The following is a 225,048-nucleotide window of genomic DNA, read 5'->3' on the forward strand; positions in this document are numbered from 1 at the left end:
AGCTTCTCTCTCCACAACACACATCACAAACATCACCCGCCGCACCCCACAACCCACCCAACGCGGCAACGGGCGCTCACGGCGCAAACCTCCCACACTGCCATCATTGTAGAACGCCGCGCACCGCAGCCGACAGGCCGCAGACGCGGCCGCTCCCGTGCGAGCGATACGCCACAGCGCCCGCCGCCAATCCTCACCCCTCAGTCCAGAACCGCTCGATACCGCGCCGCAATCGACAACCAGTCGCGCTCCCCAGCATAGGCCCGCGCCGCCTGCCGCATCCCGGCATAGCGCTCGTAGGAGCCAAGCGCCGTCCGAACCCGGTCGGTCAGCTCCTCCGTCGTCGTCCCCGTCAGGCACAGCGACGAAAAGAACGCCTCCTCCCCGCCCTGCGGCGGCGTCGTCACAACCAAAGCTCCATTCGCCATCGCCGCCAACGCCGTCCCACGACGCGACGATATCCCGTCGTCATACGGTAATAACGCGACCTTGGAGGGCGAGTACGTATCGCGCGGCGCGAAGGCGTGGGAGATGCTTCTATGAAGCGTAATCCATGTTCCGCAAATCCTCGACCAGGCCGGGGCCCGTCGGGTGCCAATCGAGGCGTTCGCGCGTCAAGGCGCTCGACGCCGGCATATCCATGCCGGCAAAGCCGGCGAGCCAGCCGAAATGGTGCGCCGCCTCTTCGGGTGCCAGCGATCGGGTCGGAACGCCGAGCCCGGCGGCGATCGTCTCCGCGATGGCGCGAAGGGGTATGCGCTCCTCGGCAACGGCATGCCAGCGCGCGCCGGTTTCGTGCCGTTCCAGCGCCAGACGGTAGAGACGCGCGACATCGGCGATGGGCGCCGCCGGCCAACGATTGTCGCCCTGCCCGAGATAGGCCGAGACACCCGTCCGCTTGGCCAGCTCGATCAACGGCGTCACAAGACCTTGCTTACGCGTGTCGTGGATCTGCGACAGGCGGACGATGGCGACACCGACGCCTTTCGCCGCGACCTCGGCCCCGGCGAGTTCCGAGGCGATGCGCGGGTTCGGGTGATCGAGGTCGAACACGTCCTCTCTCGCCGGCTCGCCATGGCCGACGCTGCCCATGCCGATACCGGACGTGATCAGGAAAGGTCGGCGAGAGCCGGCGAGAACCTCGCCGATCGCGCGAATGACGCTGCGGTCCTTCTCGCAGTTTTGAGGGAAACGCGAGAAATCGTGGTCGAATGCCGTATGGATGACCGCATCGACGCCCACGGCGCCGCGCGCCAGACCGGCCGCGTCGTCGAGATCGCCGCGAAACGCCTCCGCGCCCGCCTCTGCCAATCGCCGCGCGCCTGAGTCAGACCGGGTGAGTCCGAGCACCGAATGACCGGCCCCGATGAGTTCGGGCACGATCCGCGAGCCGATGAAGCCGGTGGCGCCGGTAAGGAAGACACGCATGGGACATCTCCGAATGGGTTCGCAACCCATGTCGCGCGGTCACGCAGCCTGTTAAAGTCGTGATCTTATCGGGGTATAATAGCCAACAGGATCGGGTCATGCCGCAGAATGTCGCCAATCGGCTCGGAACCTATCTGCGCGATCGCCGCAACCGGCTCGATCCGGCGGCTCTCGGCTTCGCCGGCGGTCGCCGGCGCACGCAAGGACTGCGCCGCGAGGAAGTCGCGCAGCGCGCCAATATCAGCCCCACCTGGTACACATGGCTGGAGCAGGGGCGTGGCGGCGCGCCCTCCGCCGACGTTCTCGATCGCATCGCCAAGGGGCTCATGCTGACGGAGCCGGAACGCGAGCACCTCTTCATGCTCGGCCTCGGACGGCCGCCGGAAGCGCGGTACAAGGCCGTCGACAGCATCTCGCCGCGCCTGCAGCGCATGTTGGACGCGCTCGAGATCAGCCCGGCGATCGTCAAGACGGCGACCTGGGATGTCGTCGCCTGGAACCGGGCTGCGGCCGCGCTCCTGACCGATTATTCCAAGCTGCCGCGCGAAGGGCGTAATATCCTGCGGCTCGTCTTCGCCGATCCCGGCGTCCGGGCGCGGCAGGACGATTGGGACAGCGTGGCTCGCTTCGTGGTCGGCGCCTTCCGCGCCGATGCCGCACGAGCGGGAGCGAGCCGCGAGATCACCGATCTCGTCGTGGAACTGTCGAGCCTCAGCTGCGAGTTCGAGGCGCTTTGGCACGACAACGAGGTCATCGCGCATGGCGAGGGGCTGAAGCGCCTGCACCATCCCGAACTGGGCCTGATGGAGCTCGAATTCTCGGCCTTCGCGGTCGATGGTCGACCGGAACTCGGGATGGTCGTCTACAATCCGGCGACGGAGGATCTGGCGAAGCGGATCCGAGCCTTCCTGGATCGGCCGATGCCTATGGCCTGAAACCTAAGGCTCGGTCTTTCCGTGTTGGTGCAGAAGCGGCCGAGGGCGCTTCGGACGAAGGCCCCCTTTTTCCTACCTCTTGGTATCTATGACGACATCGCGAGAGGGCACGTCCGAACTAGCACCGAGTACGGTCGGACAGAACCGCTGATGATGTCGATTGGCCGGGAGAAAATGGTGCTGCGAGAGAGGATTGAACTCTCGACCTCTCCATTACCAAAATTACCGGAGCGGGTATACCGAAGGTTATGGCGGGTTATGCCGGAGCTCGCAAGCCCATAGAAATCAACGGATAAGAGGGGTATAGTGGGTTATGCGAGTTTTGGGGCTGATACGGAAATCGTGCTGCCCATGTGCTGCCCACGGAGTAGAGGTTGTCGCTCAAGGTTCGTCTGTCGGATGCCGCCGTCGCCCGCATACAGTTGGATGACGGCAAGAATGATATGGTCGTCTGGGACACGGACGTGACGGGCTTCGGCTTGCGCATTCGCCCTGGCGGAAAGACCTGGATCCTAGCCTATCGACCGGCGGGGACGGGTCGCAGCGGCATCTATAAGAGGATGAAGCTCGGGTCTGTCACCACAATCAGATCGACATCCGAAGCGCGCAACCTCGCGAGGATCGCGCTTGGCCAGATCGCCCGCGGCGAGGATCCGTTGGCCACACGTAAGAAGGAGCGGGAGGCGGAGAAGGCCAAGCTCGCCGATCTGATCGACCGCTACGAAAAGGATCTGATCAGGCGAAACTACGTCGGCGCCGAGCTGCATACGCGGAACCTGCGGACGAAGATGAAGCACATGCTCGCACGGGATATCCGAACCATCACAGGCGCCGAATACGCCAAGGTCATCGAGCGACTGGAGACGGCCGGCAAGGCGGGCGCCGCGAAGGACTTCCGGGCGCGATGCCGGGCATTCCTGACGTGGTGCGTCTCGAAGGCCCAGGTGCTGTCGACCAATCCTCTCGCAGGCCACCGCAAGGAACGGGCGACCCGCGCTGATCGCGTCGCCAAGGCTGAGCACGGCCGCGCGCTGTCGGATACCGAGATCGTCAAGCTGTGGCGGGCTTCCGACCCTGCGACGGTCTATGGCCGGCTCGTCCGGTTCTGGCTGCTGACGGGATGCCGTCGCGGCGAAGGCGCCGGGCTCGAATGGGCGATGATCGACCGGAAGGCCAAGCTGATCCGCCTGCCGGCCGTCTTCACGAAGCAGGGGAGGGGGCACGACGTCCCGATTACGCCGGCGCTCGCTGCGCTCTTGGATGCATGCCCCGTGGATGCACGCTCGGATCTCGTCTTCGCCTCGCCGCGCACCGGCGGGCTGATCAGCGGTTGGACGCAAATCACCGAGCGCGCGAACAAGGCGGCTGGCGTCGTCTTCCACTTCCACGATCTGCGGCGGACGTTTCGCACCGGCTTGTCTCGGCTTGGCATCGACACGGAGACCGCCGAGCTCGCGATCGGCCACGCCCGCGCCGAACTCCTTCAGATCTATGACCGGGACCGTGGCGAAGACCGGGTGCGCGCCGCCTTCGAGGCGTGGGCGAAGCATATCGAGAAGCTCGTCGCTGCGGCGGAGAATGTGGAAGAGAAGCCTTTGATCGGGGCATTCAGCTGATGCGCAGCACCGACAGCTCGTCAAAGAAGCCAATTCGGAAAAGTCGAATCCGCCTCACGAAGAACGGAAAACGGCTCGGCCGACCGCGGAACAATCATACGGAGCAACAGCACTACCATCCCCTCGGCAGGGAAGAGAAATCGTCACTAACCACACTGGATATCGTTCAGGCGGTTCTTAGCACCACTCGACCAAATTATGCGGCCTCCTTGGTTGTGAGGACAGAAGCGGCGCCACATGATGCCAAGGCTGTCGAGCGGGTTGCCAAACGTTTGGCAAGGAAGCGTGCAAGGATGGCCCAGACGCGAGGCGTCGATACCCTTTAAAAGACTATCGCTATTTTATTCAGACTTATCAGCGGTTTAGAGTGGAGCGTTTTGTCCGCCGTATTTGGGCGACAAAACATACGCCAACATACACCTTCGAGGCCACACCGAACCCGAAGGACACCATGATGGCCTCTGCGAAAGCTTCCCTGCCCGACATCAGCAAATTGCCCGCCGACGCGCTCCTGACGCGGGCTCAAATGGCGCTGCTCACCGGTTTCAGCGTCATATCATTCAAAAAATGGGCCCGCGAGGACAGGGGCCCGCGCATCGTCTACGTCGAAGGCCGACCGCGTACGACGGTTCGGGACTTCAAGGCATGGATCGGCGGCTCGTCGTCGCAAAGCGCGGCGTGAGATTTCGTCATGCCGGCGTCGACGCTTTTCGATCGAGCAATCGTTTCCGATCTACCTGACCGCATCGCGAGTTGGTTCGTCGGCGACGTCGTGTTCACTAGCCTGAATGGCCTCGGACTTTTGCGAACGCGGGATCCCTTCGTCGAAGCATGGATGTTCCGCCAGCAGGAAGAGAACGTCCTCCGCGTTTTCGAATCGATGGCCGCCCGCCGCCGGCCGAAGCCTGGCCGACCGGGCAATGGCTTTTTCAAACACCTCTTCCTGGCTGCCGCCTTCGCGGACGAGATGGCGAAATGTAGACGGCGTGAGGCGTCATACTTGGCCGCCTCCAGGAGGTTGGGGGTTTCGAAGGAGGTCGTGAAGAACGGCGTCCATGCCTTCGAGAGATCGGGAGCTTGGCCATTCTTCTACGTCGATGACGACAAGGCCACACAACGGCTGTCGGCGCTTCTCCAAATCGCACGGCATGAACTCGGCCGAATCGAGCGAGAAGCCGATCACGAGCGAAGGGCATCCGAAGAACTGCGGCGGTCGCGCCGATTCGCGCCAGCCATAGGGGGGTATTTCGACGCCGCCTCCGCCGGCAGTCTCGGCGCTTCGCGAGGAGCGCGATGACGATGCCGGGAGAAGGTTTGCCGTGGCGCGAGCGCGTCTTCGTAACGATTGCCGAGGCCGCGTCCATTCTGGCGCGCTCGGACGACTGGATTCGCGACCGAATCGGCGAAGGTCGTTTGGACGGCCGGCGGTTGACGCGCGGCGGCCCGGTGGTCGTCACGGTTTCGAGCGTCGTTGAGATCGCTGACCAAGCCGAGCGTGTCGTACGCGCGCCGACGATATCGCGGCCGCAGCTCCGGCTCGTCTCCTCTCGCTCCTAAAACGAAAACGGCGCGCCGGGGTCGAGACCGGCACGCCGCATAGGACTTTCAACGCTATGGATACGGTATCAGAACACCACGTCTTTGATCAACCCGAATTCGGTGACTTGGTTGCTCCTCGCACGGCGAAGCAACCGGATCGACAAGATGAACGGCACGCGCGCATCAGCGTCGAAGCCGCCGCGACGGGCGTCGAGTTCCTTCGAGCCTTGGACCCGGACGGTTGGCATAATCTCGTCGCCATCAATCCGATGACTGGGCACATCCAAGCTCGGACGTTCGCACCTGGGGATTGGTCTCGGATCGACGAGTGGATCCGGGCGTTCGCAGGAGAGCTGAACATCTACTATTCGGCGAACGAGCCGATCGCAGGGGCGCCTGACCGCAAGCTCGGCAAGAGCGATATCGGCGCCCTCCGCGCGATCTTCGCGGACGTCGACCCTGCCGACGGCGTGCCGGTCGATCAGGCTCGCCGTGTGATCTCGAACCTGGCCGAAATGCTACAGGGGTTGGACTGGCGGCCGACCTTCTCCGTCGACACCGGCGGCGGCGCGCAATTCATCTGGCGCCTGAAGGAGAAGCTCGAAACGCGAGGTCATGCCGCTTGGGCCGAAGCGCAGGGCCGAGCCTTCGCAAAGGAGCTTCGCGGCGACGACGTCTTCAACATAGACCGGATCCTCAGGCTGCCGGGGCCCGTGAACATCCCCCCGCCCAAGAAGGTCGCCAAGGGAAGGACGGTCCGGCAGGCCGTGGTGACGCACCGGTCCGGCCGCTGCTACGAGCCGAGCGAGCTGAGCGTAGCCGTCGCACCTATCGGATCGACGACGCCGGTCGCTCTCGATCCCGTTCCCCAGGACCAACTCGTCGGCGACATCGAGCTGATCGAGCGTGCGATGCGGGCCCTCCCGAATTCACGCGAACTTTTCCCCCATCGCGCCGATATGATCCGGATCGCCTATGCGCTACGGGCCGCCACGGCCAAGGATCCCGGAGCCGGTCTCGAAATCCTCCACGAGTGGGCCGAGCGCTGGGAGGGCGGCGACTATGACCCGGATGTGATCGAGAAGGAGTGGGCGAGCTTGCGGCCGCCCTTCAGGATCGGGGCACCTCTGCTCTTCGAGCTCGCGGATGCTCATGGCGACGCCGACGGCAAGGCGGTGCGGCATGAAGCCGTGGTCGCGCGATGGTTCGACGAAGACTTGGCGGCGGCTGCGAAATTAGCGAAGCCTGTCGCGGATGGGCAGCCCCACAATATCTATGTCGCGCCGGACGACATTATCGAGCGCATCAACCGGACGGAGGCGATCGCGGTCGTGCACGGGAAGACCGTCGTGATCGTAGAGAGGAATGAGGCGCCCGGCCGGCAGACCGTCGTGTTCTCGAACGTCCGTGATCGCCTGACGTGGTACGCGAACCAGAGGATCTTGCGGAATAACCAGCACCGGGCGATCTACGAGCTATGGCTCGAAGATCCGAGGCGACGTCAGTATTCCGACGTCGTGTTCGAGCCAGCCGGCGCACCCAGCGGCGCGTACAACTTGTGGCGCGGCTTCGTCGAAAGCACCGATCCCGGTGCGAGATGCGATCGGTTCTTGGAACACCTTCGGGCTCAGATCTGTCGAAACGAGCCAGCGCTGTTCGAATGGCTTATCGGATGGCTGGCGCAGATGGTTCAGCAGCCTGCCGTGAAACCCGGCGTCGCCGTAGTGCTCCGCGGCGGGCGGGGCGTAGGAAAGTCGATTGTCGGACAATATGTCGGTGCCATGTGCCCGATGCACCACGTGACGGTTGCTCAGCCGAAGCACCTCCTCGGCTCATTCAACGACCACCTCAAGCACGCCCTTCTGATCCAGGTCGAGGAGGCCTTTTGGGCCGGCGATAAGAAGTTGGAGGGGCCATTGAAGAACATGGTGACGTCCGACGTCAGGATGCTGGAGGGGAAGCACCTGAACGCGCATCCGATACGGGATTGCGCGCGGCTTCTGATCACCTCGAACGAGCGCCACGTCGTGCCGGCCGGTGTGGATGAGCGCCGATGGGCGGTGTTCGATGTTGGCGAGGCCCATAAGCAGGACCACGGATATTTCGCGGCGATCATGAAGGAGTTGAAGGAGGGTGGCGCGGGTGCGCTCCGCCAGTACTTGGAGGGCGTCGATCTCTCGAACGTCAATGTCCGACAGGCGCCCGACACTGGGGCCCTGCTTGAAGAGAAGATCGCCTCTCTCAGTCCGATGGCGCGATGGCTTCTGGACTGCCTGACGGAGGGGCATGTCGAATCATCGGGGGAATGGCCCACGAGGATCGAGGTGAAGCGCGTCTATCAGGTCTACAGTCAGACGATCGAGAAGGACCGATATGCTCAACGGCTCAGCGCGGAAGCCTTCGGACATCAGCTTCGCGCGATCATTCCAGAGGTCGAACGCAAACGCGGAAGCCTTCCGAACGGCTCGCGACCGTGGTTCTACGAGCTGCCTCATCTGGATCTAAGCCGCCAGTCCTTCTGCCGGTGGATCAAAGGCGACATACAGTGGGACACGTGAACTTCCCGAACTAGGACAACTAGGACAGGCACGGTCGCGCGGAACCCTTATTGTGCAGGGGCTGTCCTAGTTGTCCTAGTTGTCCTAGTAATAAATATATACGTGAGAAGATGTCTCCTAGAAACGTGTCACATAAGCATACGCCGACTACAGGCGCACGCGTCTATAATAATTTCGTCGAAAGTCTAGGACAACTAGGACAGCTAGGACTCGTCGAGCAAAATCAACGGGTTACCCCGACATCCAACTAGGACAGCACTAGGACAGCACTAGGACGGCCTTGGCTTCAGGCTTATCAGGTATTATGATACCTCATCAGCTCATATCGCTTCGACTTGCGGGGAAACATGAAGAGGAAGGTGTCGCGTCGGCTTGATGCTTGGAGGCAGTCCGCCGAATGGAGAGCGATCTCGCGTGCGCATTGCCAAGATCTCAATCGACAGCGTGCCCTCCTCCCAAAGTGCGGAGCTGCCCGCAAGCGAGACGGCGAGCCGTGCATGCAGACTGCTATGCCCAACGGCCGTTGCTATCTCCATGGAGGTCGGACGCCGAAGGCCGATGATTGGCATCGGCCGGTTTGGCCGAAGGGCCACCCGCGCGCGGTCGAGAAGATGAATGCCAAGCTCCGCGATATCGAACGAGCGCGGAAGAAGCGGGAAGCGCGCCTCGCCGACCTGTCGCCAGAAGAGCGCCAGGCTCATCGAGAATGGCAGATGGCTCACAAGCCGGGCAAAGCCGTCGACCGCAAACGGGCTCGGGGCATGCGTAAAGCGAATGCGGCGGCCAGGGCTACCCTCGGTGTCGACCAGTCGTATCCGCCGTCACCCGAGCTTGTCCGGGTCACGCGCGCCATTGAGGCCCTGGAGAAACTGCGAGCGGCCCGATCGGCCGCAATCGAAGAGTTTGCCCTCGGAGCGTTTGATTGAAATGGCGAAGCGAGCGAAACCGGCCGAAGTGAAGTCGGAGATTCTCGATCTCATCGAGACGGAGGGCATCAAGGCTGCTACCCGAGCGGCAATCGCCATCTGCAACGACGATAAGGCTGCCGCGCCCGCCCGCGCCACGATGGCGGGCTTCCTGTTCCGAGCTGCGAGCCTGGGAGGTTTCGGCAAGAATGCCGATCGTGAGAGCGACATCCCGCTGCACGAAATGTCTCCTGAGCAACTCGACATGCGAGTGCAGAAAGCCTTTGAACGGATCGACAAATACGTCCGCGGTGAACCGCTCGATCTCGACGATGGTGGAAGCCCGTTCGATTAAGCTGCAGTCGCATCGCTTCCTGAGGGCGCTGCGCTTGTCTTGCCCGTGAGGATGCGATGGACGCTGCCCTTGCCGATCCCGACTTCGGCCGCGATCTGGCTCATGGACATCCCCTTGGCTGCCAGCGCCTTCACCTGATCCGCCTTCGCCATCGCGGTCGGCTTGCGGCCCTTATAGGCTCCTTCCGCCTTCGCCTTGGCGATCCCCTCACGCTGGCGCTCCAGCATCATCTCGCGCTCGAACTGGGCGAAGCCGGCGAAGATGGTGAGGATCAGACGCCCCGTCGCGCTGCGGGTGTCTACGGTGTCGCCGCCAAGGCTGAGGATCCGGAGGCCCACGTTCTTCTCGTCCAGTTCCTTAACGATGTCCCAGAGGCCGGACGCGGAGCGGGCGAGACGGTCCACCTTCGTGCAGACGAGCGTGTCGCCTTTCCGAGCGAACTTGATGGCGGCCCGCAGTTCGGCGCGCTCGGACATCGAGGAAACTCGCTCGGCGTAGACCTCTTCGCATCCGGCGGCACGAAGGTCACGTTCTTGGGCTTCGAGACCGGCTTCCTGTTCGAGGGTGGAGGTGCGGGCGTATCCGATCAGCATAGCCATGGCCTGAGGGTCCAGATCGTTCCAATGGGGTCTAGGCTATGATGGCAGTGCCGTTCCAAATGTCAATACACACCCCTGTGGGACGGATTTGAGCTCCAACTGGAACGGTCCACACGAGCTTGCCCTGTGGAACGGCGCCAACAGCATGGCAGGTCTTTCCTCGCCTGCCTCGTGCTCCATAGTCAGCCATGGAAGCAGTAAGCCGGAGAGCGGAAGATGGACGATCGCGACCTCGTGCTGACTGGCGGGTGCCTTTGCGGCGCCGTTCGCTACCGGGCGCACGGGGCTCCGCTGTTCGCCGGCCATTGCTACTGCGCGGATTGTCGGAAAGCGTCCGGATCCGCATTCGTGCCGTTCATGGGGTTTCTTGCCACGGCCGTGGAGTTTTTCGGCGAGACCCAGCAATTTCGCTCGCCGTCGTTCCGTGGCGGGGATGCAGTTCGGAATACGTGCCCGACTTGCGGGAGCCTCGTCTACGGCGGCGAGGTGGGCAAAGACGATAGCCACACGATCTACGCCGGGACGCTGGACGATCCCACGCTCTTCCAACCGAGTGTCGCGATCTTCGCGAAGGACTGCCCCTCCTGGTCTCCGATCCCGGCGACCCTGACTGCATTCCCAACGATGCCAGATCAAGAGACTCCGAGTGAGGGCTGACCCCTGCCGGACCCCGGCACCCGCCCCCTGGGGCAGTCCCATCACGGTTTTCAATCGGCCGCCCGGCGCCCGTAGAAACTTGCGGCCAGCCCGAACTTTTTCGGTATCCGGTTGATCGGAGTCGCGTCTTTTCTCGCTCGATTCAGCCCGTATTCCGACGCGGCCCACTGCGCCATCCTTCACGCAAGGACGCGCGAAAGGTCGAGACATGGCGCAAATCGCAGCGCATGGCGGCGGGTTGCCACACCAAGTTCATGAAGCGGCATTCGCCGTTCATTGGATCGTCGGCAACGCCGAGGCAATTCGGTACCAGCCGCAGCCGGAACATGCGGCCGCCTTCGTCTACGAGGCGATCCTTCGCTTTGCCCATCGAAAAGCGCCGCCGATCGACTTCCCGCAGTTCCAGCGCATCGTGAACGCGCTCTTCTACGCCGAGCCCGCGATCATCGGTCGACTCGCTTTGGATTCGAAAGCCGTCGAGCACGGCACGATGGCGGCCGACGAACTCATTCGTCATCGCTTCTTGGTCCGCGACTGGTTCGATCTCCGCCTACGCCAGAAGCGGGCTATCCTTGAGCCGCTTGAGGCACTTCTTGCCGACACCAAGAGCGCCGCGAAGCGCCAAGGGCTGAAGGGAGTCTGAGGCGTGATCTGGACTTGCGAATCCTCCAAGACGGACATCCTTCCCGAGCCTATAGAGGGTTCGACGGCTCCGGCTATCGTGCGTGAGCCCATCAAGCCGAATGTGGCCGAGCAAGCGGCGATCGCCTTCGAGACGGCGGCACGCGAGCGCGACCCGCTTCTTCACATTGTATGCGGCCTCCGAGCGATCGCCGAAGCCGCCCTTGTCGGCACGCTCGCCTTCTCGCCAGTCTTCGAACTTCGGCGCCTGGAGGCTGCGATCGTCTCCGCCTCCGACGGCACGATGGGCGCAGCCCGCTACGTCCCCGCCCATGCGGTCGCACTCGGCTTCACGGCCGCGCTTTGCATAATCGACGATTCGGTCCGGCGGCCGGAATTCCGCGCGCCTGCCGAGCTCGCCGCGGCTCGTATCGATCACGTCCTCCTTCTCGCTGACGAGCTCGATGCGCAGTTCCGGCGACAGTGCATCGAGCGCGGCGGCGATCTGCTCCGTCGGCACGTCACCATTCAGCGCGCCATGGCGGCGGATGTCGCCTCGCTGACGCGGCAATGACAAGGGTTCATCATGGCATTTTATAGCAACGCAGCGCTCGGCCGGGGCTTCGAGAACATCGCGGCCATGTTCGCGCCGCCGTCCGGGCAGGACGCCGCCGCGTGGGCGGCGGCGAACGCGAAGAACGCGGAGGCCAAGCGCGCGGCCGCGCTCTACGATTACGCCCAGAGCGCGGACTACGATCAGGTGAAGGCCGACCGGATGGGCGTCCTGGCGGGGCTCTACTCGCCGAACCAAAGCTATTATGCGGTCGACCAGAACAACGCGACGACGCAGCGAGGACAGAACCTTGACAGCGCCGATCGGCGGTATGGTGTCGATGTCGGCGCGCGCACGTCACTCGCCAACAACCAAGCGGACAACGAACGCGCGTTGCAGGATCGCGCCATTCAGGAACGGGGCGCTTTGGCCCGCCTCTACGCCTCACCGATCAAGCTCGGGCAGGGCGAGACGGCGATCCTTCCCAACCAGACGGCAGCGGCGACGGGCCTCAACGGTCGTCTCGAAGGCCACGACAAGCCCTTGTCCGAGACGGAATGGCGGGCCGCGCAGAACGAGCGGCTCCGCCAGTCCGGCCAGCTGACCGACCGCGACCTTCTCGACGTGATCATGGGCGAGAAGACGCCCGTCGAGGCCATCGGACCGGATGGCCGCACGCCCACGTTCATGAGCCCCGGCGCCGCGGTCCGCACCGGCGCGCAACCGGCGCCGTCGAAGCCGCTGGTGAACGTGCAGAACGGCGGAGAAGGCGCGTTCGAGAAGACGCTCGGCGAGAAGCAGGCCGGCCTCTTCATCGACCTCGCCGCGGACGGCGTCGCCGCGCGCAACGACAGAGCTCTCCTCGACCGCTTCGACGACCAGGCGAAGGACCTGCCGGGCGGGATGCTCGGCGGCCTCCAGTCGCTCGCCTCGCAGTACGGTATCAAACTTGGCGACAACGCCAGCAACGTCGAGGCGGCGAACGCGATCATCGCGCGTCTCGTGCCGGCCGCGCGTCAGGGCATGCCTGGCGCGGCCTCCGACCGCGACGTCGCGCTCTTCAAGTCGAGCCTGCCGAGCCTCTCGCAGACGCCGCAGGGCCGGCAGATCATCAGCGACACGCTGCGGGGCCTCGCAGCCACCCGGGTCGATCAGGCGCGTATCGCGACGGCCGTCGTCAACGGCGACATGTCCCGCGCGGACGGCATGCGGGCGATCCAGGCGCTGCCGGATCCGTTCGCCGCGGTACGCAACGTCAGTGGTGCCGACACCAGCCCACGAGGCGGTTCGGCGCCGGCCGCTGCCACTGCAACCCCGGCAACCTCGACTGCCCAAGCTGCCCCGGTCCGCGTCTCCACGCCGGAGGAGGCGCGGCGTCTGCCGCCGGGCACGCGCATCATTCTGCCGGACGGTTCGGAGGGGAGGGTTCCGTGATGGCCGACGCCTGGGCCGACTTCCGTCTTCCGCTCGCACCCGCCGCCGCGCCGCCGTCCGACCCGTGGGCGGAGTTCCGCGCACCGGCGGCGTCCCCCGCCGCCGCGGCCGAGCAGGCATCGCCGTCCATGCCGCCCACGACCGGTCGGCCGGCGGAGCCGCAGCAACCCCTCGGCGACGCCTGGGGCGCAAAGGGGGAGTTCCTGAACGGCGCGACCTTCGGGCTCGTCGACGAGCTCGGCGCCGCGCTCTTCACGCCGATCGAGATGGGGATACAGGCATATCAAGGCGAGCCGCTCTCGATCTCGGCCGGCTACGACACGGCGCTCGGCCGGCAGCGTGAGGCGCAGGACGCGTATCGCAAGGACCACCCCGTCGAGGCGACGGCGGCCGGCCTCGCCGGCGGCCTGTTCACCGGCGCTGGCGCGGCCCCGAAGATCCTGTCGTCCGGCGCCAGTCTCGGGACCAACATCGTTCGCGGCACCATCGCCGGAGGCGCCGGCGGTGCGGCGGCAGGCTTCGGCGAAGGCCGTGGCATGCAGGACCGCGTCGAGGACGCTATTCTCGGCGGCGGCATCGGTGCCGGCCTCGGGGCGGTGGCGCCGCTCGCCGGCGCTGCCGTCGGTGCGGGCATCCGCCGGATCGGCGCCGGCCGCGCGGCGCGCGAGACTCTGGAGCCCGTCGGCATCGGCCGGCGCACCGCCGACCAGATCGGCCGCGAGCTCGATCGCGACGCACTTTCCCCCGAGGCCGCGCGGACCCGCCTCGACGCCATGGGGCCGGATGCCATGCTTCTCGACGCCGGCGACAACCTCGCCGGCGGCGCCGAGGCCGTCGCCAACGCGCCGGGCGCCGGCAACCGCACGATCCGCGAGCGCCTGGCGGCCCGCAACGCCGGCGCCTCGCAGCGCATCACCGAGGCCGCAGACGCCGCGATCGGCCCGGCCCGCGACATGACCGAGACGGCCGACGACCTCATCGCGCGCCGCGGGCGGGAAAGCGGCCCGCTCTACGCGCAGGCGTTGGAAAAGCCGATCGGCTGGAACGACCGGATGCAGGCGTTCATGGATGATCCCATCACCAAGGGCGGCCTTCGCAAGGGGCTCGAAATCCAGCGTCTCGAAGCGCTGGCGCGGAACGAACGCTTCGACCCGGTCGACTACAACATCACCGACTTCAACGTGGCCGGCGATCCGATCATCACCGGAACGCCGAACATGCGGACCTTGAACGTCATCAAGAAGGGCCTCGACAATATCGTAGAAGGCTATCGCGATCCGACGACCGGCCGGCTGCAACTCGACGAGTACGGCCGCGCCGTGAACGAGGTGCAGCGCGCTTTCATCAAAGAGATCGACGGCCTCAACCCGGCTTATGCCGCCGCCCGTGCCGCCTGGGCCGGTCCGACGCGGGTGCGCGACGCCCTGGCGCTCGGCCAGGACGTCTTCGATCGCTCCGTCCGTCCGGACCAGCTTCGCCAGCGCTTGGCCGCGATGGGCGACGACGAGCGGCAGGCCTTCCAGATGGGCGCGCGAGATCAGCTCTCCGAGATCATGGGCACGGCCCGGCGCGACGCGGGCGCGGCGCGGGCGGCCTTCGAGACGGGCTGGAACCGCGAGAAGCTCGGCCTTCTTCTCGGTGACGACGAGGCGGCCGGCCGCTTCCTGGATACGCTCGGCACCGAGACGCGGTTTGCCAACCGGTCGAACGCCATCACCGGCAACAGCGCCACGGCCCGCCGCCAGGAGCGCGTGGGCGAATACAACGGCCAGCGCGGCGCGGCGCGCGGCGCGCTGGATCCGGCCTCCGGCCTCTGGGGCGACACGAAGCGCACGATCGCCCGCGGCGTCGACGCCATTCTGGACGGCCGGGCGGCGCGCTCGGCGGAACAGATGCGGGGCGAGTTCGGCGATGCCGTCTCGCGCCAGAGCGCTCAGCGCGACGAGCTGATCGATGCGATCATGGGCTACGGTCGCGGTCGCGAGGCAGCCGCGCAACGGGCCATACCAAAGGAAGAGCTGATGCGGGCGATCATGAGCGGCGGGGCCTTGGCCGTCTCCGGCAGCACCCGGCGCGGGCCTAATGGTTAGATTTAACTCGGTCTATATCTGTTCTGCATCGTCCGCCCGCGCTGGTACGGTCCGCCTGCGTCGATGATGTCGGTAGCTACTGCCGAAGCATCCGGTGCCAGCCGTCAGCGCCTCTCTAGTCAATTTTCCAGGAAGGCCGGTGCTGCCAATCGTTCGGAAGTCCCATTGATGCGGGATCAGCCAACGGGCAGGAATTGAGAAGCTCGATGAGATGCCAGCGCCATCCTGTTCCCGGAGCTATGATCTCGATCAGATGGCCTACAGCGACGAGAGTGTTGTAAAGTCGGCGCTTCTCTGCAGGGTTCATCGCTAGCTTTAGTGAAACGGGAGAGTTGGGGATCGTCATCGTGACGATGAATTGCTTGTTCCATAAGCGGCCATGATGAGCGCAGATGTTTCTGACATAGGTCAGGTGATGGACAATCGAGACTAAGACGCGCTCATCCAAACCGAAGTCTTTTGAGATTGCCTGCCGATCTGAGCGAAACTTCAGGTTCCCAAACCACTTTGAAAGCTGGCCGAGCGAGAGGATTTCGGCGGTCATCCAAACTGGTGGTTGAGGGGGATCATCGTACTTATGTCGATAGTGCACGATGAATGTGTCTCGTGAGCGTTCTACCTCTTCGAGGAGTCCGTTCATCGCCTTGGCGTAATGATCCGCGCGGTCATAAAGCGCTGGGTCCAAGTAGCCGTGCGGACCATATTTCATTGCGAGATGATACGCCCAAGCACCTCGGAAAGAGACTTCAATTCGTTCGATTGCATCCATGACATGCAATCGTAGTTGCCGATCGAAAACATACAACGAAAGAGCGTCATCGAACGACGTTCCAGGACGGAACTTATGGTCGCCGGGAGCTTCTGCTGTGTCCTCGAATGGAAGCCAGTATGCTCGCAACCGATAATAGCTTACATGGCGGAGGTAATGCTCCGCCTTCGCCTTATCCGGCACTTCCATACCGCGGCGTCGGAGCAGTGCAATTTGTTCCGCAATCGAAACGGACGGCTTAGCGAACCTCACTCAATCACCACGTTCGGATTCGCCAAACCCAAAAACGAGAAACCCGCCAGGGTGCGCAGTTCGAAGCCGAAACTTCGTCCGAGGCGTGGCGGGTCTTATTGATGAGAGATATGGCCGAAACCCCTTACGAAGACAATAACCCAGACTGGGCAAATTGATGCCCAGCGCGCGTCATACTGCAGCAACTGGATGCGACCGAGATCGGTGAGGCGCGGGAAGCGTAGCCGCTGTCTACGCGCCGTCCTGCAGCATAGCGGTCGCCTTCGCATATTTTGCCAGCCGCGCCTCTTCCTTCTCACCGATCGTCCGTAGCCTCGTGCGATCGGAGTTGTCGGCAAGATCGGCCAGCTTCACGGTACGAGCGAGTGGGTTCGCGCCGGCGCGCCGAATGGCATCAAAGTAGTCCTCGCCTTCACGATGGGTCAGTGCGTCGACGGCCTGCACCACAGCGTCCGGGAAGCCTTCCTCACGAAGCCGATCCAGCGTCCAGCCGGGTCCGTCTTCAACGACATCATGAAGCAGAGCGACGACCTTCTCGGCCGTCCCGTGAACAGACTCAGAAACTCGACGGGGATGCGAGATGTAGGGCGCCCCCGCCTTATCGACCTGACCAGCATGAGCCTTATCGGCAATGCGATCGGCGCGTTCCAGCATTCCCTCGTTCGACATAGCTTGCTCCTCCGAATTTGCTCTTCGTGGAAATGGCGTCAACATCGAACGACTCGATCGCTACTCCTACTGCTTCTGGCCAGCAAAGTTTGCCGCCATCCTCACTTTAGTCGGCGGTCGCTTACGTGATTGAGATACCGTCAAACATTGGCCGCTCGCCAGCACGTGAAGCGGTTGTAGGGTGTGGTTGGCGAACTGTAGCAGGCCTTCGTTAGGAATTCGATGTGCCGCTACGATCGTCTTCGATGATCGACTGTTCCTCCTGGTCGCCTTCGTCTGCGTCCTCCGCCGGACCGCTGTTTTGATCTTCGCCGAAGAAACCATCTTCGTCTGCGTGGCGGATTTCTTCGATATCGGGCGTAATCGGGCTGATGCCGGGCGTGTTACTCATTCTGGTCCCCCATCATCTGATGCTGCGAACTTTCCCAACGCATTGCTTTCATGCGTGGCCATTTCCAACATCGTGCCTAGGCTGGCTGTCTCTCGGGTCGGCATTGGGTCGAAAACGATATCTTCGAGAAGACGTGTCATCCGAACGACGTCTCCGTCCTGCTCGATGAACGTGTCGAAGTGCGTGAAGTTGCTCGTCGTCAAATCCAGCACCGGCTCGCGGTTGGCTTCCATAGCCGTATGGAAATCCTTCACGGACCCCGTGGCCACAAGGAAATCCGAAAGGCGCCGGAAAAGCTTCGGGAGGATGACGGCATCGTCCGTGATCGAGGATAGCGAATTCACTCGCACGCCCGTCTGCGTCACATCTTGCGCGAAAACCCCTTTGCGTTGCCTCCTCGCTGTCGCCGCAGCGTCTGCCAGAACTGTCCTAAGGTCCGCGAAAAGGCCCCAATAGAAGGTCGGGTAGACGAGCCCTTCAGCGAGGGCCGCCTGGTTGTAGCTACGCGCAAGGCCCTCTTGGTCGAGGAAAACGTCGTCCCCATCCTCTTCGTTCGCATCGCCCGCGAAAGCGAAGGCAATGACACGACCATACTTGTCCACGGACCGTGTCAGGATGTGTCCTTTCGCCCCATCCGTCGCCGAGGCGATCGAACGCCGCTCAGCCGTCCAGACGACCTCGTGGATCCCGACGAAGTTGAGGAGGAAGTCGGTAGCCCCGCGAGCGAGCGGCATTGGCTGGCTCAGCGCTCCGCCACCGGACGGAGGCGAGTAATGGCTCTCAAGCGCGTCGATGCCCTCCAGACGGAGCGGAACATGGCCGCGCAGATTGAAGCGCGCACTGCCGAGGAGGTCGCCAAGCGCCTCCCTGTCGTCCGGTTCGAAACGGATTGTGTCCCCATCGGGAGCGTAGTTGACGACCCTATAGCGGCCCTTCACGAGGCGGTACGGCATGGCATGTCCTCCGCAGCTTCGCGCAAAGCCTATGCGTCGTCGATGACGATCCCGCGACAGGATCGAGCACGACATTCATCAGCCGCTACATACGCTTGTCCATCAACGGAGACGCCACGACGTATCAGCCCAGTTCCGCGCGGGCGTGCTGCGCAGCTTCATATTGCTCAGGATGCATCAAACCTCGATCCGCATCGAGCTGACTAACCGCAAAACGTAGTCTGCGGACCGTAACTCGCACTATTGTTATCCAACCCAAAACCGTTCGCGATGTGGATTGAGCGGAGATAACCGCCTAGAACGACTGTTTATGTCAGTTCGATGAAGGTGCTCCATGGCCAAACTCGAAGAGATCGCCCGCACGATTTCCCTCCACGCGCAGCCAGGCATGAAGCCGAAGGCGCTCATGGCAATGGTGAAGGAGCACCACCCGGAAGCGTCGAAGAAGGACGTAAGCCGTGGAGCGTTCTATGCCGTGATCCTGGCAGCCGAGCGCGATCCGAACAAGGTGTCGGTGCTCCACGACATGGCGATGGCTGCGCGTTCTGAAGGAGCTGGTCTTTCCGAGGCAGGAGGTGGCTTGCTCGGCTTCGAAAGCCAGAAAGCGAAGCGGTCGAAGAAGACCAAACACTGAACGAAAAAGGCGGCGCCGGCCGAAGCCGACGCCGCCTCTGATCGCCGGTTGACTGGAGGTCAGAAGTCGCGGCGGAACTCGATGAAGCCGCGCGTCTGGTCGAAATCGTCGACATTGGCCGGCACATCAGCCCGGCATCATTGATGGCACGCCGATCGCGGGCCGGAACTTGACATCCTTAGCCTCGCGCCAGGACGCTGCGGCGTCACCGTCCTCCAGAACACATTCCCTGACCGCGCCTTCATCGAACTCTATCGGCCGGCGGCGTCGCATTTGTTCGCCATGATCCGAGCTGACCAAAGCTCACCGCCAAGCGCCAGCCTTTGGCGAGCCAACCGGCAGCTCTCATCGAATTGCGCCAGCTCGAATGCCGCACGCCGCTCGACCTCGCGGCGCAACTGCCAGACATAAACAGGATAGGCGATCAGGAGCGACGCCGTGATGGCCCCAGCCGCAAGCGCGAAGCTTCGCGCGGTCATAGCCGGCAGATGTCGAGCAACAGTCCCCGAAGGACGAGACGTCCACGCCGGGGAGGATCGGCCGATGATCACTCGCCGTCCTTCCGTTCGCCTTTGGCGACAATCCGCAGCGCTCCATCAGGAAGCGGGCGTTGAAGCTCGGAAGCCTCCTTCCACTCTGCTCGCAGCCAGACATCCATCTCCTCCGGCGTCGTCAGGATCACCGGCATGGCCTTCGGATGGACAGCCTTAACCTCCTTGTTCGGATCGCATGTCAGGAAGCCGTAGGCATCTACCGTCACCTCGCCCTCCTTGATCTCCATGATCAATCGTAGCGGAACCGCACGAAAGGCGCTCAGCTCGTTTTCCACGAATTGTATGAATGGCGCTCCAGCTTCTCCCTGGAGCGCCATTCGTCTTTGTCAGAATTCAGCCCAGTCGTCCGGGGCAGTCTGCGAACGCGGCGCAGCGCCACCTGTACCGACTGTCCGAAGCTGCGGAACGGCGCGGGGTTTTGCAGAAGCGTTGCGAGTTGCGTTGCGCGCTGCCGGCTGGTTCCTCAAGCCATCCGCCGTTCGGAAGCCGTCAACCAGACCGGCAAGCTGATCGGTTTCGCGCAGAAGGCTCTGCGCAGCTGCCGTCGTCTCCTCGACCATCGCTGCGTTCTGCTGCGTGACCTTATCCATCTGGTCGGCTGCCGTAGCGACTTCCTTCAAGCTTACGGACTGCTCACGTGCGCCCCGCGCCATCTCGGTGATGATCGTGGCGACGCCGCCGACTTGAACCATGATCTGTTCAAGAGAGCGCCCGGTAGCCGAGACGAGTTCGACGCCCTCTCCAACCTGGCCGGTGGATGTCGAGATCAGGTCCTTGATCTCCTTGGCCGCCTCGGCCGATCGCTGGGCGAGGCCGCGCACTTCCTGCGCCACCACCGCAAAGCCGCGCCCTGCCTCGCCGGCCCGCGCCGCCTCGACGCCGGCATTCAGAGCAAGGAGGTTCGTTTGGAAGGCAATCTCGTCGATAACGCCGATGATGTTTCCGATCTTTGCCGAGGACTGCTCGATCTCCGCCATGGCCTTGACCGCGTTTGCAACGATCGTCCCGCCTTTGTCCGCCTCGGACTGCGCCGAAACAGCGGCAGAGCGAGCATCGTCCGCACGTTGGGCCGTGCCGTTGACGCCGCGCATGACCTCAGAGAGCGCCGCCACGGTCTCTTCCAGCGAAGCCGCCTGCTGTTCGGTGCGTTGTGATAGGTCTCCGGCGGCGACTGTGATCTGATTAAGACCGACCCGCATCGTGCCGACCGCGCCAACAACCGAGCCGATCGTCGTTTCCAGCTGCGTCACCGAGGCGTTGAACTTTTGGCGGATTGGCTCGAATTCCGGGGCCACCGCCTGATTCATCCGAACCGTCAGATCGCCGGCCGACAGCTTGTCGAAGCCCTCCTCAACGAGGTGAACGAAGATCTTCAGATCTTCAGCCTTTGCGCTGTCGATTGCGGCTTGGCGCTCGACATTTGCAACCTGTGCCGCCTGCGCCGCAACGGCTTCAGCCTCAAGCCGCTTGTTCTGATTGGCCGCGTCCTTGAACACCTGGACCGCCTTCGCCATCACACCGACTTCGTCGCCGCGATCTGTCCCCTCAACAGGAACGTCCAGCTGTCCCCCTGCGAGTTCCTTCATGCGTTGCGCCAGGAGTTGCAGAGGACCAACGATGCCTTTGGACGAAACAGCCATGGCGGCGGCAACACCGAGGATGAGACCGATGAGGGAGCCCGCCAGCATTGTGTAGATAGTTGACCAAGTGCTCTCCGTCAGTCCATCCGACTCGGCGCTCGTTTCAGCGATAAGCTTCTCGCGAAGTTCGCCGTACTCGGTATCGAACTGCTTCGTTGCCGCATCCATCTTCGCCAGTAGCGGAATGGCAGACTTGTCATCATTCAGCAGGCCAGCATCGACACCTTGCTTGCCGAAAGAAGCAATCTCATCCAGCGCAGATTGCAGCTTGTCGAGTTCGGCAGCCTTTTCAGGAAACCCTTTTCGAACGGCGCCGAGGTGATCCTTAGCCTTTTGGATTTCGTCACCGCGATCGGTTGCCGACGCCTTCGCCTCGTCGGTCGCGCCTTCATAGACGAGAGTCTTGTATGACGCATAAGCGGCATCGCTGATGCTCTTCCCCGCTCGGACAAGTCTCATGACTGCAGCCGCGCGCTGATCGACCAACGCCGAGTAGTTATCGTCGATACTTTTCATCTGCGTCGCCGCGTAGCCCGACAAGCAAAGGCCAATTAAGCTGACGCCGACTGCAATCGCTGCGATCTTCGTGGAAATCTTGAGGTGCTGGAGCATGGGAATTCGTGGAATTGCAACGACAGAACTGCCGTAGCATTCGACCCGACCGCCTCAACGACACCTTAAGATCAATGAGGGCGATAGTTCCTTATCATTTTAGCTAGCCATTTTGACTACTGAGCGTTGTAAACGTCGGGCAAACTCATCGGCTGAGCACATAAGGCCGATGGGATTTTGTCGCTGCTCTGCCACTGGCGTTTCGCTCCTGCTTGGCTCCACAAGGCAGTTCGTCTGCCCCTTCATGATCGATTGAAGATTGCACATGACGCGAGATCATCACGGCCGCCGACAGCCGTCCAGCGGCACTTACCAAGCCGACGTCATGCAGAAGAACGGCGTGGTCCATGTCATCGATACGGTGCTGATGCCGAAGTGAGCTTTTGAGACCGACCTGCCTGGCGCGCGATCTGCGCCAGGCTACATTAGCCGGTTGCTATGATCAGGCTGCGCGGAAAAGACGGGGTGGAAGGCGATGAGTGAAAGAGGCGTCACGGGATACTTGTTTGCGTTCTCTCATGACGATCTCGATCCCTCGGATGGCTTGCGCAAAACCCGTGTTCTCGCCGTTGCGCGATCCGCCGAGGAAGCAATGATCGCCGCGAGAGATCTCATCGGTCGATCAGACCTCGAACTGATCGAAGTCGGATCGGATATTCTGGCGCAAGCCCGTGAGATGGGACTTCAGGAAGGGCAAGCGAAACGCTTGTGAGTGGGGCGACACAGCTAGAACTCGCTCAGCGCGAATTTAGGTCTCGCCCCTGGCACGAGCATCGCCGCAAGCAGGTTCAGGATTCGCCGCCGGCGGATCACGACTGTGCCTCGAACCGCGGATCGACGCCGGGATAGTGAAGCCCGCGTCAGTTGTAGAGGCGCTGAGGGCTTCAAATCCGGTCGATCATGTAACGAAGCCGGTTGTTGGGCTTGGATCGCTGAGTTCGGCGACTGCGACGACGAGAAGGGGATTTTAACTCTTCCGTCTCCGATCCAAAACGCCAAGCCATTGACTCGACAGCAACGGATCGAGAACAAGATAGGAACAAAGTCCGTACTGATTCCTTGCGTTGCCCATGGAGAAACGTTCTGCCGCTCTGGTCGAGACCCTTCGCTCGCAAATCGAGCGGCTTGAGGGGCGAACCGCTCGTGCGCGCGACGTCCTGCCGTTCGGCCTTCCCGAGATCGACGCCAGGCTTCCTGGCGGCGGCTTGGCGCTGGGCTCGCTCCACGAGGTGGCAGGCGGTGGAAACGGGGCTGTCGACGGCGCGGCCGCAGCGCTCTTTACGGCCGGGATCGCCGCCCGGACGAAGGGCAAGGTGTTGTGGTGCGTCACGCGCCAGGATCTCTTCGCTCCCGCGATCGCCCAGGCGGGTCTGGCCCCCGGGCGGGTCATCTACGTCGAAGCTGGCGACGAGAAGAGCCTGCTCGCCTGCTTCGAGGATGGCCTTCGCCACGGCGGGCTCGGCGCGGTCGTCGCCGAGGTCGCCAAGCTGTCGATGACGGCCTCGCGCCGGCTCCAGCTTGCGGCTGAGGGCTCCGGCTCGATCGCTCTCGCGGTTCGCCGCTGGCGGCGCCAGACCGAAGCCGCCGACTTCGGGCAGCCGACCGCATCCGTCACCCGCTGGCGCGTGTCCGTCCTGCCGTCGCGACCGTTGCCGGTGCCGGGCGTCGGACGGGCACGTTGGCTTCTCGAACTCATCCGGTGCCGCGCCGGTGAATGCGCCGACTTCGAAGTGGAGGCCTGCGATGGCAAGGGTCGTCTCGCTCTTTCTGCCGCGCTGGCCGACCGATCGGTTGCGCCGCAAGTCGCCCGGCAGCGCACCGCCGGCTGACGTGCCGCTTGTGCTCGTCGGGCGAGAGGGCAATCGCCGCGTCGTCACGGCGTTGGATCGTCTGGCGGACGCGGCTGGCCTGTCGGTCGGCATGGCGGCGGCCAAGGCGCAGGCCCTCGTTCCCGGTCTTGCCGTGCTCGACGCCGATCCCGCCGGCGACGCGGCGGCCCTCGATCGGCTCGCCGTCTGGGGCCTGCGCTTCTCGCCGATTGTCGCCGGCGATCCGCCCGACGGCATCGTGATCGAGACGAGCGGGGCTGAACACCTCCACGGAGGCGAGGAGGCACTGCTGCGCAGCCTCGTCGACCGCTTTGCCGCATCCGGATTGGAGGCCCATGCTGCGATCGCTGACACCTGGGGCGCCGCCCATGCCGCCGCGCGCTTTTCCGGCGCGGCGATGGCGCTTGTCGAGGCAAACGCGACGCGGGAAGCGCTGGCAGGCCTGCCGCTCGCTGCGCTGCGCCTTGCCCCTCGGCTGCTTCTCGATCTGCATGTCCTCGGCTTTGCGACGATCGGCGAGATCGCGGCGCAGCCGCGCGCGCCGCTGACGCTGCGCTTCGGCCCGCAACTCGGCCGGCGGCTCGACCAGGCGGCCGGCATTCTGCCGGAGCCGATCGATCCCATCCGCTCGCCCGACCTCATCGAGGTGCGCCGCGTCTTTGGCGAGCCGATCGGTGCGCCGGAGACCATCGCGCGCTATACGGCAAAGCTCGTCACGGCGCTCGTGACGGAGTTGGAGGCCAGATCGCTCGGCGCGCGCCGGCTCGATCTTCTGTTCGGCCGGGTCGACAACCTCTGGCAGGCGATCCGCATCGGCACGGCGCGACCCGAGCGCGACGCCAAGCGCCTGACCCGCCTTTTGTCGGAACGTATCGAGACCGTCGCACCGGGCTTTGGCATCGAGGTCATGACGCTGGCGGCAACGCAGACCGAGCCGCTCGCTGATCGCCAGACGATCTCCTCGCTCGTCGAGGAGCCGGAAGCGGATGTGTCGGGTTTGGTCGACATCCTGGCGAACCGCATCGGCGAACGCCGTCTCTACCGCTTCGCACCCCGATCGAGCGACGTGCCGGAGCGCTCCGTTGCCCGCGTCGAGGCGATGAGCTCCGATGATGGCGTCTCCTGGGACGATCATTGGCCGCGGCCGTCCCGCCTCCTGCCGAGACCCGAGCCGGTCGAGACGATGGCGCTGCTCCCCGACCACCCGCCGAACTGGTTCACCTGGCGTGGCCAGCGGCGCCGCGTGCGCCGTGCCGACGGTCCGGAGCGCGTCTTCGGCGAATGGTGGAAGCGCGACGCCGAGCTTGTCACGGTTCGAGACTACTTCCAGGTCGAGGACGACGCCGGTGAGCGCTACTGGCTTTATCGCGCCGGCGATGGCGAGCATGCCGAGACCGGGTCGCATCGCTGGTTCCTGCACGGTATCTTCGGCTGATGCGGCGCCGAGCGATGCGCCGACGGGTCAGGCTCTCCGGACATGGCTGATGTAAGCCATCGCTATGCCGAGCTTCAGGTCACCTCGCACTTCTCGTTTCTGCGCGGGGCCTCGTCCTGTGAAGAACTCTTCGCCACCGCCAGCCTGATGGGCATCGAGGCGCTCGGCGTCGTCGACCGCAACTCGCTGGCCGGCATCGTGCGAGCGCACGAGGCCGCCAAGACCACCGGCATTCGGCTGATCGTCGGCTGCCGGCTCGACCTGACGGACAGTATGCCGATCCTGGTCTACCCGATGAACCGCCCGGCCTATTCGCGGCTTTGCCGCCTTTTGACCCTTGGCAAGTCACGAGGCGGGAAGGGGAGGTGCGTTCTCGGCTGGGACGATCTCGTCTCCCACAGCGAAGGCTTGATCGGCGTGATGGTGCCGGATTACGCCGACGACGAACTCCACCACCAACTCCGGCGCTTGCGGACCGTTTTCGGCGATCGGGCCTATCTCGCGCTGGCCCTGCGACGTCGGCCGAACGATCAGCTCCGCCTGCACGAGCTCTCGACCATGGCGGCCGCCGCCCGCGTGCCGACGGTGGTGACGAACGACGTCCTCTTTCACGAGTCGGATCGCCGGATCCTGCAAGATGTCGTCACCTGCATCCGGCACGGCGTCACCATCGACGATGCCGGCTTTCGCCGCGAGCGCCATGCGGACCGGTTCCTGAAGCCTCCGCCGGAAATGCATCGTCTGTTCAAGCGCTACCCGGAAGCGTTGGCCCGGACGCTCGAGATCGCCGATCGCTGCCGCTTCTCCATGGACGAGCTTGCCTACCAGTATCCGGAAGAGAAGCAGTTCCCCGACCTGACGCCGCAGGAGGCGCTGGCGAAACTCACCTGGGAGGGGGCGGCCGAGCGCTATCCGGAGGGATTGCCCCCGTCCGTCCGGCGCAACCTCGAGCATGAGCTTCGTCTCATCGAGAAGCTCGACTACGCCCCGTACTTCCTGACCGTGAACGCCATCGTTCGCTTCGCCCGGTCGAAGGGCATTCTCTGCCAAGGCCGCGGATCGGCGGCGAACTCCGCCGTCTGCTTCGTGCTGGGTGTCACCTCGATCGACCCCGATCGCAACGACCTCCTGTTCGAGCGTTTCGTCAGTGAAGAGCGCCGCGAGCCACCCGACATCGACGTCGACTTCGAGCACGAGCGGCGTGAAGAGGTGATCCAGTGGGTCTACGAGACCTACGGGCGGACGAAGGCGGCGCTCTGCTCGACCGTGATCCGGTACCGCGCCAAAGGCGCGCTCCGCGACGTCGGCAAGGCGCTTGGGCTCCCGGAGGATCTGACGAAGACGCTCTCAAGCCAGGTTTGGGGTTGGTCGGAGGACATCGACGAGAAGCACGCCCGCAGCGTCAACCTCAACATGGAGGACCGGCGGCTGCGCCTTGCACTGGAACTCGCCTCGCAGCTCGTCGGCGCGCCACGCCACCTGTCGCAGCATCCCGGCGGCTTCGTCCTGACGCGCGACCGGCTCGACGAGCTGGTGCCGATCGAGCCGGCGGCCATGGTCGACCGGCAGGTGATCGAATGGGACAAGGACGACATCGACGCCCTGAAGTTCATGAAGGTCGACGTTTTGGCGCTCGGCATGCTGTCGGCCATGCGGCGGGGCTTTGATCTCCTTCGTGAGCATAAGGGCATCGACCTCGACCTCGCCACCATCCCGGCGGAGGACCCGCGCACCTATGCGATGATCCGGCGGGCCGACACGCTCGGGACCTTCCAGATCGAGTCCAGAGCGCAGATGGCGATGCTGCCGCGGATGAAGCCGCGCACCTTCTACGACCTCGTGATCGAGGTGGCGATCGTGCGCCCCGGTCCGATCCAGGGTGACATGGTGCATCCCTATCTCCGGCGCCGCGAAGGCCGGGAAGAGGTCGCGTTTCCAAAGCCGGAACTGGAGCGCGTTCTCGGCAAGACGCTCGGTGTGCCGCTGTTCCAGGAACAGGCGATGCGGGTCGCGATCGAATGCGCCGGCTTCACGCCGGGCGAGGCCGACCAACTCCGACGGGCGATGGCGACGTTCAAGTTCACCGGCGGCGTCAGCCACTTCCGGGACAAGCTGGTCGAGGGCATGGTGGCGAACGGCTACGAGCGCGAGTTCGCCGAACGCACCTTCCGCCAGCTCGAGGGCTTCGGCTCCTACGGCTTTCCGGAGAGCCATGCGGCCTCGTTCGCCCTGATCGCCTATGCGTCGTCCTGGCTGAAGTGCTGGCATCCGGATGTGTTCTGCGCGGCGCTCCTCAACGCGCAGCCGATGGGCTTCTACGCTCCGGCGCAGATCGTGCGCGACGCGCAGGAGCACGGCGTCGAGGTCCGGCCCGTCTGCATCAACGCCAGCCGCTGGGACTGCACGCTGGAGCCGCAAGCATCGGAAGCCTGTTCCGATGGCGATGATGGCGGCGACGGCCGCTTTGCCGTTCGGCTTGGGCTTCGCATGGTGCGTGGGCTCGGCAACGCGGAGGCCGCCCGGCTCGTCGCGGCGCGGGAGGAAACGCCCTTCGCCTCGGTCGACGATCTCTGGCGCCGCGCTCGCATCTCGCCGGCGGCCTTGGTCGATCTCGCCGAGGCGGATGCCTTCCGACCCGGCATCGGCCTGTCACGCCGGGACGCGCTCTGGGCGATCAAGCCGCTTCGGGACGAACCGCTGCCCTTGTTCGCCGCCGCGGCCGACCGGGAGGCGAGGACCGTCGCCGAGCAGGCCGAACCCGTTGTGACGCTGCGTGCGATGCCGGAGGGTGGCGAGGTGGTGGAGGACTACGGCCATGTCGGACTGACCCTTCGCCAGCATCCCGTATCGTTCTTGCGGGCCGAGCTCGTCCAACGCCGTCATATCACCTGCGACGAGGCCATGGCTTCACGCGACAAGCGCTGGGTCGAAGTCGCCGGCATCGTTCTCGTCCGGCAGCGCCCCGGCTCGGCGAAGGGTGTCATGTTCATCACGATCGAGGACGAGACGGGCGTTGCGAACCTCGTCGTCTGGACGAAGGTGTTCGAGGCCAACCGCCGGACGGTGCTTGGCGCCGGCATGATGGGCGTCAAAGGGCGGATCCAGCGGGAAGGGGAGGTTGTGCATCTCATCGCCCATGCCCTGACGGACCTGTCGAAGGAGTTCGCAAGCGTGGCGCGACGCGGAAAGGCAGAAGGCGTTGTCGATGCAACGATCTCGACCGGAATGGCGCTGCCAAGGATGCCGCCCGCCAAGACGATGTCGGACCCGTACGGCCACGTCGTGGACGAAATCCGAGTGAAAACGCGAGACTTTCGATAAGCCGAACGCCACTTCGGAGGGCCGCGCTGGGAGTTGTCAGCGCCAAAACGTCCTGCCTCGCTATCTCCAACGTCGATGTCTCCTAGTTCGACGACAACTGACGAAGGAGATTCCCCATGACCGTCGATCCGCGCCAAGCCGGCCCACGCCCTCCTTTCCCCGGCGACCAGCAGCAGCAAAAGCCCGGCCTAACGTCGAAAATGACGCCGGCCCCCGACCATGGCGAGGAGAGTTATATCGGCAAAGGGCTTCTGACGGATCGCGTTGCTCTGATCACTGGCGGCGACAGCGGCATCGGCCGTGCCGTCGCGATCGCTTATGCTCGTGAGGGCGCCGACGTCGCGATCTCCTACCTGCCTGTTGAGCAGTCCGACGCAGAAGAGACGGCTCGCTGGGTCGAGAAGGCAGGACGGCGCTGCATTCTATTGCCCGGCGACCTCGCGGACGAAGCGCACTGCCGGGACCTCGTCTCTCAAACGGTGGGACAGCTCGGCCGGATCGACGTTCTCGTCAACAACGCGGCCGCGCAGGTAGTCAACGAGGAACTCGACGACGTCACGCCGACGGATCTCGAGAATTCCTTCAGGGTCAACGTCTTCGCGATGTTCTATCTCGCACAGGCGGCGGTTTCCCACATGGAGCCGGGCGCAACGATCATCAACACGACCAGCGTCCAGGCGAAGGTCGCGGGCGAGAAGATGTTGATCTATTCGGCGACGAAAGGGGCGATCGCGAGCCTGACCATCTCGCTCTCCAACCTGCTCGCCCCGAAGGGCATTCGTGTGAACTGCGTGGCGCCGGGTCCGATCTGGACACCCATTCAGCCCATCGTCAAAAAGCCGGAGGAACTGTCCTCGATCGGCGAGAAGACACCGCTCGGCCGCGCCGGCCAGCCGGCAGAACTCGCGCCGGCCTACGTGCTGTTAGCGTCACGGGAGGGCAGTTACATGTCCGGTGCGCTGATCCCGGTAACGGGCGGCATGCCGATGCTGTAGACTGGCTGAGCTGCCGTAGGAAAATGTACATGGCGGGGCCGGTAGCGCCGTCTCCCGCCAGGGCGCCGTCTCCCGCCAGGGCGCCGAGCGCTACGCCGGCCTCGACGCCCTTCATCGCTTCGACCAGGCCCGAACCGCAGCGGCGACCGCTGCCGCCTCGATCGAACAGACGATCCGCGGGATTGCCCTTGCGCCTGCCTCGAACGCACCGCGCGTCGACCGTCGATAATTGACAGGAGCTATCCGCATGCCCATCCCGAAGGGCAGAAAGCTTGCTCGCAGCGCGAAGATCGACATCGAAGAGAGCGCGAGGAAGCTGACGAAGGAACTCCGCGAACAGTTCGCCCCCTCGCCCTAAAGCGCATCGGCAACGCGGCCGGCCGTTCAGGTATGCAAACCGCCCCCGCCCGCATTACTCCGGTGATGTTGCCAGGCTGCGGCCTGACGAGGTGCCGGCAATCCTTAAGACGTATGAGGAGTTCCTCACCGAGCAAGATCCTCGTCACCGCACGAACGGTGGCCGTTGTAGAGAGAAGCCTGCAAGTGCATCGCCTGCAATCTGGAACGTGCTGATTTTGATGAGGCGTCAGCTCTCAAGCACCTTCAGAGTTCGGCGGGCGAGATGATCATTTTCAACCACGTCAAGAACATTGCCGCCACCATCAAGCGGATGATCGGCTAAGGATGCACGTCGCTAGATGATTCGCGTGCCCGTTTGAATTCCTGCATCCATTGCAGCGGATGGGTGCAGCTGTCTGCGGAAATTTCACCTGATGTGGCCGACAAGTCAAAGATTCCCCAGCAGACGTCTGCACTGTTGCCAGTATTCCAATCGCCCAGCTGCTTTTCCTCAAGGTACTGCGCGACATCCGCAGCCGTAGCAAGCGCCGGATAATAATAGCCAAGATCGCCATCACCCCTCAGGCGATCGTAAACGTCCATGCAAAAGAGCAGATATCGCTTTCCATCGTCTGCTGCTCTTCGGCAGCGAGAAAACACCTCATCAGGGATGGCTGGCATGCTGTACCACTCGATCTCGTGAACCGAATGGTATGCTGACGGAAAGGAAAGATAGCGACAAGATTGGTCCATAGCTAGGAATCAAAGTCCTGTCGGCTTCGGCAATTATGAAGGCTCCGGCGTTGGCTGCTATTTGCGACGATGATTTGCACAAGCGGGATCAACTCCGACGCTTGACGGAGCTGTGCATGGAGATTTGACTACTCGCAAAGCTTCGAATCGGGCGCGTCACGAACGTTGGTATTCAGGGAAGGCGATTGATGTGGGTCGCGGTTATTATCATTGTCGTCCTGATATGCATATGCGTAGCAATATCCGAGGCTGGTGACGATCAGAAGAAGAGCAACGAAGCGGCTCTGGAGCAGCAGCGACAGCAAAATCTTGCGGAGCAATCCCGCATCGAGCGTGATCGAAACGAACGCCTCATCGCTCGACGCCCTGAGGCGCTCGCGCAGATGCTAAAGGAAGAGTTTCCATCGTGCCGAGATGCTTTCACTTATGGAAGGTGCCAGCAGATGATTGCTTGGTTTTCAGAACGGGGCAAAACGGCCATTGACGCCGCTCATGAACGAGAACCGGATCGAGCTGAGCGACTGCTTGGTATGCTCTACGCTCGGGAAGTCGCGTCGATTTTCTCGCCTGAGTTCCAGCAGATGATCGAAGCTCAGCCGGAGCAAGCTTGGCGCACCATTCGCATGTGTATGGACGCCTCCCTTGTGCGCGCTCAAGCCTGAGTTGGCTACTCGTCTTCTGCGGGTCAAGCAAGTCGCCAGCACAGCGCTTCGTAGCCGGCGGCCTCTTTGTAACGCACGCCCTCACACTGCGATCAGGATCCTCAATTGGGAGCTTCCACTCTGCGCACGCTGCTGCGGCGTTGTAGGAGGGTCTATTACTGCAGCAACTCTTACGCCCGTGTTGGCGGGTACATGGCAGCCGCCGCTTTCGCTCGTTGCCGTCGCTTGCTTCGCGTGCGCAAGCGACGGCATCATTTCTTATCGGAGACCAGAGGCAACGAACAACTTTGTTCGTTTCGTAACTGGGTATGCCCTGGGGAGTAGTTTGACCCTGTGGATCGGATAAGTCGTGGACAATGCTAAGATTGTCCCAATGCACGAGATTGCGATGCATTCACGCTTTTGATGAGTTCAGCTGCGAAGTAGCACCACGCGACCTCGACTCCATATATGGCGATGCTCCACCCAATGTATCGCTGCGCTTGCTCAATGGTTGTCACTTGGTCGGGCAGACTGGCGTTAGCGACCAAAGGGACAAAGACGCTCGCAAGCGTGAAGGCCCACCATTTTTGTACAGCTGATACAGGTCCAGCGCCAAACCCAAGGGCAATGTTTCTCATCGCTTGGTAGGGCTTCCAGAACCAAGCGACAGGTATGAAGTACCAATAAACTGCGCCAGCGGCTGAAACGGACTGCGGCCCTCGCAGCGCAATCAAATTGGACGTAGACCTATATTTCCAGAGCAGGAATACAACGATGGTGATCAGGAAGGGGATGGCAACCAGGGCTGCAACGTCTTGAGTATCGAGAAATGCTGCTTGCTGATATTTACCTGAAACTCCGCCAGAGGCTTTGATAATTGTTAATGCCTCGAATGCGCTGATGCCGCCGTTAAGTGCGACAAGCCAGGTCAACGCCTTGCCCAGAAACTTGTTGTCTCGGACGGACGCAAATGCATACGGCGAAACGCCAGGCAGTTGAGCAGGGACTTCTCTGGTCCCCAACGCCGAAGTGCTTCCAGGCTTGTCGAACAGGCTTGCTAGAGCTTCCTCGTCCGAGCGTGTTTTGGGCGCTGCAGGGCTGCCGGACGATAATGGCGGCGGCTGGATAGTCCTTTCACCCAATAGGCTGCGAAGATCGGTACGAAAGAGTGGCTTCCACTCGCCGATGAGCTCGGACCAGACGCTCGTATGCTCGTTCAGAACATCCGCGCGAATTAGCGCCCTTATCTCATCAGGCGTGAATGGGCCCTTGCTGCTCCCCATGTGATCGTAATACCAAGCTGTAGTAGCGTCACTCATGCGCAAAACTCCCGTACAACCGCTGATATCTGCTCTTGCTTGCTTTCGCATGCAGCTTCGAGCTTATTGGTATGTACAGGATCTTCTGATGTCTACTGGCTTTCCCTTGAGAAAGGCGATTGACGCACCTAAAGGATGGGTGCGATGGTGATGCAGCTCAAGGTGGCGTAAAGCATCGCTTGTACGCCCATCTTCGCCGTTCAGATTGGCCCCGCGTGATACTGGAACCTGCCGTTCGTGAACTAAGCTCCGAATAGCGGTCAGAACGACTGGCATTGAGACGAAGCCATTGTACTCGGCTCGCCGCTTGAATGACGGCTTATGGCCCGATACGAAACTCGGCTTGAACAGCCGGGAGGGGTGGTTTGCGGACTGTCTGCTTTGTACGACGGCGCGACGAAAACGGACGCATGTTTCAGGACGTTGACTTCAAGCGGTCCACGAAGGCGCGCAGAGCCGGCGACATATGACGTTGCTGGGGATAGCAAAGGAAGAAACCGGGAAACGGCGCGGACCAAGCCTCGAGCAGCGGCACGAGCCGGCCGTCGCGAACATATGGTGCGACTGCCTCTTCGATCGCAAAGGCGATGCCGGCGCCCGTCGCCGCCGCCGCGATGCCGAACCCGCGGCTGTCGGCAATCAGCGGCCCATCGACGGCGACCGTGAACCAGCGCCCCTTCTCATGGAACTCCCAAGCGTAGGGTGCCCCACGGCCCGGCCACCGCCAGCGGATGCAGCGATGGTGCAGAAGATCGTCCGGCGTCGATGGCGTCCCGTGCTCAGCGAGATAGGCGGGCGAGGCGACCGCGACCTGGCGAAGGTCCGGGCCGAGGCGGATCGCGACCATGTCGCGCTCGATCGTCTCTCCCAGCCGGATCGCGACGTCAAAGCCGCCAGCGACGATGTCCGAGACTTTGTCGTCGAGCGTCACGTCGAGAACGATCTCCGGGTAGTCCCGCGTGAACTGCGCCAGCATCGGGGCCAGGAACAACTCGGCGGCGACGCGAAAGGCGTGGACGCGAACCGTTCCGGCTGGCCGACCATTCGTGGAGCGCACGTCTTGGACGGCGGCGCCAAGGTCGCCCATCGCCGGCCGGATCCGGTCGAGCAGCATCCGGCCCGTTTCCGTCAGCGAGACGCTGCGCGTGGTGCGGTTGAGGAGACGCGCCCCGACGCGGTCCTCCAGTCCCCTGACCATCTGGCTGAGCGCCGACGGCGATACGCCGAGCGTCTGCGCCGCACGGCTGAAGCTCGATTCCTCGGCGACCGCGGCGAAGGCACGCAACGCCCCATAGTCGCTGCTCGACAACATGTCCGCATCCTTGATTGTTGAGATCAGCTAACAACCGAACGTAGAAGACCGCCGATTATCCTGTAGCGGCGATCCCGTACATGTCCTCCCAAGGAGAGTGGACATGACACCGAACAAGTTGAACCTTGATGGCCAAGTGGCCGTCGTCACGGGTGCGGCCCGCGGGATCGGACGCGCCACCGTCGATCTGATGCGCGCTCGCGGCGCGCGGATCGTCGCCAGCGACATCTCAGAAACCGTGCGCGAACTGGAAGGCGCGGACGTCGCGACCCTCGTCGGCGACGTCGCCGACGAGCATGTGGCGAAGCGCACGATGGCCCTCGCCATGGAGTGCTTCGGACGGGTGGACATCCTCGTCAACAATGCCGGGCGCACGCTCAACAAGTCGCTGCTCGACACGAGTTTGGCCGAATGGGAGGCCGTGATGGCGACCAACGCACGTGGCGCCTTCGTGCAGTCGCGCGAGGCGGTTCGGGCCATGGTGGCGAGCGGCCGAGGCGGGGCGATCGTCTCGGTCGTGTCGGTAGTCGCCGCGGTCGCCATGAAGGACCTGTCCGCCTACGCCGCCTCGAAGGGCGCGATCACCCAGCTCGTGAAGGTGATCGCCGCGGAGTACGGCAGCATGGGGATCCGTGCCAACGCCGTCGCGCCCGGTGTGGTCGAAACCGACATCCTGCAAGGCATCGGAGTCGCCGATAGCCGCGTGACGCTCGCGTCCTTTGGCGGCGTGCACCCGATCGGCCGCGTCGCGCAGGCCGACGAGATCGCCGAAGTGATCGCGTTCCTCGCCTCGCCGGCCGCGAGCTTTATGACTGGCGCGCTGGTCATGGCCGACGGCGGCTATTCCGCCATCTGAGACCCGGAGACCTGCATCATGCCGAAATCCATCCTGATCGTCGGGGCCGAACGCGGTCTCGGCCTTGGCCTTGCCGCCGAGTTCTTCCAGCGCGGCTGGCACGTCACCGGCACGGCGCGGCCCGGCGCCGATACTCGTGATCTCGTGGCCGTCGGATCAGACAATCCCACCCGCCTTTCGACCGCCACGATCGATGTGACCGATCGCGACGGCATCGGTCCGTTCCTCCTCGAACTCCGCGAGCGTCGGTTCGATGTCATCTACTTCAATGCCGGGATCTACGGCCCGCTGCATCAGAGCGTGACCGATGCGACGGATGCCGAGTTCGCCGAGATCATGCTGACCAACACGTTCGGCCCGATGCGGCTGGCCCATCGCCTGCTCTGCCGGCTGGCACCGGACGGAACCTACGGCTTCATGTCCTCGCACCGGGGCAGCACGGCGATCAACCTGGAGGGCGGCCTCGAACTCTACCGGGCCAGCAAGGCGGCGCTCAACATGCTGGCCCGTGGACTCTGGGCAACGAACCGGGCGCGGGGAACGAATGGTCTCACCGTGTTGTCCATTCACCCGGGCTGGGTGCGAACGGCGATGGGCACGCTGGACGGGACGGTCGAGCCGGAGATGGAGTTGCAGCCGAGCGTGCACGGTGTAGCCGACGTGGTGGAACGGCACATGGGCTCCGGCGAGAACCTCTACCGCGACTGGCAGGACGCGCCACTCGACTGGTAGGCGCGATGCTCGCGAGAACGTCCGCGTGTGGATTGGTAGATGCACATGGCTTCTCGTCTCTATGGGGTCGGAAGCCGATGGTTCGCTTCCAAGCGTCCGCTTCTTCGGCGTTCGACGGCTCGACCGGGTTGGTTGGTGACTGTCCGCCTCGTGCAAGCCAATCGAAGAAGCCGACATTCGCACAGTGCGTTCAGATCAACCTTCGCTGAGCCGGGTAGGCTTCCTACCGCGGGTTTACTCAAACGAAAGGTACACGAGCGAGCGCCGCGATGAGGGCGGTCTCCAAATCGATGGTTCGATAAGGCTTCGTCACGACGGGGATCCTCTCGTAGGCGGTTTCGCCTTCCGTATGACCGTACCCGGTCGCGAATACGAACGGGACGCCGCGCTGGAGCAGGATGTCGGCAACAGGATAAGACCGACCTCCGTGAAGGTTGATGTCGAGCACCGCGACGTCGATGGCGGAGTCCCGCGCCAGCTCCAATGCCGGACCAAGTTGCATGGCGGTGCCTGCGACGTGCAGCCCAAGGTCCGTCAGGGTGTCTTCCAGGTTCATCGCAACAAGCATCTCGTCCTCGACGATGAGAACCCGCTTACCTTGAAGCGGCATCAACGACTCTCGACGGTACCGAGCGGGGCCGCGATCTCGCAGACGACACCCGTTGGAGGATACAGAAGCTCCACCGCGCCGCCCAGCTCGGCCGCAAGGCCCCGCGACACGAGGCGTGAGCCGAAGCCGGGGCGCTCGGGTGGCCGCACCTCTGGTCCTCCGCTCTCGACCCAACGGATCGTCAGCGTTGGTTGCGGGTGGCCCGTCACGGACCAAGCAATCGTCACGTGGCCCTCGGGAGCGGACAAGGCGCCGTATTTGACCGCATTCGTGCAGAGCTCGTGGAAGGCAAGCGTCAAACTGACGGAAGCCTTGGGACCCACCCGGACCTTTGGTCCCTGAACGTCGAAGCGGTTGCCCTCCCGGAAGGGCCGCAGAGCGCCCTCGACGACCAGCGAAAGAGGCGCCGTTTCCCAGCTTTCCTGTGTCAGGAGGTTGTGGGCGTCGGAAAGCGCCAGGAGCCGCCCCTGGAAGGCTTGCCGCGCCTGGTTCGGAACGCGCTCGTCCTTGAAGGACTGCATGGCGATCGACTGCACCACGGCGAGCGTGTTCTTCACCCGGTGGTTCAGCTCGTTGACGAGGAGCTCGCGATGTCGTTCCGCCACTTTGCGTTCCGTGATGTCCGTAAAGGACGCGGCGAGCCCGCCGTCGTGAGTCCCCGCGAGCCGGGTTTCGAGGAAGCGGTCGGACTGGACCGGTGAACCCTCCTCGAAAGTCATTGCGGTCCGCGTTTCCATCACCTGTTTCAGATGCTGCCCATATGGGGTCGCACAGACTTCGGGGAATGCGTCCCATAGTTCCTGTCCGAGCACGTTGTCGCGCTCGCGGCCGAAGGCGTCTTCCGCGGCCCGATTGAAGAGAGTGATGCGCCAATTTGCGTCGACCGCGACAAAGCCGTCCGACACCGCGTCGAGGACCACACGCATCCGCCGCTCGCTTTCGGCGAGCCTTTCGGTCTGCTGTCGAGCCTCCGTGACGTCCTGCACGAGCCCGTAGAAACCGACCACCTCTCCCTCGGGCGTCCGCTTGGGGATGAAGTCCGCCCGGACGTGCCGCAAGCCGACGTCGGGATAGACCACGCTCTCCTCGAAACTGAGGTGTTGGCCCGACAGCGCAGCCCCGATCCTGGGCCTGACCTGCTCGAAGGCCACAGGGCCGACGACCTCGGCGACCGTCTTGCCGACGACGTCCTCGTGCTTGCGCGAGAACCAGGTCTCGTAGGCACGGTTGACGAACCGGTAGCGCAGGTCCCGATCGATATGGGAGATCAGGACGGGAAGGGCGTCCATCAGCGTCCAGAGCTGGCTCTCCGAATGCGCGAGCGCGACTTGAGCCTTCGACGCGGCGAGCTGGGCCTCCAGCACGCGCTCGCGGTTGGCAGCATCGCCCCGCAGGCTTGCCAGACGAAGAACGCCGTCGATGCGAGCCCGCAGTTCCTGGGCGCCGAAGGGCTTCACGACGTGGTCGTCGGCACCCGCGGCCAAGCTCTCGACACGTGCCTCTTCGCCCGCCCGAGCGGACAGGAAAATGACAGGCACCGTCGCCATGGCTGGGTCCGAGCGCATGGCATGCAAGAGGGCGAAGCCATCGAGCCCCGGCATCATGATGTCGGACACGACCAGATCCGGTCGCGACGTTTCCACCGCCGCAAGCGCCTGCGTTCCATCGGCGACAGCGATGACGTCGTAGCTGTCGCCGAGGAGTCGCTGGACGTAGGCGCGCATGTCGGCATTGTCGTCGGCAAGGATGATACGCGGGCGTGACCGCGGCGACGGAGTGTGCCGGCCCGCATGGGTGTTCTCATCGCCCGGCAACCAGCGAAGCGCCTCCTCAACGAAGGCGTCGGCTTGCGGACGCAGGCCAGGATCGCGCGGCGCATCAACCAGACTGGCGCGGGTCGCCGAACCATACGGAAGGACGACTGTAAAGGTCGTCCCACGCCCGGGCCCCTCGCTCTCGACCGCGATGTCTCCCCCGTGGAGCGCCACGAGCTGCCTGACGAGGGCTAGGCCGATGCCTGTGCCCTCGTGGCTTCTGGCGTGCTGTCCGGGGATACGATGGAAGCGCTCGAAGACGCGGGGCAACTCGTCGCTCGGGATGCCGACGCCCGTGTCCGACACGACGAAAGCCACGGCGTCGCTGCCAGCTTCACGCAGCCGGACGTCGATCGTGCCCTCATGGGTGAACTTGAAGGCGTTGGAGAGAAGGTTGAGGACGATCTTCTCGAACATGTCGCGGTCGACACGCACGAGACGCGGCAGGGACGGAGCGTCGACGACGAGGCGAAGGCCCGCTTTCTCCATCGCCGAGCGAAAATTGGAGGCGAGGTCGGCCGTCAGTACCGAAAGATCGCAGAACTCGAAGCTGGCTTCCGCCCTGTCCGCCTCGACGCGCGAGAAGTCGAGGAGCGTGTTGACGAGGCGCAGGAGTCGGAGCGCGTTGCGATGTGCGATCTGGAGCTCGCCGCGATGGTCCGCGAGTGTGCCGGCCTCGTCCACTATTGCCTCCTCAAGAGGCCCAAGCAGCAGCGTCAGCGGGGTGCGAAACTCGTGCGAGACGTTCGAGAAGAAGGCCGTCTTCGCTCGGTCGAGTTCCGCCAGCTCCTCGGCGCGCCGTCGGTCGTCCTCGCGGGCACGGGCATTGCGCAGGGCTACGGAGACCTGCGTGGCGAGAAGCTCGAAGAACGAGCGGTAGCCTTCATCAAGGGCCCGGTTAGGCGAGACCCCGGCGATCAAGACACCGAGCACGGCTCCCTGGGCACCCATGATCGGCAAGCGAATGGCCGACGTAACAGGGTCGCCGTAGGCACCGCCGCTGACGGTCACAATACGGTCGAGACCGTCAACAAGCGCAGCGTCACCACCATGGGCATCGTCTACCGACGACAGGCCTCGCTCCCCAGTCATCCAGTCTGCGGCGGACGCCGCGTCGTCTTCGGTCAGTCCTTGGCTCGCCACGAGGCCGAACGCGTCGCCGTCACGCAGATAGACGCAGGCGAAGGGCACGTCGAGACGATCCTCGGATAGGGCGGCGACAAGGTCACGCGCGGCCGCCGCCGTCTCCTGCGCGTCGCCGGCCCGTGCCGCGAGTTCGCGCAGCAGGCGCAGCCGTCGTTCGCCAACGATTTGCTCGGTGACTTCCGAGCAGACGGCCAGCATGCCGACGATCTCGCCGCGGTCGTTTTCGGCCGGCGCGTGGCTGACCGAGAAGTAGGCTTCCTCGCGATAGCCCGACCGATGCATCTCGAGAGGAAGCGCCGGCGTCCAGTTGGCAACACCCGTTGCCATCACGCGCTCGATCATTGGCCCGAGCGTGTCCCAAGCCTCGGCGAGGGTGACGCGGATGTCTCCGCCGAGCCCAGAAGGATGGCGGTCGCCAATCAGCTTGGAATAGGCGTCGTTGTAGATCTGCGTGAACTGTGGCCCCCATGTCAGCACCATGGGATACTGCGAAGACAGGAGGGTGCGCACCGTCGAACGCAGGCTTTGGGACCAGCCCTGAACGGGGCCGAGGGGCGTTGCCGCCCAGTCCAGCGTGCGCCCGCGAGCCCGGACATCGCCGGGGCCGGAAAATAGTGCTTCCGACGACCAGGACCGCGGTTCGGCCATATCGGACAAGGGTTCGACCTTCGACGGTGTGGATCTCAACCGTGTGGAGTTATCAGAACGGGAAAGCTCACGACCATAGTTGGCTTCCGTCCGAAGCCGAGATCAGCGCACGCATTTTTTTGCTGACTGAATATGTTGCATCTCAAGGGGGGCTGAGACGCCCTTTTCACAGCGTCTGGGCCCTCGCGACAGTTGTGGGTGGAAAGGCGACTGTCCGCTTTCGCGGAGTGCATTCAAGAAGCGGACGATCCAGTCGAGCCCTCAGTACTATCGATTGGCCACAGCTCACCAAGACGAGCATCTCCTCGTCGCGCCGCACCACGTCGTCCGCGCTCTTATCGAACACACGACAACGCCTCTCTCGTCTTCTCAGAAGCTCAGGATTTTGCTTCCCACATGGCCGACGCTACCGCGATTGGCTGCCATTCGAAACTGGCCTGGCGTTGCTCCCATGATGGCCTTGAACACCCGCGTCATGTGGGCTTGGTCGGCAAAGCCAACATCGAGAGCAATCTCAGCAAGTGACTCGTCAAGGCGCAGTCGCGCGTGCGCCTGCCGGACACGCGCCTGAAGCTGGTACTGATGCGGTGTGATCCCGGTCGCCTTTTGAAAAGACCGCAAAAGGCGAAACGGCGTCAACCCGACCTCGCACGCGAGTTCATCCAACGTCACCTTATCCGATAGGTTCTCGTCCAGAAACGAACGCGCCAATGCGACGGCGCGAGGCTCCTCGCGGCCGCTCCGGGCGTTGATCGGATCTCGGACATGCCGTTCCAGCAGACTAGACAGGAGGGCAACGAACAGAGACTGGCGTTGAAGCGCCGATCCGCCGCGTTCTGACTGGCGATGCAGGTCAAGGAGCAGTTGGGTGAGCTCCGCGTCGCGGAATGTCGGTCCCTTGAAGCTGGCGGTGTCGCGTCTACCAATGGTCCTTTGCTCGTCGGCTGCTGCACGTATCGCTTCCGGATGGACGTGGATTGTGCGGCATATCCATCCGTCGCCACCAGCCGGCGAACCTCGATGGAGTTCCTCGGAATTGATGAGCACGAAGCTTCCTGCAGTCGCGAGGCCGCTTCCGGTACGGGTGCGAAGTTCGATCGCTCCGCCCATAACCAATCCAAGGCTTAAGTCTTCGTGCGCATGCCAGGGATAGGCATGGCGGACATAGGTCCCTTTCAGCATCTCAGCGCCGCCGAATTCGGGGGCGTGCCATACCTTGATCGTGTTTCTTGTCATAACGGTCCTACTATATGCCGCCGCCTCGTCGCCTTCTTGTAGAATCCTGCACCTGTCAGGCAGGACGGGGTCCAAGCATCCTGCATGATTGTTCAAGAGCCACAGGGCAGCCGTCGTCTAGGAAGCTGGTCTTCCACGAAAGGCGAAGGCCATGTTCCAGACCCACCGAGAGTTCGATGCCCACGAATTAGTGGCAACCTGTTTCGACGCACGATCCGGCCTGAATGCCATCATCGCCGTCCATGACACGAGTGCTGGACCAGCAATGGGCGGGTGCCGGATCGCTCCCTATCAGGACATGGACGCGGCGCTGACGGACGTCCTCCGGCTCTCTAGGGGCATGACATACAAGAACATCATGGCGGGACTGCCTTACGGCGGCGGCAAGGCCGTGATCGTCGCCGATCCGAAGGCGCAGAAAACGCCGGCGCTGATCACCGCTTTCGCACGACGTGTGGGTCAGCTCGGCGGGACGTTTGTCACCGGCGAGGATGTCGGCACCACGGTCGAAGACATCCAATTGATGCGGCAGGTGACGCCGCACGTTCGGGGCATCCCGGAAAACGGCCCAGGCGACCCGTCGCCGATGACGGCGCTTGGTGTGTTCTGCGGGATCGAGGCAGCCGTACGACATCGTCTCGGCCGAGGCGATCTCGCGGGATCGAGCGTCATCGTCCAGGGGCTGGGCGCCGTCGGCTTTCGGCTTGCGGAATTGCTTCACCGCGCTGGGGTTCGGCTCATCATTTCCGATCTGGACCCGCAACGGCTCACCGCGGCTCGAACAGCGTTCGGCGCGACGATTATCGAACCGGATCGCTGCCATGCCGCCGAGGCTGACGTCTACGCACCCTGCGCCATGGGCGGCGGGATGAACGCACGCACCATTCCAGAGCTTCGCGTCGCGATCGTCGCGGGCGCAGCCAACAACCAGTTGTCGACGCCGACCGATGGAGAGCGCATCGCCAGCCGTGGGATTCTCTATGCGCCCGACTACGTCATCAACGCCGGAGGTGTCATTAGCACCGCTCTCGAGGGTCCGGGCTTCGACAGGGCAATACTCCTGGCACGGGTGAAAAGGATCGCAACTACACTCGAAGAGATCTTCGGCCGTGCCGCTGGCCAGAAGCTTGCCACGAGCCAAGTCGCGGAAGAAATGGCAAGGGAACGGCTAGTGATCGCACGGACGAGGGCGACGCAGACCGTGGCCGGCGGACCAGCATGAACGCGCTGCTGTTTCTCCTCACCAGCCTACTCTGGGGTTGCGGCGCCCTGGCAACAAAATTGCAGGCCGGAGTGACGCCTGCCGCCTGGTCGGTATCCATCCGCATGACACTTGCGGGCTTGATTCTGCTTGCCTGCGGCAAGATCAAGGGTGTGAGGCTGAAGCTTAGGGCTCCCGAACTTCTATTCGTGGCAGCCCAGGGTATCCTCTTCTTCGCCGTTGCGTTCATTGCTTTCTACGAGGCGACGAGGTGCATGCCGAGCGGCCTTGCCGCCCTCGTGCTCTCGACCTCGTCGCTGTTCGCGGCCGCCTTCGGTCGAGCGATGCTCGGCGATCCTTTTTCGAGGCGATTCGCGCAAGGAACAGCCTTCGGCCTCGTGGGGGTCGCCGTGATATTCCTGCCCAGTATGGGAACGGCGCAACACGGCAGCCTTCTGGAGGGATTTGCCTGGGCTCTTCTGTCGTCTCTCGCGACCGCAGCCGGGACAGTTGCGAATTCCCGCAACCAGCGGGCGGGCGTCGAAACCTTCGCCGCACTGGGGTGGGCGGCAGTGATTGGAGGCGCAACGAGTGCAATCTGCGCTATGCTGACGGGTGAACCCTTAGTCCTCGACCTTAGCCTCCGATACCTTGCAAGCCTTACATACCTAACCGTCGGAGCCTCATGCGCAACGTTCCTTATCTACTTCGAACTGGTCGGGCGGCATGGAGCGGCAAGAGCTGCCTACGTCTTCACTACGATCCCGCTGGTCGCCTTGATACTCTCATCACTCTTCGAGGGCCTTCATCTCGACGCCCGCATCGCAATCGGCGCGGCGGCCATCCTCATCGGCAACGTCATTGTTTTGAAAAGAAAGACGACACCCGCTGTCATTGGCGACCTTTCGAGGAATAGTTCGGTCTGAATAGGCTGCTCGGTCTTTGAACCGAGCCGTTGTTCAACGCGTGCGGTGCCCCTGCAGCTGCGGAAATGAAACTTCCTGGCCGCGAGCTGGAACCGTTATCAGAAACCTACGGGTTTGTTATGTCCGGTTTGTGGGTCTAAAGCATCGCACATTATCGTCTGAGATGGGTCGAAAGCGGAATGGTAGCTTTCGGCCCGTTCCCGACATCCCAATTCGTTCGGTCTCAATGCTGACCTATGCCGACGTCCGTGCACGGAGCGACAATGTTCGCCAACCGTGTTGGCACCTTTTCCCGACTTCGCAGACGCTAAGCGCCTTCGTTTCCGCGCGCATGAAATGCCGAGTCAAACCGATGATCAAGAAATCGTATGACGCCCATGCGGGGACATGTTCTACTCCCGACGTTCAAGCGAGGGGGTGGGTATGCTTGCTCGTATTTTTGTCGGCGCAATTACGTGGCTTGTCGTGGCGACGAGTTTCGCATTCGCCGCGGACCGAGAACTCATTGCCGGTGTTTGGAAGGGGACCTACCACTGCGGCAATGCCACCGCTGAGCTTTCCCTGATCGTCGACGATCGGGGCGATCGGTTCATCTTCTCCTATCCAAATGGCGCCTCCGGCGAGTACAGCCTGAAGGTCAATTTCAATCAAAAGCGACGGCAGATATCTGCGCAGCCGCTGGACTGGATAGATCGACCATCTGGTTTCAACATGGTTGGTTTCGACGGGATTGTCTCGGAGAAGGTCAATTCGATTCAGGGTAACGTGCGCACTTGCGGCAAGCTCGAACTGAAGCGGATCGTCGACGAAAAGGCAGCGAACGCAATCATAAGCAAGCATATTGGGTCATCGTCGGCTGCTTCTGCGCGCGGAGGGCAAAAAGCGCCCCCTGCCAGTTTTTACAATTCGGTCTGGGAAGGTGCCTGGAAGGGTAGGGCGGCAAAATGCGCCGACGCGCCACTTGATGTATATTTCGTCGTTGCGCCCTCAAAATCGCCTTTGGGTACAGCGCGTGTATTGATCAAACAAGATAAAACGTCAGAATGGTTCGAGTATGAAGCTCAAACCGAATCGATGAATACGGAGACCCTACTCAGGGTCAAGATCGAACGACCGAAGGGTGGGCCATTCAGCCGAGGGTCTTTCGACTTCGATATTTTCGTGGATCGCTCTGACAATTCCAAGAAGCTTGGCAGTTCGTACCGGTTGCAGTGTAGGCCATTCGATCTGACGAAAGTTCCTGAAACGGAGGTTCCGTCGGCTTCAATGGCTGACTCGGCCCCGGTCGCATCGTTTGTTGGCTCGTGGGATGGGGCGATCTACAGTCGACGGTCCCGCGACAGGGAGATTGCGCTCACGATCAAGGAGAGCAACCCGAAATCGAGCGACCGGGCCTACGACGTGGAAGCGCTTATCGGTGAGGAAACTCAGCGCCTCGTGCTCAAGCCCAGCGGTGGCAATCTTCAACTGGAGGCTTTGCGAGAGGGCAACGTGCCGAGCAGCGGACCAATTCGCCGAGGGCTGCTCTTCACTGATATCCGGTATGGCGGCACGAAGGATCTCCTGGTCGTTCGTATCGATGGGCAAGACGAGTTCGCTTACCTCTGGCGTCGCAAAGAGGCAGAGCGACCGCTGCAGACGACGTGTAAGTCGGTCATGAGCGCTTGGCTCAGTGCCCAACGCGATGCCATGACGATCGCTCGCGGCCTCAAAGTCGCACTGTATCCGAGCCTTGCAGGGTACGATGTGAATCGAGCTGTCATGGCGGAAGCCATCTACGGTATCCCAGTTGGAGCTACGCAGGACCTCGCCGAGTTCCGGAGCACCCTTTACGCCTGCGCGATGACAATGCCCTCGGTTGCGGTCAGTGACGACAAATCTCCGCTCGCAATCTTTTCCGATGGTGCGGACATTGCGAGGGCACGTGCTGTTCTACGGACCGGATTTCATCCGGAAGTGGCTCGATTGAAGGAGCCCGCAACGGCGCTGGACACATCACGATTCGAGGCTGAGCGGCAGCGGGCTGAAGCGGATGTCGCTCAGCTATCTTTTGATAGAAGCGATCTGGCCACAACAAATTCCATGCTCGCGGCTGCAGCGCGCTCGGCTTCGGTAATTCAGAACGCCAGGCCGTCGGTGGCAGCGAGTGCTCTAACGGCTCTTACGGATGGCCTGGATGCGTTGGAGCGAGGTGATGCTGAGGCGCGTCTCAATCTGCTGCGGCAGTTCGCGCAGCAGCGCATGTCGGGTATCGAACCGCCAGTCGGTGCTTTATCGCCAGCGGCGCGGTCGTTCCTCGATACGGTGACATCAGGCCGGGCAAACGCCTTCACACCAGCCGAATCTGGGTTCCTCTACGGCATGATCTCAAGATCGATAGAGGCATGTCACGAACCCTCTTCAGCAACGCGACTCTTGTTGATCGATGTGATCAAGCGAGGGATGCAGTTGCTGATTGGGACGGACTTCAGTGGGGATTTGTCCTCAACGCTCGGAAGCCAATTGGCGAGCCATGCCAGCATAATCGAGGGAGCGAACTCGTCAGAAGCAATTGGCTGCGGCAGCCCCTATCTCGCCGCCGTCTATGACATCCTAGCCTATTCCCCGACGCATGCCGCTTTGCCGAATGGAGAACGGGCGCCGCTCTTCATTCGGTCCTGTGCGCTCGATCGAGAAGCGTCGCAATGCTCCTGTATGAAGACGGTGATCCAAACGCTGCGGCCAGAGGTGGAGCGAATGGCATTCGACCGCTCGATGATATCGACGGTCATCAATATGAATCCGACTGTTGGCCTGGAACTCGGTACCCGTTGCGGCGTCTCGAACTATTAGTGGATCAGGCGGATTGGACATGGTGGACTTCAATCCGACGGCTACTGATAGCGCACTGCGCTATGGCAGGGAGTATTTGCCCTAATTCATCCAGGTGATAAGCTCATCGAATGAACGACGATGATGTCTCACGCAGAAGGAACCTCTCGCAAAAACTGTCAGAGAAGATGGATTCAGGCGATTGGGCAACGTCATACGAGATGGCGGAGCGACAGGAAAAGGAACGTGCCGCTCGCATCCGTAAGGCGATTGAGGAATTCCAGAACCGAGGGAAGGGCAGTTAGTACCGCTTGCAAGCCTTCGCTTCAGTAGCAGAGCACTTTAGACGGGATCTGCGACCCTTTTCGGTGAACGGCGCTTCGGTGCTGACGCTGATGCTTCGGCGGCATAGCGCTTTGCCCGCAAATTCCCCAGACCGATCGTCTTGGCGAGTTCTGAACGCTTGGCGGCATAGGCCGGAGCGACCATCGGGTAGTCGGCGGGCAGTCCCCATTTCGCCCGATACTCGTCGGGGGACATATCGTAATGCGTCATCAGATGGCGGCGCAGCGATTTGAACGGTCTGCCATCCTCCAGACAAATGATGAAGTCGTCAGTCAGAGACTTCTTGATCGGCACCGCCGGGACGAGCTTCACCACTTCCGGCGCTGCCTGAGTGGTCTGCGCACCTGCCAGTCCGTTCATGACGGATCCGATCAAGTCCGAGAGTTGCGAGCGCCCCAGCTGATTGTTCCGTAAGTATGCGGTGACGATCCGTGCTGTGAGTTCCGTCAGCGTATCTGTCGGCAAGTTTTCCAAACCTATTCCCGCCCCGTTCGATTTCGCTTGATGCTGTAGAAAGACGATATGGGACGGTTCGGGTGAAGTCGATCCATGTCGAGCAGCTTGTGGAGCCCCAGACACACAGGGAGAGGCAATCAGCTCTCAGCCGGGGTATCACCCGTCTGCGCTGCTGGACTTCCGGAGGCGAACACCGGCTCCGCCGCCGTTCTCGGCAATGAAATCTACGCCGGCCGCCTCGAGTGCTGTCTTTAAAGCTCTGGTAGTTTCCGAACTCCCTGACGAGTGTCCGTTCTCGAACCGCGTCACCGTCATGGCGGATAAACCGGCAAGCGAGGCCAATTCGCGAACGCCGATCTGAAGAGCAGCGCGGGCCATCCGACATTGAGCAGCGGTGATCATCGTTACGCCTGTTGACAGGGTATACATCCTGCAGCATGTTTACCCTGTAAACACTAACAGAACCTTCGGTATCCTCACAATGACGAACGGCCGCAACAAGCCGAATGGCGAAGCTATGCCCAGAACCAACGTCATCGATCTCGACGCCAGGCGTCCGGCATCCGCGCCTGATGCTCGGCCCAGAAGCGGGAGAGCGCCCAGCTTCGAGCTCGAGGTGTTGACCGGGCAGACGTCTCTCTACTGGCGAGCGATGCATAACCTGCGTCTCGCTGCACGAACCGGCGATTCGGAGCTGCGAGACGAATGGATCGAGGAACTCGAGTCGATCGTGCGTAACGGCGTAGGCTGGAGTCTCATCGCGCAAATCGAGAAAGCGCTCGCCGCTCAAATGAGGTGAAGCCAAGGGAGCACGCGGATCGGCCCATCGGTTCGGGCAAAAAGTCGTATGCCTCTCAGCATACGCAGCGTTTCGCGACGACGGAAGGGTGCTGCCCGCGTGCTGCCCACGATTGCCGGCCTCGATCGAGCTAACCTGCTCGATCGGCTAACTTATTCAAATCGTTGAAAAAAATGGTGCTGCGAGAGAGGATTGAACTCTCGACCTCTCCATTACCAATGGAGTGCTCTACCACTGAGCTACCGCAGCGTCCGCGTGAGCCTTCTGCCACAGGCGCAGGGGGGACGCAAGACGAAGAGTGATCCTCGCACCAGCTTCGCGCCAGCCTGATGTCGAGGAGGCGGAGATCTCGAAAAGCGCGTCATCTCGAGGAGCCGGACGCGCGCTCCCGAAGCCTCGGCGTGAGGCGATCGTCGCGACGCCAGGCGACGGGAACCCGTCCTTCGGCATCGGACGGACGGCTGACATCTTCGCGCCGGGGCGCTCGGCGGGCCGATCGGGCGATCGGAGAGGTCGCCAAACGAAAGAAGCCCGGCATTGCTGCCGGGCTTCCGATGGTCATCCGATCGAAGGATCGATCAGAAGGTGCGCTTGAACTCGATGAAGCCGCGCGTCTGGTCGAGCTTCTCGCCGACCGGGATGTCGAGATTGACGTAGGAGACCGCGCCGAGCACCGAGAAGTTCTTGGTGATCTGGTAGCCGAGGTCGCCTTCGACGCCCCAGTAGTTGACCGAGCCGGCATTGCCGGTGGCCGCTTCGGTGACATAGAGGCTCGAAGAGGTCGGCGCGCCGGTATAGTAGGCGTAGTTCAGATCGAAGGTCCTGCCATAGACACCCGACGCGGCGGCGAAGATCTTGCCGAAGGTCTGCTGGTAGCCGGCGCCCACCTGCCACTCGCTCGGCAGCGCGAAGGCCGAACCCGAAGACACCACCGCGCCCGTTATCGGATTGACGACGCGGCCGAAATCGTTCGTGCCACCGTTCGAGTAGGTGAAGACGTTGCCGACCACCGCATACTGCGTCGGATCGAAAGCATAGTGGCCTTCGATCTTGAGCTTGGAGTCGGCGAGGATCAGGTTGTCGAGCTGCACGCCAGCCTTGAGCGCGAAGGCGCCGTCCTTGGCGTTACCGTTATACTCGTCGGTGTAGAGCTTGTAGTTGCCGTAGGTGTTGCTCGCGCCGGCACCGAAGTAGTTGACCGAGTAGTCGCCATAGGCGTCTTCATCATAGACTCCCATGACATAGGCGCCGCCGAAGCCGCCCTTATAGGCAAGCTTGGCGATGACGTCCGGGATGAAGTCGCCCGAACCGTCGTCTTCGACGGAGACCGTGCCGGAGAAGCCGGAGAAGGCCGCCGTGTAGGAGATGCGGTTGGCGCTGAAATCGCCGGCCGCCCAGTCGCTGTCGGTGAGGAGACCGTCGGAGATGCCGCCGTCATCGGCCGTCCAGGCCGAGTCGAGATAGCCGATCGTCAGACCGCCGAGCTGGAGATAGGCGAACTTGGCGGCATAGGTCGCGCCGTCGGTGCTGGACGAGGTGCCGTTCAGGGAGGAGTTGTTGGTCGCGGCGGGCGCATTGGTCGCCTCGACGCGGAACTTGGCGCGCAGGGTGCCGAGTTCGGTCTCCTCGCGGGCGTCGAAGTCGAGACGGGCACGGACGCGCGAACCGACATTGTAGTCGTTGCCGACATTGCCCGCGGCCGTCGGGCCATTGCTGTCGATGTCGGAATTGTACTGGCGGTTGTTGCCCTGCAGGCGCATGCGGACATAGCCGCCGATCTTCAGGCAGGTCTCGGTGCCGGGAATGTAGAAGAAGCCCGTGCCGTAGACGTCGCAGACGCGGACGTATTCGACCGGCTCCGGCTCGACCTGCGTCACGGGGGCGTCGGCGGCGCGGGCGCCGGAAATCGCGACCAGGGCCGCGGCGGAGCCAAGGAGAAGGCTCTTGATGTTCATTTCCTGACCTCCAGTCAGAACGGGTTGTTCGGACGGGACTTGCTCGGAAGAACCATCCTTCCCAACCAGATCCCTTGCTTCGAAAGCTTCTGCGGGGAGGCGAAGGCTTTCGTGCGCAAGGCATCATCGACGCTCGGAATGGGCGCAATAGCTCAGTGATCGTGGTGAGGCTTCTGAGCACATGGCTGTGCCCGGAATGCCACGATCCTCGCATCCTGGTTGCGATTTTCGCAGTCAGCTAAGGGCGATTCGGATGGAATATGAAGGGAGTGTGAAGACTGGATGTCGTTTGCTTGAAGCCCTCCAGCTTCGCGCAATGCGCCGCTCCGGCACGGCGAATCGGAAGAAGGGCGAGCTTTGGGCGATTCGCGCGGCCATATCGGAATGAGCGGCGGCGATCGGCGCTCTCTGTCGACCGTCCGGATTCGCGCCGATCGCCCTCGGCGGAGTCGAACGGCTGACGGCCATGATCGGCGTCCCGGCATGAAGCGCGGCGCCACGCGCCAAAATCGCCGCCTTTGCGACTCATGCTTCATGGATGCGTTTGGTTCTTGCTGCTCTTCTCTTTGTCCTTTCACCCGTGGCCGCGATGGCCTCCTCCCCCGCGGCCGAAGCGGCGTTCACCCGGACGGTCGCCGAGACCTGCGCGGCCGCCAGCGGATTGAAGGGCGCGCATGTCTCCAAGCCGGTACTGTTCGACGACAGCCTGAACAAGGTGGTGACGTTGGTGACGGGCGTCTTTCCCCAGCGTGCCCTGAAGGGCGCCGAGGGCCGGATGCTCTGCGTCTACGACAAGCGGACGCGCAAGGTGTGGATCGACGAGGCGAAGGGCTGGAGCGCGCCGGATCTGCGCTGAGGCGCGGCGGTTCCGTTCAGCCGGCCAGCTGCGCCTCGATCGCCGCCTTGTCGAGGACCGACCGGACCTCCACGATCCGGCCGGCCTCGAAACGGTAGAAGACGTGCTCCGCGAAGGCGATGCGCCGCCCGTCGATCGGCAGATCCAGAAAACGTCCCGCCGGCGCGCAGTCGAACCAGAGGCGCGCGGCCACGTGCGGCGGCTCGCAGACGAGGCGTTCGGCGACGAAGCGAAGGTCCGGGATCGCGGTGAAATCCTCCTCCAGCATCGCCCGGTAGCCGCCAAGGCCGAGGGGGCGGCCGTTATGGCGGACATGCTCGCCCACGAATTCGCCGAGCCGGTCCCAGTCCTGGCGGTTCAGGCAGTCGAGATAGGCGCGGTAGCGGCGAGCGAGGTCGGGCTCGGTCATCTCCAGCCCCGCCTCGATCGGCCGAGGGTTCGCATCCCGCTGTCCGCGCGCCGTCCCGCCGCGAAGGCCAGCCCCAGGCCGCCGAGCACGAGGGCGAGCCGCGCCAGATGGCGCTGGCGGCTCGTGAAGAACTCGCCGGCAAAGCCCGTGACGCGGTCGCCGCCATCGCCGTCGATCCGGGCCGGCCCGGCGATGGGCTCGAACAGGTTGCCGGCGCGGTTCGGCATGGGGGCGCCGAGCTGCGCCTTGCGCATCGCGGCGGCGCGGCGGTCGGCGAGGCCGGGAGCGAGAGCCTGCGCCACGGCCATGACGACGGAGGTGCGGCCGACCCAGATCTCGCGCTGCGGATCGTCGATCGCCGAGACGATGGCGCGCGCGCAAAGGCGCGGATCGAAGAGCGGATCGGGAATCACCTGATCGCGGCCGGTATGGGTGCGGGACCAGGTGGATTGCGGCGTGTTCACCGCCGGCAGATAGACGACCGACAGCGAGACCGGCACGTCATCGGCGATGAGCTCCGAGCGGAGCGCGTCGGTGAAGCCGGAGACCGCGAATTTCGCGCCGCAATAGGCCGCCTGCAAGGGCGCGGCGCGGATGGCGAGCCCCGAGGAGACCTGGACGATGGCGCCGCGCCGGCGCGGCTTCATGTGGCGCAGCGCGGCGAGCGTGCCATAGACCTGCGACAGATAGGTCGTCGCCGTCACGCGCTCGTATTCGGCCGGGCTGATCCGGTCGGCCGGGGCGATCACGGTGGACATCGCATTGTTGATCCAGGCCTCGATCGGACCGAGTTCGCGTTCGATCCGGTCGGCGGCCTCGTCCACCGCCCGCGCATCGGCGACGTCGACGCCGAGCGCGAGGACGCGGCCGCCTTGGCCTTCCAGAAGGCGCCTCGCGCCGTCGAGGCGGGAGGCGTCGCGCGCCAGGATGGCGACGTTCCAGCCTTTGCGGACCAGATGTTCGGCCGTCGCCAGACCGATGCCGGCGCTGCCGCCCGTGACCACCGCCGTCCTTGCCATCATCCGCTCCGCTCCGTTCTCTTCCGCACGAAAGCCGGCGGCGGCCGAGGCGTTCCGTCGAGGGGCGGCCTTGCGCGATTGGTCGCGCCGACCGGGCGCCGCATCGCGCTAGATCCGTCCTCTGCCAAGCCGGGAGCGCATCGTGCCGAGCCGCCCACCCCATCCGCCGCGTGGTCTTCCCGTTCCGAGCGGCCGCCTCTCCCGTCTCGTCCGCTTCGGCGGCATGGCCGGCGGCGTCGCGGGCGGGGCGCTGCTCGACGGCGCGCGGCGTCTGGCGCGGGGCGAGCGGCCTCGCCTCGGGGATCTGCTGCTGACGCCCGGCAATGTCCGGAAGGTCACCGATCGTCTCGCCGAGATGCGGGGCGCCGCCATGAAGCTCGGCCAGCTCCTGTCCATGGATGCCGGCGACGTGCTGCCGCCGGAACTCGCGGAGATCATGGGGCGGCTGCGCGCCGATGCCGAGCCCATGCCGAAGGCGCAGGTGCAGGCGGTGCTCGACCGCGAATGGGGCAGGGGCTGGGAAGCGCGCTTCGACTATTTCTCCTTCCGGCCCCTGGCCGCCGCCTCGATCGGCCAGGTGCATCGCGCGATGACCGCCGACGGGCGCGATCTGGCGGTGAAGTTGCAATATCCCGGCATCCGGCAGAGCATCGACAGCGATGTCGACAATGTCGCGACGCTTCTGCGCCTCCTCCAGCTGGTGCCGGCGGGGCTCGACACCGGCCCCTTGCTGGCGCAGGCGAAGCGGCAGCTGCACGAGGAGGCGGATTACGTGCGGGAAGCGACTTTCCTTCGCCGCTTCGGCGAACTCCTCGCCGAGGACCCCGCCTTTCTGGTTCCGACGGTTCACGCCGATCTCACGACGTCGGACGTCCTGGCCATGGCCTATGTGCCGAGCCGGCCCATCGAGGACCTGGCGCAGGCCGGACAGGCCGAGCGCGACCGCGTAGCGACGCGGCTCATCGATCTCGCCTTCCGCGAGCTGTTCCGCTTCCGGCTGATGCAGACCGATCCGAATCTCGCCAATTACCGCTTTGACCCCGAGAGCGGGCGGATCGTGCTGCTCGATTTCGGGGCGACGCGCGCCTTTCCCGAGGAATTCGCCGCCCGTTATCGCCGCCTCGCGGAAGCCGCGGTGGCGGGCGACGCCGCAAGGGCCGAAGCGGAGATGACCGCCATCGGCTATTTCGCGGGTGACACCTCGCCCGAGATCCGCGCGACCATCATCGACATCTATATGAAGGGAACCGAGGCGCTGCGCGGCGGCGGCCGTTACGACTTCGCCGATACGCGCCTGCTCGACGACTTGCGCGAGCGCGCCGAGTCTCTGGCCGCGAACCGCGCGGTGCTGCCGCTGCCGCCGGTCGACGCCCTGTTCCTGCAACGCAAGTTCGGCGGTCTCTATCTTCTCGCCCGGCGCCTGCGCGCCCGGGTCGATGTCGGCGCACTTCTGGCGCATCTCGGCTGAGCCATCGCCATGGCTTGGCTTGCCGCGCGCCGGCCTGTAGAGCACGGACCTTCGGTCGTCACCGGCCATGAGCGGCGGCGCGCGGGCAGGCTCCGTCCCTCCCGGACGAGCCGGGCGAAGCCGGCGCCGGACATGACGGCGGGGCCGCCGCCCGTCCTTGGAAAGGCAGCGAATGAGCGACATCAACAATGTGCTGAAGGCGCTCGCCGGGGCGGCGCAGGATCTCCATGCGAAGACGCAGGCCTTGGACATCCTCGTCCGCGCCCTCTATGTCGAGCGTGCCGTGGCCAAGGGCCTGTTTCCGGCCGAAGCCGAGGAGGAAGTGCTGGCGCTGGTCGAGGGCATCGCCGCGTCAGAGGCCGACGACCCGGACGTCGCGGGGCAGTTCCTGTCCGGCGTGCAGCGGGCCTTGGCGGATTTCGGTCAAGCCCTGCGCGAACAGCTCGAAGAGGCCCGGTACACGCCGGAATGACGGAGCCTAAGCGAGGCCGCTCGCCAGCGGCCCTTCCGAACGATGGCCGGCCGGGAGAGGCGAGGGCATGAGCGCCTTCGATCCGGTGGACGCCGTGCGTCGCTATCATCGGGCGATCGCCGATCTCGATTTTTCGGCGATCGACGGCTTCTTCGCCGAGGAGGCCGTCTACCGGTCCCCCGGCACCGGCGACATCGCCGGGCGCCCCGCCATCCTCGCCGCCTTCCGATCCTATTTCGAGCGCTGGCACGGGCAGGTGGCGGAGGATCTGCTGATCGAGCCGGTCGGGGCGGGCGGGGCGCGTTCGCTTTGGCGCCTCGACGCCGTCGAAGCCGCGACCGGGCGGATGCGCGAGCGTCGCGGCGAGGAGATCGTCCGGTTCGGCGCGGACGGGCTCATCGTCAGCGTCGATGTGCGGGACACGGACTGAAATCCAGGCTCGGGCTTCCGCCCGGGCGTCGGTCCGAAGGACCGCTCCAGCGGAGACGACGACCTTGAGGATCGTCGTCGTGAGCGCGCCCTGGTGCGAGTAACGGTCGGTTAACCGCGTTCGGACGAGAATGCGTCTGCCGTGTCCTGTCTCGCCCGAACCCTTTGCCGGCTTACCGCGATCGTCGCCCTTCTGGCGGCGCTCTTGTCGCTCGGCCCCTTCGCCATGCCGCGTTTCGCGCCGGAGACGGTCGCCATCGCCGCCATGGAACAGCCGGAGCCGGCCGGGCAGGACCTGACGGACAGCGCGGACCGCGCCGGGGAGACCGCCGATCACGACGCGGACCCGCATCCGCATCCGGATGCCGTGCCGGTCGAGACCCTCGCCCTGGCGCCGCGCCCCCTGCGCGGCTCGGTCTTCGCCGCCGCCGATCGAAAATTCGCCTCCGCCGTCTTCGGCTTCGACCGGCCGCCCAACCCGCTTCCTCGCGCGCTCCGGGGCAGGGATATGGGCTGAGGCCGCAAGCTTCGGTCTTCGTCGTCTCGCTCCGGGATTCCCGCCGGCCGTGAAGGGCCGGAGAATGTCCCGTCGCGGATGGAAGACCCCATGCCTCTCGGCCTCCTTCGTCGCCTGTCGCAAAACCCGCCCGACCCGGGCCCGACTCCAAGTCGAACGCCCCATCGGATGCGCCAGCGGATCGCCATTCTCGGCCTTCTCGCCTGCTATCTCGCGATCGGCGGCCGGCTCGTCCAGTTCGGCGCTCAGCCGCCTGAACAGGCCGTCGCCTGGCCCTCGCCGCCCTCGAAGGCGCGGCCGGACATCCTCGACCGCAACGGCGTGGTCCTGGCGATGGACCTGCCCAGCGCCTCGATCTATGCCGAGCCGCGCAAGATCGTCGATCTCGACGAGGCGGTGGAAGGGCTGACCGGCGTCTTTCCCGATCTCGACCCGAAGGCGCTGCGCCGCCGGCTGGACAGCAAGGCCGCCTTCGCCTGGGTGCGGCGGACGACGACGCTGGCCGAGCGCGACGCCGTCTGGGCGCTCGGCATTCCGGGCGTCGGCATCCGCGACGAGCTGCGGCGGTTCTATCCGAACGGCCGGGCGGCCGCCCATGTGCTCGGCGCCGTGAATGTCGACAATATCGGCATTGCCGGCATGGAGAAATGGATCGACGGGCAGGGCCTCCAGGCGCTGCGCCTCACCGGGCTGGAGACGACGCGCGACGGGCTGGAGCCGGTGCGGCTGAGCCTCGACCTGCGCGCGCAGCACGCGCTGGCCGACGAGCTCGGCGCGGCGGTGGAGAAGTTCCAGGCCAAGGCCGGCGCCGGCCTCGTCATGGACATCGCGACCGGCGAGGTCGTCGCTCTCGTCTCGCTGCCGGATTTCGACCCGAACGTGCCGGCCGACGCGCTGAAGCCCGACCATATCAACCGCGTCGCGGTCGGCACCTATGAGATGGGTTCGACCTTCAAGGCGATGACCACGGCCATGGCGCTCGATTCCGGCCGCTTCCAGATCGGCTCGGTCATCGATGCCAGCGCCCCCTTGCGCTTCGGCCGCTTCGCGATCCGCGACTACCGAGGCCAGAACCGGCCGCTCAACGTGCCGGAATCCTTCATCCATTCCTCCAATATCGCCATGGGCAAGATGGCGATGGCGATCGGCTCGGATCACCAGCGCGCCTTTCTGCGCAGCCTCGGCCAGCTCGACCGCCTCGCCACCGAACTGCCGGAAAGCGCCCAGCCGCTCTATCCTTCGCGCTGGGCGGAGCTGAACACCGCCACGATCTCCTTCGGCCACGGCATCGCCGTGACGCCGCTCCAGGCCTCGATGGGCATCGCCGCCGTGGTCAATGACGGGCGCGTGCTGCGCCCGACCTTCGTCAAGGACGCGCCGCTCGCCGAGCGCATCCTGGCCGAGGGCGCCGTCACGCCGCGCACCAGCGAGGCGTTGCGCTATCTGATGCGGCTCAACGCGAAGGTCGGTTCCGCCGCCAAGGCCGATATCGACGGCTACCATATCGGCGGCAAGACGGGCACGTCCGAGAAGGTGGTGAACGGGCGCTACGACAGCGGCACGGTGCTGACCGCCTTCATGGGCATCGCGCCGGCCCACGCGCCGCGCTACCTCTTCCTGACCGTTCTCGACGAGCCGAAGCCGCTGAAGGAGACCTTCGGCTTCCGCACCTCCGGCTGGAACGCGGTGCCGACCACGGGGCGGGTCATGTCGCGCATCCTGCCGATGCTGGAGGGGACCGCGAAATGGACGGCGCCGGCCGATCCCTTCCCGGCCATGGCCGCGGCGCGGGCCTGGGGCTCCAATCTCTTCCGTCCGCGCCTCGCCATGACCGGCGAGCGTCCCTGACGGGCCGCGTCCTCGCGCCGCTCGACAAGCGGATGGCGGCGGCCGATACCTCTTCGCAACGCGGCCGGCGCGCCGAAGACCGAAGAGGGGGAGTTGCGACATGAGCCGATCGGAGGCCGGGCTCGCAATTCTCGCCGGTGCCGCGACGGGACCGGTGGTCGCCCTGTCGGAGCCCTTGAGCTTCTGGGGCGGCGTCGATCCGGCGACGGGCCGGATCATCGATGCCCGCCATCCCCAGCATGGCCGGGATCTCGCGGGCGCCGTGGTGGCGATGCCGACGAGCCGGGGCTCGTGCTCGGGTTCCGGCGTCCTTCTCGAACTGGCGCTGGCTGGACGGGCGCCGGCGGCTCTCGTCTTCGCCGAGCTCGAGGACGTGGCGACGCTCGGCGCCCTCGTGGCGGCGGAGATGTTCGGCCGGCGCGTGCCCGTCCTGCGCCTGCCGCCTTCCGCCCATGCCGCGCTCGCCCGCGCCCGGACCGCCGAGATCGCGGCGGACGCGATCCACGCGGAGGGGCTGGCGATCCCGCTTCGCGCCGCCGCCGCCGGCGATCTCGACCTGTCGGCCCGGGACCGGGCCATGCTGGCGGGCGAGGACGGGGAGGCCGTGGCGCAGGCCATGCGCATCCTCCTCGCGATGGGCCGGCAGCAGGGCGCCGCCCGCCTGACCGACGTGACGCGCGCCCATATCGACGGCTGCATCTATGCCGGACCCGCCAATCTCGTCTTCGCCGAAGCCATGGCGGCGCTGGGGGCGCGGGTTCGCGTGCCGACCACGACGAACGCGATCTCCGTCGACCGGGAGAACTGGCGAAGGCAGGGCGTGCCGCCGGATTTCGGGGACCCGGCGGCGCGGCTCGCGGACGCCTATACGCGGATGGGCTGCCGCCCGACCTTCACCTGCGCGCCCTATCTTCTCGACGGGGCACCCGGCTTCGGCGAAGCCGTCGGCTGGTCGGAATCCAATGCCGTCATCTTCGCCAACAGCGTTCTCGGCGCGCGCACGGCCAAGCATCCCGACTTCCTGGACCTCTGCATCGCGCTGACCGGCCGGGCGCCGCTGGCGGGGCCGTTTCTCGATGCCGGGCGCCGCGCCCGCCTCGTGATCGACATCGACCTGCCGGAGGACGCCGGGGCCGAGGCCTGGCCGCTCCTCGGCTATCTCGCCGGACATCTGGCGCAGGAGCGCGTGCCGCTGCTGCGGGGCCTTGCGGCGGGCGCGCCGACGCGCGACGATCTCAAGGCGCTCTGCGCCGCCTTCGGCACGACCTCGGCCGCGCCGATGCTGCACGTGGAGGGCGTGACGCCGGAAGCGGCCGGCGCCGCCACGCCGGACGCGGCCAAGGCCGCCATCACCCGTGCCGACCTCGCGGCGGGCTGGCATCGCCTGCATCAGGGTCCGGAAGAGATCGATCTCGTGGCGATCGGCAGCCCGCACGCCTCGCTGGAGGAGTGCCGCGCGCTGGCGGAGGCGCTGGACGGCCAGGGCCGGGACACGCGCGTCGCCTGCCTCGTCACCGCCGGGCGGCAGGTCCTCGCCGCCGCCGAGGCGGAGGGCACGCGCGCTCGCCTCGCGGCCTCGAAGGTCGAGATGATCGGCGATCTCTGCTGGTGCTCGATCGCGCGGCCGGTCTTTCCGGTCGGCGCCAGGACCGTGCTGACGACCTCGGGCAAATACGCCCATTACGGCCCCGGCCTTTCCGGCTGCGCCGTCCGTCTCGGCACGCTGGCCGACTGCGCCGAAGCCCTTCGATCCGGGCGCGTCCCCGCCCGCCTGCCGCCCTGGCTCGGCTGAAAGACGGACGATCAGATCGGCAAGCTCGTCGTCGTCTTCACGCGATCCAGCACCACGATGGTGCGATAGGAGCGGACCATCTCGTTATCGGCGAAGAGGCGCGCCGTCCGCGTCTCGTAGTCTTCCATGGACGGAACGAGCAGGACGAGAACGAAGCCCGCCGTTCCCGTCACGCAGTAGCATTGCTGCACCTCCGGTGCCTCGCGGAAGAACGCCTTCACCGCCGACACGGTGGCCGAGCGGTCGTTCGTCAGCGTCACCTCCACGAGGACGGTGATCGGCAGGCCGACCGCGACGGGGTCGACCACCGCGACCGTTCGCCGGATGATCCCTTCCTTTTCCATCCGGGCGATCCGGCGTTGCACGGCGGGCGCCGAGAGATGGACCGCCTCGGCGATCTCCCGCTGCGGGCGAGTCGCGTCTTCCTGGAGAAGCCGGAGGATGGCGCGGTCCTGGTCATCGAGCCTGTGAGCGGGCATTGCGCGGATCTCCCGTTCGGTGAGCGGAAATTGCGTACGCCCACCTTCGAATGAGCCCTTCGCCCATGTTTGTCGAGCTAGACTTGCGCCTTGGGATTCGGAGCGGCGACATGGACCCTCGCAAACCGATCGACGCGACGGCCGCCGGTTCGATGATCTTCCTGTGCGGCCTGTGGGGGACGCAGCAGGTCGCGATCAAGCTGGCGGCGCCCGACATGGCGCCCATGCTCCAAGTCGGTCTTCGTTCCTGCATGGCGGCGATGATCGTCCTCCTTGTCGTCGTCCTTCGGCGGGAGCAAGGGGCGCTGCGGGGCGAGGCGTGGCGACCGGGACTGCTGGCGGGTGCGCTGTTCGGCCTGGAATTCGTTCTCTTCGCGCAGGGGCTACGCTTCACCAGCGCCTCCCATATGTCGATCTTCCTTTATACGGCTCCGGTCTTCGCCGCGCTTTGCCTGCATTTCCGGCTGGCGGAGGAGCGTCTGGCGCCAATCCAATGGCTCGGCATCGCCATCGCCTTCGGCGGCATCGTCCTATCCTTTTCCGGGCGGGGCGGCACGCCGGGCGGCGATACCGCCTGGATCGGCGACCTGCTCGGGATCATAGCAGGGGGCCTTTGGGGCCTAACGACTCTGGTGGTTCGCACTTCGCGCCTGGCGCAGGCGCCGGCGGCGGTTACGCTCTGGTACCAGCTCGCGGGGGCCGCCATCCTCGCCACCGGTTCGGCCGTCGTGATCGGCGAGACCCATGCTGCCACGAGCCTGACGCTCTTTGCCAGCCTCGCCTATCAGACGGTCGTCCTTTCGGCGGCGAGCTATCTGGCCTGGTTCTCGCTGATGCGGCGCTACCTCGCCTCCCGCCTCGGCGTCCTTTCCCTGATGACGCCTGTTTTCGGCATCGGCTTCGGCGTCGCGATCCTCGGCGACAGGCTGACCTCCGAATTCCTCGGCGGTGCCGCCATGATCCTGTCCGGCATCCTTCTTGTCAGCGGCCGGGATCTCGTGACACGCCGAAAGGGCCGGGGCTCCAGCCTTGGTAACCCCTCCGAGGCCGAAGCCGTGCGCTGACCTCCGTTCTCTCCCGGTGGCTGTTCACTGGAACCTGCGCCGGCCAGCCCATCGCGGGCGACCTGCATGGCTAGCGCAACGGAGCTTCTGCCATCCTTCCTTGCAACCCATGGTCTTGACGTAGCGACAGGTCGTGCAACCTTGCTGCTTCGGCAAGGTTCGGAGTCGCGAGAGAACGGATGGCTTCCACCGACGACGTGATCGATCGGATCTACCAGGCCGCGTCCCGGCCGGAGGAATGGACCGCGACCCTCGGCGCCTTCGCCGAGCATCTCGATGCCGAGACCGGGCTTCTCTATGCCCGCGATCCGCGTCAGACGAAGGGCGTGATGGAAGGGGCGGCGACGTCCCTGACCTATGGCTACGATCCGGCCTGGATTGCCCGCTATGTCGACCACTACTACGCGCTGGACCCGTTCGTCGACGCGATCGCGGAAAAGGGAGCCGGCCATATCGTCACCGACCGCGACGTCGCGGAACCGGCGTCCGTCGTCTCCTTCGACCGCAGCGAGTTCTATCGCGACTGGGCGGGCCCGCAGGGTCTGCGGCATGTCGTGGCGCAGGCGCTGCACAGTTCGGACCGGCAGCTAGTGCTCTTCGGCGCCTGGCGCGGCCCGCGCCGGGGCGCCTACGAGGCGGCCGATCTCCAGCTCTTCGCGCGGCTGGCGCGGCATGCGCTGCGGGCGATCGATATCGGCGGGCGTCTGGCGGCGGCGGAAGCGGAAATGGACGCGATGGCGGATCGCCGCGCCTCGGCCGTCTTCGTGCTGCGCGCCGATGGCCGAGTGAAGCGGCTGAACGCGGCGGCGGACCGGCTGGTGACGCAAGGCGGCGAACTGACGCTCCGCAACGGCCGGCTCTGGGTGGCCGTGCCGCAGGATCGCGCGGCCCTCGATCGCCTCGTCGCGGCGGCGCTGGACCCGCGCTTCGCGTCCTGGGCCGAAAACGCCGTGCTGCCGCTGCGGCGGGCGGGCGATCGCTTGCCGCTGATCGCGCGCGTCATCGCGGTCGCCCGGCATTTCGCGCCTTTCGGAGCCGAACACGCGGCCTCGGTGATCCTGACGGTCGAGGACCCGGAAGACGAGGCGCGGCGGTTCGAAGCCCTGCTCGTCCGGCGCTTCGGCCTGTCCTCGGCGCAGGCCCGCGTCGCCCTGCAGTTTCGCGACGGGCGCACCATCGCCGAGGCCTCCACGGCGCTCAAGCTCGCGCCCGAGACCGTGCGCAGCCATCTCAAGGTGATCTTCCAGCGCACCGGAACGCGGCGCCAAGCGGAACTCGCCGTGCTGCTGCGCCAGACGACGGAGGGGTGAGGCTCGCCGGCGTCACGTCTCGCCGCCGTCAGGGCGGGGAGCCGGAGAGGTCGGCCGCAGCCTTTCGCCGGCGCCGCCCGTCTCGGTGCCCGCGCCCGTGCCGCCCTCGCCGAAACCGCTCATGTCGATCAGGTCGTTGTCCATGCCGTCGAACTCGGTCGCGACGCATGCGGCGTCGCGGGCGGGCTGGTCGCCCTCCGGCCGTGCCGCCGGAGGAGGAGGCATCTCCCCGCTCCGCTCCCCGAAGCCGGGCGCGTCGAGACCCATCAGCCTCGCGCCGGTTCCGGCAGCCTCGTCCTCGTCGCGAAAGCGATGGCGCGCCGCGTCCTTCACCGCCTGCGCCGCGCTCGCCTCGCCCCGGAGGTCTTCCCGCCTTTCGTCCTCGGGGCGGACGGCTTCGACGCTCCGCTCGGGGGCGGCGGGGTGGTTTCGGCTCTCGTTCGTCGTCATGCCCGTTCCGTGCTCCTCCCCATGACGGGGATCAGGCCCCGTCGGTGCCTTTCCGAACGCTGCCGGCGCCTTCGCGGTTCGGGCCTGTCGCGCGTTCTTGTCCTCGGCAACCCGCCGGCCGCCGGGCGACAGGCCGAGCCTCATCGCTCCCGCCGAACTTCTCGGCATTCGCCTTCCCCGATCCGGCCTGGTTCTCCCGATCCATGACGGAGGAATTGTCCTCGTCCTCATCGTCGAGAATGCCGAAGCTGTCGTCGCCGCTTTGGACCTCGTCCTCCGCACCCGCGACCTCGTCATGACCGAGCGGCTTGCCCTTGGGCATTTTGTCGTTCGGCCGGCTTCCGGTCTCGCTGAAGTTCGACATGATCTTTCTCCTTGTCCTATGGGGAGAAATCCGGCCGGCCCCTGCTGTTCCGGGAATGGCTCGGCGCGAAGTGTCTGTTTCGATAGCCGACATCCCTTGGCCGACGCTCCGCCGGCATTCCCGGCGATGCCCGATGCCCTTGCGTTGCCCAACGGCCATATCCCGCCGAACTTCTTGCACATTTTAACCAAATTCATTGATTGCGCGCCCGCCGCTTCGATATCCCGCATCGGTCGAGGGAGTCCGGCGCATGCGAATCACGGCGATACTGTTCGCTCTTCTGGCCGGGACCGCCCTGTCGCCGACGACGGCGGCCGCTCAGGATCCGGCGCCGGTCGCCGAGGCTTCGGGCTCCCTGATCGCCGGGGGCGGCACGGGCACCATCAGCCTGATGGTGCCGTGGCTCCAGCCGGGGAACCAGGTCGTCTTCACCGATGCCCGCGCCCATCTGGTCGATGGCGGCGCCTATGGCGCCAGCCTTGGCCTCGGCGCCCGGGCGGCGGTCACGCCGGACTGGACGCTCGGCGCCAATGTCTATCTCGACTATCTCGATACGGCGCGGGACAACGGCTTCACGCAGGCGGGCTTCGGTCTCGAAGCCTTTCACGGCGACCTGGAGGTCCGGGCCAATGCCTATCTGCCGCTCGGGGACCGGACGCGCGCCGACCATGAGTTCGACCGCCTCTTCCTCGACAGCGGCCAGCTGTTCTTCCGGCAGGGTCAGGAACAGGCGCTGCGCGGCGCCGATGCCGAAATCGGCGGGCGGCTGCCCGTCTTCGCCGCGGATTCGCCCGTCACGCTGAAGGCCTTCGTCGGCGGTTTCGTCCATGACGGGGAGGGGATCGACACCGATCCCGGCGTCTCGACCCGGGCCGAACTATCCTTCGCGGCGCTGCCGGGCCTTGCCGCCGGCTCGGCGCTCACGGTCGGCCTCGGCGCGACCTATAGCGAGCGCGACAAGGGCGATCTCTTCGCGAGCCTGCGCCTGCGCGTGCCGCTCGGCGGCCAGGGCGGGCGCAACACCGAGACGGACCCGATGCTGCGGCGGGTGGAGCGCGCGCCCACCATCCGGACGCATGTCGGCACGACGGGCGCCCGGGAGGCGACGGTCTTCGCCGATAGCGGCGAGATGATCGGCGGCGTGGCCGAGCTTTCGGCGGCATCCGGCGATGCGGCCGCTCTCAATGCCCTCGCCGCCGCCCAAGGGCGCAACGGCCTGCTGCTCGCCTCCGGCACGATCGATCTCGACGCGCCTCTCGTTCTCGGCACGGAGCAGCGGCTTCTCGGCGCCAATCAGCGGCTCGCCGTGCGTAGCGCGCGCAGCGGCATCGTCACCTCGTTCGGAACGGCGGGCCCGAATGCCGTGCTGCGCGGCACCAATGCGGCGGCGGATGTCCTCGTGCTCGGCGACGGCGCGACGGTGGCGCAGATCGGCGTCGTCGGCGGGCGCAACGGCATCGCCGCCAACAGCCTCGGCGGGGTGCTCCTGTCGGATGTCACCGTTTCGGGCGCGGCGGCGAACGGCATCGCCCTCAGCGGCGTCGATCGGGCCGTGCTGCGGAACGTCACGGTGGTCGGGGCCGGCGCGAACGGGCTCGCGATGAGCGGCGGAACGAGCCTCGTCGCCGCCAATCTCGTCCTCGCCGACACGGGATCGAGCGGCATCCGGCTCGACGGCGTCGGCACGACCACATTGGAGACCGTGACGGTTCGCAACACCGGCGGCATCGGCGTCGCCGTGCAGGGCGGGGCGAGTTTCCAGGCCGAATCCCTGACCGTGGCGAATTCCGGCGCGGATGCCCTGGTGCTCGACGGGATCGACCGGAGCCGGCTGACGGCCCTTTCCGTCTCCCATGCGCAGGGGCGGGGCATCGCCGTCAATGGCGGCAGCGACCTCGAACTCGCCGATGTTTCGGTCAGCGACACGGGAGACGACGGCATCCGGCTCGACGGCGTGAACCGGCTCTCCGCCGAGGCGATCCGGATCGCGCGGACCAGCGGCACCGGCCTGACGCTGAATGGCGGCTCGAATGTCGCCATCGCCGGAGCCCTCGTCGCCGATACGGCGGCGGGCGGCGTCGTTCTCAACGGCGTCGACGGTTTCGCGGGCAGGGATCTTCGGATCGCCCGGTCGGGCGCTGCCGGCGTCACGGTCAATGGCGGCCGGAGCTTCTCCATCGGCGGCTTGGAGATCGCCAATACGGCCTCGGATGCCGTGACGCTCAACGGCGTCGACAGCGCCACGCTGTCGGCCGGCCGGCTGGAGCGGACCGGCGGCAGCGGCATCGTCGCGAATGGCGGGGCGAGCTTCAGCGCTTCCGACCTCGCCATCGCCTCGGTCGGCGCGACGGGCATGACCCTGAACGCCGTCGACCGCGTCGCCTTGAACGCCGTCCGGATCGCCGCGACGGGCACCGAGGGGCTTGTCGTCAACGATGCCGGCAGCCTTACGGCCGTCGATCTCGGCGTGGCGCGAACCGGCGGCGACGGCGTCCAGATCAACCGAGCCGGACAGGCCTCCTTCGTGTCGCTCCTCGTCTCCGATGTCGGCGGCAACGGCGTCACCCTCAACCAGGGCGCCATGATCGCCTTCGATGGGGTCGCGATCGGCAATGTCGGCGGCAACGGTCTCGGCGTGACGAATGTCGCCGGCCTGTCCTTGGCGGATTTCACCGTCGACGGCGCCGGCCAGGCCGGGTTCCGGGCGAGCGGCGCCAGCCGCGACTTCGACGGCGATCTCACCGTGCGCAATTCGGCGCGCGCCTGTTCGTCCGACGGCACGGCCAGCCTGACGCAGACGGGCGGCGCCGTCTTCACCATCAACGGCGTGGTCACCGATCCGGCGACCTGTCCCTGACCGATTCGAAGGGGCACGAGCGGTGGGATCGCGGCGCGCGCCCGCTTCGACCGCCGGAATCGCTGCGGCGTTAACCGACTGTTATCCTTATCGAACTATATCTGAGGTCGTTCAAATTCTTCGCGTCGCCGTGCCGGAACTCCACCGCAATTGGCCGGTTGGTTGGGCCCGACGACAAGAAGCGAGACCGATCATGACCGCGACCGAAGCCATCCGGGCCGTCGAGACCTGCGCCATCACCGAGGCCGAAGCCCTGCGGCGGACCGGTGCGACAACGATGGTCGCACTCTATCGCATGGCGATCCTTGAACTGGCGCCGCATCTGCGCGACCATCGTGGCGAGACCGCAGGCGCGTCGCGGAAGGCGGCCAAGGCCGCCTGACCCACTCAGCCATCGCAGAGCATTCAGCCCCCAGCACTCTCCGGGAGGAGAACGGCATGACCTCGCATCCGGCGACCCAGACATCCTGCCCGGTTCCGCTCGAACTGCTGGCGCTGCTTCTGCGCTGCGGCGAGGTCCGGCTCGGCGCCATCCTCGGCCAGCTGCCGGACACGCGCCGCGCCGCGCTCGCCTTCTACTGCTTCGAGCGCTATCACCTGCGCCGGCTCGGCTTCGCCGTCGCCGCCCATTGCGCGCCGGCCGCGCTCGAAGCGGCGGGCCTTGAGGCCGGGGAGCACCTCATGGATCTCGCCCGCAGCGCGGCGGGCCGGGCGGAGGCGGCGCGGCACGGGACTCAGCGGCCGGCGCTCCCCCGCGCGGCCTGAGCCGCTCGGCGAAGGCCTATTCGAGATTGGTGTGCCGGGCGCGCATCGCGTCCGGCGTCGCGCCGAGGCGATCGCGCAGCTTCAGGATCATCACCTCGAACAGGACGAAGAGCGCGCCCTCGTAGAGCGAGCCCATCGGCAGGACGGAACTGCGCGCCGGCCCGTGGTCGTCCGCCATGGTCTGGGCCGGCAGGTGAAGAACCTGATCGGCGAGCTTCGGCGCGCGTCCTTCGGGCTGGGCCGTGATCACCAGCACCTTCGCGCCGGCCTCGCGGGCGACGCCGATCAGCGCCAAAGCCGTCGAGATCTCGCCGGGGCCGACCGTCACGAGAAAGAGATCGCCGGGGCCGACCGGCGGCGTGGTCATATCGCCTTCGACCGCCACCGGCACGCCCATGTGATAGAGCCGCATGGCGAAGCCCATGATCTGCAGGCGCTCGCGCCCGCCGCCGAAGACGACCGTGCTCTTCGCCTCGGCGATCGCGGCGACCGCCCGTTCGACCTCGGCATCGTCGATGCGGTCGAAGACGCTGCCGAGCTCCTCGATGGCGGTGCGGTAAAGGGGCGAGCTCTGGCCCATGGATGGCTCCCGTCTGTCCGTCGAATCGCCCTCTCCCGGGGCGCATGCGGCGGCAGTCTTGCCGCCGGAGGACGCGACAGGGAAGACGATCCGGCCCCCGCGACTTGAAATCGCGAGGCCGGGCCGGCGCGCGGATCGCCTATTGCAGGATGACGCCGTCGTCGCTGCCCTGGCGGGCAAGCTGGATCTCGGTGATGGCGATCAGCGTCTCGGCCCGCGTCTTCAGGTCGTTCGCCTCGAGCAGCGCCTGCTTCTCGGCCGCGCCATAGGGCGCCATCATGCACATGGCGTTCACCAGCATCTCGTTCGAGGCCTTGGCGACGCTGTCCCAGTCGGCCTCCAGCTGGTTGGCCTCGAGATAGCTGCGGAAGGTGCGCAGGAGCGTGTCCCGGTCGACGAGCTCGGCTTCGGCATCCTGGTCGAGATCGCAGAGGAAGGGCGTGACGCGGGCCTGCCGGTAGGGCTGCCCCGTCCCGATCTCGCCTTCCAGCCGAAAGCGGGCGATGCCGTGGAGATTGATGATGTAGCGGCCGTCGCCGGTTTCGGCGAGAGAGGTGATGCGCCCCAGGCAGCCGACCTCGCAGAGCGCCGGCTCGCCGTCCTTGCCGACCGCGCCGTCGAAGCTCGGCTGGATCATGCCGATCACCCGCGTGCCGGCCATCGCCTCGTCGATCATCGCGAGATAGCGCGGCTCGAAGATGTTGAGCGGCATCTGGCCGCCCGGCAGGAGCAGGGCGCCTTCCAGCGGAAAGAGCGCCACCTCGCGCGGAAGATCGCTTTCGCTGCGATAGTTCACATTGCCGGCAACGACCACGGACACGACCTCCTTCCAAGCCCCTGTGATCTGGCGCCGGAACCGGGAAACTCAAGCCTTCTGGCCTTATCGCTCCCGGTTCCGCGACGCTCAGGAAAAGAGCAGGGTCGAGAGCTTGCGGCGCGCGTCCCGGGTGGCGGGGTCGGCGGCGCCCCAGACGTCGAAGAATTCGAGGAGCTTGCGCCGCGCCCCGTCCTCGTTCCAGGTCCGGTCGCGCCGGGTGATCTCGAGGAGAAGATCCGCCGCCTCGCCGCGATGACCCTTCGCCTGGGCGATGAGCGCGAGATCGAAGCGCGCCTGATGGTCGTTCGGATCGGCCTCGACGCGCCGTTGCAGCGCCACCGGATCGCCGAGACCGGCGATCTCGGCGGCAAGCTTCAGCCGCGTCCTGAGGCCGGAGAGCAGCGGATCGTTCCGCTTCTCGGCGGGGACGCGCTCCAGCAGCGCCTCGGCGCGGGTCGCGTCGCCGGAGACGAGATAGCATTCGGCGAGGCCCGCGATGGCGCCGACATGCTCCGGCTCCTCCTGCAGCACGGCGGCGAAGAGCTGGGCGGCGCCGGCGACGTCCTTCTCGGCGAGGCGCGCCTGCGCCTCCTCCAGGGCCATCTCCAGGGGATCGCCGCCGCCGGCCGCGCCGCCGGTGAGACGGTCGATGAAGGCCTTCACCTCGCTTTCCGGCAGGGCGCCCATGAAGCCGTCGACGGGCTGGCCGTTGACGAAGGCGAAGACGGCGGGAATCGAGCGCACGCCGAGCTGGCCGGCGATGGAGGGATGGTCGTCGATGTTCATCTTGGCGAGGCGCACCCGGCCGCCGGCCGCCACCACCGCGCGTTCGAGGATCGGCGTCAGCTGCTTGCAGGGGCCGCACCAGGGCGCCCAAAAATCGACGATCACCGGCTGGCTGCGCGAGGCGACGATGACGTCCTGCGAGAAGGAGGCGGTGGTGACGTCCTTCACGAGATCGCCGCCCGCCGGCGCCGCGCCTGCGCCCGCGCCTGCCGCCGCTCCGGGCGCGGGCTGCGGTGCGGGGCGCGGCCGCGCGCCCGGCAGGCCGAATCGCGAACCGAAAGATCCGTTGCTCACTTCAAGCCTCCTTGGGTCTCGCCCGCCGTCTCGGGCGACGCCTCGATTCCCGCCGGTCCGCCAAGGTCCGCGACCCGGGGCTCGTGCCCCGTCGCCGCGAAGAACCGCAGGAGATCGTCGCGCCGGATGGTCGTCGTCGCCGTGTTGGTGAGCGGATGGCAGTTCACCATATCGTGCGCGGCAAGGGCCGCATCAAGCACGAGCGAGACCTGCCGCGCCTCGTCGTTGAGAAGCGCGAAGGCGGTCACCGAGCCCGGCTCGACGCCGAGCGCCTCGCGCATGCGCCCGGCATCGACGAAGGACAGACGCCCGCTCGCGCCGATGCGCTGGTGTAGGGACTTGAGGTCCACCATGCTGTCCTCCTCGGCGACGACGAGGAACAGCCGGCCCTTCTTGTCCTTCAGAAACAGATTCTTGGTGTGGCCGCCCGCGATCGTTCCCCGGAGGGCGCGGCTTTCCTCGACGGTGAAGAGCGGCAGATGGTCCGTGGTCACCGTCTCGATGCCGAGACCGGCGAGAAACTGAAAAAGCTCGTCACGGGTTCGGGCAGCCACGATCCACTCCTTCGGCGGCCCGCGACGGGGGCGAGGGCCCGCCCGGCGCGGGTTCGGCCGCCTGCGCTGTGCTATGCAAAAGCGCGGCGCCGGGCAAGCGGGAAGGGCGGGACGGAGATTTCATCGAAGCATCGCAAAAGGCGCTTGCATTCGAAAAAGCTTTCGGCCATATAGCCCTCACCGCAGCGAACGACAACGCCGCTGCCGGAGCGGGCGGGTGTAGCTCAGGGGTAGAGCACAACCTTGCCAAGGTTGGGGTCGAGGGTTCGAATCCCTTCGCCCGCTCCAAATTTTCCCTCTTAAATCGGTATGTAAGAGAGCGCGGTAGGCAGCTGCTTTGCTGGCGCGCGAAGGCAGTCGCTTCTTGTCGGCGAAGTGTAAGCCGGCAAATTCGCGTTTCGGAATCGCTGCGGCGGCGTTCGGCGTGAAAACTTGATTCGATGAACGGGCGGGGACGATTCGCTGCCTGCCGAATCGCTCCCCGCCTTCCTTCACTGTCCCGGCAGATAACCCCGCAGCAGGACGTCGCGCACATGCACGACGCGCGGATGGCGCAGCGCCGTCTTGTTCCAGGCGAGGAACAGCGTGTTGTCGGGGCCGGGCTTGGCGGTCGGCAGCGTTACGAGCCGCCCCGCCGCCAGCGCCTCGGCGCAAAGATAGTCCGGCAGCACCGTCCAGCCGGCGCCCGCCTCCGCCATGCCGAGGAGAATCCTGAGGTCCGGGGCCGTGGCGACGGCCGCCGTCTCGGCCGCCTCGCCGAAGACATGAGCGAAGAAGGCGCCGATCAGCGCCAGATCCTCGTCATAGGCGAGGCAGGGCAGATCGTTGAGAAGCGCCGCCGAGACCGTCCGGGCCTTTGCCCGCTTGGCGAGAGCAGGCGCGGCGACCATGAGGAGCCGCTCCCGGCCGAGTTCGGAAAAGCCGAGGCCCTGGCCCTCCGGCTTTGAGGCGGTGACGGCGAGATCGGCTCGGCCCTCGGCGAGCGCGGCATAGATGCGTTCGCGATTGCCGGTCCGGATACGCAGGCTGAGGCCGTCCGCGAGCAGCGGCGCGAGAGCGGGGCCGACGCGGGCGGAGAGATATTCCGCCGGTCCGACGAGATACACCGTGCCGGCGAGCTGGCTCGATCGGGCGCGGGCCGAGGCCATCACCGTCTCGATGCTGTCGAAAGCACCGGCGATCTGGCGCGCGAGATCGTCGGCGGCCGGTGTCGGCGCGACGCCGCGCGCCTCCCGCTTGAACAGCGGCTTGCCCAGCATCGCCTCCAGCGCCGCCAGATGGGCGGAGGCGGCGGGCTGGGTGATGCCGAGCCGCTCGGCGGCGCGCGTCAGCGATCCGGCGCGATAGGCTTCGAGGAAGGTGCGCAAGGGAACGAGAGGGTTCATCACCAAGGTCGAGTCATCGAAAATCCGATGGCTCATAGCACAAGAGATGATTTCTTCCGCCGTCGCCAATTTGCCAGGCTCTCAGCCGCGAGCAAGGAGCAAGGCGATGGCACGATCCAACATTCTGATCATCACGACCTCGGCCGCGACGATGGGCGGCACGGGCAAGCCGACCGGCCTCTGGTTCGAGGAACTGGCGGTGCCCTACTATGCCTTCGTGGATGCGGGTGCCGAAGTGACGCTTGCCTCGATCGCCGGCGGGCCGGTGCCGATCGATCCGCGCTCGGTGAAGCCGAAGGGTGAGAACGAGGCGAGCGTCGACCGCTTTCTCGGCGATGCCGCGGCATCGAAGGCCCTGGCCGAAACGCCCGCCGTCGCCGCCCTCGAGGGTACGGCCTATGATGCGGTGGTCCTGCCGGGCGGCCATGGCACGATGTTCGACCTGCCGGAGAGCGCGGAACTTGCCGCGCTGGTCGGCACGGCCTGGGCGGCGGGCAAGGTGATCGCCGCCGTCTGCCACGGCCCGGCCGGTCTGGTGCAGGCGAGAGACGAATCCGGCGCGCCGCTGGTGCGGGGCCGCCGCGTCACCGGCTTCTCCGACAGCGAGGAGCGCGCCGTCGGCCTGGACGAGGCGGTGCCCTTCCTCTTGGAGTCCCGGCTGCGCGAGCTTGGCGGGCGCTACGAGAGCGGCGCCGACTTCCAGCCCTTCGCCGTGGTCGACGGCCGGCTCGTCACCGGCCAGAACCCCGCATCCTCGGCGCTGACCGCGCAACGGGTGCTGGAGGCGCTTGCGGCAGGCTAAAAGGCGGGGTCCGTGCCGTCAGCATAAGAGCCAGCTTGATGAGGACGGCAGTTCACGCCATTCCTACGGGCGACCAACTCGCATGGCAGGATGGCTTCGAGCGCGCTCGGCGGCAATCCCTGGATCGGACCACACTGAAGGGGCCGGCCGCCAAGCGCTCACCAGATCGAGAAGGCCCGGGACGCGGCGGCATGATGGCGATCTTCGCCCGCGATGCCGCGATGGCCGGAAACGGGACGGCTGGCCCGACATCGAAGCACAACCACGGCGGCAGGTATCTTTGTCGTCCTCTTGTCATATGCCTGTAACGCAGGGATCCTAAGCCAGCTACGGAGATGGCCGGATCTGTCCGGCGGCAGGAGTGGAACGGCGTGGTCGCCGATCTCCTCCGTCCGGGAGGCATTCGATCGGTTCGAATGCGCGACGGCACGTCTTCGATGCTTGTTTGAGATGGGCCGCGCCTTCCGTTCGGAACGCGTGGTTGCTTCGGCTGCGATCGGCGGGCCGGGTGGAGCGATCCGTCCAAGGCACGGCGGGCGCGGCCCCATTGGATGGAGACCCTATGAATCGGCGTGACTTTCTCGCTGCGTCCGCGATCGGCGCGGGCATGATCGCGATGCCGCGCATCGCCTCGGCCGCCACGCAGATCGACGTGTTCTGTGGCTCGGACAAGAATATCGGCGACTTCTGGGCCAATGTGGTGCGTCCGGCCTTCGAGAAGGCCCATCCCGGCCTGTCTCTCAAGCTGACCGATGCCACAGGCACCTCGGCCAGCGGCATGCGCGCCATCGCCGACCGGGCGCTCGCCGCGCTCAAGGCGAAGTCCGATCCGCAGGTCGACATGTTCGAGCAGTTCGACTCGAATCTGCCGGCGGGCGGCATCGAGGCCGGCCTCTGGATGGAATTCTCGGCCGCGACCCTGCCGGGCTTCGACCGGATCAACCCGCTCGCCTTCGCCGGCAGCCACGCGCTGCCCTATCGCGGCTCGCAGGTGCTTCTCGCCTATGACACGACCAAGCTCGACCCGGCCAAGGCGCCGAAGACCTGGGAACAGCTCGTCGCCTGGATCAAGGCCAATCCCGGCCAGTTCGTCTACAACCGGCCGGACAAGGGCGGCTCGGGCGGCAATTTCGTGCGCCGCGCCATCCACGAGGTGAACGGCCGCGATCCCGCGCGCTTCACGGTCGACAATTTCAGCGCCGACTTCGCCGAGAAGGCCCTGACGCCCGCCTGGAAGCTCCTCGCCGAGCTCGGACCCGATCTCTACGACAAGGGCGGCTACACCGCCGGCAACACCCAGTCGATCCAGCTCCTGTCGCAGGGCGTCGTGACCATGGTTCCGGTCTGGTCCGATCAGGTGCTGCAGGCGATCGACCAGGGCGTCCTGCCGGAAACGACCGGCCTCGTCCAGCTCACCGATCTGGCGCTCTGCGGCGGTTTCTCCCGCATGACCGTATTCTCCAACGGCGCGCACAAGGACGCGGCGATGAAGCTCGCCGCCTTCATGGTGACGCCTGAGATGCAGGAAGCGGTCATCACCAAGATCGGCGGTCTGCCGGCGGTCACCTGGGATCACCTTTCGAGCGATCTGCGCCAGAAATATGCCGCCGTCATCCCGGCGACGATCCCGGTCTTCCCGGACGGCGACTGGGAGAAGGCCGTGAACGACGGCTGGTTCCGCAACGTCGCGCCGCAGATCAGCCGCACCTGATGACAGAGGCGGTTTCCCATATCGAGCCGGCGCGCAGTCGCGCGCCGGCGGATCGGGGCAACCTCGCCGGGCTGCTCCTGGTCGCCCTGCCGGTTCTCCTCGTCTTCGCCCTGATCGTCTATCCGATCCTGTCCGCGATCGTGACGACCCTGGTCGTCCGTCAGCCGGAGGGCGGGCTGGCCGTCTCCTTCGCCTCCTATGCCTTCTTCTTCAGCGACGCCTACAGCCTCGCCAATCTCGGGCTGACGCTGTGGACGACGCTCATCTGCGCCGCGCTGCTCGTCGCCGTCGGACTGCCGATCGCGCTCTACCTGCGCTTCTCGTCCGGCCGGTTTGCCGCCTATGTGCAGGCCCTTGCGATCTTTCCGATGTTCGTGCCCTCGATCATCCTCGCCTATGCGCTGATCCGCACGATCGGGCCGAACGGCGCCGTCGACCTCCTGCTCAACGCCGTCGGCCTGCCCAAGCTGCCCTCGCCCTATCTGACGCCCTGGGGCCCGGTGATCGGCCTCGTCTGGGACAACCTGCCGCTCACCGTCCTGATGCTGACGGCGGGTCTCGGCGCCATTTCCGACAGCTCGGTCGAGGCGGCGCGCGACGTCGGCGCCGGACCTTTCCGCATCTTCCTGTCGATCATCCTGCCGCGCATGACCAACGCCCTTCTCGTCACGGCGGCCTTCGCGGTGCTCGGCATCTTCTCGGCCTTCACGCTGCCCTACATGCTCGGCCGCGCCTCGCCGGAAATGATGGGGCCCTTCATGCAGCGGACGTTCGGCGACAACAACGACCCGCAGAACGCGATGACGCAGGCGGTCGTCACCTTCGCCATCTGTCTCGTCTTCGGTGTGTTCTACGTGCGCTCCATCGCCAGAAACCGGAAGGCGAAAGGATGACGCCCGCGCCCCGTTCCGCCCGCCGCGCCGACTGGCTCGGCCTCGGCCTGTCCGTCCTTCTGACGCTCGTCATCGCCCTGCCGCTGATCGTCGTCGCGGTCTGGGCCTTCAGCGAGGTCTGGCGCTATCCGGCCCTCGTGCCGCAGCGCTTCGGCCTGCGCTTCTGGCAGGAAACCCTGGCGCGTCAGGATGTCTGGGACGCGCTGTCGATGAGCCTCCGGCTCACCGTCACCGTCACGGTCCTCTCCGCCGTGATCTGCCTGCCGGCCGCCTATGCCTTCGCCCGCATGCGCTTCGTCGGGCGGGATCTCCTCTTCCTGTCCTTCCTCGCGTCGCATGCCTTTCCCAAATTCGGCCTTCTGGTGACGATCGCCGGCATCTTCCTGCAGCTCGGCCTCGTCGGCACGTTCTGGGGCGTCGTCGTCATCCAGCTCGTCGCGACGCTGATGCTGATGATCTGGATTCCGGTCGCCGCGTTCCAGAATGTCGACCGGCGCATGGAGGAGGCGGCGCGCGACGCCGGGGCCGGGCCGTTCCGGGTGTTCTGGTCGATCACGCTGCCGCAGGCGGCGCCGACCATCGCGGCGGCGGTGCTCCTCACCTTCGTCGCCACCTTCTACGAGACGGAAGGGGCCTGGCTCATCGGCGCGCCGAAGCTGACCACCATGCCCGTCCTGATGATCTCCTTCATCAACAACCAGATGGTCGTGCAATACGGCGCCGTGCTGTCGGTCATGCTCTGGGTTCCCTCCTTCATCGCAATGATGTTCGCGCGCCGTGTCGTCGGCACCGGCGCCTTCGCCCAGGGCTTCGGCGCCTGACGGCCCAAGAGACGAAAGACCCAGCATGGCTCGTTTGACGATCAAGGATATTTCGAAAAGCTTCGGGACCGGCTTCGCGGTCGATTCCGTGTCGCTCGACGTGGAGGACGGCGAGCTCGTCTGCCTGCTCGGCCCGTCCGGGTCGGGCAAGTCGACGCTGCTGCGAATGATCGGCGGCTTCGAGACGCCGACCGCCGGCACGATCTCCATCGACGGGCGGGACGTGACCCGGCTGCCGCCGGAAAAGCGCCCCACCGGCATGGTGTTCCAGAGCCACGCGCTCTGGACCCACATGAACGTCTTCCAGAACATCGCCTTCGGCCTGAAGCTGCGCGGCCTGCCGCGCGCCGCGATCGCCGAGAAGGTGGAGGGGGCTCTCGCCCTGGTCGGCCTCGCCGGCTATGGCGGGCGCATGACGGCCCAGCTGTCCGGCGGGCAGCAGCAGCGCGTGGCTCTGGCCCGCTCGCTGGTGCTGGAGCCGAAGATCCTGCTCCTCGACGAGCCCTTCGCCAGCCTCGACCAGCACCTGCGCGAGCGGCTGCGCGAGGAGGTGAAGGACATCCAGACCCGCCTCGGCATCACCACGCTCTTCGTCACCCACGGCCAGGACGAGGCCCTGGCGCTGGCCGACCGCATCGTGGTGATGCGCGACGGGCGGACCGAGCAGATCGCCGGGCCGTCCGAGATCTATCGCCATCCGAAGACCGAGTTCGTCGCCGGCTTCATCGGCTCGATGAACTTCGTGCGCCACGAGGTGCGCGGCGGCCGCGTGCAGCATCCCGACCTGACGCTCGCCCTGCCGGTGCCGGATGGCGAGGTGGTGCTCGCGTTTCGCCCGGAAGCCGTATCGCTCGGCGGCGCGCCGCTAGCCGGCGGGGCGAGCGTGCATCGCGGCATCGATTTCGGGACGCATCGCATGATCGATATCGATCTGTCCGACGGCAGCCGCGTCAAGGCGATGGTGCCGCCCGCCGAGGACTGGCAGAAGGACCAGCGCGTGGCGCTGACGATCGGCGCCTGCTTCGCCTTTCGCGACAACCGGCTGATCCACGAATCCGCCACGGCCGGCGGCCCGTCGCCGGCCATCGCGGCGCCGGACGGACGCGACCTCGCCCATGCGTGAGACGAACGGGGAGTCCGCTGGGGCAGTGCGCGGCGCCGCCGGCGTGGCGCTGGACCGGGACGGCCATCGGTGCCTGCTGAAATGGCATCGCGGGCGCCGGCGCGCCGGCGATCTCGCCTTCACCGCCGCCCGCATCGCCGAGGGCATGGCGCTCGGCGCCAGCATGGAGATCGACCTCCGGCGCCATGGCGGCGGGGGCTTCGCGGTTCTGCACGACGAGGATCTCCATCCGGCGACGACCGGGCGGGGACCGGTCGCCGCTGCCGGCCGCGAGACGCTGCGGGGCCTGCGGCTCGCGGCGCCGGACGGCGCGCCGACCGACCATCCCGTGCTGCTGCTGGAGGATCTGGCGCGGATCATGGCACGGGCGGGCGGCCATCCGGAGGCGCTGCTGCAACTCGACATGAAGACGCCCGCCGCCGCCATCGGCCCGGCGGACGCCGCCGCCTTCGCCGAGACGGTGGGGCCGGTCGCCCGCTGGATGATCCTGTCCTCGGGCGACGCGGCCAGCGCGGCGCTCCTGTCGCGGGCCTGCCCCGAGCTTCGCCTCGGCTACGATCCCTGCCATGACGACAGCGCGGCCGAATTGCGGGCGAGCGGCGATTTTTCCGGCTTCGTGGCGCAGGCCGTCGCGGCCGCGCCGGAGGCGGGCATGATCTATCTGGATCACGAGCTGGTCCTCCTGGCGGAGGAGCGGGGCTTCGATCTCGTCGGCGCCTTCCATGGCGAGGGCCGGACGGTCGACGCCTATACGATCGCCTCGGCGGCGCCGGAGAACCTCCGGACGGTCGAGCGCCTGCTGGCGCTCAAGGTCGACCAGATCACGACGGACGACCCGGAAGGCCTGGAAGCGTTGGTGCGGGGCCGCCGCTGAAGCCCGGCCCTGCGCGGCGCCCGCCGGCCCTTTCCGGCGGGCTTCCGGCCGATCCGGCGCCGGCTGTCAGCCGGCGGGCGCGAAGCCGGCGAGCAGCCAGGGATGAATGGCGCGGTTGGCGGCCAGGATATCGCCGCTCTCCCGCACCGCGCCGCCCGCGAAGGAGGTGACGATGCCGCCCGCCTCGCGCAGGAGCAGCATCGCGGCCCCGTAATCGTGCAGCGACAGGCCGTCCTCGAAGAACCCGTCCAGCCGCCCGCAGGCGACATAGGCGATGGAGAGGGCGGCGGAGCCGAGGCGCCGCACGCCGGCCGTCTCGGCCATCAGCCGCCGCAGCGCGCCGAAATAGACGTCTTCCGGCACGGACCTGACCTGGCTCGGCACCGGCAGGCCGGCGCCGATCAGGGAATCCTCGACCGTCGCATTGTCGATGGCCGCGATCGGCGCGCCGTTCAGAAAGGCGCCCTTGCCGGCTTCGGCGCTGAACAATTCGCCCAGCATGGCGTCGTAGACGACGCCGGCGACCACGTCGCCACCTTCGACGATCGCGATCGTCAGGCCAAAATGCGGGATGCCCCAGGCATAATTGGTCGTGCCGTCGATCGGATCGATGAAGATGACGGGCGCGCCGGCGGGCGCCTTGCGGTTGCCGACCTCCTCCTCGCCGTCGATCGCATGGTCCGGAAAGGCCGCGACGAGATCGGCGACGATCGCGCGCTCGACCGCGACGTCCATCTCCGTCTGATAGTCGCGCGGCGCCTTGGCCAGGAGATCGCCATGCCGGCGGCGCGTCAGGCCGGCACGGGCGATGGCGCCGCCTTTCAGCGCGGCGGCGGCAAGGGCCTGCAAACGAGGAGAGGCGGTCGGCGAGAGATGGGAAGACAGGGACATGGGAATGATTGCGGGGCCGATACGAATTCGTTGGCGGGGAGGGGAGGTTGCGATGTCGGGAGGACCAACGGGCGCTCATGGCACGTCGTCGTGATGGTTGTGTGACGGCGGTGGCGGGTCGGCGCATCCACAAGCCTTTCGGTCGGGATATTCCGACCCACGTCCGATCGGGCGCCATCGGCGCGACGTCCCGGTCGATGATCTTCGCGAGCGGCCATGCGCGCCCGCGATTTCGATCCGCCGATCGCCGGGCGCCCTCGTCGGCGGGGCGACGCATTCCCATATGAATCCGATGCAGCAAGGACCATCGCAGCGATGAGCGTCGCTTTCGTCAAGGAACCCAATGAGGATCAGGTCGAGGTCCTGCCCGATCGCGATCTCGGCACCGAGCCCAATCTCGTCACGGCGCGCGGCCTCGAACTCATCGACGCCGCGCTCGCCGAGGGCGAGGCGGGGCTCGCCGCCGCCCGGGAGGCGGGCGACAAGATCGCGATGGCGACGCTGAACCGGGATCTGCGCTATTGGCGCGCCCGGCGGGCGACGGCGCAGCTGGTCGAGCCGCAGGCCGGCAGCGATGTGGTCCAGTTCGGCAGTGCCGTCACGATCGAGCGCGACGACGGGCGTCGCCAGCGCTTCCGCATCGTCGGCATCGACGAGGCCGATCCCGCCAAGGGGCTCGTCTCCTATCTCTCGCCGCTCGCTCGCGGTCTCGTCGGCAAGGCCGTCGGCGACGTGGCGCGGGCCGGTCCTGGCGAGGCCGAGATCGTCGCGATCGCCCATGACTGAAGGATCGCTCGATTGCGGCCGGCACCGCCGCCTCGGCGGAGCCGTGAGGACGAGGGGAGGGCGCATGGCGCGACTCGCCCTCTCGGCGCTGCTCCTGTCGCTGCCCGGCGCGGCGCTCGCCCGCGATGTCGGCGAGGTCTCCACCGCCTTCAAGCTCATCGGCCCGAACCACAAGATCGTCATCACCGCCTTCGAGGATCCGAAGATCGCCGGCATCAGCTGCTATGTGGCGCGGCCGCGCACCGGCGGCCTGCGCGGCGCCGTCGGCATCGCGGAAGATCCGGCGATCGCCAGCGTCTCCTGCGTCCAGACCGGGCCGATCGTCTTTTCCGACGCGATCGCGCCCGGCGAGAGCGGCGAGGGGGTGTTCGACGAGCGCCGCTCGCTGATCTTCAAATCGCTGCAGATCGACCGGATCTTCGACAAGGCGAATGGCAGCCTCGTCTATGTGGCGCGCACGACGCGGCTGATCGACGGCTCGCCGCAGACCTCGCTGTCGGTCGTGGCGCCGATGACCTGGAACGGCACCGCGCCGCAGCCCGCCCGGCTTCGCTAGCCAGCTTCGGGACATTCGGCCCCCGCCGCCTTGCGGGGCCTCCCGGCGGGGCATAGGCGGTTTTCGAGGCGCGTCCGGGCCCTAACTGCCCCGCGCCTTACCGCTTTCCCGTTTCGAGACGAGGTTCGCCATGTTCGCCTGTCACGGCTTCGCCACCACGGCGCCCGAAAAGCCCCTGTCGCTCTATTCCTTCGAGCGCCGCGACGTCGGCGAGAAGGACGTCAAGATCGACATCCTCTATTGCGGCGTCTGCCATTCCGATCTGCATCAGGCCCGCAACGAATGGGCCAACACGATCTATCCCTGCCTGCCGGGCCACGAGATCGTCGGCCGCGTCTCGGCCGTCGGCTCGGGCGTGACGAAGTTCAAGGTCGGCGACCTCGCCGGCGTCGGCTGCCTCGTCGGCTCCTGCCAGCATTGCGGCAACTGCGCCGAGGGCCTCGAGCAATATTGCGAGAACGGCTTCGTCGGCACCTATAACGGCATCGAGAAGGAGACCGGCAAGGTCACCTTCGGCGGCTATTCGGAAGCGGTCGTCGTCGACGAGGGCTTCACGCTGCGCATCCCGGAGAACCTGGAGCTCGCCGCCGTCGCGCCGCTGCTCTGCGCCGGCATCACCACCTATTCGCCGCTCCGCCACTGGAAGGTCGGTCCCGGCCAGAAGGTCGGCATCGTCGGTCTCGGCGGCCTCGGCCATATGGGCGTGAAGCTCGCCCATGCGATGGGCGCGCATGTCGTGCTCTTCACCACCTCGCCGAACAAGGCGGAGGATGCCCGCCGTCTCGGCGCCGACGAGGTGATCGTCTCGACCGATCCGAAGCAGATGGAGGCCCATGCCTTGAGCTTCGACTTCATCCTCGATTGCGTCGCCGCCGATCACGACGTCAACGCCTATCTCGGCCTCCTGAAGCGCGACGGCACCATGTGCCAGGTCGGCGCCCCGGAGCGCCCGCTTTCGGTCGCGGCCTTCGCGGTGATCTTCAAGCGCCGCAACTTCGCCGGCTCGCTGATCGGCGGCATCGCCGAGACGCAGGAAATGCTGGATTTCTGCGCCGAGCACGGCATCACCTCCGATATCGAGATGATCCGCATCCAGGACATCGAGGCGGCCTATGCCCGCATGCTGAAGAGCGACGTGAAATATCGCTTCGTCATCGACATGGCCTCGCTCCAGGACGCCAAGCAGGCGGCCTGACCGCTCGGCCTCCGCCCCGGGCCGCGCGGTCCGGGGCGGAGTTCACTGAAAAGGCGCCTAAGCATTTCTCGGCCAAGCGGGAAGAGATCGCTAAATCTCTTTTAAGTGCTTGATGAAAACCTTTCGCGAAAAGCGCAACGCGGCGCGTCGCGGGAGGAAAGCATGCTGAAGCATATCGCGATATCGCGAAAGATCGCCGGTTGTTTCGCCGTGCTCCTTTGCATCGCGCTTGGGGTCGGCGGCTTCGTCTATCGCAATCTCACCTCGACCGAGGCGACGATGGAGCGCCAGGTGCTGCATGCCAAGCTGCAGCTGCTGGCCGGCGACATGCGCTTCGCCATGACGCGCCAGGAGAACTCGCTGCGCGGCTTCATGCTGACGCGCGATCCCTATTATTCCGGCCGCGTCCTCAAGCACAACGACACGTTCCGCGGCTATCTCGCCGAGGCGCGCGCCGCCGCCGGCGGGCAGAAGGACATTCTCGCCAAGCTCGATCGCCTGGACGAGAGGCAGGCCGGCTGGCTGGAGAAGATCGCCAAGCCGGCCTTGGTGCTGGCCGCCGACCCGGCGAAGACGGCGGAGGCCGCCAAGCTCATCACCTCGGACGAGGCGGCGAGCTATCTCGACCCGGCCGAGGAAAGCGTCAACGGGCTGCGCGACGGCGAGAAGGCCGAGTTCGACGCGTCGACCGAGGCGATGGACGCCGATGCCGCCCATTCCCGCCTGGCTCTCCTTCTCGGCTTCGGCTCGCTGGTGCTCGCCTCCGGCGCGCTCGGCTTCGGTCTGTCCCGCGCCATCGCCCGGCCGGTCGTCACGCTGCGCGACGCGATGCTGAAGCTCGTCCGCGGCGATCTCGCGACCGACGTGCCGGCGCGCGAGCGCGGCGACGAGATCGGCGCGATGGCGAAGGCGGTCGAGACCTTCAAGCAGACGGCCATCGAACAGCGCCGGCTGGAGGCGGAGACGGCGGCGAGCCGCGCGGCGAGCGAGGACCAGCGCTCCCGCCAGTCGGCGATCGACCATGCCAAGGCCGAGGATCTGCGCCATTTCGTGCATGCCGTCGAGGCAGGGTTCGAGCGCCTGTCGGCCGGCGATCTGACGGTGCGCATGGACGGCGGCGTCGCGCCCGAATTCGAGCCGATCCGCCAGACCTTCAACCAGTCCGTCGCGGCGCTGGAAGCGGCGATCACCGCCGTCGTCGGCTCGGTCGGCACGATCCGCACCGGGCTCGGCGAGATCAATGTCGCGGCCGGCGACCTGTCGCAGCGCACCGAGCAGCAGGCCGCAAGCCTGGAGGAGACGGTCGCCGCCCTGTCCGAGGTGACGCGCGGCATCAACGGCACGGCGGATGTGGCGGCCCGGGCGGAGGCCAGCGCTTCCACGGCGAAGAAGAATGCCGAGGCGGGCGGCGCCATCGTCGGCCGCGCCGTCGAGGCCATGAGCAAGATCGAGAATTCCTCGATCGAGATCGGCAAGATCATCGGCGTCATCGACGAGATCGCCTTCCAGACCAATCTTCTCGCCCTGAATGCCGGCGTCGAGGCGGCGCGGGCCGGCGAATCCGGCAAGGGCTTCGCCGTGGTGGCGCAGGAAGTGCGGGCGCTGGCCCAGCGCTCGGCGGAAGCCGCCAAGGAGATCAAGACGCTGATCGGCGCCTCGGCGACGCAGGTGGGCGAGGGGGTCGAGCTCGTCTCGGCGACCGGCCGGGCTCTCGACGAGATCGTCGGCCAGGTGGGCCATGTGGCGGAGACCATCGCCGGCATCGCCCATTCCGCCCGCGAGCAGGCGACGAGCCTCAAGGAGGTGGCGACCGCCGCCGACCAGATGGACAAGGTCACGCAGCAGAACGCGGCGATGGTCGAGGAGACGACGGCGGCGGCCCAGAGCCTCGGCACGGAAACCGCCGAACTCGCCGCCCTGACATCGCGCTTCCGCACGGCGGGCAGTTCGGCGCCTTCGGCGCGCGCCGCGCCGTCGCGGCCGCGAGTCGTGCCGCAACTGCGCTCCACCGGTCGCGGCGGCGCGGCGCCGAAGCCTGCCGCCGCAGCGGACGACTGGGAGGAGTTCTGATCGCCTTGTCGCCGCGAGGCATCGGCCGGCATGAAAAAGGCCCCGCTTTCCGGCGGGGCCTTCGCGGCTTAATCCAAATGAAGGCGGATCAGCGGACCGAAACGACGTCGCCCGTCATGCGGTCGACATCGACCGTGATGTCCTGGCCGCGCCGGTCGGCGCCGTCGACGCGGTAGACCGTGCGCCGCTGCGTGACGCGATCGACGTCGCGCACGCCCTCGCCACGGGCGATGCGCACCGCCTCGCGCTCGCTGATGCCGCGATCGCGGCGGACGTCGCGGGCCTCTTCCCGGTCGCGGTCGCGCGGATCGATGACGCGGACGCCGTTCGGACCGATCTCGATGCCCTGCGCGAAGGACGGGGCCGCGACGCTCGTCAGTCCGAGAGCCAGAACGCCAACAGCCAAGAGCTTCCTGTTCATTCCCTGTCTCCTCGAAATCCTGTCGCGGCCGGGGTCTTCGCTCCTCCGCGTGGTTGATGCCAAGAAGACCTCGCGCGGCTTTTTGGTTCCATGGCCGAGCAAAACCGGCGCGTTTCGGAGAATTGCCGAAGTGCCGGCGCCGAGTTTGCTGCGCGACGACTTGGCGCAGCCCCATCCTTCGCGTATGCAACCCCACGTCTCCAGAGGTGGCGGCAGCGGAAGGCCGAGTTCGAGCATGGTTGCGACCGATATCGCCACACGGGTCTGGAACCATACGTTCAAGCTCGACCCGATCGTGCGCTCGCTGCTCGACACGGATTTCTACAAGCTCTTGATGCTCCAGATGATCTGGGGCCTGCATGCCGAGACGGACGTCACCTTCTCGCTGATCAACCGCACGAAGAGCGTGCGCATCGCCGACGAGATCGACGAGGGCGAGTTGCGGGCCCAGCTCGACCATGCGCGCAGCGTCCGCCTGACCAAGCGCGAGATGATCTGGCTCGCCGGCAACAGCTTCTACGGCTCGGCGCAGATCTTCCGGCCGGCCTTCCTCGAATGGCTGGAGAATTTCGCGCTGCCCGAATACGAGCTGCGCCGCGTCGACGGCCAGTTCGAGCTGTTCTTCCACGGGCCCTGGACCCACACGACCATGTGGGAGATCCCCGCGTTGGCCGTGATCAACGAATTGCGCTCGCGCGCCGCCCTGCGCGACTACGGCCGCTTCGAGCTCGACGTGCTCTATGCCCGCGCCAAGGCGAAGATGTGGGAGAAGGTGGAGCGGCTGCGCCGGCTGCCGGCCTTGCGCATCTCCGACTTCGGCACGCGCCGCCGCCATTCCTTCCTGTGGCAGCGCTGGTGCGTCGAGGCGCTGAAGGAAGGGCTCGGCGAGAGCTTCATCGGCTCCTCCAACGTGCTTCTCGCCATGGAGACCGATGTCGAGGCGATCGGCACCAATGCGCACGAGCTGCCGATGGTGATGGCGGCGCTCGCCCCCGACGACGCGGCCCTGCGCCAGGCGCCCTATGCGATCCTAAAGGACTGGCAGAGCTATTACGGCGGCAATCTCCTCGTCGTGCTGCCCGATGCCTTCGGCACGGAGGCCTTCCTGCGCAACGCGCCCGACTGGCTGACCGGCTGGACCGGCTTCCGCCCGGATTCGGCCCCGCCGATCGAGGGCGGCGAGCGCATCCTCGCCTGGTGGAAGGCGCATGGCATCGATCCCTCCGACAAGCTCCTCGTCTTTTCCGACGGCATGGATGTCGAGGGCATCGAGGCGACCTATCGCCATTTCGAGGGCCGCAGCCGGATGAGCTTCGGCTGGGGCACCAATCTCACCAACGACTTCCGGGACACCGAGCCGCATGGCGGGGCGGGCCTCGACGCGATCTCGCTGGTCTGCAAGGTGGTCTCGGCCAATGGTCGGCCGGCGGTGAAGCTGTCCGACAATCCGGCGAAGGCGACCGGCAATCCGGCCGAGATCGAGCGCTATCGCCGGGTCTTCGACACCCCGGCGAATATTCCCCGTTTGGTGCGCGTTTGAGAAAATCCGCCCTCGCTTCGCCGGCGTTTCGAGGGCAGGTGAAGGGATAGAGACGCGCCGGATTTGCGCCGCGGCGCAAGATGCTTATGTTCCGCCGAACCCATCGCAACGAGCCTGAATTCCAGCCGATGAACGCCTTCGCCAACGAAGCCCTCGCCGATGCCAAGCCGGCCTTCCCGATCCCGGCTGGCGTCTATGCCGAAACCGTGACGGAGGTGCGCCACTATACCGACCGCCTGTTCCGCTTTCGGATGACGCGGCCGGAGGGCTTCCGCTTCCGTTCCGGCGAATTCGTGATGATCGGGCTGCCGAATGCCGAGAAGCCGGTCTACCGCGCCTATTCGATCGCCAGCCCCTCCTGGGACGAGGAACTGGAATTCTTCTCGATCAAGGTGCCGGACGGGCCGCTGACCGAGCATCTCCAGAAGATCCAGCCGGGCGACACGGTGCTGATGCGCAAGAAGGCGACCGGCACGCTCGTCGCCGACGCGCTCCTGCCCGGCAAGCGGCTCTATCTCTTCTCGACGGGCACCGGCATCGCGCCCTTCGCCTCCGTCGCGCGCGATCCGGACATCTACGAGAAGTTCGAGACGGTCGTCATCACCCATACCTGCCGCCAGCTCGACGAGCTGACCTATGGCCGCGAGCTGGTGGACACCATCCTCGCCGACGAGCTGATGGGCGAGTTCGCCGCCGGCAAGCTGCATCTCCACTCCACCGCGACGCGCGAGGGGCCGGACAAGGGCGAGCGCATCACCACGCTGATCGAGACCGGCAAGCTCTTCGCCGATCTCGGCCTGCCGCCCTTCGATCCGGAGACCGACCGCGCGATGATCTGCGGCTCGATGGAGATGCTGAAGGACACGGCGGCGATGATGGAGCGTTTCGGACTGGTCGAGGGCTCGAATTCCAATCCCGGCACCTATGTCGTCGAACGCGCCTTCGTCGACTGAGGCGGGCGCGCCCGGCGCGCCGCCGCTCGCGGGCCTGCGCGTCCTCGAGCTCGCCCGCATCCTGGCCGGCCCCTGGATCGGCCAGACGCTCGCCGATCTCGGCGCCGACGTCATCAAGGTGGAAAGCCCGGCCGGCGACGACACGCGCGGCTGGGGTCCGCCCTTCATCGAGCGCGACGGCGAGCGCGCCGCCGCCTATTTCCACGCCTGCAATCGCGGCAAGCGCTCCGTCGTCATCGACTTCACCACCGAGGAGGGTCAGGCGGCGGTGCGGGCGCTGGCGGCCGAGGCCGACGTGGTGGTCGAGAACTTCAAGGTCGGAGGCCTCGCGAAATACGGGCTCGACCATGCGAGCCTCAGCCGGATCAATCCCGGCCTCGTCACCTGCTCGGTCACCGGCTTCGGCCAGGACGGGCCCTATGCGGCGCGCGCCGGCTACGACTTCATGATCCAGGGTCTCGCCGGCATCATGGATCTCACCGGCGACCCGGAGGGCGAGCCGCAGAAGATCGGCGTCGCCTTCGCCGACATCTTCACCGGCCTCTACGGCGTGATCGCGATCCAGGCGGCGCTCGCCCGGCGCGCCGCGACCGGGCGCGGCGAACATGTCGACATGGCGCTCTTCGACAGCATGGCGGGCGTCCTCGCCAATCAGGCGCTGAACTATTTCGCCAGCGGCGTCGCGCCGACGCGGCTCGGCAACGCGCATCCCAATATCGTGCCCTATCAGGCCTTCGCGGCGCGGGACGGCCATCTCATCGTCGCCTGCGGCAACGACCGGCAGTTCGAGCGGCTCGTCCGCATCCTCGGCCGGCCGGACCTTTCCGCCGATCCCGCCTATCGGCGCAACGAGGGCCGCGTCGCCCATCGCGCCGAGCTGACGCCGCTCCTGGCCGGCCTCGTCGCCGCCTGGGAGCGCGACGCGCTTCTGGCCGAACTCGAACGCGAGGGCGTGCCGGCCGGGCCGATCAACCGGCTGGACCAGGTCTTCGCCGATCCGCAGCTGCTCCATCGCGCCATGCGCATCGCCCCGGAAGGCGTGCCGGGCCTGCGCACGCCGATCCGCTTCGCCGAAAGCACCCTCGCCCTCGACCGCCCGGCGCCGAGGCTCGGCGAACACCAGGGCGCGACCTGGCGGGAGCGCTGATGCGGGGCCAAAGCCGCGTCCTTCTCCCGAACCGGGAGAAGGTGCCGGCAGGCGGATGAGGGAGCCGCAAGGCGCCGACGCCTGCGCCCGACGGCTCCCTCACCCGACCCTTCGGGCCACCCTCTCCCGGCTCGGGAGAGGGACGGCGCGCACCCGCCGCCGATAATGCCCATTGCCTCAACCCCGCCCGAAAGCCTTGAAGGCCACGGTCGTGAACGTGTCCGCCACGCCGTCGAGCGTCTGGAGCCGTTCGGTGACGAAATGGCCGATGTCGCGCTCGTCGGGCAGGTAGAACTTCGCGATCAAATCGTAATGGCCGGAGGTCGAATAGACTTCCGAGACCTCCTCGATGGCCTCGACCAGCCCGTCCGCCACCGCATAGGCTCGACCCGGCCGGCATTTGAACTGCACGAAGATCGTCTGCATCCTGGCTGCCTCCCCGTTCATCCCGCGATGGGTGGCCTCGGGCGCCGGCGAAGTCAATCGCCGGGCGGGCCGTCCCGGCTGCGCCTATCCGTTTGACGTCGCGCGCGTCTTTTCGCAAAGACGGGCGGACGCGACGGCGCGCGAGGGAGAACGCGACATGGATCTCGGCTTGAAGGACAAGGTGACGGTGATCACCGGCGGCTCGGTCGGCATCGGCCTCGCCATCGCGGAGGGCTTCGCGGCGGAAGGGGCGCATGTCGTCCTCGCCGCGCGCCAGGGCGAGCGGGCCCGCGCCGAGGCCGAGCGCATCGCGGCCCGTTTCGGCACGCGGGCGCTGGGGCTCGCCTGCGACGTCGCGACGGCGGAAGGCACGGACGCGCTCGTCGCCGCCGTCGCCGCCGAGTTCGGCGGTGCCGACATCCTGGTCAACAATGCCGGCACCGGCTCCAACGAGACGGTGATGGAGGCCCCCGACGAGAAATGGCAGGCTTATTGGGACCTCCATGTCATGGCGGCGGTGCGCCTCGCGCGCGGCTTCGCCCCGCAGATGAAGGGGCGGGGCGGCGGCGTCATCCTGCACAATGCCTCGATCTGCGCCGTGCAGCCGCTCTGGTACGAGCCGATCTACAACGTCACCAAGTCGGCGCTGATGATGTTCTCGAAATGCCTCGCGACGGAACTCGTGAAGGACAATATCCGCGTCAATTGCGTCAATCCGGGCCTCGTGCTCACGCCCGACTGGCAGAAGACGGCGAAGGAGCTCACCGCCTCCTCCGGCGGCGACTGGGAAGGCTATCTCCAGAGCGTCGCCGACGAGCACGCGCCGATCAAGCGCTTCGCCTCGCCGGCGGAAGTGGCGAATTTCTTCGTCTTCCTCGCCTCCGATAAGGCGACCTATTCGGTGGGCTCGACCTACGGAGTCGACGGCGGCATGCAGAAGGGTCTCTGACGCCATGGCGCGGCTGATGGCGGCGGTGGAGGATGCGCCGGAGGCGGTCGAGGCCGCGCTCGGCGGTGCCGCCATCGTCGAGACGGCGGATGCGGCGCGCCTCGGCGCGATCGGCGCCGCGCTCGCCGGCCGGGCCGCGACCGCGCTGCGGGTCCTCGCGCCAGACGAGAGCGAGACGTCAGACTTCCTGGCGACGCTCGGGCCGGAGGGCCGGCCGGACCATCTGCTGGTCGTCTTCGACCGCGCCGACGACGCGGCGGCGCTGACGCGCGTCGGGGCCGCGCTCGCGGCCGCCGGCGCGACGCCGCCGCGAACGGCGGTCCTGCGTCTCGGCGACGAGGAGGCGGAGCCCGTGCCGCCGGCCGAAGTCGCGGCGGCGGGCTTTGCCGCGCTCCATTACGAGCTCGCCGATCCGGCGCGCGGCGGCCTCCTCGGCCGGATCGCGATGCCCCGCCTCGACGCGCTCGCCCGCGCCTGCCGCGCGGCGGGCCTCGGCCTCGGCTTCGGCGGCGCGCTGGAGGCGCCCGACGTGCCGCGCCTTCTGGCGTTGGAGCCGGATGTTCTCGCCTTCGACGCCGCGCTGCGGGCCGATGGCGGATTGCGGCGGGCGGCGGTGGCGGAGATCGCCGCGCTGTTCCAGCCCGATCCGGCAGCCGGCTGGTCGGACGAGACGGACCGCATCTTCGTGCACGACAAGGTGATGGAGATGGCGATCGGCGCCTATCGGCACGAGCGCGGCCGACAGCAGCGCGTCCGCTTCGGCGTCGAGGCCGAGATCCGCCGTCCCCCGTCGGGGGCGAGCGGCATGAACGCGGTCTATTCCTACGATCTCATCACCGACGCCATCGAGATCCTGGCGGCGCGCGCCCATGTCGATTTCGTCGAGGTCCTGGCCGAGGACCTCGCCGCCATCCTCCTCGCCGACCGGCGCGTCGCCTCGCTGAAGGTGCGCGTCGAGAAACTGGATCTCGGAGCCGGCGCGGTCGGCATCGAGATCCATCGCATTCGGCGGGATTGATCGATCGCAGCGCAGCGACGATTCGCAAATGCGAAGGCGGAACTTGTGATGACGGTTGCGGCTTGCCCCGTCATCGCCATACGATAGCCGGGATTTCGGCCCGGCTCCCGTCTGGCACCCGATTCGCGACCGGAATGGCCGCTGTGACGTGTTAAGGAAGCGCCGCTCGGCGGCGCGGAGTTGGCTCATGGACAATCTCGTCGTCGTCAAGCTGGGTGGCAGCTCGGCCAGTTCTCCGGATTTCGCGCGCTGGATCGAAGCCGTGGAAAAGGCCACCGGCCATGTCGTCCTGATTCCGGGCGGCGGGCCCTTCGCCAATACGGTGCGGCGCTACCAGCATCGCATCGGCTATGACGAGGCTTCGGCCCATATCATGAACTTCCTTGCCATGGAGCAGTTCGGCTATGCGCTGAAGAGCCTCGGGACGCGCATGGTAACGGCGACCAACGAGACGGCGATGCGCCAGGCCTTCGCCGACGGGCAGATCCCGATCTGGCTGCCGGCCGCCGCCTCGCTGGAGGAGCCGGCACTGCGCAACAATCCCGAGGTCACGTCGGATTCGGTCGCCGCCTGGTTCGCCGGCCGCTATCCCTCGGCCTGTCTGCTTCTCGTCAAGCAGCTCGACGTACCGGACAATGCGACCGTCGAGACGCTGGTCCATGCCGAGATGGTCGATCCCGTCTTTCTGGATTTCCTCCAGCCGGCGACGCGCGTCTTCCTGGCGGGGCCGGGCGACATCGCCCTGGCCGGCAAGCGTTTCGCCGAAGGCGGCATTCCGGGGCGCGAACTGCGCCGCGCCGGCCAGCTTCTCCACGCGGCGGAATAGGTCGCCGGGCGGCGGCCTCGGTCAGGCCGAGAGGGCGAGAATCGCCAAAGCGGAGGCCGGCGCCGCGGCGCAGACCTCCTCCCTCAGCGCCGAGCGGCAATCCACGAGATCGCCGAAATCGACGATGCCGCGATCGAGCCGCGCCGCCAGCCGCTTCAGCACCGGGCGGCCGATGCCGGCGACCACGACCGGCGCCCCCTCGTCCAGCGCGCCGCGCGACAGGACGGTCAGCGCCGCGTCGTGCACGCGCCTGAGTTGCGCCTCGCCGAAGGCCTGGGCCAGGGCCTCCAGCGCTGGGCCGGAAACTTCCGCTGCGTCGCGGCCGATCATCCGGGCGAGCCGCGCACCTGCCTCCTTAGCGGACGCGTCCCCGTCCTCGGCGCCCAGCAGGCGGCGGACATCGGCCATGGTGGCGAGCGGTTCGGCGATCACCGGCACGCGCGCGCCTTCGAAGGGCACGCTTTCGGCGACCGCCATCAGCGCGGTGCGGCTGTGGCCCTGATAGACGAGCTCGCCGCAGGCGAGGCGGCGCGCGTCGCCGAAGCCCTTCGCGTCGACGCGGCCCTCGCGGATCACCGTGATGTCGGTCGTCGTCGAGCCCATGTCGAGAAGGAGCGCCGCCTCGATCTGGCCGGCGACGAGCCGCGCGGCGGCGTGCCAATTGGCCGAGGCCACCATCTCGCTCGCCTCGGGCGAGGCGACGAAGCCGGTTTCGCCGGCATAGAACAGTGTCTCGCCGGAAAGATGCGGGGCGAGCGCCCGCGCCAGCGCCGCGACGCCGGCTGCGCGATCGGGAAAGACGTCGGAGAGCTCGCCCGTCATGGTGACGGCATGGCGGCTCACCGCGCCGGCCTCCGCCGCGATGCGGGCGAGCGCCTCGTCCAGCGGCCGGAGGTCGCGGCGCAGCGGCACCGCCACGCGCCAGACGCGCAGGATCTCGCCCGCTTCCGCCAGCGCCGCCTTCAGATGCGCGCCGCCGACATCCCACCCGAGCACTCGCGCCATCGGAATCGTCGTTCGTCCGTTGAATGACGGTTGCTCTATAGCCCCGCCAGCGGGCAAAACCAATCGAGGCGCCTCGGCGCCGCTCCTGAAGGGACAAGCATCATGATCGGACGGGTTCTGGCGCTGGCGCGCGACGACACGCACCGCTTCAGCAAGCAGCCCGCGCCGCGCCTGACGCTGTTGGAAGGGCTCGGCGTCGAGGGCGACGCGCATTTCGGCCGCACCGTCCAGCATCTGTCGCGCGTGCGCCGCGACCCGACCCAGCCCAATCTGCGGCAGGTCCATCTCATCCATGCCGAACTTCTCGACGAGCTCGCCGACCGGGGCTTCGAGGTCCAGCCCGGCGAGATGGGCGAGAATGTCACGACCTTCGGCATCGACCTTCTCGGCCTGCCGCGCGGCGCGCGGCTGAAGCTGGGAGCCGAGGCGGTGCTGGAGGTGACGGGACTGCGCAATCCTTGCGTCCAGATCGACCGCTTCCAGGAGGGCCTGATGCAGGCGGTGCTGGATCGCGACGCCGCCGGCGCCCTCGTCCGCAAGGCCGGCGTGATGGCGATCGTCCTCGCCGGCGGCGAGGTGGCCGTGGGCGACGCGGTGACGGTGGAACTGCCGGCCGAGCCCCATCGCGCGCTGGAGCCCGTATGAGCGCTCTCGCCGAGACCGGCGACGCGCCGTCGCTCCAGCGGGCGCGCGGGCGCGTCGCGGCCTCCGTCACCGCCAGCGGCGGGCCGCTGCGCCTCGGCCGGCTGCATCAGTCCGGCTGCCTGAAGCTGCGCTTTCCGCGCCTCGCCGACCGCTCGCTCGAAGGCGTGCTGATCAACACGGCCGGCGGGCTCACCGGCGGCGACCGGGTCGAGCAGGCCTATGCCGTGGGAGAGGGCGCGGCGCTCACCGTCACGACGCAGGCGGCCGAGCGCATCTATCGCGCGAGCGCCGACGAAGCCCGCGTCCTGTCGCGGCTGGAGGTCGCCGAGGCCGCGACGCTCGCCTTCCTGCCGCAGGAAACGATCCTGTTCGACGGCGGCCGGCTCCGGCGGCGGCTGGAAGTGGACCTCGCCGCCTCGAGCCGGCTCCTGCTCTGCGAGAGCGTCATTCTCGGCCGGACCCTGATGGGCGAGACGGTGCGGGACGGCCTTATCCACGATTCCTGGCGGGTGCGGCGCGACGGCCGGCTCGTCTTCGCCGAGGAATTGCGGCTCGGCGGCGCGATCGACCGCCTCGCCGCCGGTCCGGCGACGCTTGCCGGCCACCGCGCCTTCGCGACGCTTCTCGTGCAGGACCCGGCGGCCGAGGCGCTGCTCGGCGAGGCGCGCGCGCTGCTGCCCGCCGCCGGCGGGGCCAGCCTCGTCGCCGGCCTTCTCGTCCTGCGCCTCGCCGCGCCGACCGGCTTCGAGTTGCGCCGCCGCCTCGTGCCGCTCATCGCCGCTCTCGCCAAGCGGCCGCTTCCGCGCGTATGGTCCCTGTAACGATGAAAAGGGTTCGCCGATGCAACTGACGCCCCGGGAAAAGGACAAGCTCCTGGTCGCCATGGCCGCCGAGGTCGCGCGCAAGCGCCTCGCGCGCGGGGTGAAGCTCAACCATCCCGAAGCGATCGCCCTCATCACCGATTTCGTGGTCGAGGGCGCGCGCGACGGGCGCACCGTCGCCGATCTGATGGAGGCCGGCGCCCATGTCGTCACGCGCGGGGAGGTGATGGAGGGCATCGCCGAGATGATCCACGACATCCAGGTCGAGGCGACCTTTCCCGACGGCACCAAGCTCGTGACGGTGCACCACCCGATCCGCTGACGCCGCCGGCATGGCGGACCTGCCGAACTGGCTCGCGGCCGCGGTGGAGGCGCATCTCGCCGGCCGCTCGCGCGCCGATCTCGCGGCGCGCTCGTCCCGCATCAGCACCGCCTATCGCGGCGGTACGGCCTCCAGCGCCGTCGTGCGCGAGGCGGGCGACGCGCTCGCCTATGCCGTGGCGCGGATGCCGGCGACCTATGCCGCGGCCGCGCATGTCTTCGCCGAGATCGCGGCGCTCCTGCCGGACTTCGCCCCGGCGAGCCTGTGCGACGCGGGCGCCGGGCCGGGCACGGCGGGTTTCGCCGCCGCCGAATGCTGGCCGGGGCTCCGGCGTCTCGTCCAGGTGGATCACAATCCGGCTTTTCTGGCGCTCGCGCGCGACCTCGGCGGCGCGGCGCCGGCCGGCGCTTCGCCCCTCGCGCTCGACCAGATCCGCGCCGAACTGCCGAAGCTCAAGGAGGAGCTCGGCCGCTTCGATCTCGTCGTCCTCGCCTATGTTCTCGCCGAATTCGATCTGGCGGCGGCCGGCGCGCTGGCGGCGCGGCTCTGGCGCGCCGAGACGGGGCGGCTCCTCGTCCTGATCGAGCCGGGCACGCCGGAGGGCTACCGCCGCATCCTCGCGGTGCGCGACCGGCTGATCGGGGAGGGCGCCCGTATCCTCGCGCCCTGCCCGCACGAGGCGGCCTGTCCGCTCGTCGCCCCCGACTGGTGCCATTTCGCCGAGCGGCTGCCGCGCCGGCGCGCGCATATGGCGGCGAAGGGCGCCGCCTTGCCCTTCGAGGACGAGAAGTTCAGCTATCTCGTGGCGCTGCGCGAGGCCGCGCCGCCGGCGCGGGAAGCGCGCATCCTGGCGCCGCCGGAGATGACGAAGCCGGCGCTGCGCTTCAAGCTCTGCCGGCCGGACGGCACGGCCGGCCCGGAAACGGTGCCGCGCCGCGACAAGCCGCGCTTCGCGCTGGCCCGGCGCCTCGACTGGGGCGACCGGCTGGAGGGCGAGGCGGCGGGCGAGGTGCTTTGACAGCGCCGGCCGCGCGCCGCATCATGGCACCGTGATTCCGCCGAAGGCGCGACCCAAGCCGGGGTGCCCGGATCATCCGAAGAGGATCTCATGCTGAAACGTTCCGCCGCCGCCGCCACCGCCCTTCTCGCCGGCGCCGCGCCGGCCTTCGCCCATCTCGATCCGGCGGCGCACGGCTCGCTTCTCACCGGCATCGCCCATCCGCTCTCCGGTCTCGACCATATCCTGGCGATGGTGGCCGTCGGCCTCTGGGCCGGCCAGATCGGCGGCCGCGCCGTCTTTGCCGTGCCGGCCGCCTTCGTCGGCACGATGATCGGCGGCTTCCTGCTCGGCCTCGCCGGCGTCGCGCTGCCGGCCGTCGAGCCGATGGTCGCGGCCTCGGTCCTGGTGCTCGGCCTGCTCGTCGCGGCCTCGGTCCGGTTGCCCTTGGCGGCGGGCGCCGGGCTCGTCGGCCTCTTCGCCCTGTTCCACGGTCTGGCGCATGCGGGCGAGCTGAACGGCGCCGGCGCCGCCACCTTCGGCCTCGGCTTCGTCGCCTCGACGGTGCTGCTCCATGCCGCCGGCATCGGCCTCGGTCTCGGTCTCGCGCGCTTCGGCCGCACCGGCGCGGCGCTCGCCCGCGCGCTCGGCACCGGCACGGCGGTCGCCGGCCTCGCCCTGATGTTCGGGTAACGCGGATGATCCCCGGCGAGATCCTGACGGCCGATGGCGACCTCGTTCTCAACGAGGGCGCCCCGACCGTGACGCTCGAAGTGTCGAATACGGGCGACCGTCCGGTGCAGGTCGGCTCGCATTACCATTTCGCCGAAACCAATCCGGCGCTCGCCTTCGATCGCGAGGCGGCGCGCGGACTGCGGCTCGACATCGCCTCCGGCACGGCCGTGCGCTTCGAGCCCGGCCAGACCCGCGAGGTGGTGCTCGTGCCGATCTCCGGCCGGCGCCATGTCTACGGCTTCAACGCCAAGGTGATGGGCGCCCTCTGAACGAAGAAGGCGGGGTCGCCCCCGCCTCTCTCGTCGTCCGATGCTGGCCGCTTTCGCGGCCCTGCTCAGCGGCCGCCTCGCCCCGGCGTCGCGCTCGGCTGCGACGAGAGGGCCGAACGGATGCCCTTCAGATCGACGCCGATCGGCGGCGTCGGGATGCGGTAATCCTCCGGCCGCCCCGCCCCGGCGATGCTGCCCGAATTGGAGGCCGTCGCCGTTCCGCCGCCGATCGTCGTCGCGCCGGAGGAGGAGGCGGTGTTGGGCGAGCCCGAGCGCGCCACCGCGCCGGCATTCACCGAATTCAAAGTGGTCTGTCCGGCCGTCGCCGTCGCTTCCGTGCTGGTCGAGGTGCCGCCGCCGGAGGCTGCGCTGTCGCCGGTGAGCGAACTCGCCGGCGCGCTGGACGAGATGCCGCCCGACATGCCGAGGCCGCTCGAGGCGTCGCCGGTCGACAGGCCGGAACTCGCCCCGCCCGTCGCCGAGGTCGAGGAGGAGGAACTGCCCGAAAGGGCTCCGGCGCCGCTCGTCACCGGCGGCGAGACCGGGGAGGGCGTCGCGACGCCGCTCGTGCCGCCGCTGCTCGAAGCGCCGCCGCCACCGCCACCCGAGGCTCCGCCGGAGGCACCGCCGACGCTGCCCGAAAGCTGGGCCGCCGCCGGAAGCGCCGTGGCGGCGAGGAGCGCCGCCGCGATCATCATGCTTCGCCCGCTTGCCATGTCCTTGATCTCCCTGATGGACGCGCCGGCGTCCCTGATATGGTCTCTTCGTCGTTCAACCCGCGAGCGGGTCGATCGGTTGCCGTTGGAACGCCTCCCGACGTCCCGTCAGCGGTTCGGCACGATCCGCGCCCGTCCGCCCCGGCCGAAGCTCGAACCGCGCGTCACCGGCGAGGCGCCGATGGCGTTCGGGCCTTCGGTCGCGAATTCGCCGGCATTGATCGAGTTGAGATCCGAACGGCCTTCCGTCGCCCTCGATTCGGTGGAGCGCTCGCGGCCCTCGCGCGGCACGCGCGGGCGCAGGTAGCTGTCGTCGAATTCGCGGCCATAGGCGCGTTCCGCCGCCGTGTCGCCGAAGATTTCCGCGCCCTTGACGCGGGGCGCGCGCCGCACCGCCGGGGCGCCGTCGATCCGCGCGCCGGACATCGAGCTGCCGGGCACGATGCCGGGCGGCCCGGGATCGAAGGGCTGCGCGCCGGCCTCGGCCGACAGGAGGCAGACGAAGCCGGCGAGAAGGACGAGGCGGGCTTTCATGGTTTTTCGAAGATAGGGCGGCGGCGATGCTTTGACAAAGCCGCGCCGATGCGCTCGGATTCCCGCTGCGCCGCAGCACGCGCCCGTTTCGCCATTCGCCCGAAGGTTCGCCCATGCCCGCCAGGATTGCCCGCTCCGCCTATGCCGCGATGTTCGGACCGACGACGGGCGACAGGGTCCGCCTCGCCGATACCGAACTCTTCATCGAGGTGGAGCGCGACCTCACCACCTATGGCGAGGAGGTGAAGTTCGGCGGCGGCAAGGTGATTCGCGACGGCATGGGCCAGTCGCAGCTGTCGCGGGCCGAAGGGGCCGTCGACACAGTGATCACCAATGCGCTGATCCTCGACCATACGGGCATCTACAAGGCCGATGTCGGCCTGAAGGACGGGCGGATCGCCGCGATCGGCAAGGCCGGCAACCCGGATACGCAGCCGGGCGTCGACGTGATCGTCGGGCCCGGCACGGAGGCGATCGCCGGCGAGGGCAAGATCCTCACCGCCGGCGGCTTCGACAGCCATATCCATTTCATCTGTCCGCAGCAGGTGGACGAGGCGCTGTTCTCCGGCGTCACCACCATGCTCGGCGGCGGCACCGGGCCGGCCCATGGCACGCTCGCCACCACCTGCACGCCTGGGCCCTGGCATCTCGCCCGGATGATCCAGGCGGTGGACGCCCTGCCGATGAACATCGCCTTTTCCGGCAAGGGCAATGCCTCGCGGCCGGGCGCGCTGGAGGAGATGGTGAAGGCCGGCGCCGCCGCGCTGAAGCTGCACGAGGACTGGGGCACGACGCCGGCCGCGATCGACTGCTGCCTCACCGTCGCCGACGCCTTCGACGTGCAGGTGATGATCCATACCGACACGCTGAACGAATCGGGCTTCGTCGAGAACACGGTCGAGGCCTTCAAGGGCCGCACCATTCACGCCTTCCACACGGAAGGGGCGGGCGGCGGCCATGCGCCGGACATCATCAAGGTCTGCGGGCTGCCGAACGTCCTGCCTTCCTCGACCAACCCGACCCGGCCCTATACGCAGAACACGCTCGAGGAACATCTCGACATGCTGATGGTCTGCCACCATCTCGACGCGTCGATCCCCGAGGACATCGCCTTCGCCGAATCGCGCATCCGCCGGGAGACGATCGCGGCCGAGGACATCCTGCACGATCTCGGCGCCTTCTCGATCATCGCCTCCGACAGCCAGGCCATGGGCCGCGTCGGCGAGGTGGTGATCCGCACCTGGCAGACGGCCGATAAGATGAAGCGCCAGCGCGGCCGGCTGAAGGAGGAGACGGGCGACAACGACAATTTCCGCGCCCGCCGCTATGTCGCGAAATACACGATCAATCCGGCCATCGCCCATGGCATGTCGAAGCAGATCGGCTCGATCGAGATCGGCAAGCGCGCCGATCTCGTGCTCTGGGACCCGGCCTTCTTCGGCGTGAAGCCGATGATGGTGCTGCTCGGTGGCATGATCGCGGCGGCGCCGATGGGCGATCCGAACGCCTCCATCCCGACGCCGCAGCCGGTGCATTACCGGCCGATGTTCGGCGCCTTCGGCAAGGCGATCGGCGCGACGGGCGCGACCTTCGTTTCCAAGGCGGCGCTCGGCGAGGACCTGCGCGGGCGGCTCGGCTGCGAGAAGACCTTCCTCGCCGTCGAGAACACGCGCGGCGGCATCTCCAAGGCTTCGATGATCCTGAACTCGGCGACGCCGAAGGTGGAGGTCGATCCCGAGACCTACGAGGTGAGGGCCGATGGCGAGCTTCTCACCTGCGAGCCCGCCACCGTCCTGCCGATGGCGCAGCGCTACTTCCTGTTCTAGGATTTCGGCATGGCCGAGCCCCTGAAGAAGCCGACGCTCTACGACACCGACTTCCACGCCTGGACGCTGGACCAGGCGGCGAAGCTGCGGGCGCGCGCCCATAACGGCATCGACTGGGACCACGCCGCCGAGGAGATCGAAAGCTTGGGCCATTCCGAGGAAAGCGAACTCGAAAGCCGCCTCAGCGTCCTCGTCATCCACCTTCTCAAATGGCGGTTCCAGCCCGACGAGCGGTCCGGCAGCTGGAAGGGCACGATCATCGAGCAGCGCTATCGGATCGGCCGCCGCATGCGACGCAGTCCGAGCCTTAAATCCTATCCGCGAGCGATCCTGGCGGAGGAATATGCCTATGCCCGGCAGAAGGCCGCCCTCGAAACCGGCCTTGCCGAAAGCGCCTTTCCGCCCGCCTGTCCCTTCGCGATCGAGGAGATCCTCGATCCGGATTTCTACCCGGAGGCCGGCTGACATGGCCGAGCCCCTGAAGAAGCCGACGCTCTACGACACCGACTTCCACGCCTGGACGCTGGACCAGGCGGCGAAGCTGCGGGCGCGCGCCCATAACGGCATCGACTGGGACCATGCCGCCGAGGAGATCGAGAGCTTGGGCAGAAGCCAGCGGAACGAGATCCGCAGCCGCATCCTCGTCGTTCTGATCCACCTTCTCAAATGGCGGTACCAGCCCGACCAGCGATCGAGCGGCTGGAAGGGGACGCTGCTCGAACAGCGCTCGCGGATCGCGGACGAGATCGAGGACAGCCCGAGCCTGCGCGATTTTCCCGCGACGGTTCTGGAACGCGAATATCGTCCGGCCCGGCTGAAGGCGGCGGGCGAGACCGGCCTGCCCGAAAGCGCCTTTCCATCCGCCTGTCCCTTCACGATCGAGCAAGTCCTCGATCCGGATTTCTACCCGGAGGCATCATGATCCGCGCCGAGACCGTCTGCGACAAGGGCGAGGCCTTCGAGGCGGCCGATACGATAACGCTCGACGAACAGCAGCGACATCGCCGCCGCATGGCGATGGTGTCCGACGGCGGCATCGCCTTCCTGCTCGATCTCGCCGAGACGCGACTCTTGCGCGAGGGCGACGGCATCCGGCTGGACGACGGGCGGATCGTGAAGGTCGTCGCCAAGAGCGAGCCGCTCTACGCGGTGCGCGGCCAGAACGCCGCCCATCTCCTCAGCCTCGCCTGGCATCTCGGCAATCGCCATCAGGCGGCGCAGATCTTCGGCGATCACATCCTGATCCGGCGCGAGCCGGTCCTGCGCGAGATGCTGCTCGGGCTCCATGCCGTGGTCGAGGATGTCGACGCGCCCTTCGATCCGGAAGGCGGCGCCTATGCGCATCACCATCACCAGCATGGCGACGAGGCGCGGCCGCTGACCGCCGCGCATGACTGAGCCGGCACCGGCCGCCGCCGACCCGCGGGCGCTCGTCCGCCTCGCGACCTGGCTGTCGCCCGCCTTTCCCGTCGGCGGCTTCGCCTATTCCCACGGGCTGGAAGCCGCCTTCGAGGGCGGCCTCGCGCGGGGCGCCACGGCCGTGCGCGACTGGATCGCCACGCTCCTGGAATCGGGCAGCGGCTGGAACGATCTGGTGCTCTTCGCCGAGGCCTTCCGAGCGGGCGAGGCGGCCGACCGGCTGGCGGCCGTGACCGAACTCGCCGAAGCGCTCGCCGGCTCGGCCGAGCGCCGGCTGGAGACGCTGGCCTTGGGCGAGGCCTTCGCCAAGGCCGTGGGTCCATGGGAAACGGTGCCGTCCGCGCCCTATCCCGTCGCGGTCGGCCTCGCGGCGCGGCGCAGCGGCCTGCCGCTGGAGGCGGCGCTCGCCGCCTATGCCCAGGGCTTCGCCGCCAATCTCCTCGGCGCCGCGACGCGCCTCGCGCCGCTCGGCCAGAGCGAGGCGATGCGGGCCGCGCGCGAGCTGGAGCCGGCGATCCTCGCCGCCGCCGGTCGCGCCGCCCGGTCGACGCCCGACGATCTCGGCTCCGCCGCGATCCTGTCCGACATCGCCGCGATGCGGCACGAAACGCTCCGAACGAGGCTCTTCCGCTCATGACATCGAAGAACGGTCCCCTGCGCGTCGGCATCGGCGGCCCCGTGGGCTCCGGCAAGACGACGCTGGTCGAGATGCTGTGCAAGGCGGCGCGCGACACCTGGTCGATCGGCGTCGTCACCAACGACATCTATACGATCGAGGATGCCGAGGCGCTGACGCGCCGGCAGGCGCTGGCTGCCGACCGCATCATCGGCGTCGAGACCGGCGGCTGTCCGCATACGGCGATCCGCGAGGATGCCTCGATCAATCTCGCGGCCATCGCCAAGCTGCGCGAGCGCCATGCCGATCTCGATCTCGTACTGGTCGAATCCGGCGGCGACAATCTCGCCGCGACCTTCTCGCCCGATCTCGTCGATCTCTCGATCTATGTCATCTCGGTCTGCCAGGGCGACGACATTCCGAGGAAGGGCGGGCCGGCGATCACGCGCTCGGACCTCCTCGTCGTCAACAAGACCGATCTCGCGCCCCATGTCGGAGCCGATCTCCAGCGCATGGAGGCGGATGCGGCGCGCGGGCGCGGCACGCTGCCGAGCGTCTTCACCGACCTGTCGCGCGGTCGCGGCCTCGGCGACATCCTGGCCTTTTTGAGCCAGACCGGCGGCCTGCCCGCCATTGCCGTCGCGGCATGAGCCGGCTCTTTCTCAAGGAGCCGCTCGCCCTCCTCGGCGAGGGCGGGGAGGGCGGCCTCGTCGTCGAGAACGGGGTCATCGCCGAACTGGTGCCGGCCGGCGGCGCGCCCATGGCGCCGGTGGACGAGACCTTCGACGCCTCCCGTCATGTCGTGCTGCCCGGCCTCGTCAACACGCATCACCATTTCTACCAGACGCTGACGCGCGCCCATCCGCAGGCGATCGACAAGGAGCTCTTTCCCTGGCTGAAGAGCCTCTACCCGATCTGGGCGCGGCTCGACCCGGACAGCTTCCGCCTGTCGGTGCGCCTCGCCCTGACCGAACTCCTCCTGTCCGGCTGCACCACGGCGGCGGATCATCACTATCTCTTTCCGCGCGGGCTGGAGAGCGCGCTCGACATCGAGGCGGAGGAGGCGGGGGCACTCGGCATCCGCGCCACGCTGACGCGCGGCTCGATGAACCTGTCCGTGAAGGATGGCGGCCTGCCGCCCGATTCCGTGGTGCAGGACGAGGACGAGATCCTCGCCGATTGCGAGCGGGTGATCGCCCGCTGGCATGATCCTTCCGAAGGCGCGATGATCCGCGTCGCGCTCGCCCCCTGTTCGCCCTTCTCGGCGACGAAGGGCCTGATGGCGAAGAGCGCGGCGCTCGCGGCGCGCCACGATTGCCGCCTCCATACGCATCTCGGCGAGACCGAGGACGAGAACCGCTTCTGCGAGGCGACCTTCCGCTGCCGGCCGGTGGACTATCTGGAAGAGGTCGGCTGGCTCGGCGATCGCACCTGGCTCGCCCATGGCATCCATTTCACGGCGGAGGAATGCGCGCGGCTCGGCCGGCACCGGGTCGGCATCTGCCATTGCCCGACCTCCAACGCGGTGCTCGCCTCCGGCTTCTGCCCGGTCGACGCCCTCCAGGCGGCGGGCAGCCCCGTCGGGCTCGGCGTCGACGGCTCGGCCTCGAACGACGCCTCCAATCTGATGGAAGCGGCGCGGCACGCGCTGATGCTCGGCCGGCTGCGCACCGGCTCGGCCGGCGCCGTGACGGAGCGGGACGTGCTGCGGCTCGCGACCGAAGGCTCCGCCGCCTGCCTGGGGCGCGACGATCTCGGCCGCATCGCGCCGGGCCTCCAGGCCGATCTCGCGCTCTTCACCCTGGACGAGCTGCGCTTTTCCGGCGCGCATGATCCGATCGCGGCGCTCGTGCTGTGCGGGGCGACGCGCGCCGACCGCGTGATGGTGAAGGGCAGGTGGCGCGTGATCGACGGCCAGCCTGTCGGGATCGACCTCGCCCGGCTGCGCGCCGAACATGGCGCGGCGGCGCGGCGCTTCGCCTGAACGGGCATTCAGCGGTTGCGGCCACCGCCACCGCCCCCTCCGCCGCCGCCACGACCCCCGCCACGACCCCCGCCACCGCCACCGCCACCGCGACCCCGGCCTTGCGAGGAACGGCCGGTCTCGGTGTTGCCGGCGGCCGTGAAGGGCGCCTCGACCACGTGGTTGGCGACATAGGGGGCGATCCGCGCGCCCTGGAGCTCGACGCCCGTCGAATCCTGCTTCTCGCAATCGTAGTGGCGCGAGCCGCCGCCGCGCACCAGCGTGCCCTTGCCGCCCTTCAGATGCACGAAGATCATGTCATGGCCGACGAGGCGGAAGGCCTTCTTGCCGAGACGCTGGCGCCGCATCTCGAACAGCGCGCCGTCGATCTCGATCAGATCCTTGTCGAGGAAGAGCCGTATATGCGGGTGCCCGCCGCAATCCTCGAAGGCCAGCGCCGGGCCGAGCCACGGTCCGCAGAGAAGGACGAGGGCGAGGGCGACGAGCAGGCGCATGAGGGGCGATCCGGCGGCAGGAACGGCGCAGCCGTCAAAATGTCGCAGCCGCTTCCGCCCGTGTCCAGCCGCCGGCCCCTCGCTCTTTCGAGCGAGACCGTCATGCGGGCGGGCCGCCGGTTCTCAGTCCTGCTGGTCCAGCCAGTCGGCCAATCGGTCCGCTCCGCCGCCGACCGGATCGAAGCGGATTCCGACCCGCTCCTGGTTCTGCCAGGCGATCTCGCCGCGCCGGATGTCGCCGCTGTCGCGGGCGAGCGCGAAGGCGACGGGACCGATGATCGTTTCCGGCTGCGGCAGCACGAGTTCGGCGCCCGCTTCGGACAGGTTGCGGACGCGCACGCGGCGCGCCGGATGCTTCAGATCATCCGCCAGGGCGCCTTCCAGACAGACCCGTTGCCTGCGCCGCTCTCGCCGATCCCGCATGTCGGACGGTCTCCCCGATCTTCTGGCGGCAACCTATGGTCCGGGCGCAGGAAGGGCAACTTTCGATTGCTTCGCGTGGTGAATCAATCGTTAATCGCGCGCCGGGCTCATCCGTCGAGACCGGCGATGGTGAAGGGCGCCGGGTAATCGGCCTCCTCCAGGTTGCGCCCGCCGCCCTCGCGGTCGACCACCAGGAAGTCGCAGACTGCCTCCAGGGCCAGCAGCGGATGATGCCAGGTGTCGCGGTCGTAGCTGACGCCGCGCCGGCCGTCGCAGAGAAAGGCGAGGGGAGCGCCCGGCCGGCCGTTCTCGTCCGGCGCGACGACCGCCAGATAGGGACGCTCGTGCAACGGCACGAAGGCCTGCGAGCCGAGCGGATGGCGCTCCATCATCGCGATGCGGATCGGCAGGGCGAAGGGCTTGCCGCGAAAGATCGAGATCACCGGGCTGCCGCCCTCGGCCGCCACGTCGACCGTCGCGGCGGCGTGGAAGCGCGTCGTCGTGCCGCCGTTGATCAGTCGGATCTCGCGCGCGGCATCGGCCTCGATCACCTGGCCGAAAGGCTCGAAGGCTTCGATCGTCAGGGGGCGGACGGCAAGGAAGCGGGTCATGGTCATGTCCATCGGATGGGCGGGGCGCCGGCGCCCCGATCCGACGCTCGGGTAGCCGCCCTCATTCGCCGAACAGCGCCTGGAGGCGGAGCCGCGCGATGGTCTCCACCTCGCGCGCCGCCGTGGCGAGCTCGGTTTCGTGGTCGTGGTCGAGGCGCGTCTCGAAGGCGGCGAGGATGTCGTTCTTCGTCCGGCCGCGCACGGCGATGATGAAGGGAAAGCCGAAGCGCTCCGTATAGCGGCGGTTGAGATCGGTGAAGCGGGCGAGTTCCGCCTCCGTCAGGGCATCGAGCCCGGCCGAGGCCTGTTCGGCCTTCGAATCCGCCGTCAGCTCGCCGGCAAGCGCCAGACGCCCGGCGAGATCGGGATGGGCCTTCAGGACGGCGAGCCGCTCCTGCGCGCTGGCGCGGCGGAAGGCGGCGGCCATCGCGCCGGCAAGGCCGAGGGCGCCGTCATGCGCGTCGTGGAGACCGGCGTCGAAGGCGCGCTCGGCGACGAAGGGCGAATGTTCGAAGATGCCGCCGAAGGTGGCGACGAACTCCGCCCGGTCCATGCGCGAGGGGCGCAGCCGCGTCGCCGGATAGGGAAAGCGCTCCCGCCAGTGCCGGGCGATGTCGACGCGCCGCGCCACCCAGACATCGGGCTTCGACTGGACGTAGTCGAGGAAGCGGGCGAGGGCCTGGGCGCGCCCCGGCCGGCCGACGAGCCGGCAATGGAGGCCGATATTCAGCATCTTCGCCTGGCCCTTCCCGCCTTCCTCGTAGAGGCAGTCGAAGGCGTCCTTCAGATAGGCGTAGAAATGGTCGCCCGTGTTGAAGCCCTGGGGCGTGGCGAAGCGCATGTCGTTGGAATCGAGCGTATAGGGCAGGATCAGGAGCGGCCCGTGCGCCGTGTCCTGCCAATAGGGTAGGTCGTCGGCATAGGCGTCGGAGGAATAGAGAAAGCCGCCTTCCTCGGCCACGAGATCGATGGAATGGAGGCCCGAGCGGCCGGTATACCAGCCGAGCGGACGCGAGCCGGTCAGCGCCGTGTGGATCTCGATCGCGCGCGCCATGTGCTCGCGCTCGGCCTCCTTCGAATAGTCGCGATAGTCGATCCATTTGAGGCCGTGCGAGGCGATCTCCCAATCGGCCTCCAGCATGGCCGCGACCGCCTCGGGATGCTTCTCCATGGCGGTGGCGACGGCATAGACCGTCACCGGCAGGTTCCGTTCGGTGAACATGCGCCAGAGCCGCCAGAAGCCGGCCCGCGCGCCATATTCGTAGATCGATTCCATGTTCATGTGGCGGAGGCCCGGCCAGGGCTGCGCCCCGACGATCTCCGACAGGAAGGCCTCCGAGGCCGCGTCGCCATGGAGGATCGAGTTCTCGCCGCCCTCCTCGTAATTGATCACGAACTGGACGCAGATCCTCGCCGGGCCGGCGCCGCCGGGATTGGGCCATTGCGGATCGGGCGCGTGGCGGCCGTAGCCGCGCATGTCGCGGGGATAGCGTCCGGTCTCGGTCACGGTGGCGGGTCTCCGATCCTCATGTCTGGCCATCGACCTGCTTACGACCTCGCGGGCGGGTTTTGAAGCTTTCCGCTTTACCTCCCTCCGAAGTCCGGTGCACAATCCTTGACCGGTTGGTCAAGGAAGACGGAAACGGATGACCGAGAACACGGCCGGGAGGCTGACGACCCATGTGCTCGACACGGCCCTCGGACGGCCGGCGGCCGGCTTGTCCCTTTCGCTGTACCGGTTCGACGACGGGCGAAGACTGGACATCCTGTCGACCGTGACGAATGCGGACGGGCGCTGCGACGCGCCGCTCCTCGGCGGCGAGGCCTTCCGCGCCGGGCGCTACGAACTGGTCTTCGCGGCCGGCGACTATCTGCGGCGGACGCAGCCGGGCCTCGCCGAGCCATTGTTCCTGGACGAGGTGGTGATCCGCTTCGGCATGGCGGAGGCGGCCCATTACCATGTGCCGCTGCTGCTCTCGCCCTTCGGCTATTCGACCTATCGCGGGAGCTGAAGCGATGAGCGAGCCGATCCGCTTCCTTCTCAATGGCGTCGAACGCTCGGTCGAAGGGCCGAAGGCGACGACGACCATTCTCGACCATCTGCGCAATGCCGAGCACCTGACCGGCACGAAGGAAGGCTGCGCCGAGGGCGATTGCGGGGCCTGCACGGTGCTTCTGGTCGAGCCGGACGGCGCCGGCGGCGTCAAGCGCCGGGCGGTGAATGCCTGCATCCAGTTCCTGCCCTCGCTGAACGGCCGCGCGGTCGAGACCGTCGAGCATATCGGCCGCGACGGACTGCATCCGGTGCAGGAGGCAATGGTCGATCTCCATGGCAGCCAATGCGGCTTCTGCACGCCCGGCTTCGTGATGCAGCTCTATGCCGGCTGGTGGAACGGCACGCTCGGCGACCGGCAGGCGGTGAAGGATCTCGTGTCCGGCAATCTCTGCCGCTGCACCGGCTATGGGCCGATCATTGAGGCGGGCCTTCGGGCCGGCGCGGCGCCGGTGCCGGATTCCGCGGCGGCGGACGGCGCGCTGGCCGACCGGCTGGACGCGATGCGCGGCGGCGCGGTCTTCGACTATGCCGGCGCCGACGGCAGCCGCTGGCTGAGCCCGCGCGACGTCGACACGCTGGCCGATCTCTATGCCGCGGAGCCGGAGGCGCTGCTCGTCGCCGGCGCGACGGATATCGGCCTCTGGGTGACCAAGCAGCATCGCGACCTGCCGCTCCTCATCGATGTCAGCCGCGTCGAGGACCTGCGCATGATCGAGGAAGGGCCGGGCTCGCTCTTCGTCGGCGCGGCGGTGACGCATCGCGAGGCGCTGGAACGGCTCGCCGGGATCCATCCGGCGCTGGGCGAACTCCTGCGCCGCTTCGCCGGCTATCAGATCCGCAATGCCGGTACGGTCGGCGGCAATATCGCCAACGGCTCGCCAATCGGCGATCTGCCGCCCGCCCTCATCGCGCTCGGCGGCCGCCTGCATCTGCGCCAGGGCGAGCGCATGCGGCGCCTGGCGCTGGAGGATTTCTTCATCGAATACGGGCGCCAGGACCGGGCGAAGGGCGAGTTCGTCGCCGCCGTCGAGGTGCCGCTGCTGGGGGCCAACCAGCGCTTCTTCTGCCACAAGCTGTCGAAGCGCTTCGATTCCGACATTTCCGCCGTGATGGCGGCGATGCGCCTCACCTTCGACGGCGAGGTGGTGACCGAAGCGCGGATCGCCTTCGGCGGCATGGCCGGCACGCCGCAACGGGCGGGCGCCGCCGAGGCGGCTCTTTCCGGCAGGCCCTTCGACGCGGCGGCCGCCGAGGCGGCGGCGCTGGCGCTGGCCGAGGACTTCACCCCGCTGTCCGACATGCGGGCGAGCGCCGGCTATCGCCTGAAGGCGGCGCAGAACCTCATCCGCCGCTTCCGCGCCGAGCACGAGGGAGGCGTGGCGACGCGCGTCCTGGAGGTGGCGTGATGGAGGAGATCAACGAGACCCGCATCCAGGACCGGGGCGTCGCCGGCACGGTGGAGCCGAACGTCCTCGGCGAGCGGCCGCCCGCGCCCGTTGCGGCGATCCGGGGCGGCGTCGCGGCGCGCCTCGCCCATGACAGCGGGCCGAAACACGTGACGGGCGCCGCCCGCTATATCGACGACGAGCCGGAGCTGCCGGGCACGCTCCAGGTCTTCATCGCCCTGTCGCCGAAGGCGCATGCGCGGCTCGCGGCGCTCGACCTCGACCCCGTGCGCGCTGCCCCTGGCGTCGCCTGCGTCCTCGCGGCGGCCGACGTGCCGGGGATCAACGACTATTCGCCGGTCTTCGGCGACGATCCGATCTTCGCCGAGGATACCGTCCAGTATGTCGGCCAGCCGCTCTTCGCCGTCGCGGCCGAGACCCTGGACGCGGCCCGGCGCGCGGCGAAGCTCGCCGTCGCGTCCTACGAGGACCTGTCGGCGGCGATCGACATCGACACGGCGCTGCGCTTCGCCGACGCGGCGGGCAAGGACCTGATGCCGCCGCACGAGATGCGGAAGGGCGATGCGGCGGCGGCCGTCGCCGGCGCGCCGCATCGCGTCGCCGGTCGCCTCGATCTCGGCGGCCAGGACCATTTCTATCTGGAAGGCCAGATCGCCGTCGCCGTGCCGCTGGAGGATGGCGACATGCTGGTGAAGTCCTCGACCCAGCATCCGTCCGAGGTCCAGCACAATGTCGCCAAGGCGCTCGGCCTCGCCGACAACCAGGTGACGGTCGAGGTGCGGCGCATGGGCGGCGGCTTCGGCGGCAAGGAATCCCAGCCGGCGCTCTTCGCCGCCGTCTGCGCTCTCGTCGCGCAGAAGACCGGCCGGCCGGCGAAATGCCGTCTTGACCGCGACGACGACATGGAGATGACCGGCAAGCGCCACGAGGCCCGGATCGACTACGAGTTCGGCGTGGACGGCGAGGGGCGCATTCTCGGCGCCGAGATCCGCCATCTCATCCGCTGCGGCTATTCTTGCGACCTGTCCGGCGCGATCGCCGACCGGGCGATGTTCCATGCCGACAATGCCTATCACCTGCCGGCGGCGCGCATCCATTCGCGGCGGCTGAAGACCCATACGGTCTCGAACACCGCCTTTCGCGGCTTCGGCGGCCCACAGGGCATGGTCGGCACCGAGCGGGCGATGGACCGGATCGCCTTCGCGCTCGGCCTCGATCCCCTGGATGTCAGGAAGCGCAACCTCTATCCGGCGGCCGGCGGCGTCACGCCCTATCACATGGAGGTGACGGACTCGATCGCGGCCGAGCTGATCGAGGAGCTGGAGCGGACCTCCGACTATCGCGCGCGGCGCGAGGCCGTGCGGGCCTTCAACGCGGCAAATCCCATCCTGAAGAAAGGGCTGGCGCTGACGCCGGTGAAGTTCGGCATCTCCTTCACCACGACGCATCTCAACCAAGCCGGCGCGCTCGTCCATGTCTATAAGGACGGCTCGGTCCATCTGAACCATGGCGGCACCGAGATGGGCCAGGGGCTCTTCACCAAGGTGGCGCAGGTCGTCGCCGAGGAGTTCCAGATCGACATCGACCGGGTGAGGATCACCGCGACGACGACGGCGAAGGTGCCGAACACCTCGGCGACCGCCGCCTCCTCCGGCTCGGATCTCAACGGCATGGCGGCGCTGAACGCGGCGCGCACCATCAAGGACCGGCTGATCGCCTATGCCTCCGCGCGCTACCACGTGCCGGCCGACGAAGTGGTCTTCCTGCCGAACCGCGTGCGGATCGGCCGCGAGGAGAAGCGTTTCCGCGATCTCGTCGGCGAGGCCTATCTCGCCCGCGTCTCCCTTTCCGCCACCGGCTTCTACGCGACGCCGGACATTTCCTACGACCGTGATACGGCCTCCGGCCGGCCCTTCTTCTACTTCGCCTATGGCGCCGCCTGTTCGGAAGTCGTCATCGACACGCTGACCGGCGAGAACCGGCTCCTGCGCGCCGATCTTCTCCACGATGTCGGCCGCTCGCTGAACCCGGCGCTCGATCTCGGCCAGATCGAGGGCGGCTTCATCCAGGGCATGGGCTGGCTGACGACGGAGGAGCTCTGGTGGGACAAGGCGGGGCGGCTGCGCACCCACGCGCCGTCCACCTACAAGATCCCGACCGCGAACGACCGGCCGGACGACCTTCGCATCCGCATCTGGGAGAAGGGCGAGAACCGCGCCGAGACGATCTACCGCTCCAAGGCCGTCGGCGAGCCGCCCTTCATGCTGGCGATCTCGGTCTTCTCGGCCCTCACCGACGCGGTGATCGCGGCCGGCGACGGCCGAATCTTCCCCGATCTCGACGCGCCGGCCACCCCGGAACGCATCCTCGCCGCCGTGGAACAGGTGCGCGGCGGATGAGGCGGAACTGGACCGTGCAACCGCGTCCTTCTCCCGAGTCGGGAGAAGGTCCCGGCAGGGGGATGAGGGAAGGAAGGGCACGGACCTTCCTGAAATTGATGTGCGGCATTCCCTCACCCGCCCCTGCGGGGCACCCTCTCCCGACTCGGGAGAGGGGAGGGCGCCTTCTGGACGAGCGTATCGCTCTCAGGATCCCATGACCCCCCTCTCCACCCTCATGCGCGAGGCGCTGGCCGCCGGCCGGCCGGCGGTTCTCGTCCGCGTCGGCGTCGCCAAGGGCTCGACGCCGCGCGAGGAGGGGGCGGCGATGCTGGTGACGGAGGCGGGCGTCGCGGGCACGGTCGGCGGCGGCCGGCTGGAACTTTCCGGCATCGAGGCGGCGCGCGGCCTCATCGCTTCCGGCGCCCGCGAGGTGCGGCTCGCCGTGCCGCTCGGGCCCCGCATCGGCCAGTGCTGCGGCGGTCATGTGACGCTGCATCTCGCCCGGCTCGACGCGGATCTCCTCCTGGCGGAGGAGGCGCTGGAGCGCGCGGCCGAGGCCGCCCGACCGCTCGCCCTCGTCTTCGGCGCCGGCCATACCGGCCGCGCCCTGGCGCAGGCCCTGGCGCCGCTGCCGATCCGCCTTTGCATCGTCGATCCGCGTCCCGAAAGCCTTCTCGACCTGCCGCCGGCGGCCGAGACGCGCGCCGTGGCGCTGCCGGAAGGGGAGGTCGAGCGGGCGCCGCCCGGCTCCGCCTTCGTCGTGATGACCCACGACCATCCGCTGGACTTCCTGATCGCCGCGGCGGCGCTCCGGCGGCGCGACGCCGTCTATGTCGGCATGATCGGCTCGGCGACGAAGCGCGAGAAGTTCCGCCGGCATCTGCGCGAGACGGGCGAGGACGGGCTGATCGCCGGCCTCACCCTGCCGATCGGCGGCGCCGCCCTGCGCGACAAGCGCCCGCCGGTGATCGCGGCGCTGACGGCGGCGGAGCTCGTCCGCTGCCTTCTTTCGAATCAAAGGGATTTGCTGATCAATCGCTTGGCAGAGGCGGACGCGCAGTGCCATAGTGCGGCGATCCGATCATCGGGATAGCCAATGGCGCCACGCCTTCAACTCACCGGCATCACCAAGCGCTTCCCGGGCGTCACCGCCAACGAGAACGTGTCCTTCGCCGTCGAGCCCGGCGAGATCCATGCGCTTCTCGGCGAGAACGGGGCCGGCAAGTCCACCCTCGTCAAGATCATCTACGGCATCCAGCGCGCCGACGAGGGCGAGGTCCTGTGGGACGGGCGTCCGGTCGCCATATCGAGCCCGCGCGAGGCCCGCCGGCTCGGCATCGGCATGGTGTTCCAGCATTTCTCGCTTTTCGAGGCGATGACGGTCCTGGAGAACATCGCCCTCGGCCTCGACCATCCGCCGCCGCGCCGCGAGCTCGAACGGGACGTGCGCGCCGTGCTCGGCACCTATGGCCTCGCACTCGACCCGCACCGCCTCGTCCATACGCTTTCGGTCGGCGAGCGCCAGCGCATCGAGATCGTGCGCGCGCTCCTGACCAGGCCGAAGCTCCTCATCATGGACGAGCCGACCTCGGTCCTCACCCCGCAGGAGGTGGAGAAGCTCTTCGAGACGCTGCGCCAGCTCGCCGCCGAGGGCTGCGCCATCCTCTACATCTCCCACAAGCTCGGCGAGATCAAAGCGCTCTGCTCGAAGGCGACGATCCTGCGGGGCGGCAAGGTGGTGGGCGCCTGCGATCCCAAGGCGGAAACGCCGCGCCGGATGGCGGAGCTGATGATCGGCGCGAGCCTCAAGGACCTGTCCGACAAGGCGGCCTGCACCTATGGCCCCGATCGCTTCGCCGTGTCCGGGCTTTCGGCGCCCGGCGAGCCCCCCTTCGGCACGAGCCTCAAGGAGATCGGCTTTCGCGTGCGCGCCGGCGAGATCTTCGGCATCGCCGGGGTCGCGGGCAACGGGCAGAACGAGCTCGTCGCCGCCCTGTCCGGCGAGCGGCGGGCGAGCGGGCGGATCGCGCTCGACGGGCGCGACCTCATCGGCGCCTCGGTCGCCGAGCGGCGGCGGCTCGGCCTTTGCGCCGTGCCGGAGGAGCGCAACGGCCATGCCGCCGTGCCGGCGATGACGCTGGCCGAGAACGCGGTGCTCTCGGCGCGCGACCGCAAGGGGCTGGCGAGCGCCGGCATCATCCGGGGCGGGGCGGCGCGCGACTATGCGAGCGGCGTCATCCGCGCCTTCTCGGTGAAGGCGACGGGCGCCGAGGCGCTGGCGGGCAGCCTGTCCGGCGGCAATCTGCAGAAGTTCATCATGGGCCGCGAGATCGGCCAGGAGCCGGCGGTGCTCGTCGTCTCGCAGCCGACCTGGGGCGTCGATGCCGGGGCGGCCGGCTTCATCCGCCAGGCGATGATCGATCTCGCCGCGCGCGGCGCCGCGATCGTCGTCGTCAGCCAGGATCTCGACGAGCTCCTCGAACTCGCCGACCGCATCGCGGTGATCAACGAGGGCCGGCTCTCGCCGGCGATCGACGTGAAGGGCGTCTCGATCGAGGAGATCGGCCTTCTGATGGGCGGGCTGCATGGCGCCGCGCCCGGCGAGCCGCAGCCCCATCCCACCGTGCCGCATGTTCTGGGAGCCGTGTGATGGCGATCCGGCTGGAAAGGCGGCTCGTGCCGAGCCGCGCGATGGTCTTCGCGGCGCCGGTCCTGGCGGTCGCCGCGACGCTCCTCGTCGGGGCCGTCGCCTTCACCCTCCTCGGCTATGACGGTTTCGGCGCGATCCTCGAGATCTTCGTCTATCCGCTCTTCGACGCCAATCGCTGGCAGGACCTGCTCGTCAAGGCGGCGCCGCTCGCCCTGATCGCGACCGGCCTTTCGGTCGGCTTCCGGGCGAATGTCTGGAATATCGGGGCGGAGGGCCAATACGTGCTGGGCGGCCTCGCCGGTACCGGCATCGCGCTTCTCACCATGGACCGCGAGGGCGGCTGGATCCTGCCTCTCATGCTTCTCGCCGGCATTGTCGGCGGCATGGTCTGGGCCGCGCTGCCGGCCCTGCTGCGCACCTTGCTCGGCGTTTCCGAGATCCTGTCGAGCCTGATGCTCAACTATGTGGCGATCCAGCTCCTCTACTATCTGATGCGCGGGCCGTGGAAGGACCCGGAAGGCTTCAACTTCCCGCAGACGGCGCTCTTCACCGAATGGCAGATCCTGCCGATCCTCTTCGAAGGGACGCTGATCCATATCGGCATCCCGATCGCCGCCGCTTTGGCGCTCGCCGCCTGGTTCGTGCTCGCCCGCACGGTGGCCGGCTTCGAGGTGCGCGTCGTCGGCCTCGCGCCCCAGGCGGCGCGCTATGGCGGCTTCCGCGAGACGCGCACCATCTGGATGACGCTTCTCGTCGGCGGCGGCTTCGCGGGCCTCGCCGGCGTCCTGGAGGCCGCCGGACCCTTCGGCCAGATGGTGCCGGCCTTCCCGACCGGCTACGGCTATACGGCGATCATCGTCGCCTTTCTCGGCCGGCTCCATCCGGTCGGCATCCTTCTCGCCAGCCTCGTCCTCGCCCTCACCTATGTCGGCGGCGAGAGCGCCCAGACCTCGATCGGCCTGCCGGCGGCGGCGATCGGCGTCTTCCAGGCGATGATGCTGTTCTTCCTGCTCGGCGCCGACATCCTGGTGCGCTACCGCATCGCCGCCGGCACGCCGGCAAGGGCCGCCGCGCCCAGTCCCACCGCCCTGCCGCGGAAGTCGGGAGCACCGGCATGAGCGCGGTCTTCGTCGTTTCCGTCCTGATGACCATCGCCGCCGCCGCGACGCCGATCCTCATCGCCGCGCTCGGCGAGCTGGTGGCGGAAAAGTCCGGCACGCTCAATCTCGGCGTCGAAGGCATGATGCTGGTCGGCGCCGTCACCGCCTTCGGCACGGCGGTGACGACCGGCCATCCCTGGCTCGGCGTCGTCGCGGCCATGGCGGCGGCGAGCCTCGCCTCCCTGATCTTCGCCTATCTCACCCTAACGCTGACGGCGAACCAGGTGGCAACGGGCCTCGCCCTCACCATCTTCGGCACCGGCGTCTCGGCGCTGGCCGGCGCCCCCTATGTCGGCATCACGACCGAGACCCTGCCGCTCCTCTTCCCGGACGGGCTCGCCGGGGACCCGCTCTGGCGCGTCGTCTTCGGCCATTCGCCGCTCGTCTATCTCGGGCTGGCGCTCACCTTCGGCACCTGGTGGTTCCTCAACCATTCGCGCGCCGGCCTCATCCTGCGGGCCGTCGGCGAGTCGGATGCCGCCGCCCATTCGATCGGCTATCCGGTGATCGCCGTGCGCTATCTCGCCGTCCTCTTCGGCGGCGCGATGGCCGGGCTCGGGGGCTCGTTCTATTCGCTGGTGCTGACGCCGATGTGGGCCGAGCGCCTGACGGCCGGGCGCGGCTGGATCGCCATCGCCCTCGTCGTCTTCGCCTCATGGAAGCCAGGGCGGCTCCTCGTCGGCGCCTATCTCTTCGGCGCGGTGATCACGCTCGAACTCCAGGCGAAGGCGGCCGGCTTCTCGGCGCTGGCGCCCGAATTCCTGTCGAGCCTGCCCTATCTGGCGACGATCCTCGTGCTCGCCTTGATCTCCGCCGGCCGGGGGCGGCGCAATGCCGCGGCGCCGGCCTGCCTCGGCAAGCCCTTCCGTCCCAGCACCTGATCCTTTAGACCCGTTCCGATCCAGGGAGTTTCCGCATGATCCAGTTCACCCGCCGCCGCCTTCTCGGCACCGGCGCCGCCCTTGGCCTGACCACCGTCCTGCCGGGCACCGCGCTCGCCGCGAAGAAGGACAAGGTCAAGGCCGCCTTCGTCTATGTCGGTCCGGTCGGCGATTTCGGCTATTCCTTCGCCCATGACCAGGGCCGGAAGTTCCTGGCCGAGAAGCTGGGCGATAAGGTCGAGACGAGCTTCGTCGAGAATGTCGCGGAAGGCCCGGATGCCGAGCGCGTGATCCGCAAGCTCGCCCAGGACGGCAACGACATCGTCTTCGCCACCTCCTTCGGCTTCATGGAGCCGACGGTGAAGGTGGCGCGCCAGTTCCCGAAGGTCGCCTTCGAACATGCGACGGGCTTCAAGACGGGCAAGAATCTCGGCATCTACAATTCGCGCTTCTACGAGGGCCGCGCCGTGCTCGGCACCATCGCCGGCATGATGTCGAAATCGGGCAAGGGCGGCTATGTCGCCTCCTTCCCGATCCCGGAAGTGGTGATGGGCATCAACGCCTTTACGCTCGCCGCCCGTAAGGTGAAGCCGGACTTCCAGACCAGCGTCGTCTGGGTGAATTCCTGGTACGATCCCGCCAAGGAGGCCGATGCCGCCAAGGCGCTGATGGACCAGGGCGCCGACGTCATCACCCAGCATACCGACAGCCCCGGTCCGCTCCAGGCGGCAGAGCAGCGCGGCGCCATCGCCTTCGGTCAGGCCTGGGACATGATCAAGTTCGCCCCGAACGCCCATATGACGGCGATCGTCGACCATTGGGGCCCGCATTACGTGTCCTCCGTCCAGGCGCTGCTCGACGGCACCTGGAAGCCGGGCGACGTCTGGGGTGGCATGAAGGAGGACTTCGTCGAGATGGCCCCCTGGAACCCCAAGATGCCGGAGGACGTGAAGGCCGCCGCGCAGAAGATCGTCGACGGCACGAAGGACGGCTCGTACAAGGTCTTCACCGGCCCGATCAAGGACCAGAAGGGCGCCGAGAAGATCGCCGCCGGCCAGGTCATCCCGGATGCCGATCTCCTGAAGATGGACTGGTACGTCGAAGGCGTGCGGAGCTGACGGAACGCCTCGCGCCGGCGGCCATCCGACGCGGTTCGCCGCGCTTGCGAGAAGCCTGATCTCCCCCTTAGGGGAGATGCCGGCAGGCAGGGGGGGGGTGCGAAGGCGATAGCCTTCGATCCTTCCGCTCGGCGGGTCCCTCGCCGATACTCGGCGGCCCTCGCGGGTCGCCATCCTCCTCCCGCCTCGGGAGACGGAACGCGGTTCGACCCGTCCGCCCGGAGCGGAGCGGCGGCCGGAGAATTGAGAATGCCTGTCCCTCCCACCGTCTCCTGAACGGCGAGGGGCCTTCGAAAGGCGCATCGGATCACAAGGCAAGCGCGCGCGACAAGGGGGCGCCGCTTCGAGGTCAATCCCATGTGGACCTATTTCTACGACTGGCTGATGTTCGCCGTGCGCTGGCTGCACGTGGTGACGGCCATCGCCTGGATCGGCTCGTCCTTCTATTTCATCGCGCTCGATCTCGGTCTGCGCAAACCCCGCGAATTGCCGGCCGGCGTCGGCGGCGAGGCCTGGCAGGTCCATGGCGGCGGCTTCTACCACATCCAGAAATACATGGTGGCGCCGCCGCATATGCCGGAGGACCTCACCTGGTTCAAATGGGAGAGCTACGCCACCTGGCTGTCCGGCGCGGGTCTGCTCTTCCTCGTCTATTATGTCGGGGCCGAGCTCTTCCTCATCGACCCGACGCGGGCGGACCTGCCGGTCTGGGGCGCCATCGCCATCTCGGTGATCGGCCTCGCCCTCGGCTGGTTCGTCTATGACGCGCTCTGCAAGTCGCCGCTGAAAAACAACGACACGGCGCTCCTCGCCGTGCTCTTCGTCTATGTGGTGCTGGCGAGCTTCCTGTTCTCGCAGGTCTTTTCGGGCCGGGGCGCGATGCTGCACACCGGCGCGATGATCGCGACGCTGATGTCGGCCAATGTCTTCCGCATCATCATCCCGAACCAGACCATCGTCGTCGCCGACCTGAAGGCCGGCCGCACGCCCGCCGCGCATCTCGGCGCCGAGGCCAAGCAGCGCTCGCTCCACAACAACTACCTGACGCTGCCCGTCATCTTCCTGATGCTCTCCAACCACTACCCGCTCGCCTTCGCGACCGAGTGGAACTGGGCGATCGCCGGGCTCGTCCTCCTGATGGGCGCGGTGATCCGGCATTTCTTCAACACGATGCACAAGACCGGCCGGCAGCTCTGGTGGTGCTGGGTCGTCGCCGGCCTGCTCTTCATGGCGGTGATGGCGCTGTCCGGCGCGCCCGGCTGGCGCGAGGCGGCGCGGGCGCCGGCCGGCGAGGCGGCGGAAACCTGGACGCAGGATCCCGAACTGGCCCTCGCGCGCTCGGCGCGGTTTTCCGAGGCGGAGACCATCGTCCAGTCGCGCTGCTCCATGTGCCATGCCCGCCAGCCCCTCTGGCCGGGGCTCGGTCTCGCGCCGAAGCATATCTATCTCGAAACCGCCGGCGACATCGTGCGCAATGCCAGCCTGATCGAGCGGCAGGCGGTGCGCAGCCATGCCATGCCGCCGGGCAATGTCACCGGCATCGAGCCGGCCGAGCGCGAGGTCCTGGCCGCTTGGCTCGCCTCCGGCAGCGGGAGCTACCGGCCATGACCATGATCGCCCTCAAGGGCCGCGTCCTGTCCTTCGACGGCGGCCCGACCGACGCGCCGACCTGTCACGAGCACGGCGCGGTGCTCGTGCGCGACGGGCTGATCGAGGCCGTCGGCCCGGCCGAAGCGGTCCTCGCCGGGCTCGATCCCGGGGTGCGGATCATCGACCACCATCGCCATCTCATCCTGCCGGGCTTCATCGATCCGCATCTCCACATGCCGCAGACGCAGGTGATCGGCTCCTTCGGCACCGAGCTGATGGAATGGCTGGCGAAATACACCTTCCCCGAGGAAAGCCGCTACGGCGATTTCGACGTGGCGAAGGCGGCCTCCGTCTTTCTCGTGGACGAATTGCTGCGCTCCGGCACGACGACGGCCGGCGTCTACTGCACCTCGCATCCGCAAAGTGTCGACGCCTTCTTCGGCGAATGCGAGCGCCGGCAGCTGCGCATGGTGGCCGGCAAGGTGATGATGGACCGCAACGCGCCGCCGCGCCTCCTCGACACGCCGGAGCGCGGCTATGCCGAGTCGAAGGCGCTGATCGCGCGCTGGCACGGGCGCGGCCGGCTCGAATATGCGATCACGCCGCGCTTCGCGCCGACCTCCTCGGAGGCGCAGCTCGAGGCGACGAAGCGTCTCGCGGCCGAGCATCCCGATCTCCACGTCCAGACGCATCTCTCCGAGAACCATGGCGAGATCGCCTTCGTCGCCGAGCTCTTCCCGCAGGACGCCGACTATACGGCCGTCTACGAGCGCCACGGCCTCGTGCGGAGGAAGGCGATGTTCGGCCATTGCATCCACCTGTCGGAGCGCGAGCGCTCGGCGCTCGGCCGGGCGGGCGCCTCGGCGATCTTCTGCCCGACCTCCAACCTCTTTCTCGGCTCCGGCCTCTTCGATCTCGCCGGCTGCCGGGCGGCGGGCATCCGCGTCGGGCTCGCGACCGATATCGGCGGCGGCACCAGCTATTCCATGCTGCGCACGGCGGCGGAGGCCTACAAGGTCCTGGCGCTGCGCGGCCAGAAGCTGACCGCCTTCGAGGCCTTCCACCTGATGACCGCCGGCAATGCCGAGGCGATGGGGCTGGAGACCCGTATCGGCCGGCTGCAGCCGGGGCTCGAGGCCGATCTCGTCGTGCTCGACAGCCATGCGACGCCGGCGATGGGCTGGCGCATGGAGCGGGCCGGCACGCTGGCGGAAGAGCTCTTCGCGCTGATGACGATGGGCGACGATCGCGCCGTGGTCGCGACCTATGCGCTGGGGCGGCGCGTCCACGACCGGCAGGGCCTCGCCGAGACCAGCCCCCGCGAGGACATGCCGCCCGTCGCGACGGCGGAGACGATGGCGATGGAACAGCCGCAATAGGCGCAACGTCTCCGGCGCCGCGCCGAAACCGCGCCGGTTTCGCTGGAGCCGAAGGTCAGATGACGGAAATGGCGCAGGCGGCGACGATCGCGGCCGCGCCTCGCGGGCTGAATTCTGGGTCGAGAAGCTGGTCCAGGGTCAAGGGACATTCCTCGGGGAGCGGCGGCACGACGATGCCATATTCTCCCAGCGCGTCCGCCGCGTTCCGCTTGGCCAGCTTCCAGATCTTCGGCAGGTCCAGCCGCTGCCGCAAGCCGGGTGAGTAGACCAGAACGGCGTCGCTCTGAAATCCGGACGCTTCGCTCACCCATTGGGCGACGGACGGCGCGTCCCGGTCGACGGCGATCTTCACGAGATGGGTCAGCGTCTGTCGAAGGAGACTCGAGACCTCCTTGATCTCGGCGCGCCCCATATCCTCGATTTCCTCTGCCAGATTTTCCATGTCGAGACGATTGGAGGCGCGGGGCAGCGCTCGGAGGAGGGCGGCCTGATCCTGCGTCCAGCGGTAGAAATCCGTGTCGTGCTGCTCCGCCGGGTCCATGGCACTCTCCGCTCGTTCCCCATCCCCGCTCGAAGATCCTTATAGAGCGAGTCCACGGTCGGCAGAAGGCGGCTTGAAGTCCGGCGGTCGCCGCCACCCGGCGCCGCGCCCTCGTCGCATTCGATCGCGCTCGCCGTCGCCCGCAGAAATCGCACCGCGCCCCGCGACAACCGGCGCGGGCCGCCTTATCTAGCCGCGCAGCCGTCTGAGGGGGCGGCTCGATTCTCAAGGAGGCTGCGATGCGGCTGGTGCGGTTCGGCGAGGCGGGCAGGGAGCGGCCGGGGCTGATCGACGTGGACAACGTGCTGCGCGACCTGTCGGGCGAGATCGACGACCTCGCCGGCGCCCATCTGTCCCGCGCCGGCCTAGAGAAGATCCGGCGCCTCGATCCGAAGAGCCTGCCCAAGGCCGATCCCTCGCATCGCCTCGGCCCGCCGGTGACGGGCACGACGAATTTCCTCGCCGTCGGCCGGAACTATGCCGAGCACGCCGCCGAGACCGGCTCGGACGTGCCGACCGAGCCGCTGATCTTCAACAAGGCGCTGTCCTCGATCGTCGGGCCGCATGACGACGTCGTCATCCCGAAGGGTTCCGTCTCGACCGATTGGGAAGTGGAACTCGCCATCGTCATCGGCGAGCGCGCCCATCACGTTTCGGAGGCCGAGGCGCTGGATCACGTCGCCGGCTTCTGCCTTTGCAACGACGTGTCGGAGCGCGACTGGCAGAAGAATCGCGGCGGCCAGTGGGTGAAGGGCAAGAGTTCCCCGACCTTCGGCCCGCTCGGACCCTGGCTGGTGACGCCGGACGAGATTCCCGATCTAAGGGCGGTCGATCTGTGGCTGGACGTGAATGGCGAGCGGCGCCAGACCGGCTCGACCTCGGCGATGATCTTCGGCGTTGAGACGCTGATCGCCTATATCTCCACCTTCATGGCCCTTCAGCCCGGCGACGTGATCACCACCGGCACGCCGCCCGGCGTCGGCGCCGGCATGAAGCCGCCGCAATTCCTGAAGGCCGGCGACCGGCTGGCGCTCGGCGCCACGCGGCTCGGCGAGCAGCGCGCCCGCGTCGTCGCCTATTCCGCCTGACGGCGTGGCGCCGCGGCGGCGCTTTTGCGTTTTCCGCCGCAACCCTCCGGCGCGTCAGCCATTGCCTGCCTGAGACATTCCGTGCCGCCGCGCTGCGGCCCACCCGAACAACGCGACGAGGTCCCGATGTCCGACGTGATGGAAGCCCGAGCCATGCCGAAGGCCGCAAGACAGGTCCTCTCGCCCGTGGCGGAGGACGAGACGGACCAGGCGCTGATGGCGCTGGCCGCCAACCGCGTCGTCATCGAGGGCGTGTCGCCGGAGATCGACGGCGGCCGTTTCGCGGCCAAGCGCTATGCCGGCGAGGCGCTGACCGTCGAGGCCGACATCTTCGCCGACGGCCACGACAAGATCGACGCGGCGCTGCTCTACCGCCAGGGCCAGGGCGCCGAATGGCGCGAGGCGCCGATGAGCTTCATCGAGAACGACCGCTGGGGCGCGACCATCGCCTTCGCCGAGAACGGGCCGGCGGTCTTCACCATCATCGCCTGGCGCGACCTCAACGCCACCTGGCGCTACGAGGCGAAGAAGAAGCGCGACGCCGGGATCGACATCTCGCTGGAACTGACGGAAGGGCGCGAGCTGATCGAGGCCGCCGCGAAATCCGGCCGCGGCTCGGACCAGGACCGGCAGGCGACGCAAGCGCTGTTCGCCCGGCTGGAGGAGCTGGCGGGCACCGGCGACAAGGACGGGCAATACGAGCTTCTCACCGCGCCGGACACGGTGGAGCTTCTCTACAAGACCGGCGTGCGCACCAATCTCAGCCGCTACCCCCTGGAAGTGCCGGTCTGGGTCGATCGCGAGCGCGCCGCCTTCTCGGCCTGGTACGAACTCTTTCCCCGGTCGCAATCCGGCGATCCGGCGCGCCACGGCACCTTCGACGACGTGATCCGGCGCCTGCCGGACATCAAGGAGATGGGCTTCGACGTCCTCTATCTCCTGCCGATCCATCCGATCGGCAAGACCAACCGCAAGGGCCGCAACAATTCGCTGAAGGCGAACGAGAACGATCCGGGCAGCCCCTATGCGATCGGCTCCGCCGAAGGCGGCCATGACGCGATCCATTCCGAACTCGGCACCTTCGAGGACTTCGCCCGGCTGGTCGCGGCGGCGCGCGACCACGGGATGGAGATCGCGATCGACTTCGCCATCCAATGCTCGCCCGACCATCCCTGGATCAAGCAGCACCCGGAATGGTTCGACTGGCGGCCGGACGGCACGATCAAGTTCGCCGAGAACCCGCCGAAGAAATACGAGGACATCGTCAACGTCCATTTCTATCGCGGGGCGCTGCCCTCCATCTGGTACGCGCTGCGCGACATCGTGCTCTTCTGGGTCGAGAAGGGCGTGCGCATCTTCCGCGTCGACAATCCGCACACCAAGCCCTTCCCCTTCTGGGAATGGATGATCGCCGAAGTGCGCAAGGTCGATCCGGGCGCCGTCTTCCTGGCCGAGGCCTTCACGCGGCCGAAGCTGATGAAGCGTCTCGCCAAGGTCGGCTACAACCAGTCCTATTCCTATTTCACCTGGCGCAATTCCAAGTATGAGCTGGCGGAATATCTGACCGAGCTGACGCAGGAGGAATGCGCCGACTACATGCGACCGAACTTCTTCGTCAACACGCCGGACATCAACCCAGTCTTCCTCCAGACGAGCGGGCGGCCGGGCTTCCGCATCCGGCTCGCGCTCGCCGCGACGCTCGGCGGCAATTACGGCGTTTATTCCGGCTTCGAGCTTTGCGAATACAAGCCGGTGCCGGGCAAGGAGGAATATCTCGACTCCGAGAAATACGAGATCCGCGCTTTCGACTGGAAGCGCGAGGGCAATATCCGCGACGACATCGCCTTCTTCAACCGGCTGCGCAACGCGGAACCGGCGATGAAGTCCTTCACCAGCCTCGCCTTCTTCCAGTTCTGGAACGACAACGTCCTCTACTACGCCAAGCGGACGCCCGATCGCTCCAGTTATCTCCTCTTCATCGTCTCGCTCGATCCGTTCAACGCGCAGGGCGGAAACTTCGAGGTGCCGCTCTGGGAGTTCGGCCTGCCCGACAACGGCAGCCTGAAAGTCGAGTCGCTCGCGAGCGGCGAGGTCTTCCAGTGGCAGGGCAAGACGCAGCACTGGTGGCTGAACCCGCAGGACCGGCCCTACGCCGTCTTCCGCCTGTCCCGGTAGTCCATCCCTCGCGGCGGCGAAGCGGAACGAAAGGCCCTCCGGCCTCTTCCCTTCGCCGCATTCGGCACGATTTCACTCGATCCGGCTGCGGGCCGTCGATCGAACGGGTTTCACGATGAACGAGCACGTTTCCCTGACCGCCGGCGATCCCATTCCGGGGCCCGATCCGAAGGCCTCCGACTGGTACAAGGACGCGATCATTTATCAGCTGCACGTCAAGACCTTCGCCGACTCCAACGGCGACGGCATCGGCGACTTTCCGGGGCTTCTCGCCCATCTCGACTATATCCAGCAGCTCGGCGTCACCGCCATCTGGCTGCTGCCCTTCTATCCCTCGCCGCTGCGCGACGACGGCTACGACATCGCCGACTACCGGTCGGTGAATCCTTCCTACGGCACGATGGAGGATTTCGAGCGCTTCGTGGAGGAAGCCCACAAGCGGGGCCTGCGCGTCATCACCGAACTGGTGATCAACCACACGTCCGACCAGCATCCCTGGTTCCAGGCGGCGCGCAACGCGCCGAAGGGCAGCCCGGAGCGTGACTATTACGTCTGGGCCGACGACGACAAGGGCTACGATCTCACCCGGATCATCTTTCTCGACACCGAAAGCTCGAACTGGACCTGGGACCCGGTCGCCCAGCAATATTTCTGGCACCGCTTCTATTCGCACCAGCCGGATCTCAACTTCGACAATCCGAAGGTGATGGAGGAGGTGCTCTCCGTCATGCATTTCTGGCTCGACAAGGGCGTCGACGGCCTGAGGCTCGACGCGATTCCCTATCTGGTCGAGCGGGAAGGAACTAACAACGAGAACCTGCCCGAGACGCACGACGTCCTGAAGGCCATCCGCGCCGATCTCGACCGCCACTATCCGGACCGCATGCTGCTCGCCGAGGCGAACCAGTGGCCGGAGGACACGCGGCCCTATTTCGGCGAGGGCGACGAATGCCACATGGCCTTCCACTTCCCCCTCATGCCGCGCATGTACATGGCGCTCGCGCAGGAGGACCGGCATCCGATCACCGACATCATGCGCCAGACGCCGGAGATCCCCGAGAACTGCCAATGGGCGATCTTCCTGCGCAACCATGACGAGCTGACGCTCGAAATGGTGACGGAGGAGGAGCGCGACTATCTCTGGTCGACCTATGCGGTGGACAAGCGGGCGCGCATCAATCTCGGCATCCGCCGGCGCCTCGCGCCGCTGATGGGCAACGACCGCCGCAAGATCGAGCTCCTGATCGCGCTCCTGATGTCCATGCCCGGCACGCCGGTCATGTATTACGGCGACGAGATCGGCATGGGCGACAATTACTATCTCGGCGATCGCGACGGCGTGCGCACGCCGATGCAATGGTCGGCCGACCGCAATGGCGGCTTCTCCCGCGCCGATCCGCAGCGCCTTTACCTGCCGCCGATCCAGGACGCGGTCTACGGTTTCCAGGCGATCAATGTCGAGGCGCAGTCCAACAATTCCGCCAGCCTCCTCAACTGGGCGCGGCGCATGGTGCAGGTGCGGCGCACGCGCGAGGCCTTCGGCCGGGGCACGATCTCCTTCCTTTACCCCTCGAACCGCAAGGTTCTCGCCTATTTCCGCGAATACGGCGCCGAGCGCATCCTATGCGTCGCCAATCTCTCCTCGACGGCTCAGGCGGTGGAGCTCGACCTGTCGGGCCTCGCCGGCACCCAGCCGATCGAGATGCTCGGCCTGTCGCGCTTTCCGACCGTCGGACAGGGCAGCTACATGCTGACCCTGCCGGCCTTCGGCTTCTTCTGGTTCGACCTGTCGGGCGTCGACACCCTGCCGCAGCGCAGCCAGGAGCCGCAGCCCTTGCCCGATTTCACCACGATCGTCGTGCGCGGCGACCTGAAGACCACGCTGGACGAGCGCAATCGCCGCGAGGTGGAAGCCGTGCTGTCGGGCTTCATCGCCGGCCAGCGCTGGTTCGGCGCCAAGAGCGGCAAGGCCGGCAAGGCGAGCCTCACCGTGCTCGGCACCGCGCCCGGCGGCTCGCGCGGCCATGCGCTGAACGAGGTGGCGATCGAGACGGTCGACGGCGAGCAGCGCTATTTCCTGCCGCTCAGCGCCAAATGGGGCGAGACCTACCTTCATCGCGACGCGCCGACCCTGCCCTATACGGTGCTGAAGATCCGCCAGGGACCGATGGTCGGCGTCATCCTCGACGGCGCGCGCGATCCCGCCCATGTGAAGATGCTCGTCACGCTGATGGGCAAGGCGGGCGAGGTGCGGCTGAACGAGACCGGCGCGCTCGTGGTCGAGCCCTCGCGGACGGCGGCGGAACTCCTTGCCAGCGCCGAGCTGGTCGAGCCGGAACAGATCTCGCCGATCTCGGGCGAGCAGTCCAACACCTCGATCCTCGTCGGCCCGGTCGCGATCCTGAAGCTCTATCGGCGGCTGCGCGACGGCGTCCAGCCCGAACTGGAAGTGACGCGCTTCCTCACCGAGAAGACCGATTTCCGCGGCACGCCGGCGCTCCTCTCCTCCATGGTGCTGCGGCGGAGCGACGGTAGCGAGGCGGCGGTCGCCGCCCTCTTCGAGCGCGTCGAGAACCAGGGCGACGCCTGGACCGTCGTGACCGAGGGCCTGTCGCTCTATCTGCGCGAGAATGCCTATGCGACGCCGCCGCTCAGCGAGACCTCGGGCGACGCGGTCGCCTATGAGGGCGGGCCGCCGGTGCTGGCACGCTTCGACGCCGGCCCGATCGTCGGCCAGCGCACCGGCGAGATGCATGCGGCGCTGGCGACGCGGACCGGCGATCCCGCCTTCGATCCCGAGCCGATCGACGCCGCGCTGCTCGGCCGTCTGGTCGACGGCGCCCGGCACGAGGCGGGAGAGGCGCTCGCCGTCCTTCGCCGGGTGCGGGGCAACGTACCCGAGAGTATCGCGCCGGATATCGACCGGCTACTCGGAGCGGAGGACGCGGTCGCCCGCTTCTTCGACGGCTTCCGCAGCCTGAAAGCGCCGGGCCACGCGACGCGCATCCATGGCGACTACCATCTCGGCCAGTTGCTCGTCGCCAAGAACGACATCCATATCCTCGACTTCGAGGGCGAGCCCGGCGCTTCGCTGGAGGAACGGCGGGCGAAGACCTCGCCGCTGCGCGACGTCGCCGGCATGCTGCGCTCCTTCGACTACGCCGCCTTCGCCGCGCTCGACCGGGTCGGGCCGATGGACGAGGAAGTGCTGAGGAAGTTGCGCGACATGGCGGTGGCCTGGCGCGACGAGGTCAGCCGCTCCTTCCTCGAAGCCTGGAGCGCCGCCGCCGGCGTCGATCTGGACGAGGAGACGACGGCCCGCCTTCTCGACCTCTTCGTCCTGCAGAAGGCCTTCTACGAACTCCGCTACGAGGCGGCCAACCGCCCGACCTGGCTGTCGATCCCGCTGCGCGGCATCACGGCCCTTCTCGAAAAACGGCAGGTTCTCGCATGAATGCGATCGGTGACGTGCAGCATCATCCGGGCGAGGGCGCCGTCGCGGCGCTGGAGCGCGGACGCCATTACGACCCGTTCGCGGTGCTCGGCCCCCATTTCGTCGAGGGCGGCGCCATCGTGCGCGCCTTCCGGCCGGGCGCCGAGAGCGCCCATGTCGTGGACGGCGCGGGCCAGGTGCTCGGCCCGCTCGAGGCGCTCGGCCATGGCGATCTCTTCTCCGGCTTCGTGAAGGGGCTGGCGCCCGGCCAGGCCTATCGCTTCCGCTTCCACCACAAGGGCACCGACTGGGAGGAGGAGGACGCCTATCGCTTCGGGCCGATCCTCGGCGACCAGGATGCCTATTATCTGGCGCAGGGCACGCATAACCGGCTCTATGAGGCCTTCGGCGCCCATCCTTTCGAGATGGAGGGCGTGAAGGGCGTGCGCTTCGTCGTGCTGGCGCCCGACGCCCAGCGCGTCTCGGTGGTCGGCAATTTCAACGGCTGGGACGGCCGGCGCCACATCATGCGCTTCCGCCACGACTGCGGCTGCTGGGAGATCTTCATTCCCGGCATCGGCAAGGGCGAGCTCTACAAGTTCGAGGTCATCGGCGTGCGCGGCGACATGCAGCCGACCAAGCAGGACCCGGTCGGCTTCTATCACGAGCAGGCTCCGTCCACGGCCTCGATCGTCTCCGGCCTCGTGGAGCACCAATGGGGCGATGCCGAGTTCCAGGCCCATGGCCAGGACTGGCAGTCGGCCGACAAGCCGGTCTCGATCTACGAGGTGCATCTCGGCTCCTGGCGGCGCGGCGACTGGAACGCCATGCTCGACTACGACCAGATCGCCGGCCAGCTCGTGCCTTACGTGAAGGACATGGGCTTCACCCATGTCGAGTTCATGCCGGTCTCCGAACATCCGTTCTACGGCTCCTGGGGCTACCAGCCGATCGGCCTCTTCGCGCCGACCTCGCGCTTCGGCGCGCCGGAAGGCTTCGCGCGGCTCGTCGACGCGCTGCATCAGGCGGGCATCGGCGTCATCCTCGACTGGGTGCCGGGCCATTTCCCGACCGACATCCATGGCCTTGCCCGGTTCGACGGCACGGCGCTCTACGAGCATCCCGATCCGCGTCGCGGCTTCCATCAGGACTGGAACACGCTGATCTACGACTATGGCCGGACGGAAGTGCGCAACTTCCTCTTCGCCAACGCGCTCTACTGGCTCGACCGCTTCCATGTCGACGCATTGCGCGTCGATGCCGTCGCCTCGATGCTCTATCTCGACTATTCGCGCAAGCATGGCGAGTGGGAGCCGAACATCTTCGGCGGCCGCGAGAATCTGGAGGCGATCGCCTTCCTGAAGGAGACGAACGAGCGCGTCGGCGGTCTCTATCCCGCCGCCTCGACCCATGCCGAGGAATCGACCGCCTTCCCGAACGTCTCGCGCCCGACCTATGCCGGCGGCCTCGGCTTCCATTTCAAGTGGAACATGGGCTGGATGCACGACACCCTGCATTTCATGCAGGAGGACCCGATCAACCGGCGCTACCACTTCCACCACATGACCTTCGGCATGGTCTATGCCTTCTCGGAGAACTTCATCCTGCCGCTCAGCCATGACGAAGTCGTCTATGGCAAGGGCTCGATCCTCAACAAGATGCCGGGCGACCGCTGGCAGAAATTCGCCAATCTGCGGGCCTATTACGGGTTCATGTGGACCCATCCCGGCAAGAAGCTGCTCTTCATGGGCGGCGAGTTCGGCCAGTCCTCGGAATGGAACCACGACCAGTCGCTCGACTGGCACCTCCTCGACTATCCCGAGCACCAGGGCGTGCAGCGCCTGATCCGCGATCTGAACACGCTCTATCGCGAGGTGCCGGCGCTGCATCAATTGGATTGCGATCCGGCCGGCTTCGAATGGATCGACACGCTGAATGCCGACGAATCGGTGCTCGTCTACATGCGCAAGGACCGCGAGGGCCGGGCGGCGGTGATCGTCTGCAACTTCACGCCGGTGGTGCGCGACGACTACCGGATCGGCGTGCCGCATGGCGGCTTCTGGACCGAGCGGCTGAACACGGATGCCGGGATCTATGCCGGCTCCAATGTCGGCAATATGGGCGGCGCGCCGGCGGAGGAGGTCTCGGCCAACGGCCGGCCCTGGTCGGTCTCGCTGACGCTGCCGCCGCTGGCGACGCTGGTGCTCGTGCCCGGCGAGGCGCCGGCGGTGATCGCCGCCGCCTGAGGCAGGACGGCGTCCTCCGCACCGGCGATCTCGGTGCGGTTGCGGCCGAGGCGCTTGGCGCGGTAGAGCGCCGCGTCCGCCCGCCGCATCATCGCGTCGAGGCCGCTCTCGTCGCTCGCCTCGGCGATGCCGGCGCTGAACGTCGCGGCGAGCGTGAGCGACAGGGCGCCGGCGGCGCCCTTGGAAAAGACCCGGGCGATCAGCGCCACCTTGTCCGCCGCGTCGGCCGTGTCGCGGCCCGGCAGGACCAGCGCGAATTCCTCGCCGCCGAGGCGGCCGAAGACGTCGCCCTCGTCGAGATGCAGTTCCACGCTGCGGCAGAACAGGCGCAGCACCTCGTCGCCGCAGGCATGGCCGTGCCGGTCGTTGATCGCCTTGAAGTGATCGAGGTCGAACAGGACGAGGCTGCCGGTCGGCAGGCAGAGCGGCGTCGCCTTGGCGAAGAAGGCGCGGCGATTGTCGATCCCCGTCAGGAAGTCGGTCTGCGAGGCGGCGGCGAGCCGCCGTTCCACCGTCTCGCGGGCGAGCGAGATGAAGAGGAAGGCGCTGACGGCGCAGAACAGGACGCCCTCGAACATCATCACGACGACGGGCACGTCGCTCATGACGCGCTCGTCGATCATGCCCTCGCCGAGCAGCGCGACGAGACGGAGGGCGTAGAAGAGGCCGTGCACAAGAAAGGCGACCGCCAGCTGGCGCTCGGTCCGCATCCCGTTCGGCCGGCGCCAGAGGTCGCGGCAGATCGCGAAGGAATAAAGGCAGAAGGACACGGAGAAGAAGACGCGGCGCTCGTCATAGGAGGCCGCGAGCGGCAGGTCCTGCCAGCGCAGGAGCCAGAGCGCCAGCCAGCCAAGGGCCGGCAGGTAGAGCATGACGCCCGGCGCCCGGCCGAGATGGACGCGGCAACCCACCACCATCAGGGCATAGCCGAGCATCATGCCTGAGGTGCCGAGGCCGATCGACACGAAGCCGTCCCCATCCATCACCATCGGCACCGCGAGCGCCGCGACGGCCACCGCGCCATAGGCCAGCGCCCAGCGCGCCAGCGCCGGCAGGCGGCTCGTCCGCCATTCGGCGATCATGGCGAGCGTCGAGAGCCCGGCGATCGCCGAAAGCAGGAAGAAGAGGGTCGGGGCGTGCAGGTGCATGGCTCGGCGGTTCGAAATCCGGGCCGATCCTAGCGCGCTTACCCTCACAATTCGCTTGCGCCGATCCCGCGCATTTTATGCTTCGGCGCGATCGTCGCCTCAGGCGGCATTGGCCGCTTCCGGTCTTCGAGTGGCCGGGTCATCGCCGTCCGGTCGCGCCAGCAGGCGATGCGGCTCGATGCCGGCCATGATCTCGACGCGGTTGCGGCCGAGATGCTTGGCCCGGTAGAGCCCCGTATCGGCGATTTGCAGAAGGCTTTCCAACTCCGTCGCTCGGTTCGCCGCGACGAGACCGGCGCTGAAGGTCGCCGGCGGATCGACTTGGAGGACGAGCGTGCTGGCTTGGCTGAAGCGCTGTCCGAGCAGACGGAGCCGATCGGCGGCCTCGACCGGGGTCTGACCGGACAGAAGCAGCGCGAATTCCTCGCCGCCCGTCCGCGCCAGCAACTCGCCCGGCGCGAGATCGGCGGCGACGATGCGCGCGAAGAGCTTCAGCACCTCGTCGCCGAAGGCATGGCCATGGCGATCGTTGATCGCCTTGAAATGATCGAGATCGAGCACCGCCAGCGCCGCCGGTGGCGACGCCCTCGCGAGGAGCGCTCCGGCCTTGTCGAAGAAGGCGTGTCGGTTGTCGACGCCGGTGAGGAAATCGGTCTGCGAGGCGGCGGCGAGCCGACGCTCGGTCATTTCCCGGGCGAGGGACAGGAAGAGCGCGGCGCTGACGACCGTGAAGAGCGTGCCCTCGAACATTTGGGCGATCAGCAGTCCGTCGTCCATCGCCGGCTCGTTCACCGCTCCGCCGTTCAGGCTGGCGATCAGCCTGATGCAGTAGACGACGGCATGTCCGCCGAAGGCGATCGCCAGCCAGCGCTCCGCCTGGAGCCCGTTCCGCCGCGACCAGAAGAGCGGAACCGTGCCGAGGCAATAGAGCGCGACGGCGGCGGAGAAGAAGGCGCGCCGTTCGGCGAAGCTTTCCGCCAGGGTCATCGGCTGCCAGTGCAGGCACCAGAGAAGAAACCAGGTGAGCGGCGGCAGGAAGAGCCACAGTGACGGGCGCCGTTCCACATGGACGCGGCAGCCATGCAGCATCACGGCATAGACGGCCAGCGCCAGCATCGAGCCGACTCCCAAAGCCAGGAAATTCTGGGCGTCCTTGAGAAGAAGCATCAGGGCGAGGGAGCCGACGAGCAGGCTGTAGCCGAGCGCCCACCAGCCGAGGGCCGGCAAGCGCGATCGACGCCATTCCAATCCCAGGGCGATCACGCTCAGCAGCGCGATGCCCGACATCAGCGTCATGATCGTCGGGGCATGAAGGTGCATCGGACCCGCTTGCGCGAAATGGTTGTGCCTGTTCTAGCGGGTCTGTCTCACCAATTCGTTGACTGCGCCGGCCGGCTTGTCGGCAAGCGCCTCCGCGTCCTCCACCGGCACCATGTCGACCTCGTGCCGGGCCATCTGGCCGCCGGACGTGGTGACGACGCCGCCCATCGGCGCGACATCGGCATAGTCGCGGCCGATCGCGACGACGAGATGGTCGACATTGGCCGCGACGCCGTTGGTCGGGTCGAATTCGCGCCAGCCGAGCGACGGGCCGAGCCAGACCGCGACCCAGGCATGCATGGCATCCGCCCCGGCGAGGCGCGGCCGGCCCGGCGGCGGCTCGGTGCGCAGGAAGCCCGAGACATAGGCCGCCGGCAGGCCGAGGCCGCGCAGCGCGGCGATCATCAGATGGGCGAAGTCCTGGCAGACGCCCCGGCGCGTTCGCAGCACCGTCTCGACCGGCGTGTCGATGCCGGTCTCGCCCGAGGCATAGGTGAAGCCGGCATGGATCGCCTTCGTCATGGCGAGCGCCGCCTCGGCGACATTCGGCGCGGCGGCGAAGTCGCGGCCGAAATCCATGATCGCCGGGCTCGGGCGCAGGAGGCGCGAGGCGCCGCGGAAATGGACCGGCGCGGTGGCGCCCGTCTCGCGCGACGTCCGCGCCGCCTCCGCCGTTTCGGCGAGACTCGGCGCGCCCGCCGGATCGAACGCCGTCGGCGCCACCCGCACGCGGGCCACGAGATCGGCGTCCAGCATCTCGTGCTGCTTCAGGATCGCGACATGGTCGCAGGCATTGCCGAAGAAGTCGGCCACGCCGCGCATCTCGTCCGGCGCCGGCGTCAGGCGCAGCGTTTCGCCGAGGACCTCCTGGTTCGCGCGGCGGCGCGGGCGCATGCGCAGGATGTGGCGCGCCTCCTTCACCGTGCTCGGATAGTCGGCCGCGATCCGCAGGCGCAGATCGTAGAGCACCGGGCCGTCGCTCCCGCTCATTCGCCCTCCGCCCGCTCGGCGAGATGATCGTCCGGTCCGCCGGAGAAATAGCGCTCGGTGAGATGGTCGGAGAGATCGGAGAAGTCGCCGACGATCCGGTCGAGAAAGGCGGTGTCGACCTCGGCCGCCGCGCCGGTCGCCAGCCGGACCTGAAGGCGCCGGGCGATGCGCGACAGGCGCCCCAGCGTCTCGCCCTCGCGCATGCCCGGCAGGGCCGCGAGGCAATCGACGAAGCCGTTGACCTGAAAGGCGATCGAGCGCGGATTCATCGGGTCGAGCACGGCGAGGTCGAGCACCGTCTCGCGCGAGGGGGCGACCGAGTAGCGGCGGCGATAGGTGACGCGGCTGTCGGTGAAGTCGAGCAGCCCTTCCAGCGAACCGTCGACCAGCTCGCGCCCGGCGAGGCCAGAGCCGACGAAGGCGGTCATCAGCCCGCGTTCCAGAAGGCGCCCGCAGCGCAGGAAGCGCCAGCCGGTGAACTGGTACATGTTCTCGCCGAGCAGGCCTGCGAAGCTCGACAGGCGGGTCAGCACCGCGCTGGTCAGCGGCACGACGTCGGCGCCGCGACGCGCGCCGTCCAGGAGCTCGACGATCTCGCCAAGGACGCGCCAGCCGTCCGGCGAGAAGCGGTCGCGGATGCGCGAGGCGGTCTGGAAGGCGGAGGCCGCGAGCTGCCCGAGCCCGCTCGCCGGGCCGGCGCGCAGATCGACGCCGCTATCGGCGAGCAGCGCCTCGACGCGCAGCGCCAGCCGGTCGTCGCGCGCCCCTTCCGCCTGCCGCACGGCATGGAGGCGCAGGAGGCGGGTCGCCACCTCCACCCGTTCCACATAGCGGCCGAGCCAGAAGAGATTGTCGGCGGCGCGCGCCGGCAGCGAGCCCGGCACGCGGCGCACGAAGCCGGAGACGCGCGCCGGCAGCAGCGAGACCGGTTCGATCTCGCGCTCGCCCGGCACCCAGACATCGATCGAGAAGCCGCCGCTCTGGAGCGAGACGGTGCTGGTGCCGGCGAGTTCCGCGACCCGCGCGAAGCCGCCCGGCATCACGTGCCAGCCCGTCTCGTCGCGCGCCAGGAAGACGCGCAGCGTCACGGGCCGCGCTTCCAGCCGGTCGCCGATGAGGACCGGCGCGGTCGACAGCGTCGCGATCTCCTGGCCGACGACGCTCTCGCCATCCGTCCGGCGCAGCTCGGCCAGTTCCGCCTCGGTGAGGGGCGGGCGGCCGGAGGCGAGCGGCATGGCGGGGGCGAGGGAGAGATCCGGCCGGCCGGAGGCCAGCACGGCGCGGCCCGCCGGCTCGCCGCCCCAGAAGGTGGCGACGCTCGGCAGCTTCAGCGCGGTGCCGAGAAGGGCGGCGGCGAGCTGCGGCTGGAAGGCGAGAAGGGCGCGGGTTTCCAGAAGGCCGGAGCCAAGCGCGTTGACGAGATGCACCGTGCCGGCGCGGGCGGCGGCGACGAGGCCGGGCGTGCCGATGCGCGACGAGCCGTAGAGTTCGATCGGATCGGCGAAATCGCCGTCGAGCCGCCGCCAGAGGACGGCGAGCGGTGTCAGCCCGTCCACCGTGCGCACGAAGAGCCGGTCGCCGCGGACCGCGAGATCGCCGCCTTCCAAAAGCTGGAAGCCGAGATAGCGGGCGAGATAGGCATGCTCGAAATAGGTCTCGTTCAGTGGCCCGGGCGTGAGGACGCCGATCCGCCCGCCATTCTCCTCGTTGAGGGCGAAGAGCTGGTCGCGGAAGCGCGAGAAGAAGCCGGCGAGGCGCTGCACCTTCAGCGCGGCGTTGAGCTCGGGAAAGGCGCGGGACGTGGCGACGCGGTTCTCGACGGCGAAGCCCGCGCCGGACGGGGCCTGCGCGCGATCGCCCAGCACCCGCCAGGCGCCGTCGGCGCCGCGCCCGAGATCGACGGCGATGAAGCGGATGAGCGGCTCGCCGGCAAGGCCCTGGTCGGCGAGGGGGCGCAGGAATTCCGGATTGCGCCCGACGAGCGCGCTCGGCAGCGCCCCGCCGGCGACGACGCGGCGCGCGCCGTAGAGATCGGCCAGCAGCCGTTCGAGGAATTCGGCCCGCTGGCAGAGGCCCGCCTCCAGCGCCGTCCATTCGCGCCGCTCCATGATGAGCGGCGGAAAGGCCAGCGGCCAGCCGCGCTCCTCCGGCGCCTCGGCCCCGCCATAGACGCGGTAGAAGACGCCCGCCTCGCGCAGATACTGGCGCGAGGCGTCGAAGCGCGCGGCGCGCTCCTCGGCCCCCATCGCGGCGAGCCCCTCGACCAGGGCGCGGTAATGGGGCCGGACATGGCCGTCCAGCCCCATCATCTCGTCATGCGCGCCGCCCCGATAGGCGGCGACGAGCGCCGCGACCCGGCCGTCCGCCTTGCCGACCGCTGCCGGGGCGAGCGCCATCAATGCGCCGTATGCGGCGGACGGCGCAGGTCCAGCGTCATCGGGAAGGCGGGATGCGGCACCTCGCGGCGCGGCTCGTAGAGCCCGGCCGTATGGCCGATCTCCTCGAAGCGGGCGAGGCGGCGCGCCTCGGCCTCGTAGGAATTCACCGGATAGGTCTCGTAGTTCCGGCCCCCCGGATGGGCGACATGGTAGCGGCAGCCGCCGAGCGAGCGCCGCGACCAGCGGTCGTAGATGTCGAAGGTCAGCGGCACGTGGACCGGCAGCGTCGGGTGCAGGCCGAGCGGCGGCTGCCACGCCTTGAAGCGCACGCCCGCGACGCCTTCGCCGCGCTTCGGCCCGGCGGCGAGCGGCACTTCGCGGCCGTTGCAGGTGACGATATGGCGGGCCGGATCGAAATTGGCGAGCTTCACCTCGAGCCGCTCGACCGAGGAATCGACGAAGCGCACCGTGCCGCCGATCGCGCCGGTCTCGCCCATCACATGCCAGGGCTCCAGCGCCTGGCGCAGCTCCAGCGTCACGCCTTCGCGCGTCACGCGGCCGCAGAAGGGGAAGCGGAATTCGGCCTGCGCCTCGAACCATTCGGCGCGCAGCGGATAGCCGGCGCGGTCGAGCTCGGCGAGCACATCCTCGAAATCCGCCCAGACGAAGGACGGCAGCATGAAGCGGTCGTGCAGCGAGGTGCCCCAGCGGGCGAAGCCGCCGGTTTCCGGCTCGCGCCAGAACTTGGCGATCAGTGCGCGGATGAGAAGCTGTTGGGCGAGGCTCATGCGCGCGTCCGGCGGCATCTCGAAGCCGCGGAACTCGACGAGGCCGAGCCGTCCGGTCGGCCCGTCTGGCGAATAGAGCTTGTCGATGCAGATCTCGGCGCGATGGGTGTTGCCGGTCACGTCGACAAGGAGATTGCGGAACAGGCGGTCGACCAGCCAGGGCGGCGTCGAGAAGGAATCGGCGGGCGAGGGGACCTCGGCCATCGCGATCTCCAGTTCGTAGAGCGCGTCGTGCCGCGCCTCGTCGATGCGCGGGGCCTGGGAGGTCGGGCCGATGAAGAGGCCCGAGAAGAGATAGCTGAGCGCGGGATGGCGCTGCCAGTAGAGGACGAGCGACTTCAGGAGGTCCGGCCGGCGCAGGAAGGGCGAATCCATCGGATGGGCGCCGCCGACCACGACATGATTGCCGCCGCCGGTGCCGACATGGCGCCCGTCGATCATGAACTTGTCGGCGCCGAGCCGCGACTGCCGCGCCTCCTCGTAGACGGCGGTGGTGATGTCCACCGCCTCGTCCCAGGACGAGGCGGGATGGATGTTGACCTCGATGACGCCCGGATCGGGCGCGACGCGGATCACGTTGAGGCGCGGATCGTGCGGCGGCGCGTAGCCCTCGATCAGGATCGGCAGGCCGAGCTCGTCGGCGACGTTCTCCACCGCCGCGAGGAGGTCGAGATAGGCCTCGGTCGTGTCGAGCGGCGGCATGAAGATGCAGAGCCGGCCGTCGCGCGGCTCGATGGCGAGCGCGGTGCGCACATAGCCCTGGATCTCCGGCACGCCGACCGAGACGAAGGCGCCGCCCCCGGTCGCCGGCGGCACCATCGTCTCGTCCGCCGCAAGGGGCGGCAGGGGCGCGAGCGGCGGCATGCTTTGGCGGACGCCGCCCATGGCCTGGCTGGCGCCGGCCTCGCCCATCACCTGCATGGCGATGCGGCTCGTCGGCTCGAAGGCGCGGCCCTGGCTCTGGCCCTGCTGGCGCGGCGGCAGAGGCGGCAGGGGCTGCGTCGGGTCGAGGGGATGGACATGCGGAAAGGCGGTGCCGGACAGATGCGGCAGGCCGGACAGCGGCAGGCGATAGCCGAGGGCGGAATCGCCCGGCACGAGATAGAGCCGCCGCCGCCGCGTGTTCCAGCGCTCGGAGAACCAGCGCAGGTTCCGCGCCCGGCTCTGCCAGGCCTGGATCGGCAGGACATAGCCCGTCGGGCGCGACAGGCCGCGATCGAAGACGCGGGCAATGCGGGCGCGCTCCTCCTTGTCCTCCAGCTTCGAATCGCTCGGCTCGACATTTTCCGGCAGCTGCGCCTCGCGGGCGATCCAGTAGGCCGCGTCCTCATAGGCGGGCAGGGCATTGTCCGGATCGACGCCGAGCGCCGTGGCGAGGCCGCGCGCCAGCCGGCCCGCCTCGGCCTCCGTGACGATCGCGGTGGAGGTCTCGCGGCCGATCCGGTCGGTGTCGCGCCAGATCGGCTGGCCGTCGCGCCGCCAGTAGAGCGAGAAGGTCCAGCGCGGCAGCGTCTCGCCCGGATACCACTTGCCCTGGCCGTGATGCAGGAAGCCGCCCGGCGCGAAGCGGCGGGCGAGGCGGCGGATGAGGTCGTCGGCAAGCGCCCGCTTGGTCGGCCCCGTCGCGTCGGCATTCCATTCCGGCGCCTCGAAATCGTCGATGGAGACGAAGGTCGGCTCGCCGCCCATGGTAAGGCGCACGTCGTTCGCCTGGAGCTCGGCATCGACCGTCCGGCCGAGCCGGTCCAGCGCCTCCCAGCTCTCCTCCGAGAACGGATAGGAGACGCGCGGCCGCTCGGCGACGCGGGTGACGCTCATGTCGAAGTCGAACTCGACCTCGGCGAAATCCACCGCGCCGCTGATCGGCGCGGCCGAGCGGTAATGCGGGGTCGCGGCGAGCGGTACGTGGCTTTCGCCGGTGAGGAGGCCGGAGGTCGGGTCGAGCCCGATCCAGCCGGCGCCCGGCAGATAGACCTCGGCCCAGGCATGGAGGTCGGTGAAATCGTGATCGGTGCCGGCCGGCCCGTCCAGCGCCACGAGATCGGGCTTCAGCTGGATGAGATAGCCGGAGACGAAACGGGCGGCGAGGCCGAGGCGGCGCAGCACGTTGACGAGGAGCCAGGAGGAGTCGCGGCAGGAGCCGGAGGCGCGCGTCAGCGTTTCTTCCGGCGTCTGCACGCCGGGCTCCATGCGGATGAGATAGCTGATCTCGTCCGCGATCCGCCGGTTCAGCCCGACCAGGAAGTCGATGGTGCGCACCGGCTCGCGCGGGATCGAGGCGAGAAAGGCCTCGAGCTTCGGCGTCGCGGGCTCCGGTTCGAGATAGGCGCCGAGATCGGCGAGAAGCGCCTCGTCATAGGCGAAGGGCCAGGTCTCCGCCGTTTCCTCCACGAAGAAGTCGAACGGGTTGTAGACCGTCATGTCGGCGAGAAGGTCGACCTCGATGCGCAATTCCGTGGCGGGCTCGGGAAAGACGAAGCGCGCCAGCCAGTTGCCGAAGGCGTCCTGCTGCCAGTTCACGAAATGCTTTTCGGGCCGGACCTTCAGCGAATAGCTCGGCACGCGGGTGCGCGAATGCGGCGCGGGCCGCAGCCGTACCACCTGCGGCGCCAGCCGCACCGGCCGGTCGTAGCGATAATGCGTGACGTGATGGAGAGCGGCGAGAATCGACATCGTCTATCGGGCGCACCGGCAAGAGTTTCGCCTCGACCATAAAGCTTCGGGCCGATGCCGCAAGCGCTCACATCGGCGAGCCTGCGTCTCGCAACGGCGAAAAGGTGCTCAGTGGCGCCGGACGCATGGGAACCCGAGGGCCGCGGCGCCATTAAGGGTGGCGTGATCGACAGGCCCGGCGTGCTCCCCGCCGGGCCGGACCCCGATCGTCCCTTTCTCCCGCAAGGTGCGCGATGAAGCTCTTTTCCTGCCCGTCCTGCCAGCAGGTCGTCTTCTTTCCGAACGTGGTCTGCGAGCGCTGCAACCACGCGCTCGGCTACGAGCCGAATTCCAACCGCATGCTGGCGCTGGAGCCGGCGGAGGACGGCTTCTGGACCTCGGTCGGGCGCGGCGCCGACGGCAGCGGCTGGAAATACGACGCCAATTACCAGTACGGCGTCTGCAACTGGCTCCTGCCCTCCGACAGCCCGGACACGCTGAGCCTCGCCTCGCGCTTCAATCTCGTGATCCCCAATCTCGACGAGCCGGACAATCTCGTCCTCTGGCAGAAGATGGAACTCGCCAAGCAGCGCCTCTTCTACGGCCTTCTCCGGCTGAAGCTGCCGCTCGTCACGCGCGCCGAACATCCCGAAGGCCTCGGCTTCCAGTTCCTCAGCGACGAGGGCGGGAAGGTGATGACCGGCCACGACCAGGGCCTCATCACCATCGCCCTTGTCGAAGCGGACGATGCCGAGCGCGAGAAGCGCCGCACGGCGATGGGCGAGCCCTATCGCACGCTGCTCGGCCATTTCCGCCACGAGATCGGCCATTGGTACTGGGACCGTCTGGTGCGCGACGGCGGCGCGCTGGAGGAATGCCGCGCCATCTTCGGCAATGACGAGGAGGACTACAACCAGGCGCTCCAGAACCACTATGCCAACGGCCCGAAGCCGAACTGGCAGAACGAATACGTCTCCGCCTATGCCGGCGCCCACCCCTGGGAGGACTTCGCCGAGACCTGGGCGCATTACCTCCACATCATCGACACGCTGGAGGTCGGCGGCTCCTACGGCATCGCCCTGCATCCCAAGGCCGATCGCGAGGGCGTCCTGACCACCGATCTCGACTTCAACGCCTATGACGGGACGACGAGCATCGAGACCATCGTGGATGCCTGGCTCGCCCTCTCCGCCGCGCTGAACTCGTTCAACCGCGCCATGGGCCACCAGGACCTCTATCCTTTCGTCCTGTCGCCGACCGTCACGGCCAAGCTCGGCTTCATCCACGACCTCGTGCATGGCCGGATCGGCCAGGGCCGTCAGGCGGTGGAGGAGGCGGTCGCAGGCCAGTCGAAGCTCGCCGCCTGAGGTCTTCGGAGGCCTTGTTGGAGGCCTATCCAAAATCGAAGGGGTGCCCGCTGACCTCCCCGGCGGGTGCCATAGATGCGGCGATGGACGGGCAGGCGGTGCCGGGCGGACCGGAAAGGCCGGGCGCCGCGCCCGGACCCGGCGACCGCCCCGGCGGGCCGGCCAGAGACGACCGGATCGGAGACGACCAAGCATGACGGCAGACGACGCGCGTTTCTCGCAAGCCACGGACTGGGGTCCGAACGTGGTGGACGGGGGCGTCCGGTTCCGCCTCTGGGCCCCGACGAAGAACCGGATCGAACTGGCCTACGGATCGTCCGACGATCCTCGTTTCCTGCCGCTGGAGCGGGGCGAGCGCGGCTGGTGGGAGATCGTCACCGACAAGGTCGGCTTCGGCGAGGGCTATGCCTTCCGCATCGACGGCGAGGCGATCGTGCCCGACCCGGCGGCCCGCGCCCAGGTCGCCGACGTCCATTCCTTCTCCCGCCTCGTCGATCCGCGCGCCTACGAATGGAAGACGCCCGGCTGGAAGGGCCGGCCGCTCCAGGACTGCGTGTTCTACGAGCTGCATGTCGGCACCTTCACGCCGGAAGGCACCTTCGACGCGGTGATCGGCAAGCTCGACTATCTCAAGGACACCGGCATCACGGCGGTGGAGCTTCTGCCCGTCGCCGAGTTCAGCGGCCGGCGCGGCTGGGGCTATGACGGGACGCTGCTCTACTGCCCGCATGCCGCCTATGGCGGGGTCGAGGGGCTGAAGCGGCTGGTCGACGCCGCCCACGAGCGCGGCCTGATGGTGTTTCTCGACTGCGTCTACAATCACTTCGGACCGGACGGGAACTATCTCAACGCCTATGCGCCGGAATTCTTCCATCCGGAGATCCATACGCCCTGGGGGCCCGCCATCGCCTATGACGAGCGGCCGGTGCGCGAGTTCATGATCGACAACGCGCTCTACTGGTTCGGCGAATACCGGATCGACGGCCTCCGCCTCGACGCGATCGATTCTATCAAGGACAAGAGCGAGATCGACATCATCGCCGAACTCGCGGCGCGGGTGCGCCAGACCTTTCCCGACCGCCACCTGCATCTGACCTCCGAGGATGCCCGCAACATCACCTGGCATATCGAGCGCAATGCCGATGGCGGCCCGCGCCTCGTCTCGGCGGAGTGGAACGACGACTTCCACCATTGCTGCCACGTGCTGACGACGGGCGAGACGGAGGGCTATTATGCCGACTATACGCCGGCCAGCGCCCATCAGCTGGCGCGCTGCCTCGCGGAAGGCTTCGTCTATCAGGGCCAATATTCGGCTGAGCGGGAGGACCATGTCGGCCATCCCTCCAACCACCTGCCGCCCACCGCCTTCGTCAACTTCATCCAGAACCACGACCAGATCGGCAACCGCGCCTTCGGCGACCGTCTGACGACCCTGTCGAGCGACGGGCAGATGCGCTGCCTCCAGGCGATCCTCCTCCTGTCGCCGCAGCTGCCGCTGATCTTCATGGGTGAGGAATACGGGGAGACCCAGCCCTTCTGCTTCTTCACCGACTTCCATGGTGAGCTCGGCGAGGCGGTGTCGAAGGGGCGGCGCGAGGAGTTCAAGAAATTCGCCTCCTTCGAGAAGGAGGGCAAGTCGGTGGTGCCCGATCCCAACGAGGTCTCGACCTTCGAGCAGTCGCGCCTGCGCTGGGACCGGCTGGGCGAGGAGGACCATGCCGCCCATCATGCGGCGGTGAAGGAGCTTCTCGCCATCCGCCGGCGCGAGATCGTGCCGCTGCTCGCCGACATCCCCGCCCATAGCGGCTCCTACCGGGCCACCGATTCCCGCGCCTTCGAGGTCTGCTGGTCGCTTGGCCAGGACACGGCGCTGCATGTCTTCGCCAATCTCGACGACGAGCCCTGGGGCTTGCCGGATGCCATCTCGCCGAGCGAGCGTGCGCAGGGACACACCATCTACGCGACGAGTCGCGAGGCGGAGGAAGGCTTGCGCCTCGGTGTCCTGCCCGGAACCTCGGTGGTGGTCCGTCTCGCCGGCCGCCTCCTGATCGAGAAGAGCCCCGATGTCTGACCTCGACCGCCTCGCCGAAAGCCACGGCATCCAGATCGGCTATATTTCCGAGATGGGCGAGCGCAAGATCATTTCCGATCAGGCCAAGCGCTCGCTGCTCGGCGTCCTCGGCATCGATCCGGACGGCGCCGACTATGGCGGCTTCGACGAGGCGGCGGACAAGCCGCATCTGCGCTGCGCGCTGCCGGAGGATCTCTTCGCCCGCAAGGCCTGGGGCGCCACCTGCCAGCTCTATTCGCTGCGCTCGCGCCGCTCGCTCGGCCTCGGCGACTTCGAGGACCTGGCGCGCTTCGCCGAGATCGCTGCGGAGGCCGGCGCCGCCTTCGTCGGCGTCAACCCGCTCCATGCCCTGTTCTTCGCCGATGGCGGGCGGTTCGGCCCCTATTCGCCCTCGACGCGCCGCTTCCTCAGCCCCGCCTATCTCGCCCTCGACAAGCTGAAGGGCGGGCCGGAGGCGGTCGCCGCCGTCAGGGCAGAAGAGCCGGCGGCCTTTTCCGCCCTCGACGCGGATCTCGTCGACTATCCGACCGCCGTGCGGCTGAAGCACCGGATCCTCCACCGCATCTTCGCGGCGCGGCGCGAGGAGATCGGCGCCTCCTCCGCCTTCGAGCGCTATGTTGCCGGCAATGGCGATCCCTTGCGCGACTTCGCTTTGTTCGAGGCGATCTCGGCCAAGATGGTGACTGAGGGCCATCATGCCGGCTGGCATTCCTGGCCGGACGAATGGCGCCGGCGCGACGGCGCGACCGTGCGCGGCTTCGAGGACGGCGAGGGGGCGGAGGAGACCCTGTTCCATCTCTGGCTGCAATATCTCTGCGACGAGCAGCTCGCCGAGGCGCAGGCGCGCGCCAAGGGCGCCGGCATGCGGATCGGCCTCTATCTCGACCTCGCGGTCGGCGTCGCGCCGGACGGGGCGGAGACCTGGGCCGATCCCGAGCTCACCGTCGGCAGCGCCCGCGTCGGCTCGCCGCCGGACATGTTCAATTCCAGCGGCCAGGACTGGGGCCTCGCCCCGCAGTCGCCGACGGCGCTCGCCGCGCGCGACTACCGCCCGCTCGGCCATTCCTTCGACGCCCTGACCCGCCATGCGGGCGCGGTGCGCATCGACCACGCGATGGGGCTCGCCCGGCTCTGGTGGATCGCCGAGGGCCATCCCTCGGCCGAGGGCGGCTATATCCGCTACCCGCTCGGCCGCATGGTGGACACGATCGCCAAGGTCTCGGTCGACAATGGCTGCATCGTCATCGGCGAGGATCTCGGCACCGTGCCGCCGGGCTTCCGCCACACGATGTCGGACGCCGGCATCCTGTCCTACCGCGTCCTCTATTTCGAGCGGCGCGGCGGGGCGGAATTCCTCGATCCCGCCGCCTATCCGGCCTCCTCGCTCGCCTGCGTCTCGACGCATGACCTGCCGACCCTGAAGGGCTGGTGGGACGGCACCGATGTCGAGTTGCGCGCCGCGATGGGCACGCAGAACGCCGAGCGCTCGGAAGCCGGGCGCGAGGAGCGCAAGCGCGATCGCCGCGCCCTCGTCGTGGCTTTGAAGGAGGAGGGCGTCCTGCCCGAGCGCTACGACCGCGTCGCCTCCGGCGAGGACCCGCTGCCGGCGCGGCTGGAACAGGACATGGCCGATGCCGTGCACCGCTTCGTCGCCCGCACGCCGAGCGTCCTCGTCGCCATCCAGATCGAGGACATGATCGGCTCGGAGCGCCAGCCGAACCTGCCCGGCACGACCGACCAATATCCGAACTGGCGCATCCGCCTGCCGGTCTTCCTGGAGGAGCTCGCCGCTCATCCGGGATTCCAGTCGGCGGCGGCGGCCATGCGAAGCGAGAGACCATGAACCGACCCCTCGTCGCGACCTATCGCCTCCAGTTCCGCGAGGGCACGGATTTCGCCGCCGCCTCCGAGCTGGCGCCCTATCTGAAGAAGCTCGGCGTCAGCCATTTCTACGCCTCGCCGATCTTCGCCGCCTCGCCGGGCTCGACCCATGGCTACGACGTCGTCGACTACAACCGCTTCGAAGCCGATCTCGGCGGCGATCCGGGCTTCACCGCCATGAGCGACGCCCTGACGCGCGAGGATCTCGGCCTCATCCTCGACTTCGTGCCGAACCATATGGGCGTCTCGCCGGAAAACGGCTGGTGGGAGGACGTCCTCGCCTGGGGGCGCGAGAGCCGTCACGCGACGACCTTCGACATCGCCTGGGACGCCGAGAAGATCCTCGTGCCGGTGCTCGGCAAGCCCTATGGCGAGGCGCTGGCGGACGGCGACCTGAAGGTGGTGGTGGAGCCGGAGCGCGCCCGCTTCCGCTTCGACGCGGGCGGCTACCAGTTGCCGATCGATCCGCGCAGCCTCGGCCATGTCTTCGGCTTCCTCGAGCATGAGGAGCGCGACCGGCTGAACCGCCGCTTCGCCGTCGCGACCCCGGTCGATGGCGACGAGCTGACGGAGCGGTTGCGCGAGCATCTCGGCGATGCCGGCTTCCAGAGCGCGCTGACGCATGCGGTCGAGGCGATCAACGGCGACCGCACCGCGCTGCACGGGCTGCACGAGGCGCAGAACTGGCGCCTCGCCTGGTGGCGCACCGCGCGCGAGAAGCTGACCTATCGCCGCTTCTTCGAGATCGCCGACCTCATCGGCGTGCGCCAGGAGATCCGCCACGTCTTCCGCGACTCGCACCGCACCGTGATCCGCCTCGCCAAGGAGCGGCGGCTCGACGGCATCCGCATCGACCATGTCGACGGGCTCGCCGATCCGAAGAACTATCTTCTCGATCTCCGTCAGGCCTTCCAGTCGGCCCGGCGCGATCCCCTGATCTATGTCGAGAAGATCCTGACCGGCGAGGAGCGGCTGCGCACCTCCTGGGACATCCAGGGCACGACGGGCTACGAATTCATCACCGCTCTGTCCGGCCTCTATGTCGATGCCACCAAGGAAGAGGCGATGGCCGAGGCCTATGCCGACTTCCTCGGCGAGGTCGAGGACTTGCGCGGCATGATCAAGCGGCAGAAGCGCTCGATCTTCGCCCGCAATCTCGCGGGCGAGCTCGCCTATCTGACGGGCGAGGCGCTCGACGTCGCGGCGCGCGGCCTTTCCACCCGCGATCTCGGCCCCGACACGATCCAGCGCTCGATCGTCGAGGTCGCGGCCTCGCTGCCGGTCTACCGCACCTATGTCGGCGTCGACGGCGTGCCGACGAAGGATGTCGCGATCATCGACGCGGCGGTGGCCGAGGCGAAGTCCGGCCGCGAGGTGGAGGCGGACGAGCCGATCGAGTTCATCGGCCGCCTGCTAAAGCTCGATTTCGAGGAGGCCGCCGATGTCGCCGGCGCCCTGAACTTCACCCGGCGCTTCCAGCAGACGACCGGCGCGGTGATGGCGAAGGCGGTGGAGGACACGGTCTTCTACCGCTACAACCGCCTGATCGCGCTGAACGAGGTCGGCGGCGAGCCGGATCATTACGGCGCCGAGCTCGCGGCCTTTCACGAGGCGATGCGGATCCGCGTCGAGGACCAGCCGGAAGGCCTTCTCGCCACCTCGACCCACGACACCAAGCGCGGCGAGGACGCCCGCGCCCGTCTCTACACGCTGAGCGAGGCGCCGGAGCGCTGGGAGACGATCGTCGCCAAGGGCACGGAGACGCTCGGCGCCTTCCGCCACCAGATCGAGCCGCTTCTCGTCTCGCCCGATCCCGCGACGGAATGGGGCTTCTACCAGAGCCTTCTCGGCGTGCTGCCGGCGGATTTCGACCCGAAGGACCGCAAGACCCTCGCCGAGATCGAGACGCGTCTCCTCGCCTTCGTCGAGAAGGCGGTGCGCGAGGCCAAGCGCTATACGAGCTGGACCTCCCCGGCGGAGGATTACGAGAGCGCCCTGAAGGGCTTCGTCTCGGCCGCGCTCGATCCGGCGAACGGCTTTCTCGAAACGTTCTGGCAGGAGGTGCAGCCCTTCGTCGCGGCCGGCGCCCTCAACTCGCTGAGCCAGGTGATCGTCAAGATGGCGGCGCCCGGCGTGCCGGACATCTATCAGGGCACCGAGTTCTACGATCTGAGCCTGGTCGATCCCGACAACCGCCGGCCGATCGACTTCTCGGCCCGGGTCAAGGCGATGGACGAGGCCATGTCGATGCCGGAGGCCTTCCGCCACTGGCGCGACGGCCGGATCAAGGCGAAGGTGACGGCGGCGAGCCTGAAGGCGCGCCAGCGCGAACCCGAGCTCTTCACCCGCGGCGACTATTTGCCGCTCGCCGTCGAGGGACCGCTCGCCGACCATGTGATCGCCTTCGCCCGCCTGCGCGAGGAGGCGGCGGCCATCGCCGTCGCGCCGCGCATGTCGCTGAAGCTCCTCGCCGATTGCGGGACGATCATGCCGGGCGAGGGCTGCTGGGGCGATACGGCGATCCGCCTGACCGGGCCGCTGATCGGCCGCGACTGGGAGGACGTGCTCGACAAGGGGATGCTCGCCCTCGACGACCGTCTGCGCCTCGGCGATCTTCCGGGAAAGCTGCCGTTCGCCTTTCTGCTTGCGAGCTGACCGCGTCCTGGCTAATTCCTGCAACTCAAGGGAGACTGGGAGGTCGCCGATGCCGATTCGTGCCGTCGTCTGGAACGAGTTCATCCACGAGCGCGAGAACGCCACCGTCCGGGGCATCTACCCGGACGGCATCCACGAGACCATCGCCGCCGCGCTGCGCCAGGAGCCCGGCATCGAGGCCTCGACGGCGTCGCTCGACCAGGCGGAGCACGGCCTGTCGGCCGAGCGCCTCGCCGCCACCGACGTGCTCCTTTGGTGGGGCCACAAGGCCCATGGCCAGGTCGAGGACGCGGTGGTCGAGCGCGTCGCCGAGCGCGTCTTCCAGGGCATGGGGCTGATCGTCCTCCATTCCGGCCATTTCTCGAAGATCTTCAAGCGGCTGATGGGCTCGCCCTGCAGCCTGCGCTGGCGCGAGGCCGGCGAGCGCGAGCGCGTCTGGACGATCAACCGTTCGCATCCGATCGCGGCCGGCGTCGGCGATCAGATCACCATCGAGAATACCGAGATGTATGGCGAGCCCTTCCTCGTCCCCGAGCCGATGGAAACGGTCTTCGTCTCCTGGTACCAGGGCGGCGAGGTCTTCCGCTCCGGCCTCACCTATCAGCGCGGCGCCGGCCGCATCTTCTATTTCGCGCCCGGCCACGAGACCTATCCGATCTATCACCAGCCGGCGGTGCAGCAGGTGCTGCGCAACGCCGTGCGCTGGGCCCACAACCCGGCCGCGCCCTGGGCCGACGTCTCCGACGCGCCCAACGTGCCGGTGGACCGGGCGCCGGAGCCGATCGAGCAGCGCGGCGGCTCGCTGCACGCCGCCGGCGAAGAGGGGTTCCGGTGACCGAGAAGCGCATCGCCATTCTCGGCACGGGCTCGATCGCCCATAAGCATGCCGAGCATTTCTCCGTCATTCCCGGCTGCCGCCTCGTCGCGGCGGTCGACACCAATCTCGACCGGGCGAAGATCTTCGCCGAGATGCACGCCATCCCGCAGGTCTTCGCCAGCGTCGAGGATCTCGTCGCCTGGGGCGAGTTCGACGCGGCGGTGAATTCGACGCCCGACGCCGCGCATTACCCGACGACGATGCAGCTGATCGCGGCGCGGAAGGCGATCTTCTGCGAGAAGCCGCTCGCCGTGAACCATCGCGACGCGATGACCATGACCGAAGCCGCCGAGGAGGCCGGGCTCATCGCCATGGTCAATCTCACCTATCGCAACGCCCATGCCATCCAGACGGCGCGGCGCATGGTGGAGTCGGGCGAGATCGGCACCATCCGCCATGTCGAGGCGAGCTATCTCCAGAGCTGGCTGACCGGCCGGCACTGGGGCGACTGGCGCACCGACGAGCGCTGGCTCTGGCGCCTGTCCTCCGCCCACGGCTCGAAGGGCGTCGTCGGCGATATCGGCGTCCACATCCTCGACTTCGTAACCTTCGGCACGAATCTCGACATCGTCGGCCTGTCGGCGAAGCTGCGCACCTTCGATAAGGCGGAGGGCAACCGGATCGGCGCCTACGATCTCGACGTCAACGATTCCTGCGCGATGACGATCGAGCTCGCGAACGGGGCGCTCGGCGTCGTCCACATGTCGCGCTTCGCCACCGGCCGGCGCAACGATCTCGACCTCGTCGTCCATGGCGAGAAGGGAGCGCTGAAGGTCTGGGCCGACCACGAGAATTCGCGCCTGGAAGTCTGTCTCGGCCCGGATATCGAGACGCAGACTTGGAAACTCGTCGACTGTCCGCCGACGCCCAAGAACGCCGAGCGCTTCGTCATCGCGCTTCTCTCCGGCGAGAACGGCGAGCCGACCTTCCGCCGCGCCGCCGAGGTGCAGAAGCTGCTCGACCTCTGCTTCGCCGCCGACGAGGAGGGCCGCCGGCTGGCGGTCGATTGACAGGCGATCCCGGCGTTTCTAAGGTTCGCCCCCATGACGAACCCCTTGTCCTTCGCCGGGATCTATTACGCGCCGCGACATTAGCGGCGGGGTGCTTTGTCGTCCTTCAACCGCTGCGGGACCAGCGGTTGAACCCTCCCATCCGATGCGCTGGCTCCGCGGCCTCATGCGGAGTTCCTCCATGCGGTCCCATCGCACCGTCTCTCGTCTCGGCATCGTCGGTTTCGGCGCCTTCGGCCGGCTGATCGCCGAACATCTCGGCGGACGTTTCGACATCCTCGCCTTCGACCGTGCCGGTCCTCCCTCCGCCGCGCCCGCCGGGGCGCGCTTCGCCGGTCTCGCCGAGGTCGCGACCTGTCCGATCGTCATCCTCGCCGTGCCGGTGGACGCGATCGCCGAGGCCTGCCGGGCGGTCGCGCCGCATCTTCAGCCCGGCGCCCTCGTCCTGGATGTCGGCTCGGTCAAACTCGGGCCGGCCCGGGCCATGCTCGCCCATCTGCCGGACGCGGTCGAGATCCTCGCCACCCATCCGCTCTTCGGCCCGCAAAGCGCGCGGGACGGCCTCGCCGGTCTGAAGATCGCCCTCTGTCCCTTGCGCGGGACGCGGGCGCCGCGCGTCGCCGCCTTCCTGCGCCGGGCGCTCGGCCTCGACGTGATCGTCACGACGCCCGAAGCGCATGACCGCGAGGCGGCGCTGTCGCAGGGCCTTACCCATCTCGTCGCGAAAGTGCTCGCCGGCATGGAGCCGCTGCCGAACCGGGTGACGACGCGGAGCTTCGATCTCCTGCGCGAGGCGGTCGGCATGGTGCGCCATGATCCGCCGGAGATCTTCGAGGCGGTGACGCGCGGCAATCCCTTCGCGGGCGACATGCGCCGCCTGTTCGTGGAACTGGCGCAGGGGCTCGACCGCGAACTCGGCCCCGAGTCCGTTGCAGCCCGATGACGCCCTCAGCGTGCCGCGACGACGGCGGCGCCGGCGCCGATCATCACGGTGCCGGCCGCGCGATTGACGCGCCGCACCGCCTTCGGCGTGCGCAGCAGGCGCCGCGCCCGCGCCGCCAGCAGCACGTAGCCGCCGATCACCACGGCCTCGACCGCGAGGATCACGGCCGTTAGCGCCCCGAGATGGGCGGGCGTCAGCGCGGCGCCGACGACCTGCGGCAGGAGGGCCATGTAGAAAAGCGGCATCTTCGGATTGCCGAGATTGAGCGCGATGCCGGTTGCGAAGACGGCGAGAAGGCTCTGGCGGCCGCCGGCCGGCTGGAGATCCGGCACGACCGGCACCGCCCTCCAGAGCTTCACGCCCATCCAGACGAGATAGGCGGCGCCGAGATAGCGCAGCGCCACCATCGCGACGCCCATCTCCTCCGCGACCAGCGACAGGCCGCAGGCGGCGAGCGTCAGGACGGCGAGGATGCCGAGCGTCATGCCGGCGGCATAGGCGATGCCGGAAGCGGCCCCATGCGAGATCGTCCGGGCGATGATCGTCATGTTATCCGGGCCGGGGCTGGCGGCGAAGACGAAATAGGCCGCCGCGAAGGCGGCAAGGGTCGCGGCATCCATGCGAGGCACCCTTCCAGGATGTGGAGACGGCTAAGGTTCCAGCATTTCGGGCGACGCGCAAGGGGCAGCGGGCGGGATCGATGGCCCTTTGCGGAGCGTCCGCGCCGGTGCGGCACCGCCGCCCGTTGAAGTGGAATTCCGACGCGACAGCTCTGCCTCGCGCCCCGCCTCACGGCTTAACACGAGGTGATCGCCGCCCGCCTTGTTTTCGCCGATTCGCCCGGATTACGGCTGTGGCAGCGTTCCGCTCCGCTTTCCTCCCACGCCCCCGAGTCGTCCCATGCAAGCCGGCGTCCTTCTCGCCTTCCTGGCCTATCTGGCCTTTGCCTGCGGCGACGCGGCGGTGAAGCGGGCGGGCGCGGTGTTGCCCGTCTTCGAGGTCGGCTTCTTCGTTTCGCTCTTCGCCCTCGTGCCCACCCTCTTCACCAAGCGCCCGAGCACGCCCTGGCGCGAGATCCTGGTGCCGAAGCGGCCCGGCCTCGTCGCGCTGCGCATGGCGAGCGGCGTCGTCGGCGGGGCGCTCGGCGTCTATGCCTTCTCGCATCTGCCGCTGGCGGAGGCCTATGCGCTGATCTTCCTCGTGCCGCTCTTCGTCACCATCCTTTCGGCGACGATCCTCAAGGAGGAGATCGGCGCCAAGCGCTGGGGCGCCGTCTTCGTCGGTCTCGGCGGCGTGTTCCTCGTCGTGCGGCCCGGCTTTCGCGAGATCCTGCCCGCCCATCTCGCGGCGGTCGGCGTCGCGCTTGCCGGCGGGATCACGGTGATCGTGCTGCGCGTTCTCGGGCCGACCGAGCGCCGGCTGACCCTGATCGGCTCGGTGCTGCTCGCCGCCACGCTCGTCAACGGCGTGCTGATGCTGCCCGAATTCGTGATGCCGACGCCCGATCTCTGGCCGGTGCTGGTGCTCGGCGGCATCGGCGCCGGCCTCGGCCATCTCTGCATCGTCCTCGCGACGCGGCTCGCCCCGGCCGCCCGCGTCGCGCCGACGCAATACAGCCAGATCATCTGGGCCGCCGTGATCGGCGCCGCCTTCTTCGACGAACTGCCCGACGCCTTCGCCATCGGCGGCATGAGCCTCGTCGGCCTGTCCGGCCTCTTCACCTTCGTGCGCGAGGAGAAGAAGACCAACTGGTGGCAGCGCACGCCGCTTCTGCGCAATCGCGGCTGACGCCGCGGCACTTCCTTTTCATCTCGCACTTGCGAAAATCTTAGTCGCGCCGCAATCTCCGCATCAGCGCGGCCGGAAGAGCCGCCCTGAGGGAGTATCGCTCGTGGCCATAGCCAAGATTCTCGTCGCCAACCGGTCGGAGATCGCGATCCGCGTGTTTCGGGCCGCGAACGAGCTGGGCCTGAAGACGGTCGCGATCTGGGCGGAAGAGGACAAGCTGGCGCTGCACCGCTTCAAGGCGGACGAGAGCTATCAGGTCGGGCGCGGGCCGCATCTGAAGCGCGATCTCGGGCCGATCGAGAGCTATCTGTCGATCGAGGAGGTGATCCGCGTCGCCAAGCTTTCGGGCGCGGACGCGATCCATCCGGGCTACGGCCTCCTGTCGGAAAGCCCGGAATTCGTCGATGCCTGCGTCGAGGCCGGCATCACCTTCATCGGCCCCTCCGCCGACACGATGCGCCGGCTCGGCAACAAGGTCGCGGCGCGCAATCTGGCGATCGAGATCGGCGTGCCGGTCGTGCCCGCCACCGATCCCCTGCCCGAGGACATGGAGGAGGTGAAGCGCCTCGCCGCCGCCATCGGCTATCCGCTGATGCTGAAGGCCTCCTGGGGCGGCGGCGGACGCGGCATGCGCGCCATCCGCAAGGAAGAGGATCTCGCCCGCGAGGTGGTGGAGGCCAAGCGCGAGGCCAAGGCGGCCTTCGGCAAGGACGAGGTCTATCTCGAAAAGCTCGTCGAGCGCGCCCGCCATGTCGAGGTGCAGATCCTCGGCGACACGCACGGCAATGTCGTCGATCTCTACGAGCGCGACTGCTCGATCCAGCGCCGCAACCAGAAGGTCGTGGAGCGCGCCCCCGCGCCCTATCTCGACGACACGCGGCGGCGTGAGCTCGCGGCCTATGCGCGCAAGCTCGCCGAGGCGACGAGCTATGTCGGCGCCGGCACGGTCGAGTTCCTGATGGATGCCGATACGGGCGCCTTCTACTTCATCGAAGTGAATCCGCGCATCCAGGTCGAGCATACGGTGACGGAGGAGGTCACCGGCATCGACATCGTCAAGGCGCAGATCCACATCCTCGACGGCTTCGCGATCGGCAGCCCGGAGAGCGGCGTGCCGCGCCAGGAGGATATCCGCCTCAACGGCCACGCGCTCCAGTGCCGCATCACCACCGAGGACCCGGAGCACAATTTCATCCCCGATTACGGCCGCATCACCGCCTATCGCGGCGCGACCGGCTTCGGCATCCGGCTCGACGGCGGCACCGCCTATTCCGGCGCCTTCATCACCCGCTACTACGACCCGCTGCTGGAGAAGGTGACGGCCTGGGCGCCGAGCGCGGAGGAGGCGATCGAGCGCATGAACCGCGCGCTGCGCGAGTTCCGCATCCGCGGCGTCGCGACGAACCTCACCTTCCTCGAGGCGATCATCACGCATCCGAGCTTCCGCGACAATTCCTACACGACGCGCTTCATCGACACGACGCCGGAACTCTTCCAGCAGGTGAAGCGCAAGGACCGCGCGACGAAGCTCCTCACCTATCTCGCCGACGTCACCGTCAACGGCCATCCCGAGACGCGCAGCCGGCCGCGCCCCTCCAAGGACATCGCGCCGCCGGTCGTGCCGATCTTCGACGGCGCGGTGCCCGGCGGCTCGCGCCAGCGCCTGGAGGCGCTCGGCGCCAAGGGCTTCGCCGACTGGATGCGGGAGCAGCGCCAAGTCCTCGTCACCGACACGACGATGCGCGACGGCCACCAGTCGCTGCTGGCGACGCGCATGCGCACGCATGACATCGCCGGCATCGCCGAGGCCTATGCGAAGGGCCTGCCGCAGCTCCTCTCGCTCGAATGCTGGGGCGGGGCGACCTTCGACGTCGCGATGCGCTTCCTCACCGAGGACCCGTGGGAGCGTCTCGCGCTGATCCGCGAGAAGGCGCCGAACATCCTCCTCCAGATGCTGCTGCGCGGCTCCAACGGCGTCGGCTACACCAACTATCCCGACAATGTGGTGCGCTATTTCGTCGGCGAGGCGGCCAAGGGCGGCGTCGATCTCTTCCGCGTCTTCGACTGCCTGAACTGGGTCGAGAACATGCGCGTCTCGATCGACGCGGTGGTGGAATCGGGCAAGCTCTGCGAGGGCGCGGTCTGCTACACGGCCGACGTCCTGTCCTCGGCGCGCCCGAAATACGACCTCAGATATTACGTCGATCTCGCCAAGGAGATGGAGGCGGCCGGCGCCCATATCCTCGGCATCAAGGACATGGCCGGCCTGATGAAGCCGGCCGCCGCGCGCGTCCTCTTCAAGGCGCTGAAGGAGGAGATCGGCATTCCGATCCACTTCCACACCCACGACACGTCCGGCATCGCCGGCGCGACGGTGCTGGCCGCCGTCGATGCCGGGGTCGACGCGGTGGACGCGGCGATGGACGCGCTGTCCGGCAACACGTCCCAGGCCTGCCTCGGCTCGATCGTCCAGGCGCTTCAGGGCCACGAGCGCGATCCGGGCCTGTCCTCGGAGGCGATCCGGCGCATCTCCTTCTACTGGGAGGCGGTGCGCAACCAATATGCCGCCTTCGAGAGCGACCTGAAGGGGCCGGCCTCGGAAGTCTATCTACACGAGATGCCGGGCGGGCAGTTCACCAACCTCAAGGAACAGGCGCGCTCGCTCGGCCTCGAAACGCGCTGGCACGCCGTCGCCCAGACCTATGCCGACGTGAACCTGATGTTCGGCGACATCGTGAAGGTGACGCCCTCCTCCAAGGTCGTCGGCGACATGGCGCTGATGATGGTGGCGCAGGACCTGACCGTCGCCGATGTGGAGGATCCGACGCGCGACGTCGCCTTCCCGGATTCGGTCGTCTCGATGCTGCGCGGCGATCTCGGCCAGCCGGAGGGCGGCTGGCCGGCGGCGCTCCAGAAGAAGGTGCTGAAGGGCGAGACGCCGATCACGGTGCGGCCGGGCTCGCTGCTGAAGCCCGCCGATCTCGCCGCCGAGCGCGCCAAGGCGGAGGAGAAGCTGGGCGCCCGGCTCTCCGACCAGGATTTCGCCGCCTATCTCATGTATCCGAAGGTCTTCTCCGACTTCTTCGCGGCGCAGGAGACCTACGGCCCCGTCTCCACCCTGCCGACCCCGAACTATTTCTACGGCCTCGGCCTGGAGGAGGAGGTGCTGGTCGATATCGAGCGCGGCAAGACGCTGGTGATCCGCTGCCTCGGCTTCGGCGAGACCGACGATCGCGGCATGCGCACGGTCTTCTTCGAGCTGAACGGCCAGCCGCGCCGCATCAAGGTGCCGGATCGCGGCAAGGGCGGCGGGGCGCGGGTCAAGGCCAAGGCCGAGCCCGGCAATGCCGCGCATGTCGGCGCGCCGATGCCGGGCGTCGTCTCGACGCTCGCCGTCGCCCCCGGCCAGGCGGTCAAGGCCGGCGACGTGCTCCTTTCCATCGAGGCGATGAAGATGGAAACCGCGCTCCATGCCGAGCGGGACGGCACCGTCGAGGCCGTCCATGTGAAGACCGGCGACCAGATCGACGCCAAGGATCTCCTCGTGGTGCTCGCCGCCTGAGACTTCGAGCCGCGCGGGCGACAGCCCGTTCGGTTGATGCCGGATGATGCACGGTCTTGCACGATTGACGCCAATCGTGCATGAACCGTTGCATGAGCGATGCGGATCTTCTCACCGAACAGCGGCGCGCGGCGATCGCCGAGCGCCTGACCCGCGACGGGCGGGTCGTCGCCTCGGCGCTGGCCGAGATGTTTCGCGTGTCGGAGGACACGGTGCGGCGGGACCTGCGCGAGATGGCGGCGGCGGGGCTCTGCCGGCGCGTCTATGGCGGCGCACTGCCGCTGGCGCCGGGCGCCGGCTCGCTGAAGGCGCGCAGCGCCGACCGGCCGGGGCCGAAGGCGGCGCTCGGCCGGGCGCTGGCGGCGGCGGTGCCGGCCGGCGCGCTGGTCTTTCTCGATGCCGGCTCCACCAATCTCGCCGTCGCCGAGGCGCTGCCGGGCGAGGCGGGTCTCACGGTCGTCACCAATGCCCCCGCCATCGCCGCCGTTCTCGCCGAGATGCCGGGCATCGAATGTTTCGTACTCGGCGGCCGGCTCGATCCGCGCACCGGCGCCTGTCTCGGCGGCCAGACCGTGCGCGAGGCCGAGCGCTTCCGCCCCGCCGTCGCGATCATCGGCGCCTGCGGCGTCGACGCGGAAGCGGGGATCACCGCCCATAATTTCGAGGAAGCGGAGCTGAAGGCCGCCGTCGCGGCGCGCAGCGCCCGCATCCTCGTCGCCGCGACGAGCGACAAGCTCGGCACGGCCGCGCCGTTCGGCGTCGCGCCGGCCGACTGGATCGGCACGCTCTTCGTCGAGGCGGACTGCGCGCCGGAACGGCTGGCGCCCTTCGCGGCGCGCGGCCTCGCGATCGTCCGGGCCGAGGCGGAAGCCGTCGTCGCCTGACCGCCGACAATGCAAGGGGAGTTCTCATGACCGGCGTCGAAACGGAACGCATGACCGGCGGCCTCGCGCGGGGCGCCGGCGCGGCCAGCCCGGCGCGGCAGCGCCTCGCGGTGTCGCTCGCCTTTCTGATCAACGGGTTGTTCATCGGCAGCTGGGCGCCGCAGATCCCGGTCTTCGCCGCGCGGCTCGACCTTTCGCCGACCGGGATGGGCGTGATGATCCTTGGCTTCGGGCTCGGCGCCGTCGCCGTGATGCCGGTGGTCGGGCGCATCATCGGCGCCAAGGGCTCGCGCCTGCCGATGCTCGTCTGCAATGTGATGCTGGTGCTGGCGCTGCCCTTCCTGGTGCTCGCGCCGAACGTGCCCCTGGCGGCGCTCGCCATCCTCTTCGCCGGCATTTCGACCGGCGGCATGGACGTGGCGATGAATGCCAATGCCGTCGCCGTGGAGAAGCGGCGGGATTCGGCGATCATGTCCTCCTGCCACGGCTTCTGGAGCCTCGGCGGCGTGATCGGCGCCGCGATCGGCGGTTTCGCCATCGCCCATCTCGGCTCGCAGCTGCACGGCGTTCTCGTCGGCCTCGCGACCCTCGCCGGCTTCGTCGTCGTCCTGTCCTTCTCCCTTTCGGACGCGCCGAGCGGCGAGACGGCGCCGGAGGCGCTGGCCGGCGTGCCGCATGGCGAGGGTGGGACGGGGCAGGGCGGAGGGCTTCTCTCCGGCCCGCGCGGCGCGGTGCTGATCGGCCTCTTCGCGCTTTTCGCCATGGTGCCGGAAGGCGCGGCGATCGACTGGAGCGCCTTCTACCTCCGGCGCGAGCTCGGCGCCGACGCGGCGATGTCGGGCCTCGCCTTCGCCGCCTTCTCCACCACCATGGCCGCCTTCCGCTTCGCCGGCGACGGCGTGCGCAACCGGCTCGGCGCCGTCCGCACCATGCGCCTCTGTTCGGGCGCCGCGGCGATCGGCCTGATCCTGGCGGGCCTCGCGCCGAACGCGCCGGTCGCCCTCGTCGGCTTCGCCGTGATGGGCATCGGCATTTCCAACATGGTGCCGATCGCCTTCTCGGCCGCCGGAAACCTCCGTGGCCTGAAGCCGGGGGCGGGGCTCTCGATCGTCACCGCCCTCGGCTATTCCGGCATTCTCGTCGCGCCCTCGATCATCGGCTTTCTCGGCGAGCATTCCAGCTTCGCCGCCGTGTTTCTCGGGCTCTCCGCCTTTCTCCTCGTCACCCTGCTGGCGGCGCCGCTGATGCGCGTCGCCGACCGCCAGGGGTGAGGGGCTAGATCCGCCCGAGCAGGAGCAGGACGAGGACGACGATGAGGATCACGCCGAGAATGCCGCTCGGCCCGTATCCCCATCCGCGCGAATAGCCCCAGCCCGGGAAGGCGCCGATCAGCAGGAGGATCAGGATGATGAGGAGAATTGTACCAAGAGACATCTGACGTCCTTCCCGGAACCCGTGACACTGTGACAACCGCGTCACAAACCCGCGAGGACCCCGTGAGGTTCCGCCTCTTTCCGGCCACAATCGCACTTCTACCGGCGATGGTGCGGGCCGGATCAGGCCGTCCAGACGGCGAAAAGGGCGTAGACGAGGAGGCAGAGAGCGGCGACCAGCATCGGCCTTGGCCCGAGGCGCTTCGACCAGGGCCAGACCGGCGCGGCCGCGATGGCGAGGGCAAGAAGCAGCGCGATGGCGAAACTGGAAAAGGCGGGGTCCATGGGCGGGAACCGTGATTGCGACGACAGGTCCCGTTCATGACCTTGACACACTCGGGCTGCAACAACACAAGCGAAGGGGCGGGCCGCCGGCCAGCGGCCGCGCTTGCCGCCGCGCGGACGGAAGACGATGAATATCGAAGCACCGATCGACATTGACGAAGCCGGGCCGCTCGCGCGGCGTGCCACCGTCGGGGTGGATGTCGGCGGCGTCCGGGTCGGCGGGACGGCGCCGGTCGTGGTGCAGTCCATGACCAATACCGACACGGCCGATGCCGACGCGACGGTGGCGCAGGTCGCCGCCCTGGCGCGGGCCGGTTCGGAGATCGTCCGCATCACCGTCGATCGCGACGAGTCGGCCGCCGCCGTGCCGCATATCCGCGACCGGCTGGCGCGGCTCGGCATCGACGTGCCGCTCGTCGGCGACTTCCACTATATCGGCCACAAGCTGCTCGCCGATCACCCGGCCTGCGCCGAGGCCCTGGCGAAATACCGCATCAATCCCGGCAATGTCGGCTTCAAGGACAAGAAGGACCGGCAGTTTGTCGAGATCATCGAGAAGGCGATCCAGTACGACAAGACCGTGCGCATCGGCGTCAACTGGGGCTCGCTCGACCAGGAGCTGCTGACGCGGCTGATGGACGAGAATTCGCGGCTCGCCCGCCCCGCCACCGCGCGGGCGGTGATGCGCGAGGCGATCATCCGCTCCGCCCTGATGTCGGCCGAGCTCGCCGAGGAGACCGGCCTGGCCCGCGAGCGGATCATCCTCTCCGCCAAGGTCTCGAACGTCCAGGATCTCATCGCCGTCTATCGCGACCTGTCGCGCCGCACGGATCACGCACTGCATCTCGGCCTCACCGAGGCCGGCATGGGCACGAAGGGCGTCGTCGCCTCCTCCGCCGCGATGGGCATCCTCCTTCAGGAGGGGATCGGCGACACGATCCGCGTTTCCCTGACGCCGGAGCCGGGCGGCGACCGCACGCGCGAGGTGCAGGTGGCGCAGGAACTGTTGCAGACCATGGGCTTCCGCCAGTTCGTGCCGGTGGTCGCGGCCTGCCCGGGCTGCGGGCGCACCACCTCCACCGTCTTCCAGGAACTCGCGGAGACGATCGAGGGCGATCTGAGACGCAACATGCCGATCTGGCGCGAGCGCTATCCGGGCGTCGAGGCGCTGAAGGTCGCCGTCATGGGCTGCATCGTCAACGGGCCGGGCGAGTCCAAGCATGCCGATATCGGCATCTCGCTGCCCGGCACCGGCGAGACGCCGGCGGCGCCCGTCTTCATCGACGGCAAGAAGGCCGCGACGCTGCGCGGCCCGCGCATCGCCGAGGACTTCCAAGTGATGGTGCAGGACTATATCGAGCGGCGCTTCGGCATCGCCTCCGCCGCCGCCGAATGAGGGACAGGGGCCGCTTCGCGGCGGCCGTCCTCTTCTGCGGTCTTCTCTGCGCCGGCGCGGCCCGCGCCGAGGACAAGACCGGCGAGAAGAACGATCCGCGCGTCGCCGAGATCTGCGACCTCATCGCCGAGAATGCCGGCGCCGTCGGCATGGCGCCCGAATTCTTCGCCCGGCTGATCTGGAAGGAATCGCGCTTCGACGAATCGGCCCGCTCGCCGGTCGGGGCGCAGGGCATCGCGCAGTTCATGCCCTATACAGCGAAGGAGCGCGGCCTCGCCAATCCCTACGACAAGCGCGAGGCGCTGCATCATTCGGCGACCTATCTGCGCGATCTGCGGGCCGAGCTCGGCTCCTGGGGCCTCGCGGCGGCGGCCTATAATGGCGGCATCAACCGGGTGAAGCGCTGGATGCAGTCCGGCGGCCGTCTGCCTTACGAGACCGAGGACTATGTCCTGTCGATCACCGCGCTGCCCGCCGCCTGGTTCCGCGAGGAGAAGGGCGAGGCCGAGGTGAGGCCGCTCGTGTCCGGCGTCGATTTCGCCACCGCCTGCCGCCGCCTGCCGATCATGGCGACGCGGGCGGTGTTCGGCATCGCCGAGAGCGCGCCGATGCAGCCCTGGGGCGCCCAGGTGGCCGGCAGCCCGAACGAGGCGATCGCGGTGCGCATCTTCCACAAGCTCCAGGACCGCTATCCGGGCGTGCTCGGCGACATCAAGCCGATCGTCATGCGCGTGCGTCCGCTCTCCGGCCCGCGCCGTATCACCGCCGTCCGGGTCGGCGCCAATTCGCGGCGCGAGGCGGACGGCTTCTGCGCCCGCTTGCGCAGGGCCGGCGGCGACTGCGTGGTGCTGCGCAATTAGCCGGCTTACTTCGCGCCCCCGAGCGGCCTCAGCTCGTCCGCTCGGCGACGAAGCGCGCGGCCTCGGCAAGGGCCGCCGCCTCCGCGCCTTCCGGCTCCAGAAGGGCATTCGCCTCCGCGACGAGCGCGGCGAGCCGCGCCCGCGTCCAGTCGTGGCCATGGAGCGCCGGCAGCGTCTTCTTGCCCCGCGCCCGGTCCTTGCCGGCCGCCTTGCCGAGCTGGGCCGCGTCGGCGGTCTCGTCGAGCAGATCGTCGGCGAGCTGGAAGGCGAGGCCGACGATCTCGCCATAGCGGCGCAGCCGGGCGCGCCGCTCCGGCGGTGCCTCGCCGAGGAGCGCGCCGGCCTCGCAGGCGAAGGCGATCAGGGCGCCGGTCTTCATCGCCTGCATCCGGGCGATCTCGGCCTCGGTCAGGCTGTCCGCGCTTTCGGCGGCGAGGTCCAGCACCTGGCCGCCGACCATGCCGGCGGCGCCCGCCTCGCGCGACAGCGCGTGGACGACATGGAGCCGCGCCACCGGATCCGCGTCATGCGCGCCGGCGACGAGGCCGAAGGCGAGGGTCAGAAGCGCGTCGCCGGCGAGGATCGCCGTCGCCTCGTCGAAGGCGATATGCACCGTCGGCTGGCCGCGCCGCAGGTCGTCGTCGTCCATCGCCGGCAGGTCGTCATGGACGAGCGAATAGGAATGGATGCATTCGAGCGCCGCCGCGACGTCGAGCGCCGCGGCTTCCGGCGCGCCGCAGAGCCGCGCGGTCTCGACCACCAGAAAGGGCCGCAGCCGCTTGCCGCCGTTGAGCACGCCGTGCCGCATCGCGGCGACGAGCCGCTCGGGCGCGCCCGCCATCAGCGCCTCGTTCGCCGCCAGCGCCGCGACGATCCGCGCCTCGACGGCCTTCGCCGTCGCCGTCAGCTTCGCCGCGAATGTCCGGTCCTGGTCCATGGCATTCTTCCCGCCCTTTTCGGGTCGGGCTTCGCCCATGGCCGCAGGCGCGTCAAGCGCCGGGACGCCGCGTCAAGCATGTCCGCAGGCAGGCGTTGCGGGGCGAGAGGGCCACGGCTATGAAGGCAGTCGACAGTTCTCGAAAGCTTTCGATGCTTCGACGCGCCCTCGGCTTTCTGATCGTGACCCTGACGGTGATGGTCGCCTTGCCGATCGCGCTCGTGCCGGTCTACGCGATCCCCTTCGTCCACCCGGTCTCGACCTTGATGATCGGAGACTGGCTGCGTTTCCGCTCCGTCCAGCGCGACTGGGTGCCGATCGAGAACATCTCGCCCGTTCTGATCCGCACCGTGATGCTGTCGGAGGACGGGCAATATTGCTCGCATCGCGGCGTCGACTGGCGGGAGCTGAACGGCGTGATCGACGATGCGCTGGACGGGCAGGAAACGCGCGGCGCCTCCACCATCCCGATGCAGACGGCCAAGAACCTCTTCCTCTGGACGAGCCGGTCCTTCGTCCGCAAGGGGCTGGAAGTGCCGCTCGCCCTTTATACCGATCTCGTCCTGTCGAAGTCGCGGCTGATGGAGATCTATCTGAACGTCGCGGAATTCGGAGCCGGCATCTACGGCGTCGAGGCCGCGTCCTGGCACTATTTCGAGAAGCCGGCCTTCGCGCTGTCGAGCCGGGAGGCGGCGCTGCTGGCGAAGACCCTGCCGGCGCCGTCGCGGCGCGATCCCGGCAAGCCGTCGCGCCAGCTGGCGCAGCTGGCGCGCGGCATCGAGGCGCGGGCGCGGGCGGCCGGCGATTTCTCGGCCTGCGTCGTCGCCAACGGCGCGACCGAGGCGCGGGCCGAAGAGCGGGGATAGCGGAGGAGGGGACGGGCAGCATGCATCCTTCGCAGGAGGAGGCCTATTCCACCGCCCTGGCGGCGCTCGGCCGTCTCGATCTTTCGCCCGATCCGGATTTCGATCGCCGTCTCGCCGCGCATTTCCCGGCGCTTTTCACCGAACTCTCCGCCGTCTATGCCGACCATCCGCGGTTTCTCGACGAGCTCGCCGCCACGATCTGCCTCGCCCGCCGCTCCTATGACGCGCGCGCGGCGGAGCTGAAGGCGCTCGACGCCGCGCGGGAAGCCGACCCGGCCTGGTTCCAGTCGAACCGGATGCTCGGCGGCGTCGCCTATGTCGATCGCTATGCCGGCACGCTCCAGGGCCTTGCCGCCGAGCTTCCCTATTTCGAGGAACTCGGCCTCACCTATCTCCATCTGATGCCGCTCTTCCGCGCTCCGGCGGAAAATTCCGACGGCGGCTATGCCGTCTCCTCCTATCGCGAGGTCGATCCGAGGCTCGGCACCATGGCGGAGCTGGAGGAACTGGCCGGGCGGCTGCGCCGGCGCGGCATCTCGCTCACGCTCGACTTCGTCTTCAACCATACGTCCAACGAGCACGAATGGGCGCGGCGGGCGCTGGCGGGCGAGAAGGACTACGAGAACTTCTACTGGATCTTCCCGGACCGCACCCTGCCGGACGCCTATGAGCGGACGACGCGGGAGATCTTCCCGGACGACCATCCCGGCTCCTTCGTCCAGCTTCCCGACGGCCGCTGGATCTGGGCGACCTTCTACCACTTCCAGTGGGACCTCAATTATTCGAACCCCGCCGTCTTCCGCGCCATGGGCGGCGAGATGCTGTTTCTCGCCAATCGCGGCGTCGAGATCCTGCGGATGGACGCGGTCGCCTTCATCTGGAAGCGGCTCGGCACGACTTGCGAGAGCCTGCCGGAGGCGCATCGCCTGCTGCGGGCCTTCAACGCGCTCTGCCGGATCGCGGCGCCGGCGATGATCTTCAAGTCGGAGGCGATCGTCCATCCGGACGAGGTCGTCACCTATGTCGATCCGGCCGAATGCCCGATCTCCTACAATCCGCTGATGATGGCGCTCGGCTGGGAGGCCCTGGCGACGCGCGACGCGCGGCTGCTCGCCCAGGCGGTGGAGCGGCGCGAGACACTGCCGCCCGGCTGCGCCTGGGTGAACTACGTGCGCAGCCACGACGATATCGGCTGGACCTTCGCCGACGAGGACGCGGCCGAGCTCGGCATCAACGGCTTCGACCATCGCCGCTTCCTGAACGAGTTCTATGTCGGGCGCTTTCCGGGCTCCTTCGCGCAAGGCGAGCCGTTCCAGGAAAATCCGCGCACCGGCGACTGCCGCATCGCCGGCACCACCGCCTCGCTCGCCGGCCTCGGCCGCGACGAGGAGGCGGGGATCGACCGCATCCTTCTCCTTCATTCGCTCGCTCTGGCGCTGCCCGGCATCCCGCTCCTCTATCTCGGCGACGAGGTCGGACAGCGGAACGATCCGACCTGGCGGCAGCGGCCGGGCGAAGCGGGCGACAGCCGCTGGACGCATCGGCCCTTCCGCCCGGCGGCGCTCTATGCCGCGCGGCACGATCCCGCCACTGCCGCCGGGCGGCTGTTCCTGGCGCTGCAGCGGCTGATCGGGCTGCGCAAGTCGATCGCGGGCTTTTCCGGCGGCGCGGTGCGCGGCTTCTGGACCGGCAACCGCCATGTCCTCGGCTTCCTGCGCCCGGAGGCCGGCGGCATTCTCGTCTTCGCCAATTTCGGCGACGAGGAGAGCCTGATCTCGACCCATCGCTTCGACGCGCTGCCGGAGGACGCGCTCGATCTCGTGGCCGGACAGATGGTCTCGCTGCGCGAGGATCTGCGCCTGCCGCCGCGCGGCTTCGTCTGGCTGGCGCTCGGCATCGCCTGACGCCGCTCTTGGCAGCGGCGCCGGCTTTTGCTATGGGCACGGCAATTCCCGTCATGGCGCGGTTGGATGACAGGCCGGCTTACCGGTCCGCCGGCTTTGCCTCGACGCCGTTCCATCCCGCGAAGGGGCTGCCGGCCTCGCTCGCCGCCGTCATTCAGGAGAGTCCCGATGGCCGTTCCGAAGAGAAAAACCTCGCCCTCGAAGCGCGGCATGCGCCGCTCGGCCGACGCGCTGAAGGCCCCGACCTATGTCGAGGACAAGAACTCGGGCGAGCTGCGTCGCCCGCACCATATCGACCTGAAGACCGGCATGTATCGCGGCAAGCAGATCCTCGCCGTCAAGGAAGAGGCCTGATCCAGGCCGCCGGGCGCCCTCGGGCACCCGGATCGTCGAACCGCGAAGAGGCCGGGCCGCAAGGCGCCGGCCTTTTTGCTGTGTCGGCCTCTTCGCGGTGGAGGCCGGCCGGGTCGGACTCAGCCCTCCGAGGGCTTGCCGCTCTCGCCCGCCTCGCCCTGGCGGGCCGTGTCCAGCGCCTCGATGCGGCGGCGCATCTCGTCGAGCTCGCGGCGCATCTCGGAGAGCTCGTCCTCACCGCCCTTGCGCGGACCCGCCGCGTCGGCGCCCTCGGTCTTCGGCAGGATGGCATTGGCCATGAAGGGGTTGAACATCGTCATCGCCTGACGGAACATTTCCGTGTTGCGGCGGACCTGCTCCTCCATCAGCTTCATCGTCTCGCGGCCCGTCGGCCCCATCACCTTATCGCGGATCTGCTCCTGCTCGCGCGAAAAGGCGGCCATGGAATGTTCGAGGAAGGTCGGCACCACCATCTGCATCTGGTCGCCGTAGAAGCGGATGAGCTGGCGCAGGAAGGCGATCGGCATCATGTTCTGCCCGACCTTGTTCTCCTGCTCGAAGATGATCTGGGTCAGGACCGAATGGGTGATGTCCTCGCCCGTCTTGGCGTCCTGGACGATGAATTCCTCGTTCGTCTTCACCATCGCGGCGAGATTCTCCAGCGTCACATAGGTGCTGGTTCCCGTATTGTAGAGACGCCGATTGGCGTATTTCTTGATGACGGTGATCTCCGCGGGCTTGGACATCGGGACCTTCTTTTCCTGCCAGCGGTCGGTGCCGGTGCGTTGCAGTGCGAAGTCGAGCATAGGCATATTTTTCCGCATGCGCCAAACCTGCGCGATTGATAAATTGGTGAAAAATCGCCGCGTCTGGCTTATCTGCGGTTGAGACGCGATAAGAATCGAACGCTTCGCCGATTCTCGACCCCGAATGCGGCGTGCGCCGGAACGAATGGGAAGGAAAGCATCATGTCGAATGTCTCGTCCATCGTGATCGTCGGCGCCGCGCGCACGCCGGTCGGCTCCTTCAACGGCGCCTTCGCCGACGTGCCGGCCCATCAGCTCGGCGCCGCCGCCGTGCGCGAGGCGCTGGCCCGCGCCAAGGTGGAGGCGGGTGAAGTGGACGAGGTGATCCTCGGCCAGGTGCTGCAGGCGGGCGAGGGGCAGAACCCGGCGCGCCAGGCCTCCATGGGCGCGGGCCTGCCGAAGGAGACCACCGCCTGGAGCCTCAACCAGCTCTGCGGCTCGGGCCTGCGCGCCGTCGCGCTCGGCATGCAGCAGATCGCCACCGGCGACGCGCGCGTCGTCGTGGCCGGCGGCATGGAATCCATGTCCATGGCGCCGCACGCCGCCCATATGCGCGCCGGCACCAAGATGGGCGACTTCAAGCTGGTCGACACCATGCTGAAGGACGGGCTGATGGACGCCTTCAACGGCTATCACATGGGCAACACGGCCGAGAACGTGGCGCGCCAGTGGCAGATCACCCGCGACGAGCAGGACGCCTTCGCCGTCGCCTCGCAGAACAAGGCCGAAACCGCGCAGCAGGCCGGCCGCTTCAAGGACGAGATCGTTCCCTTCACCGTCAAGAGCCGCAAGGGCGAGACGGTCGTCGCCGACGACGAATACATCAAGGCCGGCGTCACGCTCGACAAGGTGCAGAAGCTGCGCCCGGTCTTCGACAAGGACGGCACGGTGACGGCGGCCAATGCCTCCGGCATCAACGACGGCGCGGCCGCCCTCGTCCTCATGTCGGAGGCGGAGGCCGCGCGCCGCGGCCTTCAGCCGCTGGTGCGCATCGCTTCCTGGGCGACGGCCGGCGTCGATCCGGCGGTGATGGGCACGGGGCCGATCCCCTCCTCGCGCAAGGCGCTGGAAAAGGCCGGCTGGCGGATCGAGGATCTCGATCTCGTGGAGGCGAACGAGGCCTTCGCGGCCCAGGCCTGCGCCGTCAACAAGGATCTCGGCTGGAACCCGGAGATCGTCAACGTCAATGGCGGCGCGATCGCGATCGGCCATCCGATCGGCGCCTCCGGCGCGCGCTGCCTCAACACGCTGATCTTCGAGATGCTGCGCCGCAAGGCCGGCAAGGGCCTCGCCACGCTCTGCATCGGCGGCGGCATGGGCGTCGCCATGTGCGTGGAGCGCGTCTGATGCGCTCGCTCGCCCCCTTCGCCGCGCTTCTCGCCCTGGCGCTGCTGATGCCGGAACCGGCGGCGGCCGCGACCGTCTGCAGCAACGTGCGCGCCGGCAAGGTGATGAAGCGCGTCTGCTCGGTCGGTCAGACCTCCAGCCAGAGGAACGGCACCACGGTTCGCGGCATCAACACGGCCGACGGGACCAGCAGCAACGCCAATGGCAGCGGCACCGGCGTCGGGACCGGCGGCGCCAGCGGACGCGGAGGCTCGGTGTCCAACCAGACGGGCGTCAGCTCCTCCTGCATTTCGGGCGGACTGCGCGTCACGAATTGCAATTGATCCTTTATTTTCAGTGAGTTTTTAAGCGGGAGGAAGGCATGGCAAGGGTTGCGGTCGTCACGGGCGGCACGCGCGGCATCGGCGCGTCCATCGCCAAGGCATTGAAGGGCGCCGGCTATGCCGTCGCCGTGAACTATGCGGGCAACGAGGAGGCGGCCAACGCCTTCCGCGACGAGACGGGAATCGCCGTCTACAAATGGGACGTCGGCAGCTACGAGGCCTGCAAGAGCGGCCTCGCGGCGGTGGAGGCCGATCTCGGCCCGGTCGACATCCTGGTCAACAATGCCGGCATCACGCGGGACGCGATGTTCCACAAGATGACGCCGGACCAGTGGAACGCGGTGATCAACACCAATCTCAACGGCCTCTTCAACATGACGCATCCGGTCTGGACCGGCATGCGCGACCGCAAGTTCGGCCGCATCATCAACATCTCCTCGATCAACGGCCAGAAGGGGCAGGCCGGCCAGGCGAACTATTCCGCCGCCAAGGCCGGCGATATCGGCTTCACCAAGGCGCTGGCGCAGGAGGGCGCGCGCGCCGGGATCACCGTCAATGTCGTCTGCCCCGGCTATATCGGCACCGAGATGGTGCGGGCGATCGACGAGAAGGTGCTGGCCGAGCGCATCCTGCCGCTCATCCCCGTCGGCCGGCTCGGCGAGCCGGAGGAGATCGCGCGCTGCGTTCTCTTCCTCGCCTCCGACGAGGCGGGCTTCATCACCGGCGCCACGCTGTCGGCCAATGGCGGGCAGTATCTCGCCTGAGGCCTGACGGTTCCGCCCTAACGAAGCTTCGGGCGCCGGTCTTCCAAGAGAGGGGCCGGCGTCCCACATAGTTCGCGACATGATCGATCGCCGCACCTCGCCGGACGTCGTCCGTTTCGACGGAACCAACGTCACCGCCGTTCTCGGCCCCACCAATACCGGCAAGACCTTCTACGCGATCGAGCGGATGATCGCCCATTCGTCGGGCGTCATCGGCCTGCCGCTGCGGCTCCTCGCCCGCGAGGTCTATACGCGGCTGGTGGAGCGGGTCGGCGTGTCGCAGGTGGCGCTCGTCACCGGCGAGGAGAAGATCCGCCCGCCGAACGCCCGCTTCCATGTCTGCACCGTGGAGGCCATGCCGCAGAAGACGGATGCCGCCTTCGTCGCCATCGACGAGGTGCAGCTCGGCGCCGATCTCGAACGCGGCCATGTCTTCACCGACCGCATTCTCCACACGCGCGGCCGCGAGGAGACGCTGCTGCTCGGCGCCTCCACCATGCGCGGCGTCCTCGAGCGGCTCCTGTCTGGCGCGACCTTCGTCACCCGCCCGCGCATGTCGCAGCTGCTCTATGCCGGCTCGAAGAAGACGACCCGCCTGCCGCGCCGCTCGGCCATCGTCGCCTTCTCGGCCGACGAGGTCTATGCCATCGCCGAGCTCGTCCGCCGCCAGCGCGGCGGCGCGGCGGTGGTGCTGGGCGCGCTGAGCCCTCGCACCCGCAATTCCCAGGTCGAGCTCTACCAGTCCGGCGAGGTCGACTTCCTGATCGCCACCGACGCGATCGGCATGGGCCTCAATCTCGACGTCGACCATGTCGCCTTCGCGCAGGACTGGAAGTTCGACGGCTTCCAGTATCGCCAGCTCAATGTCGCCGAGCTCGGCCAGATCGCCGGCCGCGCCGGCCGGCATGTGCGCGACGGGACCTTCGGCGTGACGGGCCAGGTCGATCCCTTCGCGCCCGAAGTCGTCGAGGCGCTGGAATCGCACAGCTTCCCGCCGGTGCGGAACCTGCAATGGCGCTCCTCCGCGCTCGACTTCTCCTCCGTCCGGGCGCTGCGCGACAGTCTCGACGCGCCGGCGCCCGTGCCGGAGCTGACGCGTTCGCTGCCGGCGGTCGACCAGCGGGCGCTCGAACAGGTCGTTCAGGACAAGGGCGTCGCCGAACGGGCGAGCGGCGCGGCGCGCGTCGCCCTTCTCTGGGAAGCCTGCAAGCTGCCGGACTATCGCCGCATCGCCCCCGCCCAGCATGCCGAGATCATCGCCACGATCTATCGCGACCTCGCCGACAACGGCCATGTCGCGGAGGACTACATGGCCGCCGAGGTGCAGCGGGCCGACCGGATGGAGGGCGACATCGACACGCTCTCGCGCCGGATCGCGGAAATCCGCACCTGGACCTATATTTCGCACCGGCCCGACTGGCTGGCCGATCCGACACACTGGCAGCAAAAGACGCGCGACATCGAGGACCGTCTTTCCGACGCGCTGCACGAACGGTTGACGAAACGCTTCGTTGATCGCAGGACAAGCGTCCTGATGAAACGGCTGAGGGAGAAGGCCCTGATGGAAGCTGAAATCGCCGCCGACGGCAGGGTCACGGTCGAGGGCCACCATGTCGGCGAGCTGCAGGGCTTCCGCTTCTCGCCCGACAGCCATGCCGAAGGGCCGGATGCCAAGGCGATCCGCGCGGCTGCGCAGAAGGGACTGGGATCGGAATTCGAGGCCCGGGCCGAGCGTTTCGCCAATGCGCCGAACGGCGATCTCGCCCTCGGCTCGGACGCGCTGCTGCGTTGGCTGGGTGCGCCGATCGCCATGCTGACGGCGGGCGAATCGCCGCTGAAGCCGCGCCTCGTGCTCTTCGCCGACGAGCAGCTGACGGGCCCCGCGCGCGATAAGGTCATGAACCGCGCCGATCGCTACGTGACCTTCCAGGTCTCGACGCTCCTGAAGCCGCTGGCCGATCTCCAGGGCGCCGAGGAGCTGAGCGGCACGGCGCGCGGCATCGCCTATCGCCTGGTCGAGAATTTCGGCCTGCTCCAGCGCCGCGAGGTCGCCGAGGAGATCCGCTCGCTCGACCAGGAGGCGCGGGCCGCGCTGCGGCGCCACGGCGTGCGCTTCGGCGCCTATCACATCTTCATCCCCGCTTTGGTGAAGCCCGCCCCGGCCAATCTGATGACGCTGCTCTGGGCTATCGCCCATGACGGGCGCGAGAAGCCCGGCTTCGGCGACGTGACGCAGCTTCTCGCCACCGGCCGCACCTCGGCCGTGGCCGATGCGGGCTTCGACCCGGTCTTCTATGCGCTGGCCGGCTACCGCCTGCTCGGCCGCCGCGCGGTGCGCGTCGACATCCTGGAGCGCCTCGCCGATCTCATCCGGCCGGCGCTTGCCTGGAAGCCCGGCGCCGCCAAGCGCCCCGAGGGCGGCTATGACGGCTCGCAGTTCATCGCCACCCCGGCGATGATGTCGATTCTCGGCGCCACGGCCGACGACATGGAGGAGATCCTGAAGGGTCTCGGCTACCGGTCGCAGGGCGTCGATGCCGAAGAGGTGACGAAGACCCTGGCGCGTCTCGACGACGAGGCGGCGCGGGCCGCTCTCGCCGCGAAGGCGGAAGCCGCCGCTGCCGTAGCCACCGCGTCTTCGCCGGAAGCCGACGAGACGCCGGCCGCCAGCGAGGCCGAGTCGGTGATCGCGACGGACGAACCGGCCTCGGCCGAGACCGAGGTTTCCGCCGAGGACGCGACGACCGCCGAAGAAGTCGAGACGGCTTCGGAGCCTGCCGGCGATGCCGTGCCGGCCGAGACGCCGGCCGCCGAACCGGCGAGCGAAGCGGCGGAACCGGCGGACGAGGCCGTCGAACCGGTGGCCGAGCCTGTCGCGGCCGAGCCGGCGCCCGTCGCCGAGGCGGCGGAGCTCGCGCCGGTGGAAGAACCCGCCGAAGCGGAAGCCGCCGCGGTCGCGCCGGACGGCACGGCGGAGGACAAGCCGGCCGAGCCGCCGAAGCTCATCCAGGTCTGGCGGCCGGGCGGCCGGCATGACGGGCGCAGCCGCGAGGGCGCGCGCCACGGCAACCGTCCGAACCATCGCCAGGAGGCCGGCGCCGGCCACCGTTCGCGCCGGCCGCACGGCCAGGGCGGCGAGGCGCAGGGCGCGCCGGCCGAAGGGCAGGGCGCCGCGCCGCGCCGCGACGAGCAGCGCGCCTTCCAGAAGCGTCCGCCCTTCCCGAAGAAGGGTGGGGACGGCGAGGGGCGCGGCGCCGGCAACCGGCCGGGCGGCGGTGAGCGGCATCGCGGCCGGCCGGAGGGCGAGCGTAAGCCCGGCGGCGCGCCGGCGGGCGAGCCACGCCGCTTCGATAAGCCGCAAGGCCAGCCGCCGAAGCCGAGGGCGATCGATCCCGACTCGCCCTTCGCCAAGCTCGCCGCGCTGCGCGACAAGCTCGGCAAGTAATCGACCCGATGACGGGCGAGGCGCAGCGCATCGACAAGTGGCTGTTCTTCGCCCGCATCGTGAAATCGCGCAGCCTCGCCCAGAAGCTGGCTGTTTCCGGCGCCGTGCGGGTCAATCGCGAGAAGATCGCCAGCGCCTCGCGGCTCGTCCGCCCCGGCGACGTCCTGACGCTCGCCATGCCGCGCGAGATCCGCGTGTTGCGCATTCTCGACGCCGGCGAGCGGCGCGGGCCGGCGCCCGAGGCGCGGCAGCTCTACGAGGATCTCGGCACCCCGTCGGCCGCCCCCGACGGCGGCGAGGGGGCGTAAAAGGAAACGGCTTTGCGCATCCGGCCCCGCGCGCGGTGGCCTTTGCCCTTGCAGGCCCCCGCCGCAGCCGCTAGGTCGAGGATCACGGGCGGAGAGGTCCCGCCGCGAGCCTCCCGCCGCGCCACGCCTTCCGCAGGAACATCGGGTTCGCCGGCCGGAGGCCGCCGGGTCCCATCGCCGAGGACAGCATGACCTACGTCGTCACCGACAACTGCATCAAGTGCAAATACATGGACTGCGTCGAGGTCTGTCCGGTGGATTGCTTCTACGAAGGCGAGAACATGCTCGTCATCCACCCGGACGAGTGCATCGATTGCGGTGTCTGCGAGCCGGAATGCCCGGCCGAGGCGATCAAGCCCGACACCGAGCCGAATCTCGACAAATGGCTGAAGATCAACGCCGATTACGCGGTGCAATGGCCCAATATCGCCATCAAGCGCGACGCGCCGGCCGATGCCAAGACCTATGACGGCGAAACGGGGAAGTTCGAGAAGTACTTCTCGGCCGAGCCCGGACAGGGCGACGCCTGATTCGCTCGCCGCACAACGGATGACGAGGCGCCGGGAGGCCGAAGGGCCGGCCCGGTGCCGCTGAATTTCAACGATATTTTAAGATTTTGCCGGTTCTGCCGGGTTGTTCGGGCCTTCCGGCCGATCTTTTGGCCGTCACGCGGCGCATGGGCGCACGCAGTCGCCGCAAAACTTGAATTTTGCGGCGTAAGAGGGTATTATTCCTGCAACAGTCGAGCGAAAAGCCTTGCCAGAAGGCTTCCCACCGCTTCGTAACCCTCTAGGGACGATCTGCCTTCCGCTTCCGCTATGCCGCTCCCCTCCCAGCGGGTGGCAGGCTTTTGGGCGAAAGGCATGTCCCCCTGGCGGGCGCGCTGTTGCTCCGTGGTCCGGAGCCGATGCAATCCGTGGTGCGAAGCACCGCCGCCCGTGTCTAGCGGCTGTCATGGCCGGGCACAACAGGGAGTTTAGGCAAGCGTATGACCTCCATTCAGAAGAAGTCGGTTTCGCAGCGTCCTTCCTTCAAGACGGGCGAGAGCATCGTGTATCCGGCCCATGGCGTCGGCCAGATCGTGGCGATCGAGGAGCAGATCGTCGCCGGCATGAAGCTCGAACTGTTCGTGATCGATTTCGACAAGGATAAGATGCGGCTGAAGGTGCCCGTGGCGAAGGCCGAGAGCGTCGGCATGCGCAAATTGTCCGAGACCGATTTCGTCGAGCGCGCGCTGAAGGTCGTCCAGGGCCGCGCGCGCGTGAAGAAGACCATGTGGAGCCGCCGCGCGCAGGAATATGACGCCAAGATCAACTCGGGCGACCTGATCCAGATCGCCGAGGTGGTGCGCGACCTCTATCGCGCCGAGAGCCAGCCGGAACAGTCCTATTCCGAGCGCCAGCTCTACGAGGCCGCCCTCGGCCGCATGGCGCGCGAACTGGCCGCCGTGCAGGAAGTCTCCGAGACCGAGGCCGTGCGCCTGATCGAGGTGAATCTCAACAAGGGCCCCCGCCGTGGCGTGAAGCCCGGCGACGAAGCCAATGACAGCGACGAGGCCGATGCCGAGGTCGAGGCGGCCTGATCCCTCAGCGCCATCGCAACGCTTTCCGATCGGCCGCGCCTCGCGCGGCCGATTTTTTTGTTCCGCCGAGTTTTGTTTCGCGCGACCGGACTTCGCCGCGCCCTTGCCGCTCCGGCGCTCCACGCTTTCGAAATTCGCGTTTGATAACAGTGCGATCCTTGTCGGGGCTTGCCTTTGGCGATCCTTGCGCCAACTCAACCGGAAAGTTTCACCCTGCGGGAACGTTTCCCCGCCTCCCCACGTTGTCTGTGAACAGATGCGTGCGCCTTCGCGGCGTCTTGCGCAGATGGGTCCCCAAAGACCCGCTCACAGCAATGGGGTTCGCTATGAGATCTCAATCCGCACGCCGCACGATGATCCGAGCCGCCATGGCGGCCCCCTATCTCGAACGCGAGGAAGAGTACGAGCTGGCGGTGCGGTGGAAGGAGCAGCAGGACCAGGCGGCGCTCCACAAGATCACCTCGGCCCATATGCGCCTCGTCATCTCCATGGCCGCCAAGTTCCGGCATTTCGGCCTGCCGATGAACGATCTCATCCAGGAAGGTCATGTCGGCCTGTTGGAGGCCGCCGCCCGCTTCGAGCCGGAGCGCGAGGTGCGCTTCTCCACCTATGCGACATGGTGGATCCGCGCCTCGATCCAGGACTATATCCTGCGCAACTGGTCGATCGTGCGCGGCGGCACGTCCTCGGCCCAGAAGGCTCTGTTCTTCAATCTCCGCCGGCTGCGCGCCCGCCTCAGCCAGGGGTCGGAGAGCCTTTCCAGCGCCGACATGTATCGCGAGATCGCGACCGCGCTGAAGGTTTCGGAAGGCGATGTCGCGCTGATGGATTCCCGCTTGTCCGGCCCGGATTCCTCGCTGAACGCGCCGCTGCTCGAAGACGATTCCGGCAGCGCCGACCGGCAGGACTTCCTCGTCGCCAACGATCCCTTGCCGGACGAGATGGTCTCCAATTCGATCGACGAGGAGCGCCGGGTGACCTGGCTCAACTCCGCGCTCGACGTGCTCAGCGATCGCGAATTGAAGATCATCCGCGAGCGCCGGCTGCAGGACGAGGGCGAGACGCTGGAGGCGCTCGGCACCAAGCTCGGCATTTCCAAGGAGCGCGTCCGCCAGATCGAGACCCGTGCCCTGGAAAAGCTGCGCGCCGCCCTCCTCACCGCCATTCCGGACCAGACCGCCTTCGTCAGCTGAAAGTTTGGTTCCGTCTCTTTGTCAGAGCCTGAACGGGTCGGTCGCGACCGGTCCGCCGATCGGGAGGGAGACTGGCGGCCGACAGTCTTCCACGCCTATCTTCCGGCTGCGTCAAAGCTCGGGATCGAATGGCGAGGCGTTTCGCGAGTGATCGTCACGATGCCGGTTTCGCCATGCCCGAGACGCAACCGCTGCGGCATCTGAGACGAGCCGGGAGCGTCGCGATCTGAAAGCGGCGATGGCCATGGCGCCGCTGATGGCGACGAGGGAAGCGGCGAAGAAGAAGGCGAATGGCAATCCCCGCCGCGCCGCCAGCCACCCCGAAACGATGCCGGCCGAGCCCATGGCCATATCGAAGAAGGCATCATAGATGCCGATCGCCGTGCCGCGTACATGAGGCGGTGTGTCTTGGAGCATCAGCACCGCCATGATCGGGTAGATCATAGAGAACCCGAAGCCCGTGAGTGCTGCGCCGACAAGCGAAAGCGTCGGTGTCGAAGCCGCCGATATCAGGAGAATCCCCGCGCATTCCGCGAGAATGAGGGCGAGGGTCGGCCGCAGGTTTCCACCCCTATCGGGCAGTTTCCAAAGAAGGATGCGGGCGCCGACATGTCCGCAGGCGAAGAAGGCGGTTGCCATTTCGCCGCCTTTCCACCCCCTGGAATCGAATAGCAGGGCTGCAAAGGACGAGACTATGGCAAAGCCGAAGGCCGAGAGGCCAAGCGTAAGGCCTGGCCAACTCGCCACGGCGATGACACGCGAGAGAGGCGGCCGGCTCGCGATCGCCTGAATGCGAGGCACTGGTATGATTGTCGTGGTGGCAAGCCCGACGATTGCCGCGCCCACGATCAGGCCAGAGACTGCCGGAAGCTCCCATAAGGCCCCGACGCTAGCACCGGCGGCCAGGCCTCCGAACATGGCGAGACCGATCCACGACATGGCGGAACCTGCCTTGTCCATTCCGGCCGAACCCACGACCCATGTGCCGGCGCCCGTGACGACCAGACCCTCACCCAAGCCGCTCAGAACGCGACCCGCGAGAATGCAGCCGACCTCGATGCGATCGCCGGCGAGGCCGAGCGTAGCGCTTCCGTAGGCTAAACCGCTGCTCAGCATGGCAACCAGCCCCAGCGTGACCACGTATCGCGCGCCGCGACGATCGACCATGCGGCCGGCCCATGGGCCGCCGAGGAGGGTCGCCATGGATTGCATCGCCATCAACCAGCCGACCGTGTTCATGTCCGAGCCGAATCGCCGGACGATATGGATCGGCAATGCCGGAAGCGGCAGGCCCACCGCAGCCAGTCCGAAGAATACCAGCATCGCCACCAGCGCGACGGGGTTGCCCGGCGGCCGGCCGGATGATGATCCCATTCGACGTTCACGCATCGAGATGTTCCTCGCGGATGGCGACGCTCGCCTTGTGAATCCGGGAGGCAGGATAATTTTTCGGCAATCGCTGTAAAGAAGGCCTAGAGGCGGAATATAAAAGACGAAATGTCGGCAATCGAGCGGACGGATGGACGGACTGACGGGAATCATCGCCTTCGTGCATGCTGCCGAGCAGTGCAGCTACGTCGCGGCGGCGCGAGTGGTCGGAGTGTCCCCTTCCGCAATCGCCAAGGCGGTTTCCCGTCTCGAAACTCGTCTGGGCGTGAGGTTGCTCCATCGCACCACCCGCAGCATCGGCCTGACGGAGGAGGGGGCGAGCTTCTATGTGCGTTGCAAGCGAATCGTGGAGGATCTGCGGGAGGCGGAAGCCGTCATGCTTCAAAGTCGCCAGCGTCCTTCCGGACGTCTGCGGATCAGTGTGCCGCACATCGTCGGCCATCATCTTCTCATGCCGATCTTGCCTCGTTTCGCGCGGCGCTTTCCCGAGGTCGAACTGGATGTCGATTTCGAGGACCGCGTCGTCGATCTCGTGGCGGAGGGATTGGATGTCGCGATCCGCAGCGGCGAACTCGCGGATACCGGATTGATCGGCCGTTTACTTGGCGATCAGCATTTCGTCGTTTGTGGTCATCCGGACTACCTGCGGGATCGCGGGCGGCCCGTCACGCCGTCCGACTTGGCTCAGCATGCATGCATTCACTTCAAATACCCGTCCAGCGGCCGTATCGCCTCATGGGCGTTCCAGCCGCCACATGAGCGTCTGATCCTGCCGAGAAGCTTCGTCTTCAACAACACCGACGCCGGCATGCGGGCAGCGCTCGGTGGAATGGGGCTCGCCCATCTACCCGTCTATGTCGCAGCCGATCAGATCGAAGCTGGCATGCTGATCCCGGTGCTGACGTCGTTCATGCGACCGTTCGGCTCGCTCTCGCTGGTCTGGCCGTCGAACCGCCAGCTCTCGCCCAAAGTTCGGGCTTTCGTGGACTTCATCGCCGAAAGCCTCACCGTCCGCTCGAATGCTTTCCAGGCCGCGACCGCACCGTCCGCCGAGGGCCGGTGAAGCATGTTTTCTTATTGGGTGCTCGTTCCCGTCTTCCTTCGCGCCACGGGCGCAAACGGACCGAAGCGGGAGACCGCATATGCCGGGCCGTATCGAAAAGGGACGGTCCCCTATTCGGCGATGATCTTGTAGCGCGTGCCGGCCTGGACCTCGCCATTCGGCTCGATCTCGTTGAGGAGGCGGAACATTTCGTCCTTCCGGTCGACGCCGACGATCTTCCGGGCGAGCGAGCTCACGCTGTCGCCGGGTTTGGCCGCGACGATGCGGATGCGCAGCGGCTTCAGCGAGTTCTTCTCTTCCGGCGTCAGCATCCGGAAGGAATTGGCGACGCCCTCGGCCGTGCGCTGGATCGCCTCGCCGGAGGCGCTCGGCATCGCCGTCAGGAAGCGATAGACCTGTCCGCCGATGCGGATCACCGTGACGTCGAAGACATATTCGCCGCCGGTGGCGCGGGCCGAGACCGCTTCCAGATTGCCGATGCGCTCCGGCCGGATGCTCGACGGGTCGAGACCGCCGATCCAGCCGCTCATGATGTAGTCCTTCAGCGGCGTCGTCTCGGGCAGCGCCACGCCGTCGAAGCGGATCGCGGTGTCGTCCGGCCCGGTCGCCAGCACCGCCTCGGCGGTGTTGTCGATGACGAAGCCCTCCGGCACGCGGAAGGTGATGCCGAGGCCCGGATGATAGAAGTCGTGGCCGCGCACATAGCCTTCCACGGCCGAGTCGCCGAAGAGCATGCCGTCGATGCCGGCGAGATAGCGGTCGCGGTCGGTGAGGCCGGTGCCGGGCGCGCCGAACTGGCGGGCATGGTTCTCGGCGAGTTCCATGCGCTGCGGCGTGCCGGGATGCGAGGCCAGGAAATCGAGATTGGGATTCTCGGCCTGGAAGGCGTTGCGAAAATGCGAATAGGCGTCCATCGCCTTCAGGAAGCGCGCCGCCGCGAAGGCGTCGTAGCCGGCGCGGCCGATCTGGCGGATGCCGAGCGCGTCGGCCTGGAGTTCCTGGTTGCGCGAGAAGCTGGCGAGGCTCAGCCGGTTGCGGGCGAGCGCGGCGCGCCCGTCCGCGTCGCTGGCCAGCACCTCGTTGACGACGCGGCCGGCAAGCTCCACCGCCTGCTCGCGCCGCTGGCGCTCGATGCCGTGATTGGCGGTGACGTGGCCCATCTCATGGGCGATCACCGCCGCGACCTCGGCCGAATCGTTGGCGAGGGCGAGCAGGCCGCGCGTCACGTAGAGATAGCCGCCCGGCAGGGCGAAGGCGTTGACGTTCGGCGAGTTCAGCACCGTGATGCGATAGGCGCGCGTCGCGTCGTCCGTCACCGCCGCGAGGCGGCCGACGATGGTGGCCAGCGTCTGCTCGAGCTTCGGATCGTTATAGGCGCCGCCATAGGCCGCGAGGATCTTCGGATGCTGCGACTGGCCGATGGGCGATTGCGGGTCGCCCTTCTGCACGCCCTCGAAGGTGACGGGATCGCGCGCCGGCCCCGGCATGTAGCCGCTCTGGAGCTTGGCCGATTCGCTGTCGGCGGCCTCCTGCAGGCTGTTGCCGATCGAGGTGCAGGCACTGACCGTCGAGACGAGAAACAGGGCGGCGGCGAGACGCGCGATTCCGCCCGCGCGGCGGCGCGGCCCGGCGATCGGAAAAATCGGCAATGATGGCGTCGCCAGCATGCGCAGCGTCTCGTCCCTTGCTCTTCCCCGGTTCGCCGCCGTCTCCGACGACTCGCCGTTCACGATCGATTCTCGTAGCGTGCCCGCCCATCCGAACGGAATGACTTGAGAGACACAAGGCTCCTCAAATCTCGTCTCCGAGCGAATTGTTCAGGCGATACCACCGAACCCCTCGGCGGTAGGAGCGAATTCGGACTGAAATACGTTCCCTCTACCGCATCGCAAAAATCTAGAGCCCCAGATAGGCGGCGACCGCCTCGGAGCGCGCGGCGAGAATGTCGGCCGTGTCGCCGAGGGCGGCGATGCGCCCGTCCGCGACGAAGGCGGTGCGGCCCGCATGGCCGCGCGCGTCTTCCGGGTGATGCGTCACCATCACGATCGCCAGACTGGATCGACCGCGCGCGGCGCGCAGCCGTTCGAGGAGGTCGAGCATCTCGCGCCGCAGGGCCGGGCCGAGGGCGGCGAAGGGCTCGTCGAGAAGGAGAAGCGGGCGCTCGCGCAGAAAGGCGCGGGCCAGCGCCACGCGCTGGCGCTCGCCGCCCGACATCTCGCCCGGCCGGCGCGTTCCGAAGCCGGCGAGGCCGACGGCGTCGAGCGCCGCCTCCACCCGCGCCCGCGCGGCGGCGTCGAGGCGCAGATCCGGCGCGATGCCGAGCGCCACGTTCCGAAACGTGTCGAGATGGGCGAAGAGATTGTTCTCCTGGAAGACGAAGCCGAGCGGCCGCTCGGCCGGCGGCAGGGTGGTGACGTCGCGCCCCGCGATGAGGACGCGGCCGCCTTGCGGGCGCAGGAAGCCGGCGGCGAGATCGAGAAGGGTCGACTTGCCGGCCCCGCTCGGGCCGATCACCGCCAGCCATTCGCCCGCCTCCACCGTCAGATCGAAGCGCATCTCCTGGCCTTCGTAGCGATAGGCGAGGCCGTCGAGGACGAGGGCGGGCACGGTCATCGGCGGTTCCTCGTCCGGCTGAGGGCGAAGCCCTCCGCCAGCGCCACGAGAACGAGGCTCGCGGTGCCGAGGATGAGCGCGAGGCCGCTCGCGTCCATCGTCCGGTAGCTGCCCATGCGCTGGTAGAGGAGATAGGGAAGGGTGACGAAATTCTCGTTGCCGAACAGGGCGACGACGCCGAGATCGCCGAGCGACAGCGACAGAGCGAGCGCGAAGCCGAGCGCCAGGGGGCCGGCGAGCGCAGGTCCTTCCACGTGGCGCAGCCGCGACCAGCCGCGGAGCCCGAGATGGTCCGCCAGCCGGCGGTGGCGCGCCAGTGCCTCGGTGAGCGGCGGCCCGAGAAGGCGAAGGAGAAATGGCATCGCCATCACCGCGTTCGTCGTCACCACCAGGATGGGGGCGAGCGCGAAGGCGTCGGTCCAGCGGCGCAGGAGCAGGAACCAGCCGGCGCCGGTGACGATCGGCGGCACGACGAGGACGAGGCTGGCGGAGAGGTCGATGGCGGTGCCCCCGACCCGTCCGCTGCCGCGCCAGGCCTCGCGCGCGAAGAGGAGCGAAAGGGTGAAGACGAGGGCGAGGCAGGAGGCGGCGAAGCCGATGGCCGCGCTGGTGAGAAGCGCGTCGCGCACCGCCGCTTCGCCGAGAAGGCGGAGGAGGTCGGCGCCGAGGCCCCGCAGGACTACCACGACGAAGGGCGACAGCACGAAGGCGAGGCCGAGCGCGATCGCCGCCGCGTCGAGAAGGCGCAAGGCCCGGCCGCGCCGGTCGAAACGCCGGGCCGGCCGGCCGAGCGTGAAGGCGGCGTCGAGGCGCGGCCCGAGCCGCGTCGCGACGAGGAGGAAGAGGCCCGTCAGCACGATCTGCGCGAGCGCCAGGATCACCGCGCGGCCCGGATCGAAATCGGTGCGCAGCGCCTGATAGATCTCGACCTCCAGCGTCGTCGCGCCGGGACCCCCGCCGAGGACGAGGACGAGCGTGAAGCTGGTGACGCAGATCATGAAGGTGAGGCTCGCCGCGCCGGCGAGGCCCTCGCGCAGCGCCGGCATCTCGATCAGCCGGAAGGTGGTCGCCGCCGGCAGCGCCAGTTGCCCGGCGAGCCGCCAGCTTTCCGCCGGCACGGCGTCGAGCCGCGCATAGAGCAGCCGCGTCGCCAGCGGCAGGTTGAAGAAGACATGGGCGAGGAGGATGCCCGGCAGGCCGTAGATGTCGAGGCGCGGCAGGCCGAGCGCCGCCAGCCCTTCCGAAACGAGGCCGGCCCGGCCCCAGAGCGCCAGGATGCCGAGCGCGCCGACCAGGACGGGCAGCGCCTGCGGCAGGAGAAAGAGGCGCAGCACCAGTCCGCGGCCGGGAAAGCGCGTGCGGTGGAGCGCGAGCGCCAGCGGCACGGCGCCGGCGACCGAGAGAAGGGCGGACAGAGCCGCCTGTTCGAGCGTGAACAGGACGACGCCCCGCAGATAGGCATCGGTCGCGAGGAGGGTCGGGTCGCCCTCCGCCGCCTGCGTGAGGAGCGCGGCGAAGGGCAGGCCGAGAAACAGCCAGACGGCGAGCGCGGCGGCGAGGCCGCCGCCGAGCTTCCAGGCGCGATCCGGATCGGGAAAGGGACGGGGCGTCAGCGGCCGAGCGCCTTCAGCCATTCGTCCGTCCAGGCCTTGCGGTTGGCCGCCACCGCCTCGGCCGGCACGACGAGGGGCTTCGTCGGCTGGACCAGCTTGTCGAAGGCGGCGGGCAGCGGCGTCGCCGGCTTCGTCACCGGATAGGCCCAGTTGGTCGTCGGCAGGATGGCCTGCGCTTCCGGCGAGACGAGAAAGGCGAGAAAGGCCTTGGCGAGATCCGGCTGCCTGGAGGCGGCGAGGCGCGCCGCCAGCTCGACCTGGAGATACTGCCCTTCGGCGAAGCCGGCCGCCTGATAGCGCTCCGTCTTCTCCTCGATCATGTGATAGGCGGGCGAGGTCGTGTAGCTGAGGACCATCGGCGCCTCGCCGGTGGTGAAGAGATTGTAGGCCTCGCTCCAGCCGGGCGTGACGGTGAGGATGCGGGCGCTGAGCTTTTGCCATTTCTCGGCGGCCGCCTCGCCATAGACCGCCTTCATCCAGAGGAGAAAGCCGAGGCCGGGCGTCGAGTTGCGCGGGTCCTCGATGACGATCTTCTCGGCCGGATCGCCGTCGACGAGATCGTCGAGGCTCTTCGGCGGCGTCTTCATCTTCTCGGTGTCGTAGACGAAGGCGAGATAGCTGTAGTCGAAGGGCACGAAGGTCTCGTCCGCCCAGCCGCCGGGCACGTCGAGCCGGGCGAGATCGGCGCCGCTCGGGGCGAAGAAGCCGGTCGCCTTCATTTCCGGCACCATCTCGGCCGTCATGCCGAGCGCGACATCGGCCTTGGTCGTGCCGCCTTCGAGCTTCAGCCGGTTGAGGATGGCGACGCCGTCGCCGAGCCCGACCCATTTCAGGTCGCAGCCGCAGGTCTTCTCGAAGGCGACTTCGAGCTTCGGCCCCGGACCCCAGTCGGGCAGGAAGCTGTCATAGGTATAGACGGTGAGGACGGGCTTGTCCGCCGCGCCCGCCGGGGCGGCGGCGGTGAAGACGGCGGCGAGGCCGAGAAGGAGGGCGAGAGCCGAGCGACGCAAGACGGGCACCTTTCGCGAGGGGCGGCACGCCGCCGACGAAGGGATGCCGCCGCTCTAGAAATCCAGCCGCGGATGCTCGCCATCCCTCCGCCGGTGCGAACCGGATCAGGTTCAGCGGGTTGGCGGAAGCCGCCTCTCAGCCCGAATGGGCACCCCGTGTGAGCGGAGCGAAGGTTAGGCGAGCGGCGGCGCCGGCGCAAGCGCCCGGCTTTCGCTTTGCGTGTTTCGGCGCTATGGCGCCGCGCATGAGCCGTTTCGTCATTCTCCTCGCCGGCCCCATCGCCCCGACCGAAGCCCTGCGCCGGGCCGTCGCCCGCTGCCGGGTCCTCGCCGCCGACCGGGGCATGACGCATGCGGAGCCGCTCGGCCTCGAACCGGAACTCTGGGTCGGCGATTTCGATTCGGCCTCGGCCGAGCTCGCGGCGCGCCATCCCGCCGTGCCCCGCGCCGCCTTCCCGCGCGACAAGGACATGACGGATGGCGAGATCGCCATCGAGGAGGCGCTCCGGCGCGGCGCCACCGACCTCCTGCTCGTCGGGGCGCTCGGCGGGCCGCGCACCGACCATGCCTTCGCCCATCTCGTGCTGGCGCTGCGCTATGCCGAGGCCGGGCATCGGGTGGCGCTCTTCGACGGACGCGAGCACGCGGTGCCGCTGCGGCCCGGCGAGACGCGGCTCGCGACGGTGCCCGGCGCCGCCTTCTCGATCCTGAAGTTCGGCGATCTCGAAGGCCTGTCGATCGCCGGCGCCCGCTGGCCGCTGAACGATGTCGCGCTGCCCTTCACGTCCATCCTCACCCAGTCGAACGAGGCGACCGGCGCGGAAGTCACCGTCACCCTGCGGCAGGGGCGGGCCATCCTCATCGCGCAGGCAAGCGCCGAGAAGGACTGAGAAAGCAGGCGTCCCCGGATTGGCTATTGGCGCGCACCGCCGCATCCGCTATTTCTGAAGGCCGGCGGTCCCGTAGCTCAGCAGGATAGAGCATCAGATTCCTAATCTGAGGGTCACTGGTTCGAATCCAGTCGGGATCACCATCGGGCCCTTGGGCCGACAGGCGGGGCGCTCTCGTCGTTTCGGGCGAGAGCGGCGAACGAAGGACCGGGATCGGCGACGCTCCGAGGCCCCTCCGGCATGAATCGCGCCGGTGGGGTTGTAATGTCGGATAATCAGCGTAGGTTACGGCCATCGATAGACGGCCGGATCATTTGGCCTCGCGCCCTATTGGGTGCTTGTTCATCTAATTTCCCCTCGACAGTCGGTCCGAACAGTGCGCAACTCCTGCGCTCTGTCACTCTATATTCGTGTCTAGAAAGGTCTCCCATGGCGACGGGAACCGTGAAGTGGTTCAACACGCAGAAGGGCTTCGGCTTCATCCAGCCGGATGACGGCGGCCCGGACGCCTTCGTGCATATCAGCGCGGTCGAGCGGGCCGGTCTTACCAGCCTCTTCGAAGGCCAGAAGCTCAGCTACGAGCTGATCGCCGATCGCCGGACCGGCAAGCAGGCCGCCGGCAACATCCAGGCGCTCTGAAGCCGCGCGTTCCCGCCGGCGCCCGGCCAGGGCGACCGGCGCCTCGGGATGCCGGGATCGGGGACGAGGTCGCGCCGGTTCCGGCGCGAGAGGCCTGTCGCGGGGCGTCGCGATCATCGGCTTCTTCGAGGGCGGCGGGACGTGCCTTACGGCCACTCCGCCCTAGATGAAGGATCGATAGCAGCCTCTCTGCCGGGTTTCTCGTGCCACTGCGCGACTCCGTCACATTCCCGGCCGACCGAAAGCAGAACCGATGGCAGAAGACAGCGACGCGCTGCAGGCGCGGGCGAATGGGGTGTTCCGTGTCGAATCGGACCGCCATGAGAAGGGTGCCGCCATGCGCCTGATCGCCGCCGAGGCCAAGGCGACCGAGGACAAGACCGCAAGGCTGCGCAAGCTCCGCGAGGAACGGGACGCGCTAGCGCCGCCGGTTCCCGCGAAGACCGCGCGGCCGGCCAGAAAGCAGGCGGCGCGCAAGTAGCCCGCCGACCACGATCGAATCGATAAGTCAGCCCGAGAAGGAGACGGCATGAAGGTGGACGTTCGCGACAACAATGTGGAGCAGGCGCTGCGGGCTCTGAAGCGCAAGCTCCAGCGCGAGGGCGTCTTCCGGGAAATGCGGGCGCGCCGCGCCTATGAGAAGCCGTCGGAAAAGCGGGTGCGCGAGAAGCAGGAAGCCGTTCGCCGCGCGCGCAAGGCGCTCCGCAAGCAGGCGCAGCGCGAGGGTCTCCTGCCGATGCCGAAGCGCGCGGAGCCGAAGGGCGCCCGCCCGGCCCGCGCGTCCTGACGGCCATCGCGGAACGGGGCCGGCCCTGTTCCGCACCGTCTCATTCCTCGCCGGCGGCGCGGTTCGTCGCGCCGCTTGTCAGCTTTCGCCGGGCGGGATGCCGGCTCAGTATTTCTTCAGCGCCGCGATCGGATCGTCGGTCTTCGCCTTATTCGCGTTCGACTTCGAATAGGTGATGCCGTCGGAAGAGTTTCCGTTCGTCTGGCAGGCGGCGAGCGCGCCGGCCGAAACAATCGCAAGTAGAAACAGCAGGCGGCGCATCGATCGTCTCCTCGGTGGTGGTCCAAGACATAGCGGCTTCCGGTTACCGACTGCTTGAGCGCGCCGCCCCGCGACCGTGAACCGGCGAAACAATAAGGCCGGCCGCGATTTCCTCCCGTTCTTCCGCAAGGTCGCATCGTGACATCCCGCCGCGATCGGCTAAGCTCGCGAAGCGGGTCGGCCCAAACGGCCCGCGATTGTCATCCGACTGGTTGGGGAGGCCGGGTTGGACGCGCCTGAGGATTCCGGACCGCCCGTCGCCGCGGAGGGGGCGGGCATGATGGCGGATAGGACCGAGACGGGACGCTCGTCCGATGCCGATGCGCTGGTCGACTATGTCGACGAGGCGGAGGGACACTGGTTTCGCGGTTGCCGGCCGGTCGTCACGCAGCAGACGGCCTACCAGAAGGTCGAGATCGTCGATGTCGCCGATTACGGCCGCATGCTTTTTCTCGACGGCGCGCTGCAATCGACCGAGGACGACGAATATATCTATCACGAGGCGCTGATGCAGCCGGCGTTGGTGGCGCTCTCCGCGCCGCGCCGGGTGCTGATCATCGGCGGCGGCGAGGGGGCCTCGGCGCGCGAGGCGCTGCGCCATCCGAGCGTCGAGCGGGTCGTCATGGTCGATCTCGATCCCGAGGTCGTGGCGCTCTGCCGCCGGCATCTGCCGACCTGGCACCAGGGCGCCTTCGACGATCCGCGCTTCGAACTGGTGATCGGCGACGGCGCCGGCTTCGTCGCCGGCTGCGAGGAGACCTTCGATCTCGCCGTGGTCGATGTCGTCGATTCCTTCACGGACGGCCCGGCGGAAGCGCTCTATACGACGGAATTCTATCGCGCGCTGCGCGGCCGGCTCACGGCGCAGGGCATGCTCGTCGTCCAGGGCATGGAATGCAGCGCCAACGAGTTCGAGGACCATCGCCGCCTGCGCGCGGCGCTCGCGCCGGTCTTCCGCCATGCGCGCAGCTACACCACCTTCGTGCCGAGCTTCTGGAGCGAATGGGGCTTCGTGATCGCGACCGACGGGGCCGATCCCGCCGAGGCGAGCGCCGCCGCGATCGACGCCGAGCTGCGCCGGCGCTGTCTCGCCGACAAGCTCGAATTCTACGACGGCACGAGCCACCAGCGCATGTTCCATCTCGGCAAGGACCTTCGCCGCGCGCTGAGCTTGCCATGATGCCGGCGGAGCGGGCGGAGGACGCGCCGGTCCGGCTTCTCGTCCGCGCCTTCGCTCCGGCTTGGCGCGACATGACGGGCTTCGCGCTCCTTCTCCTCGCCGTCTGGGCCTGCGAGCTCGTCCTGCCGCTTCTGCTCGGGCGGACGGTCGACGCGGCGGTGGCGAAGACCGGCCTGCCGAGGCTCGCCGAATATGGCGCCGTCATGCTCGGCGTGATCGTCACGCTCTACTGGACCCATCGCCTCTATCTGCGGCGCGAGGCGGAGCTCGTGGCGGCAGCCACCTTTCGGCTGCGCCATATCCTCTATGCGCGCCTGATCGCCCAGCCGCTCGCCTTCTTTCAGAAGGCGAAGGGCGGCGAGATCGGCCATCGCATCATGAACGACGCTGAGGTGCTGGACAAACACGCGATCTATCTGATCGCCGACGTGCCCTTCGCCGCGATGACGGTGCTCGGCGTCCTCGCCGTCATGGCCGTCACCCATCTCTGGCTCGCCGGCACGGTTCTCGCCGTGCTCCTGGCGGCGACGCTGAGCTCGCAGGCGATCGGGCGCCCGCTCGCCGGGCTGGAAAAGACGGCCAATGCCGCCCATGCCCGGCTCGGCGGCCGGTTGCAGCAGCTTCTCGGCGGCATGCGCACGGTGAAGGCCTTCGGCCGGGAGCAGCGCGAGATCGCCGGTCTCGACGCCGCCGCGCGGGACCTCCAGCAGGCGGAGATCGAGGCCGGGCGGATCGGCGCCCGCCTGGAACCGGCTCTGGAGATCATCCATCTCCTCGGCCTCGTCATCGTCGTCTGGCTCGGCGCCTATCTCGTCTCGCGCGACGAGCTGACGCCTGGCCAGCTCGTCGCCTTCGTCGCCTATATGGAGCTTCTGTCCGAGCCCTTCGCGCTGGCGGGACGCTATTATCGGCAGTTCCAGCAATGCCGAGGCACGATGCGCCGGATCTCGGACCTTCTCGCGACGCTGCCGCCCTTGGCGCCGCGCCGGGGCGGCGCCCGCGACGGACCGCTATCCGTCGAGCTCAGCAACGTCTCCTTCTCCTATCCCGGCGCCGGCCGTCCGGCGCTCCGGGACGTGTCGATCGAGGCTCGGCCGGGCGAGGTGGTGGCGCTGGTCGGCCCGAACGGCGCCGGCAAGTCGACGCTTCTCGACCTTCTCGCCGGTTTCGCCGCGCCGGAGGCGGGCACGATCCTCGCCGGCGATCTGCCGCTCGGCGCCTGGGACGAAGCGGCGCTGCGCGGCGCCGTCTCGGTGATGAGCCAGGACGTCTTCCTGTTCCATGCCTCGCTCGCCGAGAATATCCGCTACGGCGCGCCGGAGGCAGGCGAGGCGGAGATCGCCGCCGCCGCCGCGCAGGCCGGGCTCGACCCGCTGCTCGCCCGCCTGCCGGAGGGCCTCGCCGCCATCGTCGGCGATCGCGGCGCGAAGCTCTCCGGCGGCGAGCGCCAGCGCGTCGCCCTGGCGCGGCTGCTCCTGGCGCCGGGCCGGATCGTCCTTCTCGACGAGCCGACCTCGGCGGTGGACGGCGCGGCGCTCGACGACGTCAACCGGGCGATCGCCGAACTCGGCCCCTCGCGCACCATCGTCGTCGTCGCCCATCGCGCCGAGACGGTGGCGCTGGCCGATCGCGTCGTCATCCTCGGCGAGGGGGCGGTGATCGCCTCGGGGCCGAGGGCCGAGCTCGTGGCGCATCCGCTGTTCCGCCGGCTCTTCGAGACCGAGCGCGCCGCCCGCAAGGGACCGGCGCGCCGGGCGGGCACCGGAACCGAAGGCGAATAGCGGCCTTCCGCCCCGGTCGCCGGAGCTTCGGCCCCTTGCCTCCGCCGCCCGATCGGCCTCTAGGAGGAAGGGCGAAGGCAGAGGCGGCGCGATGCAAAATTCGATCTGGACCTATAGCTGGGACATCCAGGATGTCGGCATGGCGGAGTTCCTGGCCGACATCCGCGAGCGGGCGGGCGCCGATATGGTGAGCCTTGCCGTCTCCTATCATGCCGGCCGCTTCCTCCAGCCGCGCAGCCCGAAGCGCAAGGTCTATTTTCCCGAGGACGGCACGGTCTACTACCGGCCCGACCCGGCGCTCTGGGATAAGGCGTCGATCGCGCCGCTCGTCGCCCGCAATGTCGAGGAGGGCGGCGACATGCTGGCGGCGCTCGTCGCCGAACGGGAAAGGGGCGGCCCGGCCGTCTCGGCCTGGACCGTCTGCCTCCACAACACTCGTCTCGGCCTGCTGCATCCGGGCGAGGTGACGCGCACCGCCTTCGACGATGCGAATTCCTACAGCCTCTGCCCGTCGAGCCCGGCGGCGCGACGCTACGTGACGGGGCTCGTCCGCGACATCACCACGCGCTACCGGCCCGACCGGCTGGAACTGGAAAGCCCGAGCTTCATGGGCTTCGCCCACGGCTATCATCACGAGAAGGACGGCGTCGGACTGCTGCCGGAGGACGACTTCCTGCTCTCGCTCTGCTTCTGCCGCCATTGCACGGCGCAGGCGGGCGCCGCCGGCATCGACATGGCCGAGGCGCGGCGGATGGTGCGGGGCTTCGTCGCCGCCGCCTGCGAGCGCGCCGTGCCCGAACCCCAGTTGCCGGACTTTCCCGCGCGCGGCATCGACGCCTTCGCCCCCTGGCCGGCGCTCCACGAATTTCTCGCCTGGCGCCGGACGCCCGTCATGAGCCTCCTCGCCGAGATCCGGGCGGCGGCCGATCCGGCGACGCGGCTCGTCCTCGTCGAGGGACGCGACGCCTGGCTCGGCGGCGTCGATCTGGCCGAGGCCGGACGGCTCCTCGACGGTCTCGTCCTCTGCGCCTACGACATGGCGCCGGAGGCCGTCGCCCGCCTAGCGCGCGAGGGGCGGCGGCTGGTCGGGCCGGACCGCTTCCTCGGCCTCGGCTACCGCCTGTTCCATCCCGAAATGCGCGACGAGGCCGATTTCGTCGCCAAGGTCGCGGCGGGGCGGGCCGAGGGCGTCGACGGGCTGAACGTCTATAATTACGGGCTGGTGCCCCGGCCGCGCCTCGACTGGGTGCGGGCGGCGCTCGCCTGAAGCCCGGCCGGGAACTCTTCGCCCATGCGCATTTTCACCGCTTCGCTCGCCACCGAGACCAACACCTTCTCGCCGGTGCCGACCGATCTCCATGCCTTCGAGGCGGCCTTCTATGCCGGGCCGGGCGAGCATCCCGACCGGCCGACGCTCTGCTCGTCGCCGGTGCCGATCCTGCGGCGGCGCGGCCGGGCCGAGGGCTTCACCGTGATCGAGGGCACGTCCTGCTGGGCCGAGCCCGCCGGCCTGATCCAGCGCCAGACCTATGAGCGGCTGCGCGACACGATCCTCGCCGAGTTGCAGGCCGCGCTGCCGGTCGACGGCGTCGTTCTCGGCCTGCATGGCGCGATGGTGGCGCAGGGCTACGACGATCCCGAAGGCGACCTCCTCCAGCGCGTGCGGGCCCTCGTCGGGCCGGACGTGACGGTGGCGGCCGAGTTCGACCCGCATTCGCATCTGACGCCGCTGCGCGTCGCCCAGCTCGACCTCTTCGCCGCCTTTCTGGAATTTCCCCATACCGATTTCGAGGAGCGCGGCGAGCATGTCGTCGATCTGGCGCTGCGCGCGATCCGGGGCGAGATCCGCCCGGTCATCTCGACCTTCGACTGCCGCATGATCACGATCTACCCGACGAGCCGCGAGCCGATGCGCGGCTTCGTCGACCGGCTGAAGGCGCTGGAAGGGCGGGACGGCATCCTGTCGATCTCGGTGATCCACGGCTTCATGGCCGGCGACGTGCCGGAGATGGGCACGCGCCTCGTCGTCGTCGCTGATGGCGACCGGGCGAAGGCCGAAGCGCTGGCGACGCGGCTGGGGCGCGAGCTCTACAAGCTGCGCCGCGACACGGCGATGCCGATGCTGGACACGGAGGCCGGGCTCGACCGCGCCCGGACGCTGCGCGCCGCCCGGCCCGGCAGGCCGGTGGTGCTTGCCGATGTCTGGGACAATCCCGGCGGCGGCGTTGCGGGCGACGGCACCCATGTCCTCCGGCGCATCGTCGAGCGCGGCGACCAGGGCCGCGTCGGGCTCGCGACGATCTGGGACCCGGTGGCGGTGTCCTTCTGCCACGCGGCGGGGGAGGGGGCCGAACTCGCGCTGCGCTTCGGCGGCAAGTCCGGGCCGGAGGGCGGGGCGCCGCTCGACGCGCGGGTGAAGGTGCTCGGCCTCGCGGAGGCCGGCTGGCAGAGCTTCCGCAACAGCCGCGTGACGCTCGGCCGCGCCGCCGCGATCCGCCTTCTCGGCACCGAGATCGACGTGATCCTGATCACCGGCCGCACCCAGACCTACGAGCCCGACATCTTCGCCAATATGGGTCTCGACTTCGCCGCCAAGGACCTCCTGGTGGTCAAGTCCACCAATCACTTCCATGCCGGCTTCGCGCCGGTCGCCGCCGAGATCGTCTATGTCGCGGCGCCGACCTCCTATCCGACCGATCCGGCGAGGACGCCCTATGCCAAGGCGAGAGGCGACCTCTGGCCGCGCCATCCCGATCCGCTCGGCCTCGATGGCTGACGCGCGGGACGAGGCGCCGCCCGCCGTCACCGCCGCCGGCTCAACCGGTAGACGCTGGCCGGCGGCAGGTTGCCGACCACCGAGCCGATGCGGACGGCCGAAAGGCCGAGCCGGTCGAGGATCGCGTCCGGCACCGGGCAGCGCCAGGCATAGGTGAACTGGTAGAAGGCGCCGCCGCGCTCCATCGCAGCGAAGGCGGTGCGCAGGACCCCGATCACCCGTTTCGGCCCCATCGAGAGCAGCGGCAGGCCGCTGACCGTCGCCGCGTGGCGGCGGGCGGGCAGAAGGGCGCCGAGCTCGCGCCGCGCGGCGTCCGCCCGCACCAGCACCGCGCCGGGATAGCGCGCGGCGAGCAGCCTCGCGAAATCCTCGCCCATCTCCACCAGCGTCAGGTCCCGTTCCTCGAAGCCTTTCGCGACGAGGGCGGCGGTGAAGGCGCCGGTGCCGGGCCCGAGTTCGAGGACCGCCCCCATGCCGGGGCGCAATTCGCCGGTGATGAGCCGCGCCAGCGCGCCGCTCGACGGGGCGACGGCGGCGACGCGCAGCGGATCGCGCAGCCAGGCCTGGAAGAAGGAGGACCGATCGGCCGAGATCAGCATGGCGTCACCTTGCGAGGGAGGGGGCCGCGCGCGCCGCCGTCCCGCCGGGCGAAGCGGCGCCAGGCCAGGAAAACGAGGGCTTCGACGGCGAGAAGCGCGACCAGGACGAGAAGCGCGACCCAGGAGCCGTTGACATCGGCATCCAGCCGGCCGCTCGCATAGCCGATGCCGATGAAGGCGCCGTTCCAGAGGGTCACGCCCGCCGTCGTGGCGAGCAGGAAGGAGCGGTGGTCGAGCCGGACCAGCCCGGCGAGCCCCGGCGCCAGGAGCCGGATGGTCGGGACGAGCTGCGCCGTGAAGACGAGAAGGCCCTGGCGGCTCTCGATCCGCGCCGTCCAGCCGTCGACGGTGGCGGCGGAGATCCGCACCAGCCGCGCCATGGCGAGGATCAGCCGGCGCGAGCGCGCCGCGCCGAGCCGGGCGACGAGGGCGTAGAGAAGGAGGCTGCCGCCGACGCTGCCGGCGATGGAGGCGGCGAGCGCCTGCGGCAGCGGCCAGTGGCCTTCCGCCGCCGCGAGGCCGATGGCGACGAGCAGGCCGTAGGAGGGCAGGACCGGAACGAAGCGTTCCGACAGGGACAGCGCGAGGAGGCCGCAGGTGCCATAGGCCGCGACCCACCCCATGGCCGCGCCGACGGGATCGATGTCCATGGGCCAATCCGGTTCGGGGAAAAGGAATGGGAGGGCGGTGCCGGCGCTGGTCCGGCGCCGGGTCAGGAGGCAAAGGCGAGGCCTTCGGCATGGACGGCGCGGATGGCCGGCCGGCCCTCGGCGCCGGCCGGGAAGCGCATCGTCGCCGCGACGCGGTCGCCGCGCGAGCGGCAGGTGAGGAGGCAGATTGTCCCGGACATGAAGGATGCTCCCGCGCAAGGGCCGCGAGACTTGCCCGGCGACCGATGCCGCGATTTGACCATCCCCGCCGGCCCGGCGCCCTCGCCCTTCCCGCCAATCGTCTGGCAGGCGACGCCAAGCCGCCGGCCGGCGCGGGAAGATGGCAGGCGCCCGATCGCCGCATGCGCCTTGCCGCGCAACCTGCAATGGATCATGGACTGTTGCGTGGCAAACGAAACGAGTCCGACACCGAAGCAGGATGTGGACGGCGCGGTGGCGATCTTCACCGCCTTGGCCGATCCCGCGCGCCTTCGCCTCCTCGTTCACATGGCGCGGGGAGAGGCGGCGGTCTCGGACCTCGCCGTCGCGACGGGCGGCAGGCTGACCACCGTCTCGGCGCGTCTTCGGGTGCTTCTGTCCGCCCGTCTCGTCGCGCGGCGACGCGACGGCAGGTCCGTCCTCTACCGGCTGGCGGACGCGCATGTCCTCATGCTCGTCTCGAATGCCCTGGACCATGCCCGCGAAACCCGCCGGCCCTGAAAGAGCCGGTCTCCCATGGCGGGGAGGCCTGCCGAATTCGCCGCGATCCTCCGCGCCGACACGGCGGCGAGGGCGATCGTGTCCGACGGCGGCATCGGGCGGGCCGGGCTCTGTCCTTATCAGACGCCGGTCCGGCCCGGACAAACGCTTCTTCCGCTCCGGCGCTCAGCCGCCAAGCGCGTGCCGCCGGCTGACGAACTTGTCCTGCAGATAGGCGCGAAGGCCCTCGACGCCGCCCTCGCTGCCATGGCCGCTGTCCTTGATCCCGCCGAAGGGCGTTTCCGGCAGGGCGAGGCCCGAATGATTGATCGAGACCATGCCCGCCTCGATCCCCGCCCCCAGCTTTTCGGCCTCGACCAGGCCGTTGGTCATGGCATAGGCCGCGAGGCCGAAGGGCAGGCGGTTCGCCTCCGCGATCGCGTCGTCGAGGGCGGCGAAGGGGTTGACGACGGCGATCGGGCCGAAGGGCTCCTCGTTGAGGACGCGGGCCGCAAGCGGCACCGTCGTCAGGATCGTCGGCTCGAAGAAGAAGCCCTGATTGCCGGCGCGGCGCCCGCCCGTCCGGATCTCGGCGCCCTCATCGACGGCGTCCCGCACCAGGGCCTCGACGGCCTGCACGCGGCGGGCCTGGGCGAGCGGTCCCATGCCCGTCGCCGGATCCAGGCCGGAGCCGAGCGTCAGCGCCGAGGCGCGGGCGGCGAAGGCCTCAACGAAGCTCTCGAAGAGGGATTCGTGCACGAGGAAGCGCGTCGGCGAGACGCAGACCTGGCCGGCATTGCGGAACTTCATCTGCGCCGCCAGCGCCGCGACCGGCGCCGGATCGACACCCGCCCCGACGATGAAGGGCGCGTGGCCGCCGAGCTCCATCGTCGCGCGCTTCAGGTGCCGGCCGGCGAGCTGGCTGAGATGGCGACCCACCGCCACCGAGCCGGTGAAGGAGACCTTGCGGATGACCGGCGAGGCGATGAGGCGCTCGGAAATCTCCGCCGGCACGCCGAAGACGAGCTGGAGGACGCCGGCGGGCAGGCCCGCCTCCTCGAAGCAGCGCACGGTGAGGACGGCGGAGGTCGGCGTTTCCTCCGGCGCCTTGGCGATGATCGAGCAGCCCGCCGCCAGGGCGCCGGCGATCTTGCGCACGAGCTGGCTGACGGGGAAGTTCCAGGGGCTGAAGGCGGCGACCGGGCCGACCGGTTCCTGGACGACCATCTGCGTGACGTCTGGGGCTCGCGCGGGAATGACGCGCCCATAGGCGCGGCGCCCTTCTTCCGCCCCCCAGTCGACATGATCGGCGGCGCCCAGCACTTCCAGCTTCGCCTCGCCGAGCGGCTTGCCCTGTTCCCGGGTGATCGCCGTCGCGATCGCCTCGTGCCGCTCGCGCAAGAGCGCGGCGGCGCGGCGCAGGACGCCCGAACGCTCGAAGGCGCTCGTCGCCCGCCAAAGGGCGAAGCCTCTCGCCGCCGCCGCCAGCGCGACGTCGAGATCGGCGGCTTCGGCGAAGGGCACGCGGCCGACCTCCTCGCCCGTCGCGGGGTCGAGGACGGGGCCCGAGCGGCTGCCGCAGCCGGCGGTCCAATGGCCGGCGATGAAGAGGGATGGGGTCATGGTCGCTCCGTCGAAAGGAAAGGGAGACCGCGCCGGTGCGGCGCGATGGCGATCGGCCGTCAGCAGCCCAGCCCGTAAAGGGCCGAGACGAGCGCCATAGACAGGGCCATGAGCGTCAGCGCGAAGCCGAGATTCCAACGCAGGCTCACGACCGGTGAAGGCGTGCGGGTCAGGGCGCCGGTCATCAGCGACATCGCGCTGATCGGGGAGAGCGAGATCGCGATCGCCCAGGTGAGCATCAGCGTCATTCCCAGCGCCATCGGATGGTCGAGGCCGAGCGCGCTGCCGCCGAGGAGCTGCGCGAGAAGGACGACCAGTACCGAATGGGGCAGAAAGGCCGCGCCCGCCAGGGGAATCGCCAGAAGACAGGCGAAGAGCGCGGGAAGTCCGGGGGCCGCGCCCGCCTGAAGCGCCTGCCAGAGGCCCGTCTCGCGGATCGCGACCGCGATCGCGGCGCCGATCACCGAGGCCGAAAGATAGATCGCCGCTTCCGTGCGCATGTCGTTCATGCCTTGCAGCAGGCATTTCAGATCCTGGCCGAAGGGCAGGGGCGCGGCTCCCGGCTCGGCGCGGAGCCAGAGAAGCGCGAAGGCCGGCAGGACCAGGATCGTCGCCATGACGAAGCTGAGCGACAGGACTCCGTGGAGGCCGACCGTCAGCGCGAGAAGCGCGAGCGTGACGAGGAGAATGGGCCGCATCGGGCGCGGCAGCAGCCCGTCCTGTCCCGCCTCGCTGCCGCCGGCATCCGCTTCGGCCGGGCCGAGGAGCAGGCAGGTCGCGAGCAGCAGGAGCATGGCGGTGGCGAAGGCAAGGGCGGCGAAGCGCATCGGATCGAGCCCGGCGATGGCGCCGGTGACGATGGCGAAGCCGACGCCCATGGGCGACCATAGGGTCATCAGCACCGTGCCCCGCATGCCCGCCAGGAGGAGACGGCGGCGCTGCGCCTCGTCGCGCGTTTCCGGCTCGTCCCGGGACAGGAGATCGCCGAGCAGCGGGATGATGCCGACATTGAAGAGAAGGCTGAGAAAGTGGCTGCCGAGCTTCACCGCGGCATAGCGGCGGCGGGCGGGAAAGCGGACGAGGCAGAGCGCGGCCTGCCGCATCCGCGGCGAGCGGCGCACCGGATGGCGCAGGAGGCCGAGCACCGACAAGAGCGCGGCGAAGGCGATGCCCTGGCGCAGCGCGGTCTGGATCTCGCCGAGCCGCGCCGGGAAGACGAGCGCCACGGCGAGCGCGCCGGCGGCGGCCAGCGCGGCGAAGAGGCGCGGCAGGGCGCCGAGTCCCCGCCATTGCAGTAGCACCGTCGCCACCGCCAGCGCCGAGGCGACGTCCAGCAGCGCCGGCGCGGCGGCGAGCGTGCCGGCGGCGAGGCAGAGCACCATCGCGATCTGAAACAGGAGCGACACGGGCATCACCGGCCTCGCTCGCGGCCCGACGCGCGGTCCCGCCCATGGAAAGGGCAGCGGCTGTTCACCCGTGCGACAGCCGAATGGTCAGAATTTATGCACACCAGAAAATGCCTTCGACATCGTCAATTCCGATTGACAGCCACCCAACGATCTGGTCATATACCGATATATCACAAATAAGAGTGCCGCAATCGAAATAAAGATTGGGCCAGAAAAGCTGGTTAAAGGCATTAATCCGTTGCGGCCGTCTCTGTCGGATGCGTCATTCGACGTATCTTGAAGTCGTCGTCGCGAAATTGACTCTTATAGACTGTCGAACCGCTGGAGATATTCGTGAAACTATTCGTGACATCGCTGCTGGCGGCATCGCTCCTGACTTCGGCTTCCTTCGCGGCCGACCAGCCGGTGGCCGGCGGCCGGGCCGATCTGATCGTGCAGCCGGAGCCGTCCAACCTGATGCTCGGCCTCGTCACCAACGTGCCGACGCAGCTCGTCTCCGGCCAGATCTACGAGGGTCTGCTGCGCTACGACGAAAAGCTCCGGCCGATGCCCTCGCTCGCCAAGGCCTGGGAGATCTCGCCCGACGGGCTGACCTATACGTTTCACCTCAACGAGGGCGTCACCTGGCATGACGGCGTGCCGTTCAGCTCAGCCGACGTCCTCTTCAGCGTCAACGACTTCCTGACCAAGACCCAGCCCCGCCACCGCAACACCATGTCTCGCGTCGCCAAGGTCGAGGCGCCGGACGCGGCGACCGTCGTCTTCACGCTGAAGCAGCCCTTCGAGCCCTTCATCCGCTCCTTCGCCTTCTGGAGCATGCCGATGGTGCCCAAGCACATCTACGAGAACACGGATTTCGCCACCAATCCCGCCAACGAGAAGCCGATCGGCACCGGCGCGTTCAAGTTCGAGAGCTGGACCAAGGGCAGCAACATCCATCTCGTGAAGAACGAGCACTACTACCTGGCGGGCAAGCCCTATCTCGACGACGTCTACTACCATGTCGTGCCGGACGGCGCCTCGCGGGCGGTCGCCTACGAGACGGGCACGGTCGGCATCCTGCCCGGCGGCTCGGTCGAGAATTTCGACGCGCCGCGCCTGGCGGCGCTGGAGAACACCTGCACGACCTCGAAGGGGCGCGAGTTCGATTCGCCGCTCTCCTTCATCTGGCTGAACAACCGCAAGCCGCCGATGGACGACAAGCGGTTCCGGCAGGCGGTGATGTACGCGATGGACCGCGACTTCGCCCGCGAGGTCCTGTGGAACGGGCTCGGGCGAGTCGCCACCGGGCCGATTGCTGGCACGATTCCCTTCAGTTCCAAGGTCGAGCCGCAATATGCGCATGATCCGGCGAAGGCCAAGGCCCTGCTCGCCGAGATGGGCTATGACGGCAAGCCGCTGAAGCTCCTGCCGCTGCCCTATGGCGAGACCTGGCAGCGCTGGGCCGAGGCGGTGAAGCAGAATCTCGGCGAGGTCGGCATTCCCGTCGAGATCGAGGCGGCGGATGTCGCCGGCTGGAACCAGCGCCTGTCCGAGTGGAACTACGACATGGCCTTCACCTACATGTTCCAGAACGGCGACCCGGCGCTGGGCGTCGAGCGCAACTACGTCTCCTCGCAGATCTCCAAGGGCAGCCCCTGGAACAATGTCGAGGGCTATTCCAGCCCGAAGGCCGACGCGCTCTTCGCCGAGGCCGCGACCGCCGTTCCCGCCGAGAAGCGTCAGGCGCTCTACGATCAGGTCCAGGCTGTGGTGCAGGAGGACGTGCCCGTCGCCTGGCTGCTCGATCTCGAATGGCCGACGATTTACAACTGCAAGTTCCAGGATCTCGTCACCACCGCGAACGGGCTGAACGACTCGCTCCGCGACACCTGGATCAAGCCCTGATCCATGCCAGCGGGCGGCGGGATCGCGCCGCCGCCCCTCCTCGCCGCGGTCCTTCCCGGAAGGCCGCTCCGCGTCCCCGCCCGGAGGGCTCCATGCTTCGCCTCCTCGTCGAACGTCTCCTGAAGATCGTGGTGATCCTCGTCGGGATCACCGTCGTCAACTTCGCGCTCATCCACGCCGCGCCCGGCGATCCGGCGGCCGTGATGGCGGGCGAGGCCGGGGAGGCCGACGCCATCTTCCTGGCGCAGCTGCGCGAGCGCTTCGGGCTCGACAAGCCGCTGGTCGTCCAACTCGGGCTCTATGTCGGCAATATCCTCCATCTCGACTTCGGCTATTCCTATCGCCAGGGCCGCCCGGTGATCGACCTCATCGTCGAGCGCCTGCCGGCGACGCTGCTCCTGTCGGGCACGGCCTTCGTCATCTCGCTCGGGCTCGGCGTCCTGGCCGGCGTGCTGGCGGCCTCGCGCCAGGGCCGGCCGTCCGACGCGCTCGTCTCGACCCTGGCGCTCCTCTTCTACGCAACGCCGCTCTTCTGGCTGGCCCTGATGGCGGTGCTGCTCTTCTCCGTGCAGCTCGGCTGGTTCCCCGCCTTCGGCTACGAGACGGTGGGCGCCGGCCTGACGGGCGCCGCGCGCCTTCTCGACATCCTGCATCATCTCGTCCTGCCGGCGACAACGCTCGGCCTGTTCTTCATGGCGGTCTATGTGCGCATGACGCGGGCCTCCATGCTGGAGGTGAGCCGTCTCGACTTCGTGCGCACCGCCAGGGCCAAGGGGCTGCGGCCCGGCGCCATTCTGCGCCGCCACGTGCTGCGCAACGCGCTTCTGCCGGTCGTCACGCTGGCCGGTCTCCAGGCGGGGCAGCTCGTCGGCGGCGCCATCCTCATCGAGACCGTCTTCTCCTGGCCGGGCATCGGACGCCTGATGTTCGAGGCGCTCGGGCAGCGCGACTACAATCTGCTGCTCGGCGTCTTCGTCGTCTCCGCCGCCATGGTCCTCGTCTTCAACCTGATCACCGACCTTCTCTATCGTCTGGTCGATCCGCGCATCCGGGTGTCGGCATGAGGGATTTCTGGAGCCGTTTCGCGCGCCATCGCGGCGCCATCGTCGGGCTGGGCATCCTCGCGCTCGTCCTCCTCCTCTGCGCCAGCGCGCCCTTCCTCTTCCCGCGCTCGCCCTGGTCCATGGTGCAGCGGCCCTTCCTGCCGCCCTTCGCCAACATGGCCTTTCCGCTCGGCACCGACACGATGGGCCGCGACATCGCCTCGGCTCTGGCGCATGGCGCCGGCACCTCGCTGCTCGTCGGCCTCGTCTCGACGCTGGTCTCGCTCCTCATCGGCATCCCGATCGGCGCGGCGGCGGGCTATTTCGGCGGCATGGTCGACGACGCGCTGATGCGCTTCACCGAATTCTTCCAGAGCGTGCCGAGCTTCGCCTTCGCCATCGTGCTCGTCGCGATCTTCCAGCCGAGCCTCGCCTCCATCGTCGCGGCCATAGCGCTGGTGAGCTGGCCGCCGGTGGCGCGGCTCCTGCGCGGCGAGGTCATGGCGCTGCGCTCGCGCGAATATGTCGAGGCGGCGATCCTGTCCGGCCAGCGCAGCGCCACGGTGATCTGGCGCCAGATCCTGCCCAACACGCTCTCCCCGATCATCGTCCTGTCCACGATGATGGTGGCGGCCGCCATCCTGATCGAGAGCGCCCTGTCCTTCATGGGGCTCGGCGACCCCAACATCATGTCCTGGGGCTATGTCATCGGCGCGGGGCGCGCCGTCATCCGGCAGGCCTGGTGGGTGAGCTTCTTTCCCGGCCTGATGATCCTTCTCACCGTGCTCGCGCTGAACCTCATTGGCGAGGGCCTCAATGACGCCCTGAACCCGCGGCTCGCCCGCCGGGGACGCTGAGGAGATCCGACGATGAAGCCGCATCCCAAGGCGCCCGCCCTGTCGGTCGACCGCCTCGCCATCGCCCTGCCGCCCGGCGCCGACCGGCCCTATGCCGTGGACCGCGTCAGCTTCGACCTGATCCCCGGCGAGATCCTCTGCATCGTCGGCGAGAGCGGCTCGGGCAAGTCCATGTCGGCCAATGCCGCCATGGGCCTGCTGCCCGAGACCGTGCGGCCCGTCGGCGGCCGCATCCTGATGGCGGGCGAGGACATCCTGACCTTCGACGAGGCGCGGATGCGCGCCCTGCGCGGCCGGGGCATCGCCATGATCTTCCAGGAGCCGATGACGGCGCTGAACCCCTTGATGCGGGTCGAGGACCAGATCTGCGAGATGTTCGAGGCGCATGGGCTGCTCAGCCCGAAAGAGCGCCGCGCCCGGGCGCTGGACCTCCTCGCCGAGGTCGGCCTGCCCGATCCGGCGCGGGCGGCGCGGGCCTATCCGTTCCAGCTCTCCGGCGGCCAGCGCCAGCGCGTGATGATCGCGATGGCGCTCGCCCTGGAGCCGAAGGTCCTCATCGCCGACGAGCCGACCACGGCGCTGGACGTGACGACCCAGGCTCAGATCCTGCGCCTCGTGCGCGACCTCCAGGAGCGGCGCGGCATGGCCGTGATGTTCATCACCCATGATTTCGGCGTCGTCGCCGAGATCGCCGACAAGGTGCTGGTGATGGAAAAGGGCCGCGTCGTGGAGGAGGGGACCGCCGCGGACGTGCTGAACCGCCCGCAGCATCCCTATACGCGAAAGCTCATCGCCGCGATTCCGGGCATGGGGGCGGGGAGGGCCCGCCGGGCGGAGCGCGAGACGATCCTCGCCGTCGAGGGGCTGACCAAGACCTATCGCTCCGGCGGCGGCTTCCTGTCGCCGCCGCGCGTCGTCCAGGCGGTGCAGGGCGTCTCCTTTTCGCTCGCGCGCGGCGAGACGCTCGGCATCGTCGGCGAAAGCGGCTCGGGCAAGTCCTCGGTCGGCCGCTGCCTCGTGCGCCTCCAGGACCCCGATGGCGGGCGGGTGCTGCTCGGCGGCGCCGACATGGCCCATTTGAAGGGCGAGGCGCTGCGCCAGGCGCGCCGGCGCGTGCAGATGGTGTTCCAGGACCCCTATGCCTCGCTGAACCCGCGCATCAAGGTCGGGCGCGCCATCGCCGACGGGCCGATCGCCTATGGCGCGAACCCGCGCGCCGCGCTGAAGGAGGCGGAGGCGCTTCTGGAGCGCGTCGGGCTCGACGCCTCGGCCGCCGGGCGCTTCCCGCACGAATTCTCCGGCGGCCAGCGCCAGCGCATCGGCATCGCCCGCGCGCTTGCGCTGAAGCCGGAGATCATCGTCGCCGACGAGGCGGTGTCGGCCCTCGACGTGTCGATCCAGGCCCAGGTCCTCGAACTCCTGGCCGAGCTGAAGCGCGAGCTCGACCTCTCGCTCGTCTTCATCACCCACGACCTGCGCGTCGCGGCCGAGATCTGCGACCGGGTGATGGTGATGCGGAAAGGGGCCGTCGTCGAGATCGGCACCGGCGCCGAGATCTTCGGCCAGCCGCGCGAGGACTATACGCGCGGCCTCATCGCCGCCATTCCCGGCCGCCCGACCGCCGTCGCCGCCTGAGCGCCCTTCCTCTCCGCATCGGATCCTCCATGACCTTCCTGCCCAACTCCGTCGAGGCGCGCGACATCGCCTATCAGCTCCACCCGCTGGTGGACCTCCAGAACTACGGCAAGACCGGCGCGCTCGTCATCGAGCGCGGCGAGGGCGTCTATGTCTTCGACAATACCGGCAAGCGCTATATCGAGGGGCTCGCCGGCCTCTGGTCGGTGGCGGTCGGCTTCGGCGAGATGCGCCTCTCGGACGTGGCTAAGGCGCAGATGGACAAGCTGCCCTATTACCACGTCTTCGCTCACAAGACGCACGGCCCCTCGGTGGATCTCGCCGAGAAGCTGATCCAGATGGCGCCGGTGCCGATGTCGAAGGTGCATTTCACCTCGTCCGGCTCGGAGGCCAACGACCTCGTCGTCAAGCTGATCTGGTACCGCGCCAACGCTCTCGGCCGGCCGGAGAAGAAGAAGATCATCGGCCGGGTGAAGGGCTATCACGGCGTCACCATCGCCGCCGGCTCGATCACCGGCCTGGCGCGCAACCACGCGAGCTTCGACTTGCCGCTCGACCGGATGCGGCATGTCTCCTGTCCCGACCATGCCGGCATGGCGCTGCCGGGCGAGAGCGAGATCGAGTTCTCGCGCCGCATGGCGGCCGAACTGGAGGCCTTGATCCTCGCCGAGGGGCCGGAAACGGTCGCCGCCTTCTTCGGCGAGCCGGTCATGGCGTCGGGCGGCGTCTACGTGCCGCCCGAGGGCTACTGGCAGGAAATCCAGGCGGTGCTGCGCAAATACGACGTGCTGCTCGTCGCCGACGAGGTCATCTGCGGCTTCGGCCGCACCGGCGAGATGTTCGGCTGCCAGACCTTCGGCATCGAGCCGGACGTCATGGTCCTCTCCAAGCAGATCTCCTCCTCCTACATGCCGCTCTCGGCCATCCTGATGACGGAAGGCTTCTACGCGCCGGTCGCCGAGGAATCGGCGCGGATCGGCACGTTCGGCCATGGCTTCACGGCCTCCGGCCATCCGGTCGCCACCGCCGTCGGCCTGGAGAACATCCGCATCATCGAGGAGCGCGATCTCGTCGGCAACTGCCGGCGGCGGAGCCCGCGCTTCCTCGCGCGCCTCGCCGAGCTCGCCGCGCATCCCAAGGCAAAAGCCTGGCGCGGCATCGGCCTGATCGGCGCGGTGGAGCTGAAGCCCTGGCAACAGGCGGGCGCGGCGGGCGCCGCCTTCCAGGCCGCCGCCATGGCGGAGGGCGTCATCGCCCGCGCCATCGGCGACACGCTCTGCTTCTGCCCGCCCCTCATCATCAGCGCCGAGGAGATCGAGGCGATGTTCGACGCCGTCGCCCGCGCCCTCGACGCGATTTCGGAGTGAATTTCATGGCCATGACCCCGAAGACCGATCTCGGCGAGATGAGCGCGGTCGAACTTTCGGCGCTCTTCGCCGCCGGCAAGGCCTCTCCCGTCGAGGCGACGCGCGCCGCGCTGGACCGCATCGAGCGCTTCGATCCGCTCGTCAACGCCTTCGCCCATGTCGTGCCCGAGGCGGCGCTGGCGGCGGCGCGCGAATCGGAGGCGCGCTGGGCCAGAGGCGAGCCGCGCGGGCCGCTCGACGGCGCGCCGACCACGATCAAGGAATTGACCGCCGTCATCGGCATTCCCTGGCGGCGCGGCTCGAACCTCACCGACACGGCGCCCTCGACGCGCGAGATCCTGATCGTGAAGCGCCTGCGGGCGGCGGGCGCGGTGATCCTCGGCACCACGACCTCGCCGGAATTCGGCTGGAAGGGCGTCACGCACGGGCCCGCCTTCGGCAACACGCTGAACCCGTGGCGCACCGACCGCGCCTCGGGCGGCTCGTCCGGCGGCGCGGCGGTGGCGGCCGCGCTCAACATGGGCGTCCTGCACGAGGGCTCGGACGGGGCGGGCTCGATCCGCATTCCCGGCGCCTGGAGCGGCGTCTTCGGCATCAAGCCGACCTTCGGCTGGGTGCCGGCGGACGCGCCGACCCCGCTGATGGAACTCGCCCATCGCGGTCCCCTGACCCGGACGGTCGAGGATTCGGCCCTGTTCCTCAACGCCGTGACCGGCCCTTCGCCGGAGGCGCTCTACGGCGACTGTCCCGCCGGGGTGCCCGACTGGACGGCGGCGGCGAAGGGCGAGGTAAGGGGGCTTCGCATCGGCTATAGCCGCGACTTCGGCTATGCGCGGGTCGCGCCCGACGTCGCGGCGGCGGTGGAGCGGGCGGCGCGACGCCTCGCCGAGATGGGCGCGGTGGTGGAGGAGGTCGATCCCGGCTTCGCCTCGCCGCTGGAGGCGCTGCGCGTCCTCTGGTTCGCGGCCGAATCCGTCACCGTCGACCAGTTCGCCAGGACCAAGGCGGACCGGGCGCGCATGGATCCGGGCCTCGTCGCCATCGCCGAGATCGGCCGGCGCTTCACCGCGCAGGAGCTTCTCGCCGCCGAGCGCGTGCGGTCCGAGCTGAAGGTGACGATGGCCCGCTTCCACGAGCGCCACGACGTGCTTCTCTCGCCCACCATGCCGATCACCGCGCTGCCCGCCGGCATCGATTTTCCCGAAGGCGAGGGCATGACCGACTGGACGGACTGGAGCCCCTTCACCTACCCGTTCAACATGACGGGCCAGCCGGCGGTCTCCGTGCCCTGCGGCTTCGATGCCGGCGGCCTGCCGATCGGCGTCCAGTTCGTGGCGGCGCGCTTCCACGACGACCTCGTGCTGCGCCTCGCGGCGGCCTATCAGGCGGCCCATCCGGAAGCCTTCCCGGCCGCGCCCGTCATCGCCTGAGCCTCGGCCTCTTCGCGGCGGCGCGGTGCGCCGCCACGCTTCTTCGATCCCTCGGAGCCTTCATGTCGCTTGCCTTCACTCGTTCCGAGACCGGCGGGATCGGCGCCGGTCTGACCGTCGTCGCCCCGCTGATCGATCCGCAGACGGCCGAGCGGATCGCGCGCGAGCGCTACGGCATCGAGGCCGGCGCCACCCTTCTGCCGGGGGAGAAGGACTCTAATTTCCGGCTCGCGACGAAGGAGGGGCCGTCCTTCTTCCTCAAGGTGCTGAGCCCGGGCGAGGACGCCGGGGTCTCCAACATGCACACGCAGGCGCTTCTGCACACGGCACGGCGGGCGCCGTCGCTGCCGCTGCCCCGGATCGTGCCGACGCTGGACGGCCTGCCCGAATTCCGCCTCACCGTCGGCGCGGGCGACGAGCGGACGGTGCGCCTCACCAGCTTCTCCTACGGCCGGGCGCAGTCGGGCGGCGAGCGCACGGCGGTGCAGCGCCGCGAGGCGGGCCTTCTGATGGCGCGCCTCCAGGAGGCGCTGGTCGATTTCGAGCATCCCTCGGCCGATCACGAGACCTCCTGGGACATGCGCGGCGTCCTCGGTCTGCGGCCGGCGCTCGGCGCCTTCCGCGAGGCGGCGCAGCGGCGGCGCGTCGAGGCGAGCCTCGAGCGTTTCGAGGCCGTGCTCGCCCCGCGCCTCGCCACGCTGCCTTTCCAGGTCGTCCACAATGATTTCGGCGGCGACAACATCCTCGTCGATCCCGACGCGCCCGACCGCATCACCGGCCTCATCGACTTCGGCGACATGGTGCGCACGGCCCGGGTCTTCGACGTGGCCATCGGCGCGGCCTATCAGTTCCTTGCCGGCGACGACCCGCTGGCCGGCGCGCTCGACGTCCTGTCCGGCTATGCCGCCGCCCGCGCCTTGACGCCGGACGAGATCGCGCTTCTGCCCGTCGCCATCGAGACGCGCATGGCGATGCGCGTCCTCATTCCCGAATGGCGGGCCGAGCGGTTCCCGGACCGGCGCGCCTACATCACCCGCAACAGCGCCGCCGTGTGGCATCAGTTCGATCGGCTGGACCGCATGGCGCCGGACGAGATCGCCGCCCGCATCGCCGCCGCCTGCCAGCCGTCGAGATCATGATGCCAGCCGCTCTCCCGTCCGCCGCCCGTCCCTCCGACGAGACGCTGATCGCGCGCCGCCGGGCGCTGCTCGGCGCCTCCTACCGCCTGTTCTACGACCGCCCGGTGCATCTCCTGCGCGGCGAGGACGTCTGGCTCTTCGACGCCGACGGTCGGCGCTATCTCGACGCCTATAACAACGTCCCCTGCGTCGGCCACGCCCATCCGCGCGTCGTGGAGGCCGTGTCGCGCCAGATGGCGACCCTCAACACCCATACGCGCTATCTGCACGGGGCGATCCTCGACTATACGGAACGTCTGCTCGCCACCTATCCGGCCGGGTTCGGCCATGTGATGTATACCTGCACGGGCTCGGAGGCGGTGGACCTCGCCCTGCGCATCGCCCGCCACGAGACCGGCGGCGCGGGCGTCGTCATCACCCGCAACGCCTATCACGGCACGACGGCCGTCACCGCCGGCCTGTCGCCGCTTCTCGGCCCCGCCGTGCCGCTCGGGCGGGACGTGTGGACCGTTCCGGCGCCCGACGCCCGTCTCGGCGCTGAGACCGGGGCGCGGCTCGCCGCCGACATCCGCGCCGCCTTCGCCGACATGCGCCGGCACGGGGTGCGCCCCGCCGCCTTTCTCGCCGACAGCATCTTCTCCACCGACGGCACGCGGCCCGAGCCGGCGGGCTTCCTGAAGCCGGCGATCGAGGCCGTCCACGAGGCGGGCGCGCTCTACATCGCCGACGAGGTGCAGCCGGGTTTCGGGCGCACGGGCGGCCATATGTGGGGCTTTTCCCGCCACGGCATCGTTCCCGACATGGCCGTGATGGGCAAGCCGATGGGCAACGGCCTGCCGATCGCCGGCGTCGCGCTGCGGCCGGAGGTGGCCGAGCGCTTCGGCCGGGAGGTGCGCTACTTCAACACGTTCGGCGCCAATACGGTGTCGATCGCCGCCGCGACGGCCGTGCTCGACGTGATCGAGACGGACCGCATCCTGGCGCGCGTCGATGCGAGCGGCGCCCGTCTCATGGCCGGTCTGCGCGCGCTCGCCGAGCGCCATCCCGCCATCGGCGACATCCGGGGCGCGGGCCTCTATATCGGGGTCGAGCTGGTTTCCGACGGCGCGCCCGACGGCGGCCTCGCCCGGCGGGTCGTCAACGCCATGCGCGAGGGCGGCGTGCTGATCGGCGCCTCGGGGCCGGCCGACAACGTCCTGAAGATCCGCCCGCCCTTGACCTTCTCGGCCGCCCACGCCGATCTGCTTCTGGAGAGTCTGGCCTCGGCGCTGGGGGAGGCGCTCTCCGAGGAAGGATGACGAGGAATGCGGCAGGATCTGATGCCGGCGGCCAGGGCGCCCCGTTCGGACGTCGCGCGGGTCGATGCCTCGAAGGCGGCGCGCGTCTATGCCGAACTGCGCGAGGACATCATGTCGATGCGCCTCCGGCCCGGCGAGCGCCTGATCGAGAAGGATCTCTGCGAGACGCTCGGCGTGTCGCGCACGCCGCTGCGCGACGCCATCCTGCGGCTCGCGCAGGAGCGGCTCGTCACCGTGGTGCCGAGCGACGCGACCTTCGTCAACAAGATCGCCGCCGATGCCGTGGTCGAGGGACAGATCGTGCGCGAAAGCCTGGAACTGCGCATGGTGGCGCTCGCCGCCGAGCTCTTCGATCCGGCCTTCGCGCCGGAATTCGAGCTCGTGCTCTTTCGCGAGCGCCAGGCGGCGGAGCGGCAGGACAACGACGAATCCTTCCTGCTCGACAACGACTTCCATCGGCTCGTCTGCGAATGCGCGGGGTTCCCGCATGTCTGGGAGACGATCCGCAACGCCACCGGGCAGCTCGACCGGGTGCGCCGGCGCTCCTTTCCGCTGCAGGACTTCCACATGGAGGTGCTGAGCGAGCATCAGTCGATCTTCGAGGCGCTCGCCCGCCGCGACACCGCGACGGCGACCCGCCTGATGACGGCGCATCTCCACGACAATCTGCGCTCGCTGCGGGTGCTTCTCGACCGCGAGCCCGAACTCGTCGATCTCGACCCGCGATCGGCCGCCGCCATGCTGATCCCGGCCGCTTGACGTACCGCGCCCAACCCCCGCGCTTGGGTTCCGCGTCCATACAGGCCGCTCGGCTTCGTCCAGCAGCTGCGCGACGGCGTCAGGCTTTGACGGCCAAGGCGTGTCGGACGGCGCGATCGTCGATGAGATCGCTGGTCGCCGGCGTCCCAACTTCGACGACGGCCTCCTCAAGACGGCCATCTATCATGCGGCGGCGCGCCGAAACGACGCCGAAGGGTTGCCGGATGTCCAGACATTCGGCGGGAAGCGCCAGCGTATCGGCTGGGACATCGAAGACCTCATGCCATGGCGGTTCGAACCCATCGGAGCCAGCCTTGCCGCCGCTTGATAGGAAGTGCCGGTCCCTCGACTGCTTGGTAGGGTGGCGGCGATAAGGGAGCCGCGACGTGAATCTGAGATTCCTCGAAACCTTCGTGCTCGCCGCGAGGCTCAACAGCTTTTCCGCTGCGGCGGAGAAACTGAACACCACGCAGGCTGCCGCCTCCAATCGCATCGCCACCCTGGAGCGGGAGCTCGGCGTACGCCTTTTCGACCGCGACACGCGCGGGATTCGGCTGACGCCCGAAGGACGGCGTGCGCTCGATCTCGCCGAAGAGATCGTCAGGCTGAGCGCTGGCTTTCGAGAGGCCGTCTCCAATCCCGCGGCACTGCTGGGCACTGTTCGCATCGGAGCATCCGACACGATCGCCTATTCCTGGCTTCCCGAGTTGATCCGCCGGATGCGGCGCCGCTATCCGAGCGTCGGCATCGACGTCAACATCGATACGAGCCTCAACCTGGCCAAGCAGATCGAGGAAGGACGCATCGACCTCGGCATCATCATGGGGCCGGTCAACGCGCCAATCGTCCATAGCATCGAGATTTGCACCTTCACGTCCTGCTGGGTCGCCTCCACTTCGTTGGAGCTTCCCGCGACGGGCCTCGAACTGGCGGATATCGCCGCCTATCCGCTGTTGACCTTCTCGACGGGCTCGCAGCCCCATAAAGCTCTCCTCAGGCTCCTCTCGGGCGCGGGACTCGACCAGTTCCAAATCTACAATTCCAATTCGCTGGCGATCATGACGCGCATGGTCTCCAGCGGCGTTGGCATCGGCGCCCTGCCGCTCGTTCTCGTGGACGACCTCGTCAAGGCCGGCGTCGCGCGAATCCTCGATATCGCGCCGGCCCTCCCATCCCTGACATTTCATGTCGTCTATCAAGAGCAGAGCGAAGATGCTCTCGAACGCGTCATCACGGCCATGGCGCAGGAGATCGTGTCGGAGGCCCGGAAGCCGGCACCATTGGCTATGCCTAATTCCTATGCGGCAATGCAGAATGTTTAATCCATAAGCATTGCTTGTGCCGGATCATAGGAATTTCCCGTTTGTCCCCTTGTCCATGCTCGGCTTCAATGGTGGCAGAGCTTCAAGGAGGACCGATGTGAAAGTCTCGCTGATCCAAATGAACACGCAGGATGACCTCGATCGGAACATCGAGACGGCGATCTCGATGGTCGAGAAGGTAGTCGAAAAGGAGGGTCCGGACCTTGTCGTTCTGCCCGAGTACTTCGCATATCTTGCCGACGGGCCGCAGAATATGCACGGCAGCGGCGAGGTCTTCCCGGACGGCCCGATCTATAAAGCGCTTTCCAACTTGGCAACCAGGTTGAACATCACTCTCCATGCCGGCTCCATCGTCGAGCGCGAGGGCAATCAGCATTTCAACACCAGTCTGGTCTTCGGCCCGGGCGGCGAGGAACTCGCGCGCTATCGCAAGATCCATCTCTTCGACGTGGATACGCCGAACGGCATCAGCTACCGCGAGTCGGACTCGGTCGCGCGCGGCACCGAGGTCGTGACCTACAAGGTCGGCGAGCGGACGGTGGGCTGCGCCATCTGCTACGACATTCGCTTCCCCGAACTTTTCCGCGCCTTGCGCGACAAAGGCGCGGACGTGATCGTCCTGCCGGCGGCTTTCACGCTGATGACCGGCAAGGATCATTGGGAACTGCTGGCCCGCGCGCGCGCCGCCGAGACCCAGACCTATTTCGTCGCCGTCGGGCAGACCGGAACCCATGCCGAAGGCAAGAAGGCCTGCTGGGGGCATTCCATGGTCGTCGATCCCTGGGGCCACCTGATCGCTCAATGCTCCGACGGCGTCGGGGCAGCCAGCGCGACGCTCGACTTCGACTACAGCGCCAAGGTGCGGGCGAACGTGCCTGTCGCCAGTCACCACGTACTTTGAGCGGATCGCCGTCATGTTCCACATTCAGCCCATGCCCGCGCAGATCGATGCGGATCTCGTCGCCCTTCTCGAGCGCGTCGAAGTCGCCACGATCGGCCATGTGCTCCATTCCGGCTTCGTCGATCCCTCGATCCGTTCGGTGTTGCCGAACAAGCGAGTGGCCGGCACGGCGGTGACGCTGCGCATTCCCAATGCCGACTCGACCCTGCTCCACTACCTGACCCAGCTCGTCCGGCCCGGCGACATCGTCCTGGTCGATCGCTGCGGCGACGTCCGCCACGCCTGCTGGGGCGGCGTCATCACCAACGCGATGAAACTGGCCGGCGTGAAGGCGGGCGTGATCGACGGCCCCGCGACGGACTTCTCGGAGTTCGCGAAGGTGGACATGCCGATGTGGTGCCGAGGACCTTCGCCGATCACCACCAAGATTCTGGGGCTCGAAGGCGCGCTGAACGTCCCGATCAGCGTCGGCGGCCAGACGATCCATCCCGGCGACGCGGTCCTGTGCGACGAGAGCGGCGTGGTGGCGCTTCGCCCCGGAGAGGCCCGGGCCGTCGCCGAACGCGCGATCCGGATGCAGGAGGACGAGATCGTGCTGCTGGAACGGCTGCGCGCCGGCGAGAAACTGCCGGACATCTCGGGCGCGAACGCGCTCGTCCACGCCAGAAAGGTCGCCTGACCAGGACGCGTCCGGTCTCGCATCGTCATGCCGAACCGATGCCCGACGGGCATCCGCTGGAGACTCATGGAATGAGAACATTCGGACTTCTCGCGGCCCTGGCCATGATGGCCGGCACCGCCGTTCCCGCTCTCGCCCAGGAGCGGGTTACGCTCGTCGCCTATGGCGGCCTGTTCCAGGAGCGCTACACCAAGGCCGTCATCGAGCCCTTCATGACGGCCAATCCGGACATCGCCGTCGAGTATTTCCCGCTCCAGGGCTCGGCGCAGATGCTCGGCACGCTTCGCGCCCAGAAAGCGGCGCCGCAGGCCGACATGACCATCATGGACATGTCGGTCGCCAAGACGGGAACGGACGAAGGCCTGTTCGACCGCGTGGACGAAGGCGTGTCACCCCACGTCGCCGATCTTTATCCCAATGCCCGCTTCGAGAATGTCGCCGGTGTCGGTCTCACCTTCGACAATCTCGTTCTTCTCTCCGACACGCAGGCGGTGCCGACCCCGCCCTCCTCCTGGGGCGCGTTGAGGGATCCCGCCTACAAGGGCAAGGTCGCCATGCTGGCCGCGCCCGATCTCGTCGGCATCGGCCTGACGGTGGTCCTCGATCATGCCGCCGGCGGCACGGACCCGATCGCCAACGTCGATCGAGGCATCGCGGCGATGAAGGAGATCGCTCCGAACATCCAGACCTGGGAGCCCAAGCCGGAGATCTATCCCACGGTGGCGAACGGCCAGGTCTCGCTCGGCGTCGGCTGGAATGCCCGCTCGCAGGTCAATGCCGAGACATCCGGCGGCCGTCTCGCCGTGACCCTTCCGGCCGAAGGCAGCGTGTTGCAGATCAACACGATCAACCTCGTCAAAAACGCTCCCAATGCGGGAGCGGCGCGCAGGTTCATCGACTACGCTCTCAGCCCGGAAGCCCAGAAGTCCTTCACCGAGGCGATGTATTACGCTCCGACCAACCGCAACGCCGACATCGCTCCAGGCGTGATCGACCGCACGGTCGTCAAGTCGATGGACGCGATGATCCCTCTCGATTGGGTCGCCCTCGCGGCCGTTCGCGACCGCATCACCGAGCAGTGGCGCCGGCAGGTGATCCCGCTGAGCCGCTGACGCGACGATGCCGTCCGAGCGGGGAAACCTCGATCGGACGGCACGCGCGCTGAGGCAACCGATCTCGAGAGAACAGGTGATCTTCATGCAGACCGATGTCGCGAATCCCCGGGGCCATCTGTCCCTCCGTGGCCTGACGAAACGCTTCGAAGGCCTGACCGCCGTCGATCATCTCGACCTCGACGTCGCAAAGGGCGAGCTCGTCGCCTTTCTCGGCCCCTCCGGATGCGGCAAGTCCACCTCGCTGCGAATGATCGCGGGCCTGTCGCAGGCAACGTCGGGCACGATCGCCATCGGCGGACGCGACGTGACGAACGTGCCGCCCTATCGCCGCGACATCGGTCTGGTCTTTCAGAGCTACGCGCTCTTCCCCCACATGACCGTCCTCAAGAACGTCATGTTCGGGCTGGAGATGCGCAAGGTGTCGGCAGCCGAGGCCGAAAGGCGGGCGCGCGAGGCGATCGCTCTGGTTCAACTCTCCGGCCGCGAGGACCGTCGCCCCGCGCAGCTTTCGGGTGGTCAGCAGCAGCGCGTCGCTCTGGCGCGCGCGCTCGTGATCCAGCCCTCGATCCTTCTCTTCGACGAGCCCCTGTCCAATCTCGACGCCAAGCTGCGCGACGAGATGCGCGCCGAGATCCGCGACATCCAGAAGCGGCTCGCGATCACCTCCATCTTCGTGACCCACGATCAGGTCGAGGCTCTCTCTATGTGCGACAAGGTCGCGGTCATGAACGGCGGGCGCCTGGAGCAGCTCGGCACGCCTTTCGAGCTCTACGAGCGCCCGGCCACGCCCTTCGTCGCGTCCTTCGTCGGCCGCACGAACCGACTGAGCGGAACCGCCACCGGCGAAAGCGTGGACATCGGCGGGATGCGCCTGGCGATGCCAGGCCGCCATGCCGGCCCCGTCGACATCATGATCCGTCCGCATCGCATCCAAATGTCAGTCACCGGGCAGGGAGGGGCGGGCGAGGGCGCGGCGTCGAACCGGATCACGGGAACGATCCGCTCGTCCTCCTATTCGGGCGATCTCCTGCAATATGACGTCGCCGCCGAAGGGCAGGTCTTCAGGATCGAGCGCGTGACGCGATCGATCGAGCCGCCGCTGGACAACGGCACGCCCGTCGATCTGTCCTGGCAGATCGGCGATACTCTCGTCTTCGAGGCCGCCCGATGACCGCGCTGGCCGTCGCTGCCCGAGGCTCGGGAAAGCCCAGGATCGCGGCGCCCGGACTCGCCATCGCGCTCCTGGGGCCGATCGCCATCGTGAACGGCTTCGCCTTCATGCTGCCCGTCCTCAACCTCCTTCGCCTGTCCTTCCAGGAGGCGCTTCCGGGCGGCGGTCTCGGCGAAGCCTACACGACCGCCAACTGGGCCGGCACGCTCGCGGACAGCTTCTATCTCGACCTGATCTGGCAGAGCGTCACGACGAGCCTCATGATCACGGTGTTGGCGCTCGTCGCCTCCTATCCGATCGCGCTCTACCTTCACCGTGCGCGAGGGCGTTGGAAGACCGTCCTCCTCGTGCTCGTCGTCTCGCCGCTCCTGACATCGGCCGTGGTGCGCACCTATGGTTGGATCGCGATCCTGGCCGATGACGGGCTGATCAACAATCTGCTCCACGTCCTGGGCTTCGAGGCGGGCGTCCGATTGCTGTTCAACAAGATCGGCGTCGTGATCGGCCTGACCGAAATCCTGATGCCCTACATGATCCTGGCGCTCCTGGCCGGCTTCGGCCGCCTCGATCCGCGCGTCGAGGAAGCGGCCGAGACGCTCGGCGCCCCACCCTGGAAGGTCTTCTGGCGGGTGGTCGTTCCTCTGACCATGCCGGGCGTGGCTCTGGGATGCCTTCTCTGCTTCGTCCTGGCGGTGAGTTCCTTCATCACGCCGAAGCTTCTCGGCGGGGGACGTGTCTTCCTGCTCGCCACGGAAATCTACGACCAGGCGATCGTGACGCTGAACTGGCCGCTTGCCGCGACCTTGTCGATGATCGTTCTCGTGATCTTCGGCGCGGCGCTCGTTCTTTATTCGCGCCTTCTCCGCGCCATCGCCTGAGAGGAAACAGGATGGAAGACCGCCCGATTTCCCCGGCTCTGAAGATCGCCGCCGTCCTGATGTTCGTGTTCCTCCTGGCGCCGGTGCTTCTCGTCGTGCCGATCTCCTTCTCGGCCGACAACTATATGAGCTTCCCGCCGTCCGGCTGGAGCTTCAAATGGTATGCGGCCTTCTTCTCGAACGGCCGCATGCTCGAAGCGCTGGGCACGAGTACGCTCCTGGCCCTGATCGTCACGGCTCTGTCGCTGCTGATCGCCCTCCCGGCCTCCTATGCGCTCGTGCGGTCGAGGATTCTGGGAGCGGATACGCTCCTGGCGATCTTCACCGCGCCGCTCCTCCTCCCCACCATCGTTCTCGGTCTGGCCATACTCATCGTCTTCGCCGGCAACGGGCTGCTCGGAACGTTCGCGGGGCTGACCATCGCCCATCTCGTCATCGTGCTGCCCTACGCCCTCCGGGTGCTCACGACCTCGCTGTCGGGATTGCGCATCGTCACCGAGGAGGCGGCATCGACGCTCGGCGCCTCGCCGCTCATGGTCGTCCGACGCGTGACGCTGCCTCTGATGATGCCAGGCATCGTCGCGACCGCCGCGCTCGCCTTCCTCGTATCCTTCGACGAGGCGGTGATATCGCTGTTCCTGACGGGGCCGCGTATCACCACCTTGCCCGTGGCGATGTACCAGCATGTGGACGCCCATGCCGACCCGCTGGTCGCCTCGATCTCGGTGCTTCTGATCGTGCTGACGCTGGCGGTGGTGATCGTCGTGGACCGCTCGGTCGGGCTGACGAAGGCCTTCGTGAAATAGAGCGCCTGCGCCAGCGGCTTATCGGCGCGTTATCGGCGGGCATGCCTGCGTCTTTGCTGACCTGAGATCTGTCATGGCGAAGGCGAGCCCGGCCTGCTCGGGCGACGTTCTTGCCAGGCTCGCCGGCGACACGGCGGTGGAGCGGACGATGACGCGGTTCTGCCTCGCGGACCTCCCGCTGCGCATGTTCCTTTCGGCGGCGTTGATCCCCCGTGAGAGCGACGAGATCACGAGACTGATCCTCGATACGATGGCGAAGCCGCCTTTGCGCCGATCGGCGGCATGACGGTCGGCACGAGCGCTTCATGGCCCGCACCGCCGAACCGGAGGGCTGGACGTCACAGTTCCGCGAGATCATGTTCGACGTGAAGCTCGAGGCGCACGATCTGCGTGGTGACGAAGCGCTGTTCGGAGAGGCGCTGAGGCCGGACAGCTACACGGAGAGCCAAGCGCTGGCGGCCGACCTGCGGGCTGCGGGGTCGGACGGCATTGCCTATCCGAGCTGCCGCCAGCCGGGCGGCGAGTGCGTCGCGCTGTTCTACTCCGATCTGCAGCGAACCCCGTTCAGGGGCGACACGTCGACTATCACTGGGATGGTGCGCGGGTCGATTTCTACCGCGAGGTCGGCAGCGGCGCCGTCTACCGCATCTAGGCTGAGTCATGAGCGGCATGGCGATCAAAGCGGTACTCCCCAGCGCGCCCGAACACGCTCGAGAACGCCGTGATTTCCACCCAATTGGTTGCAGTTTAGTTGAAGCTGGCGAGGGACGGACGATCCGCCTCGTTGATAAATCAGCTAAGTCTCTATTCTTGCTGCAAAGTTTTGGCGCACCCGACAGGATTCGAACCTGTGACCTCTGCCTTCGGAGGGCAGCACTCTATCCAGCTGAGCTACGGGTGCCCGGGTCCGTGACGGGACCGGTGCGAACCCTAGGGCTCGCATTCGCTTCCTAGCCCATCGCGCGCGGCGCGGCAAGAATGCTTCTTCGATCGGCGTCGGCTTCGGCGGAAAGAGGCCGCGATCGTGTGTGGCCCATTGCCGCGGCGCGGCCGATCGCGCAAGGGAGGGGCGGATCCGGAAACGCCCCTTGCTGCACGTCCTGTCGATCACCGCGCCGACCTTCGGCCTGCTTCTCGTCGGCTATGCCGCCGCCCGGCTGCGCCTCTTCGACGAGGGCGTCGCCGACGGGTTGTCGGCCTATGTCTACACGCTGGCGATCCCCTGTCTCCTGATGCGGACGATTCTGCATTCGCAGATGCCCGACGCCCAGCCTTGGACCTATTGGATCGCCTATTTCTCGGGCGTCGCCGTTTCCTGGTCGCTGGCGAGCCTGTCCGCCGCAAAGCTGTTCCGGCGCGGCCGGCGCGAGGCGGTGATCTTCGGCTTCGCGGCGGGCCAGGCCAATACGGCGATGGTCGGCGTGCCGCTGATCCTTGGCGCCGTCGGCCCCGATGCCGCGACGCCCCTCGCGCTGCTCCTCGCGATCCATCTGCCGGTGATGACGGTCGTCGCGACGCTGCTTCTCGAAGGGGCGGGCGAGGCGGGGCTCGCCCATGCGCAGCGGCGCATCCTGCGCATGCTCGCCACCCATCCGATCCTGATCGGCATCTATCTCGGCCTCGGGCTGCGGGCGCTCGGGCTCGATACGAGCGGGCCCTTCGACCATCTGGTCGATCCGATCGCCGCCTCCGCCGCGCCCTGCGCCCTGATCGGCATGGGGCTGGCGCTGGCCCGCCACGGCATCGGCGGCGAATGGGCGGCCGCCGGCCTCATCAGCGTCCTGAAGCTCGTCGTCCACCCTGCGGTGGTCTATGTCCTGGCGCGACATATCTTCGCGATGCCGCCGGCCTGGTCGGCGGTCTGCGTGCTCTTCGCCAGCTGTCCGGCCGGCGTCAACGCCTATCTCCTGGCGGCCCGCGAGGGCGTCGGCGCGGGCGTCGCCTCGGCCGCCGTGTCGCTGTCGACGGTGCTTGCCGCGCTCACCGTCTCGCTTTGGCTGGCGCTCGTCGTCGTTTGAGTCCGGCCCGGAGGGATCGGCCATTTTCCCATCGTGAACCGGCACTTATGCCCAAAGTAATCGAAGCGGAGCCGTCGCCGTCGATGGTCGTGAAACGATTTCGCCGAGATCAGTGTGGCCCATCGGCAATAGGCAAAGGTGTTCGATCGGTCCTATCCAAGCGTCATCCTTTTGGAATGTGGCGGCGACTTCCAATGACCCTGCGAGCCGTGTGGCTTTCTGCCATTCTTGTTCTTCCCGGATGCCTCGGCGCGCCGCCGGAAGACGCAATGCCGCTCCGGCAGGATGTCGGCTATGCGCCGGGCGGCCTCGCGGCGAGAGGAATCGTCGCCGAGCCCCTGGACCCGCTGACGACCGCGACGGCCCTTCCGGCCCCGGTCGCGACGCCTGCGCCGGCTCCCGCGCAGAAGCGCGCGGCGCCCGCGCCCATGGCCGCGAACCCGGGCGCCACCGCCGCGCTCTCCGACGAGACGGCGCCGCCCTACGAGCCGGAGAAGGACCCGATCGTCACCGGGACGATCATCAAGCAGCAGGATCTCACCGATGCCTACAAGATCCGGGGCGGCAAGGTGATCCTGCCGCCGTCGATCCATGTGCCGGTGATCGACATCCAGGACACCCGCTCCGCGCTGCAGGAGGGCAACGCGGCCGACGAGGGGCCGGCCTCGCCCGCGCCGGCGGTCGGGCGCCCCTGAGCCGCGAGGCCCGCGCGCCGCGTCAATGCGCGAGCTTTAGCGTGACGACGCCCGCGACGATCAGCGCGACGCCGGCATAGCGGGCGAGCGAGGTCGGGTCGCCATAGACGAGGACGCCGACGAAGAACGTACCGGCCGCGCCGATGCCGGTCCAGACCGCATAGGCCGTGCCGATCGGGATCTGCCGCTGCGCCAGCCAGAGCAGCGCGCCGCTGACCGCCATGAAGAGGATCGCCAGCGCGGTGCCGCCAAGGCGCGTCGCCGGCACCTGGGCCATCTTCAGCCCGACCGGCCAGCCGATCTCGAACAATCCCGCCAGGATCAGATAGAACCAGCTCATGACGATCGCCTCGCGCCTCGCTGCGGGTGACAACCCGCCGCGACCCTATATAAATACGATCGTATTGAAATAAAGGGGCCGGCCATGGGACGTCGCAGGAGCATCGACCGGGATCGCGTGCTCGACATCGCCGAAGGCATCGTCGCCGAGCACGGCGCCGGCGCCCTGACGATCGGCGCGGTGGCCGAGGCCGCCGGCATCACCAAGGGCGGCGTGCAATCCTGCTTCGGCACCAAGGAGATGCTGATCGCCGCGATGCTGGAGCGCTGGATGGCGGAGGACGACAGCCGGTTCGCCGCCCTCGCCGGCCCCGATCCCTCGCCGCGCCGGCGCCTCCGGGCCCATGTCGAGACGACGGAACATTACGACCGTCTGGCGCAGACGCGAGTGGCGAGCCTCCTCGCCACGCTGCTCCAGACGCCGGAGCAGGTGGCCGGCATGCGGACCTGGTACGCCGCCCGCCTTGCCGGGCTCGATCCCGATACGGAGGAGGGGCGGCGGGCGCGTCTCGCCTTTCTGGCGGGCGAGGGCGCCTTCCATCTGCGGTTCCTCGGTCTCCTGCCGATCGATTCGCGGGAATGGCGCGAGATCTTCGCCGATATCCGCGCGCTGCTGGACGATCCCGCCTGAGCGGCGCGCCGCGGGCCGGAACGCGCCTTCCGCTTCGCCGTTCTCCTTTCGAGCCGTGTCCGGGCAAGCCTGCCGCCGGAGGGCCGCGAGGAGGTGCCGATGTCCGCGACCGATGCGCTCTATTTTCCCCCGACCGGCGAGGAGACGTCGCATTACGTGCTCGTGGCCGTGGCGCCGGGCACCGACGGCCTTTCCGGCAGGGTGTCGATCGAGGCGCCGAGCGTCGCGTCGAAGGGCGGGGCGGCGGCGCCCGACTATCCCGGCTCCCGCGAGGGCCGGCTCGCCGACATCCTGAAGGAGGCGGCCGAATTCGCGGCTTTGGGCGGCTATCCGCTGCGCGTCGTCAAGCCGGCCGAAGTGGAATTGCCGGCCGAACTCGGCACCTATGCGGAGCGGAAGATTTCCGGCTGACGCATGGGTTCCGGCGCGGCCGTCAGCGCGTCAGCGTCTCCACGCTGACGCCGAAATAGGCGGCGAGCGCCTTCAGCGCCTTTACGGGCACCGACCGCCGGCCCTCTTCGATCGAGGCGACGAGGGCCGGTGGCAGTTTCGCGCCGTCGGCGATCTCCTCGATCGTCTTTCCATCGGTGACGCGCAGGCGCAAGAGGTTGTCGGCGAGAGGCATGGCGGCGCCGATAGCGGAAAACCGCGCCAATGCCCATGGCGCAGGATGTCGCCCGGCACCTCAGTAGGGCGGCTTCGTCCGGGCGCGCTGGGTCCGGGCCGCCTCCGTCCACCAGGCGAGATCGTCGGCGAAGCGGGGAAAGGCGCGCTGGAGCGCCGCGCCGCTCTCGCCCACGGGCTCCGAAGCCGCGTCGAAGGCCTGGTCGATGCCGCCGACCGCGAGCGCGCTGGAAATGACGACCATGCCCATTTCCGAGAGCGTGCCGTGCCAGGCCTGGGCGGCGCGCACCCCGGCGAAGCGGCCGGCGGAATAGCTGGCGATGGCGGCGGGGCGCCAGAACCATTCCTCCAGGAAATGGTCGGTGAGATTCTTCAGGCCCGGCTGGACGCCCCAGTTGTACTCGCCGGCGACGAAGATGAAGGCGTCGGCGGCCCGGATCTTCTCCGCCAGATCCTCCAGCGCGGCCGGGGCCCCGCCCTTCGGATATTCCTTGTACATCCGGTCGAGCATCGGGAGATCCAGCGCCTTGGCGTCGATAAGCTCCGGGCTCGCACCGCGCGCGGCGAAGGCGCGGACGAGATAGTCGGCGAGCCGGATGCCCTGCCGGTCGGCGCGATAGGAGCCGTAGAGGATCAGGATTCTGTCGCCCATCGCCATGCCTCCGCCGCCCGGCCGGATCTCGGCGCGGGACCCGTGCTGAAGCCGATTCTAGGCCGGCCGCCTGTCACGGCGAGGCCGCGTCGCGCGTCGCGCCCTTGCGATTCCCGGCCCATGTCCGCTTTCCCCGCGCATTGTCGTCTGATTGTCATGAAAGCCGACGACAAGTCCGCGCGAGCTTGGAACGGGTGCCCCATGGACTACTTCAGACGCTTCACCTTTCTGTTCGCGACGCCCTCCTTCGACGCGGACGATCTCGAAGGCGCGCGCTACAACCAGATTGTCGAGGAGATCGAGCGCTCCGGCTTCGAGGTGGTGCGGGCGCGCAATCTGGAGGATGCGGCGATCTCCGTGCAGACCGATGCCGCCATCGGCTGCATGATGGTCGACTGGGGCAAGAAGGGGCTGGAGGGCAAGACCGCCGCGCTGATCAACCTCATGCGCCGGCGCGGGCTGGATTTCCCGATCATCCTCCTCATCCGCCGCAAGCGCTTCGAGGACGTGCCGGTGGAGGTGCTCGACTTCATCGACGGCTATGTCTTCCTGTCGGAGGAAACGCCGGCCTTCATCGCCAAGAACCTCATCAGCCGCCTGAAGCAATATGCCGAGACGCTGAAGACGCCCTTCTTCGGCGCGCTGGTCGACTATGCCGAGGAGGGCAACCAGCTCTGGACCTGCCCCGGCCACAATGGCGGCGTGTTCTACAGCCGCTCGCCGATCGGCCGAGTCTTCATGGAACATCTCGGCGAGGCCGTGTTCCGCGACGATCTCGACAATTCGGTGCTCGATCTCGGCGATCTCCTGACGCATGAGGGCCCGGCGCTGGCGGCGCAGAAGGAGGCGGCGAAGATCTTCGGCGCCGAGAAGACCTATTTCGTGCTCAACGGCACCTCGACCTCCAACAAGGTGGCGCTCGCCGCGCTCGTCACGGACGGCGATCTCGTCCTCTTCGACCGCAACAATCACAAGGCGGCCCATCACGGCGCACTGCTGATCTCCGGCGGCATCCCGGTCTACGTGCCGACGGCGCGCAACGCCTATGGCCTGATCGGCCCGATGGACTTCGCCGCGCTGGACGAGGCGGCGCTGCGCGAGCGCATCCGCACCCATCCGCTGGTCAAGGACCCGGAAGCCTGGAAGAAGCCGCGCCCCTTCCGCGTCGCCGTGGTGGAACAGTGCACCTATGACGGCACGATCCACAGCGCCGAGATGATCCTGAAGACGATCGGCCCTCTCTGCGACTATATCCTCTTCGACGAGGCCTGGGCCGGCTTCATGAAGTTCCATCCGCTCTATGCCGGGCGCTTCGCCATGGGGCTCGCCGATCTCGGACCCGACGCGCCGGGCATCATCGCGACGCAATCCACCCACAAGCAGCTGGCGAGCTTCTCCCAGGCCTCGCAGATCCACATCAAGGACCGGCACATCAAGGGCCAGAAGCGGCGGGTGGAGCATCGCCGCTTCAACGAGAGCTTCATGCAGCATGCCTCGACCTCGCCCTTTTATCCGCTCTTCGCCTCGCTCGATGTCGGGGCGCAGATGATGAAAGGCCGGTCCGGCGAGGTGCTCTGGGACGACACGATCCGGCTCGGCATCGAGTTGCGCAAGAAGATCCGCGCCGTGCGCCGCGAGTTCGAGGAGAAGGAGCAGCGGCCGGAGCGGCGCTGGTTCTTCGAGCCCTTCGTGCCGGACCGCGTCGGCATCCCGGATGTCGCGAGCCCCGGCGCCCTGCACGAGGTGCCCTGGGAAAGCGTCTCCACCGACCTTCTCGCCACCGATCCGGCCTTCTGGCGCCTGTCGCCCGGCGCCGCCTGGCACGGCTTCGCCGGCATGGCGGAGGGTTTCGCGATGACCGATCCGAACAAGCTGGTGCTGTTGACCCCCGGCTTCGACGGGGCGAGCGGCAGCTATTCCGACCACGGCATTCCGGCGCCGATCGTCGCGCAATATCTGCGCGAAAACCGGATCGTGGCGGAGAAGAACGACCTCAACTCGCTGCTCTTCCTCCTGACGCCGGGTGTCGAGGCCTCGAAGGCCGGCACGCTGATCTCCGGCCTCGTCGCCTTCAAGAAGCTGCATGACGACAACGCCCTTCTGGAGGAGGCGATCCCGGAATTCGCCCGGCGGCGGCCCGGCCGCTATGCCGGCGTGCGCCTGCGCGATCTCTGCGCCGCGATGCACCGCTTCTTCCGCGAGGCGAATGTCAGCGCGCTCCAGGGCCAGCAGTTCTCCGCCGCGCATCTGCCGGACATCGCCCTGTCGCCGCATGACGCGGCGCGCGCCCTGGTGCGCAACGATGTCGACTACCTGCCGCTCGACGCGCTGGCCGGGCGGATCGCGACGACCCCCTTCGTCGTCTATCCGCCGGGCATCGCGACCATCGTTCCGGGCGAGCGGCTCGGCGAGCGGGCGAAGCCGATGATCGACTATCTCAAGATGTTCGAGAACTGCTTCAACGCCTTCCCCGGCTTCGAGGTCGAGATCCAGGGCGTGTATCGTGAGACGGACGAATCGGGCCGCGTGCGGCTCCACACCTATGTCGTCGCGGAATAGGCCGGAAAGCTGGATCGATTGATGGAACAGGAGAAGAGCGTCACCATCCGCCCCTCGCGCGACGGTGACGTGGAGGCGATGCTGGCGATCTATCGCCGGCATATCCACCGGGGCGTCGAGGCCGGGCTGGAGGAGGGCGATTCGGCGGAGCCGGACGATCTGCGCGACCGGCGCAAGAACCTGAAGGACCGCCGCTTTCCCCATATCGTCGCGGTGCGCGACGGCGTCGTGGTCGGCTATGCCTATGCGGTGCTCTTCCGCAAGCGGCCGGCCTATCGCCACGCCGTCAAGCATTCGATCTATGTCCATCACGACCATGTCGGGCGCGGCATCGGCGGCCGGCTGATGCGCGGCCTGATCGATGCCTGCGCCGCCGCCGGCTTCCGCCAGATGATCGGCTATATCGACGCCGACAACGCCGCCTCGCTGGCACTGCACGAGCGCTTCGGCTTCCAGCGCGTCGGCCTCTTGCCGGCGGTCGCCTATCGCTACGGCCGCTGGGCCGACAGCGTGATGGTGCAGCGCTCGCTCGGCCCCGGCGCCACCACCCCGCCGCCGCCGCCGGCGCCTTTCCTGCGGTAGAAACTCCAGAGAAGAGTCGACGCCAGCCCACAGGCCGGCGAAGCGGCTCGCTGAACACATCTCATGATGGTGTTTTGCTGGCTATGTGATTATGCTCGAAGGCTTGGGGCCTTCCGAAGTTCGATGGATCAATCGCAGACCATGACCCAAACTTCTGATAGCGGAGCGATCAGCGGCGGATTTATGATGGGTTCTCCTCCCAATATCCCGACGCTCGTTCTAAGGAGCGCTTCGCTCAGCGGGAAATTCGATGGCGAGTTCCATCTCGCGGGCACGGCGCTGCCTGGTCAAAGCGTGGGTCTTCTGCTCGAGGCTTCCGCGACGGGAGCCGATTACGCATGGAAGACCGTGACCGCCGATGCCACCGGTCATTATGACGGGGTCCTCCAGGGATTTCAGCTCGGTCTGGGTAAATCGTTCGAGGAGCTCGACTTCGTCGCCTTGACCGGCGAGTCGGAAGAATTCGTGTCGAATGATGTCCTGGTGGCAATGGGCACGGGCAGCGGCATCAAGGCGCATCTTGCCCACTATGCCGGCAATACCCAGCTTGGCGCCATTCTGTTCACGGGTTCGGCGAATCTGACTTTCGGCAGCAAGGCGGAACTCGATCGGACACGCGTGGCCTATGCGGATGTCCTGGGAAAGATCGTCGGCAACTATACGCTGACCGTCGCAACCGCCGATCTGAAGGAGCGGCACACCGACGTCTACGACAAAGCCGGACAATTGACGAAGGCCACGACGGTCGATGTCGCCTCCGGGGCCATCACGGCTCTCGCTTACGATGCGAAGGGCGCTTTGAGCCATAAGACCTATCGGCATGACGGCGTGAGAGAGGAAACGGACTACGCCATCGCCAACAAGCCCTATGCAAGTCAGCATGCCGTCTACGATGCCAAGGGACATATCCTATCGGCGGAGAGGCACTACGCCGATGGTACACTCGCCTTCACTCAGTTGGTGAAGGCGGACGGGTCGAGCGAAGTGCATTCATATGACAAAGCGGGCCGGGAGAGCGTGAAGATCGCCGGCGATCTGTCGGGCGAGCGCGACGTCTTCGAATTCTCCTATGCCGGAGCAGCGAACACGGCATCGACGACGACGCGAACCCATTACGGCGTGGACAATGCGAAGCAGTGGATCGACCAGACGGCCGCCGATGGCAGCCATGTCCAGACGGCCAAGGCAGCGGGTGTCGTCCTGGCGTCCCATGCCGGCGTCGCCGATACGCTGGTGGCCTTCAATGGCGGATCGGACCATTTCGTCTTTGGAGCCGGCTTTGGCAAGGACAAGGTCATAGGCTTCGAGGCGCAGCGCGATGTCCTGGTCTTCGATGAAGACTTGGCTTCGAGCTTCGCATCGCTCCAAAGCCATGTGACACAGACCGGCTCGGGCACGCTGATCAGCTTCGGTGCCGACACGATCCTGTTGAAGGGGATCGCCGCGGCGAGTCTCACTGCGGAAAACGTGCATTTCGCCGCCCACGATCTGCTGCTCGTCTGATAACGGAGACCCCAAGGCGGGTCGGTCGGACAGGCGCGGGACATGGCGGCCGCAGTCCCGCGACTGGACTTCGGCCCGGTCCTCGGCGAAGGGATGCGTCATGAAGCATCGCCCGATCACCGAGGCGGAAATCGAGGCCGGTAAGTCGCCGACCGGCGGGTTCTCCTATGCGCGCCTGCGCTCCTGGGGCGTCCGCTGTCCGCCGCGCGCCGGCTGGCGGCGCAAGCTCGTGCGCGCCGGCGTGCCGGCGGCCTGCCCCTATCCGGAGGGCTTCGTGCCGGCGGCGTCGGACTTCGCCGTGCCGATGAACCCGCTGCTCGGCGCGCCCCCCGCCGCTCCCGCCGCGCCGCCGCCGGACGCCCTCCAGATCTTCACCGACGGCAGTTGCGAGGCGATGGCGGGCGGCTGGGGCCTCGCCGTCTATCGGGAGGGCGCGGAACTCCATGCCGCCTGCGGCGGCGAGGCGGCGACGACCAACAACCGCATGGAATTGCGCGCCGTCATCGAGGCGCTGCGCTGGCTGGAGCCAGATCGTCCGGCGCTGCTCTGGACCGACAGCCAATATGTCGCCCGTGGCGCGGAGGAATGGCGCCGGGGCTGGCGCAAGGCGCGTTGGACGCGGGAAGGGCGGGGCGCGCTCGCCCATGCCGATCTCTGGGAAGAGCTCGGCGCGCTGCTCGCCACCCGCCCCGTGGAGATCGGCTGGACGCGCGGCCATGCCGACACGCCGGGCAACGAGCGGGCCGACGCGCTCGCCGCGCTCGGCCGCCGCTGGACCTTGCGAAAGGCGGGCCTCAGGAGAAACCCGTCCTCCCGTCCCGGCTGAGCCTCAGTCGAAATCGGTGGGCAGCGCCGGATCGCGCCGATGCTCGAACATGCGGCGCAGCTGGCCGGGCAGGACCCGGGCGAGAGACAGGTCCTCCGGCAGGGCGTCCTCCCGGAACCAGCCGATCTCCGATGTCTCGATGCTGGTCGCCGGCGCGCCGCCGACGAGATCGCAGATGAAGAAGACCTTGCAGCAGGAAAAGACCTTCGGCGGATGGTTCTGTCTCGTCCGGTCCCAGACGGCGGCGAGCTTGCGCGCCGCCACCTCGTAGCCGCTTTCCTCCCGCATCTCCTTCACGACATTCTCGGCCGGCGAGAGATTGACGTCGGCCCAGCCGCCCGGCAGCGTCCAGCGGCCCTCGTCGGCGATCTCCCGCACCAGGAGGATGCGCCCCTCGCCATCGAAGGCCGCGCCCCGCACGTCCACCTTTGGCGTCGCATAGCCGCTCTCGCCGACGAAGAGATCCTCGATCAGCGCGGCGGGCCATTCGGACAGCCGGCCCGTCAGGCCGGAGGCGAGGCCGCGCAGCCGTTCGTAGCGCTCGCGGTCGTAGACGTCCCGCGTGAAGGCGAGACCCGTCTGCGCGATCGCCTGAAGCTCCCGCGCCAAGGTCAGCCAGTCCGGCTCGCTCATGCTCTTCTCCTCCGATCGGGCTCCCATGCCCTCGTCGCCTCTAGGCGCAATCACGGGACATGGCCATGGGAGGGTGGAGGCGCGGCGGGCGCCATGGGTTTGCCGACAAGGAATTGTTTCCCTCGGCGGCGCCTTCCGCGTGTGGCGGGGATGGCGTAAGGAGCGAGGGAACGGCCTTGGGACAGGGGGCCGAAAGGGGGCGGAGAGCGAGTGCAGGTGCGATGACAGGGGATCACCCTTCGGCCGAAGCGGCGCGCCTTGCAACTCTCGCGAGCTATGGCGTTCTCGATACCCCGCCGGAGCCGGGTTTCGACGACATCGTCGCGCTGGCGCGGCAGGTCTGCGCCGCGCCGGTCGCGCTGGTCAGCCTTGTCGATCGCGACCGGCAATGGTTCAAGGCACGGGTCGGCTTCGAACCGGCGCAGACCGATCTCGACCGCTCGGTCTGCCGCCATGCCCTTGGGCGCACCGACATTCTCGAAATCGGCGATCTGACGCGCGATCCCCGGACGGCGGCCAACCCGCTCGTCACCGGCGAGCCGTTCCTGCGCTTCTATGCCGGCATGCCGCTGAACGCCAGGGACGGCCGGACGCTCGGCACGCTCTGCGTCCTCGACCACCGGCCGCGGCCGGAAGGGCTGGACGAGGCGCAGCGGACGGGGCTTGCGGCGCTGGCCGCCCAGGTCATGGCGCAGCTCGATCTCCGGCGCGCGCTCGAGGCGCTGGAGGCGGATCGCCGGGCCGCCCGCGCCGAGGCCGCGCGGCTCGACGCGATGATCGCCACGCAGCAGGCGGTGGCGGGCGCCGAGACCGATCTCGACACCGTGTTCCGGGCGATCGCCGACGGCGCGCTCGGCGCCATCGGGGCGGCGGACGGCGCGGCGATCGAATTGCGGGAGGGCGAGGATCTCGTCTTCGTCGCCGCCTCCGGCGCCCTCGCGCCGCATCGGGGCCTGCACCTGCCGATCGGCCGCTCGCTGTCCGGCCGCGCGCTGCTGGAGGGCCGGCCGATCGCCTGCGCCGACACCGCCGCCGATCCCGCCGTCGACCCGGCTTTGTCCGAGAGCTTCGGCATCCGCTCGCTGGTCGTCGTGCCGGTCACGCGGCGCGGCGTGCCGATCGGCGTCCTGAAAGTCTGTTCCGGCCGCCCGCAGGCCTTCGCCGCCCGCGACGTCGCGATGGCGCGGATGCTGGCGAGCCTCGTCGCCTCCGCCTGCGGCGACGCCGCCGAGGCCGTCTCGCACCGCGCGCTGCGCGACGCCGAGGCGCGCTATCGCCAGACCTTCGAGAGCGTCACCGAATTCGCCGTCATCGTCACCGATCCCGCCGGCCGGATCACCGAATGGAACATGGGGGCGGAGCGCATCTTCGGCTGGACGGCCGCCGACATGCGCGGCGGCGACGCTTCGCGCTTCTTCACGCCGGAGGACCGGGCGGGCGATCGCGCCGGCACGGAGATGAGCCGGTCGCTGGTCGACGGCCAGGCGACCGACGAGCGCTGGCACATGCGCGAGGACGGCAGCCGCTTCTATGCGAGCGGCAACATGATGCCGCTGCGCGGCGAGAGCGGCGAGCATCTCGGCTTCATCAAGATCGTCCGCGACCGGACGGAACAGCATCTGGCCGGCCGCCAGCTCGAGGATCTGGAAAAGCGCCTGCAACAGGCGCAGGAGGCAGTCGGCGTCGGCCTCTTCACCGTCGAGGTCGCGACTGGCCTGCTCACCGCGACGCCGCAATTCTCCCGCCTCTTCGGCTACGACCACCAGGAGGTCCGCCCGGCGGAGGATTTCGAGGCCCTGGTCGTGGCCGAGGACCAGGAACTCGTGTCGAACAACTCGACCCGGCGCGACGGCGGCGCGCCGCGCGACGTCGAATACCGCATCCGCCGCGCCGATACCGGCGAGATCCGCTGGATCGCCCGCAAGGGCGAGTTCACGCATGACGCGGCGGGGCGCCCCTTGCGCTTCGCCGGCATCGCGCGCGACATCACCAGCCAGGTTCTCGATCGCAAGGCGCTGAACGACGAGCGCGAGCAGCTGGCCGCGATCTTCGCCCAGGCGCCCTCGTTCATGGCGCTGCTGCGCGGGCCGGAGCACCGGTTCGAGCGGGTCAATCCAAGCTATACCAAGATCGTCGGCGGACGCGATCTCATCGGGCGCACCGTGGCGCAAGCCCTGCCGGACGCCGCCGCCCAGGGCTTCGTCGACATTCTCGACGAGGTCTACCGCACGGGCGTCGCCTATCATGCGACGAATGTGCGCTATGGCGTGCAGGTCTCGCCCGAGGGGCCGGTCGTGCCGCGCCATCTCGACTTCGTCTACCAGCCGATCCGGGACGGCGAGGGCACGGTCACCGGCATCTTCGTCGAAGGGGTGGACATCACCGAGCGCATCCTGGCGGCGCGGCGCCTGCGCCAGACCGAGGACCGCTACCGGGCGCTGGTCGAGAATGTCGATGTCGGCATCTGCATCGTCGAGATGAAGTTCGACGCGGACGGGCAGGCGATCGACTATCGCATCATGGAAGGCAACGAGGCCTATGAGCGCCATACCGGCCTCTACGGCACGATCGGCAAGTGGGTCAGCGAATTCGCGCCACTGCTGGAGCGGCACTGGTTCGACCTCTACGGCCATGTCGCGCTGACCGGCGAGCCGCTGCGCTTCGAGAACGGGGCGGAAAGCCTAGGCGGGCGCTGGTTCGAGGTCCAGGCGCACCGGGTCGGCGCGTCGGAGGAGCGGCAGGTGGCGATCCTCTTCACCGACATCACCGCGCGCAAGCAGCAGGAGGACCAGCGCGCCATCCTCAGCGCCGAGCTGGCGCATCGCCTGAAGAACACGCTGGCCCTCGTCTCGGCGATCGTGATGCAGACGCTGCGCACGGCGACCGACATTCCGACGGCGCGCAAGGTGCTGATGGACCGCATCCTGACCCTGTCCAAGGCGCATGACATCCTGCTCACCGGGCGGCGCGACGCGGCCTCGATCGGCGAGATCGTGCGGACCTCGACCTCGCTGCACGAGGAGGGCGGGCGCATCGAGGTGGAGGGGCCGGCGATCGCGCTGGGGCCGAAGGCGGCGATGACGCTGTCCCTCGTCTGCCATGAACTTTCCACCAACGCGGCGAAATACGGCGCCCTGTCGCTGCCCGAGGGGCGCGTCCTCGTCGGCTGGTCGGTGCTGGAGGAGGGCGAGGGCGGCGAGCCGATGCTCGTCATCGAATGGCGCGAGACCGGCGGACCGCCGGTCGCGCCGCCGGAGCGCCGCAGCTTCGGCACGCGCCTCATCGAGATCGGCCTGTCCACCGCGCCGGGCAGCGCCGCCGTTCTCGACTACGATCCCGCCGGCCTGCGCTGCCGCATCGTCGCGCCGCTCTGCGAGCTCCAGGAGCAGGCGCCCGAGGCCTGAGGTTCTCGGCACGCCGGCACCGATGCGGCGCGATGCCGGCCGGCCGCGCCAAGTCCTTGCGGCGATAGGCTTATCTTAAGCTCGTGCCGGCATCGTGCGGGCCAGGAACCCGCTCCGCCACGAAATGATGCCGCCATGCTCGCCCATCTGAAGATCACGGGAAAACTGATTGCCGCCTTCGTGGCCGTCCTTCTCGTCACGACGCTGGCCAACGGGATTCTCTATGCGAGCATCCGGCATGCCGCCGAGGCCAACCAGTCGCGCGCGGCCAATTTCGAGGCCTCGCTCCAGGCCGAGCGCATGCGCGCCTCGCTCTATCGCCTGCAGAACGCCATCGGAAACAATCTCCTCACCGGCGAGGAGCGCTTTCTCAAGACCTATGGCGATGCCAAGCAGAACTTCCAGAAGGCGGCCGAGGCCTTCGCCCGGTTCGCTGACTCCCCGACGCAGGAAGCGAAGGTCGCCGAAGCGCGGAGCTTCGTCGAGACCTGGTGGAACACGGCGGGCGACCGGATGGTGACGCTCGGCAAGGACCCCGCCACGCGGGCGGAGGCGCTGGCCCTGCCGAAGCAGTTTCCGCTGACGCGGGCCTATGACCTTCTCGACGAGGCGTTGAGCAACCAGCAGGCACTGATCGCCGCCGATGCCGCGAGCGCGGCCGAGGCCGACGAGGCCTCCATCTCCACCATGCTCCTCGCGTGTGCGCTCGGCACGGCGGTGGCGGTCGTGATGGGCTGGCTGCTGACGCGCGGCGTCGCCCGACCGGTCGTCGCGATCACCGGCGTGATGCGCCGTCTGTCCTCGGGCGATCTCGGCGTGGAGGTTCCGGCGTTGGGTCGGCGCGACGAGATCGGGGCGATGGCTTCGGCGGTTCAGGTGTTCAAGGAGGCGGGTCTGGAGAAGCGTCGCCTG

The 225,048-nt window shown here is 67.9% G+C and carries 208 protein-coding genes, 4 tRNA genes, 3 pseudogenes and 1 riboswitch; of the genes and pseudogenes, 148 read left to right on the top strand and 67 right to left on the bottom strand.

The genetic code is table 11. The annotated features are described in order from the left end of the window. Nucleotides 1-200: 200 nt before the first annotated feature. Together IEY14_RS21875 and IEY14_RS21880 are read right to left on the bottom strand one after the other, a co-directional pair. On the bottom strand, nt 201-407 hold the full coding sequence (locus tag IEY14_RS21875) for a hypothetical protein (RefSeq protein WP_188912351.1): 207 nt from the start codon (nt 405-407) through the stop codon (nt 201-203). A 130-nt stretch (nt 408-537) separates the two neighbouring features. After that, a complete protein-coding gene (locus tag IEY14_RS21880) occupies nt 538-1,428 on the bottom strand; it encodes an SDR family oxidoreductase (protein WP_188912688.1) in 891 nt (296 codons plus the stop codon). Nucleotides 1,429-1,526: 98 nt separating this feature from the next. Between IEY14_RS21880 and IEY14_RS21885 the strand changes: the two genes are divergently transcribed. From IEY14_RS21885 to IEY14_RS21920, 8 genes are all read left to right on the top strand, one after another. Further along, nucleotides 1,527-2,363, top strand: coding sequence for a helix-turn-helix transcriptional regulator (locus IEY14_RS21885; RefSeq protein ID WP_188912353.1), 837 nt, complete (start codon nt 1,527-1,529; stop codon nt 2,361-2,363). 374 nt (nt 2,364-2,737) lie between these two features. Then, nucleotides 2,738-3,979, top strand: a complete 1,242-nt coding sequence (locus tag IEY14_RS21890) for a tyrosine-type recombinase/integrase (RefSeq protein WP_188912355.1) — start codon at nt 2,738-2,740, stop codon at nt 3,977-3,979. 451 nt (nt 3,980-4,430) lie between these two features. Beyond that, nucleotides 4,431-4,661: a hypothetical protein gene (locus IEY14_RS21895; protein ID WP_210318528.1), complete on the top strand. Its 231-nt coding sequence runs from the start codon at nt 4,431-4,433 to the stop codon at nt 4,659-4,661. Between the two features lie 9 nt (nt 4,662-4,670). Then, nucleotides 4,671-5,276 carry a calponin homology domain-containing protein gene (locus IEY14_RS21900; protein WP_188912359.1) on the top strand — a complete coding sequence of 202 codons (606 nt, stop codon included), beginning with the start codon at nt 4,671-4,673 and terminating at the stop codon, nt 5,274-5,276. Beyond that, nucleotides 5,273-5,536 (top strand): hypothetical protein, encoded by a 264-nt coding sequence (locus tag IEY14_RS21905; protein WP_188912361.1) that lies wholly within the window; start codon nt 5,273-5,275, stop codon nt 5,534-5,536. The genes IEY14_RS21900 and IEY14_RS21905 overlap by 4 nt, the downstream gene beginning before the upstream one ends. Before the next feature lie 56 nt (nt 5,537-5,592). Next, entirely contained in the window at nt 5,593-8,076 is a 2,484-nt protein-coding gene (locus IEY14_RS21910) for a DUF5906 domain-containing protein (RefSeq protein ID WP_188912363.1), read from the top strand. A gap of 347 nt (nt 8,077-8,423) precedes the next feature. Next, on the top strand, nt 8,424-9,002 hold the full coding sequence (locus tag IEY14_RS21915; RefSeq protein ID WP_280515065.1) for an HGGxSTG domain-containing protein: 579 nt from the start codon (nt 8,424-8,426) through the stop codon (nt 9,000-9,002). Nucleotide 9,003: 1 nt separating this feature from the next. Continuing rightward, nucleotides 9,004-9,336, top strand: a complete 333-nt coding sequence (locus IEY14_RS21920; RefSeq protein ID WP_188912367.1) for a hypothetical protein — start codon at nt 9,004-9,006, stop codon at nt 9,334-9,336. On the opposite strand, the gene IEY14_RS21925 is transcribed toward IEY14_RS21920, so the two are convergent. Further along, nucleotides 9,333-9,935 (bottom strand): recombinase family protein, encoded by a 603-nt coding sequence (locus tag IEY14_RS21925; RefSeq protein ID WP_308422070.1) that lies wholly within the window; start codon nt 9,933-9,935, stop codon nt 9,333-9,335. The two genes, IEY14_RS21920 and IEY14_RS21925, sit on opposite strands and share 4 nt — an antisense overlap. Before the next feature lie 216 nt (nt 9,936-10,151). Here IEY14_RS21925 and IEY14_RS21930 point away from each other — a divergent pair, with 216 nt between their 5' ends. The 5 genes from IEY14_RS21930 to IEY14_RS21950 all read left to right on the top strand — a co-directional run bounded on the left by IEY14_RS21930 (nt 10,152) and on the right by IEY14_RS21950 (nt 15,290). After that, entirely contained in the window at nt 10,152-10,592 is a 441-nt protein-coding gene (locus IEY14_RS21930; RefSeq protein WP_188912369.1) for a GFA family protein, read from the top strand. Nucleotides 10,593-10,800: 208 nt separating this feature from the next. Then, a complete protein-coding gene (locus IEY14_RS21935; RefSeq protein ID WP_188912371.1) occupies nt 10,801-11,235 on the top strand; it encodes a hypothetical protein in 435 nt (144 codons plus the stop codon). A 78-nt stretch (nt 11,236-11,313) separates the two neighbouring features. Further along, nucleotides 11,314-11,787: a hypothetical protein gene (locus tag IEY14_RS21940; RefSeq protein ID WP_188912373.1), complete on the top strand. Its 474-nt coding sequence runs from the start codon at nt 11,314-11,316 to the stop codon at nt 11,785-11,787. A gap of 12 nt (nt 11,788-11,799) precedes the next feature. Then, nucleotides 11,800-13,200, top strand: coding sequence for a hypothetical protein (locus tag IEY14_RS21945; RefSeq protein ID WP_188912375.1), 1,401 nt, complete (start codon nt 11,800-11,802; stop codon nt 13,198-13,200). Further along, nucleotides 13,200-15,290 carry a hypothetical protein gene (locus IEY14_RS21950; RefSeq protein ID WP_210318536.1) on the top strand — a complete coding sequence of 697 codons (2,091 nt, stop codon included), beginning with the start codon at nt 13,200-13,202 and terminating at the stop codon, nt 15,288-15,290. Before IEY14_RS21945 ends, IEY14_RS21950 begins: the two co-directional genes overlap by 1 nt. A gap of 115 nt (nt 15,291-15,405) precedes the next feature. On the opposite strand, the gene IEY14_RS21955 is transcribed toward IEY14_RS21950, so the two are convergent. From IEY14_RS21955 to IEY14_RS21970, 4 genes are all read right to left on the bottom strand, one after another. Beyond that, nucleotides 15,406-16,248 carry an Abi family protein gene (locus IEY14_RS21955; protein WP_244639629.1) on the bottom strand — a complete coding sequence of 281 codons (843 nt, stop codon included), beginning with the start codon at nt 16,246-16,248 and terminating at the stop codon, nt 15,406-15,408. 294 nt (nt 16,249-16,542) lie between these two features. After that, nucleotides 16,543-16,980, bottom strand: coding sequence for an HD domain-containing protein (locus IEY14_RS21960; protein WP_188912380.1), 438 nt, complete (start codon nt 16,978-16,980; stop codon nt 16,543-16,545). A gap of 211 nt (nt 16,981-17,191) precedes the next feature. Continuing rightward, nucleotides 17,192-17,371: a hypothetical protein gene (locus IEY14_RS21965; protein WP_188912382.1), complete on the bottom strand. Its 180-nt coding sequence runs from the start codon at nt 17,369-17,371 to the stop codon at nt 17,192-17,194. Further along, nucleotides 17,368-18,324 carry a thermonuclease family protein gene (locus tag IEY14_RS21970; protein WP_188912384.1) on the bottom strand — a complete coding sequence of 319 codons (957 nt, stop codon included), beginning with the start codon at nt 18,322-18,324 and terminating at the stop codon, nt 17,368-17,370. The genes IEY14_RS21965 and IEY14_RS21970 overlap by 4 nt, the downstream gene beginning before the upstream one ends. Nucleotides 18,325-18,658: 334 nt before the next feature. Here IEY14_RS21970 and IEY14_RS21975 point away from each other — a divergent pair, with 334 nt between their 5' ends. Continuing rightward, a complete protein-coding gene (locus IEY14_RS21975) occupies nt 18,659-18,958 on the top strand; it encodes a hypothetical protein (protein WP_188912386.1) in 300 nt (99 codons plus the stop codon). 251 nt (nt 18,959-19,209) lie between these two features. Here the strand turns inward: IEY14_RS21975 and IEY14_RS25775 are convergent, their stop codons facing one another. The 3 genes and pseudogenes from IEY14_RS25775 to IEY14_RS21985 all read right to left on the bottom strand — a co-directional run bounded on the left by IEY14_RS25775 (nt 19,210) and on the right by IEY14_RS21985 (nt 21,764). Then, nucleotides 19,210-19,437, bottom strand: coding sequence for a hypothetical protein (locus IEY14_RS25775; protein WP_210318538.1), 228 nt, complete (start codon nt 19,435-19,437; stop codon nt 19,210-19,212). Between the two features lie 68 nt (nt 19,438-19,505). After that, nucleotides 19,506-19,742: pseudogene (locus IEY14_RS21980) on the bottom strand (SOS response-associated peptidase family protein); the annotation flags it as partial. Nucleotides 19,743-19,838: 96 nt separating this feature from the next. Next, nucleotides 19,839-21,764 (bottom strand): methyl-accepting chemotaxis protein, encoded by a 1,926-nt coding sequence (locus tag IEY14_RS21985; RefSeq protein WP_244639630.1) that lies wholly within the window; start codon nt 21,762-21,764, stop codon nt 19,839-19,841. 265 nt (nt 21,765-22,029) lie between these two features. On the opposite strand from IEY14_RS21985, the gene IEY14_RS21990 reads away from it, so the two are divergent. The 6 genes from IEY14_RS21990 (at nt 22,030) to IEY14_RS22015 (ending at nt 29,344) form a co-directional block, all read left to right on the top strand. Next, nucleotides 22,030-22,143: a fasciclin domain-containing protein gene (locus tag IEY14_RS21990; RefSeq protein WP_188912390.1), complete on the top strand. Its 114-nt coding sequence runs from the start codon at nt 22,030-22,032 to the stop codon at nt 22,141-22,143. Between the two features lie 96 nt (nt 22,144-22,239). Continuing rightward, a complete protein-coding gene (locus tag IEY14_RS21995; protein WP_188912392.1) occupies nt 22,240-22,476 on the top strand; it encodes a hypothetical protein in 237 nt (78 codons plus the stop codon). A gap of 358 nt (nt 22,477-22,834) precedes the next feature. Further along, a complete protein-coding gene (locus IEY14_RS22000; protein ID WP_188912394.1) occupies nt 22,835-23,593 on the top strand; it encodes an ImuA family protein in 759 nt (252 codons plus the stop codon). After that, nucleotides 23,508-25,028, top strand: a complete 1,521-nt coding sequence (locus IEY14_RS22005) for a Y-family DNA polymerase (protein ID WP_188912397.1) — start codon at nt 23,508-23,510, stop codon at nt 25,026-25,028. Before IEY14_RS22000 ends, IEY14_RS22005 begins: the two co-directional genes overlap by 86 nt. Before the next feature lie 42 nt (nt 25,029-25,070). Further along, on the top strand, nt 25,071-28,349 hold the full coding sequence (locus tag IEY14_RS22010) for an error-prone DNA polymerase (protein WP_188912399.1): 3,279 nt from the start codon (nt 25,071-25,073) through the stop codon (nt 28,347-28,349). Nucleotides 28,350-28,465: 116 nt separating this feature from the next. Beyond that, nucleotides 28,466-29,344, top strand: coding sequence for an SDR family oxidoreductase (locus tag IEY14_RS22015; protein WP_188908383.1), 879 nt, complete (start codon nt 28,466-28,468; stop codon nt 29,342-29,344). 678 nt (nt 29,345-30,022) lie between these two features. On the opposite strand, the gene IEY14_RS22020 is transcribed toward IEY14_RS22015, so the two are convergent. After that, nucleotides 30,023-30,364, bottom strand: coding sequence for a hypothetical protein (locus IEY14_RS22020; RefSeq protein WP_188912401.1), 342 nt, complete (start codon nt 30,362-30,364; stop codon nt 30,023-30,025). 260 nt (nt 30,365-30,624) lie between these two features. Here IEY14_RS22020 and IEY14_RS22025 point away from each other — a divergent pair, with 260 nt between their 5' ends. Both IEY14_RS22025 and IEY14_RS26340 read left to right on the top strand, forming a co-directional pair. After that, nucleotides 30,625-31,098 carry a hypothetical protein gene (locus tag IEY14_RS22025; protein WP_188912403.1) on the top strand — a complete coding sequence of 158 codons (474 nt, stop codon included), beginning with the start codon at nt 30,625-30,627 and terminating at the stop codon, nt 31,096-31,098. Nucleotide 31,099: 1 nt separating this feature from the next. After that, nucleotides 31,100-31,444, top strand: a complete 345-nt coding sequence (locus IEY14_RS26340) for a DUF2085 domain-containing protein (protein WP_373289037.1) — start codon at nt 31,100-31,102, stop codon at nt 31,442-31,444. A 13-nt stretch (nt 31,445-31,457) separates the two neighbouring features. On the opposite strand, the gene IEY14_RS22035 is transcribed toward IEY14_RS26340, so the two are convergent. The 3 genes and pseudogenes from IEY14_RS22035 to IEY14_RS26255 form a co-directional block, all read right to left on the bottom strand. Beyond that, nucleotides 31,458-32,399, bottom strand: a complete 942-nt coding sequence (locus IEY14_RS22035; RefSeq protein ID WP_188912407.1) for a DUF4328 domain-containing protein — start codon at nt 32,397-32,399, stop codon at nt 31,458-31,460. Nucleotides 32,400-32,814: 415 nt separating this feature from the next. Then, nucleotides 32,815-33,513 carry a LysR substrate-binding domain-containing protein gene (locus IEY14_RS22040; protein ID WP_308422072.1) on the bottom strand — a complete coding sequence of 233 codons (699 nt, stop codon included), beginning with the start codon at nt 33,511-33,513 and terminating at the stop codon, nt 32,815-32,817. Between the two features lie 12 nt (nt 33,514-33,525). Next, nucleotides 33,526-33,711 (bottom strand): annotated as a pseudogene (locus tag IEY14_RS26255) (LysR family transcriptional regulator); the annotation flags it as partial. A 103-nt stretch (nt 33,712-33,814) separates the two neighbouring features. Between IEY14_RS26255 and IEY14_RS22045 the strand changes: the two are divergent. Together IEY14_RS22045 and IEY14_RS22050 are read left to right on the top strand one after the other, a co-directional pair. Then, a complete protein-coding gene (locus tag IEY14_RS22045) occupies nt 33,815-34,567 on the top strand; it encodes an SDR family NAD(P)-dependent oxidoreductase (protein ID WP_188912411.1) in 753 nt (250 codons plus the stop codon). An 18-nt stretch (nt 34,568-34,585) separates the two neighbouring features. Continuing rightward, nucleotides 34,586-35,299, top strand: coding sequence for an SDR family NAD(P)-dependent oxidoreductase (locus IEY14_RS22050; RefSeq protein ID WP_210318540.1), 714 nt, complete (start codon nt 34,586-34,588; stop codon nt 35,297-35,299). A gap of 238 nt (nt 35,300-35,537) precedes the next feature. Here IEY14_RS22050 and IEY14_RS22055 read toward each other — a convergent pair whose 3' ends face one another. The 3 genes from IEY14_RS22055 to IEY14_RS22065 form a co-directional block, all read right to left on the bottom strand. Next, entirely contained in the window at nt 35,538-35,909 is a 372-nt protein-coding gene (locus IEY14_RS22055) for a response regulator (RefSeq protein ID WP_188912413.1), read from the bottom strand. After that, the gene (locus tag IEY14_RS22060; RefSeq protein ID WP_244639641.1) at nt 35,909-39,517 is read right to left on the bottom strand and encodes a PAS domain-containing protein; all 3,609 of its coding nucleotides are present in this window, start codon (nt 39,515-39,517) and stop codon (nt 35,909-35,911) included. Before IEY14_RS22060 ends, IEY14_RS22055 begins: the two co-directional genes overlap by 1 nt. 369 nt (nt 39,518-39,886) lie before the next feature. Then, on the bottom strand, nt 39,887-40,753 hold the full coding sequence (locus IEY14_RS22065; protein ID WP_188912416.1) for a helix-turn-helix transcriptional regulator: 867 nt from the start codon (nt 40,751-40,753) through the stop codon (nt 39,887-39,889). A gap of 151 nt (nt 40,754-40,904) precedes the next feature. Here IEY14_RS22065 and IEY14_RS22070 point away from each other — a divergent pair, with 151 nt between their 5' ends. The 3 genes from IEY14_RS22070 to IEY14_RS22080 all read left to right on the top strand — a co-directional run bounded on the left by IEY14_RS22070 (nt 40,905) and on the right by IEY14_RS22080 (nt 45,712). Next, the gene (locus IEY14_RS22070; protein ID WP_188912419.1) at nt 40,905-41,975 is read left to right on the top strand and encodes a Leu/Phe/Val dehydrogenase; all 1,071 of its coding nucleotides are present in this window, start codon (nt 40,905-40,907) and stop codon (nt 41,973-41,975) included. Then, a complete protein-coding gene (locus IEY14_RS22075; protein WP_188912421.1) occupies nt 41,972-42,880 on the top strand; it encodes a DMT family transporter in 909 nt (302 codons plus the stop codon). The genes IEY14_RS22070 and IEY14_RS22075 overlap by 4 nt, the downstream gene beginning before the upstream one ends. A 423-nt stretch (nt 42,881-43,303) precedes the next feature. Then, nucleotides 43,304-45,712, top strand: a complete 2,409-nt coding sequence (locus IEY14_RS22080) for a hypothetical protein (protein ID WP_188912423.1) — start codon at nt 43,304-43,306, stop codon at nt 45,710-45,712. Between the two features lie 321 nt (nt 45,713-46,033). Here the strand turns inward: IEY14_RS22080 and IEY14_RS22085 are convergent, their stop codons facing one another. Beyond that, the gene (locus tag IEY14_RS22085) at nt 46,034-46,501 is read right to left on the bottom strand and encodes a Ros/MucR family transcriptional regulator (protein ID WP_373289033.1); all 468 of its coding nucleotides are present in this window, start codon (nt 46,499-46,501) and stop codon (nt 46,034-46,036) included. A 472-nt stretch (nt 46,502-46,973) separates the two neighbouring features. Between IEY14_RS22085 and IEY14_RS22090 the strand changes: the two genes are divergently transcribed. Further along, the gene (locus IEY14_RS22090; RefSeq protein WP_188912427.1) at nt 46,974-47,291 is read left to right on the top strand and encodes a hypothetical protein; all 318 of its coding nucleotides are present in this window, start codon (nt 46,974-46,976) and stop codon (nt 47,289-47,291) included. 174 nt (nt 47,292-47,465) lie between these two features. Here the strand turns inward: IEY14_RS22090 and IEY14_RS22095 are convergent. Together IEY14_RS22095 and IEY14_RS22100 are read right to left on the bottom strand one after the other, a co-directional pair. After that, nucleotides 47,466-47,540, bottom strand: a tRNA-Thr gene (locus IEY14_RS22095). Nucleotides 47,541-47,869: 329 nt separating this feature from the next. Further along, nucleotides 47,870-49,246 (bottom strand): porin, encoded by a 1,377-nt coding sequence (locus tag IEY14_RS22100; protein WP_188912429.1) that lies wholly within the window; start codon nt 49,244-49,246, stop codon nt 47,870-47,872. 589 nt (nt 49,247-49,835) lie between these two features. On the opposite strand from IEY14_RS22100, the gene IEY14_RS22105 reads away from it, so the two are divergent. Continuing rightward, a complete protein-coding gene (locus IEY14_RS22105) occupies nt 49,836-50,102 on the top strand; it encodes a hypothetical protein (protein ID WP_188912431.1) in 267 nt (88 codons plus the stop codon). Between the two features lie 16 nt (nt 50,103-50,118). On the opposite strand, the gene IEY14_RS22110 is transcribed toward IEY14_RS22105, so the two are convergent. Beyond that, nucleotides 50,119-50,511, bottom strand: coding sequence for an ester cyclase (locus IEY14_RS22110; protein WP_188912433.1), 393 nt, complete (start codon nt 50,509-50,511; stop codon nt 50,119-50,121). Further along, nucleotides 50,508-51,530 (bottom strand): SDR family oxidoreductase, encoded by a 1,023-nt coding sequence (locus IEY14_RS22115; RefSeq protein WP_188912695.1) that lies wholly within the window; start codon nt 51,528-51,530, stop codon nt 50,508-50,510. Before IEY14_RS22115 ends, IEY14_RS22110 begins: the two co-directional genes overlap by 4 nt. A gap of 142 nt (nt 51,531-51,672) precedes the next feature. On the opposite strand from IEY14_RS22115, the gene IEY14_RS22120 reads away from it, so the two are divergent. The 6 genes from IEY14_RS22120 (at nt 51,673) to lhpI (ending at nt 58,056) form a co-directional block, all read left to right on the top strand. After that, entirely contained in the window at nt 51,673-52,998 is a 1,326-nt protein-coding gene (locus IEY14_RS22120; protein ID WP_244639631.1) for an ABC1 kinase family protein, read from the top strand. A gap of 172 nt (nt 52,999-53,170) precedes the next feature. Next, nucleotides 53,171-53,470, top strand: a complete 300-nt coding sequence (locus tag IEY14_RS22125; protein ID WP_188912435.1) for a hypothetical protein — start codon at nt 53,171-53,173, stop codon at nt 53,468-53,470. 67 nt (nt 53,471-53,537) lie between these two features. After that, nucleotides 53,538-53,900 carry a nuclear transport factor 2 family protein gene (locus IEY14_RS22130; protein ID WP_188912437.1) on the top strand — a complete coding sequence of 121 codons (363 nt, stop codon included), beginning with the start codon at nt 53,538-53,540 and terminating at the stop codon, nt 53,898-53,900. A 141-nt stretch (nt 53,901-54,041) separates the two neighbouring features. After that, a complete protein-coding gene (locus IEY14_RS22135; RefSeq protein WP_188912438.1) occupies nt 54,042-54,416 on the top strand; it encodes a hypothetical protein in 375 nt (124 codons plus the stop codon). A 168-nt stretch (nt 54,417-54,584) separates the two neighbouring features. Then, nucleotides 54,585-56,264: a peptidoglycan D,D-transpeptidase FtsI family protein gene (locus IEY14_RS22140; RefSeq protein ID WP_188912440.1), complete on the top strand. Its 1,680-nt coding sequence runs from the start codon at nt 54,585-54,587 to the stop codon at nt 56,262-56,264. A 100-nt stretch (nt 56,265-56,364) separates the two neighbouring features. Next, nucleotides 56,365-58,056 carry a cis-3-hydroxy-L-proline dehydratase gene (gene lhpI / locus IEY14_RS22145; RefSeq protein ID WP_188912442.1) on the top strand — a complete coding sequence of 564 codons (1,692 nt, stop codon included), beginning with the start codon at nt 56,365-56,367 and terminating at the stop codon, nt 58,054-58,056. A gap of 11 nt (nt 58,057-58,067) precedes the next feature. On the opposite strand, the gene IEY14_RS22150 is transcribed toward lhpI, so the two are convergent. Beyond that, nucleotides 58,068-58,535, bottom strand: coding sequence for an Lrp/AsnC family transcriptional regulator (locus IEY14_RS22150; RefSeq protein WP_188912444.1), 468 nt, complete (start codon nt 58,533-58,535; stop codon nt 58,068-58,070). A 110-nt stretch (nt 58,536-58,645) separates the two neighbouring features. On the opposite strand from IEY14_RS22150, the gene IEY14_RS22155 reads away from it, so the two are divergent. Further along, entirely contained in the window at nt 58,646-59,599 is a 954-nt protein-coding gene (locus IEY14_RS22155; RefSeq protein ID WP_188912446.1) for a DMT family transporter, read from the top strand. A 179-nt stretch (nt 59,600-59,778) separates the two neighbouring features. Continuing rightward, nucleotides 59,779-60,909, top strand: a complete 1,131-nt coding sequence (locus tag IEY14_RS22160; protein WP_188912448.1) for a helix-turn-helix transcriptional regulator — start codon at nt 59,779-59,781, stop codon at nt 60,907-60,909. Between the two features lie 12 nt (nt 60,910-60,921). Here IEY14_RS22160 and IEY14_RS22165 read toward each other — a convergent pair whose 3' ends face one another. Continuing rightward, on the bottom strand, nt 60,922-61,359 hold the full coding sequence (locus IEY14_RS22165) for a hypothetical protein (RefSeq protein WP_188912450.1): 438 nt from the start codon (nt 61,357-61,359) through the stop codon (nt 60,922-60,924). Nucleotides 61,360-61,390: 31 nt separating this feature from the next. Beyond that, complete coding sequence (locus IEY14_RS22170) at nt 61,391-61,816, bottom strand: hypothetical protein (protein ID WP_188912452.1); 426 nt, start codon at nt 61,814-61,816, stop codon at nt 61,391-61,393. A gap of 157 nt (nt 61,817-61,973) precedes the next feature. Between IEY14_RS22170 and IEY14_RS22175 the strand changes: the two genes are divergently transcribed. From IEY14_RS22175 to IEY14_RS22185, 3 genes are all read left to right on the top strand, one after another. Further along, nucleotides 61,974-64,580 (top strand): right-handed parallel beta-helix repeat-containing protein, encoded by a 2,607-nt coding sequence (locus IEY14_RS22175; protein ID WP_188912454.1) that lies wholly within the window; start codon nt 61,974-61,976, stop codon nt 64,578-64,580. A gap of 193 nt (nt 64,581-64,773) precedes the next feature. Next, nucleotides 64,774-64,962, top strand: a complete 189-nt coding sequence (locus IEY14_RS22180) for a hypothetical protein (RefSeq protein ID WP_188912456.1) — start codon at nt 64,774-64,776, stop codon at nt 64,960-64,962. Nucleotides 64,963-65,018: 56 nt separating this feature from the next. Then, nucleotides 65,019-65,345 carry a hypothetical protein gene (locus IEY14_RS22185; RefSeq protein ID WP_188912458.1) on the top strand — a complete coding sequence of 109 codons (327 nt, stop codon included), beginning with the start codon at nt 65,019-65,021 and terminating at the stop codon, nt 65,343-65,345. Nucleotides 65,346-65,361: 16 nt separating this feature from the next. Here IEY14_RS22185 and IEY14_RS22190 read toward each other — a convergent pair whose 3' ends face one another. From IEY14_RS22190 to IEY14_RS22205, 4 genes are all read right to left on the bottom strand, one after another. Continuing rightward, a complete protein-coding gene (locus tag IEY14_RS22190) occupies nt 65,362-65,925 on the bottom strand; it encodes an SIS domain-containing protein (RefSeq protein ID WP_188912461.1) in 564 nt (187 codons plus the stop codon). Between the two features lie 139 nt (nt 65,926-66,064). Beyond that, nucleotides 66,065-66,739 carry an LON peptidase substrate-binding domain-containing protein gene (locus IEY14_RS22195; RefSeq protein WP_188912700.1) on the bottom strand — a complete coding sequence of 225 codons (675 nt, stop codon included), beginning with the start codon at nt 66,737-66,739 and terminating at the stop codon, nt 66,065-66,067. A gap of 90 nt (nt 66,740-66,829) precedes the next feature. Further along, nucleotides 66,830-67,822 (bottom strand): thioredoxin family protein, encoded by a 993-nt coding sequence (locus IEY14_RS22200; protein ID WP_244639632.1) that lies wholly within the window; start codon nt 67,820-67,822, stop codon nt 66,830-66,832. Beyond that, nucleotides 67,819-68,376, bottom strand: a complete 558-nt coding sequence (locus IEY14_RS22205) for a prolyl-tRNA synthetase associated domain-containing protein (protein ID WP_244639633.1) — start codon at nt 68,374-68,376, stop codon at nt 67,819-67,821. Before IEY14_RS22205 ends, IEY14_RS22200 begins: the two co-directional genes overlap by 4 nt. A 213-nt stretch (nt 68,377-68,589) precedes the next feature. Here IEY14_RS22205 and IEY14_RS22210 point away from each other — a divergent pair. After that, nucleotides 68,590-68,664: transfer RNA gene (locus IEY14_RS22210), tRNA-Gly, on the top strand. Nucleotides 68,665-68,867: 203 nt separating this feature from the next. Here IEY14_RS22210 and IEY14_RS22215 read toward each other — a convergent pair. Further along, nucleotides 68,868-69,761: a LysR family transcriptional regulator gene (locus IEY14_RS22215; RefSeq protein ID WP_188912463.1), complete on the bottom strand. Its 894-nt coding sequence runs from the start codon at nt 69,759-69,761 to the stop codon at nt 68,868-68,870. A gap of 106 nt (nt 69,762-69,867) precedes the next feature. Between IEY14_RS22215 and IEY14_RS22220 the strand changes: the two genes are divergently transcribed. The 6 genes from IEY14_RS22220 to IEY14_RS22245 all read left to right on the top strand — a co-directional run bounded on the left by IEY14_RS22220 (nt 69,868) and on the right by IEY14_RS22245 (nt 75,985). Continuing rightward, entirely contained in the window at nt 69,868-70,563 is a 696-nt protein-coding gene (locus IEY14_RS22220; RefSeq protein ID WP_188912465.1) for a type 1 glutamine amidotransferase domain-containing protein, read from the top strand. 562 nt (nt 70,564-71,125) lie between these two features. Then, nucleotides 71,126-72,274 carry an extracellular solute-binding protein gene (locus tag IEY14_RS22225; RefSeq protein ID WP_188912466.1) on the top strand — a complete coding sequence of 383 codons (1,149 nt, stop codon included), beginning with the start codon at nt 71,126-71,128 and terminating at the stop codon, nt 72,272-72,274. Next, nucleotides 72,274-73,167 (top strand): ABC transporter permease, encoded by an 894-nt coding sequence (locus IEY14_RS22230; protein WP_188912468.1) that lies wholly within the window; start codon nt 72,274-72,276, stop codon nt 73,165-73,167. Before IEY14_RS22225 ends, IEY14_RS22230 begins: the two co-directional genes overlap by 1 nt. Further along, entirely contained in the window at nt 73,164-73,988 is an 825-nt protein-coding gene (locus tag IEY14_RS22235; protein ID WP_188912470.1) for an ABC transporter permease, read from the top strand. The genes IEY14_RS22230 and IEY14_RS22235 overlap by 4 nt, the downstream gene beginning before the upstream one ends. Nucleotides 73,989-74,013: 25 nt before the next feature. Next, complete coding sequence (locus IEY14_RS22240) at nt 74,014-75,111, top strand: ABC transporter ATP-binding protein (protein ID WP_188912471.1); 1,098 nt, start codon at nt 74,014-74,016, stop codon at nt 75,109-75,111. Continuing rightward, nucleotides 75,104-75,985, top strand: a complete 882-nt coding sequence (locus IEY14_RS22245) for a glycerophosphodiester phosphodiesterase (protein WP_188912472.1) — start codon at nt 75,104-75,106, stop codon at nt 75,983-75,985. Before IEY14_RS22240 ends, IEY14_RS22245 begins: the two co-directional genes overlap by 8 nt. A gap of 66 nt (nt 75,986-76,051) precedes the next feature. Here the strand turns inward: IEY14_RS22245 and IEY14_RS22250 are convergent, their stop codons facing one another. Beyond that, entirely contained in the window at nt 76,052-76,876 is an 825-nt protein-coding gene (locus tag IEY14_RS22250; RefSeq protein ID WP_188912473.1) for an inositol monophosphatase family protein, read from the bottom strand. 315 nt (nt 76,877-77,191) lie between these two features. Here IEY14_RS22250 and greA point away from each other — a divergent pair, with 315 nt between their 5' ends. From greA to IEY14_RS22270, 4 genes are all read left to right on the top strand, one after another. After that, nucleotides 77,192-77,662 carry a transcription elongation factor GreA gene (gene greA, locus IEY14_RS22255; RefSeq protein WP_188912474.1) on the top strand — a complete coding sequence of 157 codons (471 nt, stop codon included), beginning with the start codon at nt 77,192-77,194 and terminating at the stop codon, nt 77,660-77,662. Between the two features lie 64 nt (nt 77,663-77,726). Continuing rightward, nucleotides 77,727-78,218, top strand: a complete 492-nt coding sequence (locus IEY14_RS22260; protein ID WP_188912475.1) for a CreA family protein — start codon at nt 77,727-77,729, stop codon at nt 78,216-78,218. A 130-nt stretch (nt 78,219-78,348) separates the two neighbouring features. Continuing rightward, nucleotides 78,349-79,413, top strand: coding sequence for an NAD(P)-dependent alcohol dehydrogenase (locus IEY14_RS22265; RefSeq protein ID WP_188912476.1), 1,065 nt, complete (start codon nt 78,349-78,351; stop codon nt 79,411-79,413). A 162-nt stretch (nt 79,414-79,575) separates the two neighbouring features. After that, complete coding sequence (locus tag IEY14_RS22270; protein WP_188912477.1) at nt 79,576-81,483, top strand: methyl-accepting chemotaxis protein; 1,908 nt, start codon at nt 79,576-79,578, stop codon at nt 81,481-81,483. Between the two features lie 88 nt (nt 81,484-81,571). Here IEY14_RS22270 and IEY14_RS22275 read toward each other — a convergent pair whose 3' ends face one another. Next, nucleotides 81,572-81,904, bottom strand: a complete 333-nt coding sequence (locus IEY14_RS22275; protein ID WP_188912478.1) for a PepSY domain-containing protein — start codon at nt 81,902-81,904, stop codon at nt 81,572-81,574. Between the two features lie 235 nt (nt 81,905-82,139). On the opposite strand from IEY14_RS22275, the gene pncB reads away from it, so the two are divergent. The 3 genes from pncB (at nt 82,140) to IEY14_RS22290 (ending at nt 85,544) form a co-directional block, all read left to right on the top strand. Beyond that, nucleotides 82,140-83,444, top strand: coding sequence for a nicotinate phosphoribosyltransferase (gene pncB / locus IEY14_RS22280; protein ID WP_188912479.1), 1,305 nt, complete (start codon nt 82,140-82,142; stop codon nt 83,442-83,444). Between the two features lie 128 nt (nt 83,445-83,572). After that, nucleotides 83,573-84,397 (top strand): ferredoxin--NADP reductase, encoded by an 825-nt coding sequence (locus IEY14_RS22285; RefSeq protein WP_188912706.1) that lies wholly within the window; start codon nt 83,573-83,575, stop codon nt 84,395-84,397. After that, complete coding sequence (locus IEY14_RS22290) at nt 84,369-85,544, top strand: CaiB/BaiF CoA transferase family protein (RefSeq protein WP_188912481.1); 1,176 nt, start codon at nt 84,369-84,371, stop codon at nt 85,542-85,544. Before IEY14_RS22285 ends, IEY14_RS22290 begins: the two co-directional genes overlap by 29 nt. 177 nt (nt 85,545-85,721) lie before the next feature. On the opposite strand, the gene IEY14_RS22295 is transcribed toward IEY14_RS22290, so the two are convergent. Next, nucleotides 85,722-85,970, bottom strand: coding sequence for an Lrp/AsnC family transcriptional regulator (locus IEY14_RS22295; RefSeq protein ID WP_188912483.1), 249 nt, complete (start codon nt 85,968-85,970; stop codon nt 85,722-85,724). Nucleotides 85,971-86,127: 157 nt separating this feature from the next. Between IEY14_RS22295 and IEY14_RS22300 the strand changes: the two genes are divergently transcribed. From IEY14_RS22300 to IEY14_RS22310, 3 genes are all read left to right on the top strand, one after another. Continuing rightward, a complete protein-coding gene (locus IEY14_RS22300) occupies nt 86,128-86,919 on the top strand; it encodes an SDR family NAD(P)-dependent oxidoreductase (protein WP_188912484.1) in 792 nt (263 codons plus the stop codon). A 4-nt stretch (nt 86,920-86,923) separates the two neighbouring features. Continuing rightward, nucleotides 86,924-87,937 carry a dihydroneopterin aldolase gene (locus IEY14_RS22305; protein ID WP_188912486.1) on the top strand — a complete coding sequence of 338 codons (1,014 nt, stop codon included), beginning with the start codon at nt 86,924-86,926 and terminating at the stop codon, nt 87,935-87,937. Between the two features lie 187 nt (nt 87,938-88,124). Continuing rightward, a complete protein-coding gene (locus IEY14_RS22310; RefSeq protein ID WP_188912488.1) occupies nt 88,125-88,763 on the top strand; it encodes an amino acid kinase family protein in 639 nt (212 codons plus the stop codon). A 21-nt stretch (nt 88,764-88,784) separates the two neighbouring features. On the opposite strand, the gene IEY14_RS22315 is transcribed toward IEY14_RS22310, so the two are convergent. After that, nucleotides 88,785-89,768, bottom strand: coding sequence for a hydantoinase/oxoprolinase family protein (locus IEY14_RS22315; protein ID WP_188912491.1), 984 nt, complete (start codon nt 89,766-89,768; stop codon nt 88,785-88,787). A 102-nt stretch (nt 89,769-89,870) separates the two neighbouring features. On the opposite strand from IEY14_RS22315, the gene IEY14_RS22320 reads away from it, so the two are divergent. The 6 genes from IEY14_RS22320 (at nt 89,871) to IEY14_RS22345 (ending at nt 93,557) form a co-directional block, all read left to right on the top strand. Continuing rightward, a complete protein-coding gene (locus IEY14_RS22320) occupies nt 89,871-90,413 on the top strand; it encodes an MOSC domain-containing protein (protein WP_188912493.1) in 543 nt (180 codons plus the stop codon). Beyond that, complete coding sequence (locus IEY14_RS22325) at nt 90,410-91,234, top strand: urease accessory protein UreD (RefSeq protein ID WP_188912495.1); 825 nt, start codon at nt 90,410-90,412, stop codon at nt 91,232-91,234. The genes IEY14_RS22320 and IEY14_RS22325 overlap by 4 nt, the downstream gene beginning before the upstream one ends. Before the next feature lie 19 nt (nt 91,235-91,253). Then, entirely contained in the window at nt 91,254-91,556 is a 303-nt protein-coding gene (locus IEY14_RS22330) for an urease subunit gamma (protein WP_188912496.1), read from the top strand. Nucleotides 91,557-91,566: 10 nt separating this feature from the next. Then, nucleotides 91,567-92,574 (top strand): small ribosomal subunit Rsm22 family protein, encoded by a 1,008-nt coding sequence (locus tag IEY14_RS22335; protein ID WP_188912498.1) that lies wholly within the window; start codon nt 91,567-91,569, stop codon nt 92,572-92,574. Between the two features lie 90 nt (nt 92,575-92,664). Further along, nucleotides 92,665-93,246 carry a HupE/UreJ family protein gene (locus tag IEY14_RS22340; RefSeq protein WP_188912500.1) on the top strand — a complete coding sequence of 194 codons (582 nt, stop codon included), beginning with the start codon at nt 92,665-92,667 and terminating at the stop codon, nt 93,244-93,246. A gap of 5 nt (nt 93,247-93,251) precedes the next feature. Then, on the top strand, nt 93,252-93,557 hold the full coding sequence (locus IEY14_RS22345) for an urease subunit beta (RefSeq protein ID WP_188912502.1): 306 nt from the start codon (nt 93,252-93,254) through the stop codon (nt 93,555-93,557). 65 nt (nt 93,558-93,622) lie between these two features. Here IEY14_RS22345 and IEY14_RS22350 read toward each other — a convergent pair whose 3' ends face one another. Next, entirely contained in the window at nt 93,623-94,273 is a 651-nt protein-coding gene (locus tag IEY14_RS22350; RefSeq protein WP_188912504.1) for a hypothetical protein, read from the bottom strand. 108 nt (nt 94,274-94,381) lie between these two features. Beyond that, nucleotides 94,382-94,807: a hypothetical protein gene (locus IEY14_RS22355; protein WP_188912506.1), complete on the bottom strand. Its 426-nt coding sequence runs from the start codon at nt 94,805-94,807 to the stop codon at nt 94,382-94,384. 113 nt (nt 94,808-94,920) lie between these two features. On the opposite strand from IEY14_RS22355, the gene ureC reads away from it, so the two are divergent. Genes ureC through IEY14_RS22390 form a run of 7 tightly spaced genes read left to right on the top strand, consistent with a single transcriptional unit; the run spans nt 94,921 to nt 100,652 of the window. Further along, nucleotides 94,921-96,633 (top strand): urease subunit alpha, encoded by a 1,713-nt coding sequence (gene ureC / locus IEY14_RS22360; protein ID WP_188912508.1) that lies wholly within the window; start codon nt 94,921-94,923, stop codon nt 96,631-96,633. Nucleotides 96,634-96,642: 9 nt separating this feature from the next. Continuing rightward, nucleotides 96,643-97,098, top strand: coding sequence for a DUF29 domain-containing protein (locus IEY14_RS22365; RefSeq protein WP_188912510.1), 456 nt, complete (start codon nt 96,643-96,645; stop codon nt 97,096-97,098). 1 nt (nt 97,099) lies between these two features. Further along, entirely contained in the window at nt 97,100-97,555 is a 456-nt protein-coding gene (locus tag IEY14_RS22370; protein ID WP_188912512.1) for a DUF29 domain-containing protein, read from the top strand. After that, nucleotides 97,552-98,031, top strand: coding sequence for an urease accessory protein UreE (locus IEY14_RS22375; RefSeq protein WP_188912514.1), 480 nt, complete (start codon nt 97,552-97,554; stop codon nt 98,029-98,031). The genes IEY14_RS22370 and IEY14_RS22375 overlap by 4 nt, the downstream gene beginning before the upstream one ends. Continuing rightward, entirely contained in the window at nt 98,024-98,689 is a 666-nt protein-coding gene (locus IEY14_RS22380; protein ID WP_188912516.1) for an urease accessory protein UreF, read from the top strand. The genes IEY14_RS22375 and IEY14_RS22380 overlap by 8 nt, the downstream gene beginning before the upstream one ends. Continuing rightward, nucleotides 98,686-99,318, top strand: coding sequence for an urease accessory protein UreG (ureG, locus tag IEY14_RS22385; protein WP_188912518.1), 633 nt, complete (start codon nt 98,686-98,688; stop codon nt 99,316-99,318). Before IEY14_RS22380 ends, ureG begins: the two co-directional genes overlap by 4 nt. After that, a complete protein-coding gene (locus tag IEY14_RS22390) occupies nt 99,315-100,652 on the top strand; it encodes an 8-oxoguanine deaminase (RefSeq protein ID WP_188912520.1) in 1,338 nt (445 codons plus the stop codon). Before ureG ends, IEY14_RS22390 begins: the two co-directional genes overlap by 4 nt. A gap of 8 nt (nt 100,653-100,660) precedes the next feature. Here the strand turns inward: IEY14_RS22390 and IEY14_RS22395 are convergent, their stop codons facing one another. The 4 genes from IEY14_RS22395 to puuE form a co-directional block, all read right to left on the bottom strand. Further along, nucleotides 100,661-101,146: a hypothetical protein gene (locus IEY14_RS22395; protein ID WP_188912522.1), complete on the bottom strand. Its 486-nt coding sequence runs from the start codon at nt 101,144-101,146 to the stop codon at nt 100,661-100,663. A 123-nt stretch (nt 101,147-101,269) separates the two neighbouring features. Further along, nucleotides 101,270-101,569: a PilZ domain-containing protein gene (locus IEY14_RS22400; protein WP_188912524.1), complete on the bottom strand. Its 300-nt coding sequence runs from the start codon at nt 101,567-101,569 to the stop codon at nt 101,270-101,272. A gap of 107 nt (nt 101,570-101,676) precedes the next feature. Beyond that, nucleotides 101,677-102,180 (bottom strand): ureidoglycolate lyase, encoded by a 504-nt coding sequence (locus tag IEY14_RS22405; RefSeq protein WP_188912526.1) that lies wholly within the window; start codon nt 102,178-102,180, stop codon nt 101,677-101,679. A gap of 61 nt (nt 102,181-102,241) precedes the next feature. Beyond that, nucleotides 102,242-103,657: an allantoinase PuuE gene (gene puuE / locus IEY14_RS22410; protein ID WP_188912708.1), complete on the bottom strand. Its 1,416-nt coding sequence runs from the start codon at nt 103,655-103,657 to the stop codon at nt 102,242-102,244. Between the two features lie 169 nt (nt 103,658-103,826). On the opposite strand from puuE, the gene uraH reads away from it, so the two are divergent. The 10 genes from uraH (at nt 103,827) to guaD (ending at nt 116,801) form a co-directional block, all read left to right on the top strand. Next, nucleotides 103,827-104,192 (top strand): hydroxyisourate hydrolase, encoded by a 366-nt coding sequence (uraH, locus tag IEY14_RS22415; protein WP_188912527.1) that lies wholly within the window; start codon nt 103,827-103,829, stop codon nt 104,190-104,192. 4 nt (nt 104,193-104,196) lie between these two features. Further along, complete coding sequence (gene xdhA, locus IEY14_RS22420) at nt 104,197-105,642, top strand: xanthine dehydrogenase small subunit (RefSeq protein ID WP_188912529.1); 1,446 nt, start codon at nt 104,197-104,199, stop codon at nt 105,640-105,642. Further along, entirely contained in the window at nt 105,642-108,041 is a 2,400-nt protein-coding gene (gene xdhB, locus IEY14_RS22425) for a xanthine dehydrogenase molybdopterin binding subunit (RefSeq protein WP_188912531.1), read from the top strand. Before xdhA ends, xdhB begins: the two co-directional genes overlap by 1 nt. Before the next feature lie 196 nt (nt 108,042-108,237). After that, a complete protein-coding gene (xdhC, locus tag IEY14_RS22430; RefSeq protein ID WP_188912532.1) occupies nt 108,238-109,116 on the top strand; it encodes a xanthine dehydrogenase accessory protein XdhC in 879 nt (292 codons plus the stop codon). A gap of 3 nt (nt 109,117-109,119) precedes the next feature. Next, nucleotides 109,120-110,673, top strand: a complete 1,554-nt coding sequence (locus IEY14_RS22435) for an ABC transporter ATP-binding protein (protein WP_188912533.1) — start codon at nt 109,120-109,122, stop codon at nt 110,671-110,673. Further along, nucleotides 110,673-111,791, top strand: coding sequence for an ABC transporter permease (locus IEY14_RS22440; protein ID WP_188912534.1), 1,119 nt, complete (start codon nt 110,673-110,675; stop codon nt 111,789-111,791). The genes IEY14_RS22435 and IEY14_RS22440 overlap by 1 nt, the downstream gene beginning before the upstream one ends. Beyond that, entirely contained in the window at nt 111,788-112,714 is a 927-nt protein-coding gene (locus IEY14_RS22445) for an ABC transporter permease (RefSeq protein ID WP_188912535.1), read from the top strand. Before IEY14_RS22440 ends, IEY14_RS22445 begins: the two co-directional genes overlap by 4 nt. 35 nt (nt 112,715-112,749) lie before the next feature. Then, the gene (locus IEY14_RS22450) at nt 112,750-113,832 is read left to right on the top strand and encodes a BMP family ABC transporter substrate-binding protein (protein ID WP_188912536.1); all 1,083 of its coding nucleotides are present in this window, start codon (nt 112,750-112,752) and stop codon (nt 113,830-113,832) included. Nucleotides 113,833-114,189: 357 nt separating this feature from the next. Beyond that, nucleotides 114,190-115,440, top strand: a complete 1,251-nt coding sequence (locus IEY14_RS22455; protein ID WP_188912537.1) for a urate hydroxylase PuuD — start codon at nt 114,190-114,192, stop codon at nt 115,438-115,440. Then, on the top strand, nt 115,437-116,801 hold the full coding sequence (gene guaD / locus IEY14_RS22460) for a guanine deaminase (RefSeq protein WP_188912538.1): 1,365 nt from the start codon (nt 115,437-115,439) through the stop codon (nt 116,799-116,801). The genes IEY14_RS22455 and guaD overlap by 4 nt, the downstream gene beginning before the upstream one ends. A 55-nt stretch (nt 116,802-116,856) precedes the next feature. Here guaD and IEY14_RS22465 read toward each other — a convergent pair whose 3' ends face one another. Further along, nucleotides 116,857-117,342 carry a DUF29 domain-containing protein gene (locus IEY14_RS22465; protein WP_188912540.1) on the bottom strand — a complete coding sequence of 162 codons (486 nt, stop codon included), beginning with the start codon at nt 117,340-117,342 and terminating at the stop codon, nt 116,857-116,859. 239 nt (nt 117,343-117,581) lie between these two features. On the opposite strand from IEY14_RS22465, the gene IEY14_RS22470 reads away from it, so the two are divergent. The 4 genes from IEY14_RS22470 (at nt 117,582) to glgB (ending at nt 126,284) form a co-directional block, all read left to right on the top strand. Further along, complete coding sequence (locus IEY14_RS22470; RefSeq protein ID WP_188912542.1) at nt 117,582-118,430, top strand: fumarylacetoacetate hydrolase family protein; 849 nt, start codon at nt 117,582-117,584, stop codon at nt 118,428-118,430. Between the two features lie 153 nt (nt 118,431-118,583). Beyond that, on the top strand, nt 118,584-120,605 hold the full coding sequence (locus tag IEY14_RS22475) for an alpha-1,4-glucan--maltose-1-phosphate maltosyltransferase (RefSeq protein ID WP_244639634.1): 2,022 nt from the start codon (nt 118,584-118,586) through the stop codon (nt 120,603-120,605). A gap of 115 nt (nt 120,606-120,720) precedes the next feature. After that, a complete protein-coding gene (treS, locus tag IEY14_RS22480; RefSeq protein WP_188912544.1) occupies nt 120,721-124,059 on the top strand; it encodes a maltose alpha-D-glucosyltransferase in 3,339 nt (1,112 codons plus the stop codon). Next, entirely contained in the window at nt 124,056-126,284 is a 2,229-nt protein-coding gene (gene glgB / locus IEY14_RS22485) for a 1,4-alpha-glucan branching protein GlgB (protein WP_188912546.1), read from the top strand. The genes treS and glgB overlap by 4 nt, the downstream gene beginning before the upstream one ends. Before the next feature lie 38 nt (nt 126,285-126,322). On the opposite strand, the pseudogene IEY14_RS26260 reads toward glgB, so the two are convergent. The 5 genes and pseudogenes from IEY14_RS26260 to IEY14_RS22505 form a co-directional block, all read right to left on the bottom strand. Continuing rightward, nucleotides 126,323-127,432, bottom strand: a pseudogene (locus IEY14_RS26260) (GGDEF domain-containing protein); the annotation flags it as partial. 99 nt (nt 127,433-127,531) lie between these two features. Next, nucleotides 127,532-128,752, bottom strand: coding sequence for a GGDEF domain-containing protein (locus IEY14_RS22490; RefSeq protein ID WP_188912548.1), 1,221 nt, complete (start codon nt 128,750-128,752; stop codon nt 127,532-127,534). A 33-nt stretch (nt 128,753-128,785) separates the two neighbouring features. After that, nucleotides 128,786-129,742 carry a transglutaminase family protein gene (locus tag IEY14_RS22495; RefSeq protein ID WP_244639635.1) on the bottom strand — a complete coding sequence of 319 codons (957 nt, stop codon included), beginning with the start codon at nt 129,740-129,742 and terminating at the stop codon, nt 128,786-128,788. After that, on the bottom strand, nt 129,739-132,138 hold the full coding sequence (locus IEY14_RS22500) for a circularly permuted type 2 ATP-grasp protein (RefSeq protein WP_244639636.1): 2,400 nt from the start codon (nt 132,136-132,138) through the stop codon (nt 129,739-129,741). The genes IEY14_RS22495 and IEY14_RS22500 overlap by 4 nt, the downstream gene beginning before the upstream one ends. Then, nucleotides 132,138-135,581 carry a transglutaminase family protein gene (locus IEY14_RS22505; protein WP_188912550.1) on the bottom strand — a complete coding sequence of 1,148 codons (3,444 nt, stop codon included), beginning with the start codon at nt 135,579-135,581 and terminating at the stop codon, nt 132,138-132,140. Before IEY14_RS22505 ends, IEY14_RS22500 begins: the two co-directional genes overlap by 1 nt. 233 nt (nt 135,582-135,814) lie before the next feature. On the opposite strand from IEY14_RS22505, the gene IEY14_RS22510 reads away from it, so the two are divergent. From IEY14_RS22510 to IEY14_RS22540, 7 genes are all read left to right on the top strand, one after another. Further along, complete coding sequence (locus IEY14_RS22510; RefSeq protein WP_188912551.1) at nt 135,815-136,927, top strand: zinc-binding metallopeptidase family protein; 1,113 nt, start codon at nt 135,815-135,817, stop codon at nt 136,925-136,927. 193 nt (nt 136,928-137,120) lie between these two features. Further along, nucleotides 137,121-138,998, top strand: a complete 1,878-nt coding sequence (treZ, locus tag IEY14_RS22515; protein WP_188912552.1) for a malto-oligosyltrehalose trehalohydrolase — start codon at nt 137,121-137,123, stop codon at nt 138,996-138,998. Continuing rightward, the gene (gene malQ / locus IEY14_RS22520) at nt 138,991-140,841 is read left to right on the top strand and encodes a 4-alpha-glucanotransferase (protein WP_188912553.1); all 1,851 of its coding nucleotides are present in this window, start codon (nt 138,991-138,993) and stop codon (nt 140,839-140,841) included. The genes treZ and malQ overlap by 8 nt, the downstream gene beginning before the upstream one ends. Beyond that, complete coding sequence (treY, locus tag IEY14_RS22525) at nt 140,838-143,534, top strand: malto-oligosyltrehalose synthase (RefSeq protein ID WP_188912554.1); 2,697 nt, start codon at nt 140,838-140,840, stop codon at nt 143,532-143,534. The genes malQ and treY overlap by 4 nt, the downstream gene beginning before the upstream one ends. A gap of 49 nt (nt 143,535-143,583) precedes the next feature. Next, the gene (locus IEY14_RS22530; RefSeq protein WP_188912555.1) at nt 143,584-144,369 is read left to right on the top strand and encodes a ThuA domain-containing protein; all 786 of its coding nucleotides are present in this window, start codon (nt 143,584-143,586) and stop codon (nt 144,367-144,369) included. Beyond that, nucleotides 144,366-145,421, top strand: coding sequence for a Gfo/Idh/MocA family protein (locus IEY14_RS22535; RefSeq protein WP_188912556.1), 1,056 nt, complete (start codon nt 144,366-144,368; stop codon nt 145,419-145,421). Before IEY14_RS22530 ends, IEY14_RS22535 begins: the two co-directional genes overlap by 4 nt. 181 nt (nt 145,422-145,602) lie before the next feature. Then, nucleotides 145,603-146,364, top strand: a complete 762-nt coding sequence (locus tag IEY14_RS22540; RefSeq protein ID WP_188912557.1) for a prephenate dehydrogenase — start codon at nt 145,603-145,605, stop codon at nt 146,362-146,364. Between the two features lie 5 nt (nt 146,365-146,369). Here IEY14_RS22540 and IEY14_RS22545 read toward each other — a convergent pair whose 3' ends face one another. After that, complete coding sequence (locus IEY14_RS22545; RefSeq protein WP_188912558.1) at nt 146,370-146,984, bottom strand: LysE family translocator; 615 nt, start codon at nt 146,982-146,984, stop codon at nt 146,370-146,372. A 280-nt stretch (nt 146,985-147,264) separates the two neighbouring features. On the opposite strand from IEY14_RS22545, the gene IEY14_RS22550 reads away from it, so the two are divergent. The 4 genes from IEY14_RS22550 (at nt 147,265) to IEY14_RS22565 (ending at nt 153,869) form a co-directional block, all read left to right on the top strand. Continuing rightward, the gene (locus IEY14_RS22550; protein ID WP_188912560.1) at nt 147,265-148,152 is read left to right on the top strand and encodes a DMT family transporter; all 888 of its coding nucleotides are present in this window, start codon (nt 147,265-147,267) and stop codon (nt 148,150-148,152) included. A 103-nt stretch (nt 148,153-148,255) separates the two neighbouring features. Continuing rightward, on the top strand, nt 148,256-151,714 hold the full coding sequence (gene pyc, locus IEY14_RS22555; protein WP_188912562.1) for a pyruvate carboxylase: 3,459 nt from the start codon (nt 148,256-148,258) through the stop codon (nt 151,712-151,714). Between the two features lie 92 nt (nt 151,715-151,806). Beyond that, nucleotides 151,807-152,598, top strand: a complete 792-nt coding sequence (locus tag IEY14_RS22560) for a DeoR/GlpR family DNA-binding transcription regulator (RefSeq protein WP_188912564.1) — start codon at nt 151,807-151,809, stop codon at nt 152,596-152,598. Nucleotides 152,599-152,648: 50 nt separating this feature from the next. After that, nucleotides 152,649-153,869, top strand: coding sequence for an MFS transporter (locus tag IEY14_RS22565; RefSeq protein ID WP_188912716.1), 1,221 nt, complete (start codon nt 152,649-152,651; stop codon nt 153,867-153,869). Nucleotides 153,870-153,873: 4 nt separating this feature from the next. Here IEY14_RS22565 and IEY14_RS22570 read toward each other — a convergent pair whose 3' ends face one another. Both IEY14_RS22570 and IEY14_RS22575 read right to left on the bottom strand, forming a co-directional pair. Beyond that, complete coding sequence (locus IEY14_RS22570) at nt 153,874-154,032, bottom strand: DUF3309 family protein (RefSeq protein WP_188912566.1); 159 nt, start codon at nt 154,030-154,032, stop codon at nt 153,874-153,876. Between the two features lie 122 nt (nt 154,033-154,154). After that, nucleotides 154,155-154,316 (bottom strand): DUF3309 family protein, encoded by a 162-nt coding sequence (locus tag IEY14_RS22575; RefSeq protein ID WP_188912568.1) that lies wholly within the window; start codon nt 154,314-154,316, stop codon nt 154,155-154,157. 127 nt (nt 154,317-154,443) lie between these two features. Between IEY14_RS22575 and ispG the strand changes: the two genes are divergently transcribed. Next, nucleotides 154,444-155,712 (top strand): flavodoxin-dependent (E)-4-hydroxy-3-methylbut-2-enyl-diphosphate synthase, encoded by a 1,269-nt coding sequence (gene ispG / locus IEY14_RS22580; RefSeq protein WP_188912570.1) that lies wholly within the window; start codon nt 154,444-154,446, stop codon nt 155,710-155,712. Continuing rightward, on the top strand, nt 155,709-156,572 hold the full coding sequence (locus IEY14_RS22585) for a lytic transglycosylase domain-containing protein (RefSeq protein WP_188912572.1): 864 nt from the start codon (nt 155,709-155,711) through the stop codon (nt 156,570-156,572). The genes ispG and IEY14_RS22585 overlap by 4 nt, the downstream gene beginning before the upstream one ends. A 28-nt stretch (nt 156,573-156,600) precedes the next feature. On the opposite strand, the gene IEY14_RS22590 is transcribed toward IEY14_RS22585, so the two are convergent. Further along, on the bottom strand, nt 156,601-157,509 hold the full coding sequence (locus IEY14_RS22590; protein ID WP_188912573.1) for a polyprenyl synthetase family protein: 909 nt from the start codon (nt 157,507-157,509) through the stop codon (nt 156,601-156,603). Nucleotides 157,510-157,661: 152 nt separating this feature from the next. Here IEY14_RS22590 and IEY14_RS22595 point away from each other — a divergent pair, with 152 nt between their 5' ends. From IEY14_RS22595 to rpmF, 3 genes are all read left to right on the top strand, one after another. Beyond that, nucleotides 157,662-158,375: a biosynthetic peptidoglycan transglycosylase gene (locus IEY14_RS22595; protein WP_188912575.1), complete on the top strand. Its 714-nt coding sequence runs from the start codon at nt 157,662-157,664 to the stop codon at nt 158,373-158,375. A 20-nt stretch (nt 158,376-158,395) separates the two neighbouring features. Then, nucleotides 158,396-160,279, top strand: a complete 1,884-nt coding sequence (locus IEY14_RS22600; protein WP_188912577.1) for an amylosucrase — start codon at nt 158,396-158,398, stop codon at nt 160,277-160,279. A gap of 168 nt (nt 160,280-160,447) precedes the next feature. Continuing rightward, nucleotides 160,448-160,633 carry a 50S ribosomal protein L32 gene (rpmF, locus tag IEY14_RS22605; protein WP_188912579.1) on the top strand — a complete coding sequence of 62 codons (186 nt, stop codon included), beginning with the start codon at nt 160,448-160,450 and terminating at the stop codon, nt 160,631-160,633. Nucleotides 160,634-160,752: 119 nt separating this feature from the next. On the opposite strand, the gene phaR is transcribed toward rpmF, so the two are convergent. After that, nucleotides 160,753-161,379, bottom strand: a complete 627-nt coding sequence (phaR, locus tag IEY14_RS22610) for a polyhydroxyalkanoate synthesis repressor PhaR (RefSeq protein ID WP_188912581.1) — start codon at nt 161,377-161,379, stop codon at nt 160,753-160,755. Nucleotides 161,380-161,601: 222 nt separating this feature from the next. Here phaR and IEY14_RS22615 point away from each other — a divergent pair, with 222 nt between their 5' ends. The 8 genes from IEY14_RS22615 (at nt 161,602) to IEY14_RS22650 (ending at nt 170,401) form a co-directional block, all read left to right on the top strand. Then, nucleotides 161,602-162,786 (top strand): acetyl-CoA C-acetyltransferase, encoded by a 1,185-nt coding sequence (locus IEY14_RS22615; protein WP_188912583.1) that lies wholly within the window; start codon nt 161,602-161,604, stop codon nt 162,784-162,786. Then, the gene (locus tag IEY14_RS22620; protein WP_188912585.1) at nt 162,786-163,109 is read left to right on the top strand and encodes a hypothetical protein; all 324 of its coding nucleotides are present in this window, start codon (nt 162,786-162,788) and stop codon (nt 163,107-163,109) included. Before IEY14_RS22615 ends, IEY14_RS22620 begins: the two co-directional genes overlap by 1 nt. 38 nt (nt 163,110-163,147) lie before the next feature. After that, nucleotides 163,148-163,873, top strand: coding sequence for an acetoacetyl-CoA reductase (phbB, locus tag IEY14_RS22625; RefSeq protein WP_188912587.1), 726 nt, complete (start codon nt 163,148-163,150; stop codon nt 163,871-163,873). Between the two features lie 79 nt (nt 163,874-163,952). Further along, complete coding sequence (locus tag IEY14_RS22630; protein WP_188912589.1) at nt 163,953-167,318, top strand: helicase-related protein; 3,366 nt, start codon at nt 163,953-163,955, stop codon at nt 167,316-167,318. 8 nt (nt 167,319-167,326) lie between these two features. Continuing rightward, nucleotides 167,327-167,626, top strand: a complete 300-nt coding sequence (locus IEY14_RS22635; RefSeq protein ID WP_188912591.1) for an RNA-binding S4 domain-containing protein — start codon at nt 167,327-167,329, stop codon at nt 167,624-167,626. A gap of 188 nt (nt 167,627-167,814) precedes the next feature. Then, the gene (gene fdxA / locus IEY14_RS22640; RefSeq protein ID WP_188912593.1) at nt 167,815-168,156 is read left to right on the top strand and encodes a ferredoxin FdxA; all 342 of its coding nucleotides are present in this window, start codon (nt 167,815-167,817) and stop codon (nt 168,154-168,156) included. A 458-nt stretch (nt 168,157-168,614) separates the two neighbouring features. Beyond that, nucleotides 168,615-169,208 (top strand): CarD family transcriptional regulator, encoded by a 594-nt coding sequence (locus IEY14_RS22645; protein WP_188912595.1) that lies wholly within the window; start codon nt 168,615-168,617, stop codon nt 169,206-169,208. Between the two features lie 326 nt (nt 169,209-169,534). Next, nucleotides 169,535-170,401 carry an RNA polymerase factor sigma-32 gene (locus tag IEY14_RS22650; protein ID WP_188912597.1) on the top strand — a complete coding sequence of 289 codons (867 nt, stop codon included), beginning with the start codon at nt 169,535-169,537 and terminating at the stop codon, nt 170,399-170,401. 111 nt (nt 170,402-170,512) lie between these two features. Here the strand turns inward: IEY14_RS22650 and IEY14_RS22655 are convergent, their stop codons facing one another. Beyond that, nucleotides 170,513-171,790, bottom strand: a complete 1,278-nt coding sequence (locus IEY14_RS22655; protein ID WP_188912599.1) for an MFS transporter — start codon at nt 171,788-171,790, stop codon at nt 170,513-170,515. A gap of 130 nt (nt 171,791-171,920) precedes the next feature. Between IEY14_RS22655 and IEY14_RS22660 the strand changes: the two genes are divergently transcribed. Then, nucleotides 171,921-172,853, top strand: a complete 933-nt coding sequence (locus tag IEY14_RS22660) for a LysR substrate-binding domain-containing protein (RefSeq protein ID WP_188912601.1) — start codon at nt 171,921-171,923, stop codon at nt 172,851-172,853. A 110-nt stretch (nt 172,854-172,963) separates the two neighbouring features. Here the strand turns inward: IEY14_RS22660 and IEY14_RS22665 are convergent, their stop codons facing one another. The 4 genes from IEY14_RS22665 to thiB form a co-directional block, all read right to left on the bottom strand. Beyond that, on the bottom strand, nt 172,964-174,502 hold the full coding sequence (locus IEY14_RS22665) for a M48 family metalloprotease (RefSeq protein WP_373289038.1): 1,539 nt from the start codon (nt 174,500-174,502) through the stop codon (nt 172,964-172,966). A 247-nt stretch (nt 174,503-174,749) separates the two neighbouring features. Then, complete coding sequence (thiQ, locus tag IEY14_RS22670; protein WP_188912603.1) at nt 174,750-175,466, bottom strand: thiamine ABC transporter ATP-binding protein; 717 nt, start codon at nt 175,464-175,466, stop codon at nt 174,750-174,752. Further along, nucleotides 175,463-177,100 carry a thiamine/thiamine pyrophosphate ABC transporter permease ThiP gene (locus IEY14_RS22675; protein WP_188912605.1) on the bottom strand — a complete coding sequence of 546 codons (1,638 nt, stop codon included), beginning with the start codon at nt 177,098-177,100 and terminating at the stop codon, nt 175,463-175,465. The genes thiQ and IEY14_RS22675 overlap by 4 nt, the downstream gene beginning before the upstream one ends. After that, nucleotides 177,076-178,089 (bottom strand): thiamine ABC transporter substrate binding subunit, encoded by a 1,014-nt coding sequence (thiB, locus tag IEY14_RS22680; protein WP_188912607.1) that lies wholly within the window; start codon nt 178,087-178,089, stop codon nt 177,076-177,078. Before thiB ends, IEY14_RS22675 begins: the two co-directional genes overlap by 25 nt. Before the next feature lie 64 nt (nt 178,090-178,153). Beyond that, a riboswitch (TPP riboswitch) is annotated at nt 178,154-178,256 on the bottom strand. A 78-nt stretch (nt 178,257-178,334) separates the two neighbouring features. Between thiB and IEY14_RS22685 the strand changes: the two genes are divergently transcribed. The 5 genes from IEY14_RS22685 to rpsU all read left to right on the top strand — a co-directional run bounded on the left by IEY14_RS22685 (nt 178,335) and on the right by rpsU (nt 180,405). Next, nucleotides 178,335-178,979, top strand: coding sequence for a thiamine diphosphokinase (locus tag IEY14_RS22685; protein WP_188912609.1), 645 nt, complete (start codon nt 178,335-178,337; stop codon nt 178,977-178,979). 66 nt (nt 178,980-179,045) lie between these two features. Continuing rightward, a tRNA-Arg gene (locus IEY14_RS22690) sits at nt 179,046-179,122 on the top strand. Nucleotides 179,123-179,408: 286 nt separating this feature from the next. After that, complete coding sequence (locus IEY14_RS22695; RefSeq protein ID WP_188912611.1) at nt 179,409-179,618, top strand: cold-shock protein; 210 nt, start codon at nt 179,409-179,411, stop codon at nt 179,616-179,618. A gap of 253 nt (nt 179,619-179,871) precedes the next feature. Continuing rightward, a complete protein-coding gene (locus IEY14_RS22700; protein WP_188912612.1) occupies nt 179,872-180,099 on the top strand; it encodes a hypothetical protein in 228 nt (75 codons plus the stop codon). A gap of 48 nt (nt 180,100-180,147) precedes the next feature. Then, entirely contained in the window at nt 180,148-180,405 is a 258-nt protein-coding gene (gene rpsU, locus IEY14_RS22705) for a 30S ribosomal protein S21 (protein ID WP_188912614.1), read from the top strand. 105 nt (nt 180,406-180,510) lie between these two features. On the opposite strand, the gene IEY14_RS22710 is transcribed toward rpsU, so the two are convergent. Then, complete coding sequence (locus IEY14_RS22710) at nt 180,511-180,666, bottom strand: hypothetical protein (protein ID WP_188912616.1); 156 nt, start codon at nt 180,664-180,666, stop codon at nt 180,511-180,513. A 277-nt stretch (nt 180,667-180,943) separates the two neighbouring features. On the opposite strand from IEY14_RS22710, the gene IEY14_RS22715 reads away from it, so the two are divergent. The 4 genes from IEY14_RS22715 (at nt 180,944) to IEY14_RS22730 (ending at nt 186,403) form a co-directional block, all read left to right on the top strand. Continuing rightward, complete coding sequence (locus IEY14_RS22715; RefSeq protein ID WP_188912618.1) at nt 180,944-181,846, top strand: spermine/spermidine synthase domain-containing protein; 903 nt, start codon at nt 180,944-180,946, stop codon at nt 181,844-181,846. After that, on the top strand, nt 181,843-183,627 hold the full coding sequence (locus tag IEY14_RS22720) for an ABC transporter ATP-binding protein (protein ID WP_188912620.1): 1,785 nt from the start codon (nt 181,843-181,845) through the stop codon (nt 183,625-183,627). Before IEY14_RS22715 ends, IEY14_RS22720 begins: the two co-directional genes overlap by 4 nt. A 91-nt stretch (nt 183,628-183,718) precedes the next feature. Next, nucleotides 183,719-184,894 carry a hypothetical protein gene (locus tag IEY14_RS22725; RefSeq protein ID WP_188912622.1) on the top strand — a complete coding sequence of 392 codons (1,176 nt, stop codon included), beginning with the start codon at nt 183,719-183,721 and terminating at the stop codon, nt 184,892-184,894. A gap of 24 nt (nt 184,895-184,918) precedes the next feature. Then, the gene (locus IEY14_RS22730) at nt 184,919-186,403 is read left to right on the top strand and encodes a M81 family metallopeptidase (protein WP_188912624.1); all 1,485 of its coding nucleotides are present in this window, start codon (nt 184,919-184,921) and stop codon (nt 186,401-186,403) included. A 26-nt stretch (nt 186,404-186,429) separates the two neighbouring features. Here IEY14_RS22730 and IEY14_RS22735 read toward each other — a convergent pair whose 3' ends face one another. The 3 genes from IEY14_RS22735 to IEY14_RS22745 all read right to left on the bottom strand — a co-directional run bounded on the left by IEY14_RS22735 (nt 186,430) and on the right by IEY14_RS22745 (nt 187,852). Continuing rightward, the gene (locus IEY14_RS22735; protein ID WP_188912626.1) at nt 186,430-187,002 is read right to left on the bottom strand and encodes a class I SAM-dependent methyltransferase; all 573 of its coding nucleotides are present in this window, start codon (nt 187,000-187,002) and stop codon (nt 186,430-186,432) included. Beyond that, nucleotides 186,996-187,652: a DedA family protein gene (locus IEY14_RS22740; RefSeq protein WP_188912629.1), complete on the bottom strand. Its 657-nt coding sequence runs from the start codon at nt 187,650-187,652 to the stop codon at nt 186,996-186,998. Before IEY14_RS22740 ends, IEY14_RS22735 begins: the two co-directional genes overlap by 7 nt. Before the next feature lie 62 nt (nt 187,653-187,714). Next, the gene (locus tag IEY14_RS22745) at nt 187,715-187,852 is read right to left on the bottom strand and encodes a hypothetical protein (RefSeq protein WP_188912631.1); all 138 of its coding nucleotides are present in this window, start codon (nt 187,850-187,852) and stop codon (nt 187,715-187,717) included. Nucleotides 187,853-188,057: 205 nt separating this feature from the next. On the opposite strand from IEY14_RS22745, the gene IEY14_RS22750 reads away from it, so the two are divergent. Beyond that, a complete protein-coding gene (locus IEY14_RS22750) occupies nt 188,058-188,372 on the top strand; it encodes an ArsR/SmtB family transcription factor (RefSeq protein WP_244639638.1) in 315 nt (104 codons plus the stop codon). Nucleotides 188,373-188,537: 165 nt separating this feature from the next. On the opposite strand, the gene IEY14_RS22755 is transcribed toward IEY14_RS22750, so the two are convergent. Both IEY14_RS22755 and IEY14_RS22760 read right to left on the bottom strand, forming a co-directional pair. Then, entirely contained in the window at nt 188,538-189,974 is a 1,437-nt protein-coding gene (locus IEY14_RS22755; protein ID WP_188912633.1) for an NAD-dependent succinate-semialdehyde dehydrogenase, read from the bottom strand. Nucleotides 189,975-190,033: 59 nt separating this feature from the next. Beyond that, nucleotides 190,034-191,386 carry a hypothetical protein gene (locus IEY14_RS22760; RefSeq protein ID WP_188912635.1) on the bottom strand — a complete coding sequence of 451 codons (1,353 nt, stop codon included), beginning with the start codon at nt 191,384-191,386 and terminating at the stop codon, nt 190,034-190,036. Between the two features lie 330 nt (nt 191,387-191,716). Here IEY14_RS22760 and IEY14_RS22765 point away from each other — a divergent pair, with 330 nt between their 5' ends. The 19 genes from IEY14_RS22765 (at nt 191,717) to IEY14_RS22855 (ending at nt 210,395) form a co-directional block, all read left to right on the top strand. Next, a complete protein-coding gene (locus IEY14_RS22765) occupies nt 191,717-193,270 on the top strand; it encodes an ABC transporter substrate-binding protein (protein WP_210318548.1) in 1,554 nt (517 codons plus the stop codon). A 92-nt stretch (nt 193,271-193,362) separates the two neighbouring features. Continuing rightward, the gene (locus IEY14_RS22770) at nt 193,363-194,334 is read left to right on the top strand and encodes an ABC transporter permease (protein ID WP_188912637.1); all 972 of its coding nucleotides are present in this window, start codon (nt 193,363-193,365) and stop codon (nt 194,332-194,334) included. Next, entirely contained in the window at nt 194,331-195,170 is an 840-nt protein-coding gene (locus IEY14_RS22775) for an ABC transporter permease (protein WP_188912639.1), read from the top strand. The genes IEY14_RS22770 and IEY14_RS22775 overlap by 4 nt, the downstream gene beginning before the upstream one ends. A gap of 12 nt (nt 195,171-195,182) precedes the next feature. Next, nucleotides 195,183-196,805, top strand: a complete 1,623-nt coding sequence (locus tag IEY14_RS22780; RefSeq protein ID WP_188912641.1) for an ABC transporter ATP-binding protein — start codon at nt 195,183-195,185, stop codon at nt 196,803-196,805. Nucleotides 196,806-196,834: 29 nt separating this feature from the next. Then, nucleotides 196,835-198,172, top strand: coding sequence for an aspartate aminotransferase family protein (locus tag IEY14_RS22785; RefSeq protein WP_188912643.1), 1,338 nt, complete (start codon nt 196,835-196,837; stop codon nt 198,170-198,172). Between the two features lie 5 nt (nt 198,173-198,177). Further along, entirely contained in the window at nt 198,178-199,602 is a 1,425-nt protein-coding gene (locus tag IEY14_RS22790) for an amidase (protein WP_210318550.1), read from the top strand. A gap of 62 nt (nt 199,603-199,664) precedes the next feature. Beyond that, a complete protein-coding gene (locus tag IEY14_RS22795) occupies nt 199,665-200,741 on the top strand; it encodes a phosphotransferase (protein ID WP_188912646.1) in 1,077 nt (358 codons plus the stop codon). After that, on the top strand, nt 200,741-202,039 hold the full coding sequence (locus IEY14_RS22800; RefSeq protein ID WP_210318552.1) for an aspartate aminotransferase family protein: 1,299 nt from the start codon (nt 200,741-200,743) through the stop codon (nt 202,037-202,039). The genes IEY14_RS22795 and IEY14_RS22800 overlap by 1 nt, the downstream gene beginning before the upstream one ends. 6 nt (nt 202,040-202,045) lie before the next feature. Continuing rightward, nucleotides 202,046-202,798 (top strand): GntR family transcriptional regulator, encoded by a 753-nt coding sequence (locus IEY14_RS22805; protein WP_188912650.1) that lies wholly within the window; start codon nt 202,046-202,048, stop codon nt 202,796-202,798. A 100-nt stretch (nt 202,799-202,898) separates the two neighbouring features. Then, nucleotides 202,899-203,126: a hypothetical protein gene (locus IEY14_RS22810; RefSeq protein ID WP_188912652.1), complete on the top strand. Its 228-nt coding sequence runs from the start codon at nt 202,899-202,901 to the stop codon at nt 203,124-203,126. 58 nt (nt 203,127-203,184) lie between these two features. After that, a complete protein-coding gene (locus IEY14_RS22815; protein ID WP_188912654.1) occupies nt 203,185-204,120 on the top strand; it encodes a LysR family transcriptional regulator in 936 nt (311 codons plus the stop codon). Nucleotides 204,121-204,217: 97 nt separating this feature from the next. Continuing rightward, entirely contained in the window at nt 204,218-205,021 is an 804-nt protein-coding gene (locus IEY14_RS22820) for a carbon-nitrogen hydrolase family protein (protein ID WP_188912656.1), read from the top strand. 13 nt (nt 205,022-205,034) lie between these two features. Continuing rightward, nucleotides 205,035-205,700 (top strand): RraA family protein, encoded by a 666-nt coding sequence (locus tag IEY14_RS22825; protein ID WP_188912658.1) that lies wholly within the window; start codon nt 205,035-205,037, stop codon nt 205,698-205,700. Nucleotides 205,701-205,771: 71 nt separating this feature from the next. After that, the gene (locus IEY14_RS22830) at nt 205,772-206,812 is read left to right on the top strand and encodes an ABC transporter substrate-binding protein (protein WP_188912659.1); all 1,041 of its coding nucleotides are present in this window, start codon (nt 205,772-205,774) and stop codon (nt 206,810-206,812) included. 85 nt (nt 206,813-206,897) lie between these two features. Continuing rightward, nucleotides 206,898-207,986, top strand: a complete 1,089-nt coding sequence (locus IEY14_RS22835) for an ABC transporter ATP-binding protein (RefSeq protein ID WP_188912660.1) — start codon at nt 206,898-206,900, stop codon at nt 207,984-207,986. Further along, nucleotides 207,983-208,864, top strand: a complete 882-nt coding sequence (locus IEY14_RS22840) for an ABC transporter permease (RefSeq protein WP_188912661.1) — start codon at nt 207,983-207,985, stop codon at nt 208,862-208,864. Before IEY14_RS22835 ends, IEY14_RS22840 begins: the two co-directional genes overlap by 4 nt. A gap of 11 nt (nt 208,865-208,875) precedes the next feature. Then, a complete protein-coding gene (locus IEY14_RS22845) occupies nt 208,876-209,670 on the top strand; it encodes an ABC transporter permease (RefSeq protein ID WP_188912662.1) in 795 nt (264 codons plus the stop codon). A 61-nt stretch (nt 209,671-209,731) separates the two neighbouring features. Next, entirely contained in the window at nt 209,732-209,956 is a 225-nt protein-coding gene (eutB, locus tag IEY14_RS22850; protein ID WP_373289039.1) for an ethanolamine ammonia-lyase subunit EutB, read from the top strand. A gap of 19 nt (nt 209,957-209,975) precedes the next feature. Next, nucleotides 209,976-210,395, top strand: coding sequence for an RES family NAD+ phosphorylase (locus IEY14_RS22855; protein ID WP_244639640.1), 420 nt, complete (start codon nt 209,976-209,978; stop codon nt 210,393-210,395). 99 nt (nt 210,396-210,494) lie between these two features. Here IEY14_RS22855 and IEY14_RS22860 read toward each other — a convergent pair. Continuing rightward, a tRNA-Arg gene (locus IEY14_RS22860) sits at nt 210,495-210,571 on the bottom strand. A gap of 187 nt (nt 210,572-210,758) precedes the next feature. On the opposite strand from IEY14_RS22860, the gene IEY14_RS22865 reads away from it, so the two are divergent. Next, entirely contained in the window at nt 210,759-211,688 is a 930-nt protein-coding gene (locus tag IEY14_RS22865; protein WP_188912663.1) for an AEC family transporter, read from the top strand. A 269-nt stretch (nt 211,689-211,957) separates the two neighbouring features. Next, the gene (locus IEY14_RS22870; RefSeq protein ID WP_188912664.1) at nt 211,958-212,383 is read left to right on the top strand and encodes a hypothetical protein; all 426 of its coding nucleotides are present in this window, start codon (nt 211,958-211,960) and stop codon (nt 212,381-212,383) included. A 22-nt stretch (nt 212,384-212,405) separates the two neighbouring features. Here the strand turns inward: IEY14_RS22870 and IEY14_RS22875 are convergent, their stop codons facing one another. Next, nucleotides 212,406-212,723, bottom strand: coding sequence for a DMT family transporter (locus IEY14_RS22875; RefSeq protein WP_188912666.1), 318 nt, complete (start codon nt 212,721-212,723; stop codon nt 212,406-212,408). An 84-nt stretch (nt 212,724-212,807) separates the two neighbouring features. On the opposite strand from IEY14_RS22875, the gene IEY14_RS22880 reads away from it, so the two are divergent. Both IEY14_RS22880 and IEY14_RS22885 read left to right on the top strand, forming a co-directional pair. Continuing rightward, on the top strand, nt 212,808-213,353 hold the full coding sequence (locus IEY14_RS22880; RefSeq protein WP_188912668.1) for a TetR/AcrR family transcriptional regulator: 546 nt from the start codon (nt 212,808-212,810) through the stop codon (nt 213,351-213,353). Between the two features lie 99 nt (nt 213,354-213,452). Further along, nucleotides 213,453-213,764 (top strand): hypothetical protein, encoded by a 312-nt coding sequence (locus IEY14_RS22885; protein ID WP_188912670.1) that lies wholly within the window; start codon nt 213,453-213,455, stop codon nt 213,762-213,764. A 22-nt stretch (nt 213,765-213,786) separates the two neighbouring features. Here the strand turns inward: IEY14_RS22885 and IEY14_RS22890 are convergent, their stop codons facing one another. Both IEY14_RS22890 and IEY14_RS22895 read right to left on the bottom strand, forming a co-directional pair. Continuing rightward, on the bottom strand, nt 213,787-213,978 hold the full coding sequence (locus IEY14_RS22890; RefSeq protein WP_188912672.1) for a helix-turn-helix domain-containing protein: 192 nt from the start codon (nt 213,976-213,978) through the stop codon (nt 213,787-213,789). 60 nt (nt 213,979-214,038) lie between these two features. Then, nucleotides 214,039-214,629, bottom strand: coding sequence for an NADPH-dependent FMN reductase (locus tag IEY14_RS22895; protein WP_188912674.1), 591 nt, complete (start codon nt 214,627-214,629; stop codon nt 214,039-214,041). Between the two features lie 201 nt (nt 214,630-214,830). Here IEY14_RS22895 and IEY14_RS22900 point away from each other — a divergent pair, with 201 nt between their 5' ends. The 4 genes from IEY14_RS22900 (at nt 214,831) to IEY14_RS22915 (ending at nt 220,099) form a co-directional block, all read left to right on the top strand. After that, on the top strand, nt 214,831-217,188 hold the full coding sequence (locus IEY14_RS22900) for an Orn/Lys/Arg family decarboxylase (RefSeq protein ID WP_188912675.1): 2,358 nt from the start codon (nt 214,831-214,833) through the stop codon (nt 217,186-217,188). Nucleotides 217,189-217,209: 21 nt separating this feature from the next. Next, a complete protein-coding gene (locus IEY14_RS22905; protein WP_188912677.1) occupies nt 217,210-217,770 on the top strand; it encodes a GNAT family N-acetyltransferase in 561 nt (186 codons plus the stop codon). 123 nt (nt 217,771-217,893) lie between these two features. After that, entirely contained in the window at nt 217,894-219,273 is a 1,380-nt protein-coding gene (locus tag IEY14_RS22910) for a hypothetical protein (RefSeq protein ID WP_188912680.1), read from the top strand. 100 nt (nt 219,274-219,373) lie between these two features. Then, nucleotides 219,374-220,099, top strand: coding sequence for a ribonuclease H family protein (locus tag IEY14_RS22915; protein ID WP_210318553.1), 726 nt, complete (start codon nt 219,374-219,376; stop codon nt 220,097-220,099). A 3-nt stretch (nt 220,100-220,102) separates the two neighbouring features. On the opposite strand, the gene IEY14_RS22920 is transcribed toward IEY14_RS22915, so the two are convergent. Further along, complete coding sequence (locus IEY14_RS22920) at nt 220,103-220,732, bottom strand: NUDIX hydrolase (protein ID WP_188912682.1); 630 nt, start codon at nt 220,730-220,732, stop codon at nt 220,103-220,105. Nucleotides 220,733-220,953: 221 nt separating this feature from the next. Here IEY14_RS22920 and IEY14_RS22925 point away from each other — a divergent pair, with 221 nt between their 5' ends. Together IEY14_RS22925 and IEY14_RS22930 are read left to right on the top strand one after the other, a co-directional pair. Continuing rightward, entirely contained in the window at nt 220,954-224,136 is a 3,183-nt protein-coding gene (locus IEY14_RS22925; protein ID WP_188912684.1) for a PAS domain S-box protein, read from the top strand. Between the two features lie 135 nt (nt 224,137-224,271). Then, nucleotides 224,272-225,048 (top strand): HAMP domain-containing protein (locus tag IEY14_RS22930; protein WP_188912686.1); only part of this gene is annotated, 777 nt, incomplete at its 3' end.

The organism is Aureimonas endophytica, assembly GCF_014642635.1.
GTDB classification, from domain to species: Bacteria; Pseudomonadota; Alphaproteobacteria; order Rhizobiales; family Rhizobiaceae; genus Plantimonas; species Plantimonas endophytica.

Coding starts and splice junctions, on each gene's coding strand:
- IEY14_RS21880 (WP_188912688.1), bottom strand. CDS start 1,428: ATGCGTGTCTTCCTTACCGGCGCCACCGGCTTCATCGGCTCGCGGATC.
- IEY14_RS21885 (WP_188912353.1), top strand. CDS start 1,527: ATGCCGCAGAATGTCGCCAATCGGCTCGGAACCTATCTGCGCGATCGC.
- IEY14_RS21895 (WP_210318528.1), top strand. CDS start 4,431: ATGATGGCCTCTGCGAAAGCTTCCCTGCCCGACATCAGCAAATTGCCC.
- IEY14_RS21900 (WP_188912359.1), top strand. CDS start 4,671: ATGCCGGCGTCGACGCTTTTCGATCGAGCAATCGTTTCCGATCTACCT.
- IEY14_RS21905 (WP_188912361.1), top strand. CDS start 5,273: ATGACGATGCCGGGAGAAGGTTTGCCGTGGCGCGAGCGCGTCTTCGTA.
- IEY14_RS21910 (WP_188912363.1), top strand. CDS start 5,593: ATGGATACGGTATCAGAACACCACGTCTTTGATCAACCCGAATTCGGT.
- IEY14_RS21915 (WP_280515065.1), top strand. CDS start 8,424: ATGAAGAGGAAGGTGTCGCGTCGGCTTGATGCTTGGAGGCAGTCCGCC.
- IEY14_RS21920 (WP_188912367.1), top strand. CDS start 9,004: ATGGCGAAGCGAGCGAAACCGGCCGAAGTGAAGTCGGAGATTCTCGAT.
- IEY14_RS21925 (WP_308422070.1), bottom strand. CDS start 9,935: ATGGCTATGCTGATCGGATACGCCCGCACCTCCACCCTCGAACAGGAA.
- IEY14_RS21930 (WP_188912369.1), top strand. CDS start 10,152: ATGGACGATCGCGACCTCGTGCTGACTGGCGGGTGCCTTTGCGGCGCC.
- IEY14_RS21935 (WP_188912371.1), top strand. CDS start 10,801: ATGGCGCAAATCGCAGCGCATGGCGGCGGGTTGCCACACCAAGTTCAT.
- IEY14_RS21945 (WP_188912375.1), top strand. CDS start 11,800: ATGGCATTTTATAGCAACGCAGCGCTCGGCCGGGGCTTCGAGAACATC.
- IEY14_RS21950 (WP_210318536.1), top strand. CDS start 13,200: ATGGCCGACGCCTGGGCCGACTTCCGTCTTCCGCTCGCACCCGCCGCC.
- IEY14_RS21955 (WP_244639629.1), bottom strand. CDS start 16,248: ATGGAAGTGCCGGATAAGGCGAAGGCGGAGCATTACCTCCGCCATGTA.
- IEY14_RS21960 (WP_188912380.1), bottom strand. CDS start 16,980: ATGTCGAACGAGGGAATGCTGGAACGCGCCGATCGCATTGCCGATAAG.
- IEY14_RS21965 (WP_188912382.1), bottom strand. CDS start 17,371: ATGAGTAACACGCCCGGCATCAGCCCGATTACGCCCGATATCGAAGAA.
- IEY14_RS21970 (WP_188912384.1), bottom strand. CDS start 18,324: ATGCCGTACCGCCTCGTGAAGGGCCGCTATAGGGTCGTCAACTACGCT.
- IEY14_RS21975 (WP_188912386.1), top strand. CDS start 18,659: ATGGCCAAACTCGAAGAGATCGCCCGCACGATTTCCCTCCACGCGCAG.
- IEY14_RS25775 (WP_210318538.1), bottom strand. CDS start 19,437: ATGACCGCGCGAAGCTTCGCGCTTGCGGCTGGGGCCATCACGGCGTCG.
- IEY14_RS21985 (WP_244639630.1), bottom strand. CDS start 21,764: ATGCTCCAGCACCTCAAGATTTCCACGAAGATCGCAGCGATTGCAGTC.
- IEY14_RS21990 (WP_188912390.1), top strand. CDS start 22,030: ATGACGCGAGATCATCACGGCCGCCGACAGCCGTCCAGCGGCACTTAC.
- IEY14_RS21995 (WP_188912392.1), top strand. CDS start 22,240: ATGAGTGAAAGAGGCGTCACGGGATACTTGTTTGCGTTCTCTCATGAC.
- IEY14_RS22000 (WP_188912394.1), top strand. CDS start 22,835: ATGGAGAAACGTTCTGCCGCTCTGGTCGAGACCCTTCGCTCGCAAATC.
- IEY14_RS22005 (WP_188912397.1), top strand. CDS start 23,508: ATGGCAAGGGTCGTCTCGCTCTTTCTGCCGCGCTGGCCGACCGATCGG.
- IEY14_RS22010 (WP_188912399.1), top strand. CDS start 25,071: ATGGCTGATGTAAGCCATCGCTATGCCGAGCTTCAGGTCACCTCGCAC.
- IEY14_RS22015 (WP_188908383.1), top strand. CDS start 28,466: ATGACCGTCGATCCGCGCCAAGCCGGCCCACGCCCTCCTTTCCCCGGC.
- IEY14_RS22020 (WP_188912401.1), bottom strand. CDS start 30,364: ATGCCAGCCATCCCTGATGAGGTGTTTTCTCGCTGCCGAAGAGCAGCA.
- IEY14_RS22025 (WP_188912403.1), top strand. CDS start 30,625: ATGTGGGTCGCGGTTATTATCATTGTCGTCCTGATATGCATATGCGTA.
- IEY14_RS22035 (WP_188912407.1), bottom strand. CDS start 32,399: ATGAGTGACGCTACTACAGCTTGGTATTACGATCACATGGGGAGCAGC.
- IEY14_RS22040 (WP_308422072.1), bottom strand. CDS start 33,513: ATGCTGCTCGACCGGATCCGGCCGGCGATGGGCGACCTTGGCGCCGCC.
- IEY14_RS22045 (WP_188912411.1), top strand. CDS start 33,815: ATGACACCGAACAAGTTGAACCTTGATGGCCAAGTGGCCGTCGTCACG.
- IEY14_RS22050 (WP_210318540.1), top strand. CDS start 34,586: ATGCCGAAATCCATCCTGATCGTCGGGGCCGAACGCGGTCTCGGCCTT.
- IEY14_RS22055 (WP_188912413.1), bottom strand. CDS start 35,909: ATGCCGCTTCAAGGTAAGCGGGTTCTCATCGTCGAGGACGAGATGCTT.
- IEY14_RS22060 (WP_244639641.1), bottom strand. CDS start 39,517: ATGGCCGAACCGCGGTCCTGGTCGTCGGAAGCACTATTTTCCGGCCCC.
- IEY14_RS22065 (WP_188912416.1), bottom strand. CDS start 40,753: ATGACAAGAAACACGATCAAGGTATGGCACGCCCCCGAATTCGGCGGC.
- IEY14_RS22070 (WP_188912419.1), top strand. CDS start 40,905: ATGTTCCAGACCCACCGAGAGTTCGATGCCCACGAATTAGTGGCAACC.
- IEY14_RS22075 (WP_188912421.1), top strand. CDS start 41,972: ATGAACGCGCTGCTGTTTCTCCTCACCAGCCTACTCTGGGGTTGCGGC.
- IEY14_RS22080 (WP_188912423.1), top strand. CDS start 43,304: ATGCTTGCTCGTATTTTTGTCGGCGCAATTACGTGGCTTGTCGTGGCG.
- IEY14_RS22090 (WP_188912427.1), top strand. CDS start 46,974: ATGACGAACGGCCGCAACAAGCCGAATGGCGAAGCTATGCCCAGAACC.
- IEY14_RS22100 (WP_188912429.1), bottom strand. CDS start 49,246: ATGAACATCAAGAGCCTTCTCCTTGGCTCCGCCGCGGCCCTGGTCGCG.
- IEY14_RS22105 (WP_188912431.1), top strand. CDS start 49,836: ATGGCCTCCTCCCCCGCGGCCGAAGCGGCGTTCACCCGGACGGTCGCC.
- IEY14_RS22110 (WP_188912433.1), bottom strand. CDS start 50,511: ATGACCGAGCCCGACCTCGCTCGCCGCTACCGCGCCTATCTCGACTGC.
- IEY14_RS22115 (WP_188912695.1), bottom strand. CDS start 51,530: ATGGCAAGGACGGCGGTGGTCACGGGCGGCAGCGCCGGCATCGGTCTG.
- IEY14_RS22125 (WP_188912435.1), top strand. CDS start 53,171: ATGAGCGACATCAACAATGTGCTGAAGGCGCTCGCCGGGGCGGCGCAG.
- IEY14_RS22130 (WP_188912437.1), top strand. CDS start 53,538: ATGAGCGCCTTCGATCCGGTGGACGCCGTGCGTCGCTATCATCGGGCG.
- IEY14_RS22140 (WP_188912440.1), top strand. CDS start 54,585: ATGCGCCAGCGGATCGCCATTCTCGGCCTTCTCGCCTGCTATCTCGCG.
- lhpI (WP_188912442.1), top strand. CDS start 56,365: ATGAGCCGATCGGAGGCCGGGCTCGCAATTCTCGCCGGTGCCGCGACG.
- IEY14_RS22150 (WP_188912444.1), bottom strand. CDS start 58,535: ATGCCCGCTCACAGGCTCGATGACCAGGACCGCGCCATCCTCCGGCTT.
- IEY14_RS22155 (WP_188912446.1), top strand. CDS start 58,646: ATGGACCCTCGCAAACCGATCGACGCGACGGCCGCCGGTTCGATGATC.
- IEY14_RS22160 (WP_188912448.1), top strand. CDS start 59,779: ATGGCTTCCACCGACGACGTGATCGATCGGATCTACCAGGCCGCGTCC.
- IEY14_RS22165 (WP_188912450.1), bottom strand. CDS start 61,359: ATGACGACGAACGAGAGCCGAAACCACCCCGCCGCCCCCGAGCGGAGC.
- IEY14_RS22170 (WP_188912452.1), bottom strand. CDS start 61,816: ATGTCGGCTATCGAAACAGACACTTCGCGCCGAGCCATTCCCGGAACA.
- IEY14_RS22175 (WP_188912454.1), top strand. CDS start 61,974: ATGCGAATCACGGCGATACTGTTCGCTCTTCTGGCCGGGACCGCCCTG.
- IEY14_RS22180 (WP_188912456.1), top strand. CDS start 64,774: ATGACCGCGACCGAAGCCATCCGGGCCGTCGAGACCTGCGCCATCACC.
- IEY14_RS22185 (WP_188912458.1), top strand. CDS start 65,019: ATGACCTCGCATCCGGCGACCCAGACATCCTGCCCGGTTCCGCTCGAA.
- IEY14_RS22190 (WP_188912461.1), bottom strand. CDS start 65,925: ATGGGCCAGAGCTCGCCCCTTTACCGCACCGCCATCGAGGAGCTCGGC.
- IEY14_RS22215 (WP_188912463.1), bottom strand. CDS start 69,761: ATGAACCCTCTCGTTCCCTTGCGCACCTTCCTCGAAGCCTATCGCGCC.
- IEY14_RS22220 (WP_188912465.1), top strand. CDS start 69,868: ATGGCACGATCCAACATTCTGATCATCACGACCTCGGCCGCGACGATG.
- IEY14_RS22225 (WP_188912466.1), top strand. CDS start 71,126: ATGAATCGGCGTGACTTTCTCGCTGCGTCCGCGATCGGCGCGGGCATG.
- IEY14_RS22230 (WP_188912468.1), top strand. CDS start 72,274: ATGACAGAGGCGGTTTCCCATATCGAGCCGGCGCGCAGTCGCGCGCCG.
- IEY14_RS22235 (WP_188912470.1), top strand. CDS start 73,164: ATGACGCCCGCGCCCCGTTCCGCCCGCCGCGCCGACTGGCTCGGCCTC.
- IEY14_RS22240 (WP_188912471.1), top strand. CDS start 74,014: ATGGCTCGTTTGACGATCAAGGATATTTCGAAAAGCTTCGGGACCGGC.
- IEY14_RS22245 (WP_188912472.1), top strand. CDS start 75,104: ATGCGTGAGACGAACGGGGAGTCCGCTGGGGCAGTGCGCGGCGCCGCC.
- IEY14_RS22250 (WP_188912473.1), bottom strand. CDS start 76,876: ATGTCCCTGTCTTCCCATCTCTCGCCGACCGCCTCTCCTCGTTTGCAG.
- greA (WP_188912474.1), top strand. CDS start 77,192: ATGAGCGTCGCTTTCGTCAAGGAACCCAATGAGGATCAGGTCGAGGTC.
- IEY14_RS22260 (WP_188912475.1), top strand. CDS start 77,727: ATGGCGCGACTCGCCCTCTCGGCGCTGCTCCTGTCGCTGCCCGGCGCG.
- IEY14_RS22265 (WP_188912476.1), top strand. CDS start 78,349: ATGTTCGCCTGTCACGGCTTCGCCACCACGGCGCCCGAAAAGCCCCTG.
- IEY14_RS22270 (WP_188912477.1), top strand. CDS start 79,576: ATGCTGAAGCATATCGCGATATCGCGAAAGATCGCCGGTTGTTTCGCC.
- IEY14_RS22275 (WP_188912478.1), bottom strand. CDS start 81,904: ATGAACAGGAAGCTCTTGGCTGTTGGCGTTCTGGCTCTCGGACTGACG.
- pncB (WP_188912479.1), top strand. CDS start 82,140: ATGGTTGCGACCGATATCGCCACACGGGTCTGGAACCATACGTTCAAG.
- IEY14_RS22285 (WP_188912706.1), top strand. CDS start 83,573: ATGAACGCCTTCGCCAACGAAGCCCTCGCCGATGCCAAGCCGGCCTTC.
- IEY14_RS22290 (WP_188912481.1), top strand. CDS start 84,369: ATGTCGTCGAACGCGCCTTCGTCGACTGAGGCGGGCGCGCCCGGCGCG.
- IEY14_RS22295 (WP_188912483.1), bottom strand. CDS start 85,970: ATGCAGACGATCTTCGTGCAGTTCAAATGCCGGCCGGGTCGAGCCTAT.
- IEY14_RS22300 (WP_188912484.1), top strand. CDS start 86,128: ATGGATCTCGGCTTGAAGGACAAGGTGACGGTGATCACCGGCGGCTCG.
- IEY14_RS22305 (WP_188912486.1), top strand. CDS start 86,924: ATGGCGCGGCTGATGGCGGCGGTGGAGGATGCGCCGGAGGCGGTCGAG.
- IEY14_RS22310 (WP_188912488.1), top strand. CDS start 88,125: ATGGACAATCTCGTCGTCGTCAAGCTGGGTGGCAGCTCGGCCAGTTCT.
- IEY14_RS22315 (WP_188912491.1), bottom strand. CDS start 89,768: ATGGCGCGAGTGCTCGGGTGGGATGTCGGCGGCGCGCATCTGAAGGCG.
- IEY14_RS22320 (WP_188912493.1), top strand. CDS start 89,871: ATGATCGGACGGGTTCTGGCGCTGGCGCGCGACGACACGCACCGCTTC.
- IEY14_RS22325 (WP_188912495.1), top strand. CDS start 90,410: ATGAGCGCTCTCGCCGAGACCGGCGACGCGCCGTCGCTCCAGCGGGCG.
- IEY14_RS22330 (WP_188912496.1), top strand. CDS start 91,254: ATGCAACTGACGCCCCGGGAAAAGGACAAGCTCCTGGTCGCCATGGCC.
- IEY14_RS22335 (WP_188912498.1), top strand. CDS start 91,567: ATGGCGGACCTGCCGAACTGGCTCGCGGCCGCGGTGGAGGCGCATCTC.
- IEY14_RS22340 (WP_188912500.1), top strand. CDS start 92,665: ATGCTGAAACGTTCCGCCGCCGCCGCCACCGCCCTTCTCGCCGGCGCC.
- IEY14_RS22345 (WP_188912502.1), top strand. CDS start 93,252: ATGATCCCCGGCGAGATCCTGACGGCCGATGGCGACCTCGTTCTCAAC.
- IEY14_RS22350 (WP_188912504.1), bottom strand. CDS start 94,273: ATGGCAAGCGGGCGAAGCATGATGATCGCGGCGGCGCTCCTCGCCGCC.
- IEY14_RS22355 (WP_188912506.1), bottom strand. CDS start 94,807: ATGAAAGCCCGCCTCGTCCTTCTCGCCGGCTTCGTCTGCCTCCTGTCG.
- ureC (WP_188912508.1), top strand. CDS start 94,921: ATGCCCGCCAGGATTGCCCGCTCCGCCTATGCCGCGATGTTCGGACCG.
- IEY14_RS22365 (WP_188912510.1), top strand. CDS start 96,643: ATGGCCGAGCCCCTGAAGAAGCCGACGCTCTACGACACCGACTTCCAC.
- IEY14_RS22370 (WP_188912512.1), top strand. CDS start 97,100: ATGGCCGAGCCCCTGAAGAAGCCGACGCTCTACGACACCGACTTCCAC.
- IEY14_RS22375 (WP_188912514.1), top strand. CDS start 97,552: ATGATCCGCGCCGAGACCGTCTGCGACAAGGGCGAGGCCTTCGAGGCG.
- IEY14_RS22380 (WP_188912516.1), top strand. CDS start 98,024: ATGACTGAGCCGGCACCGGCCGCCGCCGACCCGCGGGCGCTCGTCCGC.
- ureG (WP_188912518.1), top strand. CDS start 98,686: ATGACATCGAAGAACGGTCCCCTGCGCGTCGGCATCGGCGGCCCCGTG.
- IEY14_RS22390 (WP_188912520.1), top strand. CDS start 99,315: ATGAGCCGGCTCTTTCTCAAGGAGCCGCTCGCCCTCCTCGGCGAGGGC.
- IEY14_RS22395 (WP_188912522.1), bottom strand. CDS start 101,146: ATGCGCCTGCTCGTCGCCCTCGCCCTCGTCCTTCTCTGCGGACCGTGG.
- IEY14_RS22400 (WP_188912524.1), bottom strand. CDS start 101,569: ATGCGGGATCGGCGAGAGCGGCGCAGGCAACGGGTCTGTCTGGAAGGC.
- IEY14_RS22405 (WP_188912526.1), bottom strand. CDS start 102,180: ATGACCCGCTTCCTTGCCGTCCGCCCCCTGACGATCGAAGCCTTCGAG.
- puuE (WP_188912708.1), bottom strand. CDS start 103,657: ATGCGCGGCTACGGCCGCCACGCGCCCGATCCGCAATGGCCCAATCCC.
- uraH (WP_188912527.1), top strand. CDS start 103,827: ATGACCGAGAACACGGCCGGGAGGCTGACGACCCATGTGCTCGACACG.
- xdhA (WP_188912529.1), top strand. CDS start 104,197: ATGAGCGAGCCGATCCGCTTCCTTCTCAATGGCGTCGAACGCTCGGTC.
- xdhB (WP_188912531.1), top strand. CDS start 105,642: ATGGAGGAGATCAACGAGACCCGCATCCAGGACCGGGGCGTCGCCGGC.
- xdhC (WP_188912532.1), top strand. CDS start 108,238: ATGACCCCCCTCTCCACCCTCATGCGCGAGGCGCTGGCCGCCGGCCGG.
- IEY14_RS22435 (WP_188912533.1), top strand. CDS start 109,120: ATGGCGCCACGCCTTCAACTCACCGGCATCACCAAGCGCTTCCCGGGC.
- IEY14_RS22440 (WP_188912534.1), top strand. CDS start 110,673: ATGGCGATCCGGCTGGAAAGGCGGCTCGTGCCGAGCCGCGCGATGGTC.
- IEY14_RS22445 (WP_188912535.1), top strand. CDS start 111,788: ATGAGCGCGGTCTTCGTCGTTTCCGTCCTGATGACCATCGCCGCCGCC.
- IEY14_RS22450 (WP_188912536.1), top strand. CDS start 112,750: ATGATCCAGTTCACCCGCCGCCGCCTTCTCGGCACCGGCGCCGCCCTT.
- IEY14_RS22455 (WP_188912537.1), top strand. CDS start 114,190: ATGTGGACCTATTTCTACGACTGGCTGATGTTCGCCGTGCGCTGGCTG.
- guaD (WP_188912538.1), top strand. CDS start 115,437: ATGACCATGATCGCCCTCAAGGGCCGCGTCCTGTCCTTCGACGGCGGC.
- IEY14_RS22465 (WP_188912540.1), bottom strand. CDS start 117,342: ATGGACCCGGCGGAGCAGCACGACACGGATTTCTACCGCTGGACGCAG.
- IEY14_RS22470 (WP_188912542.1), top strand. CDS start 117,582: ATGCGGCTGGTGCGGTTCGGCGAGGCGGGCAGGGAGCGGCCGGGGCTG.
- IEY14_RS22475 (WP_244639634.1), top strand. CDS start 118,584: ATGCCGAAGGCCGCAAGACAGGTCCTCTCGCCCGTGGCGGAGGACGAG.
- treS (WP_188912544.1), top strand. CDS start 120,721: ATGAACGAGCACGTTTCCCTGACCGCCGGCGATCCCATTCCGGGGCCC.
- glgB (WP_188912546.1), top strand. CDS start 124,056: ATGAATGCGATCGGTGACGTGCAGCATCATCCGGGCGAGGGCGCCGTC.
- IEY14_RS22490 (WP_188912548.1), bottom strand. CDS start 128,752: ATGCACCTTCATGCCCCGACGATCATGACGCTGATGTCGGGCATCGCG.
- IEY14_RS22495 (WP_244639635.1), bottom strand. CDS start 129,742: ATGAGCGGGAGCGACGGCCCGGTGCTCTACGATCTGCGCCTGCGGATC.
- IEY14_RS22500 (WP_244639636.1), bottom strand. CDS start 132,138: ATGGCGCTCGCCCCGGCAGCGGTCGGCAAGGCGGACGGCCGGGTCGCG.
- IEY14_RS22505 (WP_188912550.1), bottom strand. CDS start 135,581: ATGTCGATTCTCGCCGCTCTCCATCACGTCACGCATTATCGCTACGAC.
- IEY14_RS22510 (WP_188912551.1), top strand. CDS start 135,815: ATGAAGCTCTTTTCCTGCCCGTCCTGCCAGCAGGTCGTCTTCTTTCCG.
- treZ (WP_188912552.1), top strand. CDS start 137,121: ATGACGGCAGACGACGCGCGTTTCTCGCAAGCCACGGACTGGGGTCCG.
- malQ (WP_188912553.1), top strand. CDS start 138,991: ATGTCTGACCTCGACCGCCTCGCCGAAAGCCACGGCATCCAGATCGGC.
- treY (WP_188912554.1), top strand. CDS start 140,838: ATGAACCGACCCCTCGTCGCGACCTATCGCCTCCAGTTCCGCGAGGGC.
- IEY14_RS22530 (WP_188912555.1), top strand. CDS start 143,584: ATGCCGATTCGTGCCGTCGTCTGGAACGAGTTCATCCACGAGCGCGAG.
- IEY14_RS22540 (WP_188912557.1), top strand. CDS start 145,603: ATGCGGTCCCATCGCACCGTCTCTCGTCTCGGCATCGTCGGTTTCGGC.
- IEY14_RS22545 (WP_188912558.1), bottom strand. CDS start 146,984: ATGGATGCCGCGACCCTTGCCGCCTTCGCGGCGGCCTATTTCGTCTTC.
- IEY14_RS22550 (WP_188912560.1), top strand. CDS start 147,265: ATGCAAGCCGGCGTCCTTCTCGCCTTCCTGGCCTATCTGGCCTTTGCC.
- IEY14_RS22560 (WP_188912564.1), top strand. CDS start 151,807: ATGAGCGATGCGGATCTTCTCACCGAACAGCGGCGCGCGGCGATCGCC.
- IEY14_RS22565 (WP_188912716.1), top strand. CDS start 152,649: ATGACCGGCGGCCTCGCGCGGGGCGCCGGCGCGGCCAGCCCGGCGCGG.
- IEY14_RS22570 (WP_188912566.1), bottom strand. CDS start 154,032: ATGTCTCTTGGTACAATTCTCCTCATCATCCTGATCCTCCTGCTGATC.
- IEY14_RS22575 (WP_188912568.1), bottom strand. CDS start 154,316: ATGGACCCCGCCTTTTCCAGTTTCGCCATCGCGCTGCTTCTTGCCCTC.
- ispG (WP_188912570.1), top strand. CDS start 154,444: ATGAATATCGAAGCACCGATCGACATTGACGAAGCCGGGCCGCTCGCG.
- IEY14_RS22585 (WP_188912572.1), top strand. CDS start 155,709: ATGAGGGACAGGGGCCGCTTCGCGGCGGCCGTCCTCTTCTGCGGTCTT.
- IEY14_RS22590 (WP_188912573.1), bottom strand. CDS start 157,509: ATGGACCAGGACCGGACATTCGCGGCGAAGCTGACGGCGACGGCGAAG.
- IEY14_RS22595 (WP_188912575.1), top strand. CDS start 157,662: ATGCTTCGACGCGCCCTCGGCTTTCTGATCGTGACCCTGACGGTGATG.
- IEY14_RS22600 (WP_188912577.1), top strand. CDS start 158,396: ATGCATCCTTCGCAGGAGGAGGCCTATTCCACCGCCCTGGCGGCGCTC.
- rpmF (WP_188912579.1), top strand. CDS start 160,448: ATGGCCGTTCCGAAGAGAAAAACCTCGCCCTCGAAGCGCGGCATGCGC.
- phaR (WP_188912581.1), bottom strand. CDS start 161,379: ATGTCCAAGCCCGCGGAGATCACCGTCATCAAGAAATACGCCAATCGG.
- IEY14_RS22615 (WP_188912583.1), top strand. CDS start 161,602: ATGTCGAATGTCTCGTCCATCGTGATCGTCGGCGCCGCGCGCACGCCG.
- IEY14_RS22620 (WP_188912585.1), top strand. CDS start 162,786: ATGCGCTCGCTCGCCCCCTTCGCCGCGCTTCTCGCCCTGGCGCTGCTG.
- phbB (WP_188912587.1), top strand. CDS start 163,148: ATGGCAAGGGTTGCGGTCGTCACGGGCGGCACGCGCGGCATCGGCGCG.
- IEY14_RS22630 (WP_188912589.1), top strand. CDS start 163,953: ATGATCGATCGCCGCACCTCGCCGGACGTCGTCCGTTTCGACGGAACC.
- IEY14_RS22635 (WP_188912591.1), top strand. CDS start 167,327: ATGACGGGCGAGGCGCAGCGCATCGACAAGTGGCTGTTCTTCGCCCGC.
- fdxA (WP_188912593.1), top strand. CDS start 167,815: ATGACCTACGTCGTCACCGACAACTGCATCAAGTGCAAATACATGGAC.
- IEY14_RS22645 (WP_188912595.1), top strand. CDS start 168,615: ATGACCTCCATTCAGAAGAAGTCGGTTTCGCAGCGTCCTTCCTTCAAG.
- IEY14_RS22650 (WP_188912597.1), top strand. CDS start 169,535: ATGAGATCTCAATCCGCACGCCGCACGATGATCCGAGCCGCCATGGCG.
- IEY14_RS22655 (WP_188912599.1), bottom strand. CDS start 171,790: ATGCGTGAACGTCGAATGGGATCATCATCCGGCCGGCCGCCGGGCAAC.
- IEY14_RS22660 (WP_188912601.1), top strand. CDS start 171,921: ATGGACGGACTGACGGGAATCATCGCCTTCGTGCATGCTGCCGAGCAG.
- thiQ (WP_188912603.1), bottom strand. CDS start 175,466: ATGACCGTGCCCGCCCTCGTCCTCGACGGCCTCGCCTATCGCTACGAA.
- IEY14_RS22675 (WP_188912605.1), bottom strand. CDS start 177,100: ATGGCTGAAGGCGCTCGGCCGCTGACGCCCCGTCCCTTTCCCGATCCG.
- IEY14_RS22685 (WP_188912609.1), top strand. CDS start 178,335: ATGAGCCGTTTCGTCATTCTCCTCGCCGGCCCCATCGCCCCGACCGAA.
- IEY14_RS22695 (WP_188912611.1), top strand. CDS start 179,409: ATGGCGACGGGAACCGTGAAGTGGTTCAACACGCAGAAGGGCTTCGGC.
- IEY14_RS22700 (WP_188912612.1), top strand. CDS start 179,872: ATGGCAGAAGACAGCGACGCGCTGCAGGCGCGGGCGAATGGGGTGTTC.
- rpsU (WP_188912614.1), top strand. CDS start 180,148: ATGAAGGTGGACGTTCGCGACAACAATGTGGAGCAGGCGCTGCGGGCT.
- IEY14_RS22710 (WP_188912616.1), bottom strand. CDS start 180,666: ATGCGCCGCCTGCTGTTTCTACTTGCGATTGTTTCGGCCGGCGCGCTC.
- IEY14_RS22715 (WP_188912618.1), top strand. CDS start 180,944: ATGATGGCGGATAGGACCGAGACGGGACGCTCGTCCGATGCCGATGCG.
- IEY14_RS22720 (WP_188912620.1), top strand. CDS start 181,843: ATGATGCCGGCGGAGCGGGCGGAGGACGCGCCGGTCCGGCTTCTCGTC.
- IEY14_RS22725 (WP_188912622.1), top strand. CDS start 183,719: ATGCAAAATTCGATCTGGACCTATAGCTGGGACATCCAGGATGTCGGC.
- IEY14_RS22730 (WP_188912624.1), top strand. CDS start 184,919: ATGCGCATTTTCACCGCTTCGCTCGCCACCGAGACCAACACCTTCTCG.
- IEY14_RS22735 (WP_188912626.1), bottom strand. CDS start 187,002: ATGCTGATCTCGGCCGATCGGTCCTCCTTCTTCCAGGCCTGGCTGCGC.
- IEY14_RS22740 (WP_188912629.1), bottom strand. CDS start 187,652: ATGGACATCGATCCCGTCGGCGCGGCCATGGGGTGGGTCGCGGCCTAT.
- IEY14_RS22745 (WP_188912631.1), bottom strand. CDS start 187,852: ATGTCCGGGACAATCTGCCTCCTCACCTGCCGCTCGCGCGGCGACCGC.
- IEY14_RS22755 (WP_188912633.1), bottom strand. CDS start 189,974: ATGACCCCATCCCTCTTCATCGCCGGCCATTGGACCGCCGGCTGCGGC.
- IEY14_RS22760 (WP_188912635.1), bottom strand. CDS start 191,386: ATGCCCGTGTCGCTCCTGTTTCAGATCGCGATGGTGCTCTGCCTCGCC.
- IEY14_RS22770 (WP_188912637.1), top strand. CDS start 193,363: ATGCTTCGCCTCCTCGTCGAACGTCTCCTGAAGATCGTGGTGATCCTC.
- IEY14_RS22775 (WP_188912639.1), top strand. CDS start 194,331: ATGAGGGATTTCTGGAGCCGTTTCGCGCGCCATCGCGGCGCCATCGTC.
- IEY14_RS22780 (WP_188912641.1), top strand. CDS start 195,183: ATGAAGCCGCATCCCAAGGCGCCCGCCCTGTCGGTCGACCGCCTCGCC.
- IEY14_RS22785 (WP_188912643.1), top strand. CDS start 196,835: ATGACCTTCCTGCCCAACTCCGTCGAGGCGCGCGACATCGCCTATCAG.
- IEY14_RS22790 (WP_210318550.1), top strand. CDS start 198,178: ATGGCCATGACCCCGAAGACCGATCTCGGCGAGATGAGCGCGGTCGAA.
- IEY14_RS22795 (WP_188912646.1), top strand. CDS start 199,665: ATGTCGCTTGCCTTCACTCGTTCCGAGACCGGCGGGATCGGCGCCGGT.
- IEY14_RS22800 (WP_210318552.1), top strand. CDS start 200,741: ATGCCAGCCGCTCTCCCGTCCGCCGCCCGTCCCTCCGACGAGACGCTG.
- IEY14_RS22805 (WP_188912650.1), top strand. CDS start 202,046: ATGCGGCAGGATCTGATGCCGGCGGCCAGGGCGCCCCGTTCGGACGTC.
- IEY14_RS22825 (WP_188912658.1), top strand. CDS start 205,035: ATGTTCCACATTCAGCCCATGCCCGCGCAGATCGATGCGGATCTCGTC.
- IEY14_RS22830 (WP_188912659.1), top strand. CDS start 205,772: ATGAGAACATTCGGACTTCTCGCGGCCCTGGCCATGATGGCCGGCACC.
- IEY14_RS22835 (WP_188912660.1), top strand. CDS start 206,898: ATGCAGACCGATGTCGCGAATCCCCGGGGCCATCTGTCCCTCCGTGGC.
- IEY14_RS22840 (WP_188912661.1), top strand. CDS start 207,983: ATGACCGCGCTGGCCGTCGCTGCCCGAGGCTCGGGAAAGCCCAGGATC.
- IEY14_RS22845 (WP_188912662.1), top strand. CDS start 208,876: ATGGAAGACCGCCCGATTTCCCCGGCTCTGAAGATCGCCGCCGTCCTG.
- IEY14_RS22855 (WP_244639640.1), top strand. CDS start 209,976: ATGGCCCGCACCGCCGAACCGGAGGGCTGGACGTCACAGTTCCGCGAG.
- IEY14_RS22870 (WP_188912664.1), top strand. CDS start 211,958: ATGCCGCTCCGGCAGGATGTCGGCTATGCGCCGGGCGGCCTCGCGGCG.
- IEY14_RS22875 (WP_188912666.1), bottom strand. CDS start 212,723: ATGAGCTGGTTCTATCTGATCCTGGCGGGATTGTTCGAGATCGGCTGG.
- IEY14_RS22880 (WP_188912668.1), top strand. CDS start 212,808: ATGGGACGTCGCAGGAGCATCGACCGGGATCGCGTGCTCGACATCGCC.
- IEY14_RS22885 (WP_188912670.1), top strand. CDS start 213,453: ATGTCCGCGACCGATGCGCTCTATTTTCCCCCGACCGGCGAGGAGACG.
- IEY14_RS22890 (WP_188912672.1), bottom strand. CDS start 213,978: ATGCCTCTCGCCGACAACCTCTTGCGCCTGCGCGTCACCGATGGAAAG.
- IEY14_RS22895 (WP_188912674.1), bottom strand. CDS start 214,629: ATGGGCGACAGAATCCTGATCCTCTACGGCTCCTATCGCGCCGACCGG.
- IEY14_RS22900 (WP_188912675.1), top strand. CDS start 214,831: ATGGACTACTTCAGACGCTTCACCTTTCTGTTCGCGACGCCCTCCTTC.
- IEY14_RS22905 (WP_188912677.1), top strand. CDS start 217,210: ATGGAACAGGAGAAGAGCGTCACCATCCGCCCCTCGCGCGACGGTGAC.
- IEY14_RS22910 (WP_188912680.1), top strand. CDS start 217,894: ATGGATCAATCGCAGACCATGACCCAAACTTCTGATAGCGGAGCGATC.
- IEY14_RS22915 (WP_210318553.1), top strand. CDS start 219,374: ATGAAGCATCGCCCGATCACCGAGGCGGAAATCGAGGCCGGTAAGTCG.
- IEY14_RS22920 (WP_188912682.1), bottom strand. CDS start 220,732: ATGAGCGAGCCGGACTGGCTGACCTTGGCGCGGGAGCTTCAGGCGATC.
- IEY14_RS22925 (WP_188912684.1), top strand. CDS start 220,954: ATGACAGGGGATCACCCTTCGGCCGAAGCGGCGCGCCTTGCAACTCTC.